Genomic DNA, 182,346 nt, shown 5'->3' on the forward strand with positions numbered 1-182,346 from the left:
AGCGCCGCCGCCAGCGTCGGCAGCAGCCCGCCGATCATGTACCCTTCCGTGCCGATCGCAAACGATCCGAGCGCCAACCAAAATATCCGTTTGTCCATAAAATCCTCTCCTTATTTAATTTCAACTTTCCAATGGAACTGAATGAGTTGCATTGAATGGTATAAACACTCTCTTTTGCGGCTGCACTTGAACTGTTCTCATCCTCAAAATAACCGTAACGGTTACATTGAATGCCGAGATGAGTCCTACTGCCGGCCGTTACGACGCATACAGCGGACAAGCCGCAAGCTGAAATCGGATATCAAACATTTTCTTAGAGCGTTTCCGATCAGGCAGATTTAAAACGGATATCGACCTGTTCTGCTGCTTCCATCCTGCCCTGACTCAGGAAAGCCATCCGACGCCCCCCTTTCATTGAAACTGAAACAGTTATATTGGTTGCCGCAGAAAAAAAGCGGCTCGCGGATCGGTCTTCATCAAACAGCCAACAGCATGCCTCGCCGGTTCATCGACGGGCCGGAATCCGAGCCGACAGCTGTTTCCGATCGGCCCGCTTATCTAAGATCTTCCGGCGATCGGCTCCTTACGGATGCCTGCCGCTTCCGGCGGCATCAACGCTTCCCGTGTTCCAGCGATGAACCGACCAGATCCTTGATCGTTTCCTGAGCCAGCCGGCGCTTCAGTGCTTCTTCGCTGTCTTCGTAGATCTCTTGGAGAGCTGGCTGAATGCCGTTGCCGATAATGCAGCTCGGGTTCGGCTGGCTGTGGTGCAGCTCGAACAGGGGCGTCTGCACGACGGCTTCGTACACGTCCAGCAGGCTGATCTCTTCCGGCCGGCGCGCCAGCTTCCAGCCGGCACCTGTCCCGCCGTGCTGCACGAGCACCAGGCCCGCCTTTGCAAGTTGACCAAGAATCCGCCTCAGAAAAACCGGGCTCGTTCCCACGCTGTTTGCGATCCGGTCGGAAGGGAAAAATTCGTCCTTCTCCGCCCAAAAGGCCAGCCAGGTCAAAATATGAAGCGCAATGGTATAACGGCTTACGATGGCCATGTTCGGCATCCCCTTTCAATGAAACCATTATAGTTTCATTGAATCCCCCTCGTCAACGAATCCCTTTCCCCTTTTCAGCGGAATTGTATAATTCAGCGTCTTAGACACATCACCTTTTGCGGCCTGATCGCCTCAAATCCGACGCTCCCGTTTATCTTCCCGTTTGGACGTATTTTGATCCGGGTAAATAAAATTTGTGAAATACTCGGACACCGTCCGTAACCAACAGGAGGGATTCATTGATGGACCATAAGAAAGGGCAGCAGCCGCAGAAGGACATGAAGGACAGCCAGTTGGAGGAATTCCGCGTAAGCGATGATGGCGAACCCATGACCACCAATCAGGGCGTTCGAATTTCTGAGGATGAGCATTCGCTCAAGGCGGGCGAACGCGGTCCTACGTTAATGGAAGATTTTCATTTTAGGGAGAAGTTGACCCATTTTGACCATGAGCGCATTCCTGAGCGCGTCGTTCACGCCCGGGGCTTCGGCGTTCACGGTTATTTTCAGGTATACAAGCCGATGACAAAGTACACGAAGGCCAAATTTCTGCAGGATCCGTCCATAAAAACGCCGGTATTCGTACGTTTCTCCACCGTGGCCGGTTCGCGGGGTTCGGCCGATACGGTGCGGGATGCCCGGGGCTTTGCCACCAAGTTTTACACGGAGGACGGAAACTTTGACCTTGTGGGCAATAACATCCCCGTATTTTTCATTCAGGATGCGCTGAAATTCCCTGATTTGGTGCATGCGTTCAAGCCGGAGCCCCACAACGAAATGCCGCAGGCATCTACGGCGCATGATACCCACTGGGATTTTATTGCCAACAATACCGAATCGGCCCACATGGTCATGTGGACGATGTCGGACCGGGCGATCCCGCGCAGCTACCGGATGATGGAAGGCTTCGGCGTACATACCTTCCGGTTTGTCAATGACAAGGGCGAAGCGCATTTTGTCAAATTCCATTGGAAACCGCTGCTGGGCGTGCATTCCCTGGTCTGGGACGAAGCGCAGAAAATCGCCGGCAAGGATCCCGACTTTCACCGCCGCGACCTGTGGGAAGCCATTGAAACGGGCAACTATCCCGAATTTGAGTTTGGCGTGCAAATGATCCGCGAGGATGAGGAGTTCAATTTCGATTTCGATATTCTCGACCCGACCAAAATATGGCCGGAAGAACTCATTCCCGTCCAGCGCATCGGAAAAATGACCCTGAACCGCAACGTGGACAATGTGTTCGCCGAAACGGAGCAGGCTGCCTTTCACGTAGGCAATGTGGTTCCGGGAATCGATTTTTCCAACGACCCGCTGCTCCAAGGGCGCCTGTTCTCTTATACCGATACGCAGCTGATCCGTTTGGGCGGACCGAATTTCCATGAGATTCCGATCAACCGGCCCGTGGCAGAGGTTCACAATAACCAGCGTGACGGATACCATCGCATGACGATCAACCGGGGGCAAACCAGCTATCATAAAAACTCCCTTGGAAACAATGACCCCCGCCCCGTTTCGCAGCAGGACGGTGGATACGCCCACTATCAGGAAAAGGTGGAGGGACGCAAAGTCCGGGCACGCAGCGACAGCTTCAAAGACCATTACACCCAGGCTAAACTTTTTTGGAACAGCATGTCTGACGTGGAAAAGCAGCATATCATTAAGGCTTTCCGGTTCGAGGTGGGCAAGGTAAGAAGCAAAAGCGTGCAGCAGCAGGTCGTCGACATGTTCGCGAACGTCGATTTGACGCTGGCCGAGGAAATCGCCCTTGGCGTCGGCGTCACCCCGCCGAAGGCGAAGGCCGGTGATGAAGCATCCGGGACAACGATGGCCGGTGGTGCCGAAACCAAGGCTTCGCCGGCACTGAGCCAGCTTCGAACCGCCATGTCCCCGGCCACCCGTAAGGTGGCGGTGCTGGCCGCCGACGGATTCGACGCCGACGAGATGAAGGCCGTCCTCGCCGCCTTTGCCGAAGCGAAGGTCGTTCCGGAAGTCGTCAGCGAAAATCTGGGGATGATTGCCGGAACCGACGGCAGCCGGCTAGAGGTGATGCATACCTTCCTAACGGCCGATTCCGTGCTGTTTGACGCGGTCTATGTGGCCGGCGGGGAACAAAGCATGGCCAAGCTCCAGGGAATCAAAGAGGCGGTAAACTTTGTGACGGAAGCTTATAACCATTTTAAAACCGTGGGGGCTTCTGCCCAGGCTGCCGGGCTGCTGTCCGGCTCAGGCATTCATCTCGCCGATCCGGCCGCTATTTCGGGCTATCTGACGTCTCCGAACGAGGATACCGGGCTGGTCATCCGAAAGGAGACGGAAGACGTCGGCGTCTTCGCCCGGCAGCTGGTCGACGCCATCGCCATGCATCGCCACTGGGGCCGGGAAATGCAGATGATTCCTCCAGTGAAGCGAACCGATTGAAATCGGATCGATATGAAGATAATCCTGCCCCGCTTTTTTGCGGGGCAGGATTTTTGAATTTCGGACCGTTTAAAAACTTGGAAGTAAATGACGATGCCCAGGATTTAGTTCGACGAATATCTCCAAAGCTGATTGCTGCTGGAATTGACAAACCACTGCTGCATAGGTGCGCGTCTCCGGTCTGTCCTCCGGTGTCAAGGGCCTTGCAGGTTGCGCGATTTACGATCTTCCAATAGTCCCCGTTTTGAGGCCTGATGGACCACTGCTGGGTATAACTGGAGCAATCCGAATTTTGCCCGACAATGGATCCGTCCGCGGTATGGCCCATCGAATCCAAACGGAGTCCTGCGGCTTTTTGACGATTTTGAAATAACCATTGCCCAGATCCGATGAACTCCTCCTGGTAGAATATCGAGCCCTGCAGTCCACTTCAGATACGTATTGTTATCAAATGGTTTTTTCACATTCGAAATCCATTGCTGTACCCGCTTTGCATGGTGTAGTGTGTTCCTTCGTTCCCGCAATTCGCAAGCAATCGGCCTTCTTCGCTGTTTACATAATCAATGTACCGCAATGCCGCATCGGAATCTTTGCTATTTGCGCCTGAGATCTGCCTCCTATCATTCTCAATCAATTGAGTTCGGTCGGCTGCTCCAGACGCTGCCCGGCCCCTGCCGCTTCCTTCCGTTTGCGCAGAAGGAGCGCCAGCGGAATGGCCAGCGCCACCAGCGCGCTCGCGAACAAAAACGCATCGTCGATGCTCCTCGTATACGCCTCGCGGCGTATCCACTCCGTGCTCTGAGCCGCATAGCTAGCGTGCAGACGGGACTCGTGCACGCTCATCCGCGCATAAAACACCGATGTGAACATGCCGAGCGCTCCCGCGCTGAATAGCTGCCGCAGCCAGTTGATCAGGGCCGATGCATGGCCCGATTCGGACTGCGGAACCGAAGCCATCGCCGCGCTGGTCGCCGGCGTCAGCGACAACCCCGTACCGACGTTGCGGACCGCCAGCCAGATCATGACGGAGACGAGCGTCGTTTCCGTGCCGAGCCGGCTGAAGCGAAAAGTCGTCACCAGCAGGATCAGGCTGCCCAGGGCAATCAGCGCTGCCGGCCCAAAGGTGCGGTATCCTTTCCCTGACAGGAACGTGGCCAGGGTCAGACACGCGGCCGCGGGAAGAAAGAGCAGCCCGACCTGAAAAGACGACAGCCCTTGAACTTCTTCCAGGAACAGCGGGACAAAGTATACGCCGGAGTAGAGGGCAAAGGACAAGATCAGCGATACACCGAGGCTTGCGGCAAACGTGAAATTGCCGAACAGCCTGAGGTTCAGCAGCGGTTCCTTCGCGCGCAGCTCGACCCGGATGAAAAGAGCGGTGCAAGCGCCGCCGATCAGGAGGCAGCCCCACGTCCAGACCGACCACATGCCCCAGGCGTGCAGATTGCCGAACAGCAGCAGGATGGCAAGGCTGCCTACAGTCGCCAACAGGAGTCCGGCGGAATCCAGACGCTTTTGCGGACCCCGAACGTCCTTCGGGAGCAGGATACGGCCTGCCAACCAGGCCAGAATGCCGGCCGGCAGCGTCACGAGAAAAATCAGGTGCCAGTCGTGCTGCTGAAGCCACCCGCTAACCGAGGGGCCCACCGCCGTGCCAAGCACCGTCGAAAACGACCAGACGCTGACCGCTAGAGGCTGTCTTCCTCGCGGCAGCGTCTGATAAATCATGGCCAGGGACACGGGCTGAATCAGTCCGCACCATAAGCCCTGCAAGATGCGGAAGAAAATCAGCGCATGAATATTCCAGGACAGGGAGCACATCACGGAACTGACGATAATTCCGGCCAGCGACAGCAGAAACATCCGCCTGCCGCCGAAACGGCTGGAGAGATAGCCGCTGACGGGAGCAATCATGCCGAAGGCCAGCGTAAAGCCCGTAATGATCCACTGCACGGTCCCGAGGCCGGTGTGAAAGATACCGATAAAGCCGGGCAGCGAAACGTTTAAGGAAACCATGGGGTACATGCCTACAAAGGAACCGCAGAACAGGGTGAGCAGAACCGGCCAAAACGGCAGACTGCCCTGCCCCTCTTCTGCCTTTTCCGCGGCAGCATTCATCGTGACTGACAATTCATAACCTCCCGTTCAGGTGGCGGCCATCCCGTCACAGCGCATAATGGCAGGCCGCGTGGTGACCGCTGTCCAGTTGGCGCAGCGCCGGCTCTTCCTGCCGGCAGCGGTCTGTGGCAAACGGGCACCGGGTATGAAACCGGCAGCCCGAGGGCGGATTGGCCGGCGAGGGAATTTCCCCTTCCAGGCTTCCGGCCGGCTGGCCTTGGCGGGGCGTGGTCTGCGGTATGGCCTCGATCAGAGCCTGGGTATACGGGTGGGCCGGGGCGAGAAACAGCGACTCGCTCGGTGCGATCTCCACGAGCTTCCCGAGGTACATCACGCCGATCCGGTCCGACAGATGCCGGACAACCTGCAGGCCATGGGCGATGAACAGGTAGGTCAGCCCCAGCTTTTGCTGCAGGTCCTGCAGCAAATTGATGATCTGGGCCTGAACCGATACGTCCAGCGCGGATACGGCTTCGTCGGCAAGAATGAACCGCGGGTTCAGGGCGATCGCGCGGGCGATGCCGATCCGCTGCCGCTGCCCGCCGGAGAACTCGTGCGGATACCGCTGCGCCCATGACGGGTCGAGCCCCACCAGCTCAAGCAGCTCGCTGACGCGGCGGCTGATGTCGGCGGGGGAGCGCTGCCCCTGACCGTGCACCTTAAGCGGCTCGGCGATGCTGTCGCCGATCTTCCAGCGCGGATCCAGCGATCCGTACGGATCCTGGAAGATCGTCTGCATATGCTGGCGGGCGGCGCGCAGTTCACGTCCTCCCAGGTTCGTCAGGTCCTTGCCGTCAAAAAGAACCGTCCCCGCCGTGGCACGCTCCATCTGGAGCAGCACCCGGCCCAGCGTCGACTTTCCGCTGCCGGACTCGCCGACCAGGCCGAAGGTTTCGCACTTGCGGATCGTAAAGCTGACGTCGTCCACAGCGCGGATCAGCTTCTTCGCTTTGCCGATGCCTCCGCCATGCACCGGGTAATACTTTTTCAGGTGATTTACAGTAAACAAAGCGTCCGCCGCTTCTTCGGCTGCCCCGGCTAAGCAGGGTCCGCGTCGTCCTTCAATGTTCTCATCTGCCCCGCCTCCCCGTGTAACGCGTAAAGCAGCCGTCTCGCTGGAAGCCGCCGGGTCGCCAAAACCTGCAGCTGCAACCGAAACCGCCCCCGCATCGGAAGTCGCCGCCGCACCGAGACCTGCTGCTGTACCGAAACCTTTAGCTGTACCGGAACCCTCAGCTGCACCGGAGCCCGCCGGCACGGCGGGGGCCATCCAGCCCTCCGACTGAACCAGCTCCTCCGCATGCCAGCAGGCGCTCCGGCGCTCGCCGGATCCGGTTAAGACCGGCGCTTCCACCGTGCAGCGCTCCGTGGCAAAGGGGCAGCGCGGGTGAAAGCGGCAGCCCTGCGGAAGTGCGGCCAGGCTCGGGATCGACCCTTCGATCGAATGCAGCTTCGTGCCGCGGACCGTGTCGAGCGTCGCGACGGAACGGAGCAGGCCCCGCGTATACGGGTGGCGCGGAAGGCGGAACAGCTCGGAAGCCGGTGCTTCCTCGACGATTTCGCCGGCATACATGACGACGACCCGGTCGGCAATTTCGGCGGCGATCCCGAGATCATGGGTGATCAGCAGGATCGACATGCCGAGCTCAGCCTGCAGTTCTTTCAGCAGGCGCAAAATTTGCGCCTGGATCGTGACGTCGAGCGCGGTGGTCGGTTCATCCGCGATTAGCAGGTCCGGCCCGCAGGACAGCGCCATGGCAATCATGGCCCGCTGCAGCATCCCGCCGGACAGCTCGCCCGGATACTGCTTCAGCCGCAGCTCCGGCTCCGGAATGCCGACCCGCTTCAGCAGCCGGACGGCGCGCTCCCTGGCCTCCCGCTTGGATACTTTCTCATGCTGCAGAATCGTCTCCTGAATTTGCTGCCCGATCGTAAAGACCGGGTCGAAGGCCGCCATCGGCTCCTGGAACACCATCGCCATCCGTTTGCCGCGGATTCGGCGCAGTTCGGCCTCCGGCAGGCCTGCCAGGTCCGTCCCGTCCAGAAGAAGGCTTCCTCCGCTGATGCGCCCGTTCTCATGGTCGATCAGACGCATGATCGCTTTGGAAGCTACCGTCTTGCCGCTGCCCGACTCCCCGACGAGGCAGACGGTTTCCCCGGCTTCGATCGACAGCGTCACGTCCCGGATCGCCTGGAGCGTCCCTTTTCGGGTCGTAAAATCGACGGACAGTTCCCGGATATCAAGCAATGTGCTCATTGACGTTCCCCTCCTTTAGCGCTGCGTGACTTTCTTCGGATCGAAATGGTCCCGAAGCCGGTCGCCGATGATGTTGACGGACAACACGAAGGCGGTGATGGCCAATCCCGGGAAGGTGCAGATCCACCAGGCCGCGGTCAAATAGCCTCTGCCTTGGGAGAGCAGCGTCCCCCAGTCCGGAACCTCACGCAGAACCCCGAGGCCCAGAAAGCTCAGACCCGATCCCGTCAGAATGGACGTGCCGATACCGATAGCTGCCATGACCAGCAGCGGAGACAGGCTGTTCGGCAGCACATGCTTCCAGAACACACGCAGCGGCGAAGCGCCGATGGATACTGACGCTTTGACGAACGTCCGGCTCTTGATGCTCAGCACCTGCGCCCGCATCACCCGGGCATAACCCGGCACGGAGGATACGGCTACCGCCAGCACGATGTTAAACAGGCTCGGACCGAGCGCACCGGCGATGGCCAGCGCCAGCAGGATGCCCGGGATCGTCATCAGCACGTCATTGAGACGCATGATCGCCGTGTCGATCCAGCCGCCCGCATAACCGGACAGCGCCCCGATCGTTCCCCCAAGCAGGCCGCCGACGAGGACGGAAGCAAAGCCGATAAAGAGCGAGTCCCGGCTCCCGTACACGACCACGCTGAAAATATCCCGGCCGAAATAGTCGGTGCCGAACAGATGCGCGCCGCTTGGCGCCTGCATGATGCTGTCCGTCCGCATCTCCGTCGGGGCGTAGGGCGCAATCCATTGCGGTACGATGGCACAGGCCGCCACAAACAGAATGATGAATCCGGCCGCCACCAGGAACAGGTCGCTTGCCGTAAATTTACGGATTTTCGGTGCGGCCGCAGCCGCGAGCTTCCGCTCGCGCCAGACCGTCTTGGCGGATACCGCCTCCCTCATAACTGCTCCCTCCCAAGGTTTAAGTTGAACGTCTCACGCGCGGATCGATCAGCGTATAGGACAGATCCACCAGCAGGTTAACCAGCGTATAGATGATGGCTGAGAACAAAATGACGCCCTGGACCACCGGGAGATCCTTGGCCATGATCGCATCCGAAATGATCCGGCCGATGCCCTGGCGGGAAAACACCGTCTCGACGACAACCGTGCCGGCCAGCATGTCGCCGATCAGCATGCCCGTCATCGTGACGGCCGGTATCAGCGCATTGCGCAGCGCGTGACGGTACATGACCGCCCGCTCCGCCAAGCCCTTGGAACGAAGCGTCACGATGAACTGTTCGCTGATGACCTCCAGCATGCTGTTGCGGACCATCCGGATAATAAAGCCGCTCCCGACCGTGCCGAGCGCCAGTGCGGGCAGAACCAGCGTCCGCCACCCGTCCGATCCCATCGCCGGAAACCAGCCCAGCGTAATGGAGAAAATCAGGATGAGCAGGATGCCCGACCAGAAGGTTGGCATGGAGATGCCGAACAGCCCGATGACGCGGGCGATGATGTCAATCGCCCCGTTCCGGTGAATGGCCGACAGGACACCCAGCAGCAGACCCACGGTCACGGACACCAGCACGCTGGCTCCGGTCAGGGCTAGGGTGGCGGGGAAGCTCTCGGCGATTTTGGGCAGCACCGGATCGGAATTCAGCAGGGATTTGCCGAAATCCCCCTGCAGGATGCTCCCGAAGTAATGGAGCAGCTGGATGTGAAACGGCTGGTCCACACCCAGCTGATGCCTTAAGTTCGCAATGACCTCCGGCGTCGCCATCGAGGGATCGACCATGTTGTCGGTCGGATCCCCGGGAAGAACGTAGAGGATCGTGAACACCAATACGAGCGAGCCGATAATGACGAGGAGCGACGTTAACAGGCGCCGGGTTACCATCCACAGCATGCCGCCTCAAGCCTCCTTTCTATTTTTGCAAAGATACGTCGTTGAACAGCGGATACCCGAGGGAATCAAAGGTAAGTCCCTGTACCGATTTGGAAGCGGCCACCGTATACGGGAAGACGTAAATCGGCAGAATGACCGCATTGTCGATGATATAATGCTGAATTTTTTGGTACAGCTCCTCGCGCTTGGCATCGTCCTTCTCGACCCGTCCCTCTTCCAGCCACTTGTCGACTTCCGGACTGGAGAGTCTCGGCAGTGTCGGCCGGCTCTTTGGATCATAGGAATGGTAAAAGGAGTACAGCGCGTTCGGATCGGAGTTGACCTGGCTGTTGCCGTACAAATCATAGTTTCCGTTGGTGTAGACCACGGTGCGGACATCCTTCGTGATCTCGACCTCGACATCCACGCCGATCTGCTTCAACTGCTGCTGCACCATGACCGCGATGTCGTTGCGTTTCTCCCGGTTTGGCGTGCCGTCGACGTAGTGTAAGGTCAGTTTCTTCCCGTCCTTGGTCCGGACGCCGTCCGCTCCCTTGACCCATCCCAGCTCGTCAAGCAGCTGATTGGCTTTGGCGATATCCGGTTTGACCGAGTTTTCCAGCGACGGGTCATAACCGAAGGTGCCCGGGGTCAGCGGGGACCAGGCCCGCTCGTACGTGCCCAGGTACAGCGTTTTGACGATGGCGTCCACGTCCACGGCCAGCTGCACCGCCTGCCTTGCCTTCAGCTCGTTCCACGGCGCGCGCTCCTGGTTGAAGAACAGCGTATACGGCAGGCCGAGCGTATTAGCCTGCAGCAGCTGGAAATTCGGATCCTTTTTCAAGGTCAGGATGTTCTGAGGCGGCACCGTCTCGGCGGCCAGCACCTGCTTGCTCTGCACGCTGCCGATCCGGGTGGCTTCTTCGGGTACGATTTTAAAATCGATGCCGTCCAGGTAAGGCGCCCCCGTATTGGTCACGATCTCCGGCGCCCAAGCATAGTCCGGATTGCGCTCGACCTTGATGTCGGCATTCTCATCCCACTTGACGAATTTGAACGGCCCCGTGCCTACCGGATGCTGCCCCAGCTGATCCCCGTATTGCTTGGCTGCAGTCGGCGACACAATGCCAAGCAGCGCCTGGCTCAGGTTGCCCAGAAAAGCCCGTGAGGGCGTCGACAAATTCAGCTTGATCGTGTACTCGTCGATGACCTCGGAGGACTTGTAGGGCTGAAGCAGGGCGGCCGCATTCGCCGCCTTGGTGGCGGGGTCCAGAATCCGGTCGAAGTTGAACTTGACCGCCTCGGCGTTAAACGGCGTTCCGTCCTGGAACTTGACGTCTTTCCGCAGCTTAAACGTGTAGCTAAGCCCATCGTCTGAAATGGTCCATTCCGTCGCCAGCCACGGCTTGATCGTATTGTCCGGCAGCTGAACGACCAGGCTGTCGTAGATGGTGCGGATGACGCGGACCGCGACGGCCAGGCCGCTGCGGTGCGGGTCCAGCGTATCCGGCGACGTCGCCAGAGCGTAGGTGAGCTCCCCGCCCTTGGCGGATGCTCCCTGTACGGCCGGTGCCGCCCCGCTATCCGTCTGCCCTTGGGAGGCCGTCTGCTTGCCTCCGCAAGCGGACAGCAGCATAACCATGACCAGCAGAGCGGCTGCTGCCGATTTACGCCTGTTTTTCGAATAAAACCTCATCTCTCTCAGACTCCCTTCAGATCCAAATATCGTTTGCATGCAGGGTGCAGGGACTCCGCAGATTGGCAGAGACCCCGTCCTGTTTAGGACAGCGCTTTTTGCTTCGTATAGCGGTTCTCCGGCACCGGCAGGCCCAGATTTCCCCGCAGCGTATCTCCCTCGTATTCCGTGCGGAACAGCCCCCGCTCACGCAGAATCGGCACCACCAGCTCGACAAAATCGTCCAATCCGCCCGGCACGCCCGATCCGATAATGAAGCCGTCGGCAGCCTCTTCCTCAAACCACTGCTGCACCACATCCGCCACCTTCTCCGGCGTTCCGATAAACACCGTCCGCGGCGTCGCTTCCTGCAGCACTATTTCGCGTAGCGTCAAGTTCTCCTCTTTGGCGCGTCTCTTGATACGGTCGGTCGTGCTGCGGAAGCTGTTCGAGCCAAAGTCACCCAGGTCGGGAAACGGCTCATCCAGCGGGTATTGGGAAAAGTCGTGGTGCTCGAAGTAGCGTCCAAGGTATTCCAAAGCCTTCTCAATCGTCACCAGCCCGGCGATTTCCTGGTATTTGCGCTCGGCTTCCTCTTCCGTGCGGCCCACGATCGGCCCGATGCCCGGAAAGATCAGAATTTCCTCCGGAGCACGCCCGAGTGCAGCTGCCCGCTGCTTCACATCCCGGTAAAAAGCCTTGGCTTCCTCGATCGTCTCCGGGCCGGTGAACACGGCGTCCGCCGTTTTCGCCGCCAGGCTGCGGCCGCTGTCCGAGGAGCCCGCCTGGAACACGACCGGCTGCCCCTGACGGGAGCGCGCAATGTTCAGCGGCCCCTGCACAGAGAAGAACTCCCCTTCATGGTTCAGCCGGTGCAATTTGTCCGGATCGAAGAACACCCCGCTCTCCTTATCCCGCACAAAGGCATCGTCTTCCCAAGAGTCCCACAGCCCTTTGACCACCTCGAGATACTCTTCCGCGATCCGGTACCGCTCGGAATGGGCCGGATGCGGCCGGCCGCCGAAATTCAGCGCGGTCCCCTCCAGTGGTGAAGTCACCACGTTCCATCCTGCGCGCCCGCCGCTGATGTGGTCGATGGAGGCGAACTGCCTGGCGACCGTAAACGGCTCACTGTAAGAGGTCGACAGCGTGCCGACAAGCCCGATCCGGGAAGTGGCTGCGCCGAGCGCGGACAAGATCGTAATCGGCTCAAACCGGTTCAGAAAGTGCGGGATCGACTTTTCGTTGATATACAGGCCGTCGGCAATGAAAACAAAATCGAACTTGCCCTCTTCCGCCTTCTGTGCCTGCTGTGTATAGAACGAAATGTTTACGCTCGCATCCGAAGGAATTTGCGGATGTCTCCAGGCGGTGTGGCTGCTGCCCACGCCGTGTATGGTGGCCCCCAGTCGAAGCTGTCTGTTTTTGCCCATCGTTCACTCACTCCATCTTCTTTTTAAAATTTGGGTACTGCTTGAAATGAATCCCAAAATGACCCTCGACGAATTCAATTACATTAATTTTTCCAATGTGTATAGTCGGGATTATTTTATTTATTGCTGATACTGTATCATTGATGCATTTCCGGCCACAATACCGTATTAAAATCTTCTATTCAGGCTTTTCCATTCTCTATAAGGCTTTACACTGCGGGCTTTTCCGGGTATGTGAAAAACCCCGATCCGTGCTTTTGCGGACCGCGGTTCTCAGGGTTGTTTCGGGCAGCTCTGTATTATATGTGGAGTACAGGGGGGATGAAAATAGAGGTCAGACTGCCTGCTCTTCAGCCGGCGTTTGTACTGCGTAACGGGTAAGCTTAAGGGTGCCTGGAAAGGGGCTTTTGTAAACAATCTAGAAATGGCCGGTATCCTTAAACCAGGAAACCGGCCTTTCGCTTTCTTAAGAATGACCTAAGGATTCTATTGAAAATTTGCAAACCCTAATATTAGCTAGATCTCATTTGGTTGAGCCGCAAATAATACAGCCCTTTTCTGAATTATATTTGCTTGGCAGTCGGTGCTGAACGAAATATTCATGAGGTTACGTATGCTTCGAAGGCCTTTCTTCGCCAACCGGATGGTCCTCATTCCACTTTTCCGCCTGGGCGGTGCCGATGGCAATGGCGCGCCCTTCCTCGTAGCCTTCTTCGAGCAGCGCGTTTGCAATTTCGATCGCTTTATTCCGCACGCGAGGCTCCAAATTTTTCATGGATACAGGGTAATCATGCTTATTCCAAGGCATTGCGAATCCCTCCATACAAGTTCTCGTTTATCCATATATTACCCGGCGCCACGCGAATCAAACGATCGTAATCCGCCGGGCAAATGTTTACTTGTCTCCGGCCTCAACAACTTGCGAATCCAGTATACGATGATCGTTCCTGCGGTCCATGAACCGGGATTTTGCCAAGCACTCCATCTATTTTTGAACTTGCTAACTCCTTTCCGAGAGACTTGTGCCTCTCTCTCCAACATATTTGTCTACAGCAAGTAAGCAAATGAGATGCTGTACCTGAATCATGAAGAGTATCGTTCAACCGGCCCATACGTCTTTCACATAGTTACCTGCCGCTTCAAGCGCGGCAAGCCATTCAGCCGCTTCTTCATGGCTCGCCCCGCTTTTTTCCCGATAAGAGTCCATGATCGTCTGTTCCACCTGCAGGGCCATCCGGGTGCCGTCGCCGCAAATGTACAACTTAGCCCCGGTTTCGAGCAGCGACAGCAGTCGTTCCCCGTCCTGCTTCATAAGATGCTGGACATAGCACTTATTTTCGCCTTCCACTCTGGAGAAAGCCGTATGAAGTGTGACCAGGCCATCCCTTTCCGCCTGCTCAAACTCCGCACGATATAGATAATCATGTTCTGGATTCCGGCAGCCAAAGTACAGATGGGCTTCTCCCAGGACCTTCCCTGCCGCTTGGAGTGCCCGTCTGGCCTGGATAAAGCCTCTGAACGGAGCCACGCCCGTGCCTGGACCTACCATGATCAACGGTGTGGCGGAATCCTCCGGAAGTACAAAGCCGGATTCAGGGGACCGGACGAATATCAGCACCTCGGCTCCCGGTTCAAGCCCGGCCAAGTAGTTGGAGGCGATGCCGCGGTACTCTCCCTTGCCGTTCCATGCTTCTCCCCGAACTACGCCGACCGTGATGCTGGCCGTGTCTTGGCTGACTTGGGGCGAGCTTGATATGGAGTAATATCTCGGCTTCAGCGCCGGCAGCAGCTCCAGAAAACGGGCAAACGGCAGCTCACAGGCATCGTACTGCTCGAGCAAGTCGAGCATCGTAACCCTCTTCGCCCGGATGTTCGTTTGGAACGTCTCTTCAACGAGCAGCGCCTCGAGCTCCGTGGCATGCGGCGGGCAAACCGTGCACGCGGCCATCTCACGGATTTGGGCACGAGTCGCCGGCTCCTGCAGCTCTACAGTGCGGGACAGCAGTTCGTCCAGTCGGACCGGAACACCTGCCTTCAAGTGGGGAATGTTTTTCCCGCCCGTTTCCAGAATCAGGTGAGCGGAGCCATCCAGCCGGAATCGGCGGAGTACCCGCCGCACCAATGGGTCAGGGTTGACCGGGAGCACGCCCAAATGATCGCCCTCGCAATAAGTCGTGCCTTCAGGCAGCGCAATTTCGATGTGCTGCGTGACCCTTCCGCTGTCTGCATGCTGAAGATTGTAACTGCGCACAATCCGACCGGATGCGGCTCCGTAGGTTTCCGCCAGTGGTGCGGCGGCCACGCCCTGGATAAAACGAAGGGACAGCGTGCTCCGTTTCGGCTCGCGGTTGGCCGCGACCGGCAGTCCCAGCGCCTGCATCAAATCCGGCCATAATCGCTCCGTCCAGTCGTCAACCTCCCGTTCAAAATCGCCGCTGGCATCGCACTCCCCGAGCGGGATAAGCCGCTCGGCGCCTTTGGCGGCCAGCAGCTCATCGATCAGGCGCGGGATCCGCTGGTACGTGCTGGCCCAGTTATGATCCCCGCAGCCGAATACCATGTAGCGGACATCCCGGACGGCCGAATTGTCGGCCGATTCCAGCCATTCGACGAAAGCCTTCGCGTTGGAAGGGGGCTGGCCGTTATATGAAGCCGTTACAATGATAACCGCTCCCTCCTTGGGAAGGGCTCCGGCGTAGTCGTCCAAGGTACCGACCTGACTGTTGAATCCCTGGTACTTGGCGAGATCGGCTACTTCTCTGGCTATGCCTTCGGCCGTGCCCAAATTGGAACCATACAGGACGAGCAGCGGCGTATGATGCGCGTTTTCCGCCAATGAAGCCGGCTTGCCGGACTCGCGAGCAGCGGTATCCAGCGGTTCGGAGCTGCCTGAACCCATCGGAATCACAGCTGCCTTCCGGTTGCGAACACGAATCCGGAACCCTTCAGGTTTGAGTGTCAACGTCTCTTTCACCTTGAGTTCGTAGTGGTCGGCATCCGTCAGCTCAAAATACTTCAGAATCATACCCAGTACCAAGGTCGCTTCCTGCAGGGCGAACTGCTGCCCGATGCACGCCCGCTGACCGTTACCAAACGGCTTATACGCGTCATGAGGCACCTTGCTTGGATCCTCAAATCGCTCGGGTCTGAACGCCTCCACATCGTCCCCCCAGACGCGTGTATCCCTGTGAAGTCCCGGAATGAGCACGGTCACGCTGTCACCCTTTTGGATCGGATAGGTTCCCCCAATCCATGTATCTTCTTTGGCATACAGCGAGAAAGCCGGCGCAGTCGGCCATAACCGCAGGGACTCGCTCAGAACCATTCGGACATATTTCAGGTCCCGCACCTGGTTATACGTCGGTACCGGGTCTTTCAGGACGCGGTCCACCTCTTCCACCGCTTTACGCAGCTTTTCGGGGTTTTTCATCAGAAAATAGATCGCAAAAGAAAGCAGGCCGCTGGTCGTTTCATGTCCTGCGATCAGAAAAGTGATGATCTGGTAGCGGATATTTTCTAGATCCAGACGTTCACCTGTTTCCACATCGACGCCTTCCAGCATGTGAGCGAGCAGATCATCCTCATTCCCGCCATGCGCCTTACGCTCCCGAATCAATTCGTCGACGAGAGAGAACATCGTCTGAATATCCTCTTGAAACTGCCGTTTCTTCCGGACCATAAACATATCCTGGATGCCCAAGCGGTGAAGCTGGTTCATCCCTTCGTCAAGCGCCCGCACCATCGCATCAATAAAAGGATGGTTGCCTTCCCGGTAAAAACTGTTGAAACGGTAACTAAATCCGCACAGTCCGATCGTATCGAGCGTCAGCCGGGTCATGTCCGCGGGTACGTCAACCGTTTCGTCCGGATTCAGCCGCCCCCATTTTTGAATCAGCTGCAAGGCAATATCCAGCATTTTGGCGTGGTACCCTTGCATCGCCCTTTGACTGAAGCTGGACAGCAGAATATTATGTGCTTTTTTCCAATTCTTTTCCTGGGTCGCACTCGTAAACAAACCGTCGCCTGCAAAAGCGCGTACGTTTTGCAGCGGAGCCCAGATCCGTTTATCAAAGCGCTTTTCGTCGCAAGCGTCCTTCACATATTCATGGCCGGAGACGTAGAGCTCCTTGCGTCCGCCGGGATATTGGAACTGAAAGATTGGCCCGAGCTCCGAGGCCACCTTCACCAACGATTGCACCGGTGCGGAGGAATCCAGCAGCGGCAGATTTCCTAAAGGTCCATAAGTTTTGGGTTGAGGTACCTGAATATTTTCTGTCATGGTATTTCCCTCCATCATCCTGTCTTCTTTTCTTTTAACCCAGCCTTGATAACAGGCGAATAAAACACAGAATAAACCAGGTGACCAAATTAGTAATTCGGTCAATATATAAGAAAAAAGGAGGATTTGACAGCTGCTTGGCTGCGAAAGCCTGCCAACGCTATCCTATCCTGCCTTTTACCATAACATGATATGAATGTCCCGCACATCAGCCGGAAGTCTGGAATTCACGGGCCCAGCAAGGGGGGCTTGTTACTGTTCAGCCAGGATTATTTCAGTCATACACGACTTCCGTCCTGGCGAAAAAGTCATGTATCGATCGTTTATCCCCACGCATCCCTGCTATGTAGAAATTCTATCGTGAAGGAATAATTCGGGCGATCGGAGTTAGCAACTTCGAAATGGGCCGCTTTTGGGTCGGCGATTCAGCTTGGAGTTATGCGGGTCAGAACCGCCGACGGCTCGCTTTCCTCACAGTGCGTGCATACGATCGCGATAACTGCGGATGGCCCGATTATATTCATTTCGTGGCATTTAGGTGCCGGCAGCAACAAAGAAACCATGCCATCCTGTGTAAACAGGACGACATGGTCGATGCATAAAACGGATCGCTTGACGCGTTATTTTTTTACCGCAGCTTTTAAGATTTCAATTTTCTCTTTACGAGGGATATCCGAAGTGGCAGAGACCCCGTATTCGTATTTGCCGCCGTCATACCAGAATACGGATTTTGGATAGATATGCTCAGGAAGCGTATCGTTAAAGAAACCTTCGTTTTTGCTTCCCTCCGGATCTTTTGTATACTTTGAGAAAGTCAGCGTGTCCTTTCCGTTCGTATACTTGAGACGGATATCCGCCGCTTCCTTCCACTCTATTTTCTTCGCATAGATGGGTTTGCCGCTTTTCTTGCCTTCGGCCTTTACTTCATCAACGAATTTCCCTTTTATTGGACCTTCGATGGTCGCTGACAAGAACTTGTATCCGGCTGGCAGGTTTGCGGGCTGCTTCAGGATCGAACCCTCCAATGCGGAAGCTCTTTTCAAGTAGTCCTCGTAAGTAGAGAATTCTTCTATCCCTCCCCAATAACTGAGGTCGAGTCCGCTATTTAATTGAGGATATTTATGATACAGAATGTACATATCGCCTGTCTCTTTGCTCAGTTCCTTCACTCGATTCGTCTCATCTTCGATATACTTCTTTTCCTCTGGAGTTAAAGCCTTGGCTGCCGCTTCAGCTTTTTTTTGGTTTTTTTCCAGTTCTTTCTTATAGAGATCACGGTCTATGTTTCCCTCGGGATAAATAATATCATTCTCTTTGCCCACGGCAACGTTTGAATTCTGCTGCAATTGCATAGAAGCCTTTTGCGGTGCGCTTTCTTCGCCGCTTTCCTTCGCGTTAACCAATGTCACGCTGCCAAGCGCGAGAATCATCCCCATACCCAGAATGGACAAGCGGTAGGATTTTTTATTAAAATGTTGGATCATCATGAGTCTCCTTTTCATTTCTTTATGTGTGGCGGACAAGCCGGCAAGCCCCGGCCGGTAATGACTGACCGACAAATGCTCCAACACATGAATAATCGTTTGCCCGTATGCATTTTTTTGCTGCGGCCTCATCCGGTCCAAGGCGCATGCATCGCAGGCAATCTCCTGATCCTGCCTTGCTCTATGTATCGCGAACCATAGGAGCGGATTAAACCAGTGGAGAATCAAGATCAAGTGCATCATCCAGTTCACTGCCACATCCCGCCGCCGAATATGCGCAAATTCATGCGCCAAAATCAATTGAAGCTGATCCTTTTGCAACGTAACGAGCAGGCTTGGCGAAATCACGACTGCAGGTTTAAGAAAACCGACTACGGCTGGTCCGGGAATCCGTTCCGATGCGACAAACCTCACATTGCGCTTGATGCCAAATAGATGCTTCGTTTCTTGAAAGACTGCCGATAAAAAAGGAGTATCGATGGTTCGCCCTGCGCGCAAGGCTTTTTTCAATCGGTTCTGGTCAAATACCGTTTTCGCCGAAAGGAATAACACGCCCGCAAGCCATACCGCAAACAGCATATTGATGAAGCCCATATTTTTGATCTCACTCCACCAAAAACCGCTTTTCTGCACGCTTCCCGGTTCATGGGATGAGGCAGGCACGGTAGCTCCATTTGATTCCGGGCTTAAGGTCCGATTCCTTTGAACCGCCACCTCCCTTGCGATCCCCGCATTCTTAAATGCCGTGGGATCCTGGGCCTTCTGATGAAATCCGGGCGCTATGGCCTCCAAAGACAAAACATTGTACAAGCTAAGCGAAGATTCCGGCGCCCAAGGAAGCAGCAGGCGGATCGCTACAGGCAGCCAAATCAAATATTTCCATCTCGCTTCAAGCTTGTTTTTGAATAGAAATTGCACGATCAGGACAAGTAAAACCAGAATGCCGGCCATAAATGATCCGCGAATCACCCAGCCAAAAACAGACAATAAACTCGCTTGCAATGTTGGAATCATCCGTTATCTCTCTTTTCCCGGTTCGCCGTCGCTACGGTTTTCGTCAAATAAAGCCTTGAGATCCTCGACTTCCTGTGCATTCAGCTTTCTATCCTTTAATAAGTTGGCCAGCATCGGTTTTAATGCCCCGCCATACAGCTTTTTCATAAAGGATGTGGTTTCGGACAACAAAAATTCCTGCTCGCTGATGATGGGATAATACAGCAGGGTGCGCTTTGAACCCTCTTCCAGCTTTGCCCCCGCTGCTTCCTTCTGCACTAATCGGTTCAAGAGCGTCCGCGTCGTATTCGGGCTCCAGCCCATTTTGTCTGCTAGTTGCTTTACGACTTCACTGGAAGGGCAATCAGGATTTGCCCATAACACCCGCATAATTTCCAGTTCTGCATCCGTAACCGATGGTATTTGTTTCATGCATGTAACCTCCATGTTCATTCGCCTTAACTACATACGTAGTATGTTCATACTACATTTGTAGTTTGGTGATGTCAACATGTAATAGAGCTAAGATTCCCTATTTTTGTTACATGCACAAATCCGCGCCGCTTTCCAAACATATTATTTCTTTACCGCAGCCTTCAGCATCGCGATTTTCTTTTCTCTAGGGATATCCGAAGTGGCAGAGACGCCGTATTCGTATTTGCCGCCGTCATACCAGAATACGGATTTTGGATAGATATTCGCAGGAAGCGTATCGTTAAAGAACCCTTTCTTTTTGCTTCCCTCCGGATCTTTTATATACTTTGAGAAAGTTAACGTGCTCTTTCCGTTCGTATACTTGAGACGGATTTCCGCCGCTTCCTTCCACTCTATTTTCTTCGCATAGATAGGTTTGCCGCTTTTTTTGCCTTCGGCCTTTACTTCATCAACGAATTTCCCTTTTGTTGGACCTTCGATGGTCGCTGACAAAAACTTGTATCCGGCTGGCAGGTTTGCGGGCTGCTTCAGGATCGAACCCTCCAATGCGGAAGCTCTTTTCAAGTAGGCTTCGTAAGAAGAGAACTCTTCCACCAGTCCCCAATAGCTAAGTGAAAGTCCGCTATTTAATTGAGGATATTTATGATACAGGACATACGACTCACCAGGCTTTTTGGACAGCTCCTTTATTCTGTTGATCTCATCTTCGATAAACTTTTTGTCCTTTTCAGGTATAGATTTGGTCGCCTCGGCTGTTTTTTTAGCAGCTTCTTCCATAGCTTCCTTATAAGATTTCGCTTCGGCCGCAAAGCTCGTTGAGGAACCCAACAGTAATACACTGCTTAATGTTACGATTGCTGCTTTTGTTGCTACATTCATTTTGTAATGCTCCTTTCCTGGGGTTGTTTATCAAACTACAATTGTAGTTTACATTAATTTATACTACAGTTGTAGTTGAATGGTGTCAACCCTTTTTATAAAATACATCTTGCTATTTAAGATTCCCCTTTCGGTTCTAAAGCCTTAAAGAAAATGTGATCAGCAACTAATCAGACTGAATGTATATAGTTTGATATCGAAGTGTTTGAGTTTGTATACAGTGTTAGACCCAAAATCTGAAAGGCGGAAACCAACCATGAATAACTTAAAGGGGCCGTGTTATAGCCGAACAAACAGCTAAATTAAATAGACTGTTCTATGAATAATTTAGGTAGATTTGTCCATAGACAAATGGTACATTATTTGGGAATCGTTCGTTCGTGTTTGTTAGGTGTTATTGGAATAACGGCAGGTCCGGATATACGTTCAGGCTCATATTTTTTTAATTTGGGAGGGCGTCGATATGGATAAAAATTCGGTTCAAAGAACAAACATTATAGGTGCAGGCGAGGTTGGCAGCGCCATCTCGGTGGAGATGGATAAGAGTTCCATACATAAAACAAACAGCCTTTTTTGGGACACCGAAGGAAATGACATTTTAGGAGCAACCGCGCTTCCTTTCTATGGAGCATTTGTCTCAGAAGAAAAATGCCGACTTTTTGGCGATGTCTCGGGAAAAAGGATGCTGGAGATCGGCTGTGGCACCGGTCATTCCTTGCAATATCAGGGGGAACGCAATGCATCTGAACTATGGGCTTTGGATATATCCGAAAAACAGATCGAAAAAGCAAAGCAACATTTGACGGCATGCGGCCTTTCGGCAACCTTTATCTGCTCTCCCATGGAAGAAGAATGCGGCATACCAAAGGATTATTTCGACTTTGTTTATTCGGTTTATGCCATAGGCTGGACCACCGACCTTGAGGGTACGTTTTGCCGAATCGCCTCCTACCTGAAAAAAGACGGCGTATTTATTTTCAGTTGGTCTCACCCTATACACAAATGTGTTGCCGCAGAAAATAATATGCTTGTTTTTAAAAAATGCTATTTCGATGAATCCTGGTATTCGGTATCTCTTGGTGAAAGTACCCTAACATTATCAGACCGTAAACTATCCACCTATGTAAATGCCTTGGCAAAAGCGGGATTTGTCATTGAAAAGCTGATTGAGGAATCGGATGATGAAAGGATGCAATCGCGGCACGCTAACAGCGATTTTGCAAAAAAAGCAAAGATGCTGCCTGTCACTTTTGTAATCAAGGCAAGAAAACTCTAGTATCCGATGCTTCCTTCTTATGCGTTCAGATCTTGCACCCTCAAATGTACGGCGTTCCTGATTGAAAGTCCTGTCCGGTAGCAGTGGCGCCAATGAAAGCTTTCAAGAAATATTACAACGTGCCTCCTTCGAAATTCGAGTAGCCGCGTTTCATCGGTACAACGCATCTCATCCCGTGATCATTGCCGTTCTGCGTTCTCTCGTTACATCGGCAATTGGAAATTAGTATAGACCATACAAAAAAAGCCGCAACAATGCGGCTTTTAAGCGTTTAAGCATGCTTATTCAACAATCAGGGTTCCCTTCATGTCGCTGTGTCCGGCTCCGCACATGACGGAGCAGTGGAATTCATGCTCCCCGGCCTGATCGGCGATAAATTCGGCAGAGCCCGGCTGCTGCAGGTCCACGTTGAAATCCGGAATGGCCAGGCCGTGGTTTCCTTCGTTGTTTTCCAGCGTAATTTTGACTTTCTCGCCTTTTTTGACTTTGATCTCCGAAGGCTCGAACTTAAAGTTTGACGCCGTCACCTTGATTTCTTTCACGCCGTCCGATCCGCCCGAAGACGAGGACTCGTCCGACGAGCTGCCTCCTTTTCCGCTGCTTCCGCAGGCGCTTAGTACCAGAACAAGCATTAACGTAAGTCCCATCAGCATCCATTTTTTCATGTTATATCCCTCCAGATGAAATCATTAAGTTGCATTCACCGATGCATACAAACCCATTCTAAAGATTTTCCCGGCGGCGCCCCGCTTCCTGCTTCTCATCCTCCTCTTCCGTCAGCTGCCGGGCGGAACTGCGGAATTCGTGAAGCGTCGTTCCCACCGCCCTGCCAAGCTGCGGCAGCTTGGACGGCCCGAACAGCAAGAGGGCGAGCAGCAGCAACAGCAACAGCCCCGGTATTCCGATTGTTGAAAGCATGGTCTATCCCTCCTTTCCTATGACGTTATATCAATTCGTAAGACGATCGGAATCATGAGGCACTGAGCCGTTCAGACAAGCATGCCTCCCTGTTTCAAATATTTCTGGATCCCTTCTGCCGCCCTGTAGGCGAGCGCGCCGACGGTATCGGTCGGATTGTATCCGCTGTTGTGCGGGAATGCCGAAGCACCCACGACGAACACGTTTTCTGCTTCCCACATCTGCAAATAGCTGTTCACGGCGGACGTGTCAGGATCCGAACCCATAATAACGCCGCCTGTGTTGTGGGTAGATTGGTAAGGGACGATATTATACGGGTCCAACTTGTCCTTGATCTCCATATGGGAAGGACCCATCTCCTTCATGACCTCGCCCGCCTTGCCGGCCACAAATTTCGTCAGCTCCCGGTCCTGGTCCTCAAAGTCAAACGTAATCCGCAGCAACGGTTTGCCGTAAATGTCTTTATAGGTCGGATCGAGATCCAGGTAATGGTGCTTCCAGGGGAGGCTGGCCCCCTGCGTCGCGACGGTCAGCACCCGGTTTGCATATTTCAGCGTGGTTTCCTTCCACTTCTTGCCCCAGGTCGGCGTGCCTTGCGGCGCCGGATTGTTCTCGATCGGACGCAGGCCGTTTTGGCCGATCCGGATGCCTGCCCCGTGCAAAAACTTCAAATCGGAGTGATCGAAATTGTCCCCGTTGAAGTCGTCGAATTCCATGCCGAGCGCTCCGGCTCCCATGAACGTGCTGAACTCTTCGTCATCGTAAAAGCCGACCGCATGCCCGGAGTTGACCTGATACGCGTAATTCCGGCCGATCGTTCCCCGTCCGGTCTTTCGGTCGTAGGGCGTCCCGAGCTTGGAGTTCAGCAGCAATCGCACGTTGTTCAGCACGAAGCTGCCGAGAATGACCACATCCGCCGGCTGGGTCACCTCTTCCCCTGTCACTGTGTTGATATACACCACGCCGGTCGCTTTTTTGCCGTCATGGAGAATTTCCGTCACGTTCGAAAACGTGCGCACTTCCAGCTTGCCGGTGGCCATCGCAGTCGGGATGACGGTCACGACAGGGTCGGCCTTGGCGCCGTATTCGCACCCGAACCGCTCGCAAAAACCGCAGTACTGGCAGGCTGCCCGGGATATGCCGTCGGGATTTTTATAGTTCTCGCTCAGGTTGGCCGAAGGGATCATATACGGATGGTATCCGAGCTTCTTCGACGCCTCTTCGAACTTTTGCAAAATCGGCGTTTTCTTCATCGGCGGGGTCGGAAACGGATTGGACCGTTTGCCAAGCATCGGATTGGCTTCCGATTCACCGGAAATGCCGGCCATCTGCTCAAACTTATCGTAATACGGTTCGATTTCGTCATACGTGATTCCCCAGTCCTGCAGCTGCATGCCCTCGGGAATTTTGCCTTTTCCATACCGCTCCACCGTCTTGCTGTAGATCTCAAAATCATACGGAAGGAAGCGGTGCGTCTGCCCGTTCCAGTGCGTCCCGGCGCCGCCGAGCCCGTCCCCCAGCAGAAAGGAGCCATAGCTGCGCATCGGCAGCGCCCTCATGGACTCCGAATTTCGGAACGTGATCGTCTCCTTGGACAGATCCTGCATCAATTCAAAACGCCGCGCATACCGGAGCTCGTCATGATCCATGAAATAATCCTCCGTGCTCCGGCTCTTACCGCGCTCCAGTCCGACGACCTGGATGCCCGCTTTGGTCAGCTCGGCTGCAATAATGCCGCCGACCCAGCCCATTCCAACAATAACCACAGGTACTTTAGGTAATTTGGCCACGTCTGATGTCCCCTTATATCCGTGAAATTTATTCGCTCATGTGAGCCTGCAGGCTTTTCGGCTGGATCTTGACCAGCCCTTCCTTCGTAATCTGCTGAGCATAGCTCATTTGGTTGCCCGGAAAATTGCGCATCTTCCATCCGATCATATTCCGGTTGCCGCCATAGAGCGGATCCGCGTAGACCCCTTCGATCGTCAAATTCCTCAGCATGTTGAAGAAACTGCTGCTCGTCACCCCGCGCATGGGAAAATGGTCTCCTTTCTCCATGGCGGCCAGCACTTCATCCTGCTTCTGGGCCTCAAGCTCCGTAAAATCCTTTTGATGCTTTTGCCGGCAGTAGCTCTTCAGTCCTTCCAGCCCCAGCGTGAACATTTCGTTGCGCTTCAGGCGCGACTGTTCTCCCTGCGTTGCCTGGGCTTGCACGAAAGGACCCATCATATAGTCCCGCGCGTTATAACCCCACGGGCCTGCAAGCTGATGATCAATAAAAAAGGCCACGCCCAGCGCCTTGGCACCGGGACCGTTCTCATCTTCGGGATAAATCCGTTCCACGGCCGCTTCGGTCATTTTAAACTGCTCCTGATTAAAAAACATCAGCGCATCCTGCAGCGAAGCTTCCGGCTTGTTGCTGGCCGGCGCCGGCGCGGGGGCATGATTTTTCTCCAGACTGTCCGTCAAGACGCCCCCGAACACGCCGCCGACGACCAAACCGCCCAGCGTCATGCCCGAGGCTTTCAAAAATTTCCGCCGGGATTCATCCAGTTGTTTTGACCGGGCCGGCTTGCTGTTTTTTCTCAGTTTCAGTCCTGGCAACATGATCCCTCCGATTATGAATATTGTGGATACAATAATTAACACCACTGCGAATGAGTTACCCAAAATTTCTCTGTATTAAACGGCAGCATCTGACATGAGCTGTTATATTGGGACCAAATGCCTAGCAAGACGCAGCCTGCGATTTTCAAAAAACGCCCTGCTCTGCGTGAATGAGCGCGCACGCCGTACTGCTTCGGTTTCGGAAAGACCCGTCACGTTTAGAACGCAAAAAAGGCCGCAATGATGCGGCCATTCAACCCGTATGCTTCTCGTCCGAAACGAATGTACATATGTACATATCCGATTTTTTACGCACTAAAAATCCCCTCATGCGATGCAGGAAGATTTCGCGTTCACGCGATCCTTGTTATCCTGTCAGCCATGAGGGGATGTTGGTTTAATACGAAGGTTCTGCTTGATGCAACCCGCGCTTCATCCGATTATTTATTGAAAGTGATCTTCTCCGCGCCGCCCTCAAGAACGATCGACGTGTCCCGCGGCTTCGTTTCCGCGATTTTGCGGCCGCCTCTGAACGAATAAAGCACTGCCGCCTGTTTGCGTACGGCTTCATATTCGTTTTCTGCTTCTAGAACGATGAAGTTGGCCGGCTTGCCTTCTTCAATGCCGTACGCATCCTCGATATGCAGCGTTCTTGCGCTATTTTTTGTAATGAGATCGATCGAATTCACGATTTGATCGTAACCGAGCAACTGCGAAGCATGGATGCCCATGTGCAGCACCTGAAGCATGTTGCCCGTGCCCAGCGGATACCACGGATCAAAGATGTCATCGTGCCCGAAGCACACGTTAAGCCCGGCTTCCTGCAGCTCTTTGACGCGCGTCAGCCCTCTTCTTTTCGGATAGGTGTCGAAGCGGCCCTGCAGGTGGATGTTAACCAAAGGATTGGAGACGAAATTCAGGTCTGCCATCTTCAACAATCTGAACAATTTGTACGTGTAAGCATCATTGTAGGAACCCATCGCCGTCGTGTGGCTTGCGGTCGTACGGGAGCCCAGCCCGCGTTCGTAGGCTTCTTTGGCGACGACTTCCACGAAACGGGATTGCTCGTCGTCGATTTCATCGCAATGGATGTCGATGAGACGATCGTATTTTTCGGCGAGGTCAAACGCGACCTTCATCGAATCCACGCCGTACTCTCTCGTGAATTCGAAGTGCGGAATGCCGCCGACCACGTCAACGCCCATCTTCAGCGACTCTTCCAGCAGTTCCGCGCCGTTCGGGTAGGAATGAATGCCTTCCTGCGGAAAAGCGACAAGCTGGATATCGATGTACGGCGCCATCTCTTCTTTGACTTCAAGCATCGCCTTCACTGCGGTCAAGCTTGGATCGGTGACGTCCACATGCGTCCGCACATGCTGGATGCCCTGCGCGATCTGCCACTTCAGCGCCGTTTTGGAGCGGGTTTTGACGTCTTCGTGAGTCAGGAACGCCTTGCGTTCCGACCAACGCTGGATGCCTTCAAAGAGCGTTCCGCTCAAATTCCATTCCGGCTCGCCGGCCGTCAGCGTAGTATCCAGATGAATATGAGGTTCAATGAACGGCGGCAGTACAAGCGATCCGTGAACGTCCATGATTTCATCGTTCGCCGATGGTTCCAGCGATTGCGTAATTCGTTCAAACTTCCCGTCCTTCACGACGATATTCCATAAGCCTTCTTTACCCCGCAATTTTGCGTTCTGTATAATCATTTGAATTCCCCTTTTCTTTGGATTCTTTGGCAGGAACGATCAGCATCAACACGATGTAAACCACCGCCGTGCCGATCAGTGCGTTCAATGGCGTTACTCCCGGAGCCAGCTGGGCGAAAGCTACGCCGATGGCCCAAGCGGCCATCGCTATCCAGTTTACCTTCTTAAAAGCCATATCGGCAAAAGGTTTATAGTTTCTGCGCTTCACAACGAAGTAGTCGGCGACGATGATCGCCCCGATCGACGGGATCGCCGCGCCCAGCACATTCAGAAACCCGACGAAATTGTTGTACATCCACATGGCAAATACGGTACCTACGATGCCGTTCACAACAACGAAAAACTTTTTCGAAATTTTCGTGATGTTGGCGAAGCCCAGCCCGGAAGCATACAGGGCATTATCGTTGGTCGTCCAGATATTCAGCCCCAGAACGATGATCGCCGGAACGATCAAACCTTGCAGGAACATGACCTCCGAGATATCCGCCAGGTTATAAGCCATTGCGCCGACCGCACCGAACAGGAACATGAGCGAGTTCCCCAGGAAAAACGAGATGACCGTCGCGATCACCGCCTGCCGGGAAGTCCGGGAAAACCGGGCGAAATCGGGCGTCAGCGTTCCGCCGCTAATAAATGACCCGATACAAATGGTCAACGCTGCTGCAACCGTCAGCGACTGCGACGGCGTGTAATCGAGCAAGCCTTGCAGGCCGCCCAGTGAATTTGCTCCCTCGAACATCGAATACCCGCCGAGAATGGCAATGGCCGGAACCGCAATATAGCCCAAAATGACGAGCGACTTCATGCCGAAGATGGCGGACGCCGTCATGGCGAGACCAAACAATAAGATCAGCAGGTACACGTTCCAATCCATCGCCCTCGCGACCGGAACCGCGAACATGGCCACGCCGACGCCGAACCATCCGACCTGCGTGAAGCCGAGCAGGAATGAAGGAAGGTACGACCCCTTCTCACCGAACGAATATTTTGCCAGCAGGTGGGTTGAGAGGCCTGTTTTGGCAGCGATATGTGCCAGCGCTCCCGTATAAATGCCGAGAACCAAATTTCCCGCAAGTACAATTCCGATGAACTCCATGAAGGTCAAGCTGACTCCCAGCGTCCCTCCTGCCAACATGCTTGCCGAGAAGAACGTGAACGCCAGCATGACGGAAAATGTCTTCAAAAAATTGTTTCTCTGCGTTTTCGGTACCTCTTGCCACGAAAACTCTTGATCTTGTTTGCTCATCAGAATACCTCCAGCTTCAAGTTTCCTGATACCAAAAAAGCAGAAAAAAGAGGCTACTCGTCAAGTCTCAAACTGACAAAGTAGCCTCTTTTTTTACATCATAACCCGCGCGAAGACACAGAGCATCCCCCTGACGGAACATGCACCGATTCACGCGTGATTATAAACATCCGCTGCCCTTGCCAGCCTCTCTGGACTGATTTAAAGGTACCAGTATTCAATTACATTCTATTATTTTGGAAAAACCCGCGAATGTCAATGTCATTATTATCCAATGGCACTGAAAAGGAAATTTACCTGCATGCTCTCAAAGCATCAAGGAGTCTAGAAGGTTAGCCTTAGCCGGGAGATCGAGAACGGTTCTTGTCAGGTCGTGAAGTCCATAAGTAAGCTCATTTTTTAGCTTGTAACGCCGTACTCGTGAAAACGGATGCCGAATACCCACCAGACGCTGGCGGCGTTCGGTTAATCGTTATTTTAATAGGCCGCTCAAAACTAAGCTAGCAACAGGACCAAAAGCCGTGATGCTCGCTTTCGATTTCGATTTGTGTCCGGCCGCGCGAGGAATCCAACGCATCGAGACCCGCTTCCATAGGTTCGACGATTAACCGTGTTGGCACAAGACGCAGGTTATCGATGGGTTTTATAAAGCTCCATCAGTTCCAATGCCGCTCGCTCGGCTGATTGCAGCGCACCTTCAAGATGCCCGCCCTGCTCGTCGGCAGTCTCTGTGCCTGCAAATATGATTTTCTTCCCCCAGTTCGCCGCACTTCCAAGCGGACCATAACTCGGGTAGTCGCGAAGGGGTTCCGCATCTTTACCTACCGCTGTGTCCAGATCACTGGACCAATCCTTGTATAGAAGGGCAGTTACATTTTCTGCAGACGGGCCGAAAAGTCGGGCCAATTGATCCACAACGAGGCGGAGCACGTTTTCCTCACCCAGTTCTTGGCGCGTTTTCGCCGGGATTCCAAAGAAACCAAAAAGAGCGCCTGCTCCCGTTTCAGGCGATGCATCATGGATTTCCTGCAAAGGTCCTTCCCAGCTTGAAGCGAGACCAGAAAGCCCATGTTCCCGCCAAAACGGACGTTCGTACACCGCAATGACTTTAGCCTGAGACGCCATCCACGTGGGTTTATCGACCATGCCGGCCATGAAATCCGGAGGCAGTTGCGGGCAAAAGGAGAAGTTTTGCGCAACCGCTCGAGGAGGCAAGGCAAGTATCACCGCACCGGCACGGATACGATCGCTCGCACCCTCGGTTTCAAGCATGACAGCTCCATTTTTTTTCTGGCGGACCTGAACGAAAAAGCGAAGCTCCTTTTGAGGTTCTTCGCATAATACATTAAAATTTTTGAGCGTTTTTTGTGATACTTTGTCTGTTAAGTTGATTTCCGCCTCCTCGTGACCAAATCACCACCGGAATGAGCAATAAAGATAAAACGCCTCCGGCAACTGACAATATCAGATAACTCGAACCTGCCACAATCATTCCCGACAATACTCCGCTAGCAGCTCCCGACAGCGCAATCAAAACATCCACTGTACCTTGGGTTTTTGCCCGTGTGGAAGTTACAGTCGAATCAACGATAAGTGCAGTCCCGCTGATCAACCCCAAATTCCATCCTAATCCAAGCAAAGAAAGCGCGATGATTAGCAAGACCATTGAATCTCCTGGTGCAAAAGCTGCTGTTAAACCCGCTAAAAGCAAGATAACTCCAGAAGCAATGCCCATCGTATGACGTCCAAACTTATCGACCAGGACACCTGTAACCAGTGAAGGGAAATACATGGCACCGATATGAAAACCAATAACAAGACCCACTGCACCCAAGCCATGTCCATGATGGCTCATATGAACGGGTGTCATGGTCATAATAGCAACCATTATGATTTGAGTAAGAATCATGATGGTTGCGCCAACGATGATGCCTCTTTTGTTTTTTGCATGTTCATTTCTTGTCAAATGCACCTGATCCCCAGGTACTTGGCTGGTGGCTGCAATCGTCCGGGCTATGACCAAGGGGTCCGGCCGAAGCATGATGAAAAGGACAACTCCTGCCAAGATATACGCTGCTGCTGCTAAAATAAATGGACCTGCAAGAGACGGAACACCAATAGAACGCGCAACATTCCCCATCACATTGACTAAATTCGGACCTGCAACCGCACCGAATGTTGTAAAAACCATCGTAAGACTAATGGCAGTCGCACGCTGTTTACTATTGGCTAAGTCTGTGCCTGCGTAACGTGCTTGCAGATTTGTTGCGGTCCCCGACCCATAAAAAAGCAGTGAAATAAATAGCAGGATAACGCTGTTTATAATAGCAGCAATGATGATTCCTATTGCTCCTAGTCCACCGATGATAAAACCCGCTGTCAGACCGGTACGACGTCCATAATGTTGAGAAAGTCGCCCAACGAATAAAGCTGCTCCTGCCGACCCTAAAGTAAATAACGCGGATGGAAGGCCGGCAAACGCATCAGTCCCGAGCATTTGCCGTGCAAGAAGCGCCCCTACCGTAACTCCTGCCGCTAATCCTGCACCGCCAAAAATTTGCGATATGCTCACGACGAATAATGTACGTTTGTATAACGTTTTTAGTTTTTCCGAAGGAATGACATCATTCTGTAACGAAGCAGTTGATTGGACCTTTGGTAACACCATCTAATCCCCCTTTCTTGGAAGCAATCATTTTTCTTTGTATCCTCCAACATTTGAATCATCATAACACGCGCAAAAAAACCATACAATGTCATAATTGTATGGCATACAATATAAAGCAGTTCTTCAGAAACTTTCGAGAGTCTCCTTTATATTAGTTTGGTCCAAGGTCATTTCCCTTCGATCTCCTTGGAAATGAAGGGTCGGGCACTAGGTCATCTCGTTTAGCAAACTTTTAAGGATCATTAGTCCTTGTTCAAGCTCTTCGATCGTTTCCGGCGCACAGACCGAAATTCTCACAGCTCGCTCGGGACAACTATTCCCAACGACAAAACGTTCGGCCGCGTACACCTGTATCCCATGCTGTGCGGCTAACGTTTCAAATTCGGCGCCAGTGATCTTGCCTGGTAATCTCAGCCACCGGAAGATGCCTGTTTCATCGCCTAAACATGTATAACCGCCCAAATATCGATTTACGATTTGATTTCTGCGAATCGTCTGTTCCCGATGGCTCTTGATTAAGACTTCAAATTGATTGGATACAATCGTTCGTGCAGCCAGCTCTGCCAGCAACGGGGAAACGGATACGTTCAAGTTGTAAAGCGCTTTTGAAATCGGCTCCTTGAATTGGCTTGGCGCTGCGACATAGGCTAGTCTTAATCCCGGTGCAATGGATTTCGATAAACTCGCAATGTAGATGACCTGCTCCGGTGCAAACGATGCAACTGCCGGAAGCGGTTTTTCGTTGTAGAGACGATACGATGCATCTTCAATAATGAACAGATGATACTTCTGGGCTATGGCTGCAATCGCTTTTCGGTTTTCGACGCCCATGAACGATGCTGTCGGATTATGATAATCCGGGATCAGGTAAATGCCTTTTATATTGTCATTTTTACATGCATATTCCAAAGCTGTCGGACTCATTTCGTCTTTCTCTGATTTTATCGGCACCAATTGTACATGAAGCATCGCCGCTGCAGTCTTTAGGCCAGGGTAAGTGTGCGGATCGACACCGATGCGATCTCCGGGTTTACAGAGGCTCGCCAGCGTGGCAGCAATGGCATTTTGACCCCCATTTGCAAATAAAACATGATCAATGGTTGTTTCAACCCCGCCCCTGCGGATGAATTTTACCGCTGCATCCTTTTGCCAAAGGCTTTCCCCTGCCCGACCATAACCAAACCATTTTTCATAGTCCGCTTCTTGAAGCATATTTTTAAGTTGAAGCAGCAGCGGCTCATAGGAAACGTTATCCGGCAGTGTTGCTCCCATTTCAATTAAATGCTTTGGTTTGGTGTCTTCAAGTAAATACGCATTCGATAACGCATCATACGATACAAATGTTCCGCTTCCAACAGATGCGCTTAACAAGCCTTTTAACTCGCACACTTTAAACGCTTTCGATATGGTACTTAAATTTAAATCCAAATAATCGGCCAGTTCTCGCTGTGGCGGAAGTTTTGTTCCGGGCAATAAATTTCCGTTTAAAATATCCTGCTGCAATTGCTCTGCGAGCGCTTGATAAATTGGTTTTTTTGTTTTATCGATCGACGGCTTCCAGCTCATGGGATAGTTTTCAAAAGAATTAATCGGCATGGTACACTTCCTTTTTCATCTTGCCCGTTTTTTGTTCAAGCTACATTCTCAATTATAATATCCTTGATGTACGTTGAACGTTATACGGCCTGTACGTATTTTGAGGTCACCAGATAAAAATTTTCTGGCGGCCTCTTTTTTGCGTAGTTCTGATTGTGGAGCAGTTTTGCCGGACAGCTGAACCGAAATTGTGAACGCAGCATCTTTGACGTAAAGGGTATGGCGACCCGAGTATCGCATGTCCCTTTTCATCCCGTGTTGTCCGACAGTTACAAAGCGAACGCCGAGGCATGATAAGCGTCCAAGCAACAATAGTTCTGTGCGGATATAATATGTTGAACATCACGATGGAACGATTTTCAATTGGACCCTATTGGAGGAAGGTGAAACAAGTGCTTGTCAAATCACGACATAAGCACATCAGCAAAATGTGCAAAAAGAAAATTAAGTTCGGGCGTAGCGTAAGGAAGAGGATGCGCCGCAAAATTCCTGTTTCCAGAACGCGGTTCGACGCGTTACTGGGCATTTTGGAAGCATTGGAACGACAACTGCATGAGGGATTGGCCCATTTGAACAATGTGCAAATCCAGGCCCTTCGCAGTGAACTGATCGCTTTACAGGAACAATTTCAAAACTTGGGCGTTAATATCCCCGTTCGTCCAGCATTACAGGAATTGATGTTGGCTGAAAACGATCCGTCGGATTTCTCTCCGTTAGCACTAAGCCTCGAATTAAAAGAGATCTTCAATCGTGTCGATGCCTTCATTCTCAGGTTTGAGCTTTCGGAAACCGCCATTGCCCGACTGGAGAGAGAGATTCAACAAATCCAGATCGATCTCAATTTAGTTTTGCTTCAATCCAATCCAGGCCCGCAAGGCCCTCCAGGCCCTCCAGGTCCTCCAGGTCCTCCGGGACCGATCGGGCCACAGGGTCCGCAGGGTCCACAGGGTCTTCCTGGATCGGTAGGTCCGCAAGGTCCAGAGGGCCCGCAAGGCCCACAAGGTCCGCAGGGTCCACAGGGGCCGCAGGGTCCGCAAGGTCCTAATTTCCTGGAGGAATTCGCTACAATCGATGGTGGATTTGTCGGCGATGTCCCCAACAACTCGCCAATCCCTTTCAATATGCCGCCTGAAATTAACGGGACGTTTATCTCGCAGACGCCCCCGTCTCCCAATGTGTTTTTGGCAGGCGGGCACACCTACCTTATCAATCGGGAGATTGGCAATATCACTACCACATCGGCTCCGGTTCAATTCATCTTGACGTTGAACGGAACGGAAGTCCCATACAGTTTTACTTCCGCAGTGCAAGCGTTGGGGTCCTCGACGGCAGGCACGAGTATCGTTACGACGCCGCCGGGCGAACCGAGCGTCCTGCAATGGGTCAATGTCTCAGGTTTCACGGTCAATAACCTTGGAGCCACCATGACCATTGTTACGATTGCGTAGTGCTTTTGATCGCCAGCACCGATTTAGGCAGGACGTATAACTTCGCTAACGGATCTCCTCGGCGGATCGTGCTGGGCCGCAGAGGCTCGAACGCGATCGGCAATCCGAGATGCTGCTGAACCGACTCCACGGATGGACCTAAGAGAAGTCCCGGATGAACGATGAAATTAGCCTCCCTCATTTCGATCGGTAGGATCAACAACAAGTAATCCTCCGGAATTTCAATAGACCAGCCGAGCCGCCATTCCAATGTTCCCTCGCCGTTCGGAATGAACATTGAGCGGTAACGTCCTTCGTATTCATATTCGTGGATTTTGTACCAAGAAGACGGCTTAACCCCCAACAGTATATCGTCTTTCTGCACCCATTCATCCATATCGGTCAGCTGTTTGAGCCGCGCGAATTCTTCGGGTTTTTCCATTGTCGTTTGAATTTCCTCTAGCGGATGAATGGCTACATCAACGGGGGAATATAGCGTCCAGCCCAGTTCCTTAGCGCTGCGATATGGCCAACAAGCTCCCTTGACTCTACGGTTCTTAATCCATCTTGCTTCCTGGTCGAGCGGCTGAGGCTTTGATAATTTTTCTTTCTCGGGCAAGATGGCTGCTTGAATGAGCTGTCGAAACGTAATCATGGTCAACGCCCTATTCATCTCCTTTATCCTCACGATTCATTTCGAGACGATTCATTTCGAGGTCCGATTGTGATCTGTAATGACATCATATGTTGGTAAGGTCAATTCTGCTATCCGTTGAAACCACGAAAACAAGGCGGTCGCTCTTCAAAAATGAGGGGCAACCGCCTTGTATTTTGTCGTGTACATCTGCCTCAGCCGCTCAATCGGGCCATCCTCGGAAGATCCTCCGCAAACTTGACGCAGCTTCCAATAGCAAATGCGGGCCTTTTATGAGTATTCAACCTTCGTCTCTGCTTTGCAAAACGTCGATATATTTCATCATTTCGGATATGCCGTTCATTTGATTTATCAATTGGTCATCCAGCTGTTGCAAAGCCATCTTGAAGGAGCGTTCAATTGCGGCGAGATCGTGTGTCTCCAAAGCTTCAAGCAATTGCTTCATGCTTTCGATAAAATAAACGGTTTTTCTTAAACTGCTTAGCACAATAATCTTTTTTAACTCTCGGGACGTAAAGACCCTATAACTGTTCTCCGGATTCCGCATAGAGCGGATAAGCCCTTCCTTCTCCCAATGCCGGATCGCGGATGGATTGACGCCTGCGATCGCGGCGACCTCCCCGATTTTCATCTTTTCCGAAACCTGCACATTCCTGTACCTGGAGAAGTCGGTTTTTTGAACCAGGCCCATGATCTCTTCCAATCGCTGTTTCTCGGCTTGGATATTGTGCTGTTGTAGGTTGATTTTCCATAGAGCCTCTTCGACGCGGCCCTTTTTTAACAACCCCATGACATCGTAGCTGACGGGAATGCCGAATCCCTTTTTTAAGGCACGCAAAGCTATAAATGCCCGAACATGGCACGGCGTATAGCATCTCCGATTGCCGGCCGTCCGTGGAACGTCGGGCACCAAGCCGAGTGTTTCATATCTTCTCAATGTGGTGGTACTGACATGAAGTCTCGTGGCCATTTGTTTCGGCGTAAAGTTTTGGTCCATCGGCTGCACCTTCCTTAAAGTCAAACCCTAAAGTACGGCAACAATATTATAAGGAATCTCCTCCCTCCCCACAAGGACGATTGGCATATAAACCGAAATCTTGCATGAATGTTGTATGATCGAAGTCGGATAGAAAAATCAAGGAGGGAACTTTATGGAAAAGGGTCTTTTTGCCTTATCGTGCGGGAACCCCAAGCCCGGCGATTTCATTACGTTCGGCAAGTATCCACAGACCGCAGACGGTATAGAACGGGAGATTGTATGGCGCGTACTTCAAAATTCAGGAACCGAGCTGTTTGTTTTGAGCGAGTCTATTTTGGACTGCAAGAGGTACCACGGCCAAAGCGCGGAATTGAAGTGGCGGGATTGCACGGAAATGACGTGGCATGACTGCGATTTGCGCGAGTGGTTGAATCATAAATTCTATGATGCTGCATTCGATGCGGCCGAAAAGCGGCTCATCAGGACGACTTATTGCACGGGTAACGGAGAAGGCTGCCCGGATACTGAGGACAAAGTCTTTTTGCTAAGCGTTGACGAGACTAAAGTTTTAACCGAAATTCACGGTAAAGGTTTGCTGCGCGCCGTCGGAACCGGTTTTGCCAAGACGAAAAAGCCCGACGGATGCAGCTTATATGTGTATGATAAAACGAACAAAGATAACTATATCATGCAAGACGGCGAAGAACTCGGCTGCTCGTGGTGGTGGCTGCGAACGCAAGGCAACAAACCGACGCGCGCGTGTTTTGTAGGAACAGGCGGCAGTATTCGCAGTTATGGGAATAACAGTATCGGCGGTTATGGGGTGCGTCCTGCTTTAAGGATCCATCTATCATGATAAAGATGATGCATGAAATGATATAAACCAAGTCTTCTTTTCTAGGAGGTTAACATGGGTAATCATTCACCGAAAGAAGCCGCGTTAACAGTGAAACGGTGGCCTAAAGCTCCCCTGGCGGCGGGTCGTCGCCACAGCGTCGGCCTCCGAGCAGACGGCACGGTGACGGCAGTCGGCGATAATAAGTATGGCCAATGTGAGGTGAAGAACTGGCGCGACATCGTAGCGGTCGCGGCGGGTAATGTGCATATGGCGACGAACACGGGCAATGCTCATACGATCGGGCTTCAATCGGACGGTATGGTGGTGGCCGCAGGCTGGAATAAGCATGGCCAATGCGATGTAAGCGGCTGGCACGACATCGTAGCGGTTGCGGCAGGTTGGAGTCGTACCGTCGGGCTTCAACAGGATGGCACAGTGGTGGCCGTGGGACGGAATCTTGAGGGCCAATGCAACGTAAACGGCTGGCGTGATATGGTGGCGGTCGCGGCGGGGGACTGGCATACGGTCGGGCTCGCCTCGAACGGCGCAGTGGAGACGGCTGGCAATAATCGGTACGGACAATGCAATGTAATCAGCTGGCGCAACATCGTGGCAGTATCGGCGGGTTATCTTCATACCGTCGGGCTTCAATCAGACGGCACGGTGGTCGCTGCAGGTTTGAGTAAGCATGGCCAATGCAATGTAAGCGGCTGGCACGATATCGTGGCGGTTGCGGCGGGTAGTCATCACACCGTCGTCCTGAAAACGGACGGCACGGTGGCGGCCGTGGGTTGGAATAAGCATGGCCAATGCGATGTAAGCGGCTGGAGCGATATCGTGGCGATCGCGGCAGGTTGTGCTCATACTCTTGGCCTGAAATCGGACGGCACGGTGGTGGCTGTAGGCGATAACGAATATGGCCAATGCGATGTAACCGATTGGTATAACATTCAACGGCCAGGCCATTCGTTTTCAAGGTGATGAATCCAAATGGACATGAAAGCCATGCGCCGATGTTCCCTCGCATGGCTTATACGGCCTAACTACAATTTAATAAACACTTTCGTGCCGTCCTTCGCTTGAACATCCACCAGGACCGTTCCTTTGCAACGTTGCAACTCTTGGACGAGCTGCCTAATCGCTTCCTTCGTGTTTCGGTCTTCGAGAATCGACAGCAGCAGCTCCATCCCGAACCGGCTGCTGTCCGGATCAAAATCTTCCTTTTGACTTGAGTGCGCACCCGAATGCCCGCCTTTTTTGTTCAGCCACCCCTTCATTTTGCGCTGGACAAAATTGGAGGTCAGGATGCCGCTCCCCATGCGCAGCACAGTATATGGGACCGGAATCGTAAGTGAGCCCTCCTTGCTCTTCACCTTCACAATCATCATGACCGATCACTCAATTACTACGGAGACGGTATCCTTTTCACCGGAACGGACGTCCACGATTTGCCCGTCGAGCTCGTTCTCGATGGCATCGATCAAGAGGCGGATATCGATATCCTTCACATATTTCGCGGCCTGCGGAATATTGGAAGCGATGCTGTGCCCCGCTCCAAGAAGAGCCTTCAACAGTTTAATCGGCAAATTGATGCTGACATTATCGTTATCTTGGGTTGTTACCCGTATTTTTAACGTTTTGTCTAAATAAGCGCCGGATGAAGACGACGGTTGCTTTGCATAGTCGGCTTTCCCAAGCACCTGCATGCTTGGCGAAGTAAGGGGCATTTGCTTTTCTTTTAGCGCGCTAATCAACTCTGAAGCCTTGTCTGAATCAATTTTGCCTTCCTGCATCATGGACAGCACTTTGCTGATTTCTTCTTTCATCGGTTTTTCCTCCTGAAAGTTTTTTGGGCACGATGCTTCCTGAACCGGCTTCGGAACAAGCTCGCCTCGGAAGCATTGGCTTATTCGCCCTTCAACATTTTGACGGCTTCATCGGCGGTGATTTCGCCATTTTCCAGCATGGAAATGACCTTCTTCTCATCGATTTCCGGCTTCTTCCGCGCATCGTATCCGAGGGCCGCAATGACATCATTAAGCTTGCCGCGGACCGTCGGGTAAGATATGCCGAGCTCTTTCTCCACTTCCTTGATGTTGCCCCTGTTCACTAGAAAAGTGATGACAAAATGGAGCTGTTCGGGCGAGAGTAGAGCCAGCTTCGACAATTCGAACTTGTTCTCGATCGTCGTCCGGCAATGCCCGCATTCCAGCTTGACGGCGTGCAGCGGATGGTCGCATACGGGACACTGTGTGATGATGGGATATTTCATACTCTACTCCTTTCTTTTTTTGAATTATAAACCAGCAAATTCCATTTGTAAATATAAGGAATCAATTTTATTAATTACGAAATTAATTTTGTTGATTTTACACGTTGTGATGATAAATATTTTAAAACCCGTGATTAAAAACAAAGCGACAGGCGAATCCGTCCTCAACCTCGCATAGTAAAAAAAAACACTAAAGCAATACATGCTTTAGCGTCATGATGGAACAACAGGCTCTCAGAGCTATTTGATCTATATGAAATTTGCCAGATGCCCTTACTCCAGATAACATTTGATCGAGGAAAAACGAGCCTTACGCTCATCATGGCTCGCTTTCGACCCGTTACGGCCGGTGCTTCCCGTAAGAAAAATCCTGCCGGACTACCGGCAGGATATCGCCCTATATGCATATTAGCAAAATAGCATATCACTTTCGTGTCATGATCAGCAGATCTATCCGCCCCCACTCGATCATGTTCATTTCCTCAGCATATTTTCCCAAGGAAGCTGCGTATCATCCCACAAGTCCACACTCCAGTCGACATCCTTGAACACGCGGTTAACCACAGTGCGCGTAAGCGTCAGCCTGGAAGGCACATGATCCATTCCATCGATCCGAAACTCGGAATCATGGATGATTTTTTTATCCCCGTCCGGTGCCGAGCCATGGCCGACGAAAACCGGGTATTCGCGCCCTTTCTCGTCAATGGCGATCCATTTTTCATTCATCTCCTGATTAACGTAGGTTCCGTTTGCCGTCAGAATCAACACTTGTCCCCCCTTGGAGTCGTAAGATCCAAGTTTATACGCGGAAAACGCCAACTCATCGCCCGATCCATGAAATACAGCCGGTTTTACAGACAGCTCGGCGGGCTTCATGCTGATGGATTCCTTCACGTGGACCGGCATATGAAAGCCATCCAATACGAAACGTATATTTTTGCTTTCGGGCGGCATGGCAAGAGGATGGATGATGTTTATAAACTCCTTGATTCGCTCGTTATGGGCATCGGCTCGCTCGGATTGAATCAAAGGCTCGAAGACCCCCGGCTTGCCAAAATCGTAACGCCCCCTTTTCCCTTCCCCGTCAACCGTCTCCAAGTGATAGAAGATCTTCAAGTTTTCCGCACCTGCATCGCTCGACTGTCTTTTTAGCTTTTCGCCAAGGGATGCCGTATAATCCAACCGTATTCCGCTTGGTGTCCGGATAATTTTTTTGAAATCAAGCTCCAACCCGTCCGGGGACGTGTAATGCTTGTCAATACGCTTTTCGGCAGAGAGCTGTTTGGCCTTCCGCATATCGAGCTTGAATTGAAAATGCCAATTGACCTTCACCGGTTTTCTGTCAGGCATGGTCGCCGTGAACCGTTCGATTTCGCCGATTTCGCTCGTCACCATCACCACATCAGGCACGGGTCCCGTAAAGACATAGGCGTATTCTTCGATTCCCGGATAGGAGTTTAGGGTGACAGGCACTCGTTTCGCTACTTCGTTGCCCTCCAGGTCCGTGATTCGGAAATCGTCCGTTTCCCGCAAAGGAGACTGCAGCATGCTTCCATCCGGCGCGGTCTGGCGGGCGGAAATGACGATTCGCGAGCGGTCGATAAGGACATGCTCAATTTGAATGGCATAACCTTGATCCTCGGCTTTGACATCCGGTTTTACCAACAATCCAAGGGGTCTCGATCGCTCGTAATCGTTGTACCAAAACCAGTCTTTCATGCCGGGCGGTACCGTTTCTTCGGGAATCGTCGGTTTCGTCTTGTATGTTTTGAACACGCCTGAAACTTTGTCTCTTAGTTCCGGCTGCTGCCATAAAGTCAAAGCTGACCCAAACACGATGACTGCCGCCGCTGCTCCCCCCATCCATTTTAGGTTTCTCCGTCTTCTTTTCGCGGAAGCGTAAGCGTTCAGATTCGGCAGCTTTTCCTTGTCATTCACCATCTGGACGTTTTCCAATTTATCCAAAACCTGTTGCGTAAAATCGGCATCCATATGGAGATCGGAGAACAGGGCATCTTTCATCGTTTGGTCATCTTTATTGGAAAAAGGCTTCATGGGCCAATCCTCCTTTCTTTTCCATCTCATTTTTCAGTCGTTTTTTTCCGCGATGCAGTGCATTCCGAACCTGGATGCTGCTTAAGCCGGTAATCTCCATGATCTCCTCATACGATAGTTCATTCGTGTATTTGAGGAGGAGAACGAGCCGGTAGGTATCGGGAAGAAGGTTCAGGTACCGGTATATGTCCCGCTGCATTTCTTTGCGGATGATGCGCTGTTCGGGCGTGGCCGCCGGATCGGACTCTTGGGCATGCCCATCCATTTCGGCGGGGATCGGGCGCCGTTTGCGCACATGATCTTTCATGACGTTAACGGCGATCGTATAGACCCAGGCGCTGAAACGGCTTCCTTCCTGATGCCGGGGCAAATACTTGTACACCCGTATGAACGTTTCCTGTGCCAAATCCTGCGCATCCTGATGGCTTGCCCCCATTCCCCGGAAGATTCCGTAAACGTTGTATTTGTACTTATCAACGAGCACGGAAAATAACTGCTTGTCATTAGCAATGATGCGGCGGATCAGATCCGTCTCTTGCTGTGAATCCATCATGATTGTCCTCCTGACTTGTCATTCACCCTATAGACCTTATCTCGCTGCCAAACTTCTCACTTTCATCGCTTTTTTTGTTAAAGCTTATCAGAAAAAAAATCCGGGCATCGTCCTGGATCATGTGAGTTGCGTCCGTCCTCCGACTGGAATACGAACAAAAAAGCCGCATGCCATGCGACTTTTTGTCGATTCCGTATATTCTTTTCGTCCGCCCTTCAGCGGGAGATCACCTCAAGCACTTTGCCGCTGCCATCTTCGATCATGCGTATGTTTTGATCATCGATGAGTTGAATGGTTCCGTCCGACTTGAAGCTATCATGCTTCTCCTTTAACCCGTGGGCAACGGATTTTCGTATCAACCCTTGATTCTTAAATACCAACGTATACAGGTCATATTCTCCTGTCTTTCGATTCGTGTATTCAATGAATAAAACTAACAAATGCTGGGGTGTCGATTCGAAGTTTAAGGTAAGTTCATGGGTGTTCACGTTCATGTCCTTCATGCCTAGCGGAATCAATCCCTTTTTTCCCGTATACAAATCAGTAAATTCGAGATCCCCGTTTGATGTCCGAACCCTAAAGCTGTATCCCGGTATGCTTCCATAAAAAGTGTCCGTATAATTGTTGAGTCCCGTTACGGTGACCTTTCCCGTCTTCGGATCCCTGTTGACCACTTCCCCGTCCAAAGCGGATGCTAGGAATCGAATCGGCACATAAAGGTGGCTGATATACCATACAGGTTCTCTGCCCATATCCACTTCTCGGCCGTCAACTTCTGCAATCCTGCTCCCCATATGTACGACAATGCGTTTCTGATCCCTCTTCAGTACCGCCGTATTGTCATTTTCCATCCCCCACAGCAGACCTGATCCGCTGCCGAGCGAGAACAAGCTTCCGTAAGTCACTCCGTCTTTATGAAGCGTCTGGATATGAGCAGTTTGACCGTCTTCCCATTGAGCTTCGAGCTCCACGTACTTGGATGCCGCCTCTGATTCTTGAGCGCCCAACGGCAAAATCGCCGATGACATCAATAAAACGGCGATTGCAGTTTTCCACTTCTTGAGTTTCACGACAAATATCACCCACTAATTGTAAATTAGATTACTACAATAGTAACGTTTATTTCTTAGGAAAGTTGCTATCCCCATGGAAATGCGCAGAAAATGTATGGGATCACCGTGTCTTCAACAGCCATGGCGGAACCGCGCAGCGACCCATATTTCATTTCCCGCCGGCTGGTCTGACAGCGGCGCACGAATAGCTTCCGCGCATTGGATACCGGCAAGGTCAGCGTCAGCACATGTCCCCACAGTACGGAAGAACGCGCAATCGGCATGGAATACCTTGGCGGATTTTCTATTCATCATGCTGCAAATCGCAAATAAACGCGACAAAGCTGCCGATCGATCGTCGATTCGGCAGCAGTAAAACGCCGCTATTCCGGAATGATTTCGTTTATGCAGCCCAAAGCATTCAATGTTCTCGGAAATCCCATATAGGGAAGGCAATGCGTGATGGCGGCAATCATCGTTTCCTTGTCATTGCCCACATTCATATTGCCCCGGACATGCGCCTTGACTTGACTTTCGGCACCGCCGAGCGCGCTTAACATGCAAAGGGTAAGCAGCTCGCGCGTTTTCAAATCGAGACCTTTTCGGGTATAGAAGTCACCAAAACAAAAGGCGGAAAGATAATCCTGCATATGCTTCTGATCGGGCGATGCGCTCTCGCGATTTTTTTTAATCGTATCGCCAAAGATCTCTACCTGCACGGCGAGTCCTTTTTCAAACCGGTCGTCCTCGCCAACCTGCTTTTGGCTTTCGAGCGGCAAGGTTATATTTCTTTCTGCGAACACCTCATTAATCACCGATATGGAACTTAAAGTTTTAGGAAATCCCAAATAAGGTGCACATTGGTATATAGCTTCTTTGATTTCTACAGGCGTCAGCCCGACGTTCAGCGCTGCATGAGCATGTGCTTTGAGCTGGGGCAAGGTTTGATTGGTCGCAAGCACGACCAGGGTTACAAGCTCGCGTTGCTTATCGTCCAGGTTGCCTTGATAAAACACTTCCCCAAAAACGAAACGGCTCAAGATGTCCTGAATATCAGGATCTGTTGCGTACGCCGCTGGGACTTCGTCGCCAAAAAGCTTCTTGCAGGTTATCCGGCTCTTTTCGTACCGATTCATCATAACAAATCCTCCTGTCCGTTGCTGCTTAAAAATGCCCGACGACTGGGTGCGGTACATAAGGTTCCTCCAAGAACGCAATTTCATCGGGGGTTAACTGAATGGAAAGAGCCGCAGCCGCATCTTCGAGCTGGGCGATTTTTGTCGCACCGACTATAGGAGCCGTTACCGGATCCTTATGAAGCAGCCACGCAAGCGCGATGTGAACCCGTCGAACGTCGTGTTTTTCCGCGAGAGCCGCAACCCGGTCGATCACCAATTGATCCGTATCTGCGGTTGCATCGTATTTTTGTCTGGCAATTTCATCGGTTTCGGCACGACGGGTAACTGCCTCCCGGGCCAATCTTCCTCCTGCCAGCGGGCTATACGGAATGACCCCGATTTTTTCTTCCTGACAAAGCGGCAGCATCTCCCGCTCCTCTTCACGATATATGAGGTTCAGATGATTCTGCATCGATACGAACCGTGTCCATCCATGTTTCTCGGCTGTATATAACGCCTTCTGAAACTGCCAGGCCCACATGGCAGAAGCCCCGATGTAACGCGCCTTGCCCGCTTTGACGACGTCATGGAGAGCTTCCATCGTCTCTTCGATCGGCGTATGGTAATCCCAACGGTGAATTTGGTACACATCCACGTAATCGGTTTTCAGCCTCTTCAAGCTTTTATCGATTTCGCTCATGATCGCTTTGCGGGAAAGCCCCGCTCCGTTAGGACCTTGATGCATCCGTCCGTGTATTTTAGTCGCAATGACGATTTCATCTCGCACAGCATAGTCCTTTAGTGCCGCTCCGACGATTTCCTCGCTGGTCCCGTCAGCATATACGTTTGCCGTATCAAAAAAATTGATGCCAAGCTCCAAAGCCTTTTTGATGATAGGACGTGCCTGTTCTTCATCAAGCACCCATCGGTGATGCCCTTTTTTCGGGTCGCCGAAGCCCATGCAACCCAGGCAAATCCGGGATACATCCATGCCGGTATTTCCTAGTTTCGTATAATCCATTGAAGGATTCCTCCTTTTTAGAAAAGTTGCCATCGAATCATCGAGCTTAGGAATTGGCGTCAGGGACGATTAAAACATGTCAATCGCCCTAGAATTAAATGAACATTGATCGAATAATCAACTCTCGTCTATAATTCTAGCCAGTAACCCTAAAGGTTCAATGATCAATTTCTTGCGATGTGTGGATTATTCAACAAAATCTCAACTATTGCCGATTATCTGAGGGAGGAACAGCGAAATGACCAAACGGGATCGCAGGGTTGTCAAATCCCAAGAAGCCATAAAGAATGCCATTCTTGAACTGATGACAGAAAAAAACTTCGAGGACATTACCATTCGGGACATTTCCGACAGGGCCAATGTGAATCGGGGAACCATTTACCTCCATTACATGGATAAATATGATTTGCTGGATAAAATCATTGAGGAACATATCAACAATCTTCGCGAGCTCTGCCACGCTGCATCCGAAATGAGCTTCCAGGAAGGGAATTATGTCTGGTTTGAATACTTCGCGGACAATCATCTGTTCTTTTCAACCATGTTAAACACTAAAAGCGCGGCTTATTTTCGAAGCCGATTTCTTGATTTAGTCATCCAAGAGTACAAAGTTGAAGTCGACGTAACCGAGGGAACAAATCAAGGCTTAAACGAAGAGGTCGTTCTTCAATTTTTTGGGGCGGCGGTCGTGGGGGCCGTGGAATGGTGGTTCAGAAATGGAATGCCGATCCCTCCGCGAGCCATGGCAGAACAAACAGGGATATTGCTGGACAGAAATTTCTAACCTTCTGCTCCTTCCCCTTCTTGTTCAAATTCATTCAAGCAAAAAAAGCATGGAATCGCCAAAAAACTCCCGCCTGAAAAGCAGGGAGTTTTTACGCTCTTGTATGCTGCTTACAACGTTTTGCAATCCTCGCTTGAGGAAAAAGGCTCCGGATATAAAAAGGAATTAGTACAGTCGCTCTTCGCCCGTCACCGGATTTTTAAATGCGGATCGAAAATCGCTGCCGTTGAGTTCCTCGGATGCTTCGACGTCATTTGCTGCTTGCGTCTCTTTGAGGGAGCTGGTACTTGGGAACCGATCCTCGGCCTCGGTTTGTTTTGATTGGTTTTTTTCCTGATCCATTTCAGTTGCCTCCTGGGTAAAATCCTTTTTCCTGTAGGATGCGACTGCGGCTTTATCCCTATACATTCTTAGATACGTTTTGCGCAGTGCGGGATGACCTTTTTTTTGAGCAGCACCCTAATCGCCCCTCGCTTTAACAAAAAAGAGCCGCTGATCTGCGACTCTTAAACGATGTTGCCGGACGTTCTGAAATAACATCCGGATTCTCCTTATTCCTTGCCCATCGTGCCGATGTCGATGACGAACCGATACCGGACATCCGAAGCAAGAACGCGTTCCCAGGCTTCATCAATCTGATTGGCGGAGATCAGCTCGATTTCAGGCGTAATACGGTGTTCGGCACAGAAATCAAGCATTTCCTGCGTTTCCCGAATGCCCCCGATGGCCGATCCGGCAAACGACCGGCGATGCGGGATAAGGGAAAACACTTGCACAGGCAATGCCTCCGGCGGAGCACCGACGTTGACCAAGGTGCCGTCGACGGCCAGCAGCGAGAGGTAGGCATTTAAATCAATCTTTGCGCTCACCGTATTCACGATCAGATCGAATGTATTGGCCAGCGTCGTAAACGTCTCCGGGTCGCCGGTGGCATAATAATGGTCCGCGCCGAGCTTTAAACCGTCTTCTTTTTTCTTCAGCGTTTGAGATAAAACCGTTACCTCCGCCCCCATAGCATGGGCGAGCTTCACGGCCATGTGTCCAAGCCCGCCGAGTCCAACCACCGCGACCTTTTTGCCTGGAGCGGCGCCCCAATGGCGAAGCGGCGAATACGTCGTTATACCGGCGCACAAAAGCGGTGCGGCGGCGTCCAGCGCGATGCCGTCGGGAATGCGGACGACGAAATCTTCGGTTACGACGATGTGGGTGGAATAACCGCCTTGCGTGTATTGGCCGTATCTGTCGATCGCGGCGTAAGTCCCCGTATGGCCATGATGGCAATATTGCTCCTCTCCCTTGCGGCAGCTTTCGCATTCTCCGCAGGAATCCACCATGCAGCCCACTCCTACCTGGTCGCCAATCGAATACTTCGTAACGTCCGATCCAACCTGGGCGACAATGCCGGCGATCTCGTGTCCGGGTACGAGAGGATATTGGACCGGCCCCCAATCGCCGCGAGCGGTATGGATGTCGGAGTGGCAAATGCCCGCGTATTTGATCTCGATGAGAACATCATGCGGCTTAAGATCCCTGCGCTCGATTGTCGTTAATTCGAATGGCCCTTCCGGACCGAAAACAGCACGTGCTTTAGCATGAATCATAGTACAGGACCTCCAGTTGATAAAAATTTAAAACGACGTATCCGACGATTCCTGACGATGGATATTTGCACATGATCAAAATTGACGTTTTTTCTGTTCATCATCACGGATCGACAGGAAGCAATAAGCGAAAGAAGTTGTTTAATCAACTCGTGTCTATTATTATAGAAGGAAGAAAACGAAGTTCAATGGTTAAAATAACGCGTTTTGTTCAAATATCAACATAATAACGAAAAGTGTCCATTATCTTGGAAAGTCAGGTGGGGATCACGATGGCAAAAGTCGACCGAAGAATTGTTAAAACGCAAGAATCCTTAAAAAAAGCCGTCATCGAACTGATGGCCGTCAAAAATTTCGACGATATTACCATTCAGGACATTGCCGACCAGGCCAATGTAAACCGCGGTACCATTTATCTGCATTATCAGGACAAATATGATTTGTTGGATAAAATCATGGAAACCCATATTAATGAATTAAAGGAGATGGATACATGGGCGTGCGAGTTGGAATGGACCGATGCCCTGGTTCCTTATTTCGAATATTTCCAGAAAAATTACTTGCTTTTTTCAACCATGTTAGCCAGCAAAGGGATGCCATCCTCTTTCAGAACCCGGCTTCTTGCTTCTTTTATGGAAGGGTTTAGAGGCGAGATCGACAAAGAAAGCGGAAGAAATGCGGATTTAAACGAGGACGTGATGCTGCAGTATGCCGGAACGGCCTATGTCGGGGTCATTGAATGGTGGATCAAAAACGGGATGCCCTATCCCCCGAAAGTCATGGCCAAACAAGTCGGAACCTTGTTAGAAAGAAGCCTATAAATAAAAAAGAGCGCCTGGGTTATCTCCAGAACGCTCTGCAAGCTCTTACTTCGGCTCGTCCAGACCGGTCACGATTTGCTGTCGAAGCCGATGTGTTCCTACCAATACCATTTTATACGGACCCCATTACAATATTTCAACATACCCTTCCGTTCCATTGACGCGAATTCGCTGCCCGTCCTTGATCAGCCCGGTGGCATTCTCCACTCCGACAACGGCCGGCAAGCCATATTCGCGCGCGATCACGGCGCCGTGGGTCATCAGTCCGCCGACTTCGGTGACCAGACCTTTTATGGATACAAATAATGGTGTCCAGCTGGGGTCGGTAAAAGCGGTGACTAAGATATCGCCGTCTTCCAGATCGGCATCTTCCATGTTCCATATGACACGTGCGCGTCCCTCGATCACTCCGGAGGAAACGGCAAGGCCAGCTAACGCTCCATCGGGAAGATTTTTCCGGTTGTACTCCCCTCTGATGATTTCGCCATCCGACGTCATTACGCGCGGTGGAGACAGTTTTTCATAAATTTGGTACTCTTCTTTCCGTTTGCTGATGATCCGGTCATCCAGCTTGTTTGTGCGCGCAACTTCGTGAAGCTCTTCGAAAGCGAGGTAGTAGATATCTTCTTTTTCACGAATCACGCCCGCTTGTACGAGCCGTTCGGCTTCTTTCAGCAAAGCCTGCTTATAAACGAAGTAGCGATTCACCATGCCGTATTTGGGATATTCCCGGTAGCCGATGAAATTCCGGACGAGGTCGATCATCCGTTTCGTTTCTTTGGCTTTTCGTTCGCCGTCCGGCAGCTGCTTCAAGCGCTGGATCAACTCTTGTTCTTTGGCCAAAGCCTCCCGGCGCCCTTGCTCAAATTTGCGGCGGCTGGCGTTAGGCTCAAAGTTTTTGACGTTACCCAAAATCAACGGGACAAGCGTAATCGGTTTTTCGCTCCAACGGGTCCGGGTCAAATCGATTTCTCCGGCACAGCGCATGCCAAATTTGTCGAGAAACCCTTGGATCGCGTCCCGGCTTTCCTGGCCGCCATCAAACTTCACCAGCTCATCCAGAAAGTTTTCATCCTTGGTCTGCTGCAAATAATCAATCACTTCCGGATAAGGGCGAATGACATCGGCGACATCCATCAGCGCCAGACCCATCTCCGAAGTAATATTGCCGGCTACCGATTGGGAAAGCGTGTCTGCCGCGTTTTTTTCGCCCAACCATGCGTTCATGTTGTCATTGATCCATGCCGAAGCATTCATCGCGGCCATAAACACAGCCGTACTTTGCGGGTCGAATAGAATCCGCCTTAATTCCTGGATATCTTCCAGAATGAAATCAAACAAATCCGCCCCCGATTTCCCTTGAATGTTTTGTTTCAACTCTTCGATCGAGGTTTCACTACGCTTTATCAAATCCGAAACGATTGCCGGATCGCTCTCGAACGCTGCCGGCATACCTGTATTTCCTCTGCCCGGAACCGGTGCTGTTGGATCATTGGGTAACAATTTTATAAAATCCCGCTCGATGACGGTCATGAGTGCGCCTTTGATGAGCGGATCGGATCCCACGGTATTCATTAAAGCTTCCCGTCCCGCAGAGGTAGCCAGCCGAGGTGCAACATCAACAAACAACCTGCCGCCGGCTGTACGCATGGGTGCGGGAGTGGTTAACAGGTAAAAAGACAATCCCAATGGTTTTATGGGGTCCGTCATCATTTGTTGATGGCCCACAGAGATGTAGACGTGGTTTTCTTGATCATTCTCTGCAGGAATCGGAAATAAAGTCGTAATGGGACGACTCTGAACAATATGGAAGGTATCCTCAGCCAAACACCATTCAATATCTTGCGGCTGGCCGAAATAAGCTTCGATTCGTCTCCCGATGCGTGCCAGTCGTAAAATTTGATCATCCGTAAGCGTTTGAGTCTTTTGGAGATCGGGATCGATCGGTTTGGTTTCCGTTCCGCCTTCTTTTCGGCCATAAATCGCCAATGTTTTGGTTGCGATCCTCTTGTCGGCGATTTCTCCTTCCCGTATCTTGTAATGATCGGCAGTTACTAAACCGGAGACCAACGCTTCTCCCAGGCCGTACCCGGCATCGATGGCAAGCAGTTTTCGGCTTCCGCTCATCGGATCGGCGGTAAATAAGATCCCCGAAGCTTGCGGGAAAACCATCTTTTGAACGATCACGGATAAATAAACTTGACGATGGTCGAATCCGTTTTGCATCCGGTACATGACCGCGCGATCCGTGAAAAGGGACGCCCAGCATTTGCGGATATGCTGCAGGATAGCGTCGACGCCGATGATGTTTAGGTAGGTGTCCTGCTGTCCCGCAAAAGAAGCATGCGGCAAATCCTCGGCGGTTGCGCTGGAACGTACGGCATAAGCGTGTTCCTCTCCAAACCGGGAGAGATAACGAACAACGGCATCCGCAACATCGGAAGGGATTTCTACATCCAATACGGTTTGTCTGATCTCCCTGCAGATTTCGCCCAGTTGTTCTCGATCCTCTGCGTTTAGCATGGTTAGTCGATGGAGCAACGCATGATACGTTTCGTTTGGCTCGATGGCTTTTTGATAGGCTTCGGTGGTCACGCAAAATCCTTCGGGAACTTGGATCCCTTCGATTTTTGATAATTCCCCTATATGCAATCCTTTCCCGCCTACGAGCCCAAGCTGCGTTTGTTGCATTTCCTGAAAATCGAGAACCAACGATCTCATTCCACATCTCTCCTAACCATGAAATTGAAAAAAACATTTGACAAGAAATTTTCGGCATGCTACAATTAAAATGTAAGATGAGATACATACGCCATTTTATCAAATGTCAGTCGTGCTCTGATTATATCATCACGTCTGTTTATATGCAATAAAAAAGAACCTGATCCAACGATTCAGGTTCTTTTTTTGATTTCCGCTATGCTTTTGTCGTATCCGAACCCCAATGATCGATTATGGGTTCTCGTAGTTTTTTAACGGCATTCCGACATATTCGCGGAAGGAACGGACCCGCTCACCTTCGAACTCGAAAACGATGGCAAGCTCATTGCGAAAATCCCGCCCGTTCAACGAACCTTCCGAGCGAAAAACCACCATCCCGTTATCTTCATTTTCAAGCACGATAAGCGGAGTCAACTGCATTTGAAACACGGAACGTTCGAAACGGACCAAATCCTCGAACCGCTTTTTGCCTTGCTGCTCGTGATTCCACCCTTCCAGCGGCAGCGGAACGGAGAAATGGAAATCTTCGGTCGCCTTTTTAAGAAAATCGTCCGTATCCCCCGTTTCCAAAGCCTGCTTAAAAGCATCAAACACGTCGCGAGTTCGGGATGGGACTGAGCCTGCGTATTTTTCCATGAGAGAATCCTCCTCATTATGGTTAATTGGTTGTTAGCTTGACAGAACCTTAAGCTGGCTCGAAATCGTGCCGAGGTGGATGGCTTCGTGAATCAAAGCGAAGTTGAACAACTCGCCGGCGGTGTGGAATTGGAAAGGTCCCATAGCATAAGGAGTCAAAAGCTTATCTTCCAGCATTTCCGGCGTCAGCTCGGATAGGCGGGAAAGCTGTGCCGTCAACATTTCGACCAATACTTCCTTTGATGGAGGGGCAAATGTCCAGTCCGAAGGTTTCGTACCGGAGTTAAACAACGTTTCATACAAGTCGGGTATGGCTGTCGGGGAGCTGAAGCTCAGGGTTGCATACCGGTCCATCCAATAAATGATATGGCCGACGTTCCAACGGATAGTATTGTTGAATCCTGCCGCTTGAACGTCAAATCGTTCCTCAGGAATCGCGTTTACCTGCTGCAGCACCACTTGACGTACCGTTTTAGCCGTGTTGATGATCATTTCAGACATGCTCATTTCCTCCTTTGTCATTGAGAACCGCTTGATCTGATCCCAGTATAGGTCCCGCGGAACTTCCCATCAATGCAGTGGGCGTTACCGTATCGTTAAGCAAAAGTTAACGATCCTTCGTTGACAGAATAAGGAAGATGAAGTAAAACTAACGTGTAACATCCATTCGGCGATGCAATCGAAAGCAGGTGTGCGTTTTGGAGTTAAAACAACTACAGTATTTTATGGCCATATGCGAAGAGCTTCACTTCACGAAGGCAGCTGAAAAAATGGGAGTCAGCGCCCCCAACGTCAGCCAGCAGATAAGGAGATTGGAAGAAGAATTAGGTGTTCTGTTGTTCGACCGTGTGGGGAAAACAATTGTCTTAACCGAAGCCGGTGCGATTCTTCGCGAACATGGCGCCGCGATGTTCGGGCATCTGCAGCAAGCGAGCGACGCCATTGCCGACCTGAAGAAGATGCAAGGCGGATCGCTATCCATCGGCGTTTTGCCAGGAGATGCGGATCTCATGTTTAATGCTTTGCTGCTGGACTTCCATCAAACCTATCCCGCCATTTCGCTGTCCCTTCTGGAAACCATGAAAGTAACCGAGCAAGTGTTGGACCGAAGCATCGATGTCGGCGTCACCATCGGACCTGTTAGCGACGAACGCCTCACTTCAATCCCTCTGTTTCACGAGGAGTTCGCATTGGCGGTAAGCAGGGACGATCCTCTGGCCGCGGAGAGCTTGCTTCCCTTGAATAAGCTGCGTTCCTTGAAAATTGTCATGTTTCCACCCGAACATCAATGCCGCAAGCTGATCGACCGCTTTTGCATGGATAACGGATTTGCGCTGCAGCCGCATATGGTGACGACAACGTTATCTTCCCTTCTCCAGATGGTACAAAGCGGAGTCGGCGCTTGCGTGCTGCCGCGGCTCCTGCTGGATAGCCTTAACGGTCAAGACATCAAAGTCATACCTTTGAGAAATCCGACCCCTTCGCAGGATATTTGTTTGATCTATCGCAGCGACCGCTATGTCGGATATGCGATGCGGACGTTTATCAAAAAATTAAGATCCTATATCGAAACAGCCATCCAGCAATCGAAGTCTTCATAGTCCGTTCCCGCCCCCGCGAATTAGAGTGCCAACAAGAGAATCACTAAGAGAAGGGGGCCGGAAACCGCCAAGATCGCCGACAAGGCCTTATTTTTTACCGGTTGTACGAAATAAAAAACGAAAGAGCCTGCGACAAAAATGAAATACAAAGGCGGAAAGCTCAGCGATGCAAGGAAGCCCAAAATGATAAAAAGCGGGAAACCCATCCAATACGAAGATTCCATTTTTAATTTTGTAAGGACAAAAAACAACACGGCTCCAAGCAAACAACAAAAGTAGTTATACAGTGCGACGAATAAAAGTTGGGTTTTTATGTAATCACTCTGGAACTGAACAGCCAGAAAAAAGAGCAGCATTCCGACAAACAACGATGCGCCGGCACCTTTAAGATAGCGTACTAACATATTTCACCTCCTCGTTATAAATGATATACACTTTAGAAAAGATATAGAAAAACAAAAAGAGCTGCGGATGTATCGCTGCTCTCTTCATCTTTTAAACTTGCTTGCACCTGCGTTTCCTTTAGTATTCTCCTTTGATGACGAAAAACGAACCCCGAATGGTACCAGCCAATTTAGACTTTTGTCTAGCGAATTTGAACTTCCCTTCCAACTCCTGCGGTACCTCCATCCCCTCCGAAAGCTTAAAACCAACGGCGCGCTTCTTAGGGTCGTCAATCGTGTACATGACGTTAACCTCTAGACCGTCCTCATAAAAAACATAGGTCCATTTGATATTTTCCACTTGGAATTGCGACGTTTCTAAAGCCTTGGCCGCAAACGCAAGATCGCGTTCTTCTTTTAGAATCCGGTTCACGTAATCAAGAGTCTCTTGGCTTTCGCTTGCCGGCACCACCGTAAATTCATGCTTGTATTTGTTCATAAAGTAACGGGCTTCGTTTGCTCGCAAACCGGCGAGCGCTTCTGCCACGGGCGAAGACTCCAAACCTACCGTGGATACGTTTTTAAAGTCGACGATATAGGACATGTTCATCTCTCCTAAGAGTTTTGTGAGCGTTACTGCTGCGAATCAGCTTCGAGCAAAACTTGCAACGGGAGCAATGCGCCCCCGTTATTTCCTAACGACCGGAATCCACATTTCCCCAAATACCAGGCCGTTCCGCTGCCCCATCTCCACCGCTGCGTTCGGGCCGCCGACATAAGCAACATTCCCGACCTCCGGCAGCACTTGCCCAAAAGCGATGCCGGTCAGCATAAGACTCAATTCATCGGACGTTTTTGCTTCCCCTTGTACGACGAGATACTCCCCTTTAGGAAACTGGATCACTCTTGTCGCTTCCGGTAACGATGCGTCCGCCATCACCCCGGCATAATACATCATTTTGTTATTCACCGCTTCGTTTACGGCAAAAATGTAGTCGTTTGCGGCAACGGCCTTTAAAGCGTCAAGTCTTCCATCCTGCTTCACCGCATCCCAAAATGCTGCTTTTTCCTCGTTGATGCCGGCATAGTCCGTGTAATCGCTTTGAAGCTCGGTTCCGATTCCCAAAACGGTGAAGCTGTCTTTTTCCTCAAGCGTATAATTGGCCATGTTCAAAACCTTCCTCTTTTTTAAATTTATCAAATGATTTGCGTTTTCACTTGATGGGTTTATAATAACCTTGAATCATGTCAAAAAATGATACTGTTTAGGAGCGTCCGATGAAAAAAGTTGAGCGGATTAATACCATGATGCGGTATATCAACAACCGAGCCCACTTCACCATTTCTGAACTCATGCGGGAATTTAACATCTCTCGTTCGACTGCGATCCGCGATATCCGGGAAATCGAAAGCATGGGGATGCCGCTTGTCGCCGAAGTCGGGAGGGATGGCGGTTATTTTGTCATGAACAACTCCGTTCTGCCCACCGTCCGCTTTACCGATAATGAAATCAAAGCTCTTTTTATCGCCTTTATGGCCACTAGAAATCAACAGCTCCCTTATTTAAAAAGCCGCCAGTCTTTGGCCGAAAAATTGCTGGGCCTCATCTCGGAGAATCAGCAAGACGACCTTGTTCTTTTAAATCAAATTTTGCTTTTTGAAGGAACGAATCCCAATAATCCCGATCTGCTCGATCTGACCGACCTGCCCCATCCGATGTTGGAAAACCTGATTCAAATCCTTCTTTCGGACCGGTATTTATGGGTTTCCATCAAAGAAAACAAGGAAATCAAGTCATACCCGATCTACCTCCTGCACCTTTATCGCGAAAAAAGCATGTGGCATATTGAAGCCTTTGACTTGGAAGAAGAAAAGAGAAGGATTTTGCCCGTCGACAATCTCACCGATGTCAAACCCTATCCTGCGAAAAAAAGAGTAAGCGGGAAAAAGATTTTAGAACTGCTAAACAAGCAGGAAGAAGTCAGCAACCTTGTCCTGGAGCTCGGCCCAAAGGCGATTTCACAGTTCAAAAAATACCATCCTTTAAAGTTCTCCATTTCTTATACGAATCCTTTCCAAACCACCGCCATCTTAAAGACTTTTATCCATGTCGATCATTCGGAAGAATTGACCGAAGCCATAGACTGGCTGCTTTTCCTGGGCAGGGATATCAAGGTTAGGCAGATGCCGGAGGAAGTGCTGAAAGGTTTGCAGGAGAGATTAAGCTTATTTTCCCAATAAATGGCGCCAGTTAAAGCTCCAAAAATCAAAACTCCCGACAATAAAATAGAAAAAGGCCCCTGTAGTCTGAACCCTTTTTCAAGGTGTCCAGTCTATAGGGACCAGGTACCAATCGACTCACTCCGTTATTCTTTCATCCGTTAGTATGCTCCTGATTCGGTTGATCGCTTCTTGGAGCAGCCTTGCCAACCCCAAAGGCGAAATAACTGATCACGACAATGGCCAAAAACACGATGCCGATGATCAGGGAGATGCGCGTATCGTCGTTCATCCACATCCCGACCAGTACCATAATCAAAAAGGCAATGGTTGCATAGTTTGTCACTGGAGAGAAAGGCATCTTGAACGGATGCTGCTTCATGGCATCCCCCTTGGCCTTTCTGAATTTGATTTGGCTGATGAGAATGACGAACCACGGCACCATACCGGGAAGCACGCTGGCGCTGTACACGTGCACGAACAGATTTTCCGGCGCAACATAACTCAAAACCACGCCGACTCCCAAACCCACGAGTACGCCGACCGTTCCCAGCAGGGGCACGCCGTTATGGGTCAATTTCGTGAATATTTTCGGCGCTTGTCCATTCACTCCTAGTGTATATAACATGCGTCCCGCGCTAAATATCCCGCTGTTGCAACCTGACATGGCAGAGGTGATGACGACAAAGTTGATGATCCCCGCCGCTGCGGTTATGCCGATTTTCGCAAAGGTGGCAACGAACGGGCTGCCGATGGCTTGCAATTGATTCCAAGGATAGACTGTTACGATGACAAAAATGGCGCCGATATAGAAGATCAGAATCCGCCAAATAATGCTTTGCGTCGCGCTCATTAACGTTTTTTGCGGGTTTTTCGCTTCGCCTGCCGTAATCCCGATCAGCTCGACACCCTGGTAGGCCCCGGTCACCAGCGAGAGCGCAAAGAAAAATCCCGACCATCCACCGGTAAAAAATCCCCCGTGCTGCCACAAGTTCGAAAATCCGATCGCATGACCGCCGTTGCCGATTCCGAAGAAAATCAAGCCGAATCCTGCAACGATCATCAATATGATGGTCACGATTTTAATCATCGCAAACCAAAACTCGAATTCGCCGAACGATTTTACGGAAATGAGGTTGGCTGCGCCGAGAATCGCCATCGCGATGATCCCCGGGATCCATGCGGGCAAATCCGGAAACCAATACTTCATATAAGTCCCGACGGCAATGATCTCCGCCATCCCGACAATGACCCACTGGAACCAGTTGCTCCATGCCGTCGCATAGCCTGCCAATGGATGAATGTACTTATGGCCAAAAGTCGCGAACGACCCCGTGCTGGGTTCAACGTACTGCATTTCCCCCATTGCGCGCATGATAAAAAAGATAAAAATCCCTACCACGGCATACGCAAGCATGACCGATGGACCTGTCCATTGGATCGTGCTTGCAGAGCCCATAAATAACCCGACACCGATGGTGCCGCCCAAAGCGATCATCTGAATATGTCGGGCTTCGAGTCCCCTCTTCAATTCATTGTTTTTCATCGCAGTTCCCCCTCTGCTGCACTCTTGGCTGTTGAATTGGAAAAGTTGCAAAATCTTGAAGTCTGTTTTATTTTGTAAGCGCTAATCTAATTGTATTATCTTGTTCCCATGAAAACAATCATTTTCATTTGGTAAACTGCATGCCGATCGGAACGTGCTTATCTGATTTCATGTAACAATTTTGTTGTCGCCATTATGAAGTGGATGCCAGCCGGAGAAAGAGATCCGGTCAACCTCGAAAAGCCTCGATCAAAGGCGTGCATCTTATAGTTCTCCGGGGGATGCTGGACTTTGGTCGAGGTCCGTCACCTCCCGGGGTCTGTTCCGCAGCACGGAGAACTTCGTTACAATAAAGCCAAGAGTCTTTTGGAGGAGCGATCGAGCATGAACTACGAAGATAAGATACAGAGGGAACTTGCAGAGTGGGAACAAAAAATGTTCAAACCGCCCGGATGGCTGGAAAAAACATCGAAAACGATCGGCAATCGCATCAATCATTGGATTCCCCCGAAGGTGCACAACATCATGACGACAACGATCCGATCGATCGTGCGTACGGCGCTGTTCGGCGCGGAATATACGCCCAGCCGTGCGGTGCAGCGTCATCCGGAACTGGAGGCTGCCGATCAAGAAGCGAACGCGTTGTTTGCGTTGTACCAAAAAATTGCGGTTGCCGAAGGGGCCGGAACGGGGGCTGGCGGCATCGTGCTCGGCTTGGTGGACTTTCCGGCTTTCATTGCGATCAAGATGAAATTTTTGTTCGAGCTGGCGCATGTTTACGGTTATGACACGAAAGACTTCTCCGAGCGGGTATTCATTCTCAAGGTGTTTCAGATGACGTTTTCGGGACCGGAAAATCGCGCCCGGCTGCTGGATGCCATCAAACGTTGGCATCTCGAAAAGGGGCAGTGGCAATCCGACGCCGAATATTCCCAAAGCATGGACTGGGAGACGTTTCAAATCGAATATCGCGACGCCATCGACTTTCGGAAAATGCTGCAACTGGTGCCGGGAATCGGCGCAGTGGCAGGAGCATGGGCGAATTACGCCATCTTTGAGGATCTGCGCGAATTCGCCATGAACGCTTACCGCCTGCGCAGATTGCACGATCATTTCATGGTAGTCGATTAATTCTTTAAGGGCCGGATCCGGACAGCGGTCGTCTTGAAAGGATCTCTACCCACTCGCCGTCCCGGATCCGGTAACGCTGAGCGGTATACGGATGAATCTCCACGAAATTTTCAAGCTCGGGCGCAAGCAATGTCGGACTTCTGCGGATCTGCACGCCGGTCAGGAAATGGAACAATACGCGTCCATTGGCTAGAATCAGCGGGTATTCCCCGGACGCGCCTGCCTACCGCTCACCCTCTGTTGCGGTGAAAACAGCCTCCCCGTCCGGATGGGCGAACGATTGTTGGAACAGCAATCCGCCCCCGTATTCTTCAGGAGAAGGGCAGCGCCAATACCCCCCTTCCTCCCGGCGCAACCGGTCATACCAGGGATTTATGATCGACAGGAGAAGAAAGCACGATGGAGGTCGCGAATTTTCCGTATTTAACGATTTGGTTTTCGAAAATCTCTAAATCCGGCAGAGACTCGGTGACGACCTTCAACAGGTGGTTATATTCTCCGCCGCTAATTCTATGGCATTCAATGACCTCTTGGGCGGATTGGCAGAAAGCATGGAAAGATTCGCAATTCGTTGCCCGCATCCAGATGACCGCCATCGCATGTTTGCCTATCTTTTCTCTGGCGACTACCATCCGATAGTCTTTGATGATTCCTCTTTCTTCCATTCTCCGCACTCTTTCCGTCACGGCAGGTTGGGTCAGCCCAACCAGTTTGCCCAGTTCCGTCATCGAAATCCTTGCATTCTCCTGCAAAATCATCAGGATATTCTTATCCACTTGGTCCAAGTCACCATCTCCTTATATTCTATAAGCGAATGAAGCTTTATAGTTGCATTACCTTAGTAAAGAACAGCAAATACCTTGTTTACGGCATGTAACGTTTCGATATTATCAAATATAATTTGTGGAGTAAACGGAAAACGAAATGAAGGAGCGAGTTTATATGAGCAACAAGACGATTGCAATCGTCGGGGCGGGTCCCGGCGTGAGTTCAGGCATAGCCAGAAAGTTTGGTTCCAACGGGTTCAAGGTGATCCTGATAGCCCGAAATGAAAAATCATTGGCGGAACATGTAAGAACCCTCGAAGCCCAAAACATCGAGGTTTATGGAATCACAGCGGACGCTGCGGCTCCCGCCTCTCTTCAAAAAGCGTTCGATCATCTCAAAAGAGATTATGGGATTCCCGACGTTCTGGTCTACAATGCAGCAGTGATTAAACCGGGGACTGCATCGATGCTGAGGGAAGCCGAACTGCTGGAGGATCTCAATGTCAATGTGGTCGGCGCTTTAAGCAGCGCATTACAAGTCATTCCCGACTTCGTTGAACGGAAGAGCGGAACGATTTTGTTTACCGGCGGCGGATTCGCCTTGTATCCTTCTTACGAAATGGCTTCTTTGTCTATCGGGAAGGCCGCTCTGCGCAGCTTAGCCTATACGCTGGGTGATGAATTGGCGCCTTTCGGCATCCATGTGGGCACCATCACCATTGCCGGTACCGTTGCGGCGAACACGAATTTCGATCCGGATCGAATTGCAGAAGCCTATTGGGATATGTATGAAAAGCGGAATGAGCGCGAGTTCATCTATCAATAAAGGTTTTATTCCAATAATGGGCATACTTAAGGGTAATAGGGCCGGATGGCAGGTTAATGGCATAGTAAAATGACTTCTCGGTATGTTCCTATTGACGACAAAATTTGCGACAAAAAATAACAAGGGAGCCCTTCATCAGTCCTCCCTTGTTATTTTTATGCCTTCAATCATTTAAGGTTAATTTTCCGTTCCATGTTCGGCTATTTGTCCATGACCATAAACATCCCGGTCATTCCGGGCGAGTGATCTTTGAAGCCGAAGGTTTCGTAAAATGTATCTTTTCCATGGGAAGCGAATAGACCGACAAAAGCGGCTCCCGAACCATGCTCCTGAATATACTTCAGCAGTTTCTCGATCATTTGCTTGCCTATTCCCCTATGTTGATATTCGGGCAATACTGCGACGTCTTGTATATAAAAGTACATGGCTCCATCGCCGACAATCCGTCCCATTCCGATCACGGTTCCATCACAGATTGCGACTACACCATAAATGGAATTGGCAATGGACGGTTCCGTCATCTTGATATTTGCGCTTCCCCACCCGACTGCTTCCCATAATGTTTTATGTTCAAGCACGGTTGGGAGGCGTTCGATGATTTCGTATGGTTTGCTTTTCATTTCTAACCACCTATCTTTAGAATCGGCGGTCTCTCATACCACAACCGCCGTATATTAGTTGAATTTTGGTTTTCTGAACTCCATGCTTTTCAACCCCCTTCCTCTCGTACCTTAAACAGGATCACATCAACATCATTCTGCTTTAACCTCTTTTTTAGAGCCGTAACCAATGCCTATTGCTATAACTATTTAAAGCTCCCGATGATAACGCACTTCTTCCGATATTTCTTTGAAACCGGCAGAGTGGTATAAGGACAACGCGGAAACATTGGCCGTTTCGACTTGGAGCTCTGCAGTCGCACATCCCTGATTCTTCAGATAGGTTAGCGCCTGCGAAAGCAAATGCCTTGCAATCCCTTGGTTCCGCCAAGGAGGTCTCACAAACAGATCTTCAACGATCCCATCCCCCTCTTCATCTAACCAAGCCATGATGCTCCCAGCGAAGGCGGCATGTTCCTTTACAATAAACATGGTCCACGAAGCATGGTTCCTCTTATTCATGAACTGCTCGTAACCAATCGGGGCATCCGGCCAAATCTCCATATCTATTTCTATGTATTCCTGGATCTTTTCCTCGGTATCCATTGATTCTTTCACGCATCGGAAAGATTCAGCAAGCGGGGCTACGTCTATTTTTTCGCTTAAGTCTCTTCGCATAGTATATAAACTCTTCGAATAGACAAAACCTTTCGATATGAAATAGTTATTGTTGCGCTTTTCGGTCGAATGGTTCCCGACGCCGATCATCGTTCGATTCGAACGGGGCAGCGTGTCTTTTAACTCGTATGCCCTGCGTAACATGCATTCATATAGCAAATCATAGAGCGGGTAGTCGTTTTCTCTTTGCGGACTGGTCTTTAAATTGAAATAAATATAATGCGCATGCCCTGGGGGGCCGCCTGTCGGGATCGTGGAAATGACTTCAACTTGTCCCTTCGCCAGCATCATTTCATTTTCGATCGCAACGAATACGTTGGGCCCATGATGTTCTTCTCCAACCCGCCAAAAAACGGCGTCCTTATTGTTAGAAGTAACGGCATGATACAACTCGCCTAATTTCTGCATGTCCTCTTTTCTAAAGGCCCGGACTTCTATATCGCTCAAGCCAAAACACCACCCATTTGATTATTCGCGCTGAAGGATTCGCAGTAGTATTTTAGCATTATTTCGATACTTTGTTTGGTAACAAATGGATTTAATCGTTTTTCATCTCACTTCAGTTCACTTGGAGCGTCTTCATCAAGGCATAAAAAATTACACTCGCCGGAACGGAAGCAACGATACCAAAATTCCAACGTTTCCCGCGGGCAGCTGCGTGTCAGTCATCCCTGAAAACATTGCAGAGAGAGGGTTAAAAGAACCCTCCTCCACATCGTTTTGGCCGGAATCGAACAAACGCTGATTTTCCGATAGGGCCGCAACTAAGAACCCCATGACGCATTCGAAGAAGATCCGCGCGCAACGTCAAAATAGTCCCCGATTGCACGCACGATCCGGGCAGAAGCATGGCCGTCACCAAACGGATTGGCCGCCTGGGCCATGGCAGCATAAGCCTTACGGTCGTGCAGCAGCTTCCTGATTCCCTCCATGACGTTTGGCGTCCGCGTCCCGATGCACTTCAAGGTTCCCGCCGTCACGCCTTCCGGCCTTTCGGTCTTCTCACGCAGGACAAGCACCGGTTTGCCGAGAGAAGGCGCTTCTTCTTGGATGCCGCCGGAATCGGTCAATACCATGTACGATCGCTTCATGATATGATGCAGGTCCACAACATCCAGCGGCGCGGTCAAATGTATCCGGTCCTGCCCCGCCAACGCGTCCGATACGGCCTTTTGAATGGCGGGATTCGGGTGTACGGGATAGATCAATTCGATATCCGGATTTTCCTGGACAATCCGTTTGACCGCTTGGAATACATTGTTCATCGGCTCGCCCCAATTCTCCCTGCGATGCATGGTCATCAGTATCCAGCGCGTCTCCTTCCGGAGCTTATGCTGGAGCGGATGCGTAAACGGCGCATTCAGCGTCCACTTCATGGCATCGATTCCCGTGTTTCCCGTTACATAAATGTGCCGTGTTCTATTCTCTTTCAGCAGATGCGCTGCAGCCAGCTTTGTCGGGGCAAAATGCATGTCCGCAACCCGGCCGATCCACTCCCGGTTCATTTCCTCGGGAAAAGGCGCGTATTTGTCATAGGTTCGAAGCCCCGCCTCCACATGGCCGACGGGCACTTTGGCGTAATAAGCGGCCAAGGCGCCAATAAACGCGGTCGTCGTGTCCCCGTGAACCAGGACCAGATCATATGAATCCTTCCGGAATACCTCCTCCATCCCCCGAAGCAGATCCGCGCTCAAGCTGTACAGGCTTTGCCCTTCCTTCATCATATTCAAATCCATGTCCGCACGGATATCAAAACATTGCAGCACCTGATCGAGCATCTCCCGATGCTGTGCGGTAACGCACACGACCGGTGTGAAACCCGGAGTTTGTTCGAGTTCTTTGACCAAGGGAGCCATTTTGATGGCTTCCGGTCGCGTGCCAAAAACGACAAGCACCTTTTTATCCATAAACGTTTCACGCTCCTCGCTCCTATCGAAATGGTCATCGGGAACATGATATGAAAGATTGATAGAAACGTTCCGAACGGGTCCCGTTCTTTGCATAATAATGAACCATTTTAAGCTCGATTCGTGCAATCGTCCAATCTTCAAAGCTATCAATGCATATAGTAACCCTAGCATCAAAGAAAGGAGGAAAAACTATTGGCTGTGATCATTTATCCAAGAACGATGAACTGGTCCTATATGAAGCAAAGGCCGCAGCAGCTGATGACCCAGTTAGGGGCGTTGGGACATCAGGTTTTCTTCGAAAACCTGGCACCGCTGGATTCAGAGTTTAAAGAGATTGAAAAAAATGTCTATCTATTTACGGATACGAAGGCCTTCTTATCCAAAAAACTCCCCGTACTTCGCAAGGAGGAACCGGTTGTCGTCTGGACGACCTGGTCCAAGCTCCGGACGCGCATCGACACGTTGTTCAAGCCGGACGTTACGATCTATGACTGCTGCGATGAATTTCCGCATTGGGCAAAATACGAGCCGAAGATGATCGAACGGGCGGACCATGTCGTGTGCACGGCGGATGTTATTCACACCCGTCTTTCTCTAGCGTATCCCGACAAGCCGCTGACGTTGATTCCCAACGGAGCGGACCCTTCATTTTTTGATGCCCCGGCATCCAAACGTCCCGCCGACCTGCCGGAAGGTCCCGTTGCCGCTTATATCGGGGCTTGGGCCTATTGGGTGGATCACGAGCTTTTTGCCAAGGCGGCCGCCGCATTTCCGCATGTCCATTTCGTTTCCATTGGCGCTCCTTACGGCAGCTCCGGCGATTACTCGCAGCTTCCCAATGTGCATATTCTCGGTGAAAAACCCCACGGTGAACTCAAACGCTATCTTCGTCATATCGACGTAGCCTTAATTCCCTTTCAATATCATCCCATTACGCTCGCAACCAACCCGGTCAAAGCTTACGAGTATATGGCTGCAGGCGTCCGCGTATTGTCGACCGCCCTGCCGGAGTGCATCGCGATGGAACCGCATGTAAAAACCGCGACCACCCACGACGATTTCATTTCGAAACTTGGGGATATCCTCGCGCGCCCGGATACGGAGGAAAGCAAGCAAGCCCGAGTTGCCTATGCTCGCAACAACCGCTGGATCGAACGCGGAAAGGCGGCCGATCGGGTCATTGCGGAAACGCTTCGTCTCAAGGGGATCAGCGGAAAATGAAGCGGTTTGATATTCTTCCTTCCCAGCCCATCGGCTTCACCCGGGACGAAACCATCTCCTATCGCGACCGGGTTCTCGAGGACGCAAGCCGCTCCAATGGCGAGTGGGTGTGGCTAAGCGGTGCGAGTCCTCCCCCCTATAGGCAATGGCTCCGATCCTTCGATTGGCCTTTCGCATGCCCGGATCATGCTGTATGCATATGCGTGGACGGGATCCCCTGCCTATGGCGGAGGGAATGGCTCTGTAACCGTCTGTCGGAATGGAACGGCCGCCTTCCTGCGGCTCGTTTTCTTCAGGATGATATGATGCCCGGCGACGAAACCCTCATGTTTCGGCTGGATAAGCCTGAAGCGTCAGATCCAAGCCTCGGAATTCCCGGAAACCGTAAATTTATCGGCAGATTCCCGGTTTCTCAGCAGCATGATCGCGAATATATCCTTCCTATTCTGACTGCCACCAGGCAGCATCCGGATTTTTGCGCATCGAAACAGACGGCATGGGCCCCTCCCCGATCGGAACCAGCGGTTTCGATCCTTATGAGCGTTCACAATATGGGCGGTACCATGGGCTGGAGCATCCGCTCGGTGCTGGCACAGTCCTGCGGGGATTGGGAACTGATCATCGGCGATGATGCCTCGGATGACGACAGCCTGGAAGAAGCCTGCTTTTTTTCCGACCCGCGAATCAAGGTTATCGTTCAATCGCGAAATCGCGGCAAGGCGATCATGATGAACCGGCTGCTCGAAGAAGCAAAAGGCCGCTTTATCCTGGAGTTGGACGGCGATGACTGGCTGGCTCCGGATACGGTCCGGCTGCTCTCCGAAGCTCTAGATCAGGCACCGGAAGCCGGAATGGCGACGGCCTATTATGCATGGTGGATCCGGACGAGACAAATGGGACCGGTCTGGAAAAGAACCATAAGCAGCGTTTGCCAACAAAACCCGTCCGGTTTATCCGCGCATTCGGCCCACCCCCTCGTTCCCCGGATGTACCGCACCTCATTGTTGAAGGCGATCGGAGGTTGGTGGGACCGGGAAGACCGCTTCGGCCGGATCTTCGAAGATATCGACCTTACCGCCCGGCTGCTTGAGCATCACCTTCTCGTTCAGGTTCCGGCCGTCTTGTATCACCGCGTAATTTGCGGCCGCAGCATCAGCCAGCGCAACCGGGATTTATTTCCGGCCTGGCGCAAATCCCGTTAGAACTCTCCGCTCGGTGTTTCTGTTTGATTCGGCAAGATTTTAAAGGAGGTGAAACGCACATGAAAATTGCCGCTTCCGGATATTACGGAATGGGAAACTTCGGGGATGATCTGTTCCTTCATACGCTACGCCAGGTTTTTGACGAACATCATGTCTATCCTTGGAACTCCCGGCTGGATCCGAACCAGACCGATGCTTTCATTATCGGAGGAGGCGATCTGATCACCCCCTACTCCTTCAACAAATATTATTTCCCTGAACAGCTGAAAGGAAAGCCCATCTGGGTCTACGGCGTCGGCATTGTCGATGCCTATCCCGAACACACCTGGCCAAAGGAGCAGGTTTCCGCTTACCGGGATATGATCTCGACGGCCCAACGTGCGGTATTCCGGGATGTGAGATCCCAAGCGATCGCGAGACGGGCAGGTTTTCACCGGAATGTGGAGGTGGCTCCGGACATCGCATTCGGTTATCGTCAACCGCACATTCCCGTAAAGCGTTTTTCCAGGCGTCCGACGATCGGCGTGGTGGTGTTCTCGTATTCTTCCTTCCCGATGGACAATATGGCAAAGCTGCTTTCGCATTTGGACCAAAAGGGGTTCCATCTGACGCTCATACCGGTCATTCATCATCCGGGCAACGCATACTCCGACTTTGGAACATGCCTGCAGCTGCAGCAGAAGGTGAAGGAACTTACGCCGCATGCATCCATCGAAACGCTTCCTTTCCTGATGGATATCGAGCTGACGTACAGCTTCATTCAATCCGCCGATTATTTGCTTTCATTCAAGCTCCATCCGTCCCTTGTAGCGCTTCGGGCAGGTAAGCCGGTGCTTGCCTTCAGTACGATGGGCAAAGTGCACAGCCTTATGCAATTCTTCGGGCTCGGCCCGTATGTCGTCGATTACCGCCGGCAGCTGGACGAACTGGTGGAACATGCTGAGAGCTTTTTGAAAAATGCTCCCGGCCAGGTGCATCGCGCTCTGCCTTTGATCCGGGAAACTGAACAACGAAGCCTTGCTTCCCTGCTGGAGCTAAAGAAGCATATCGAACAATACAAACGAAGATAGAAAGGAGAATGACTTATGTGCTGCATCCTGTTCGGCAGACGACTCGCTGCCAAAGTCAAAGCGTTAACGCGTAAGGTTGAACATCTCAGCCGGCAAACCGAACATTTAACCGAACGGGTCGAATCGCTGGAGGCTCAGATCCGAACCGGGTTGGTCGCCATTCCGGAGCTTATCCGATATTTCGAAGCCCGAACCGGACAGAAGGTACGCGTCGGTACTACTTTCGTTACCCTGGAAGGCGTCGTATTGGCTACGGCCGAGGATGGGGTTCAGCTTCGGGAAGCCTCGGGCGATCTCGTTCTTATTCCTTTCACCAATATTACGTCCGTACAGTAACCCAATTCGATTGACGTTTTTTGATTTCCTATTCGTCATTTGCAAAGGAGGCGAACCCTCATGCGTTTTGTAGATTGGCTTCAGGGCTTTATCGGATCCGAAACCGAAGTAGCGGTGTCCGGCGATATCATCGTCGGGACGTTAACCTCGGTGGAAGAAAGCACCGTTACATTAAAGGTGCCTCCGATCATATATGGCCCTCCGACCGATACGGCCATCATTCCGCTTCGGGCCATCGAATTCGTTCGAATCGTATCGTCCTGATGGTTTTGACGATGCCCCGGGATCGGGCCGACGACGGCATGGGCTGCCTCGTCCGCATTTACCCGATTACCCGGCGAATTGGTTCCGGGCATTCGTTTAGCTGACCGCTTCAATGTGAACTTCGCCCCTAATATGTTAGATGATGTCTAACATTAGGGGTGCAGTTCACAAGCAAGTGGTCTTTTTTCGTTCAAATAATCGCCGCAAACCCTATACAACCGGCCCGAAAGCGCTTATATTCTGTTTAGTGCGTGGATTTCCGCTTGAATTCAAGCAAACTTTTTCGAAAAGGAGCCCTATAAAACATGCTGGAACCGATCATTGTCAATCAATTGCAAAAAACGCTGAGGGCAAGCATCGACAACCAGGAGATCGCCGGCGCGAACTTCATGGTGATCAAAGACGGCAAGGAAGTTTTTTATCATGAAGACGGCTTGGCCGACCTCGAATCGGGACGCCCGCTGACCAGGGATTCGATTTTTCGTTTATATTCAATGACGAAGCCGATTACCGCTGCCTCGGTCATGATGCTGTTAGAACGCGGGGAGATCGATTTGTTTGATCCGGTCAGCCGCTACATTCCCGGGTTCAAAAACCAACGGGTCGAAAAAAACGGCGAATTGGCGCCAGCCTCCCGGGAAGTCAACATCCACGATTTGTTGAACATGACTTCCGGTTTGGCCTATGGCGGAACCGACAGAGCCGGTCGGCACACGGAGGCCTTATTTCAGGAATTGGGCAGCCGGTTGAGCGGCGATAATCCGATGAGCACCATGGAATTCGCAAACCGCCTGGGGCAAGGCCCGCTTTCGTTCGAGCCGGGATCGTCCTGGCAGTATGGAACGTCGGCCGACGTTCTTGGAGCGGTCGTGGAAGCGGTAAGCGGCGTGCGGTACGGACAATTTTTGAAAAGAGAAATTTTCGAGCCGCTGGGGATGAAAGATACCGGTTTTTGGCTGCCCACAGAAAAAAGAGGACGCCTCGTGAAAACCTACCAGGAGGACGGCGTTGGCCGCTTGAAGTTGTACGAGGAAAACAATCTTGGCATCTGGCATCCGATGGACCGTGATCCGGCATTCGAGTCCGGGGGAGCGGGACTTGCGTCCACGATTGACGATGCCGCCAAATTTACGACGATGCTGATGAATCAAGGCAGCTTAAACGGCGTTCGTTTGTTGAAACCCCGAACGGTTCAATATTTGACATCGGCTTCTTTAACCGATTGGCAGCAAAAAGGCTTCGATACGTGGCATTCGTTGCGAGGCCATAGCTATGGCAAACAAATGCGCATCATGACCGATCCGGGCAAAGCCGGATTCATCGGCAGCCAAGGCGAATACGGATGGGACGGCTGGCTTGGGGCTTACTTTTGCAACAGCCCTCATGACGGTTTGACGTTCCTGTTTATGGTCCAGAAAAAAGACGCCGGCACGATGCCGATTACCCGCAAGCTGCGCAATATCGTGTTCAGCACGTTGTAAGGGCTATCTTCCCAAACCGCTTGTCAGACTTCAACTGCACAGCGCATCGATGAAATTCGACTTTGGCGCAAATGCCGGGGAGCTTACGGAAAGTGGACTCAAAAAAATGGTTGCCAGTCGCCAGGTTGGATCCGGCGGCTGGCTTTTTGGCGATTCGGAAAGCAGTTGCTAAGAGGATTAATTATCCGGTCCCTTAAACTCATGATCATCGTCTTCATACCATGGATTTAAATGCACCAAAACTTCCTCAACGTCAGCATGCTGTTCCATGATGTTTTGTTTGATTTTACGGGAAATGTCGTGTCCTTCTTGAACGCTTAGTTCTGCCGGAACGCCGACTCTGACGTCAACGATGATATAATGTCCGTGGTCCCTGCCCCTAATTCTGTCAAGGCGTTTCACTTCCGGAATTTGTTGAATCAGTTCAATAAGTTCGTTTATTTTTTCCGGATCGATGTTTTTCTCCATCAATACGTCGATCGATGACTTTCCCATATGAAAAGCCAATTTGAACACAAGAACAGCGACGATGATTCCTGCAATAGGATCCCCGTAGGACAGAATTCCGATATGATAATGATCGCCGATCATGGCCAATCCAATCCCTGCGACGGCAGCAATGGATGCATAAACATCCGCCAGATGATCATAAGCAGTCGCAATCAAGCCGTTACTTTTCAACCTCTTGCCTATCGACATGGTATATACATATAAAATTTGTTTGAGGACCAAAGAGAACACACCTGCAACGAGGGCGATCATCGTAGCCTTATGCGGCGGTTCAAAAAGGATTGCAACGGAATGGTATGCCATGTAGATGGCTGCGAGCGCCAAAATAATCGCTACGATTCCCGCCCCGACCACCTCTGCTTTCCCATGGCCATAGGGATGATCTTCATCGGGGGGCAGCTTGGAGACGCGCATCGAGCTGAGGGCGGCCCCGGTAGCCACGACATCGCCTGCATTGTGCACCCCGTCTGCGACGAGTACCGGACTGCCGAATAATATTCCGACTGAAAGTTTGACTGCAGTTAATGCTACGTTACTGATAAAACTGAGCCAAATCGCAATCGATGATTGCCTGTTTTCATTAACCACGAATTCATTGCTCCCATAAAACATATTTAATCATCATTTGACGCTTTGAACGTGAAGGCGAAATAACGACCAGAATCTAATAGTAGCTTACAAACTTTGTGTGGGTCTAGAGAAACAGTTTTTGTCCTTCTCTAAAAAATATGATGCGGCATAAAATGTTGGACAAGAGAAAAAGTCGAAAGGAACAGGCTATTTTGCGGCATGATTTTTTATTGCCTTTTTGCCCTTACTCAATCCAAATGAATCCATATGATACAGTGTATTTTATATCAAGGAGGTCGTACGTGATGAGTGAAGTCGTTGGAGGCGTTGGCGCGGGCTACGGTCCTGGAGGATTATGGGGAGGAAATATCGGAGTCATTTTGGTTTTATTCATATTGCTGGTGATCATCACAAGATCTTTTCTATGGTAAACAACAACAATAGCAAGACCCTGCAGATTACTGCAGGGTCTATTTATCTATTTTTATCCACCACAGGTTTGCAACAATCGAGAAGCAGGACCGTGAACTAGAATCATGCGGATTTCGCTCCCGCCACCATCCTCTGCTCCTAAATCTTCGCCCATCCTATACGGCCCCCAAACACCATGCCTCCAACGCATCGTGTTTGGGCATTTCCCCTTCCCGGTTAGATGAACTGATTTTTTATCGGAGCCGCGACCTTGAAATAGGCACCATTACCGGAACCATATAATATTCTGAATCAGTTCATTTATTAAAGGAGCCCGGGAATGAAAAAAAACTTGACCTATGATTATATCGTTGTAGGAACCGGTCCGGCAGGAGCCGTTATCGCCAAGACGCTTACCGACGACAAACGGACCTCCGTACTCGTACTGGAATCGGGCGGAAATCATGACAAAGATCAACCGATCCAGGATTCAACCTTTGCACCGGAGCTTGAAGAACAGTTTTCTCCGAATTACTTTTGGCAAGGTGAGGGAGTTCCTCAGACCGGACTTGACGACCGGACATTCGAATGGACCACGGGCCGACTCCTGGGAGGCGGTTCCTCTATAAACGGAGAGCAATATGTCCGTCCGACGGCAGCTGTACTTCGAAAATGGGAACGGTTGCTTGGACCCATATGGTCCCCCGATAAAGCGCTGCGGCGTTTCAAGCGGTTGGAAAAATTCAATGGTTCAACGACAAACAAAGCCGCACACGGTTATAAAGGCAGAATAGACATCAGGCAAGCGCCTGAAACCCCCACCTCCATGGCCCGTAAATTGACAAATGCAATCGAGCGGGCTACCGGTTACCCCATGATACTTGACTATAATGATCCCGATACTCCCCTCGGACCATTCACCCGCTGGCAATTATACCAACAACCGGATGGCCGAAGGGAAAGCTCATCCACAGCCTTTCTGTCTTCGGATATCATGACGGCTTCAGGCAAAGGAGTCCAAAACCGTAAGTTAACCGTGCTCTTCCGCACCACGGCTCTTCGCGTTCTTTTTTCCGGCAAACGTGCCATTGGAGTTGAATTTTTGAAGGATGGACAATGCATTTGTGCGCATGCACGAAAAAAAGTGATTATATCGGCAGGAATCAACAGCCCTCAGCTGCTGATGCTGTCCGGAATCGGATCGGCCAAAATGTTGAAAAAAGCGGGAATCCCCGTCGTTTTCAATAATCCAAACGTAGGGCAACGATTAAAAAATCACACTTTAAACTTCGCCTTTTTCAGTACCAATCCCAATGATGATCCCCTTCCTGCCGCTGATCCGGATGCGCTTTATACGGGGGGAGCTTTTTTGCCGGATCCATCCGGAAACACTCCCGACGAGCGGGGCGTTCAACTCGTCGGCATCGGTGCAGACGGGCAATTGACCATAGCCATTCTGTATTTGCGTCCTAAAAGCAAGGGGAATATCCGGATACAAAGCAAGGATCCGCTAAACATCGTATTGGCAGACGAAGGATTTCTTTCGGATCCGGACGATCTGGAGGCCGTAAAACAAATCTATCGGACATATATCAAAAATATTGCTCTTGAGCTATCACGGATTGATCCTTCTTATCAGCTTCTCTCGCCTACGTTGGATACGATCGATGATGATGAAAGGCTTGAAGCATTTATTAAAGAGAATTTCGACCATAATCACCATCAGCAAGGCTTTCTGCGAATGGCCCCTTTATCCAAGGGAGGCGTCGTTGATCGTAAAGGAAATGTGCATGGGGTCAAAAATTTGATCGTTGCGGATGCATCCATCGTCCCTTTTACGGTCGACGGAAACACTTCCGCCGCAGCCTATCTGATCGGCTATACGATAGCTAGGCAATTAGGCAAAAAAACAAACCCTCCAAAAAAACGGCGGACACGAACGGAATGGGGCGAAGAATGAATTCTGGCGTTCCGGGATGATTCGCGCGTGCTGAAGGTGTTCATATCGAGACTTTGAACCTGACTTAAGATGATAAGTCAGGTTTTTGATATGAACTAATATGGAAACTCTTTTTTTCGGTCATATCACTTAAGAGATTGGTCCAATACAATTCTCTTCTTCGATCATAGGATACATAGAAATGGATTAAAGGAGGACATGTGATGGCAGAACAAGTAAAGGTTAGCCCGCAATTCAAAAAGCTCTGCAGCCAATTCGCGAAAATATTGGGAGGGCAATCGGAAATCGAAGCAGGTCCGGTTTGTTTTGTTACGCGGATGACGAATCTACGTGAGAGAATTTTAGGTAGAAGAACGCGGTCCCCGCTGGTGCAAATGCAAATGTTTTCCTTCGAGTCGCTCGATAAGTCCGGCCGCGCGCTTTGTTTGGGTGAAACCGCCGTGCATCAGAACCAAGTGAACCGCTTGATGTCGAATCTCCGCAAACGCGGGATTAAAGTAACGGCCGTTCATAATCACTGGCTCAAAGAACAGCCTCGCTTAATGTATATGCATTGGGAATCCGTTGACAATCCTGTCGCATTTGCAAGAAAAACAAAAGAATCCATTAAATTTTTGGGTTAACGATCGACTGCATTCATACCTTAAATGAGAGGATGATTTCGTATGGCGGAAGTTAAAGTAAGTCCTCGCTTTAAAAAACTCTGTAACGAATTCTCGGCGATCTTAGGTGGAACGGAGCATGAAATTACGAAAGGCCCGGTTTGTTTCGTCTCCAGAAACCGGAGAATTAGAGCATCGATTTTAGGAAGACGTACCACCTCTCCATTGATCCGCTATCAACTATTCTCGTTTGAATCGCTGAACAGCTCCGGTCGTGCGCTCTGCTTGGGGGAAACGGCCCTTTTCCAAAGTCAGGTCAATCGATTGTTGACGAATCTTCGCAAAAACGGGATTAAAGTAACGGCAGTCCACAATCACTGGTTGTTCGAAAATCCGCGTTTGATGTATGTTCACTGGGAGTCGATCGACGATCCGATTGAATTTGCGAAGAAAGTCAAACGTTCCATTGCTTTCTTGGGTTAATATTCCCCCGGGAAGAGCCGACGCACAAAGCCGAGGTTCGGACTAATATACGAAGCGGCGGCAGCCTATGGCTTTTCAGTCTAGTCTGCTGCCGTTTCTTTTTTGCGGCTTTATATTTCTCTAAAAATGTCATTTTAGCGTCCTGGTCATGATTAAATCGGTTTGTTCTTCATCACCCATATAGAACGAGTGCGCTCCGGTATGAACAAAACCCATTTTGCTGTAAAAATCAATGGCGTTCTTGTTCTTTTCCCAGACGCCCAGCCAAATTTTTTCTTTATTTTGTTCCGTGGCAATTTCAATAGCTTTATTCATTAGGTATTTGCCAAGTCCCTGCTTGTGAAATTTCTTCCTGACATAAATCCTCTCGACTTCAAGCGAATCATGGCCCATGGCTTCGGATTGGGCATCGCCTGCGTTTACCTTCAAATACCCGGCGATGTCCCCATCCGCATAAATAAAATAGAATTCCGAAGCTTGGTTTGAGAGTTCCGTTTCCAATTGCTTTAAGTTAAAAGCCTTTTCCACGTAAGCTTTCATATTTTCCGGCGAATTTTGATCCTTGAACGTATCGATGAATGTTTCCATGCTTATGTTTTGGAGCGTTTGTACATCGTCGACGCTGCATTTTTTGATTGTTATGGCGGTCATTGTATTTATCTCCCTAATCTCTGTTCAATAATTTCTTTTGTTTCCTTTTTTGACGAATTCCCAGTCGGTTTCTACGTTTTTTCTGACTCTTTGGAGCAGATGAAACAGCGTTTCAGCTTCGCTTTCGGTAAATCCGGCTAACGCGACCCCGTTCGAATGGTCATGTTCCCGTTTGATAAAAGGATAGACGTCGCTGCCTTTGGCCGTCGGAAACAGCTTTTTTATTTTCTTGTTATGTTCATCGTCTTTTTTTTCGATAAATCCGTTCATTTCGAGTTTTTGAATCGCGCGAGCCGCCGTCGTTCGGTCTACTTTAATCATTTCGGCCAATTTCTCCTGAATGATTCCCGGGTTTTCGCATATTCGGACAAGGTATAAGTACTGGCCTTTGGTAAGATCCAATGCCTTAAATTCGATATTGCTGATCGAATCCAACGCCCGGGCGATCATTCCGATTTCACGCAGAATTTCTTTCAATGCATGCACCTCCATCGACTTATTTTCCGAATACATCCTACACTATTTTTATTGCATTTGCAACAATATGCGGATTTCCCCCAGTTCTACCGACTAAAAAACATACAGCCTCCCGGGAAACCGGAAGGCCGAACCAATGGACGGTCAAATAAAACCATGCTTTTTATTTTTGCCTATCGACTGGAATCGATATTTTCTTCTTGTAGGTCTTGATATATTGATATCCATCCGCCAGCAGAAATTCAGGCTTATCCCGAGTGTTAAACAAATACGTCTGTTCCCATAAAATATTGCCGTTATTCAAATCCCACTGGCGTTCGGCCGAAATCGACGAAACAGGAATGATTTTGCCCCCGGCTTGGACGGATAAGCTGCCTTTGTCCAGGAAAGTGAATTGATTTCTGGCAATAACGATCTCATACCCCGCGTCGGTTTTCGTGACGCTTCGAATCCAGAATTTTTCATCCCCAACTTTAATGGAGCGATCGGATGGCGACCCAAGCGGGATCGGATCGTTTATTTTATGGTATCCTTCAAAATTTTCGAGCACAAGTTCAATGGACTGAATGCTGCGGGTTGGGAACGGGTCGAAATTCAGTTGGAAGTCCGCCGGATGCTGTCCCTTTTCCTCATTTAATCTTACTTCGATTCCATTCACGTAAAGCCTGGTTTTCCCTGAAAATCTCGGATATGCTTCGAGTTCATAATGCCCCTTCACGATCGTTGAGGTCGGCGATGCCGTAATGTAGTCGTAGTGGATGGTTCCTTGATCGACGTCAACGGAATCCGAAAGTTCCTCTTTGACGATGCTTTTCATCGCTTTGTTCGCTTCAAAATCGAATGTAATGGGGTACGATGCCTTTTTTCCGTTGTCCAGCCACTCGCTAAAAGTGACGGTTAATGTCCGGGAGAAGGGGCTGACCGGCTCAAATTCAGCGTATCCCGCGAATTGGCTTTTGCTTTTCCCGGGATTTCCGCCGCCTCTAAGCGGAGCCGAATCGGTCAAGAACCCCTTCACGTTGTCAAAATGGTACCGTCCAATACGATCGTCGGTAAATTCGATGCCTTCGGGTAGATCGATGTTGTAATACAAACGGAAAACGTTATCGTCAGCAATCACGCCATGAATGGTCAGAACGGTGCCGTCCGGAAGCGTGGTGCGTTTGTTTACCTGTTGTCCGAATCCTTGTTCCATCACTTCGGCAAAGCTGAGCGAGTTCAAACCGGCGCCGTTAAACAATTTGCTTCCGTAATAAGCGAAGGCAGGATACTCATATACTCCGAGCATGAGAATGAGCGCTGCTGCAGTGGAGACGGCCCATGCCCATGCTTTGCTCGTATTTCTTTTTTTGGCGGGAACGCGCTCCAGCGCATTCCGAAGCCTCTCCTCCAGGCCTGGCGGAGCCTGCACTTTATTCACCGACTGCTTATACTCCTCTAATGTCTTCTCGATCGTTTTCATAACGATCACCCCCGATCATGGCTTTCAATTTCTGCATGCCTTGAGAAATTCGCGATTTGATGGTTCCAAGCGGTACGCCCGTCATGTCCGCAATCGTCTGATAGGGAAGATCGTGAACGTAACGAAGCTCGATGGCTTCCCGCTGCCGTTTGTTCAGATGGGATAGAAGCACCTGCATGTCCATCTCGGACTCCGTATCGCGATAGGGATTTTCGTCAGTCAATGCAGAATGCGATGCCTCTTCCCCTTCTCCGAATGCAAGGTATCGATTCTTTTTGCGGAGCAGCGTTTTGCACCGATTGACAAGAATGCTCTTGCTCCAGCTATAGAATGCTTCCCCTTTTTGCAATTGATCGATCTTTTCATACACCGTGACGATCATGTCCTCCATGGCGTCCATCGCATCATGCTCGTTTTCCATGTAGGTATACGCGAGGCGGTAATAAGCGTCCTGATCGGCCATGATGAGCTGCAATAATGCTTCTTTGTCGCCTTTTTTGGCCTGCTTGACAAGATGGCTAACTTTCATGTTCTCTCCCCTTTTCATACATAAGAGACGCCAGAGGATCCTAAAGTTCATTTTTAGTGCAAAAAATCATGTTTTTCAAAGTCATAAGCCAAGGGAATGCGCTTGATTCCTCGAATCGGCCATGAAGAGAAGTTTCGTCCCCCTGAGGGGCATGGATCTATCGTAAAACAAAAAAGCCGCGATGTACGCGGCTTCGAAAAATTTATCCAAACTTCCCCATATCAGATTTATTGGTAATCCGAATTCCAGATCCGGGCTTTATAAAACGCGCCGCCGGCAACCAGACGTTGATCATCCGGTTGATACAGATCGACGGTATCCGTTGTCCACGTGTATTTCGTGCCCGCTTTCTGGTTCGTCATGACGACTTGGCCGGACGGCTGGTTGCCTACGCTTTTTACCCAATGATGATTGATTTCGCCCGCTCCCGGATAATCCTCAGACCAGGAATCGGCCGATTTGCTGTATTGATATACCTGCGTATTGGAGGTGACCCATAATTTGTCGGTATCCCCATAAACCGCAAACAGATCATGTCCCCAATTGGTGGGCAGCCGCTTTCTGTGAACCTCTTCCAGAATCGGGGCCGCCGGCGTTCCTTTCACTTTCAGGGACACCAAATCATAATCTCCCAGCGCCCACAGCACGCCCTGCTCCGGGTCCCACAGCACGCCGTGCGCCCCCGGCAGCGAAAATTCCGTATACGTCGATGAATCGGCTCCCTGCGAAGCCGTATAAACCCGCACCCAACCGCCGGCACTCGCGGCAACCGCTACGTTTCCGTCCGGAAGCAATTCGGCTGCATGCGGGTTTCCGCCAACGATCACCCCCCAGGCCCTGCTGTTGCCCGACGGATATGGAACAAGAGCGGCAAGCCCTCTGGAGTCGGTCACGACCATATATTTTCCGCCGGTCTTGCCTTCCCTCAGCTTCACGTCCGATGGAAGCCCCCAGCCTTGGAGCAGTCCCCCGAAGCCGTTTTTTTCGGTGGGCGACCAAGACCATTTTAATGCGTTGGATTGGTTCCAATCCACTTTCTCCGGATCGTAAACCCGGATCTGCTCCGATCCCTGGTCCGTCACGGCAATCCAATAATCCTTGTGCAGGCCGGGATCCGCGGATGCTTGGTGATTAACGACCGTAAAGGTTACCGCCGTCATCACGATCAGCAGCAGGCGCGTCCTGAAATTGAGCTTTCGAATGTTCATGGTATAACCCTCCTCATAGGTTTGAATTTGCGTTAAGGATTTCATGCCAGTTCGCCGCGATGTCAAGCGGGTCCGGGTTTCTGACTTCATGCACCATGGGTCCTTGGTAGCCGGCCTCAGCAAATGCACGCAGGATGTCATGCCACTGCAGATTGCCTTTTCCGGGCATCCAATGCTTTTCGTCGGTTCCGTCATTATCCGAAATATGCGTCGTCACGATCCGATCCCCCAGCCTCTCAATGAACCGCTGAGGTGTTTCCTTAAACAAATGGTTCACGTCGCAGCATACGCCGAGCGCCGGATTCCCTGCCGTCAGAAATTCCATCTCGCTGGCTGAATGTCCGAGACAAGTGCGGGGCAGGCATTCGGCTGCCAGCCTTAGCCCGTTCGCGGCCGCTTCCTGGGAGAGCAGGCCGAGGGTTTGCTTGGCGGTCTGCAATCTTTGGGCCCGTTCTTCCGCAGGCACGGGTTCCCAGCTGGGATGGAATACAAGCGTTCGAATCCCCCAATCCGCGGCGTAGCCGAACAGGCGGCGGACTTTGGCGATGACTTGTTCCAGGGTGGCCGAATCCAGGCTGGACGGATCCCAACCGGTACCGAACGGAATATGCAGCGACCAAACTTCGATGCCCAGTCCACGGGCTGTGTCTACCGCCTCATCGCATCTTCGTTTGACTTCCGGATCGAAAATATCAAGCGGTTGCCATGTCAACTCCATGCAACGGATTCCGGATTCGGCCATTTTATTGAAGTCGATCGGGTTGGCTAAGCTGAACGAAATGCCGATGTTCCAGTCCCCCGGTTTGCGATTCATGGATTTCCCTCCCAGTCCTTTTTGATGTCCGGACTCCCGGCACCGGGACAGGACAGTCGGAATGCCCCGTCCAGCTTACGGATGATGTCCAACGCATTCACTTCCTAACGTGTCATGGATTTCCAACCGAACAGGTCCGAGAAGCCCGCCTTCCTTCGGAATGGAAAACATTTCGCGGCGTTCCTTCCAATCGGGTCCGGCATCCTCTAGCTCGGCGGCCTTGCTCATGCGGTTCGATACAACGTTCGTGACGCATACTTTAAACCGGTTCATACCGGGAAACAGCCATGGCGTCACATCAAAACGATATGGCGGCACAAAGCTGCATCCGGCCGACGCGCCATTCACTGTCACCTCCGCTATTTCCTCCACTTGACCGAGATCCAGAATCATCCGCTTAGCCGCGCCCAGATCGGCCGAAGATACATCCATTTCCCACTCGTATGCGACGGTGCCGGAAAAAGAAGGGTCCAGCTGCAGCCACGACGACAATCCGCTTCTTTCTCCTCCCTGCCAATCAAACCGGATCTGGCTGCCGTCAACGTCCTTCACGCCAATCAGGCGCTCGTTTTCGGTATAAGCCGCCGGAACGGGAAGTTGCGATGCATCTTGGTCACCCCGGTCATCCATGGCTGACGGGATCAGCATTAACGACCGGTAAGGAGGAAGACGCAGGCGGAACTCCCGCCCGTAACGCCCGCCCGGCGAAGGCTGCCGCTCCAGCATCCATCGTTCACCGGTCAACGGCTCCCAGGCCTGCACGATGTCGATCCTCGGTTCCCCCGGAAAGCAGATCCAACCGTCGACGGCAGCGTCTACATCTTCGTTGCTGACCATCCAAAGGGAATGCCCTTCCCTTATTCGGTGAAGGATGCGTAAATGCTCCCCGCCGGTACCGGCAAAAGGCAGCTGCGCCGGAACGCCGCATTGACGGAGCACCTCCGGCAGCGCCGATGCGTCGCTTGCCAGATGCAAGCCCGGCGAAGCACTGATTGCCGTCCGCGGCAAAACTTCCCGCCTACGGTTCACGACCTGCGTCGGCATCCGGTTGAAGAATACGGCCGGGATGCCCAGCTCCGCCAGCTCGTTCAGCTTATCGAGCAGTTCTTCCGTCAAGATTTCTACACCGGGAACAACGACCGCAGCGTATCTCTCATTGCGAAGCCCAAGTTTGCCCTCGGCGATGCTGGAGCTCTGCAGCAGCTCTTGCTGCGGAACGAGGTCGTAGTCGTATTGATTTTCCTGAAGCACCTGCTGCACATCCTCGATCGGAGTCGAAGCGCCGGCAAGGCCCAGCGCTCCCGGATAGACTAGCAAGATTGACGCAACGTGGGTTCCCTCGCGAAAAAAATACGAAAGCCGATTTACGTAATGGACATATGCCGCGAAATACGGCCATTGCGGGTTATGTCCCCCGTCATAAAAATAGGGCGGGCAATCCAGATCAGGCCATTTCGGGTTGAAGGCATGCAGGATAAAGTGATTGATGCCTCTGACGGCCTGCCAATCCGTGAGCCACTTCATCATTTTTAGCCCGAGGTGCCAGCCGTAGGCCCCGAACGTCTCCGACATGGCCAAATCGTCTTTGAAGCCGTACACATGGGCGGCGGAGCTGCCCAACTTGGGCAGTCCCCAATAATCCCGATTGCGGTGTCCCGGAATAATCTGATTGCATACGACGTCGATGCCGCCTTCATCCGCATAACGGGAAACCTCGAAAAAATCGCCCGGCCCTTCCGTGGTCCGTTCATGAAACATGTATCGCTCCCCGTGCGTCGGACTTGCTTCGTGCTCGTACCAATGCCCGATATATTTCAGTCCGTGCCGTCGGCACCACTCGTGTATCGGCCGGCAATACGTTTCGGCATAAGTTTTGTTCAAAAAGTCATAGTAATCGAAGACGAAAAATTCGCTTCCCCTGCTTTCCTCCTTCAGCCACAAGGCCGGCATATAAGGGATCGGGTCATACCCTTTCGCTTCAATGAACCGATTGCGAAGGTCGTATCCCCAGGGGATTTCCTGTTCATGATTGAAATAGGCCGGCTCGTCAAAGAAAAAGCCTTGGACCGGATGGCCGAAATATGCGCCGATTTCCGTTTTCGACGATTCATACACGCGGTCGATGAAGGCTTGAACGGCTCCCGGGTGAAGAGGATCAATGTAATTATCCGCCCTGTCTTCGACCGTAAAGCAAACGATCCACTCTCCCGGAGGAACGTCCCAACGAATGCCGTTCACGATCCCGTGCATATGCGGAGAATCGGGACGTTGAAGCCGTTCGGTCAAATCGATCCCCTGATCGTAAGCGATGACCCCGTCCGTTTTTGGATAAGCATAGACGCTCATCACCACGGACCTGCTCCGGTGCGTCCAAGGAGGCATCAAGCTTACCCGGTTTAGCGGTCCGCGGTAACGCACATATTGGAGACGCACCGACGAACGCCGAAACGCCGGATCAAGCTTTTGGATCGTATTGCCCGCCACTCCGCTCGGGTACCATTTTTCGTCGAACAAATAGGCGCTTACGCCGGCTTCCCGGCACCAGCCCAGAACCAGTTTCAAATCCGACCACCACTTCGGTCCGAGATAGTCCCAATGGGGCCTGGACTCCAGCGTAAGCTCCCCGATCCCGGAGCCGACGGCCAAATCGAACGTCTTCCTGAGCTCTTCGGGACTTTCCGTGCCATGCAGCCAAAATAAGGTTCCCAGCAATTTCGGAGGCTTTTCGAAGTTTTTTCTCCACGTATCCGGCACGCGCATGTTTGCATTCATCCCCCTCTTCATCCTTTTACGCTGCCCATGACGATCCCTTTGATAAAGAAGCGCTGCAGGAACGGATACACTAGGATAATCGGCAATGCGCCAAGAAAAATCTGTGCCGTTTTTATCGTTTGTTCCGATAAATCCTGAAGCAGGGACAAGTCGGTTGAAGTCAGCATCGTCAGGTCTTGGCCTACTATGATGGTTCTCAAGTAGCTCTGCAGCGGATAGTTTTCCGGCGAATTCATCAAAATCAGACCGTCAAACCAGCTGTTCCAATGGCCGACGATTGTAAACAGCCCGATCGTAGCCAGTGCCGGCAATGACAGCGGAGCGTAGATCCGCCAGAGCGTCGTCCAGTGCCCGGCTCCGTCCATGAAGGCTGATTCCTCCAATTCCTTGGGCAGTCCCCTGTAAAAATTCAGCAGCAGGATCACATTGAAAACCGGCACGGCGCCCGGCAGCACCAAGGCCCAAATGGAATCCAGCAGCCCAAGGGACTTAATCGTCATATACCAAGGGATCAGGCCGCCGTTGAACAGCATGGTCAGCACAAGCAGCCACGCATACAGCGTTCTCCACCTGAACTTCGATTTCTCTTTAGCCAGCGGATATGCGGTCAAAATGGTGAGAAACATGCTGATGGAAACGCCGAGCACGACACGTTTCACCGTAATCCATAAGGCATCCAGAAATTCAGGCTTTTTCAGCACGTATTCGTAGGCGCTGGGGGTAAATTGAACCGGCCATAATTTCACCAGACCGCCCATCGCCGCCGCGCTCGAGCTAAACGATACCGCAAGCACGTGAATGAGCGGCAGCAGGCAAAGGATTGAAATAGCGATAAGAAACGTATAGTTGAGCGCAATAAACAAGGTACGGCTTATTCCCCGTTTTTGAACCATGAGATCACCTCCCCGTCAGAAGATTCGGTATCCGGCAAACCGGTAAGCCAGCAGGTAAGAGGAAGAGATCAGCAGAAGCGACACGACGGATTTGAACAGTCCTACGGCCGTCGCCACGCTGTATTGCGCATCGATCAATCCGATCCGGTAGACGAACGTATCGATAATATCCCCGCTTTCATATACTTGCGGACTGTAAAGATTGAAGACTTGGTCGAAACCGGCGTTCAGCACATTCCCCAGGCTCAGCGTCGTCATCAGGACGACGACCGGCAAAATTCCGGGAATCGTAATGTTGAGCGTCTGCCGCCAGCGGCTTGCCCCATCGATCTCGGCCGCTTCGTACAGCGACTGGTCGATGCCCGTAAGCGCTGCTAAATAAACGATCGTGCCGAACCCGAAATCCTTCCACGTATCCGTAATGACCAGCACATAAGGAAACCAGTGGTTGTCGCCCAAAAAATAAATCGGATCGATTCCAAACCATCCCAGCAACTGATTGAGGATTCCTTTCAACGACAATACATCGATCAGAACGCCTCCCAAAATGACCCAGGACAAAAAATGGGGCAAATAGATCAGCGTCTGGATCATCCGTTTGATCCGCTCCCTCGCCAGCTCATTCAGGAGAAGCGCAACCGTAAGGGGGACCACCAGACCTGCGATGATTTTCATGACCGCGATAAAGATCGTGTTGTATAGGATCTGAGATATTCCCGGGAGATGGTAGACATAAAGGAAATTGTCCAGGCCGACCCATTCCGACCCGAAGAATCCCTTATTGGGGTAAAACTTCTGAAACGCAATGACGATTCCGACCATCGGCCAATAGCTGAATACGGCAAGGACGGCAAGCGCCGGCAGAAGCATAAAGTGCAGCGGCAATTCATGCCTCCATTTCTTGAAAGTCATTTGATCGCCTGCCCTTCTTTCAGGTTGAGAAATCATGTTCTGTCATCGTATTTTCACTTTCGATTACTTGACCGATTTTGCCCATTCGTTGACTTCGCTCGTCATATCGTTTCCGCCAAGCTTTTTCCAGTCTTCGACGAATTTATCGAACGCGCTGATCGGCTCGCCCATAATAATCTTGGTGAACGTCTCCAGCTCCATCTTGTCGAGCGTCGCCTTTTTGTCCCCCATGCTTTTGGTCGGGGCACCGAAGAACTCGTTCATCAGCGGCAGGTTCTCTTTTTGATACTGGTTGATGACCGCAAACGAGCTGGATTCGCCGAACACCCGGGCCTGGTTCCATTGCTTGTTGTCCCCGTTATTGAATTGCTTGATCTTCTCGTACGTGGCCCGTTGCTCCCCGTTCAGCTTGGACGTGTCTCCGGTCTTCAAGCTTTCGATGACAGCCAGGTGCACGTCCAGGTTTTTCGTGGGAGACCAGGCATTAAACGGTGCGTGCTTAAACAGTTCGATTCCATCCGGAGAGCTGAAGAAATGGCTGAAGTCCGCGTTTTCTCCCCATCCCTTCTCGATGAACAGGTTGACCATTTGCATGACCGCTTCCGGATTTTTGGCCCCCTTCTTCACCGCATAATAGGCAAATACGGGATTTCCGACTTGCGGTCTTGCAGGAGCAGAATCAACGGAGACGATTTTGTATGCCCCCCACTCCATCTTAGGATCCAAATCTTTGCCTTTCTGCAGCGGATTGATCGGGTTCCACATCGCCCCATAATACAATCCGATTTTGCCTGCGACGGCATCTTCGCCCGTCTTGCTGCCGTCCTTCACGCCGAATTCCTTATCCAGCAATCCGTTTTTGTACATTTCCTGCAGTTTTAGGAGTGCCGACCTCGTCTCAGGCAGGATGGAGCCGTAGACAAGGCTGCCGGAATCGTCTTTGACCCAAGCGCCCGGATAAGCATGGAAGCCGTTAAAAAAGCCCCCCAGTCCCATGATTCCGCCGCCGCCGATCCCTTTGTTGATCCCCATGCCGAAGGTGTCGTCTTTCCCGTTTCCATCGGGGTCCTGCTTGGCGAAGGCTTCCGCGATTTTGAGAACGTCATCCATCGTTTTGGGCTCCGGCAGCTTCAGCTTTTGAAGCCAATCGGTGCGTACCCAAAGAACGTTTGCCCCGTCAATGGACGAATTCGTATTCGGTATGGCCATCAATTTCCCGTTAAATTTGGCCGAATCGAGCTGTGTTCCGTCCATAAACTTTTTGGCGAGCGGAGTCGCATATTTTGCATAAACGTCCGACATATCTTCGACCATATCGGCGTCGACCAATTGTTTCAGTTGATTTGCGTTGACCGGAATAATATCGGGGAGATCTCCCGAGGCAATCATGACGTTCATTTTCTGGGTCGCATCATCGCCGCTGGTGGCAATCCATTTATATTTCAGATGGATCCCCAGCTCGTCCTTGTAGGCGCGGGTCCACTCGTTATTTTCGATCGTATCGCCGCCGGTGAATTTCATGGAAGAATCGGCGGTTCTGACCGTTGTCACTTCGATAGGCGTCGCGTATTTGCTGAGTGGTCCAGCAGGGGCTTCGGCGGCATTCGTATCCGGCCCGCCATTCGGCTTGGCGTCGGAAGATTCTTTCGTGGATGAACCGCAAGCGGAAACGACGATCATGGAACTGACGGCAAGAAGCGCTATCATAGTCTTAACTGTCTTCATGGGTACCCTCCCGTTTCTGTTATCGCATTTCAACCCTCGCGATCCGCGGCCCAGCTAAGCTTGCCGAGCTCAGAACAAGCAGCTTGGATCGGATGCTCCGAGGTCCGTAGCCCTATTATAAAGTGACATGTTGACCCATTCCCATAATAAGAATTGCACATTCATTGCTCGATTTGTACGACAATGCCAAACTCCGAGCAGTGATCGTTTGAATAAGAAAACCCGATGCATTTCGCACCGGGTTCCTTGAGCTCATGATTGTCCCCTAACCATCAGTTGCGGGTCGACTGATGCATTTCTCTGAACTCTTGAGGCGTACAGCCTGTTTTCTTTTTGAAAATCCGCGTAAAGTAAGCGGGTGATTCGAATCCGACTTTTTTGCATATTTCAAGCATTTTGAGGCGGGATTCGACCACCAGCTCTTTGGCTTTCTTGATCCGTTCATCGGTAATGTAATCGGGCAGATGGATTCCCGTCATTTGTTTATACAGTCTGGACATATAATAGGGATTCAGATGTACGAGATCGGACAATGTCGTCAAGGATAAATCGGAATCCAGGTGATCCTCCACGTAACGATTCAAGCGATGCACCACTTGATTCGTATGTTCCTTCTTCTCATGATCCCTTGCTTCGATCAGCCGGAGCGCCGTCTGAATCAAATAGTGGAAGGCGTCTTTTCTTGAGGGATGCAGCTGATAGTGGGACAGCCTGTCGACCTCCACGTCCTTCAGCGGGGCAGGATCTTCGCCCCATCGGTTCAACTGGGTCAAGAGGTGGGAAGCCATGGCATAGTATACTTCCAGAAAAAAGCCCGTATCCTCATAAAAAGGATCCATCAGGTTGGAAAGCTTGGCCAGCAGCTTGTGCATCTCCTGCTTCTCCTCATCGGAGACATAGTCGTTTCCCGACCATTTTCGAATCACATTGCGGATGGTTTGCTTCCGGATTTCGCTCTCATCCAGCGAATATTCCCCCGTTTGCTGGTCCTCGATAAGGATCGTTTCCTGCCCGATCCCCAGCCCGCGGCCAAGCTCCGCACGCAGTTTCTGATAACGGACCGGGATTTCCCTCCATTCCACTTCCTCTTTTCCGGCGGCAAACGAAAGCGGGATCTTCAGCAGCTCCAGGCTTGTCGACTGAATCATTTCCAAGGTGCCCTGAACGAAACGCAAGGTCCGGGGCCAGTCCGATGGGAACGAAGAACCCGGCTCCGCTTCCTCCTTAGGCTGAATCAGCCAAAAGAAGCGATTTTGCTCCACATTGACGGATTGAAGCGCACAAGGAGCCAAATATTCCTTCGCGATGTTATGGATGGCAAACATCAGGTGCATTTTATCCGAGGCATTCGTAATATGGGGAGGCCAGCAATCGACCCGTCCCATTACCAGCAGGACTTTCTCATGAAGCGCAAGGGGAATGGACAAGTCCCTCAGCAATTCGGGTTTCAAGGACTTTAGCGATTGGATGCCTTCGCAGAATCCTCGGAGGATCTCCCTTTGCAGCGTCGGTACGGCTAACTGAAACTGTTCCGTTGCTTTTTCGAGAAATCCGGCATTCACCCGCTCGGAATGAAGCAATTCGATGGCTTTTCGGACGCTGCGCAGCAGCGCATCGTCGCTTTCGGTCTTGAGAATGTAATCGACGCAATGATTCCTTATCGCCGTCTGTGCATAGTTGAAATCCGGATGCCCGGTCAGAAAAATGACTTTGCAGGACGGCCACCTCTCGTTGATATGCTTTTGCAGGTCAAGGCCGGACATGCCCGGCATCCAAATATCGGACAACACGATGTCGAACCGGAAAGCATTCAGTTTTTCCAAGGCTTCGTCTCCGCCATAAGCCCGGTGCAGGTCCAAGTGCAAATCATCTTCTTCCTGCAAAAGCCGATAAATTCCGTCGACAATAATGGGTTCGTCATCAACGATCAGCAACCGATTCATAATCCGCTCTCACCCTCCAAAGGAATGATCATTTCGACCCTTAAACCGCCCAAGCTTCCTCTTGATAACCGAAGACCGAAGTGTTCCCCGAATTGGATTTGAATCCTCCGGTGTACATTGACCAATCCGGTCGTCTCGAGCGGGGTTTTCTCCGACGCCAGCTTGGATTGCATGTCTTTTAAACGATCATCCGTCAATTCTTCGCCGTTATCCTCTACGACGATCACCAGCTGGTTCCCGGAAGCTTCGAAAGTGATGGCGATTTCACCGTTCTTTTTCTTGTTCGCCAGCCCATGGTTATATGCGTTCTCGATGAGCGGCTGGAGAATCAGTCTGGGAACTTCCCGTTTTTTGTATGCTGACGGCAGATCGTCCACTCGTACGGTAATTCGGTTCGAGAAACGGAATGCTTGAATATCGATATACGTTTTGGCGAACATCCACTCCGCCTCCAGCGTTACTTCGTCGGCGCCGTCGCGGGTAACGAATTGGAAGTATTGCCCCAAATATTGAGCGAACGTGGTTACCCCTTCGTAATCTTCGTTTTTCGCGATGCGTGAAAGGGTATAAAAACTGTTGTAAAGAAAATGCGGATTAATCTGGGACTGCAGCTGCCTGAATTCCGACACTTTTGCCCGGTATTTCTGCTCGTACACTTCATGGATCAACACGCGTATATGGTCGATCATGGCATTGAATTGGATGTACAGGTATGAAAATTCATCCTTAAAGCGGGAGGAAACCACATGGTTGAAATTCCCGTGTTCGACCGAGCGGAAGGCTCGTACCAAAGTTCGCAGCGGCCGGTGAATCAAGCGATAAATGACATAGGAAAAATAAGCGATGATAAAGATGGAGAGGACCGAAAAAAAGCGAAACCAATTCCGGTATGTGCTCAAAGGCCCCAGCACGCTATCCTGAGGCAAATAGGTCAGAAGGACGGCCCCCATGGAGGCGGAATGTTCATAACCGATAAAGTAGTTTTTCGCGCCAATCCGAATGGTCTCGACCCCCTTCGGGGCTCCCGACCTGATTTGGCCGGAAACCCATTCGCGCAGCGGCGTTTCCGTTTCCGGGCGATGCAGGCTCGAGATGCTCCATTGGTTGCGATCGTCGATCAGAAGAGCACCGCCCTGCGTGTTGTCGATCATGTCCCCCAAGGCCTTGGCGATTTCCTTTTGATTGATTTCTATATCGACGAGGTAAGAAGGCTTTTCTTCGGAAAGGATATATTCCGGGTACGGCAGGCTGATAAACAAACGGCCGTTCCAGGCGATGAGCGGCGAATAGCCGCGTTGTTTCGATGCGCTGAGCGCTTGGAATTCTTCCTCTGGGGTCGCGTCCACCCCGTTGTTGGAGGAGATCGTCCGGTCCAGCCTTGAGATGTGAATGCTGGCGTTGGCAATATAGCTGCTGGAAGCCTTGAGGAGCAGCATCTGCTTCTGCAAGCGCAGCATCGCTTTCGTTTTTTCGAAATCAGGCATAACGGAAGCTGCTACGCTGAGTTTACCGATATCGTCATCCGTAATATATTCTCTGCCCAGCCTGATCATTTTGCCGAAATCCAGATCCAACGAAGCCATGTAGAAATGCACTTTAGCCAGCATGGAGCCGGAGATTTCCTCCTTTACGGACTTTTCCCCAACACGGTTCATCTGGGCGCTGACAGCGTAAAGCGGAGCGACGATAAACAGAAAAGTGAAGACCAGCCTCAAGTAAATGTTCAATTTGGGACGTTTGAAAAACGGCATGGCGCACCCCCAATTTCAGGTTGTCCGTAACGGACACCGTCGGTAAGTCTCTTATTCCTATATTCTATCGCCGCCGGCGTTATTAGAAAAGAAAAAGAAAACATCCACCGGCTGCGAACTAAAATCGGTGGATGTTTGAAGACGAATAGGGATATTGACAGCACAGAACCGCAGTCAAAGTGACTGCGGTTCTGACGGGATCGGGATTCCCCGCTTCCGAAAACGGCGCTCCTTAGGTATTCTCTAGAGGATCATATTATCTTTGATTAAGCGGCGTATCCACGTTTCCTTGCAGATGTGCCAGCCGTACCAGGATGGTCGCCGCTTCCGCCCGCGTGACCGGCTTCGCAGGGTCGAATTTCCCGCCTGGAGCCTCCATCAGGCCAAGTTTCAGCATAAGCGCGACGGCTCCTTTGTCCTTGATGGCACTTGCGTCCGAGAGGGACAACGCCTGCGCATCCTGCTGGAAGAACTTGGACAAACGGTTGTAATGCAGAACCGTGGTCAGGCTGGAGGCTGCCGCTTCACGGGTCAACTTTTGCTCCGGATGCAGTTCGGAAGATTTCACGTCGCCCAACCACCCTTTATCCGCAAACAGCTGCACCGCTTGAGCGATCGGGCTGTCCGCCGGAACATCGGCATAAAGCGGCTGCTGGATGCGGCCCCCGTAATAGCTCTGGTCGGGATAAAGCCCTTTAGCGATCATCTGGATCCAATCGCCCAAGGTTATCTCCGCATCGGGATGAAGCAGGCCGTCATCCGCCGGAGACAGGACCCGATATTCAAGCAGCGTGGCCAGATCCTTGCTAGCAGCGTGGTTCACCGCATCGCTTGGAAGCTCGGGGCTAGGTCCTTTGTTCGGATCGGGCAGCTGAAGAAAGGCTTCCGCTTTGCCCGTGACCCCATCGATATAACCGAGGTTTCTGCTCTTATCGAACGTTGGAACATACGCCAGCCGAACTTTAGGCTCCACATACGTGTTATCCACGGAGTAGCCGCCGCTGCTGATGTACCGCAGCTCCACGCCGAGTTCGTTCAGCAGACGCTCCTGCGCTTCTTTCGGGCTGATATTAGCTTTTAACCCATCCATCGCTTTGAGATCCGCGTCGGACGGGGCATTGTCCGCATTGTAGCTAAGCAAATTGCCGCCGCCGTCGATCGAGACGCTTACCGTGCTTCCGTAGACGGGCAAATCCTTATAAAAACGTTGGAACACAAATTGATAGACTTTTTTCGAGGAGGACGGGTTCAACGTTTGAGCATCCGACAGTTTCAGGTCTTCGGCGGCATTCGGATAATGGGCGAGCACCAGCTCGATCGCCTTGGTTTGAGCCTGGGCTTCCGTCACGGCAGGAGCGGAGGCTTTGGCCGGCTCGCTTCCGGGATATTGGAACTCGTTATAGGAGAGCAGCTGCCCCGTCTCGGCATCCACGACTGCGCTTTTGTTGCTTTCCTGGTATATTCCGGGAGTTCGTTTGTTCCAGTACAAACTCCAAACCTGCTTGTTCCCGTACCAATAGTTCCCTAAGCTGGATTGGAGCTGATATTCCGAGCCGGGGGCGATTTCCCGCACAAGCTCCAGCGCTTGGTCCGCAGTCAACTGTCCACCTTTATGCGGGGTGAACGCTTTATTGGAAGGCTTTAATGCGGTATAACGAACCGTTTGATTGGCTTTATCCAGATCTTTTCCCCAAATCGTATCGATCCCCTTGCCGGAATTGGCATCCGTAGGCACCAAATTCCGGTCCGGAATGTAGCCGATTTTCCATTCTCGTTTGGAGGACGTATTAAAAAGCGGCGTCGACGATATGTAAGCAAGTTTTACGGACAAGCCTTGCTCAAGACGCTTCTCCGCTTCCTCTTTGCTGATGGCTGCTTTGGCGGATGGATAATCGCCCTGGTAAGCGCTTCGGGTAAAACGGACGATATTCCCGTTTCCATCCACTTCAACGCTCACGAACTCATTATCGGCCGGAAGTCCGTTGACGTCCACCGAATACCCAAAGCTATACCGCACCGGACCGAACAATGCTTGATTAGACGAAAAACTGTATTCGGTCGAAGGCTTCATCGTTCCGGCTTTGATCGAGGGAGCCGCTTTGACGATAAACGTCTCGGCAATCTTTTCCGCTTCCTGTTTGGATACCGCCGGAGGGTAATAAGCCGTGTTGGAACTTTCATCTGGCCACATGGAAGGATAATAGAAACTCAGGATGTCTCCCGTCATGGCGTCCACTTCGGTACTGAAGCCCGACGAGTTGTTTCCCTTTTGAATCGACCAGTTCAGTACCCAGATCTTTTTCGTATTGGGCGGGAACACATTCTGCTCCCCATAAGTAATGCTCTCCAGCCTCGCCTCCTTCAAAATTGGAAACAACGTTCTTGTCCGCGCCTCCGCTTGGGCTTTCGTAATCTTGGCATCGGCCGGACCTTGCCCTTTGGATGCGTCCGAACCGCTGCTTTGGGTTGCTTGCGGCGCTGCTGCTTTCTCTACAACGCTTACGCCGGAAGCCGCCGACACCAACAAAGGCACCTGCAGCAGACTTAAACCGAGTGTGCCTGCGACCACCTTCTTCGCTACGGATGCGGTTCGCATTTTTTTCCCCTTGTCCTGGTTGATAGGCATGCCAGAGGCATGTTTTTGCTTGTCCATCCTTCTCCCTCCCTGTAATACCAAAATAAACCATTTATATTATAGCATAGGAAATCAGGAATCATGATGGAAATTTAATTATCATTTTCTCTAAAAACCGCATCCATCCTCCCATATTTTCGGCTTCGCCGTGGCTTGAGCGGCTAAGGCGAATCCATGCCTCCTGTCGCCACCTTCCGCGTTCTATGGATAGAAACAGCAGCGGTCTAAGACTGTTTTTTCAAGTCCCGGACGGCTGCTGCTTCATTTTTATGGGGGGATATCGACTTGTTAGAACCGCTACCAATATCCGGTTAATGTTAAACCGTTCATGGCATAACTCCATGCTGCTTCATGATAGGGCTCCTCGAGGGGGACCTGCAGCGTGCCGATATCATCCCGTTTCCAATCGATCTCCCGGATCGACTGCAACCCGGACACGGTCTGCAAGAATATAATTCTGCATCTGCCCGGCGTCAATGAGGACAAAGCAGCATGAAGCTCCAAGGCTTCCTCCTCCCCGATCTCTCCCCACCTGATGAACAGAACGGAACGGCTGTGACCGAGCACATGCAAAAACCTTTGGATTCGATGGGCAAGCTTCTCGCTGTACGCAACATAGACGGCCGTCCAATCCTGGTTGGGGATGACAGGGAAATCATGGACGGATATTACGTTGTAACGCGTATCCAGAATAAAATGGGCGCTTTGGTATGTCCCGCCTTCTTGAAGCACTGCGACGCCCTCTTCCAAAACGGCCGAAGTTCCGTCAATCTTCCGGAGCTGTCCGAGCTCCATAAAACCTTCGAAACGATTTTTTAACAACCGGGTTACGTCCGCGGCCGAATTCGATATCATCCAATCTAGCGGAAAGGAGAATCGCCGCAGCTGATACCGCGACAAATAAATGGACGGCCCGCACCAGCTTCCCAAGCCGATGATAACGTCATAAGCGCCTTTCATGTCCTCTATCTTCACGTTCGTCACCACTTTTTTGTTGATAGATTTGCTATATTCTATGTAACTTGGCGACAAATCGTATAGATGTTCAGGAAATAATAGTTTCAGGGAACACGGGTTTTTATGGTGGCGGCGCTACGGGATCAACTCGAGGCATGTCGCAAACCTATCCCGAAAATCTGCAGCATATGGAATTCCTTCGTATGCTCTCCCTAGGATGTTTTGCGATATAAATAAGCGACAAGAAAACCTCTTTGGTCTTCCTCTTCCAAGTAACGAATCCGCTTGAGCGAAGGATCGATATGGTCAAAATCAGACGGCATGATCAAATCTTCCTCTCGTATGAACGGATCCTCCTTATGTTTATGGCCGAATCCGCAAACGAAAAGCAGCCCTCCGCTTGCAAGGTTGAGATGAATTCTGCCCAGGTGTTCCTTCCCCAGCCTGTAATGATTGACGACGATATTGTCGTAAATCCCTACTTCCTTCAAACAATCCGGATGGGACAGGTCCAATTCCTGCGTCCGCACAGCGTAATGGTGTTCGGCAGCAAACCGCCTTAAACGGTCCAGCGCCTTGCGACTGAAATCGATGCCGGTTACTTCAAAGCCCTGCTTCAGAAAATACAGCGCATTCCTGCCATCTCCGCAGGCCAGATCCAGCAAAGTTCCCTTTTGAAAAAACGGACTATTCTCCAAAATCATTTTTTCCGGACCCATCAACCGATCGTCCCGCTCCGTAAACTTATGATCCCAAAAATCTTTGTCGCCCATATAGCGCACCGTCATCCTCTCCTTTCAAAGCCAACCCAAACATGATTACGCAGCTTTCGTCATTGAAAGTACCGGCTCAATCCCTCCGTCAAACATGAAGACCCTCTCTGAAAAAAATAAAAAAATACCGCGATTAGTCGCGGCAGTCATGCGGTAAAAATTAATCGTCAATTTCCTTGGTCGTCGGCCGATGGACCGTAGACCCCGGGCACCGGGATGTCCAGCAGCCGCAAATAAACGCCGAGCTGCGCACGATGGTGGACCATATGGCTTATTCCGAAGGTGCGAAGCGCGATCGCCCGCGGCTGGCGAAGGATAATGTGGTCACCGTTCCGCAGTGTCCATTCTTCTCCAAGCGATTTTTCGTCGCATTCGTCCAACAGCTTTTCAAGCTTGGCCACATTCCCGTCAAACTCTTCCAACAGATCTTCGCGTCTTTCCAAAGCTTCCCGCCGAAGCGGCACGGTCGACAGGTCGAATTCCGGGTAGAGAAAAATCGCGACTTGCCAGTTGAGCAGGTTGATCAGGTGCGTGGCCAGTCCGCTAAGCGTCATCGACTTGGCATGCGGCTTCCAGGACATGTGCTCCTCAGGCAAAAGTTCCAGGACGCGGCGCGTCGAAGCCAACTCATTCATGATGTCTCCGACGATCAGTTGTTTCACCATATAATCCCTCTCCTCCCTTATATCGCAAGCATACTATAAACCCGGCCTGATGGAAAGACTTGTCTCTTAGATCGTTCGGCAAGAAGCATAGTAAGGAAATTTATCCTTTTGGATTCCTTAACTTCATTTGATAAACCGCGGCTGCAAAAAAAATGAAGATACACGCCAGGCACAGAAGGGCCGCGCCAACGGCGCCCTTCGCTTCGCCCGCGGGCTCCAGCCATTGCGCCGAAATTTGCGGCAGGGAACCCGGGCTATAAACCGTATACCTCGGCAGCCATCCCGACGCCACGGACAGCAGCAGCGCCGCCCCCAGGCTAACAAAAGCTATACCTGGCGCGGAATCCAGAAGCGAACTCACGAGCAGCGTCAACGCTCCCGCAAACCAGAGCCACAGCAAATAGAAAAGTCCAGCTTTAACAACCGCACCGGCCTCAACGGTGCCGATCATCTGGACGGTATAATACCAGGCGCCTCCATAGCCGAGCGCAAACGAGGCGGTGACGAGGGACAACATGCTTGCCCACTTGGCCGCAGCATAGGACACGTACGACACCGGTTTTGCAAAGATCATTTGTGAAACGCCGCTTTGCCGCTCCCCGGAAATCATGGTCATGACCGACAATACCAAGATCAAGATCCCTATCGAGCTGTACTGACCTAGCGTTTGCGCCAGCACCTCCGCCCCCGAAGGAGGGGCGATCGTGATCGTCATGCCTTTGGGCATGTTTCCCGCGGACTTCAAAATTTCCGGCATAAAACGCGTCATTACCGGCTGCATGACCCCCAGCATCAAGAAGACGAGCGGCACCCACAGCCATTTATAGCTGCGTCCCATCTCCAGCATCTCTTTGCGGAAAAACAACTTGAACTGCATCATGATCGCACCGCCTTCAGGAACAAGTCTTCGAGCGTGCTTTGGCCCGCTTCGAACGTACGAATCGTCACCCGTCGGGACACGGCATCGGCCATCAGTTCAAGCGCAGCCCGCTCGACGTCCGCGACCCTAAGCTTCGCCCGTCCGCCGGATATTTCCGAATGCATGACGAAGTCCTTGCCCCCCGCCGCTGCAAGCCATGCCCTCGAAACCTCGTCTCCACCGACTTCCAGCCGAATCACCGGTTCGCTGTAAGTTCGTCGCAAGTGATCGAGACTTCCCTGCAAAACAATTTCGCCTTCGCGCATCATGAGAATTTCATCACAAATCTCTTCGGCATCATGCAGCACATGCGTTGAAAAGAGGACTGTCGTTTCAAGACGAATACGATGGAGCAGAGTCAGCACATCCTTGCGACCTGCAGGATCGAGCGCCGATACTGGTTCATCCAGAATAAGCAGCCTCGGGCGGTGGATGAGCGCCTGGGCTAGCCCTAACCGCTGCTTCATGCCGCCGGAGTAACCACCGATCCTGCGTTTGCCCGCATCCCGAAGGCCTACGGCGTCCAGCCACTTTCCGGTCTCCCGTTTGGCTTCGCGTCTTGTCAACCCGGCCAACTCCCCGGAGTAAAGCAAAAATTCAGCCCCGGTCATCCAAGGATAAAACACGGGCATTTGCGGCAAATATCCGATGAAAGGCCGGGGGTCGGCGACCGGTCTTCCTTCCGCCAGCAGCATGGCCGAACCGCCTGACGGTTGAAGCAGCCCCGCCAGCATGCTGATCGTCGTCGTTTTTCCGGCACCGTTCGGGCCGATCAGGGCAGCGCAGCTGCCTTCGGCAATGCTGAACGAAATCCCTTTAACGACTTCGCGATCCTTAAAGCGCTTGGATAATCCCTTTACCTGGAGCAGCTCCCGTGTCATGAGGCATCCTTCCTTCCGATGACAAAGTAAGCGACCGAACCCAGAATGTTCCCGCACACGATGATGATGACCCACAACCATTTCGGTCCGCGCGTCGCCTCCGCTTTATATAAGGATATCAAACCAACCACAGCTAAAATCAGCTGCAGGCCGATCAATGGCGCGATCAAACTCCAAGGTATGCCCGTATTCATCGCATCCATGGTCGTTTCCCCCTTTATTCATTTGATCCATTTTGATGTTTACGGTTCTTTAGACGCTCTTTTCGCAAGGGCCAGTAAATATGAACGAGCCAATAGGCAACGAGCGGTCCAGGAAACTGGATCAGCCCGACGATCCCCCATATCCAGTAGTATTTCGTATGGCGGCGCGAATGGATGAAGAGGAACAGGCTTTGAATCAGTAAAATGCAGGCGATCAGTACGACTGCCCATAAAGGTACCGATTCGGGATTCGTTTTAGGCATGTCCGGACTTCACCTTCTTCTTCGAATGATAGAAAAAGCGAAAAGCAAACGCGATCGCTCCGACGAAGACCAGCCCCTGGATAACCGCAAACACGACGATGTTCATGGACGCCAAAAGCATGTTGCCGCCGATGATGGCCAGGGCCATGATCAAAAACAGCGCGACCTCCAGTCCCGCGCGTCTGCGAAGCTTCCGCTGCTCTACTGCAACAAAACGTTCCAGTTCGTGCAACGGCGGCGGCTCAGGCTGGCGGATCGCCAGTTCCATCTGCTCGAACCCTTGCATCAGCTGCGCGATCAGAGCCTGGTCCTCCGCAAATGGTTCTTCATGAACGATTTCGGCATGCGCTTGCTCCTGCTTGTTTAGATCAGCGGACCTCTCCCGCTCTTCCTTGTTCCACTTCATCCGTCGTCAACTCCTTTCGTACCTGCTGCAACCCGTGATGGATTCTAGATTTCACCGTCCCTGGCGGAATGTCCATCATGTCGGCGATTTCATCATAGGCATAGCCGTAAAAATGCTTAAGCAAAATCGGCAGCCGCCATTCGTAGCCGAGCCTGGAGAGGGCTTGCATCGCATCGGTCCATTCCTCCCGCCTTGCTTTCAGCTGCCACTCCGTCCGGCGCAGGGCCTGCTCCTGATCCTTCCAGTGCTTCTCGACCCTGGTACGGCGCATCTGATCGATATAGATCCGCGTCGCCAGCGTGATCAGCCAGGAAGAAAATTTGGATTTTCCGTTATATAAATGAATCTTCTCGATGCACCTCAGCATCGTTTCCTGCGCCAAGTCCTCGGCCATCGCCGGGTTCATCGTCATTTTGACGAGATATTTCATTAAAAAGGAGTAGTGGGCCTGCAGCAGCTGCGCCATCGCCTGACTATCCCCGCGCTGCGCCCGTTCGATTTGCTTGAGTTCTTCCAACCGCAGTCCCTGCTCCTTTCCTTTGGATTCATGCCGCCCATTTGATTGCATCAGTCCGTACGCAACCCATGCAATCACCCATAATACGAAGAGGTTCGCGAAATCGTTCACCGGAAATCAATAAAATTTATCGGTCACTGCATGACCATATATAAACGGGAACGCGGCAGCATCTCCCGACTACATTCATCCAACGCTGTCGTCCCCTCGAAAAGATGCCGAGTGCCATGTCGTCAGTCCGGGCCTAACACAGGAAAAAAATATAAAAGCCGCGATATTCGCGACTTTATATCGATATATGTTCTTGTCCTGCGACACGTTTCTTACTTTCAAGCATCATATGTGTTTATTCGGGACAGCTGTTTAATTCCATGACAATCATTGCCGTAAATATCTTCCCGTGATCGACTGCTCCGCATGGACAATCTGCGAAGGCGTCCCTTCGAAGACCACTTGGCCGCCCTTGCTGCCTCCGTCCGGTCCCATATCGATGATCCAATCCGCCTGGCTGATCACTTCGAGATTGTGCTCGATGACGATCACCGTATTGCCGGCATCCACGAGTCGGTTCATGATCTCCAGCAGGTGTCCGATATCCGACATATGCAGGCCCGTCGTCGGCTCGTCCATTACATAGATGCTGCCCTTCTTATGCAGCTCGCTTGCAAGCTTGATGCGCTGGCATTCGCCGCCTGATAGCGTGCTGAGCGGCTGGCCGAGCGTAATATAGTTCAAACCTACATCGCTCATCGCCTGCAGCTTGCGGACGACCTCTTTCAGCTGGAAAAATTCCAAAGCCTGTTCCACCGTCATCTCCAGCACATCTGCGATGGACTTGCCGTTCAGCTTGTATGCGAGCACCTCTTCCTTAAATCGTTTTCCTCCGCATGCTTCGCACGGCATCTCCACGCTTTCAAAGAATGAAAGGTCCAAGTACACAACGCCCAGCCCTTGACAGTGTTCGCAAGCTCCCTTGGAGTTGAAGCTGAACAAGCTTGGGCTCACCTTGTTCGCGGAAGCAAAAGCCTTCCGCACATCATCCAGGATGCCCGTATAGGTCGCCGGATTCGAACGCGTCGATACACCTACCGCCGATTGGTCGATGACGATCGCATCCGGATGCTGGCTGAGGAATACTTCGTTAATCAGCGTGCTTTTGCCCGATCCCGCCACACCCGTAACGACGGTCAGCACTCCGGCCGGAATGTCGACGCTGACGTTCTGCAGGTTGTGTAAGGTGGCATCCTTGATGGACAGCTTGCCGGACGGCTGCCTGCAATCTTGCTTCAATTGAAGCGGCCGCTTCATATGGATACCTGTCAATGTATCGGCCTCAAGCAAGCCCTGGTAGCTTCCTTCATACACGATGGTACCGCCGCGGCTGCCGGCGTACGGACCGACGTCAACGATATGATCCGCCACTTTGATGACGTCGGGATCATGCTCGACGACTAGCACGGTATTCCCCTTGTCGCGCAGCTTCTGGAGCAATTCATTTAAGCGGTGCACATCGCGGGGATGCAAGCCAACGCTGGGTTCATCGAAAATGTACGTAACATCGACCAGGCTTCCGCTCAGGTGTTTCACCATTTTCACGCGCTGCGATTCGCCGCCGGACAATGTATCTGTCTCGCGGTCCAGCGTCAGGTAGTCCAGTCCGATATCCACCAGATGCTGCAGCCGCTCCGTCAGCGACTTGACCATCGGCACGGCGGCAGCGTCGTCAATCTCCCGAATGACGCGGATAAGTTGTCCGACCTCCATGGAGGACAGCTCGGCTATGTTATGTCCGTTGATCTTGCAGCCCAGCGCCGCTTGACTAAGCCTCGCACCGTGACAGCTTGAACATGGACCCTCGGAAATGAACGGAGCGACGGTTTGCTGCGTGCGTTCGGACTTGGTTTTCAAGTCCTGTTTGATGTATTTGTTCGTGAACTTCTCGATGACGCCTTCTACCGTAATATTGGTTGCCTTCCCGGCGAAATCCATCTTCACTTTCCTTGCTTTGCCATACAGAAGCTGTTCCAGGTCTTCAACCGAATAATCGCTGAGTTTCTTATCAGGATCAAAGGAACCTGACTGCACAAGCATGTTCCATTCCCAGCCTCCTACCGTGTAGCCCGGCAGCATAATAGCCCCTTCATTGAGGGACTTGGACATGTCCACCGCTTTGCTCATGTCGACGGTAAGGCTGCGGCCGATCCCGTTGCACTCGGGACACATGCCTTGGGGATCGTTAAACGAAAACATGTTCGCTCCCCCGACATAGGGCTGGCCTACCCTTGAAAAGAGAAGACGGAGAATGGGTGAAATATCGGTAATGGTGCCCATCGTGGAATGCGAACCGCCGCCCAACCGCTTCTGATCCACGATCACAGCCATACTCAGGTTCTCGATTGCATCCGCATCCGGCTGGGGATATTTGGGCAGAAACGTGCGCACGAACATGCTGAAGTTCTCATTCAGCAAGCGCGTGGATTCTGCGGCAATGGTATCGAAGACGATCGATGACTTGCCTGACCCCGATACACCGGTAAAAATCGTGATCTTCCGCTTGGGAATGCGCAAGGATACGTTCTTGAGATTATTTTCCCTCGCGGCCGAGATCACGATATACTCCTGATTCGATTCGCTCATGCATGCAACATCCTTTCCAAGTCATGTCCACTCACAGTTACATTCTTCGAAATAAAATAAGCAAGCTGCCCAACTTGTCCGAAGCAAACGCAAACCGGCTGCAAAAAGAGACATGCAACCGGTTTATTTGATTGGGCTCAAGCCGAGTTCGATGATGCCCATAAACTTCTTTATCGTTGTATTTTTTTCGTTTCCTCGATAACGCGGCATCCAGAGAACCATTGGCGGTTCTTTCGCCGATAGCCCAAATATAGGATAATCGGTTACGGTTGTCAACGTCGAGCAATTGCCTTTAACTACCCGTGGTCCACCGTTTTGAAGTGGCGCCAACGGCGTCTTCAAAGAATCCAAAACGTTATGAATCTGGCTGGGACTGTTTTTTGTTCGCAGGCGCGAACCAGCCGAGAAGAGCGATCGCAACCAGGACGCCATAGAAAACAAGGGTCCAGGCTGTGCTATGCGGGAAATGATGATTCAGCACGCCAATATCTTCATGTGCCAAAGTAATGACGGCGAGTTTGACGCCGACCCACGCCACGATGGCGTATGCCGTCGTCTCCAGTGCAGGCCGTTGAGAAAGCAGCTTAATAAACCAGGCGGCCGCGAACTTGATCAAGACGAGCCCGGCGATTCCGCCCAGCACGACAACGATGAATTGTCCTCCGTCCATGCCGCCGAAATCCCGAAGCGGCGAATCCGGAAGTCCCAGTGCCAATGCCACGGCAGCAAGAATGGAATCAATTGCAAAAGCAAGATCCGCAAGGGCAATTTTACCTACCGTCGGCCAAAAGCCTTTCCCCGCAGCATCATTCTCTGCATCCTCGCGATCCTTCGGGTCTTTTTTGCCGTAACGGGCCTGGATGATGTGCTTTAATCCGAGGTACAAAAGATAAGCAGCTCCGATCGCCTGTATTTGCCAAACGTTCGCAATGAACGATATCGCAAACAGCGCGGCAAAGCGAAAAACGAATGCCATGACGATCCCGTAATTGATGGCCTTCTTCTTTTGGTTCTCAGGCAAGTGCTTTGCGATGACCGCCAGGACAAGGGCGTTATCCGCCGATAACAAACCCTCCAACCCAATAAGAATCAACAATGCCCATGCATACTCCAACCAAAACGACTCCAACGGCATTTCCCCTCTCCTCATGTTTGTACGGCTTTCCTTTCGTTATTACGTTGTTGTGCCATGCCTCGTTTCATTCATTTTCAGCCCCGGATTCAACCGTTCGTCGGATCAGCCGAAAAGAGCGATCCCTGCCTCGCCCGCGAAGGGGGGTTAATCCCTTAAAAAGTAGAAAAAAGAGGGAAAACGTATCGCTTTCCGCTCTTTTTTTGCTCGCCAACACGGCAGCCATTTAGGTTTTTATTTTCCTAAATCATGTTCTCTCGATCCTACTTTACCGTTTCCCGAACACTCTTCGGCAGCTTTTGGACAACCAAATCGTAAGAATGGTCGATCATGTCGAATATATCCGTCTCCGATAAGGATCCATCCAGATGAACGGAGTTCCAATGCGTTTTGTTCATGTGGTACCCTGGTTGGACGGCCTCATGCTGCTCCCTCAAATTTTCGGCGATGATCGGGTCGCATTTGAGGTTTACGATAGCGTGGTCCCCATGGTCAAAAACGAGAGCAAACATCTTGCCGGCCACCTTGATGACGAGCGGATCGGGTCCGAAGGGATAGGTCTGAACCGCCCCTTTCTTCTTCAAGCAGTAATCGACGATACGATCTTTCATTTCCGGCACTTCTCCTTTGCGAGTGACAACAAATTCCTATGCGTTTATGATACTGCAACGCGTAAACCTCGTAAATGCTCCGTGCTACGATAACTTCCAGGCAGGTATCAAAGAATGGAAATGGAAAAAATAGCTCGCGATGACGTGGATTAATGTATACAACGCCAAAATAATCAGATACGTCAATAACCAAATTCGGAACGGCTGCTGCAAAAATAGAAACAGCAACAACATGCCGACAGGAAATGGTATGAACACGATCAACCCGATCGGCAATTTGAGTGCCTCGGCAAGGGCGCCCAAAGAAACGACGGATGCGCCTATGATTAGGGCCTGCCAGGCATAAAGGCCTGGAGTGAGCAGCCGGCTGCCGAAGAAATAGGATAAGGACGTGAGGAATACGGCCATCAAGAAACTAGCGAAATAGTGCATTGCATCTTCACCTTTCGGGCAATATTTTAAATAGGATACCAAATGGAACATAATAACAGCCACGTTTTTATGTTAAATAAATGTTAATTTATGTACCGATTAGGATAACTTATCGGGCTGGAAAATCGACAGAGGGCATGGTTTTCTGCAATACAAAATAGGCCGTTCACGACAGTCGGTGCTTCCCTTGTTCTTTATCCCCCATTTCTTTTCAACGATCAAAAAAGCTCCCCGGCATAATCGCCGCAGGAGCTTTTTTATTGTTACCATTGAATTTGCAATCCCGGTGCAGCCTCGTGAAGCGCTTGTTCCAAATGATCTTTGACTTCGGCTAAGTCCGCCTCGGTATCGGCCTCCGCCCGAAGCACCAGGATCGGCTGGGTGTTCGAGCTGCGTACCAGGCCCCAGCCGTTCGGGAACAGCACGCGAACGCCGTCGACGTCAATCAGCTCGCGCGTCCCTTGAAAATAACTTTTCACCTGTTGAATGATTTGTTGTTTCGCATCGTCGTCACATGGCACCCTCGTTTCCGGAGTGGCGCAATACCTTGGCACGTCGGAGAATCGTTCGGACAGCGGACGCGAATCCTGGCTCATGATGCGGAGCAGGCGTCCCGCGGCATACAGGGCGTCGTCGAAACCGTAGTATTCGTCGCGGAAAAATAAATGCCCGGACATTTCGCCCGTAAACGGAACGTCCAATTTGCGCATGCTCGCTTTAATATGGGAATGCCCGGTGCGATGAAAAATCGGCTCGCCGCCCAGCTTCTCGATCTCCTCGACCAGCGCTTTCGAGCATTTGACTTCCACCAACGCCTTGCAGCCCGGATATTTCGGCAAAATTTCGCGCCAGAACTGGATCATCAGCTGATCGCCCCATAAAATGCCGCCCTGTTCGTCCACCACGCCAAGGCGGTCGCCGTCCCCATCGAAGGCGATGCCGACGTCGGCCTTTTCCTTTTTCACGGCGTCGATCAAATCCCGCAAATTTTTCGGCTCTACCGGGTCGGGATGATGATTCGGAAAATCCGGATCCGACTTGCAGTACAGCTCGATCACTTCGCAGCCCCAACGCCGCAGCGCCTTGGGAGCGAACGGCGACGGCGTGCCGTTGCCGCAATCGACAACGACCTTAAGCTTCCGGCCGTCCAGCCGGATTTTGTCTGCCAGCATGTCCAGGTAAGGCTCCTCCACGCTTTCGCGGCGCAAACCTTCTTCGGCATCATCGAAGCCGGAAGGCAGCTTGCCTTCGGCCGCCAAACCAAGCATGCGGCTGCGCAGCTTCTGGATTTCTTCGCCGTAGATCGTCGTATAGTCCATGGCGATTTTAAATCCGTTTTCGTCGCCGGGGTTATGGCTGGCCGTAATCATGATGCCGCTGGGCTCTTTATAGTGATGCATCGCAAAGTAGAACATCGGCGTCGTCACTTCGCCGATATCGACCGCTGTGCATCCGGCTTGCCGCAAGCCGGCGGTCAGCGCCCGATGGAATTCCGGGGAGGATTTGCGGTTGTCATGGCCGACGATGGCCGTGTTCCGGCCGGCCGACTTCAAGGTTTCGCCAAAAGCTCTCCCCAGCCAATAACAAAAAGGGAGGTCAATGTCTTCATACGCTTTGCCGCGAATATCGTATTCACGGAATACATGGGAGGGGATGGAGGTTCCCCCATCCCGGGTTGGCATCCCCTGCTCCTGCGGTTCTTGGGTTAAAGGCATCGTTTATCCACCTCTTTTTGGTTGTCGTTTATTGGATGATGGCGAGTTGCGCTTGCTGGTTTATCGTTTTTTCGTATATGGCCTCGGTCAGCAAGTAAGAGACGACGGCCTCCGCCCCGCAGTTCACATTGGGGCCGTCCGCGTTCAAACCGTCGCAGCAGCTGCCGTCCTTCTCGTGAACCATGGGTGCTCCGAGATCGTTGCCGCCGTAAAACCAATCGCGGCATTTCGCCACGATCGATTCGTATTTTGGCATTTTCGTCAGCTCATAAGCTTTGGCTGCGGCTAACGCCAACTTCATGACATCGATCGGCTGCTGGTCCCACAAGGCCCGGTCACCCGGACGGCACCAGCCCTTGCTTCCGATCGGCCGGATTTGCCCCGCGTCGTTTTGCGACAAACCGATCAGGAAATCGAGGGAGCTTAAAGCGATATCGAGCATATCCGTACGTTTTAATATTTCATAGGCCCACAGCATCCCCCAAGGCAGCAGGGCGTTGCTGTAAGTGATTTCGGGTTCGTACCATGACCAATCCGGAGCCGAATGCCGGTGATAAAGGCCGACAAGGCGCTCTGCGGTTTCCCTGATCCGGTTGGACAAGTCGACATCGTAACCGGTACGCTGCAGCAAGCCGAACGCCGCCAGTGCGTAAGCCCATCCGCGCGGGTAACGCATGTGGTGGGCCTGCCCCAGCGCTTTGCGGAAAATCGATTCCGCCGCAAAAGCGAAGGACGGCGAAGGCTTTGCGGCCATCGCCCGGGCACATGCCCATAGGCAGCGTCCAAGGCAATCGTCGGAAGGCGTTTCCGGCTCCTTGCTGCGGTCGTAGGCAAAATTGTTGTGAAAATGCCCGTCTTCCTTTTGCGCCCACAGCAAAAAAGCGATGTAGGTTTCGGCTAACCGCTCGAGCCTTTTTTGGTCTTCCTTTCCGCAACTGCCGGACCATTCCAGGCAAACCCATAACGCCCGGGCTTGGTCGTCCGTGCTGTACCCTTCGTTGCGCCGGGGAATCGAACCTAATCCATGTTCAAGGATCCCCGTGTCGTCCGTCATTTTTTCAAGATGGTCAAACCGAACGGATGGCCTTTCCATGTCTTCCCACCTCGGTCAACAAACGGAGATATTCATGTCCGACGTTCGGCCAATGCATCGTTTGGCCCAGCCGCTTCATTTTCCGGACGACATCCTGCAGCATCACCTCGTTGGTCAGCAGCGACACGATCCGTTCCCGCCATAATGCCTCGTCTTCCGCCGGGATCAGCAGACCCGGTTCATCGGCAAGCAAATCTTGCGCATAACAGTACGGGGTCGACAACACCGGACGCCCCAGGCCGACCGCATAGGCCAGCGTACCGCTGGTAATCTGCTCCAGCCCCGGATACGGCGTCACGTAAACGTCGCAGGCGGTGATATGGCGCACCAGATCGTTTTCCTCCATGTAGCGGTCGATCATGACGACGTTTTCCCCGATGCCGTTTTCCTCGATCATCGCCTTCAGCTCTTCGCGGTATTTCTCCCCTTCCCATTTTTTGACTTCCGGGTGGGTCTGGCCGACGATGGCATATAATACGTTTGGCACTTTTTTCACCACTTCCGGCAACACCTTCAGGATCAGTTCGATCCCTTTGCCGCGGCCCAAAAGGCCGAACGTCATCAGCACCTTCCGGTCCGCCCAGCCGAGCTGCTCGCGGAACGTTAGGCGGCGCTCCGCGTCGGGTTCGGGCGTACCGTGCGGAATGAAGACGATGTTGTCCTCCGGAATGCCAAACGAACGATGCAAATACGAAATCGCTTTGCGGTTCATGACCACAATTCGGGCGCTTCGTTCGGCAATTTCCCGCTGGATGCTCGCATAAGGCTCGCGGGGATGCTCAAACACGGTGTGAAACGTAGTCACCAGCGGTTTTTTCAGCTCGCGGATGAAATGCAATATATGCCGGCCGGCTTCCCCGCCGAATATCCCGAACTCGTGCTGCAGCGAAACGACCTCGATATCGGAGTGGTTGATTTTGTGCGCCATTTTCCCATAATCTTTTTCGCTGTCGCGCCGGAGCAGCCACAGCAGCGGATCCCTTGATCCGTCCGTTTCCCCGTCGTGGAGCACGATGACGGGATCCTTCACTCTCCACTCTTTGGCTGCGTGGACCGCCTGCCGCAAATGATAGGTAAATGTGGCCAGGCCGCATTTTTTCGGAACGTAAGTGCTGACATAAGCTACACGCGTCATGCTTGCATCACTCCCAATCGGTTCATCACGGCTTCATGCAAAATATGTCTTGGACCGAGCTCCAGCCCGTATCCGAAAATGCAGTTGTTTAAGTACGCTCCCTCGTTTACCCGGCAGCCGTCCCACAGGATCGTTTCTGATAAACGGACGTTCGGGCCGATCGAGCACTTGTCGCCGAGCACCACATGAGGTCCGATGACGGCCCGTGCACCGATTTTTACGTGATCTCCGATTAACACCGGAGGAACGAGGAGGACGCCGGCTCCGATTTTGCAGCCTTTGCCGATCCAGATGCCTTGATCTTGGGCTTGTCCGGGTATCCGGATCCGCCCGGCACCGTTCAAGAGATCCCAGTGAACTTGGCGGTATCGATCTTTCGTGCCCATATCGGCCCAATACCCTTGGATGGTCGTGCCGAATACACCCATGTTTTCGCGGATCAGCAGCGGAAACGTTTCACGTTCAATGGAGACTTCCCGATCGGACGGAATCGCTGCGAGCACGCTTTTTTCCATGACGTAAATGCCTGCGTTGATCCGTCTCGAAGGGGCTTCGTCCAAGCGGGGCTTCTCCACAAAACGCAAGATGCGCCCCGTATCGTCCTGCTCGACGACCCCGTATGCGCTTGGATCTTCCACCTCCGTCAGGCCGATGGTGACCTTTCCTCCATGGGATCGATGGAAATCCAGCAGCGGTTTCAGTTCAATATCATGGACGATATCCGCATTCATGGCAATAAATTGTTCATCGAGCAAAGGCTCGGCGTTTTTGATCGCCCCGGCCGTTCCCAGCAGCTTTTCTTCCATCGCGTACTGGATCGAAACACCCAACCGGCGGCCGTCGCCGAAATGACTTCTTATTTTTTCGGGATGATGTTTCAGAGCGATAACGAAACGGTGAACGCCTTGTTCCTTCAGATGAAGAATGAGATGTTCCAGCCAAGGGCGATTCAGAATCGGCGCCATCGGCTTCGGCATGTTCTCCGTCATGGGTCTAAGTCGGGTTCCCAAACCACCGGCAAGTAACAGTACATTCATTTTCGAAATCTCCTCCTGTTCCCAAAAAATTGTTCGACAAACAAAACCTGCGCCAGCTTCGGACACTGACGTTCTTGTTCCTTGCTCCCCTCCTTCCCCTCTTTTTATTGTTAGCACTCTATTTAGTCGAGTGCTGACAATATAGTATTTTATGGAAAGATGCTTTGTTTCTTCAAGTTGTTTCAGAGATAATAGCATACTTTTTTCTTTTAATCTTCTCCTTTTATCTCTTGTTTTCTTTTAAAATCTCATGATTTCTCTGATTTATTCATGATAGGTTACCGGGCCGGGAACGCCGTCTCAAGCCGCAATCGCGATCTTGATCCGCTTTTCCTGAAAAAGCGGGACGCCGGGTTGTCCATTGACGATTGAACCGCCATGAAAAAAGACTGCCGGTACGTTTTCGCCGACAGTCCCTCTTTTCCAAGCAGTATACTTCTCTCATCCTATTCGCTGGACAATTCCTTGAGCGATTTGATTTTTCCGTGGGGATGCTGTTGTTGCTTTCTTGACTTCCAGGCAGCTTCTTTCCTTCTCTTCTGGTGAGCCATAAACAGAAATCCTCCTTTAGAAATCGAGATGTACACTACTTCCTTATGTTGTCATTTTCAAGCCGGGTTCATTCATGAAATTTGCCTTGTCGCATACGTTTTGATCAAAGGACAATCGGCGGAATTACAGCGTTTTGCGCATGAATTGCGCAACATGCTTTTCCGTAAAACCAAGGCTGTCATACAGATTTCTGGCATGATTCCCGACGACGCACCAGAGGTCCACGCTGGAGTTGCCGCGGCGGATGATCTCATTGCATAAATACTTGACAAACACTTTGCCGATTCCACGTCCTTGAACATCCGTACGAACGGAGACGCTGCCGATTTCATTTCCTGGAATGTGGCCGTAAGCGACGATTTCCCCATTGAATTCGTAGACGAAACGGTTAGCCGCGTTCTCTTTCCATGTTTGCCTTTCCTTTTCGCTCGGCTGGGCAATCACCGAATCCGGAAAGCATCCGACCCGGACGCGCATTTCGTGAAAAGCTGCGGCATACAGCGATTGGCAAACCAAATAATCTTCGTCCTTATAGCCCCTCACCGGAAGTTCTTCCAATGGAAAAGGGGCTCCGGTGCGCTGCATGAACGCCGATGAAAAGTAGGGCTCATAACCGAGCTTGCGCGCAAACGCAAGAGAGGACGAATGACCGGCACGAAAGGAACTTCTGACTATTTGGGTTCCGCCTGCCCGCAACTTTGCCTCGGCATACCGGACCATAGCAGAACCGATGCCTTGCCTGCGATCCTCTGGAGCCACAAAAACGGTTAAATACGACTGGGAAACAGGCTCGTTCACTTGGGCCAGACCCACAAGCTTGTCTCCGATATACGATACAACAAACAAATCCGGTTCTTCAGCCAGCACTCGAAGGATGTCTTCCCCCGCGTCGGCGTCTTGGCTTAACACTTCTTTGGCCGCGCGTTCATCTTTTGGACTGAAACGTTCATAGCGGATTCCTGCGGTATTCATCCAGCTTTGCCCCTCCGTTTCATATTATTTCTCATAAAATAGATATGTACTGCTTGGACGCTACAATGCCGCTCCATGGGCGTTTTTCCAGTTTACCATTTTTTGCGGATTTAAGGATGTACAAAATATCTTTAGCGGTAACCAAAATAAAAGACCCTGGCAGCCGTGACAGGCTGCAGGGTCTCTGTTGACCTACGTTTTTAACATCCCCATGTTCTGGCAACAATGACTAGCAGAATAAAAAGAACGAGAATCGTAAATATTTTGTTGCCTCCGCCATAATCCGCTCCCATAACTTCGCCCATATTTGTTCATACCCCTTTCAAATAAGATAATATATCTTATGAACATCCTGGTAAGATCGAAAGGGATAGATATAGCAGTCAAAAGATATATTTTTCACTCAAAAATAGGATATCTGCAATATTCATATTTATTTTTGCCTCGATGCCCTTACCATGTCCTTACCAATCCATATAATACATTGTATCTTAATTCAAGGAGGAGTATGGAATGAGCGAAGTAGTTGGAGGATATGGTCACGGCGGTTTTGGTAGAAATGCGGCAGCGATCTTGGTGTTGTTCATTTTGCTGGTGATCATAGCGAAAAGTTTTAGCTGGTAATAACATCAACCATCCATTGACGATGAATTGAGATGTTTACTTTCTTTCAATATTGTATTGCGGAAAAGGCTCATCCGAATTTACAGGGTGAGCCTTTTTCTCTTCCGCCTCCCTACTTTTTATTGGCAGAGAGCTTCAGCTCTTCTTTATGACCGTTCCACTCGACCGTAACCTCGATGATCGAATCTTTCAGCGGGATGGCTCCATTGCCGCCGCTTTGATGAACGATCTCCCTTCGCCCGGACAATTCCGTTTCACCGCTTCCTTCCCTGGGAGCGGCTGCATCCCGATCAGCGGTTTCACACCTCTTCCACCACGAATTGCCCGTCTTGCGACCTAACCCAATAGAGCTCATCGAACCCTTCACGATATGAAGGCGTCTCCAATTTCTTCAGCGTGCTTTTGATTCCGATATCGGCAACCCGTTCTTTTCCCTGCCTGGTTTCGTTTCTTTCGAGCGATAGCTCATAATCCGGCACGAAGTAGTAACCTATTACCTTGAATCGATGTTTCTTGGCGATCTCGATATATTTTTGCCTGTCGATTCTTGTCGGATTGGTATTATCGACGACAAACGGTTGTTTGGCTTGGATCGAAGCGTCAACAAAAATTTGCTCCCGATGTCTTGTTTTTAGCATATCGAGGTTGATCCGGACATGGGTTTTAAAAAATTTTTCTTTATAAAAAGTCGACTTCCCGGAAGCTTGGATTCCGACGAAAATGATGCATTCCCTATTGCCGAAATCGTCTTTTTTCAATTTTTTTCACCTTTTTCCACCACGGCGTCGTCATTCCTTCTGAATGCCAATCTCACCCTAATATTTCCATTCATTTTAATCGCCGTTTTATCCGAAAGCAAGTTGGATATCGATGTTCCCTGCCGAAACGTAAAACGATTTATACCCGCGGCTGTACCCGGTTCTTAATGTGCTCGGCCAGCTTGGCGACGGTTTGCTGAATTTCCTCGTCCTCGCGGATGACGGAAGCGATTTTTTCATGGGCATGAATGACCGTGGTATGATCCCGCCCGCCGAAGGCTTCGCCGATCTTGGGCAGCGAATGGTCCGTGAGCTCCCTCGAAAGGTACATGGCGATTTGTCTGGGAAAAGCGATGGCTTTTGTACGTTTTCTCGCTTTAAAATCATCCGGTTTAAGTCCGTAGTAGCTCCCTACTTGCTCTTGAATGTCCTGGATGGAAATGGTTTGGGGCCGGGATGAGGGGATGATATTTTTTAAGGCTTCGGCCGTCATATGCACGGTAATATCCTGATTGATCAACGAAGAATAGGCGATAACGCGGATCAGGGCCCCTTCGAGCTCACGAACGTTCGTATGGATATGGCTCGCGATATATACCATCGCTTCATTCGGGATGTCGAGATGTTCCGCTTTGGCTTTTTTGCGCAGGATGGCGATTCGGGTTTCCAAATCCGGCGGCTGAATGTCCGTGATCAGTCCCCACTCAAAACGGGACCGCAGGCGTTCCTCCAGCGTGGGGATTTCTTTAGGCTGGCGGTCGCTGGAAATAATAATCGCCTTCCCCATTTCCTTCAAGGCGTTGAAGGTATGAAAAAACTCCTCCTGCGTCTGCTCCTTGCCGGCGATAAACTGGATATCGTCGATCAGAAGGACGTCGATGTTGCGGTATTTGTTGCGGAAGGCTTCTCCGCGGTTGTTCATGATGGCTTGAATAAATTGATTGGTGAATTTCTCGGAAGAGAGGTACAGCACTTTGGCCTGCGGATTGTGCTCCAGCACATGATGGCCGATGGCGTGCATCAAGTGGGTTTTGCCCAGTCCGACGCCGCCGTAGAGGAAAAGCGGGTTGTACGCCTTGCCCGGAGCCTCCGCCACCGCCAGCGCCGCTGCATGGGCAAAGCGGTTGCCGAGACCGACGACGAACGTGTCGAACGTATATTTCGGATTCAAAGCTGCCGCATAGGATTGTTCGAGCGGAGGAGGCTCTTCGATGGCGACCATGGACTGGGAGGAAGCCTGATCCGAAGCGGCGGCCAGTTCATCCTGCGTAACGATGCGAAGCTCGGGCTGGACTTGCAGGCATTCACGAACGGCGTCGGATATAAGCTTGGCATATCGGTTCTCCAGCCATTCCTGCGTAAAGGTATTCGGCGTGCCGATGATCAGGATATGATCCTGCAGGCTTACAGCCTTCGTGGACTTCAGCCAAGTATCGAAACTGGGTTTGCTGATCTTCTTCTGAATCATAGACAGGACCTCGTGCCATAATTCCTGGACTTGCCTTTCCACGGGCGTTCAACTCCTTATACGTTCAGTAAAACGAAATGATCATCCCGGCTGAGCCTATGAAAAAAGCACCCGTTCTTTCCTGCAAATGCTGTTCAAGCGGAACCGTCGCAGTAAAGGGATGCCTGTGATCCTGATGCTTATGTACATGCTGCTTTTTACTATTCTATCATAAATTGGAGCTGCCTTGAAACGCCCACATCTTTCCGGCATGGGCATGAGCTAGATGTACAAGCGGCCATATTCGGACCGATGCTTCGATATAAAAAAAGAAAACCGCATATAACCTGCGGTTTTCCAGATCGAATATGTTACGTTCTCAGTCCCGTTTTTGCATCACGCGAGAACAGATGAATGTTTTTCGCCACACGGATCTATCGAATCCGCTTCTCGGCTCCTCCTTGCATTTCAAGAACGTTCCCCCAATATCTGATAATCTTGAAGCGGAAAGGCCCCGGATACTGCCCGTAATTCGGAATGGTCAGATAGGTGCCTTCCCCGGAACGGTATTCCTGCTCGAAAGGATGCCGCTGGCCGTCAGCATCCGTGAACGTGTCCTGCAGTTCGTAATATCCCCCTTGCACCGTTGTTTGCGAACCGTACAACAGCAGCAATCGCAGATCCCGGCCCAAGGTTTCCTTCGCCGCATGTTTTAATGAAATCCCGGAATCCGGAGATTGCACCAGCGTGCCTTCCTTGGGATCAATGGCAATCTCCACTTCATAATCCGGCTGGAAACTCGCATAGTGAAAATTCAGCCAAAGCTCCCTATGCTCCGAGTAGAAGCTGCTCGTCAAATATATGGTTCCTCCTTCCGGCTTCAGCAGCGTCCGGTCGAATCTTAACATGGTGTCATACCCCGGCCGCTGCTTTGACCGCGTTTGCCTTGAAGCAAGCCCCAGGGTGGCTTCGATGTTCTCCAGCTTTTTGCCGTTGCTGCTCTTGACATCGAACGAAAGGTCCGTCCTCAATGGACTTTGAACCATTTGGGTAAAGGTGATTTGCTGTCCGCTTTGCGTGATATCCATCTGGATCGGCCGCTCTTCCATATCCGCCGCATGGGTTCCGTGATGAAGCGTAACGGGGACGACCAGGTTTTCCGTTCTGGTTTTCACCTTGCTCCCCTGGGGTTTTAATTGAGACCAGGTGGTTTGGATCTGAAAACTTTCCGGCATCTGCCCGGCCGTTTCAAAATCAAACACCATAACCCCTTTCGTCAGCGGCTGATCTTTGGGCAAACCGGCGTAGGTGTCCCACGTGAACGAACCCTGAAGCGGCCGCCCCTGAGGATCCAGCAGCTGCGGAGGATGATTATAACTCAGCCGCAAAGGAAGAGATTCATTTTGATTCTCTGCCGTATAAAACATGATGATTCTTCTGCTGTCCGCTGCAATCCCTTCGATCCGGAGCGTATAACCGCCTGCAGTGACCGATCGATTCAGCTCATGATACAGTCCGTGATCAGCGGCTTGCTTGACCATGACAAGAAAATTGTCGGCTTTGTCGAACATGTTCTCAACATAAGACGGAATTTGCACGTTCGCCTGTGCCTTCTCCGCCGAAGGCGGTTGAAATAGTTTGTATCCTCCTGCCGCGCCGGCTCCGCCGACCATCAGGACAGCCAAAACCGCAGCGGTCACCCGAAGCCTCTTCGTCGACCGAAGACGCGCCAAAGGCATCTTTTCTTCGGAAGCCCTCTTCAGTCCCTTTCGCAGCGCCTCGTCCAACCTATGATCGGGTACCGTGCCGATCGCCTGCCGTACCTCCTGCCTGCCGCTTTCCAACATCCAGTCCTCATGCATGGTCATGCTGCAGTTCACCTCCGTCATTGATTTTGCCGCGCAATTGTTTAAGTCCCTGATGCAGCCACGTCTTGATGGTTCCCTCCGCCCTCCCCAGGATCTGCGCGATCTCAGGGACGGTCATATCGTTGTAGTACCTGAGGATAATCGCATTTCGGTACTTGGGCTTTAGGCGGTTTAAGGCCTTTTCCATATCGAGCTTCGTCACGCTGACCATTTCGGGGGTGTACGTCTCGCCGGGTTCCCAAATGATCCGCTGCCTTCGTTTCTGCCGCCTAAGTTCCTCTATGCAGCAATGAATGACGATCCGGATCAACCAAGGCAGCAGCGCGTCGGGGTCTTTCAGCGTTCGGCATTTGGACCACCCCCTGTATGCGGCTTCCTGCAGCATGTCCAGCGCGTCGGCTTCGTTGTGCATGTAACTGTATGCAACGCCGTACAGCTTTCGCTTGTGAAGGGATAACAAGTCGAAAAAAGCTTCTTCATCGCCTTCGCAAGCGGCCACGGCCAAATGGTGTTCTTTCATGATGCCCTCCCGTTTATAAAGCTTTCAGCTCAATGCTGTTCTGCCTTATAGACGGCATCGGAGCCTCCAAACGTTTTATTTTTTCTTCCATGCGGCAACCGTTTTTGGATTTGCCTTGCATTCGGGTCATTTTTGCATAATAAAAACGACAGCCCTGCCCCGGAGCCCGGAAACAGGACTGTCATGTATAACAGGATATCCCCTAACCTTATCTGCGGTCCATCGTCATCGGGTAGTTTTTGACGCCGAATACAAAAGAGCTCTGAATCGGCTGCATGCTGCCGCCTGGATCTCTCCTAAGATTCTTGAATCGATCGAGCAGCGCTTGGAACGCTATTTTCCCTTCCAATCTGGCAAGGGGCGCCCCCAGGCAGAAATGAATGCCGAACCCAAACGTCATATGCGGATTCGGCTTGCGGTCCAGACGGAAAGCGTCCGGGTCGTCAAACCGGGATTCGTCGCGGTTGGCTGCCCCCACCCAGGAAATGACCTGCGCGCCCTTTTCAATGGTCTGGTCCCCGATTTGCACCGTATCCTTCGCAACGCGTCCGATCGCAACGATCGGCGGGTAATAGCGCAGCACCTCTTCAATAAACGCCGGAATAAGCTCCGGCGCCAGATAAAGCTCTTCCTGAAGCTCCGGAATTTCGGTAAGCACGCGAACGCCATTGGTGATCAAATTGGTCGTCGTTTCGTTTCCGGCTGCCAGGAGCAGCACGCAGAAGCTTACGATCTCCTTTTCCGTGAGTTTCTCCCCTTCGATCTCCGCATTCATAAGCGCCGTGATCAGATCGTCCTGCGGCTCGATGGCCCGCTGCGCCATAATCCCCTTGAAATAGTCGTACAGCTCCCCCGTCGCTTTCATCCGCTTATCGGTAATCCTCCGGAAAGCCTCATCGGACAAATCGTCGGCGCTCTCCACCAGAACGTCGGACCAGTGCTTGAATAGCTCCCGGTCTTCTTTCGGCGCACCCAGCAGCTCCGCTATGACGATGACCGGAAGCGGCGTGGCAAAATCACGCGTCACGTCCATGGCGTTCTCCGGTACCGCATTTAGCAAATGCTCGGCGATGGACTGGATACGGGGCATCAGCTCCTGAATCGCTTTTGGCGTAAATGCTTTGCTGACCAGATCGCGCATTTGCTTGTGTTTCGGCGGATCCATGAACAGGATGGAGCCGCCGGCTCCTGCCCCCCTTTCGGATGAGAAGGTTTTCGAATCCTTTAATATGCGCTGCACATCGTCGTAACGGAAAATATCCCAGCAGCCGCGGCTGCCGTCATAACGCACGGGCGTTTCGTTTCGAAGCCGGCGCAGGATATCGAACGGAAACAATCTATTTTCCGGCGTCGCAAGCTCCGTCATGTTCAGCATATTGGCGTATTTCACTTGGTTCATCGGTCCCCAGTCCTTTCCTATGTGTCTGCTCAAGCTTAAGTCGTGTTGTGAGAGGTCCGTCGTGTCTTGTCTGAACCGTTACAGTTCTCAAAAAAATCATAACATGATTCAAATCGGCCTCTCGACTTACCGGGGTTGTGTTTTTGCTAGGTACTTAAGCATGATCTGCCATCCTTTTCCGGCAAAAAAACAGGATTCAAGCCACGGCAAACAGGCCCATGGGATCGTGATAACAAAAAAACAGAGCCCGGAAGAATCAAAATCTTCACGAACTCTGATGATGGATCCGGCGTGCATTTGTGGTGAACTAGTTCGTCTTTTATAGGCTCTATCTATTAATCCTATTTGATCTATATATTTGTACAATAAGATCTTGGACTGATACAATAACGGTAAATATTTCTTTAAGGGGGAACTAACGATGGATCCGAACGTAAAAAAGCTGTTTGATTCCGGGGCCGACGATTACGATTGGCAGAGGCGGCAATTGATTCCTTGCTTTGACGACTTTTACGGCATGGCCGTGTCTTTGGTCGAGCTGGAGGAACGCAGTCCCCGGGTATTGGACTTGGGCGCAGGTACCGGACTGTTCGCCGGCTTCGTCCTTCAAAAGTATCCTGAAGCCAAGCTGACTCTCATCGATTTCAGCGACAAAATGCTCGAAGGTGCACGACAAAGATTCGGTCCATCGGCCGACGTTCAATATGTTGCCGCCGACTACTCTAACTACGATTTTACGGATTCGTACGATGTGATTATTTCCTCCCTGTCGATTCACCATCTGGTTCACGAAGAAAAACGGAAGCTTTTCTCCGCCTTGTTCAAAGCCCTTCGTCCGGGAGGAATATTCGTGAATGCCGATCAAGTGCGTGGCAGCACCCCTCAAACGGATGCCTATTATATAGAACGATGGCTGGCAGCCGTTAACGCAAGCGGTCTTCCCCAAGAAGCGATTGAAGCCTCTATAGAAAGAAGGAAGCTCGACATTAACGCTACAGCGGAGGAACAGATCCAATGGCTGAAAGAAGCCGGATTCGGCGATGTGGACTGTATGTACAAAAATCTGGGGTTTGCCGTTTTTTATGGCAAAAAATATTAGAGCAAGCCGTTCGAAGGCCATCCTATCCAGGATGGCCTTCCGCATGAAATCGGGTTTCAAGTTCACGTTTAAGTCAAAAAATCATGGCTCAACGGGTACGCTTTTGGTTTTGAAATCATGGAAGAACCATGTCTTGTAGGCGTCGATCGGCCGATCTTTCGCCCCCTCAAAGCCAGGCCCATAATATGAAGCGAAATACTCATACTGGATGACGTCTTTTTTGGTGCCGAAGAAGCGAATCATGATATCGGGATACCTTCGTTCGTCCTTAGAATAATGTTTGAAGTACGACTCTTCGATCACCGTCTGTTGAAAATCGGATGAAAGAGCAAGTTTTTTCGCCTTCATAAAAAGCTCCTGATCCTCTTCGACGTCCGGCTTGCGATCGAGGTAATAGTTGATTTCAATTTGCGTGGGCGACATTTGGAGTTCCATATCTTTAATTTCTTTATGCTCGGAACGCATCTGCTTTTTAAAGCCGCTCCATTGCTCGGTCTGCAGCGTTTTATGGGACATGCAGCCGGATAAGAAAACGAAGAGCAGCAAAAACGCCGGCACCATTTTATTCATTCGAATCCCCCTACTAAAGGATCGCTCCAAAGCCAACCATCAAGCTTTCCTTTATTGTATGGGATTTTGATTGCCAGAGCATCAAAAAAAGCCGCGAGATTCGCAGCTTGTCATGCATCTATGTTCTGTCATAAAAGGCGAGGCAACTTCTCGTTTGGATCTCTCCATTCATCTTTTAAGAGACCATAATAAACTAGATCGTCATACTCGCCGTTTTTTAACACATGCTGCCTTAACGTTCCTTCGTATTTCATTCCCAATTTCTCCATCACCTTTCCCGATGCAGGGTTATTCCCCAAGTGACGGGCAAATACACGGTTTAATTTCAGTTGCTTGAATGCATAGTTGACGATTCCTTTTGCTGCTTCCGTGCAGTATCCTTTGTTTTTGTATTCTTTACCGATCCAATAGGACAATTCTCCATGATGAAATTGGTTATGGATTCCTATGCATATGGCGCCGATTACATCGCCGTTCTCCTTATGTACAATGGCCAATTCAAGCGACCAGTTTCCGTTGAAATTGTCCGCATGCGTACCGATCCATTTTTCGGCGACGCCGTCCTCATACGGATGCGGAATGTATAAAGTCGTTTCAGCCACATACGGATCCCCCGCCAATTGTTGGACCACCGGGGCATCATCTAAAATAAAAGGCCGCAATACGAGTCTTTCTAACGAAATGGTCGGCAATGTATTCATTGGCAACTCCCCCTTTTACCTTCTTCATGCCGCATGGTCTCCTTCCCTTTCGACCCACGCGGCCCGCTTGCATAATTTAATCGATTATACTTCAACAACTGAGGGTTGTGGAACGAATTGTATGATTATCGGTTATAGTCCCCTATCCTTCCCGTTTTTCGGCATATACGGCGACATTCGCGTATTCGCCGATCAAAGGCGCCATCTGGCGGAAACCGAGCTTGCCGCCTGCAAGCGGAGGTCCGTACGTTTCGCCGTCGTCCTTCCACGAAAAAACCGGAAGGTCGTTAACGGCAAACGTAATGCATGGTCCGTTTTTTACGATCAGCATTCGGTAGGGCCCGGCCGCGTCCATGACGCCCGGAATCGGGTCTGCGCCCTGAGCGACCAGGTGAAAACCGTAGCTTTTCCGCAAATTGCACGTGTGAAATTTCCGCTCCTCCGCCCATTTCCTCCGGAAATAGGAGACATGGAAGGCGTTGATTTCGCCGTGATGATACTGGTCGTATTCGCCCGTACGCGGCTTGATCGAAGGATCGAACAAATCCCGGCCGTCCGTGCCGGTTGCGCTAAAAAACATGATCGCCAATCCCGGCTCATGCACCGGCCAAAAATCCCATGACACGGCAGCGTCGGCCGGAAAATTCTCCGGGCACCACAACACGAAATTGGCGCGCTGTCCCTCCGACTCGTCGCGGACGCTTTCGAGCCGCATCCGGCCCAAAGGAAACGTAACAGCGGCCTCGCCTTCCATCCGAAAACCGGCGATATGGTCCGGCTCCGCAAGCGGGTTAACATATATCGCGTCCCAGCCTTCGGGGATGAGAGTGCTTTTGCTTTCGGCCGTTTGAGCTCCCTTTGTATCAGGAAGTTGCGGTTGCCCTGTTCCCATCGGCTTCCTCCTCCTTTCCTTCGCGGCGGGGCTGCCTGTCGGCCGCCCCCGGTCACGCATTGGCTTTTTCCCGTGATGAACAGGCATGTTCAGGCAAAGCGTCCGGGATGAGCGCCAAACTGATGATCGTATTCAACGACCACTGCGATGCCTCATTCGTGTTCATCCACTCGAATTCCTGCACCTCGTCGACATACGTCACGGTCGCGGCGTCCTTCTCCAGGTCGACGGTGGCAAACGGGTGGTTCAGCAGGGTCGACCAGGCAAAATCGGCCGTCCGCCGATCCTTTCGGTACCAAGCCCCGAATGCGACGATCGCGAGCGTCAGCACCGGATGCTCAAACTGTTTCGTGCTGATGGTCCCGCCCGTGATTCGATCCTTTTCTGCCTGGGAAAGGTTATAAAAAACGCCGAAATCGGCCATCATTTCATCCCACTCTTGATCCTTCAGCATGCCGGACAACTCGAACCATACCTGCGGCGCGCCCATGCATAAGGCCAAATGGCGCCCCCAATTATCGTCGCCCATGGAAGCCAGCACGCCCGTTTTAGGGTCATAGCCGTAAGTAGGGCCGGAAATCAGGCCGAAATTCGCCTGCTTAAGGCACCGAATGCCCGTTAACAGCTTGTCGCGATAGCAGGCGTCTTCTTTCCGTTCCCAACGGGTCATCCAGTTCGAGCTGAATGCGGCCCAGTCCGGGCCGACCCGGATATGCGTCGGATGTTCGTCTTTCGGGAAATAGGCCCGCATCGGATCGATATGGACGGTCGTATAGTCGGCATCCTTCGCTTCGTCCATCATGTCCCCGATTCTTTCGTCCCCCGTCAAATAATAGTAATAACGGTGCAGGCCGGCCATGCCGATCCGGGCTTCCTTGCAGCCGCAGCCCCAATGGACGACGTTATGACGCGAACCAAGCCCGGCGTATTCGCCGAAGTGGTACACGTCCACCTCGCTCGTATGACGCGTCATCGCTTCCGCCATGCGGAAAATATCCTCCCGTCCCGTACGCAAAAACATCAGCCATAGCCACATGTTCGGGACCAATTCGGTATTTTGCCATGCGCAGCCGCCGAGGTCGTAATTCCACACATGGCGCGCCGGATCGTAGCTGTGCATGAAATCGCCGTAATCCCAGAAGCCGTACCAGCGCCGCTGCTCAACCTCTCTTTGGTAGAAGGCGACAATGCCGTCCAATTGGTCTTCAAGATGCGCTTTGGCGGGCGTTCCCCGATCCGGCAGGCTCCAAATCCCGAATGCGCCCTGCTGACGCAAATAAGCCGGCTCACACGCAAGCTGTGGAGGAGAGTCGTTATATTCCGCGTAAGCCTGCAGTTCCGACTGGCTTGGGGTTGCTTCGCGACACCAGATCGTCAACTCGCTTGTGTTGCCGACGCCGTAGGGGGTTGCGCGCATCTCCTCCGCGCCTTCATAAGATGATTCGACATGCGTTTGGGTATCGTAATGGCGCATGTCCATGGCCGGCGCTTCCGGCGACCAGAACCAGGCGGTCAGCTGTGCCTCGTCACCCGCAAGGCCGTGCGCCTCCATGCCGGCGGGATGTTTTTGCCAGAAATGGCGCATGGCCAGCGCAAGCCCTCCGCCGGATCCGCCGACGTATGAAACGCCGCGCGCTCTTCGGCCCTCGGCGGCTTTTACCCAGCTGCAGCCGGGTCGGGTCCGCTTCGCCATCCGGTAGTGATCGGCCGAAAGCTGCCCCAATTTAAATCCGTCCCAGCAAGCCGAATCGTCCAGCAGGTTCATGAAATAGGCATCGTCCATTTCTTCGTCCGTCAACGTTTCGCCGTTCAATTGGCGCCGGAACTGCTCCAAATATTTGCCTTTCGTCCGGCGCGTATGCAGCGTCTTCGGCGACTCGCTCAAAAAACCGGCATCGCCGGCAAACCGGACATGACGGTTGTACAGGCGCCCGCGCATCGGCAGGAAGAAGCGGATGCCAAGCCCTTTGACGAAATCTTCATTCGGATTGCCGTCGTAAAAAAACGTATGCACGATCCGAACGGACTCCAATCCCGCATACGCGTAGAGACGAAGCGAAAACGGCAGCCACTCGCCGGTTCCGTTCACGGCCCGGTGGCGTCCCGTCAGTTTCACGACCGCCCGTACCGGTCCTGCTTGCTCGACCTTCGCCTCGTAGATTTCGGAATGATACCGCTCCTCCCGGATCGTTCGCACGCCCGTCAGCTCGCTCGCGACTTCCTTGATGGCGACCAATATCCCGCCGGAGCATACAACAACGCCGTTGCGGCTCATGCGATCGATGATCCGGCTGCCTTTTTTCGGGATGTGAAACGAAACGACGCCGGTGTCGACGACAATGTCTTTTTCCTCCACTTCTACGGACAACGGAAACGGAGGCGTCAAAGACCCCTCATTTCCCTTGGCTACGACGTAACCCTGAGCAGCTCCCGCCGAAAAAACGGCAGCATGCGCCGTCCATTTTACGCTCCCGTCCGGCCAAAATGCGGTCGGCCAGCTTTGCAGCGCGGGCGCCTCCCCGCCGTCTTCCGCCCGAAGCGACAGCCTTTGATCCCGCAAAAGCTCTCCTTCCTTCCAAGGCATTCCCCAAGTTACTCCGGCCGGTACCTGAGCCGCGTCCTTCAACCAACGTAATCTTGCCCGCGTATCGTTCAATGGACTCATCTCCTATAACGATGATTTCGTTTCCGTCATGTTTTGACGCCCTCATTGTAGAGAAAGTCGGTTTTACGGGCAATGAGACTTTCTTGAAATCGGGGTGATGGCCGCATTGCACTATTTCGCATGCCTTGCACAATATTGCGCCGTCTTTTTATCTTCGCAAATTACTCCTCGCGGCTTAGTTCGCGATAACGGGTGGGCGTCATGCCCTCGAGCTTTTTGAAGATCCGGTTAAAATAGCTGTGCCGGTACCCGACCTGTTCGGCGACCGTGTTAATTTTCATCTCCGATTCCCGGAGCAGCTCCTTGGCTTTGTCCATGCGCAGCTCAGTCAAATAATCGATAAAGTTCTTCCCGGTGACCTGCTTAAACGATTTGCTCAGGAAAAACGGATTCGTGCCGATTTGGTCGGCGCAGTCGTCCAGCGATATGTCATGCATGTAGTTTTGCTGCATGTAGATCATGACCTGCTCGATCAGCCGTTTCACCTGACTGTCCGTCCTGCTCATCAGCTCCTTTATGAACGGGGCGATGACCTTCTCCTGAAACCAATCCCGGGCGCCGGGCGGCTCTTTGATTTGCGACAGCTGTTCGTACAAGTTTGCGCCCTTGAACAGGCGGTTCGGCTGAATGCCGGTCACGAGAATCGCGTGCTGCACGGCCCCAAGCAAATGAAGCATCCCTTGTTGAATGTCGATGGCTTTGGCCCCTTTAACGGACAAGGCATCCTGGAAGTCCCGGAGCAGCGCACGGGCATCCGATTCCTGCCCGGTGCGAAGGGCCTGAAGGAATTCCCGCTCCAGCGTAAACGGATACGGCGGTTCGGACGAATCTTCGAAATTAAGCTGCTCCATCTCGATGACCTGATTGTCGTTGTCGCAGTTGCGAAAGCTGGCCGCATGCTTCACGCCCTCAAACGCGAGCGGGATATCGCTTATCCGGGCAGTTGCCCGGCTGACGGCTATCGCCACCCGCATGTTGAGAATCCGGTTCACCGTTTGCGCAAGTTCATCGCTGAATGCTTTGATCGGTTCCGAGACGGAGCTTCCCTCCGGCATGATCAGCAGCACGCCCGACCCGAGATCATGGAAATTGATCGTGCTGCTTTGCTCGAAATGTTCGGCCGCCAGCTCTTCGATCATATTGACGGCCGCAAAGGTGACCAGCCCTTCGTCCCCGAATTTGAATTTCCCCTCCATGCTGGCGATTCCGGTCAATTGAACGTACAGGACGACGAATTGTTTGCCGCGTACCTCCCATTTGTACCGCTCCATCCGCGACCTCAAATCCTCTTCCGAATAGGCGTACAAATAACCTTGGAGCAGCTGATGGAGAAAACTTTCCTTCACGTGCGGCAGCTGCTCCAGCAATTTATTTTGCAGTTCACGGCTCTCCCGGCTCAAATGCTGCCATTGCCGCTCGATGATCGTAAATTCGTCCACCCGTCCCCCGCCGGCCAAAGAGCCGTTCGGCAGCAGCGTCGCCATCAACCGCTTGACCGGTGAATACACCCGCCTCGAGGCAAGCCATGCCAACAGCGACGCAAGCAGGAGAGCGCTCAGGCTGACCGCCAGAATAACCTTGGAAATAAAAACGACCGGAGCTGTAATGTTCGTGATCGGCGAAGCCGACGCGTATACCCAGCGATCCATGATGCGCGCAAAATAGCCGTAAGTGACGGCATAGGTCGTGCCGTTCCATGCAAAAAGAAATGATCCTTTCGCGTCTCCGTTCGCTTCGACTTCGCGCCTGACCGCCGCGACAAACGGTGAATCCGGAGCGTTCCCGTTCGCGGATGCGTATAGGCTGCCGCCCGCTTCCATGAGAAAGTTTTCACCATCGGCGTATGGCGTCATCGTTCGCAGCGCTTCCGCGACTTGATCGTTGTCCAGGCGGACAATCAAAGCGCCAAAGGGCGTTTGGCTTCCCCCCGGAATAAGGTGCACAAACGTCAATTCGCGATTGCCGGGCTGGTCCGGGTCAAGGGCAAGCTGCGCCCAATACGTCGTTTTTCCGGCATGGATGAGGCGATCATAAAGCGTAACGATCCGCCGATCCGTCAAAGCGGAATATTCCGGATAAAACAACACCGGCTGATCCCCCTGCAAATAAAGGCTGACATTGCGGATCATCGTATTGGAGCCCTGCATGACGAGAAGCGTATTCGTGACGTTGCGCGCCTTTTCAAAATCTCGCACGAAATCATGATCCGCCAGCGAATAATCAAAACGCGTATCGAACGCCCAATGCGCCAGCATCATCTCAAGATTGGACAGTTGTTTATCGAGGTTCAGCGACCGCTGTTCGATCTGGCTGTTATGAAGCTGGAGGAGCTCCTTCTCAAGCCTCCCTCCGGCCATGCAATAAACGAGAATCCCCGTAATGATGCCGGGAATGCCGGCCACGAACAGGAATAAAATCAAGCTTTTTCTATAAAAGCTGCCGGATCCGCCCGATAAGCGGGCCAAAACCTTCTTTCTTCCCATTATCCGCTCACCAACCAAATCATATTAATCGTGCCCCATATTTCTGCTCGATGCCCCACCAATGATGTAAGCGCATACATCCGAATCGGACCCAAATCATCCGCTTGCGGTTAGAATACCTTGAACTTTGCCGCCGAACCAGCAAGTTTTCCGAGCGAATTGTTCAAAAAACGGAGGAACCAAAAAAAAAGAGGCTGAGGCCCCTTCTTTTTTGGTTGGTACAATTTTTATGAACCCAGCCCCCCATCCGAAAGCTTCACGCGTTCAGGATTTCGATGCCTCGTACAGCTCGTTGATTTCCTTCACGTAATCGTTGCCGCCCGATTTTTCCCACAGTTCGATCGCGTCGCGCCAGCCTTCTTCGTCGATCTGGCCGACGATGAATTTAATGCGGGCATCGTTAATGATATTGCCGAGCTGCTGTCCTTTTTGCGAGTAGACTTCGGAAATAAACGGCTCCGCCGGGTTGGCGACGATCGTATCCCTGTTTTTCGCCTGGATTTCTGTTTGCTTCAGGCGAAGCGGCGTTTGGGCCACTTGAAGTCCCTTGCCTTCGGGAATGTACGGCACCATTTGGTTCAATCCTTCGACTTCGGACTCGAGCAGGACGGAATCCGGGCTTCTTTCCAGCGTTTTATCGTCGATCTTCTTGTAATGCACCCCTTCCAGCCCGAAGCTGGTCAACGTCTGAAGGTCCGGTTCGTTCAACTGGTCGAGGAACTTTAAGATGCGGTCCAGCTCTTCTTCCGTTTTCACGCTTGACTTCGGAATGGCCAGAAGGCCGGAGAAACCGGAAGTCGGCAGCGTGCGCAGTTGGCCGTCCGGCCCGGTCACGGCGCCGAACACGTCCATATAATGCTCCCTTGCGTCCTCTTTGCCGGCTGCCTTCAGCGCGGCGTGGATTTTATCGTCCACGCGCGCCGCCCCGTCGACGACGTCGATAATCGCGCCGGCTTGGCCGTTCACGAGCGGATCGGTCCACTTCGCGGAATCCATCACGGCAAAATCCTGGTTGACGAGTTTTTCGTCGTACAGCTTTTTCATGAACTTGAGCGCTTCAAAGTACTCTTCGTATTCGAATTCCGGCACGAGCTTGCCGTCCTTTTCGCCCCATACGTTCGGCGCGCCGAACCATAGCTTGATCTGGTCGAAGCCGGCACCCCAACCGGCCGTCCACTTCACCATGACCAGACCGTACGTATCGTCCTTTCCGTTGCCGTCCGGATCCTTTTCCTTGAAAGCCTTCAGCATGTGATAAAAATCGTCGATCGTTTTCGGCTGTTCAAGGCCGACCTTTTCCAGCCAATCCTGGCGGTAATACACGCCGTTGCGCCCGAGCTCGCGACCGCGGTATACGCCGTACGTTTTGCCGTTTATGGACGCGTTGTTCAGAATAACTTCGCTGGCCTGGCCAAGGTTCGGGTAATTTTTCAGCTTGTCGGTCAAATCCCAGAACGCGCCGGATTTTACCGCGCTTACGAAGCTGGGGCCTTTCGGGTCGGGCACGTAAATGATTTTCGGCAAGTTGCCGGATGCCAGCGTGATATTGAACTTATCCGCATACGAGGCATTGGGCACCCACTCGAAATGGATGTCCGTTCCCGTCCGCTTTTCGAGCTCGGCCGCGACGGGGCTGTCATCCTTCGGATAGTTCGTTTTGAAAACCGGGAGCATGATGTTCAGCTTTAACGCTTCTTGCCCGCCCGTGGAGGCGTTTGCGGAAGGAGCCGCGGACGAATCCTTCGAATCGCCAGCGCCGCCGCCCGATGAGCAGCCTGCCAGGGAAACGGCGCAAACCGTGCATAGGACTAGAAAAGTCGAAACACGTTTCGTTTTCATGGTCTTTTTCTTCACTAAAAATGCCTCCCTTTATGGTTAAGATCATATGGCAAAACCGGACGTGCCCCAAGTGAAATATCCGTGTTTTCTGTTCAAATAACGGAGCACTGCCGGGTTCGCACGCCGGTAAAACGGCGTCATCCTTTCACCGAGCCTAGCAGGACGCCTTTGGCAAAATGCTTTTGCAGGAACGGATATACGCACAATATCGGTATCGTGCCGACCACGATCACGGCCATTTTGATCGATTGGTCCGGCGGCTTTACGAAGTTCGGGTCCATCGAGTTCAAATCGCCGGCAGCCGCTTGCGACAACAGGACGATCTGGCGCAGCATCACCTGCAGCGGCCATTTCCCGGGATCGTTAATGTAAAGCAGCGCCGAAAAAAAATCGTTCCAATGCCCGACGGCGTAAAACAGCGTAAACGTGGCGAGGACGGGCATCGACAGCGGCAGCACGATCCGCCACAAGAGGCCAAGCTCGGAGCAGCCGTCGATGCGGCCGGCTTCCTCGATTTCCCTCGGGATCTCTTGAAAAAAGTTTTTGACGATGATCAGGTTAAACGCGCTGATCGCTCCCGGCAGCATCAGAGCCCAAAGCGAATCGAGCAGGTGCAGCTCCTTGACGACCAAATACGTCGGAATCATGCCGCCTCCGAACAGCATGGAGAAGATGACGAGATTCAGCACCAGATTTCGGCCGTACAGCCCCCTTTTGGCTAAGGAATACGCCATCGTGACCGTAAAAAACAAGTTCACGAGCGTGCCGACGACCGTCACGTAGACGGAAACGCCGATGCTTTTGACGATGGTGCCCGTGGAAAAGATGAACTCGTAAGCGTTCAACGTGAACGTTTTCGGGATAAAAAATACCGCTCTAGACGTCAGCTCCGCATCCGAGGCAAAAGATCCCGCGATAACGTAGACGAAAGGGAGCACGGCCGCCAGGCCGAACAACGTGAGCACGATATAATTGGCCACGTCGAACGTGACGCCGGCCGCGGTTCTGTAATGCTTGGCCATGGATGGATTTCCCCTTTCCGTTAGTAAAGTCCGGATTCTCCGAATTTTTTCGCGAGCCAGTTCGTGCCGAGCACAAGCGTGACGCCGACCACCGATTTGAACAGACCGACGGCCGTGCTGTAGCTGAAAGCGCCTTGCGTAATCCCCATCGCGTAGACGTAAGTGTCAAACACCTCGCCGACCGAACGGTTGAGCGGGTTCAGCATCAAATAAATTTGCTCGAAGCCGTTATCCAGCACGCTGCCCATCCGCAAAATAAGAAGAATGACGATCGTGCTGCGGATCGCCGGAAGCGTAACATGCCAGATTTGGCGCCAGCGGTTCGCCCCGTCGATCCTGGCCGCCTCGTATTGCTCCACGTCGACGGCCGCCAGCGCAGCAAGGAAAATGATCGTCCCCCAGCCGCACTCCTTCCAAATCGTCTGCACGATGATCATCGGGCGGAACCAGGCCGGATCGGACAAAAACTGGATTTTATTGCCCGTATATTGGTAAAGCAGCTCGTTGACGGTTCCCCCTTCCGTCGTCAAAAATACGTAAGTCAAACTTGCCACGATCACCATCGATATAAAATGCGGGACGTAAATCATCGTTTGAATCGTGCGCTTGAAAAACGCCAGCCTGACTTCGTTCAACAACAGCGCCAAAAGGATCGGAGCCGGGAAAAAGAAAACCAGGTTGTAAAACGACAACAGAAGCGTATTGCGCAGCAGCATAAAAAACTCGGGGTTGTCAAAAAACAAGCGGAAATGCTCCAGGCCCACCCATTCGCTTCTCCAAAACCCGGTAAACGGCTGATAGTTTTTAAACGCCAGCAGGACTCCCCACATCGGGACGTATTTGAACACCAAAAAATAAAGCAAGCCTGGGAGCAGCAGCAGGTAAAGCCATTTATCCCTGCGAAGCCTTGCCGCGAAGCTCGTACGGTAGGCCGCCTGTTTGGGAGCCTGCGGAATGTTTCCCCGGGCCGTAACCTGCTTCATCGCTTTCCACCTCCAATATGCGTTTATCGCCTCGACGCAAGCGTTGTGGACTCATTATGCGGCAGCGCTTTCTTTTCCGGCAATGAGACATTTTTGAAGGCTTTCGGGCTATGATTTGCAGGCGTCCTTTAAGAAAGTGCAAACCCGGTAAAAGAGTGGAAACCGGCGTCCAACCTTTTGCAAAAATGTTCGATTGCGTTAAAGCTCCTTCTGCTTTTAAGGTGAGGTTGGATGTCATTCGGAAGAATGGAGTGAGACACACATGTTGAAAAAGCTTTATCACGGAGCGGCTTTTTATCCCGAATTGTGGAGCGAGGAAGTCGTGCGCCGGGATATCCGGCTTATGGCCGAAACCGGCGTGAACGTCGTTCGGATCGGAGAATTCCTTTGGTCGACCATTGAACCCGCCGAGGGACAAATCGACGTCGCGCCGCTTGCGGACGTCATCGGCAGATTGCATGCGGCCGGCATTGACACGATCCTGTGCACCCCTACCGCCACGCCGCCGATCTGGTATTCGCACGGCCATCCCGAGCGGCTGTTCGTCAACGCGGAAGGCATGGCGCTCGGACACGGGTCGCGGCAGCACGCTTGCACGAACCATCCCGTTTTTCGGGAAAAGGCTGCGATCATCATCGAGCGGCTGGCCCGGGAACTGGGACGCCTTCCCGGAGTCATCGGCTGGCAGCTCGACAACGAGTTTAAAGCCCATGTATCCGAATGCATGTGCGCCGAATGCCGCCGTCTCTGGCACGCATGGCTGGAGAAGCGTTACGGCACGGTGAATCGGTTGAACGAACTTTGGGGAACGCGCGTCTGGAGCGAATCGTATAACGCTTTTGACCAAGTGCCGCAGCCCGGCCCTACCCCGTTCCTGCACAACGCGTCGCTGCAAACGATGTATCGTCTCTTTTCGATGGAGAAAATCGCCGAGTTCGCGGACGAGCAGGCCGCGATCATCCGGCGATATTCGGACGCCCCGATTACGCATAACAGCAGCGTCGCTTTTCATCTCGACAACGAGAGGCTGTTCCGGCATCTGGACTTCGCTTCATTGGATACGTACGCCAGCTCGGCCCATTACGCCGCTTATTTGCTGAACTGTGATTTATTCCGGAATTTCAAGCCGGGACGGCCGTTTTGGATCATGGAGACGAGTCCTTCCCACGCCGGCTCGATCGCGGCCAACGGCGTCCCCCATCCGAACGGTTATTTGGCTGCCGAAGCGGTGGCCGCTTACGCGTTGGGTGCGGAAGGTTTTTGCTATTGGCTGTGGAGGCAGCAGCGGGCCGGTTCCGAGCAGCCGCACGGCGCCGTCGTCAGCGCCTGGGGCAAACCCGGGATCGGGTACCGGAACGTGCTGCAAGCGGAGCAGGCGCGCCAGGCGATCGAGCCCCACATCATCGCTACCCGTCCGGCCCAGGCGCAGGTCGCCATCATCTATTCCGACAAAGCCAAAGCGTTTCTTGCGACCGAGTCGCACGGCAAACTTCGCCACCGCGGTCTGGTCAGCGGCGCGTACGAACGCGTGCTCCGGACGGGCATGCACCGCCGTGTTTGAAGTTGCGGAAGCCACAAGCGTGGGCACCCTATCCGGCGGCCCTTCCCCGGGCTTGTCTTTCCTCACCGAGGTTAATCGCGGCAAAGGCAAGCTCGTGCTGCTCGGCTCCATGCCGGCGGGTGATGACGGCGACGAGATGCTGGAACGAATGCTGATTCACTACGGGAACGAAGCAAACGTCACGCGGCGGGCGGACACGACAAACGGCACGATCGTGGCGCCGCGCGTATCGGAGACGGAGGAATTGTGGGTGATCGTGAACATGAACGGAGAAGGCGGCAGCGTGACGCTTCCGCACGAAGGAAAGGACAAAATCAGCGGCGCGATCGTATCGGCCGGCAAGCTTGAAGTCGGTCCGTACGAATACCGCGTCATCTCTTTTCCTGCAGCCGGCTCCATGCAATAAACGAAGGACAGCGTATCCTGCAAGGGAACCCAGCGTAGATCTTATTTCCGCCTTGAAGCCGACCGATCATGGTTCGTACGAGGCATATTTGTATCCGATAAGTTCATCGAAATGTGCAAGAACCCGGCCGTCCAGACGACGACCGGGTTCTTCAGGCCCATTTATTTTTTCAGATGGTACGGCACCGTCGTTACGATAACGTCTTTGCGATACAGCAAATACGTGCGAATCATCAAACTCGTTTGGTTGTGCAGCAGATTTTGCCAGCTCCGCTTCGGTATGAACTGGGGAATGACGACCGTTACCTGATAATGGGACTCGCTGGCCTTTCGATGAACCATATCGATGAATTTGCTCAGCGGATGTATGATGCTCCGGTAAGGGGAAGGCAACGTCACCAGCCGGACGTCCGGCCGCCACTTCTTCCATTTTTCTTCGAAGCGAATTTCCTCTTCCTTTTCAAAAGGGATGTATACGGCAATGATCTGGTCCGCCGATAAGGATTGCGCATAATTCAACGAATGTTCGACCACGTGCGTGATGCCGGACACCGGAAGGATGACGACGTTTCCTTCGATCGGAACCGCCGGTTCGCAGGTCGACAAGCGAAGCTGCTCGCCTACCGCTTCGTAATGCTTCTTGATTCTGTGGAACAAATAAACGATCAAAGGCAAGAATATTAACACCGGCCATATTTGCGGGAACTTGGTCACGAAAAACATGACCGATACGGTGAAGCTGATGAGCGCGCCGATCGCATTGATGATAAGTTTCGTTACCCAGCCTGCGGGTTTTTCCCGCACCCATTTCGCGATCATCCCCGTCTGCGACAACGTAAAAGGAATAAAAACGCCTACCGCATACAGCGGAATCAAATGCTCCGTTTGCCCGTGGAAGGCAATAATCAGCACGATCGACAGCAGCCCAAGAAAGATGATGCCGTTGGAATATCCGAGGCGGTCTCCCCTTACCGTAAACATTCTGGGAATGAACCGGTCTTTGGCAAGATTCACCGCCAGCAGCGGAAAAGCGGAATACCCCGTATTCGCCGCCAAGATCAAGATCAACGCAGTGGTTCCTTGAATGATAAAATACATGAAATTGCGCCCGAAGGTTTCCTTGGCGATTTGCGATACGACCGTTTCCTGCGCATTCGGGGAGATCCCCAAATAATAAGCCATGAACACGATGCCCGAGAAAAGCAGGGCCAGCAGAATGCCCATGGCCATTAACGTTTTGGCTGCATTTTTAGGGGCCGGATCTTTGAAATTCGGTATCGCGTTGGATATCGCCTCGACGCCGGTCAGCGCCGAGCTGCCCGATGCAAAAGCTTTTAGCAGCAGAAACAAGCTGATCCCTGCCACCGGCGTGCCGACTGGCGTATGCAGGTTAGGCGCAACCTGGCCGGTCGCGATATGGTACAGCCCGACGCCGATCAAAATAAACATCGCCAGCGCGAATAAGTACACCGGATACGCCAAGATGGAAGCCGACTCGGTGACGCCTCTCAGATTCAGGAGCGTAATGAGGATAACAAACGTGACTGCGATCGCCACCGTATGCTCATGCAGCACGGGAAATGCCGACGTGATGGCGTCCGTTCCCGCCGAGACGCTCACCGCCACGGTCAAAATGTAATCGACCAACAGCGAGCCGCCGGCCACCAATCCAGGATATATCCCCAAATTTTGCTTGGATACGACGTATGCTCCCCCGCCATGCGGATAAGCGAAAATGATTTGGCGATACGACAGAATCAACGCCGATAATAAAATAAGGACACCGATTCCTATCGGAATCGAATACCAGAAAGCCGATGCGCCGACCGTGATCAGCACCAGCAGGATTTGCTCGGGACCGTAGGCGACGGAGGATAACGCGTCCGAGGAAAGTATCGCAAGTGCCTTCTTTTTGTTGAGCTTTTGTTCTCCCAATTCCGCAGATTTCAGAGGACGTCCAATGAGGAGCCTTTTTAACGCTGCCATCGTGTCATTCACCGCCACTGTTCAAGTTGAAGTTCCATGAAAGTATCCTTATTGTTTCCCCTTTTGGCCCAATTGGGCACACCAAAAAAAGCCACAGGAAAGTTGGGCTTTCCCGCGGCTTTCAAAAGCGCACGACAAATCCTTCTTTCATAACGCCTACGAGGTTAGCTGACGGATTCGGGATTGAAAGTATCCCTACACTCGACCTGCGAACATAATCAAGTGATTCACCCCTGGGACGAAGTTCCCTTCCTCCCGTTGGTTCCCCCGCTTCTGGATACAGAATTAAGCGATCAAGGAAAATGACAATTCAGGGTCACAAGTTCATTTACGAATGAAATCATACTCCCGTTGGATACTTACTGTAAAGAGGCCAAGAATCATATTGTAGCGCGAAAACGGGCAAATTGAATCCATGGCATCGCTTGCAACGGCTGCATCCTGTTTTTTTCAGGCCGTAGCCATGGTTCACGCCTGTTTTCGGCCGATGCTTAGAGCAGCGGCGAAATAAGCCTCATCAGCGATTCTGAAATGCGTTTCAGAATGCCTCGTTTCTGGAAGGAGTCCCAAGCGATGCGGACGGAGTCCTTGAAATCCTGCTCAAAATCGCGTTTGATGTCCAGCACGGTTTCGGATTCGTAAAGCACCGCGGCAAGCTCGTAATTCAGCTCAAAGCTGCGGATATCCATGTTGGCCGTACCGATCGATGCGATTTCGTCATCCACCAGCACGATTTTGGCATGAATAAAGCCGTCTTTGTAATGGTATATAGAGGCTCCCGCCTTAAGGAGGGGCGTAAAGTAGGATTGGGATGCCTGGTCGCTGATCACGCTGTCGCTTTTCCCCGGGTACAAAATGCGTACATCGATGCCTGCCGCCGCGGACAATCGCAGCAATGTTAATGTTTCCTGATCCGGTATAAAATATGGCGTGGCGATCCAAATCGATTTTTTTGCCGATGCCATGATGGCCAACAGCGCGTTGCGTATGCTTGTATCTTCCGAGCTTGGGCCGCTGGCCACGATCTGAACGGCCCCATTCGCCGGGACCCCCTGATCCGGAAAATACGACCTGTTCATGTAAGCGTCCCAAGAGTAATGGTTTTGGCCGCTGGTTGCGTACAGCCAGTCTTCCAGGAAAATGGCCTGCAGTTTATAGAGCGCCTTTCCTTCGATTTTCAAGTGGCTGTCGCGCCAGACCGGAAATTTTTTGGAACGGCCGAGATATTCGTCGCCGACGTTCAGCCCGCCGGTAAAGCCGACCACGCCGTCAACGATGACGATTTTGCGGTGGTTACGGTAATTGACCGTTTCAAGAAGCCAAGGCGAAAAAATGGGATCAAACTCGACGACCTCGATGCCGGCATCTTTCATCGGCTGCAAAAAGCGTTTACGCAACCCGTTGCTGCCCAATCCGTCAAAAAGAAAACGAACGATCACGCCCGATTCGGCTTTGCGGATCAGCGCGTCCCGAATGGCGGTGCCGATGCGGTCCGAACGATAAATATAATACTGGATATGGATATGGTGCGCGGCCTTTTCGATGGCTTGCAAAATTTCCGAAAAGGTTTCGTCGCCGTTGGTCAACAGCTTTGTTTCGGTTTCCGTTGCTGCCGGGCCGCCGCCGAACCTTTCAATGACCTTGATGACATATTCCGACCTCTCACTTAACAACGACAATGGGGCCAAATTCAAACGCCTGCCCGCCAAAATCTCCCGGAACAGCTTTCTCTGTTCTTCCGCCCGGTGCAGATGTTTTTTCCGTCTCCAGCGGCTTCTGCCAAAAAGCAAATACAACAGCACCCCTACCGCCGGAAGAAATGCCAGGATCAAAAACCATGCCAGCGTGCTTTGCGGCGAACGGTTTTCCATAAAAATGATGAAGCCGATGCCTATAATGGAAAGCGGCCATAAAATGCCGATCAGCGTCGACAGGCGGATCACGGACCTGTTCATGACAAAAAGGCCGATCAGCACCAGGACTACGACGATCACGATTTGAAAAACGCGGTTTTTCATATGTAGTAAAATCCACCTATTCTCCGATGTATAATTGGGGTCCGACTAAAGTGTACGTTCTCATCCTGCTCCTCTCCGCGAAAAAATAAGGACATGCTGCTCTCTCAAAAAAATCAAAATCCTGCTGATACACCCTTAAGGTACTGCTTATGCCATTTTAAATACTGCATGACGGTATGTCTATACATGCTGGTTAAGCTGCTTGCTTTCCCCCTGAATCATCAAAAAAACGGACAAGCAATCTTGTTGAACGCTAGTCCGTTTCCGTTTGTTCATTGTTCCCCTTATGGAGCTGTTTTCGCTGGACATGGGCCAATCCCCATTGATGCAAGGCTTCCAAAATCGGAGACAGGCTTTTGCCGTATTCCGTGATGGAGTACTCCACTTTCGGCGGTATTTGCGGATAAACGACCCGTTTAACGATCTCTTCCTCCTCCAATTCGCGCAGATGGAGCGTAAGCATCCTTTGCGTGATATCGGGCAGCAATCTTCTTAGCTCATTGAACCGCAACGGTTGGCCCTGAAGCAAATGATAGAGGATCATCGGCTTCCATTTGCCGACGATCGAATCCAAGGCCACGACGAATTGGCATTGGGCAGGGTTCTTTGGCATACGTTCGCCTCCTTTTCAGTACCTTTTTTGATACTATACCACATTATTGTGCCTACTTACCATAAGTAAGTATATATTATATGATCAGCATTGGAAGTGAAATTTCATTTAATAACAGAAGGGAAGTTTGAACCATGGCAACCGTATTGTACATCACAGCGCACCCCCTGCATCCCGAAGAGTCGTATAGCCTCGCGGTGGGCGCGGAATTTATTGAAGCATACCGTAAAGCAAATCCGGCAGATGAAGTCGTTCATTTGGATCTGTATAAAGAAAACATTCCGCAGATCGATGCCGATGTTTTAAGGGGGTGGGAAAAGCTTCGGTCGGGTTCGTCATTCGATCAGTTGTCCGAAACGGAGGAATCAAAAGTAGCTCGTCTTGAAGAAATTCTTCATCAATTCATGGCAGCCGATAAGTACGTTTATATCTCCCCGATGTGGAATTTTTCGGTCCCGCCGGTGTTGAAAGCATACACGGATGCGACCTCGATTCCGGGCAAGACTTTCAAATATACCGAAAATGGTCCTGTAGGACTGTTGCCCGGCAAGAAAGCCTTGCACATTCAAGCCAGCGGTTCCGTTTATTCGGAAGGTCCTCTTGCTACGATTGAAATGGGATTCAGCTATCTGAGCAAGATTCTGCGGTTTTACGGGATTGAATCAGAGGCTATTTTTGTGGAAGGAACGGCAGTATCGGAGCAGGCACCATTCGTAAAAGAAAAAGCGATTGCACTTGCTAAGGAAGTTGCCAAGCGTTTCTGATCGGGGTTTGCACCCGTTCCAGACCGGAAATCTGCAAGAACAAAGGCGCGAGGCCCTTGTTCTCCATAGAAAACCCGGTCATTTAATTATTCCTAAATCATAAAAAAAGCCTGTTGAAATGTTTCAACAGGCTGAACGTACACCTCAGATTTTCTTTCCGTGATGCGGCCTTCTTCCGGTGCGAAGCTTTTCGGAATTTGCCTGTTCATGAGAGGACGGCTTATTTTAAGAAACCTTCTTTGAAGATGTCCAGCAGATGTTCAAGCGTCGTCGGATCGCTGTAAGACGAAGCCTCCGTGTCGATTTCGATCACATGCTTGTTTTTGACGGCCGGGATATTCTTCCAAGTGTTCGTCTGCATAAACGAGTTGTCTCCCGCCGCGCTTCTGCTGAGAACGATGTAATCTCCGGCATAATCGCTAAGCACTTCCGGGGAGAGCGTATAGTATCCGGGGCCAAGCGCATCCGCTTTGACCTTCTCCGGCATGTTCAGCCCCATCGCCTGATACAGCAGCTCGGTTCCGCGCGCCCATGCGTTGCCGAACACGTAGAAGTTTTTCGAGTCGGTCTCGAACACCGATACGGTCGCGTTTTCGCCGATCTTCTTCTTAATTTCATCGCCGATTGCTTTAGCCCGTTTCGAAAAGTCATCCACCCAAGCTTTCGCTTCCTGCTCCTTGCTCAGCAGCTTCCCGATTTCAATCTGCTGCGCCAAATAGTCCCTTTTTCCCCACGTATAGGCGACGGTAGGCGCGATTTGTTCCAGCTTTTTGATATTTTTGCTGCTGGCGTCGGCAATGATCAAATCCGGATTCAGCTCGATGATCTTCTCCAGATTGCCGTCGGAGACAACCTCAACCCCTTTGAGCTTCCCGGTGAACAGCGGGTTTTTCTCCGTCCATTCATCTACGCCGACAAGCGTTCCCCCGAGGGAAAGCACGTTCGGCGCGTTCGTCAGAGCGACGATCCGCTGCGGATTGGCCGGCACGTCGACCGGGCCCAGCTCGGATTGATACGTGACTTTTTCCGTGTTCGCCGCAGACCCGGCCGCGGCTGATGCCGGTTCGCTCGCGATCGGGCCGGCGTTCGAGGGATGTTTAGAGGCGTTGTTCCCGCAAGCGCCGAGCAAGATGACGGACAACATAAAAACGACGGACAAAAATAACTTTTTATTCATTTCCAAACCCCTTCAATTGATATTGATTCTCAATCTCATTTATTGAAATTACAATACCAATATTTATTAGGGTTGTCAACGAATATCCCGTGACCCTGCTGCGGTCAAATCGTTAGCCGTTTTGTCTCCAGGCCTCCAGGTTCAGTTCATTGTTGAGCGCCGCGGCGGTAAACGCCCCTTTAGCTGCGGCCGCAACGGCCTGATGCAGCCGCGACGCCGCATCTCCGGCGGAATAGACGCCCGGTACGGTCGTTTTTCCAAAATCGTCGACGACAACCATCCCATCCTCCGTTAAGCGGCAGCCGATCGCTTGCGGCAAGTCCGAGCCCGTCGTCAGCTCCGGCTTAAAAAAGATCCCCCTGCATGGTATGGACGTGCCGTCTTCCAGAACCACTTGGCGCACGATCCCCTCGTTGGATTCAATGTTAAGGATCGGCGATTCGAACAAAGGCACTTGATGCAGCCGGAGTTCTTCCCGCTGATCGTCCGTCAGCCCGGCGGGGCCGTTCGTGCAGACCGTAAAACGTTTCGTCCATCCGGAAATTAGCGGTGCGAAGTGCATCAGATCCGCTCCTTTAACGATAACCACGAGCGGCTCGTCCCTTAATTCCCATCCATCGCAATACGGGCATACAAACGCGCTTTTCCCGTAAACCTCATCCAGCCCGGGAATGTCGAGCGGCCGATCCTTCATTCCGACGGCAAACAGCAGCTTTTTGCTCGCATACAGGTTTCCTTGGGCCGTCTTGATTTGAAAATCCCCATCCTCGCCCGCAACTGATACGGCCGTGTCCTCCACGATAGTAACCGAAGGATAGGCGCTAAGTTCTTCTTTCGCAATACGCCGAAATTCAAAAGGGCTGACGCCGTCGCGGGTAAGAAATCCGTGGGTCTCGCGGGTAACCGCGTTGCGGGGTTTGCCTTCATCGATCACCGCAACATGCTTCCTTGCCCGCCCAAGCATAAGGGCCGCATTCAACCCGGCCGGTCCCCCGCCGATAATCACCGCATCCAAAAGTTGCTTTCTCATCATCATCTTTTATACCTCCATAGATCTATAATGTCCATAATTAAAGCGCAAGAAGTGTATCACTTCTTGTTTGCTTCTGGGTTGCAACGCTCCAAAGCCTCGTTCAGCACCGTTTGGATCGTATGTTCCCGCAAATACTGGTGAAGCTGGCGTTCCGCGCCTAACATCACTTTCTCGATCAAACATCCGTTTTCCCCCGGGCTTTCCTGCTCTGTCGATGCAGTCCCCTCTTCTGCCAACAACCGATGCTGCCGCGATTCGGAAGTCGAGCATTCGAACATCCCCTGTCTTCCTTCTATGACTTGTATCACGTCCAGAAAAGTAATCTGATCCGCCTGCCGCGCAAGCTCATAACCGCCGTTCACTCCCGGTACGGCACGTACGATTCCATCCTGTCTCAGCTTGGACATGATTTTGGATAAGTAGCTTTCCGAAACGCCAAGCGTGGCGGATAATTCCTTGATCCCGACGTTATGGCTTTTGTGGCCGTTGCCGTAATGAGGAATCTTCGCGAGAGCCAAATGAAGCAAGGCGTGCAGCGCATAATCCGTACTTTTGGAGAACTGCATGGTTTGCACCTCCTTTCTAACCATTATCATTATTATGGATATCTAATATCTATAATATTCGAATGGTGGTATAAGCGCAAGTCCCCGATTTTGAATCCATCATCCTGCTCATATTCTGCGTATGTCCAAGCCCGTTCAAACCTTTTGAAGGCTGCGATGCCATGTTGATTGTTTTGTGATCTTTTTACGGCCTGATTTGAGATATTCGTTTGTTATGATACATCATGCAAGCACGGCCAGGCGGAACGCAAACCGCGCTCGCCGCCACACAATACCGGATGAAGGAGGTTTTCAAATGGGCTTGGACAACGGCCATTTTTCGTTTTTCCCGTTTGGCGCATTATTTTGTCTGACGCTTTTTAGTTTTGTAGCCGTTCGAATCTATGCCATCCGGCAGCGGTACAAGGTTCAGGGAGCAAAGGATCCCGAATTCGTTTCGATTCTAAAAAGCCGGATGGCGAAAGGCGAACTGGACGAAAACGAATATCGCAGGCTGAAAGATCTTCTGGCAAAAAAATAAAATTTAGGAGGTTTTGCATATGCTGACCGTTCAAATCGTGCTGTTTGACGGCTTCGACCTGCTGGATGCCATTGCGCCTTTCGAGGTTTTCAGCGCAGCTTCATTGCATGCCAAAAACGCGTTACGCGTAGAATTTGTCACCGCCGAAGGACCGAGATCCGTGACCAGCGGCATAAATGGGTTAAAAATCGAGGCAACCGGCACGCTGGATCCGGAGCAATCCGGAATCATCCTTGTGCCCGGCGCGTCCGGGGAAATCGAGGGTGACGGTCCCGATTCGATCCCGGCGATTCTGGGGCGGGCGGTACATACATCAGTCATCGATTTAATGGCCCGGGCGCTTGGGCAACAAGACGTCATTGTCGCCACGGTATGCGGCGGTTCTCTGTTGCTCGCCATGGGAGGATTGCTGGAGGGCAGACCGGCCGTCACGCACCATCTGGGCATGGAATTGCTTGGAGCGACCGGCGCTGTACCCGTTCCGGCACGTGTCGTGGATCACGGCAATCTGGTTACCGGAGGGGGCGTCACCTCAGGACTCGACGTATCTCTTTATTTGGTCGAGCGCGAGCTTGGGCCGCGTATCGCGCACGCCGTAGAACGGCTGTTTGAATATGAACGAAGAGGAACGGTATGGAGTGAGACCGGAATGGCGCCCGGCCGTCAGGAGGCTTTAACGGGAAACGAACCGAGCATCGCATCGGATGAAGCTCCAGCGGTTCATGACCGCCCAAGCCCGGATCGCCTTATCGCGCGAGCCTCCGATTTCGACGGAGATTGGGATACGGTGATCGCCACGCCGGTCGGAAAAATGCAAGTCAAGCTGTCCATATCGACCCAACATGGGACGATACGCGGCAAAGCGACTCAGGGAAATGAAACGGTTGAGTTTATCAATCCCGTTCTCCAGGACAATATGCTTACCTGGATGCTGCGGATCACGAAACCGATGCGCCTCAATTTGAAATTCGAGGTTGCCGCCGACGGGGACCACATGGTCGGAATCGCCAAGGCCGGCATGCTGCCGGCGTCGAAATTGACTGGCATGCGGATTTCCTGACGGAAAGCGGGCATCGGCAACAATAAAAAAAGCCGCGGAGGTTTGGCATGACATGATGAAACGAAAGGCGCTATACATGCTTCTTGCCTGTGCAAGCATCTTATTTATCCTTTACGCTCTGACGCAAAACTATATCATCGATCCCGGAGCCGAGGCATTTTTAAGCCATAAAACCGGACTGAAACGGGAGCTGAATCTCCCGGCTTGGTTGAACGTGATGTACGTCCATGTCGCTTTTGCCTGCATCGCCATGGCGGCGGGCCTGCTTAATTTTTCGAATCGCGTGTTTGAAAAAAGCCGCCGATTCCATCGCGTTAACGGCTATGTTTATTTTCTATCCGTCCTCATTGTCGTGCTGACTTCCGGATACATGGCTCCATACGCCACCGGCGGCAAACTAAGCGGCATGGCGTTTAACGCGCTGAATATCATCTGGCTGCTTATCAGCATAACGGCGCTTGCGCAAATCAAAAAGAAACGGATCGACCGCCACCGGAACTGGATGATCCGAAGTTATGCCTTTTGTTTTACGAACCTGTTCATCCATCTCATCACTTCCCTTTTCCACCGGGGATTCGGATTGATGTACGTCACCAGCTATACCATCAGCATTTACGTCTCCTTCGTACTGCTGCTGATTATTCCTGAAATCATCGTTCGAAGGATCGTGCGGTCCGGAGATGCTGCCATCGCCTCGTAAATGAGGCGGCCTAACCTCGGCAAGATGAATTGCAGGTGTTCCTTGTATAAAAACACTCCAAACGCTAAAATGGCTCCGTTTCTTGAAAGCCGCAGCGGCGAGAAAGGATAAGTATTCCATGAAAAAAATTTTAGGATTGCTCGCGACCATTTCGCTGGTCATAAGTTTATTGGCTCCTGCAGCAAGCGCTGCATCGGCAGACAAAAAAGAGGCTTCCAAGGCCAATAGCTTGCATGTGCAGATCGTATTGTACGATGGGTTTGATCTCATGGACGCGTTGGGGCCGTATGAAGTATTTGCGGCCGCGGGCATGTTCGCCGAAGGAAAGGTGACTGTCGAATTGGTGTCGGCGGAAGGCAAACGTTCCGTACCGAGCGGCCTGAAGGGGCCCGCCCTGGAAGCTCAGGCCGCCTTAAATCCGAATCGTCCGGGAATCATCGTGGTGCCCGGGGCTTCGGGCAAGCCGGCGGGAAATTCGGAAGATGCCGTCCCGATGATATTAAGGCAGGCCAAAAATACCGGCTTGACGCGTTTGATAAAACAGGCTTTGGATAATAAGAATGTGACCGTGGCTACGGTATGCGGGGGTTCTTTGCTGCTTGCCATGGACGGTTTGTTAAAAGACAGACATGCCGTTACGAATCAAATGGGCATGGCTGCATTAAAAGCCGCAGGCGCAATCCCGGTCAATGCCAGAGTCGTCGAAGACGGCCCACGGCTGGTGACCGGCGGAGGCGTAACCTCGGGACTGGACGTGGCGCTGTATTTGGTCGAGCGTGAGTTAGGGCCCCGAATCGCCAACGCCATCGAAAACTTGTTCGAATATGAACGAAAAGGCACGGTATGGCGGGCGGAAGGCATGATGCCGACCGACTTTGGGGCGAATCCCGCTGCAATCCGTTGACACCTTAAAACTTCAGCGCTTACCTAAAAGAAGTGTCGTTCGTGAATGAACGGCACTTCTTTTGTCGCTGGTCACCCCACTTCCAAAATGGGGATGAGGATGCTTAACTAACATGCCATATTTCTAAGATGATTTTCGTTTCGAACGGCACCCAATAAAAAAGCCGCCTACTGGCGGTCGGAAGCTGATATGCACGCATATATACGAATATTTTTTGTTCTTCCAACAATTCGTCAATTTGTCGTTCTGGCATCATACCTTGCATGGGTTTAAAAGATTATGGTAGCTCTCCAGGAACCTCCGCCTTGGGTACAACGATACGTTCCAGTAACCGTTCGGCCGTCGCCGGAGAGGGTACCGGTGTATTCACAGTTGTTTCCATCGCTGCTGTTTCTCCGCAGAACCTGGACGTTGTTGCCGAATATGTTGATCGTCAACACGGCCGTGATGGCCTGAGCTCCCGGCATGGTCCAGGTAGCATCGAACGTATTGCTGTTCCCCCTTCTGCGCCATACGCCTCTCCAAGGACCTTCCTGCACGTGCCATTCGATTCCCAATTCCTGCTGACGTACTGCAGGATCGGAGACTTCGGGCGGATAACCGCCGGGATCATTCACGACGCCGTAAGCGTACGGGTTGTAACCATGGGGCGCATAACCGGGCGGACCGTAATGGTATGGATACATTCATATTTCTCCTTTGCTGTACCGATTTAGCAACATATTATGACGGGATAAATGCCTATGTGACTTGCAAACGCCTAAATTGGGCTCATGAAAGCGTATTTTGCTCATAAAAAAAGCGTTAAACCTCCGCTAAAGGAAGGTTTTAACGCTAAATGTGACAGACGTGTAAAGCGGTCCCGCTTGAAATCTATGACTCTTCATGCACCTGCTTGGCCCGATGAACCGTCAAAGTCACCCGATTGGTTTCGCACATGAACGTGGAGAGATGTACAGGCTCATCTTTCGCGTCGAAGGCGACTTTCAAAATCCGGAACAAATTCGCCCCGACATCGCATTCGAGCAGCCTGGCATAGTCCTTCGTCGCGCTGATGACATCGATTTCTTTATCATTGCTTACGATTTCCGTTCCGTATTCCTCGGCCAAAATTTTATACGTGGACTCGTTCATCGCGATTTTTTTCTCCAGATCGGGAAAGCGGGTCAGCGAATAATGCGCGATATCGTAGAACAGCGGACGCTCATTGACATACATGAGACGCTCCAACTCCAGGACAGGGCTGCCGACGCCAATCCGAAGATGCCCGGCCACTTCTTCGGTCGCTTCGATGACGTTGCTTCGTAGAATGCGGGAATTCGGGATCATGCCAAGCTGGTGGCTGAACTCCGAGAATCCGCTTACAGACAGCAGCTCGTTGTGAAATTTGTTGGATGCCACAAAGGTCCCCCGCCGCGGAATCCGGGTAAGAGCCCCTTCCCGCACCAGTTCCTCGATCGCCTTGCGGATCGTAATCCGGCTCACGTTATAAATGTCGCATAGCTCGGCTTCCGTCGGGATTTGCTCATCCGGCTTGTAGCGCCCGTGCTGGATGTCATTCTTCAACATTTGCCGGATCTGCATGTAGAGCGGCTGAGGGGTCGAAGGATTTAAATTCATTGAACATTCATCCTTATCCATCAATGATCTTTTGTTATCCCTCTATTATACATTGATGGTCCCGCCCAGTCACCATGCGGCAAAATAGCCGATGGTTTTTGCAGCCCTTTGCGCCCCTTGCTCCAAGCATCTTTCGATCGGAAGCCCTTTCAAAGTCCCGTAAATAAACCCGGCGATAAAAGAATCCCCGGCCCCGAGCGTATCGATGACCTCCACGTCGACGATGCCGTGTTTATAAAATCGAACGCCGTCGTATGCCAACGAGCCGTTTTCGCCAAGGGTGGCCACGACGATTCGGGAACCCCGAGCCTTGATTTTCTTCATCAGATTCCGGATATGCTCGTCATCCTGCGTATAAGACAAAAACGGATAGTCCACATATGGCGCAAGCGTCGCCACGAGTTCATGGTCCAGCTTATCGGCAAAGTCAAAAGAGGTTAAAAGCCCCTTTTCTTTAAAATAAGGAAAATAACTGTCGGCATGGCCCCAAATGGCGGAATGGACGAGCTGGAACGATTCCGTAAACCGGAGATCCTCGGGGCTGAGGCAAAAGCCGGCCATGACGCCCTCCTCATAATCGCCCAGCTTTCTTTCGTTGCCTGCCATTTCGACGTAGGTGATCGCAGTGGTTCCTTCTTTCGCGCAAACCCTTGACGTATCCACGCCCTTCCCCTGAATCGCCCGGACCATGATCTCCCCGTAACGGTCGGTTCCTACCCAGCCGATATAGGCGGTGTCCGCGCCCAGCTCGGACAAATAAACCGCCACGTTCACCGGGTTTCCTCCCGGGTAAGCCTCGCCTGTCGATTGATACACGTCCATGCAGTTGTCTCCGACGGTCACGATTCGCATCTTCTCTCACCTTCCCCGTGTTCAAAGAAGGAGTGCCGGATGGCATCGCAGCACTCCCGATCCGTATTAATATTCCATTTTGCGGTAGTATCTTCTCAGCGTCAGCGGATGGTTTCTTTCGCGTTCCAGGTAGACGCTGATCCGGCTGAGCAGCGCCCAGTTGATGCTGACGGCGAAATGTTTCCGGAACTCGTCGCTGATGCCTTCCATCGCAAAGTCTTTGGTGTCGATCACGGTCAATCGCTTCGTGACTTTTTCGGCAAACCGCTCTACGCGGTCCGTCAGCGGCCGGGTTTCATCCTCGCCTTTAAGCAGGATGACGCTGGTATCTTCCACCACTAGCTCGAGCGTACCGTGGAAGAACTCGGCCGCATGAATCGATTTGGCCTTGATCCACTGCATCTCTTCCAGCACGCACATGGCGTACGAATACGTATTCCCCCACAGGTTTCCGGAGCCGACCATCATGTGGTAGTCGGTGTCTTTATGCTCAATGGCAAAAGCCTCCGCCTTGGAGTCGAACGTTTTGACGGCATCCAGAATGGCCCGCGGAAGCAGGGCGACTTCCTTCGTGAACTGCTCGTATTGAGGGAATTCGTTACGGTTATGCATGAACCGGAATACGACCATGTACAGGAGCATGAAAAACGTATCGAAGGAATGTTTCTCCGATCCCGTCGTGATGCAGTGGTCCACCAGCTTGGTGATCGGCGTATCCGGCTCCGCTACCAAAGCAAAGGTTGTTGCTCCCCGCGCTTTGCAGTATTCGATGGCCTCGATCGTCTCTTTGGTGGTTCCCGATACCGAGGTGAAGATACATACCGAATCCTTGCTGAAATGCTTGTTGTTCATCACGACGAATTCGGCGGCGATTTCGGCATGCACGTCGATCGTAGAGTTGGATTTGAGGATATATTCGTAAGGGTACATCATGGCGATCGTGCCGCCGGCGCCGATCATGAAAATGTTGCTGTATCCTTTCCGGCAGATCCCGTCCACAATCTCCTCGATTTGGCTTCGATAAGCGAGTCCTTCTTTTTCAACGAGTTTCAGGAATAGCTCTTCATCAAAATTAAACATTGATCGTATCCTCCTGTACTGGAGCTGGTGCAGCTCCGACTCTTTATTTGTTATGTCTTGTATTATATCTAGATAATACATATATGACAATCATTTTTTTGCAAGAAAGGAATGTTACGCCATGATATGCGGGTTGTTGTCTTGATCCCTTTTCCGGCCGTATTTCTTTTCCCAATAATAATAGACGGGCAGGCCGGTGGCGATGACGACCAACGCTGCGATCATCCCCTGGAGCGGAGCCCAGGTAAACGTTCCCCAAGCGAGCCACGCCGCTCCAAGAATGGCCAGAATCGTCGTCACTCTCCACAGAGGCATTCGGTAGATTGGCTGATAATCCTCCCTCTTCCGGCATTTATAGACGGCCGCAAAGTCCAAAATGTTGATGACCAGCTGGATCAGCGTAAAATACCCGAGCAGCGAAGTTAAGTCGCTGAAAAACACGAGGAGGCAAGCATACGTCACCTGGGCCAAAATCGAAAAACTCGGCGTTTCATATTTGGGGTGGACCTTGGCAAACCGCCGAAAGAACAGCCCGTCTTTGGCCATGGCATATTCCAGGCGGGGCTGGAACATGATGCAAGAGCTTAAAGAACCTAGAATGACGATGATGGCCGTAACCGCCACGAATGGGGACGCAATGTTGGCCAACCCCGGAATATAGCTGACGGCATCGGACACGGCGGCGCTGGAACCCAGCAATTTGTCAAAAGGCATGAGCCCCGTGATGCACACCGAAAGCAGCGTGTATAACCCCAGGACAATCAGCACCGAGCTGATGAGCGCTTTCGGCAGCACTTTCCCCGGATTCCGAATTTCCCCCGCCATGAAACAGATCGACGCCATGCCGGTGTATGCCCACGTGGTGGCTGAAATGCCTCCGATCAAGCTGCCGTTAGCGGAGCCGGGCGCAGGAGTGTAGGAAAAGTGGTCGTAGTTCATGTACATCAAACCTAAAACGATGACGATCAGAAACGGAATGATTTTGATCAGCGTAATGACGACTTGAAACCGGCCCCCCTCTTTCACGCTGCGGTAATGTATGGAGGTGATGAACAGAATGATCGCGATTCCCAGCAATTTGCCGGCAATCCCCGTAAAAAACGGGAAGAAGCTTGCAAGATACGTGACGATCGCCAGCGCCATGATCGAAATGGACGGAGGATCGAGCGCCCAGAACGTCGCCCAGCCGTAGAGGAAGGCAAGCGGTCGCCAGCCCGCCTTGTTCAGATAAACGTAACCGCTTCCATTTTCGGGATAGGCCGTTGACAGCTCCGCCAGCACCATGACCTGCGGGATGGCGATCACGCCGCCGATAATCCAGGCCAGAATCGATATTGAGGGCAGTCCCGCCGCTCTGGCCACGTCTCCCGTCGAGACGAAAATTCCGGAGCCGATCGTCGTTCCCACGGCCAAAGCCAAAGCTGACCAAAAGCCCAACTTCCTAGTCAGTGTGCCATTACTCATCGTGAGTTCCTCCAAATCAAGATGATTAGATGCCCAGTTCCCTTATTTTTCGGACCGAATGCATGACGGTATCGTGCGGGTCCTGATAATAATGAAATCCCATGATTTCCAAAGTACAGGTGCCTTGATACCCATGCCTCTTGAGACTGTCAAGGTAACCTCTCCAATCCAGTTCCCCGTCGTCCAAAGCCAGATGAGCGTCCGTCGCTCCGTCCCCGTCGATCAGGTGGAAATGGCACAGCTCCGGCAGCGTGGAGAAATAATCCTCCGGCGTCTCCCCGGCAAGCTGCATCGCTACGGTGTCGATCATTCCCTTTAGTGCCGGTGACCGGATCTCGTCCATCATGCTTTGGATGCCTTTGACATCGGTGATGAGGTTCGATTCGAAGCGGGTTAAAGGCTCCAAAGCAAGCGTGACTCCCTCCCGCTCGGCCAGCTTGGACAGTTGACCGATCGAGTCGGCAGCATACTTCCAGGATTCCTCGACGGCTGCATGAAAGCTCCCGATTCCGGAAGTGACCAGCATCATGTCAGCGTCCAACTCCAGCGCTGCGTATACATTTTCGACGAAGTAATCCACGCTTTTCTGCCGCAGCTCTGGATCGGAGGCCGCGAGATTAAACGGATATACGCATTGTTCGGGGGTATAGCAGACCACCTTCATGTTTCTAGACCTGAGCTCCTTCCTAATGCGCCTTAATCGGCCAATCCCTCCCCGATACACGTAAAAATGGGGTTCGCCTGCCCACAGCTCAATGCGATCTACGCCCAGCTCCGTCATGGAATCGAGAAAATGCTCGAACGGATAATGCCTGTACGTAATGTTCATTCCTGCAATATTCATGGCTCCACCTCCTAATGAAAACGCTTTTAATTGTTATGCCTTGTATTATATTCAATCAATACATTAATTTCAATCCATTTCGCAAAAAAAAAATCCCGTCAAGAGTTCCCTGAAGGAGGATGAACTGTTGACGGGCGCAACTTCGGAAATTTTGAAGGCTGGAGTTATTGGGCAATTGGCTTGTGACGTTCGTCGCTGTACTTAGTCTTTTGCTTGATAAGACGCCATCCGGTTTGACGGGTTGTTACCCTTGGGCGACGTTATGGACCGCTGCGCCTTCTCCACTTTCGAACCGGTACGCATGCTGCCGATCATGACCATTCCGGCTATGACCAGCAATCCGCCCATCCATTGATGCCAACCGGTCTCTTCTTTCAGCAGCCAGACGGATAATATCAAGGCCGTAAACGGCATCATGCCCGAAAAAGCGGCGGCCGTCGATGCGCTGCAGCGCCGGATTCCCGCATACCAGCAAACAAACGCAAGCGCGGTTACAACCGGGCCATACCAAACTAAAGCCAGCCACCCCTCCCAGCCTATCCCCGCCAATGACGCCAGCGGCTGCTCCGACAAGCTCGGGATGAAGCTGATCGTCCATGCCATCGCGGATACCAACACGGTCTGCACGGCCGGATGAATGTTTTGTTGTTTATTGACGCGCAAGGCAGCAGCGGCTCGGGAAAGGACATTAAACAACGACTCGCACGCCGCGGCGCAAAGGACCAGAAGATTTCCTTGGAGATGTTCATAAGTAAAACGGCTGCCCGGCAAAAACAAACCTTGAATAAGCAGGATCCCGAAAACCGTGCAAAGCACCCCGAGGAGGCGCGTGACGTTCGTCTTCTCGCGCAGCAGCAGCATGGCGAACAGTACGGTGATCGCCGGGGTTGCCCCCGTCAATATTCCAGCCTCCGACGAGCTTGTCCGGGCGAGCCCAAGGAGCAGAAACATCCGGAACAAAAAGACGCCAAACACCGCCTGGCTGAACAGGAGGACCCAATCCCTTGCCGCGAGCGAACGAATCGTCCTAAGCAGCTTCCTTGAGCAAAACGGCAGCAGACAAACCAGCGAAATCAGCAGGCTTACGGATGTAATCGTAAACGTCCCCAGCTTCCCGTTCACAAACGTTGCGGCGACGACGGAGGTGCCGGCCAGCCCGAATGCGCACCACAAATAAAAAAATCCTTTCATACGTTCCATCTGCTTCACTTCCCCCGAAATAGTGGTTTGGATCCAAAATGACTGTTACAATCATAGTGGAATAAACTGGTATGCAAAAGAACCAGTTCGGCAATATATTTTACGAACCAGTTGGAGGACCGCATGTGGGGAATGAATTTGAATCGGAACCTGGATATTTCATTGAAGCGGCAAATTTACCAAAACTTAAGGGATCAGATGCTGGCCGGAACGCTGAAAGCGGGCGACCCGCTTCCCTCCACGCGCGAATTGGCCAAGGCGCTTTCCGTTTCCCGGAATACCGTGAACGAAGCTTACGAAATGCTGATTGTCGAGGGTTACGCGGAAAGCAGGCAAGGGGCGCCCACCCGGGTGGCCGACGGACTGATCCTGAACCGGGAACGGAACGATGCGGCAGGAACGCGGCGCGAACCGGAGGCTGCGCCTTTCATCCTGGCCGATTTTAAGACTGGCCAGCCGGATTTGCGCCTGTTTCCGCGTTATGTTTGGCAGCGTGCTTTCCAAAAGGCATTTAGCGGGATGCCGACGGATTGGCTCGGTTATACCGGACCTCAAGGTTTACTCGAACTACGTCAAGAGATTGCCGCCTGGCTTATGCGAAGCAAAGGAATCGCCGTCGATGCCGGAGACATATTCATTACCGCCGGCGCCACGCAGGCGCTTCACCTGGTTTCCGACCTTTTGTATGCGGAACATCAATTCATGCTGGTCGAGGACCCGTGCAATATCGAGATGATTCAGACGTTCATCCGGAAGGGATACACGGTGGTCCCCGTGCCGGTGGATGCGCATGGAATCCGGACCGAGACCTTATGCAAAGGGCAGCCCGGTCCGGTATACGTCACCCCTTCGCATCAATTTCCTCTCGGCGGCATCTTGCCGGCGTCAAGGCGGACCGCGTTGATTCGTTTCGCCCGCTCCTGCGGCAGTTACATCGTCGAAGACGACTACGACAGCGAATTCAGGTATTACGGGGAACCCGCGTCCCCCCTTTATGCCATGGCTCCCGAGCGGGTCATCTACATCGGAACGTTCAGCAAAGTTCTTTTTCCCGCGCTCCGCATCGGTTATGTCATTGTCCCACGGGAATTGCAGAAGCGCTGGCGCAGGCTGCGCACGTATACGGACGTCCAGAATCCACCGTTTGAACAAGCCGCGTTGGCCGAGTTTCTGCGTACCCGAACATTTGACCGGCATATCGCAAAAATGCGAAAAATATACAAGCAGCGCCGCCAAATTCTTTTGGATTCGCTGGGAGAGTGTTTTGGGGATGGGTGGCGCCCCTGGGGGGATGCCGCGGGACTGCATCTGGCCGTCGAATTTGACGGGATGGCTTTTAACGATGCTTTCCGGGACGATGCCCGCCGGAACGGGATCCGTATTGCGCCGGTGGAATACCACTGCCTTCGGAAAGGCGAGCATCATAACAAGCTGCTGTTAGGGTATGGCCATCTGGAGCCGGAGGAACTCCGCCAAGGGATACGTCGGCTGCGGGCGTTCATGATGCAGGCTAAAGATTCATAGACAAAAAGATCCCATGATTCAAGACATCAATGGGATCTTGTTTTTCCTTCGCTTTTTTGCCCAGAGCGGATGAATCGTCTCTTGCTATCCGGATCGCTCCGACCACATAGTCTGCTACAATCGAATCTCACAGCCATCGAAAGGGAGGCCCTTTTCAATGAGATGAACAGCCTTAGCTACCGCATGTTTCTGAGATTCGTTGAGTGTGCTTTCGTCTCCGTTCCAGTCATAGAGCCACCAGAAAAAAGAACTTACATTTCTATATTCCATAAACATGGGAATGAGTTGAATCCAATAACGATCCAGATGATTTTGTTTCAAGTATCCTTCGAGAAAATCGTCCAGGAAGGCTGATGCAAATTCATTTTTGCTTGTTCGATCCTCTTTCGGAGATCCCCACCAAACCGCATGTGCAGCCGCAATGGCAATATCGAGTGAAAACCAGCCATAAATGCTGTCGTCAAAATCAAAAACGGTAATCCCGTCCCCGTCGATATGAAAATTATACGGATGGAAATCATAATGGATGAGCCCGTAAGAATCTTGGTCCCTAGGAAGGGATTCGATGATCTGTTCGATGGATCTTAATTTCTGAAGAAGCACCCGATACTTTCCTTCATGCAGGCACGGGTTGTTGGTTTTCCAACTGTGCCATCCTTCTCTCCGCCTGACCGTATCCACAGGCGTAAACGATTTGGAGTGCCGATGCATCTTTCCCATGGTTTCTCCCCACTGTCGAAATATACCCGGACCCCATAAAAAAGGATCGTCTTTATCGAAAAACTTCCCCGGCGCCAGCGAAAATGACGTTGCAATATAACATCTTTCCTTTTCTTCGTAAATAGCAGTTAACTCGTTACCCACGGTCCTGATCGGAAGCGATGCACGTACTCCGTTTCTAACCAGGTCATAAATCCAGTCTAGTTCCGCCATTATTTTTGCCGCGCAGGAAGGAGGTTTTTTCGATAATCGTAAAATAAAGCCCTCATTGCTTTTGGTAAAGCGATATACCTCATTCGACGAACTGCTGATCAATAGAAGTGTGCTCGCGTCAAAGCCAAATGATGCCGCAGCCCTCGCTAAAATTTCAGGAGTTGCCATTATTCGAACCTCCACGTTGAACGATTCCCGGCCAGGTACAACTACTTTACAGGAAATTCCCCCATAGTTATAGACTTATCTTTTTGTCTGTAATAATCTATAAATCGAACGCGAAGTCTTTTTTCCTTCGTACCTTTCATAGCACTGCTCGTTATTTTATAAAGCTTGATCGGCCCCGTCGCTACCTTACGTTGATTCGCCACAACATCGACCGGTTCTCAGGCGCATTCGCTTCCAAAAACTCCGTAATCGCAGCCACGATCATTTTACCGACCCCTTTCGAGGGAAATGTTGCGAGGAACCAAAAATCCGCGAATCTGCTTTTGTAACATAATGACCAGGCCGTTCTACATAAAATTACAAAGCCATCGGAAACCGAAAAAACGGAAGGCCCCGTCTTTAGCCCATAGGTGTGTGTATCCGTCCCATATTCACCGTTTTTTACGAGTTCGACATCTTCTGGAAGCAGTTAAAACCGTTCCAAGGAGGAAAATTGGGCATGTATCCATCTTACCCGTATTACGGCTCGGAGGTGCAGTGCAAACAGGTTCCGATCACGTTTCCGCCGCAAAAGCAGGATCGGCAGCCGGGAATTGAATCGATCATGAACCCTCGACCTATCGCTGAAAATCCTTATTATAAGGGATCCGGAAAACTAGCGAACAAAATCGCGGTGGTAACGGGAGGAGACAGCGGGATTGGGCGTGCCGTCTCGATCGCATTCGCCAAGGAAGGCGCGGATGTGGCCATCGTCTACTATAACGAACACCAAGATGCAGCCGATACGAAAAACAGAATCGAGCAGCTGGGGAGACGGTGTCTTTTAATTTCAACCGATTTGAAGGAAGAAAAAGCATGCCGTGAGGCGATCGGAAAAATCGCCGGGGTTTTTGGCAGAATCGACGTTTTGGTCAATAACCATGGAGTTCAGTTTCCCCAAAAAAGCATCCTTGACATATCGGGGGAGCAGCTTGAATTCACGTTCCGCACCAACATCCTCTCCTTTTTTTATTTGACCCAGGCGGCGCTGCCTTATATGAAGGAAGGAAGTTCGATCATTAACACCGCATCCGTGACGGCTTATCGAGGAGAAAAAACGTTGATCGATTATTCTTCGACAAAGGGAGCCATCGTTTCGTTCACGCGTTCGTTATCCCTGAATTTGACAGATCAAAAAATCCGCGTCAACGGCGTCGCGCCCGGCCCCATATGGACTCCGCTCATCCCGGCTTCTTTTTCCCCGGACAGAGTCAAGCATTTCGGCGCCGACGTGCCCATGAAACGAGCAGGCCAGCCTTTTGAGCTGGCGCCCGCTTATGTCTATTTGGCCTCTGACGACGCTTCGTACGTATCGGGACAAATTCTTCACGTAGGCGGCGGAGAAATGGTCGAATCATGATACGAGCTTTCGCCCTACCGGTCCGAATGAATTTACTGTATTTTGATAAGATTCTTTGGAAAAGCTTAACAGCGCCTCCCGATTCCGTGGAAGACGCTTGTTATCGAGCACATATGTTCCTTCAGAAAACGAAATGCCGAACCGGGGACGCTGCCGTTTTTTTCGAGGTACCGCCGATTCAGCTCGCCCCGTCTTTTTCTTCTCCCCAGACCCTGAAATTTTCGCTGCACGTAGTACGCGTGACTTTCAGGTATTGGTGTCTCGTAATGTTCGAACCGATTTCGGAGGCGCCGTTCCCTTTCACATGGATGCAATTTTCAGGGATCGGCGTTCTCTTCCCGTCTTGCCCGACATAAAAATATTGGTCCGTTACCGTTCCGTAATCCATGTCCGGATTGGAGGTGTCGTAGGTCCCGTCCGCCCGGATCGGAATGACATCGTATTTGCCTTCTTTTTCAAGCCTTGGCGCGCCCGCAACGTTGTAATTGACCTGTATGTTGCCCTCGAAACCTTCAGGTATCAAAAATAGGTCGTCCGTCGTTGTCGTTTTGGTCAAGGAAGCAACGGCAATCCCTAACATGATACTGACTCCAATCGCCGTGAATATCGTACCCGAAATAAACCTGCGATTACTTGACACGGTACATCTTCCTCCCCTCGCCATCGATCCTTGAAAGCAAAGCTTCTACTTGATAGTACTTTTTTTCACTTCCAGATCCCGGTCGATTCCCTGCGCCGCAATTTGACGCGTCGGTTCGAGTCCTATTGGGACAACCTCAATTCGGATGTAAGGTCCCCGTACTCGTTTAACGCTTTTTGGTTTGGGAAAGTTGCGGAACATATCATGGATATCCGTCTCTTTGAAATTCAAAAAAACAAACTCTTCCCCAATCATCGGCTTCTTGAAATCTCCATCGGTAAAAACGACGGCCCGCAGTATGACTCGGTTAGGCATCCTGTTGACCCCTTCAACAAGCCGCCAAAGCTGGTCCGTCTGACCGGAATCGGTCTTTTGAATTACTTCGGCCCCATGAGAAGCTGAACCTTCCAAAATGCTGACTTTTTCCGCACAGTCGCTCGGCCGTCTCCATAATGCTGAAGCCCTTCGTTCAAAATAAAACCGTCCTGGCACATGCCAAGACGGTTTTCATCACTCTTGTTCATCCATTAAGATTCTGCGTACAGACTTTTCAAATAAACAATATCCACAAGCAAAGCTTGCGCAAACGAATCATCGATCTTTTTGCCGCTTAACGCCCGAACTTCATTTTCCAAGGCGTTTAATGCATTGAGGGTTGTTTTCCCGTCAGTGTTCTCGATCCGATTGATTTTGACTAGCAAGCTATTCGCAATCCCTTGATGATGAATCCATCCTTTTTCGCTTCCAAGCTGAATCGCCTCCTGCAAATGCCGCAGGTCCGTCGTTACGAGAAAGCGATAATGACGTACGGCTTCGTTACCGGCTACGTCGACAGCCTTGACTTCAATCCAATGATCACCGAACGATAAATCGTAGGGTTCCAGAGCGATCTCTTGCCCCATCGCCATACCATCCAGCTTGACCGTAACGGATCCTAGTCCGCTTAACGCATCCGTCGCTTCTATAGCCGCATGGAACGCATCCGTCCGATAGACCGTTTCCGTCACCGTAGCCTGGATGTCGGGAGCGGTTTGATCGATCGTAAACGAAACCGATTTTTTCGGCTCTGTGTTGCCCGCCTTGTCGATGGAACGATACTCGATCGTGTAGGCTCCTTCGGATTCCGCATACACGCTGCGGCTCACCGTCGACCACTCGCCGTCTCCCATTCGAACTTCGGTTCGTTTCACTCCCCAGCCTCCCGGCTGGTCTTCCGCCGTAAACTCGAGCTTAACCGGTTCCTTATAAAAGGCGGAAGGCTCCGTGCTGCCGTTGAGATGAACCGTCGTAACGGGCGGGGTCGCATCCATGCTCACGATCTCCAGATAGGGGGCATAAGCACCGTTTTCGTTCTCCTTGCTCCGCACCGTAGCGTACAAGTCGGAGTTGACTTGCTGCAGCGCCAAACTGACCGTTTTATCCCCCTTAAGCTGCGATCGCACATATTCCGTTACGTCGAATGTTCTCCACTGCTGCTCGCCGGCAAACGTAACCGTATCCAGCTGCCTCCCTATGGCCGGGATGTTGTTCCATGTCAGCGAATTTTCATGCCAGGCATCGTCATTGACTTCAAAAACGCCGATCGTGGACACCGTTCCGTTCGAATCGCTCGTGGCGCCGAAAACATTCAACTTCACGGCGTATGGCTCATGCTCATAAGAACCGAGATCGAATTTCAGCAGCGCTTTCCTGGCATAACCGGAGCTGCCGTTGCGAATGTCCAACCAATTGGACGCTCCGAAATTTTGCCCGGCATAGGCACCGTTCCGGACGTAAGCGTCTTCTCGGACATCGATCCGCTGCTTGGCGGATTCGTCAGGCTGCGGGTCTTCCAAATCGCCCGGTTCGGCAGAAGGATCGATCTTCCAACGGACCGTATGGCTTTTCCCTTTGGAACCCGCGGTGTTCACCTCGATCTGAATGGTCGGCGATGTCCTAAGCACGGTCACCGCCGGATCTTTGGCAATCTCCTGAAGCGCCGCGAAGCCGAGGTCGACTCTTACTTTCGCTTGCTTCTGCGTTGGATCGGATACGGCCACAGCCAGTTCCCCGCCCTGCGCTTTCGCCATGACCGACGCCGGGTTCCGGGCCCGGATGAAGCCGACGGTGCCCGGGCTCCAGAAGTTTGCCGCCGTAATGCCAAGCGAAGCTTCCTTCACCGCCTGCACTTCCGCCGTGTTGCTTAGCGTCATCATATCCGGATGAGAGCTGTAAGCCGCGGTATCCTCAGCGTTTTTTCCGGGCAGCAGAACATATTCGTAGGATTGATTGGCCGGATTCGTTCCGTGATGAACAGCAAGGCTAAGGTAATTCCTTGTGACCGGGTCCGGCGACCCGTCCGGATGGATGTCCCGCCATGCGCCGGTACGGGATTCCCGCAGCCCTTCTACCGTCGCTGCTTGCGGAAAGTAGTACCCGATTCCGGTCTCGTCTTCCTTGCCGTTCAGATGCGCCCAACGAACCCCGCTCATCGATTCCGACCAGCCGATCTGCGACGGCTTCGCTTCGCCGTTGACGATCAGTTCATTGTCTCCGCTGCCGTTCAGCATCCGGTTCTCGACAACCGTTTCCACGCGGCGGTTGTCCGTGCTTGTCAGCCCCGCGCCCAACGCCACGATTTCGTCGTCGAACATGAACCAGGATTTTCTGCCGGACAGCGTGCTGTTGTCCGGATCCAGATCCATGCCTGCCGCGCCGTACAGCCCATCAAGAGAGGAGCCGCCCACCCAATCCTTGGTTGATGTTTTGCCGGCGGCCCGGGTCGCGCCGTCGGACGTCGTTCCCGGCAGGCGATAGGCGTTGACGGTCGGCCAAAACGCATCGAGATAAGGCATGTCGCGGTTGTACAGGTATGTCATCCCTTCGCCCGTGTACCATCCCCTTGGATTTTCTTTGCCGCCAATGCCGTTTTCGTAATTGGCAATGCGGGTCGACGTCATGCTGAGACCAAACGCATAACCCGGACGGAAATGAACGACCCGGTCCATGGCCGAAAACTGCTTATGCAGCACAAGGTCTTCTCGCGCCGGAACCGACGGGTCGCTTAACAGGTTTTGTAGCAGCGTAATATCGGCAAGCCTTAGGCCGTCATACGGGTTTTGCAGCGACGGATCGGATTCAATGCCGGCTTTGACCATGCTTTTGAAGCGGCTCGACAGCTCCGGCGGGGCGAATTCCGAGAGGCGAAGCACAGGAATGAGCCACCCGCGTTTGCTTTCCCCGCTGCGCGATATCGCCCTGCCGTATACCATGTCCATCATTCTGCCGCGGTAAATAAGCGGTTCATAGGAGTCCGTCACCCACCGGTACATGTTGCCCAGATTCGGATCGGTAACGGGCCAGGACGAACCGTCAAGCAGCGTCAGCAGCTTCGCCATATCGCCGATCAACACGCCGCCGTAACTTCCGGTATAGGCGATATTGTTATGAAACACAAACGAGCCGTCTTCGTAAAATCCGTCGCCTTTGGTGACGTACGGAAGCACTTGGCCGACGGCGTCCCGGCCTTCTTTGATTTTATCCCCGTTTTCCGTATTGATGCCCCGGAGCACGACGGCGAGCGCTTTATCCAACCGATTGGCGCCCGTTTCGGCCAACGTAGGGGAATTCGTCCGTTTGGTCGGATCGGGGCAAAACCTGTCGATCGCTTTCGTGTAGTTGGCGATCTGGGCCGGCGACAACTGATCATGAAGCAATACCATCATATCGCCGAGCGATTGCGGAATTCCGATCTCCCACTCCCACCAGTTGCCGGTTTCACGCTTCGATTCGTTATACCGGTTGGCATAGAGCCAGTCGAGACCGCCGATAATGTCGTTTTTCAGCGCTTCGTTCCGGTAATGGGAGGAACCTGCCGTCGCCCAAGCGATCGTCATGTCCCTGAGACGGTTGTACGCCGACGCGGCGTCCACGGCATCGGCCGACCCCTTGAGATCGCTCCATAAGTACGTTCGGCCCGTTTCCTTTTGCATCGTGTCCCAGAAGCCCGTGCCCGAAGCGTTCGTCACTTTGGCGTCAATGGATGCCACCGCTTTTGCGATATTCGGATCATTCGGATCATACCCGCTGCCGATTAAATAAACGGACCATTTGCTGCGCAGAAGCCCGAATTCGTCGGCCGCTTGCGGCTCGGCGGCTGCCGCGGAGGCTGGTACGCACCAAAGCCCCCAAATCAACAGCGCCGACTGAATGCATAGAAGCAGTCGTTTTCCCATTAGCTCAACCTCCCCAAGGATAAAATACTATGCTATTATAAAGTCCGGAAACCGCTTACAAGATGTTGATCTTGCCCACTTCATAATACGATCTTGCTTCTTTAACGCTTACATGAACGAAAGGAACGAATGCGATGAACTTTGGGGAGCGTTACCGCACGATTGCACATTCGCCCAGCGAAAATGCCCGAAGGTTTCTATTTTGCGTGCACGATGTCGGCTGGTTCGACTGTTCGCCTTGTTACGGAATGAATCGGACCTACTATTATTACCAGCTTAAGTACGTCGTTCGCGGCTCCGGACGGGTCATTTGGCAAAACCGCAGTTTTGAGGCGCAAGCGGGCGATATCTTTTTTTTGGATTTGACGCAAAAACATCAATATCACACCAACCCGCACGATCCTTGGGAGCTGCTATGGGTCCGCTTCGACGGGGTCCAGGCCAAAGAATATTTCGATATGCTCGGCGGCATGGACGACCCCATTTTCCGTACGGGTGATCCGGAGCGGATGAAAAAACATTTCGCTGATCTGTTCGAGTTGTTTCAAAACCGACCGGCAGGCATGGAATTGAGCGCATCATGCATCCTTACGAACATTCTGACCGACATGGCGCTCGGCAACATCGACCGGATCACGACGCGGCTGTCAAATCCACGCCTTGGGTACCCCAACGAGATCCAAACCGCCGTCTCCTATATCGAAAGCCATTACTCATGCCCGCTTAAGGTCGAAGACATCGCCAATCACGTGCATTTAAGTCCCTATTATTTTTCGCGGCTGTTCCGCAAAGCGACCGGCTGCACCGTCATGGAATACATCATGAAACACCGGGTGCAGGAGGCCAAAAGGCTTCTCGCCGACCCCAGCCATGAAATCGGGACGGTCGCGGAGCTTGTCGGTTTTTGCAATCACAGCTACTTCGCCAAACTGTTCGCCAGGCATGTAGGGGTATCGCCCAGCAGGTATCGTCAATCCATTCGGTAGGGGGCTTAGAACATCAACCGCTTGATTGAAATGATATACTGTGACATGGCTTTATTTTCCTGTTATGATTCGTTTCGCTGAAATGGCTCCTCCCGCTTGTCTGGCTCTGAGAGTTGAACCCCGAGACGTGTAGGGCTTTGGGTTCTTTTTTTTGCGCCGAAAGCACCAAACGTCTCCCATTGAGAGGCAGGACAAAATGATAGCGTTTTCATAAAAAATATCAACAAGTAAACCTTTCGAGGGATTTGGAGGGAATTGGCCGAAAGTCCCCTCCTTTCGTAAAAGAGGACAATGGAACAATTCAAGCCGCGAAATGATTCTTTAGCATCAGAAGGAAAAAAAAGGAATGTGTCCCATGCCAGCGAAGATCTTAAACATCCGAAAAACAATCGCATGATCGCCACCTGGAAGGATGACAAACCAAATTCAGGAGGGAAAATGAGATGAAAAGATCGAAATGGCTGCTTCACATCGGACTGCTCGGCACCTTGTTTGTGTCGGGATCGGCGACGGCGCTTGCCGAAGAGGCCGAGCTTGTGCCGATCGAATCGCTGAAACCTGCTGTCCCGATGGACAAACCGGTCCTGACCGGTACGGGCGGTCCCCTGATTCTGAGCGACTCGCCGGAATCCCCGAAGACGGAAGGCGCGTATTATCGGGATTCGGTGACGGGATCGTTCCGGGTGTTTTGGCATCATCAAAACATGACCGGCGAACCGCTTACCGTCGCCGTGGCGGTGACCAACGAATCCGATGAGCCCGTCATGCTGTTTTCGAACGGAATCGGTCTTGCCACGGACTATTACCCGGACGTTGCCGGACAGAACGCGCTTGCCGATTTCATGGGCGACCAAGCGGCGCAAAAAAAGGAAGCGATCCTGCAGCCGGGCGAAAGCTACTACCTGACCGCCCTAACGGAGCATACGCATACCGCAAGCGGCATCGCCAATTTTACCGCTTATACGCAGCAAGGGCATAAGGACGCCAAAGTGACGGTAACTACGCTGGGTTATAAGGAACAGCCGGCCAACCCGATCGACGTTCCGATCCTGCCGAAGGACATGCATGTCCGCGGCACTTTCCCGCATATGGACCGGACCGGCACGCTTCAGTACAACACGTCCAGCGGCAACTCGCTGATCCGCATCTCCTCGGCGGCCTACGGCCCATGGAGCGACAGCATGCCGGGCGAGTATGAGGAAGGCTGGAACGCGGTCGACGGCGTTACCGCCATCAACAACGGGAACTATGGCGTCATGTACCGCCTGAACGTCGCCATCCATAACGAAGAGGACGCAAAGCGGGTCATTTCGGTATATGATAACCCGTCGGGCGGCGCCGGGCATTACGTCATCGGCTGGGGCAAGGACCTGCTGCAATCGCCGTTCGTAAACTATCAGAAAGCCTGGAAATTCACCGAGTTCACGGTCAACAAAAAAGGCAAAACCGTGGCGGCCGAACTGAGCTTGACCGGCGGCGCCGCCGGACCTCAGACGCTTTATTTTACCAATCGCGGCGCGAAGTGATTCGACTCCTCATGCAGCGGCTCAGGCTCCCGGTCAAATAGAGACAAGGAGCTCAAGGCACGGATGCCTTGGGCTCCTTTTAAGCGTTGCTTGCCTCTGTACATATGTTTGGCGAATCCGAATCGGCTGCAGGCATAAAGCCCGTCAGCAGCGCCCCGCCTTCCGGATGATTCCCCGCCTCCAGATCGCCTCCATGCCTGCGGACGATTTTCTGCGAAATGGTTAACCCTAACCCGCTGCCTCCGGTCGAACGGTTTCGGGAACTTTCGCCGCGGTAAAGAGGTTCAAACACCCGCTCCAACTCTTCCGCAGAAAAGCCCGGCCCCGTATCGCGGATCGCAAATTTGACCCGATCCCCCACTTTAGCGCATTCCACGTGAATTTCGCCGCCGGGAGGCGTATGCCTGACCGCATTATCAAAAAGATTGCTCATCGCCCGCTCCAATAAATGCTCGTCGCCGCTGACGAAGCAATTTTCCTCGGCATAGCTCGATATCGATATGCATTTTTGCCGGGCATACGGATTCACGCTTTCGACGGACTTCCGGAGGACATGGCTCAGATTCACGATCCCGTTGTTTAGTTCCGTATCCAGGTATTCCATCTTGGCAAAGGCAAACAGGTCCTCTACCAGCCGGTCCAATTGCGCCGATTTTTCCTTGCAGACCGCCACATATTTGGCCATTTTCTCCGGCGACCTTGCGATGCCTTGCTCCAGACCGTCCAGATACCCCCGTAGAGCAAAAAGCGGCGTCCGCAAATCATGCGCGACGGCTGCAATCACGAACCGCCGTTCTTCTTCCAGTGCCGCCTGTTTCCGGGAGGCTTGCTCAAGGCCCTCCAACATGACTTGAAAACCGTCGCGCACTTCGGCGATTTCCGCGATTCTGGAGCCGGGCAGCCGGACGTCCTCATCCCCTGCCGCAATCCTCCTTGCCGCCAAGCTCATTTTTTCCAAGGGCTTCAGCAAAAATCTTCGCATCTCCATTCCGACGACAAAAAAGGCAAGCAGCAATCCGGCGAGGATCGAAATCCCCCCGACTCCGAGGGACTTTGGCATGTAAATGGCAACCTTTCCTATCAATCGGCCGTTCTCGATCAGCGAAAATCGTTCGGCCGCCGACATCGCTCCGCGCCGCGCGGCATTCGACCGGTATATTTCCCGGCCCGAGGCGGATGTAATGACCGCATCCATCTTTGCTTGCAACAGCTGCGCATCCAGTCGGCGCTGCCATTCGGGGTCTTGCCATTCCCCCGGGTTCGATTCGATCATGCGGATCGTTTCGCTCAAATTTCTTTGCTGAATTTCGTTTTGCGGCCCCTGTTTAGAAAAGCTAAACGTGTTGGTTTGCATAAAGTGAGCCGTAACATAGAAAATCCACGGCACCGCAAGGATGAAGAAAAAGCAGAGCAGCGTAAACGTACGAATGCGAAGCGTTCTCATGTTATCCTCCCTCGAAGCGGTAGCCAACTCCCCAGACGTTGACCAGGAATTGCGGGCTGTTCGGGTCCGCCTCGATCTTCTCCCGCAGCCGGCTGAGATGAACCCGAATCGTATGCTTATCGCCCACCCCGTCCCAAAACTTGGCAAGCAGCTGTTCATATGAAATTACATGCTTGGGATGTTCGGCAAACAATTTCAACAACTCATATTCTTTCGGCGTCAGTACGACGCTTTGCCCGTCTACCAGGACTTCCCTGGCAGTAAGATTCAGCTTGAGGCGGCCATAGTCCAACATCTTAGCCTCTATAGGCTGCCGGTAAGACGATCGCCGCAATACGGCTTTCACCCGGGCAACGATCTCGCCGGGCGAAGCGGTTTTAACGATATAATCGTCGCCTCCCAGGGTCAGCCCCCGGATCTTGTCCACATCGTCGCCGCGGGCGCTCAAAAAAAGGATCGGAACGCTGCTTTCCGCCCGAATCCGCCGGCACAGTTCAAACCCGTTTTGTCCCGGCATCATGATGTCCAAAATCATGCAGTCTATCGCCCCCTGCTCAAACGCAGCCCATGCCTGAGCGGAGTCGTATGCGGTTATAACATTAAAATTGTCGTTTTCCAAAAAATCCCTCAAAAGTTCGACGATACTTGGGTCGTCGTCTACGACCAGGATCGTAGGCAAATCGCTCATGAACATCCCACCTTTGCGTTCTAGTTTACCATGTTTTCCGGGGGCATCTCATGGTAGTTGATCGTTTGTGATGAATTGTTTATTGTTTCGTGACTTTTGGATGCATGAAAAACGAAAAAAAGCAGCCGATCGCTCTGGATCGACTGCCTGTGCATGATTTATCAAACGATCCCCTCCCTAAAACAAGTCGGGAAATCGGATGTTTTTATGCCGAAACTCATTTTTTTAGTGGTACAAGCGCTTCCCCTTCATAGGATAAATAAAGAGGATTTGAATAAGGGGGTTACCGAATCTTGAACATATGGATAAGCCATTTCCTGCTTGGACTTTCGCTGGCTGCCCCGATTGGACCCATCAATGCCGCACAGATGGACCGGGGACTCAAGGGAGGTTTTCTGCATGCCTGGCTCGTCGGGCTCGGCGCCATGGCCGCCGACGGCATTTTTATGCTGCTCGTGTACTTCGGTTTTATTCATTTTCTGAATATCCCGTTCATGAAAACCTTTCTCCTGCTTTTCGGCTTTTTTATCCTGACCTATATCGGAGTGGAAAGCCTGATCGCGGCGGGAAAACCGGGGATGGAAACCCGCGGCGGAAGCGAATCGCATGTCAAATCGTTCAGTGCCGGCTTCGTGATGTCCATCTCCAACCCCCTCTCCATCCTGTTCTGGATGGGAATATACGGATCGGTTCTGGCGGATATGATCGCCAAATACGATGCCAAGGGAGTGCTGCTCTACAGCTGCGCCATCATGGCCGGCATCATGCTGTGGGACGTGGCGATGGCCCTGGCCGCCAGCATGTTCAGGCGGATGCTCACCGAACGCCTCATCAAAGGCATATCGGTCATCTCGGGGTTGTCGCTCATCGGATTCGGCCTTTATTTCGGCTACGAGGCATGCCGTATTTTGTTCTTCCGCTAACGTCGGGAATGTTCCCGGTTCCTTCTTCGGACGCTTCCTTGTTGGGCCCATCGGCTTTGTTCCAGAAATGGCGCATGATCAGCGTGACGCATCCAATGACAACGATAAACCCGAGGCTGATAAAAAAGCCGGGGCGGCTGATTTTGTGAAAAAGCGTGCCGACCAGCGTGAAGCCGATCAGCGCCATGCCGATGTAACGTTTGATTTTGCCCCAACCGGTGAGCTTCAGCAGCTTCCCGGACGTCAGCAGAATGAACAGCCAGTTATACAGCAGCATCAGCCCTGCCGCCGTCGTGATGTATTCGTATACTTTTTTGGGCATCAAAAGAGCGAATACGACGGAGGCTAACAGCCCGGCGGTCGTTAATCCGATGGCTGGCAGGGGCTTTTTCCCTTCCTTCTTCTTCCCCTTGACGAAAAACCTCGGCGCATCGCCGTCGCTTGCAAGCGTCACGACCATGGTGGTCACCGCGAACAAAGAAGCCGTCATGGTCGAGAAACCGGCAATGATAAGCACGGCGTTGAATACATGCGGAACAAACGCGAGTTTATAGTCGACGAGGGCCACGACAAACGGGCTTTCCTCGGCGGCATACGAATTCCATGGCTCAAGGATCAAGGCCAGTCCGATCGAGATGACGTAAATGGACGCCAACAGCAAAAGCATGACTTTGCCGGCCTTCGGCGCTTCCTTGGGATCCTGAAGCCGCATCGTCATCAGCCCGAGAGCTTCCAGACCGCCATAGCCGTAAAACGCAAAAATGAGTGCCGCCCAAAAGCCGACAAAACCATTGGGAAGCCAGTCTCCGGGAAACGCCGGGCCATGGGCGGCGGTTTTGAACACTCCCGTTACCGCGAGAACGGCGATCACCAGGAACATGAATATGGCCGCGATCTTCATGACCGCGAAAATGCTCTCCATCCGCTCAAAACCTTTGGTTCCGATAAAAATGATCACAAGCCCCAATATGCCGTATCCGGCCGCGAAGCACCACATCGGCACCTGGGGAAACCAAAACCGCGAGAACAAAGCAAGCGCCGTTAATTGGCTTCCCATAATGAGCAGCTCGGACGACCAGTAGACCCAACCGCTGCCGAATCCCGCCCAACGCCCGAAAGCTTTTTTGGCATAAGAACGAAAAGAACCTTCCATCGGGTCTTCGGCCGTCATTTGGGACAGTTTGTCGTACACCAAAAAGGCCCCGAAAGCGGCTAATGCGTATGCAATGACTGCCGAGGGCCCGCCGATTTGGATGGCAATATGGGAGCCAAGGAAAAACCCCGTCCCTACGGTGCATGCGACCCCCAAAAGCGACAGTTGCCACCATTTCAGCTTTTTTTCTTTTGTATCGGAGCTGTTTCCTCGAGCCATAACGAACTTCCCTTCTCGATATCATTGAACCTGTTTATCATCCCCAAAAGCTTACATCTTATGTGCACTTTTCCGGAATCGGTTATGAGCTTCCTTCCCTGGTCCCTCGCTGATCCCGCCTGGCTGTTATTCCGTTGCAACCGTCTGGCCCATGGGCTCAATCATGGATAACGAATGTCTATGTATATGAAAAACCTAACAAAAACTAATTTTTTGCATCATGTCCCTATATCGGAATCTATGATAGGCTAACTTAGAATGCCTAAATGAGCCATGGATCCTTTGAGCCGTACAATCCAACAGTGACGACAACAAGCCCATCGTTCAGGATCTGGGAGGATGTTGTGCCAGGATTCGAATATGGGGAGGTTGTAGACTGAGATGAAAAAATACGTTCTATTGATGGCAGCCCTGATTGTAAGCGCCTCAATCCTTCAAGCTTGCGGCTCCGGGCCGGAGATTTCCACAAAGGCGTCCCCGAGCAATTCCGGCAGTCATGCCGACAAAGGCAATTCGGCGGCTCTTCAAGGCACCAATCCTCCGGAGACGGTTCAGTCATCCAATGTGCCTGCCGGGGATCAGCATGATTCAACCGCAGCCGCTTCCGCAAAAACGGACCGCCCTTCCGCCTCCGATGATGGTTCCGCCATTCCTGCCGCTCATTCCGGGACGGCCGAAGATGACTCGGCTTTTTCCGTTGTTTATCATGACGGCTATAAAACGATCGTGATTTTTGATGAATCGCAAATCGAAAAGATGACCGGCTTGCGGATCGACCCGGCTTCGATCGGAGACATCATTAACAAGCTAAAGCAAGAGAAAACCTGGACAGACCAAGCGCCTCTTGCCCCATATGCCAAACTCATTGCCGAAGCGGCCGGAACCGAATCGAACCGAATCCGGTCCATTTTAAATAAAATGATCCAAAGCAAGGTTTCGGGTTTGCGATTGTATATTTCCCATAGCAAGCACAACGGAGAGGCCCATTTTGGGACGAATAACGGGAATCATTAAGGGAGATAGCGGCTGTCGCTTTCCCCGGTACGGCGAAAAGCCTCAGGCATGATGCCTGAGGCTTTTTTCCCATCGACAACGTTACAATAGAGGATCCCCGCCTTCGCCAGCCCATGTCATTTCGACGAAAGCGGAAGGCGCGGCAGTCGACGCGGTTTTGGAACCGGATGCATACAGCCCGCCGGCCACGCCCGTCATCGTGTAATCGGTATAAAGCTTGTTGGAGGTGAAATTGGTATAAATCATGGCGCCTGAAATATTGGATGCGTTAACGCCCTTAAGCTCCAAATTGCTGCCGTAAGATACGCCGTCCGAAGCCGTCATTTTATTCGTTTTGAAAGCCTGCCCGGTGGACGCGTTGTTTTGGACCGTGGAATTGATGATTTGCACCTGATTGGTTCGAATGTAAAAACCGTTGTTTCCAACCGACGACTCGGGAACGGTGTTCTGGAAATCGACATTGGCCCCGATCACCTTGATGTGATGCGTGCCTTCCTTGAAATCGAAACCGTCGTTTACCGTCCGGACGGCATTGCAATTCAAAAACGTGATATACCCGCTTTGGTCCGGATTCGGGCTTGTCGTCCAGTTTTGATCGGCGTCTCCGACGTAAAAACCTTCCCCGAATTTGCCGCCCGTTCCCGTCCCCTGTGCCGTACTGTCCGAGATGAGCCAATACTGGCTGTTTTTGCGTATTTTGAACCCTTCCCCTTTGGTGTTTTTGACGGTCACGTTGGTCACGAATCCATGCGATGCCTCGATCAACAACCCTTTGTTGGATTGGGAGTTGGAGTCGATCGTCACGTTTTCCAGCTTGTAATAATTGTTTTTGATATGGAATGCCGCGTTGCCGGCCCAACCGGTAAACTTGAACGTGGCGCCGCCGCCCGTGCCGCGGATCGTGATGTATTGGCCCGCCGCCCCGCTTACCGAGGTCGCAATGGTCCCATTGGACACGTTGTAGGTCCCCGTTACTTCGATCACGTCGCCGGGGCTTGCGCTGGACAAGTAACTCCGCAGGGTCGCGACGTCTCCCGCCGGTACGGATTTCGTTGCTGCCTTCGCCATTCCGCCCGGATAGAAGGCCCAAACCAGGGCGAAACATAATAAAAATACCATGCCAAACCTAATCGGAGAGCGCGTCATCATGAACCAACCTCCCATTCTTCGAATCACCCGACTCCCATCATGCGAACGGACTTCATGGATTTGTTCCGGCCTGCATAAAAAAGAAGCACCAACTCCTTCACCGTTTTTTCTTGTTTAAGCGCTTTAATTATAAATCGGCCCCAATAACAGAAAGCGGTCCAAAAATATCATTTTTTCATCCGCATCCGGTACCTGTGCGGGGTTTCGCCGTATTTGGTTTTGAATAAGGAGATAAAATAGGACGGGTAATTGAAGCCGGTCAGCCTGCAAATTTCTTCGATCGTCAAGGATGGGACAGCCAGGAGCATTCTGGCCTCTTCGAGGCGCTTATCGTTCGTGAAGGCGGTGATGCTGATCCCCATCCGCTCTTTGAACGTCTTCGATAAATAGTTCGCGGAGAAATGCAGCTCGGCAGCCATGTCGTTTAGCGTAAACGGAAGGTTGTAACGCTTGTCGATCCATTTTGCGATCCGTCCGACCAGCTCTTCCCGGCCCGGGGCTCCTCCATCCTGGGGGGAAACGCTTGGGCCAGCCATGTAGATCCGGCTAACGAAATATTCTAAGAACTGGAACGAAAACAAGGTGACGGCTTCCACCCGGAAGCTTGGCGGCACGACGGCCAGCGTCTCCTTTAATTGCATAAACCGCCCTTCAAGGTCCGAGGCATGGTCCGGCAACAAATAAAATACCTGGCAGGCCCGCTTATGTTCCAAAAACGAATGGAAAGCGGATGCAAGATTCGGCAGCGCATGGAGGAAACGTTCAATGACGGAGCTTTTGATTTTCAGAAGGGTTCGGATATACGCCGGGGGAACCTGCACTTTAATTTCATGGATTTGAAAAGGTTTGACGACGACCAGCGTGGAGGGCTTCAAAGGGAACATCCGATTATTGATGACGTATTTGCCCGTGCCTTCAAGAACGTACAAAATCTCCAACCCTTCGTGGGCGTGAAAATATTCGACCGGCTCCGTGTGCACGCCTTGGAATTCGAACAAGTATGCATTGTCCTGCCAGCGAATGGCATTATGAATTTTCATGCCGCACCTCCCAGAGAATCGATATGGTTTTTCCCCGTCAAGATTCTACATTGTTGCAGCACGGTTCAATCGACCAACAGCATCAACCGGCAAAACGTCGCGGGGTCTCTACCATGATAAATCTACGCGCACTTCGGCATTTCATGAATTCTCCGGGAGAGGCGGGAACAGATTATGTTTATGACAGCCCTGATCTTGGATAAAGCCGGTACATGGACGCTTCGTCATCCATTGATTGTGCGATCCATATCGCTGTCGGGGCCGCATACCAAAGCGACATTCATAACGGGTTTGCTCAAAACTTATTCCTCCAATTTTATCCGTCACGGGACGGCTAGAATAAAAAAAGCCGCGGGCATCGCGGCTCACCGTGCGTTCAATTCATTCAAGCACCGTACGGCCAAACGTTCGTAAAACTTCGCCGCGGGCAACAGGGCCGCTTCGTCCGGTTCAAACTTCGGATGGTGCAGCGCATAGGGCGAACCGGAGCCGACGTTCACGAATGCGCCCGGAATCTGCTGCAGGTAATAGGAAAAATCCTCTCCCCCCATGCTTGGTCCCACCACCTTGGTGATGAAACCGGACTCTTTGGCCGTATCGAGCGCAAAACGGGCCCAATAGGCGTCATTGATCGTAGCGAGCGGTCCCGGATACCATTTCAACTCGGCCGATACGCCCGCGGAGGCGCCGATGCCTTCGATAATCTGCCGAATCGTCTCCGGAATGCGCTGCTGAACCTCCACGTCCAGCGTTCTGACCGTTCCTTCGAGCTCAACGGTACCGGGGAGCACGTTCCAGGTATTGCCGCCGGAGATGCGGGTCACGCTGACCACGACGGCGTCCAAAGCGCTGACGCGGCGGCTGCTGATCGTCTGCAGGGCCATAACGATTTGGGAAGCAGCGACGATGGCATCGGTTCCTTTTTCGGGCGTGGCTGCATGCGCCCCGATTCCGCGAATGAGGATTTCGAAGCGGTCGACGCCCGCAGTGATGGCGCCCTCGCAGCTGCCCAACTCCCCGACCTCTAGTTCCGGGGCATTATGGAGTCCGAAGATGACCGATACGCCTTCCAGTCCACCCGAATTCATCACGTCCCGGGCACCATGGCCGGTCTCTTCCGCCGGCTGAAAAACGATCCTTACCGTTCCTTGAAGCTCATGTTCTTGTTCCTTTAGCAAATAAGCCGCTCCCAAGGCGACGGTCGTATGAAAATCATGGCCGCACGCATGCATTTTTCCCGCAAACCGCGAACGGAACAAAACGTCCGCTTCCTCCTCGATCGGCAGTGCGTCAATGTCTGCCCGCAGCGCCATGATCGGTTCCTTTCCGGTTCCGATCTGTGCGATCACGCCCGTCTTCAGGTCGGGCAGATCCAGCACTTCAATATCCGCTTCCTGCAACCATCGTTTGATTTTCCGCGTCGTTTCGAACTCTTCGTTGGATAATTCAGGTTCTTGATGCAGCTCGCGGCGAATACCGACCAATCGTTCTTCCAAAACCTTTGCCGCACTGCCGTTCGTCGTACCGGATTTCACCATGTTCCTCTCCTCCTTGTTGTTTGCTATGCCATTGAAAAAATAGACTCCTTTCTATGATTCGTGACTCACCTGTTTATCTTTAATGTTATATAAAATGGTAAACAATGGGCAATACATCTCTGCTAAAGTGCAAACCGTGCGGATGCAAAATCATCAAAGAGCTGCTGGACCAAACATCAAACTACGAATAGCCGCAAAGTCGCTTTCATGCAACCTTGCGGCCCGATTTTTCGATCTAAGACAGGTTTTCGCATTCGTTATCAATGACGACCCGATTCAATCTGAGATGTACCGGATTGGCGAGACTGTCGCCCACCGGGCATTTACTTTCCAAAAATTCCACGAATCGTTCCACCTTGTCGGCAGGCGACGGGGTTTTAACGTAAAACGTGTAGCGAATATCGGAATATCCGGGGCGCACTGGAGCGCGGTCAAAAAAACCGTCGAGATCCAGGCTGCCTTCGACCTCAACCCTGAAGTCTTCAAGCTCGATATCGAATTTGGAGGCATAAACCCGGGCTACGATGGATTGGCAAGCTCCGAGAGAAGCAAGCAAAGCTTCGACGGGATTCATCCCCGTGTCCGTACCGCCAAGGCTTGCCGGCTCGTCGATCACCAGCTCGAATTGTCTTGCGTTGGTAACAACCTTCACGCCGTCCTTTAATTGGGCCGTTGCTTTGAACGTCTGGACGTTTGGCATCCATTTCCCCTCCTTCTTCCGGTTCCCTCTATGCAGCCGGTCTTACAACAGCCGCAATTTTAATTCTTACTATTTTTCTAGGATTAATGAAGATTATAATTCCGTTGCAATAACCTGTCAAACAAAATATGTGCATCGCACTTTCATTACAGGTACTTACAAAAAGGCGAGCGCCGCATTTTCGATAAGCTGGACCGGCAACAAAAAAAGCCCCCCGGTCCATAAACCGGAAGGCTCCTCGCGCGCTGTTGACCGGCTTTTCAACCTTTGCCCAGCTCCGCAAACCTCTCCACGTATTGCGCATATTTTTCTTCCCATACGGCTTTCCGCTCCGATACCGTTTTTCCGTCGAGAAGCGCCTCGATCACGTCCAGGCATACGTCCCATCCGGCAATATCCTTCGGCGTATGATCATTGACCGAAACGACGGATTCGACAAAAACGAGGCGGCAGCCCTCCGGCTCCGGAGACAGCTCAAAACGAACGCGGTTTTCCGCCCAAGTGTATTCCAGCACTGCATATGGCTTCAACTCGAGGATCTCGAAATATTCATAGGCCCCGTCCTGCATATCAAACGAGATGGTTCCGCCTTCCCGCAAATCTTCCACCCGCAGTTCGGAAAACCACTGCTTCAGTTTCCCGTTGTCCGTAAGCATCGACCAGACTTCCTCTACCGGATGCTTCAATTGACGCTCCAACCGTACCCGCGTTTCCTGCCCGTCCTGCTCCACCACCGCCAATGGATTCATGGCTTGCCCTCCTGTTCAAAATTTCATTTTAAATCATACAACTTCATCCTATCGAATTCAAACCGGCATTCCGCATTCACCCCTGCTTGTAAGTGCCTTCGATTCATAAGGAAAAAGGCTCCCGCCAGGGAGCCTTTGCTGCCTGGGAGAGCCTTGTTGTAAAAGCCTTCGACCGTTTCGTCGCGTTTTAAGCGACCTCGGCGGGCTTAGAGCACTTTTTGCAAAAAGCTGATGGTACGTTCGTTTTTCGGGCTGCCGAACACTTCTTCAGGCGTGCCGTCCTCGATGATGTAACCGCCGTCCATGAAGATGACGCGATCCGCCACCTCGCGGGCAAAGCCCATCTCGTGCGTGACGATCATCATCGTCATCCCTTCGCGCGCCAGGTCCTTCATGACGCCGAGCACCTCGCCGACCATTTCGGGGTCAAGCGCCGATGTCGGCTCGTCGAACAGCATCACGTCAGGGTTCATTGCCAGCGCGCGGGCGATCGCCACCCGCTGCTTTTGGCCCCCCGACAGCTGGCTCGGGAATGCGTCCGCCTTGTCGGCGAGTCCGACCCGCGCAAGCAGCTTCATCGCCGTCTCACGGGCTTCCTTCGCATTCATTTTTCCCAGCTCCATCGGAGCGAACATAATGTTCTTCAGCACGCTGAAATGCGGAAACAGGTTAAAATGCTGGAATACCATGCCGATGTTTTCGCGTGCCTTGTTAATATCCGTTTTCGGATCGTTCAGGTCCTGGTCATCGACGATGACCTTGCCTTCCGTAATGTCCTCGAGCCGGTTGATGCAGCGCAGGAACGTGCTTTTCCCCGAACCGGAAGGACCGATCACGCAGACGACTTCGCCCTGCTTGACCTGCATGTCGATGCCTTTCAGCACCTGGTTGGCGCCATAGCTTTTCTTCAAACCTTCAACCCGGATTTTACCCACGGCGCACCCTCCCTTCGAGATATCCTGAAAGTTTCGTTAACAACGTAATGACGATCAAATACATGATGGCAACTTCTGCCCAGATGGTAAAGGATTCATACGTTCTCGCGATAATGATTTTGCCGGACTGCGTCAGCTCGACCAGACCGATCGCCGACAGAATCGACGTGTCTTTAAGCGTAATGACAAGCTGATTGATAAACGCAGGAACCATGACGCGAATCGCCTGCGGGATGATGATCTTGATCATCGCTTTGCGATAAGGCAAACCAAGCGAACGTGCTGCCTCCATTTGCCCCCGGTCTATCGATTGGATGCCGCCGCGAATGATCTCCGTCACATAAGCCCCCGCATTCAAGCTCAGCGTCAAAATCGCCGCCAGGAACAGCGGCATCGTAAAGCCCAAAGCCTGCGGAATGCCGAAATAAATGAACAGGGCGAGAACGATCAGCGGAATGCCGCGGAACAGATCGACGAACACCGTCGCCACGCCGCGCAGGAACCGGTTTTGTCCCACTTTCATAAAACCGAATATCAGGCCCAGAATAAAGGCAAAAAAGAGCGAGACAATCGTGTACAGAAGCGTCTTGCCGAGACCGACCAGAAGCGGCTGGATCGATCCTAGAATCAACTCCCCGCGGCTTTGCTTTGCCGACACGGCCGCATCTTCGCCAAGATATTTTTCTTTGATGCGGTCATATTCGCCGCTTGCCTTAAGATTGGCCAGGCCGGTATTGAATTTGTCCAGAAGCTCCTTGTTTTTACCCTTGCCTACCGCAAATCCGTAGGAGGCGCCTGCTTCCTTCGGGGTCACGATTTTAAGAGCTTTGCTTTGGGTGGCGACGTAGGCCAGCACTGGAAAATCTTCGAAACAGGCCACGGAGTTCCCGGTTTTCACGTCTTCGTACATTTGGGAAGAATCATCGAACGGGACGATCGTGAATCCGTATTTCGAAGCGATCGATTTCGCGAAGGTGTAGCCTTCCGTTCCGGTTTTGACCGCAACCTTTTTCCCTTTTAAATCGTCGTAGCTTTTGACGGTGTCGTTATTTATGCCGACCGCCATGACGACGCCGGATTCAAAATACGGTTCGGAAAAATCGAACTTTTGCTTCCTTTCGTCGGTAATGCTCATCCCCGCGATCACGCCGTCCACCTGGTTCGACTCCAAAGCCTGAACGGCTGCGTTAAAGCCCAGAGGTTTGATTTCATACTTGAAATTTTGATCTTTGGCGATGGCTTCCATCAGATCCATGTCGATACCAACGTATTTTCCGTTAACGTCCTGGAACTCAAAAGGCGCAAACGTAATGTCGGTGCCGATCACGTAAGTTTTGCCGGAATTCGGCTCCGCTGCGGCGCCTCCCGCCAAACCGGACAAGCCGGTCACCATGAGGAGCAGCAACGTAAGGGAAAATAATGAGAGCTTAATTGATTTCATGTGTCCTCCTCTTCTCGGTCAACGCCGAATCTTAGTCCCCTTCATATTCTCTTTTTGGGAGACGGTACTCTACCGCCCAGAATACTATTTTACCAAAAAAACCATGATTTCTTAAAATACAATTTCAACCAGTTCCAATGGATAAGTTCATGGGAGAGAGGTAATGCATATTTCGGGGCAGGTTAATAATACATTAACCAATATACCAACATTTGCATAGAAAAAGAAACTCCCTTCTGATCCCTTTCCCTCTTTTGCTAAGCTTGAAACGCAAAAATCCCCGCCAGACGATGTCTGACGAGGAATAAGAGATCTAATATTCTCCGAGATTTAAAAGATCATGAACTCTCCCGGCTTTAATGAAAGCAGGCCCTGGTGCCCTTCCCGTCCGAGGAGGGCGACGACCCGATCCGTTTCGGCTTGCGGAGCATGGACCAGCAACGCATGACGGCTCGGCACCTCTTGCAGCATACGGCGGACGTCGTCCATTCCCTGATGGATTTTGTAGCCGATCCGAACCGTCTCGCAAGACATCTCCACGGCTTCGCCGTTCAGCAGTCGGCGGGCAAACGTCCCTTCGCTTGCATGACCCGTAATGACGACGGCATGGTTCGCGTTCGGCGCAAGACGGCTGGCGTACCAACGGGCCCGCGGCGACTCCATCATGCCATCGGTCGTGAAAATAAGCAGCGGATGGTTGCCCTGCAGCCGCCGAAGCCGTTCGTCCTGGCATGCAGGAACATGAAGATAAGGGGAGGACACGGCTTCTTCGATTTGGAATTCGGCCCCAGGTCGCAGCCAATCCTTCCATTCGGCCATCTGGCGAAGCCCTTCAACGATTTCCGGTTCGGCAAGGATATGCCGATTCGGGAAACGTCTTCGCGCCCACAGCAGCAAATCCTGTCCCCGGCCGAAAGCCGGAACCGGCATCAGGACATGTCCCCCTCGTTCCAAAACGTTTTGAGCGAACCGGCCGAGCTGGTCCAGTTTCTGATCCTGCGACTCCTCATCCGTCCCATATGCATTGTCCATGATGGATAAAGATATTCCGGGAGGTTTTCGGTTAAGAGCTGAAGACGTTTCCCCTAAAGAGGACCCATCAGGCGGATCGACGACAAGCAGCCCGGATTCGCGGCTGAAGTCTCCCGAATAAAATAAATGCCGTCCCTCCATATGAATCCGCAGCCAGACGGAACCGAGCATATGGCCGCTCCGCCCCCACCGCAGCCGAAGCCTATCCTGCAGCTGCAGCCATTCGCCTCCGGCAACTTCCTCCTCCAGGATGCGAAAACGCATGGCGGAAATATGCTCTTGGCCATATGGAAGCTCGCCGTTTCGTCCTGCCACGTATTTGCGCCAATGGTCAAAATAATGCTCCAACTGCTTAACCGTTGGCTTCGTTGCCCAAATCTCCCCGCGATAACCATGCTTGTACAACAGAGGCAAGGCCATGGAATGATCCTCGTGGGCATGTGAAAGAAATACCGCCGTCAGACCGGGGATCAGGTTTTCCTCAAGCAAAGGGTATTGTCCGGTCCCTTCCTTTTTGACGCCGCAGTCGAGCATGATCCGATGCTGATTTCCTGTGATGACGTAACAAGAACGGCCATGCTCTCCTGCGCCGCCCCACACTTTCAACTCCATCATCGAGCGGCCCACTTTCTTTGGGAGCCCGCGACTTCGAGAAGAACGAGCAGCAAGGTGGTCAGCCCCACCGAGATGACGGCCATCGCCATCCCGAGCGATACTTGCCCCTGCTCGAACTGGGCGTAGATATACGTGGCCGAGGTCTGCATCGACGGCGGCAAAATGAGCAGGGAGCCGACCAGCTCCCGCGAGGCGATCGTAAAGGTCATCATCCATCCGGCCAGCATTCCCGGAACGATCAGCGGCAGCAGCACCCTGCGGAAAATGTAGCCCGGTTTTGCGCCGAGTACTTGCCCGGCCTGAAAAAGCGACGCGTCGATCTGCGTGAAGGCGCTTTTGACGTACTGCACCGTGTACGGAACGAATAAGACGACATACGTGAGAATGACCATGCCATAGGTGTTGTACAGCGGTATCGGCATCCATGGGGAGTTCCATAACAAAATCAACCCCACGACAAGAACGATTCCCGGCACCGTGTTCGGGAGCAGACTGAATAGATCGAGCGTGCGCTGCCCGCGGGTGTTGGACCTTCCGATCGCGACGGCGAACCAGGTCCCGAGCAGCACGGCGATGGTCGAAGCGGCCAAGGACAGCCACAAGCTGTTCATTAGCGCCTTCATGCTGGGCGAATGCCAGCTGAGAAGCTCTTTGTAGAAATCGAGCGTAAAGTTGTTCCAGGCGAGTCCGACGCCCCGCAGCTTCATCGTGGAAGCCGCTACGATCGAAAAATACGGGATGCCGACCGATGCGATCAGCAGCAGAATAACGTAGATTCCCGCCGACCATTGCAGCCAGCCGGCACCGCGCATGGCAGAACGGCGGACGCCTTTTCCCCCGACCAAGCCAAACGTATATTTTCGGCTCATCACCGACTGCATGTACCAGACCAGCAGGCAGCTTGCCAGAAGCACGGACGACAGCGAAGTCGCCTTGCCGAAATCGATAGGCCAGCTGGAAATGTATTTATGGATTTCGGACGTCATGACTTCGTATCCGATTCGTTTGCCGAACGTAACCGGGGTGCCGAATTCCGCGATCGTTTTGACAAAGATGAGCATCGCGCCCATGCCGAAGGCCGACAGCAGCAAAGGAGCGATCACCCGGCGGAAGCGGTAGAGAAACGGCGCTCCCATCACCGCGGCCGCCTCCTCCATATTCCCTCCGATTCTCTCGAGCGCTCCGCGCAGCAGCAAGTACAGAAACGGGTAAAGATGCAGGCTCATGATCGCAACCATGCCGCCGAAGGAGAAAAAGGCTTCTCCCAACCCGGCAAGCCCCGGAGCCAGCTGCTCCAGATACCCGTTTTTTTGCATGAACAGAATCCAACCCATCGAACCGATGTATGGCGGCGTCATGAAGGGAATAAGGAACACGATTTCCAGCCACCGCCGCTCCCCGAGCCGGGTATGGACCATCACCCACGCAAGCGGGAGGGCGATCGCCGTCGTACCGAGGATGACGCACACCCCCAGCCAGACGGAAGACATGAGCACGTTCATCAATTCGGAATCCGCCAACGTTCGGAACGGGGCCGACCATTGCAGCTCCCCGTCCCGGTATACGCTTTGAATGAATATTTCGCCCAAAGGCAGGACGATGAGACCAAGCAGGACCAGGAGCGCCAGTCCCATCGACCAGGCTTTTCGTCGGCGCGGAAGCATCGATGGATTCATGTTACTTCAGCAGCTTCGTGAATCTCTCGGTGACTTCCGTGCCGTGCTCGCCCATCCAACCCCAGTCCGTCTTGAGCAGCGGAATTTCGTCCAGATTGGCGCGGTTCTCGGCTTTGATATCCGTGCGGCCCGGAAGCAGCGCGGCATCGGAAACCAGCTTTTGCGCCGCATCGGAAAGCAGATAATCGATGAATGCCTTCGCGTTTTCTTCGTGTTTGGTGGATTTCAGGATCGCCGCAGGCCGAGGGCTGACCACGGTGCCTTCCTGCGGATACACGATGTCGATCGGCTCGCCTTTCGCTTTGGCTTTGTAAGTCATGTAGTCGACGGCGCCGGCGACCATGCTCTTCGCGCCGGTAATGACCGGATCCAGCGCTTCCTGGTTGGCACCGGCCATGGCAACGCCGTTCGCCTTATAGCTCTCGAACAGGGACCAGCCTCCTTCGCCTTTGTCGCTAAGGTAACCCGTAATGAAATCAAGGGCGGAACCCGACAGCGACGGATCCGGAATGTTAACCTGATCCTTGTAATCCGGTTTGGCCAAATCGCTCCAGGACGTCGGCGGCGTCGTTACCAGCTTGGTGTTGTAGGCAATCCCGAGCGCCGACGCGCTGGAGCTGAAGTAGTTCCCTTCCGGATCGGACCAATCCTTGTTCAGCTTGTCCGCGTTTTTCGCTTCCGGATAAGGAAGCGTCAATCCTTCTTTCTTCAGGCCTTGGGCGGAAGGCAGCGAGGCAAGAATAACCACGTCGGCCACCGGATTGGACTTTTCCGCTTCCAAACGGGCCAGGATTTTCCCTGTCGTGCCCTGAAACGTCTCGACCTTGATGCCGGTCTGGGATTCGAAATCCTTGATGAGATTGTTCGCTAATCCCTCAGGTCCCGCCGTATACACGGTAAGCGTTTTGTCCGCCGTCTCCGCCTGCTTGCCCTCTCCGGCGGCGGCAGCCGTATCTTCGGCCGCCTTGTTGCTTCCGCAGCCGGCAAGCGCGGCTCCGAGCGTCAATGCCAGAACCAAAGCGCTTCCTTTCTTCCATGTGTTCCGTTTCAAGTTGAACATCGTCGTTTCCCCCTTGATATTTTTCGTTTTGAATCCCCATGTTTCAATCCCCGTCCAACCGATGAATGCCCTGCTTCGGCAGGTAAACCGTAACCTCGGTCCCTTCGCTCAGCCGACGGGGATAATAGGCGAGCCAGAGTCCGTCAGCCACGTCCGACTTCAGCCTGACTTCGTACCGGTCGCCGACGTAGCTTACCTGCGCCACAGTCGCGGCATAAGCCAAAGTATCTTGCCCGTCCGGCTCGAACCGGATCTGCTCCGGCCTGAACATGGACCGTCCGTCCGCAAGCCAGTTGGACTTCCCGATAAACCGCGCGACAAACGGGTGCCGCGGCTGATTGTAAATTTCTTCGGGTGTACCCTTTTGCAGCACCTTTCCCCCATGCATCACGATCACTTCGTCCGACATGGACATTGCTTCGACCTGGTCATGCGTGACGTAAAGGGCGGTCAGTCCCATCTCGCGCACCAGGTACATCATTTCCAGGCGCATCTCGTCGCGGAGCACCGCATCGAGCGCGCTAAGCGGCTCGTCGAACAGCACCAGCCTCGGGCGCGTCACGACCGCTCTCGCAAAAGCCACCCGCTGCTGCTGGCCCCCCGACAACTGATGCGGATAACGCTGCTCCATGCCGCTAAGCTTGACCTTGTCCAAAGCCTCCAAGACTTTATCCCGAATCGCGTCCTTGCGTCCGGCGGCCCGCAGCCCGAACGCTACGTTTTCGAAGACGGTCATATGCGGCCATAACGCAAAATCCTGGAACACCATGCCGAAGCCGCGCCGTTCGGGCGGCACCTCCCTCGTTTCGCTCGCCAGGACGTCCTCGCCGAAGCGGATGCTTCCGGTATCGGGCCGCTCCAGACCGGCGATCAAGCGCAGCAGGGTGGTCTTCCCGCATCCCGAAGGTCCGAGCAGCGTCGTGAATTTTCCATGCCGGATCTTCAGATCGGTCGGATGCAAAGCGGTATTTCCTCCAAAACTTTTGCCCACACCGCTGATGTTCAAATCCATTTTTGTCTGCTTCCCTTCCTTGCTTTAACATTGGGACGTTCGTTTGGTTCCAACGTGCCTACATACCAAGTCTACCTGCGGGAATGAAAGCCAGTATTACCGTAATGTAAAACGACAATTAATTCTTTCGATGAACTGCGTTAACATTCATAGATTTAATCTATAGATAGGATAACCAGAAAAGAATAGGCGGGGATTTAACGATGATGAATCTTAATTTATTGAAACTTCAGATTATCGAACTGCTGGAGAAACACCATAAAATCACCACGGTGGCCGACCTCCTGGGACTCAAACAGCCGACAGTCACCTTTCACATGAAAAATCTCGAGCGGGAATTCGGGGTGAAATTGTTTGACGCCCGCATGGGCAGGATTATTTTGACGGACGCCGGACGCGCCCTGCTTCATTACGCTTCCAAGATCAATGCGCTTGCATCGGAAGCCCGGCGGGTCGTCAACGATTTTGATACGCTCAAACAAGGAACTTTATCCATTGGAGCCAGCTATGTGCCTGCGACTTACATTTTGCCGTCGATTCTCGATTCCTTTACCAAATCGTTTCCCGGGATCCGCGTGACGTTGTCCGTTAAAACGGCGCCGGCCATCATGCAAATGCTGCATTCCCATCAGATCGATGCCGGAATCATTTCCACCACCCCTTTTCACAAAACGCCGCTCAAAGCGCAAGCGCTGTGCAAAGACGAGCTGGTATTGATCTGCTCCCCTTCCCATCCGTTTGCGAAAGCCGAAGCGTGGACGCCGGAGCTGATCGCCGCCTCCTCTTTCGTGCTGCACGGGAAGGCATCCAACACCCGAAACATGACCGACGCGTGGCTGGAGCGGCAGGGCATTCGCCCCTTCTCCAGGCTGGAACTCGACTCCCTGGAAGCGATCAAACAAGCCGTCATGCTGGGTGAGCATATTTCCTTCGTCTCGCGGATGGCGGTTCAATCCGAAACGGCAGACGGCCGGCTGCGAATGTGGACGATCCCGGACCTCCCGGACGAACGCCATGTGTACGTCATGACCAACAAGGATCGGTACCTGTCGGCAACGAGCGCCCGATTTATCGAGCTGCTGGAACAGTGGCGGGAATCGGCCCAAGAACCTCTCTTGGGTGACCAAGAATAAATGATGCTATTTTTTACCTGAACGGGTCATTTCCTTGATCAAGGTTTGACACTGTCCCTTTACAGTAGGTTACGAACGATACATCCATACGAGGGAGATGAAATGATGAAATCAAAGGCTAGAAAAGGAAAATCCATCGTTATTGCCGCGTTGGGCGCAGCAATCCTGATGACCGGCTGGCAGCCTGCCGGCAAAGCCGAAGCGGCGGCCAATGCAGTGCCGTCCTATGAAGTGAAGTTCATGCTGAAAGCCGATAAGGTCCTGAACCGGGATCTTACGCTGCAGGATCAGGTCGAAAAAACCTTTGCGATCGAAGAACCGGCAGCCAGAATGCTCGTGGAGTATTTTGATACGGCGTCCCTGGAGCTGAACGATGCGGGCTGGAATGTGCGCTTTCGCAAAAAAGAAGACAAGAAGAAATACGAGTTGACGTACAAAAAACGGTACGCCGTGATCAACGGGGATATCAACGCCGCCCTGGACCAGGCGAACCGGGACGGTTTCAGCGCGGACGACACGAATTACGATGCGGAGATCGACTGGGGTTACGGCAAACAGACGCTCAGCTTTTCGAATGATAAGGACGTTTCGGCCTCCAAGGGGCTGAAGCTGCCGAGCGAAAAAGATGCGCTGGAAATGCTGGTGAACGGAATTCCGGGCAAACTCGACAAAACCAACGGATCGGGATGGGGAACGTCCGTATTGAAGAATTCCTACGCGCATGGCCCCGTTTCAGTCAGCCGATACACGGGAACCTTCGACGGCCTGGAGACGGATATCGAGCTGTGGCCGATCGTCGGCGCGGACGGCAGCGGCACGGAAAACATCGTCGAGATTTCCTTCAAAACCGCTGATTACCAAACCGCGGCATCCGAACGGGCAAAGCTGATGAAGCTGCTGGAAGACAAAGACTGGCTCATTCCGGCCGACTCGCTTAAGACGAATCTGGTCCTGGAGCGTTATTAGATATAGAAATAACCCGCAGCAGGGACATCACGTCCAGGCTGCGGGTTTTTCCATCTCATCAAGTAACATTTTGCCCCTCCTTTCAATGTTGCGAACGACCACCGCTCCACTCTCCGCGATCATCGTACTCGCGTAACATAACCTGAAGCGGAGTGTTACATTTATCATAACCCACCATCATTTCTCTTCTGTAATCCAGATTACAAAGCTTTTCGCTGCAGGCCAACGGCGAAGGTGTACGGCGAAAATCATAGCAGCCACCTGGCTTGTTGCATTTTGAAGGAATCTATCATATATTGTCGAATGGATTTATTCAAAATCGGATCCATCCAGAATGGAAGAGGAGCGGACCTAGTGCTCAAGAGGATCGTCGTTATTTTTATGATAAGCTTGATTGTTTTTTCTTTTATCCCTTTATCAATCCTCATGGAGCGTGAACATCAACGATCGGACGGGTTGCAGGTTCGGGCCGGCGTCATGGATCTGTCGGCGTGGGATTTCAAACAGAACAAAAGAATCAAGCTGGACGGAGAATGGGAGTTTTATTGGAATCAGCTCCTTACCCCGGAAAACTTTAAAGCAGCAAAACCTGTACCCTCGACTTATATGCAGGTGCCCTCCCGCTGGAACGGGAAAGTAATAAACGGCAACCGTCTACCTGCGCACGGTTCGGCCACTTATCGCATGGTGCTGAGAAACGTACCGATCCACGGTATTTTTGCCCTGAAAAAGACGAATATCCGCTTTTCAAGCTCCGTCTATGTCGACGGACGTAAGCTCTTTGAGGATGGACAGCCTTCCACGAACGCCGCGGCTTACCGGCCGGGAAACGTTCCGCAAACCGGACTCTTCGCCTCCGATCAAAACGATATTGAAATTATCGTGCAGGTAGCCAATTATGATTATATTAACGCGGGCATTCCGATCTCCATCTATTTCGGGGAGCAGGCGACCATGATCGACGACCAGCAAAAGAGTATGGCCCGAGAATTCAGCATCCTCGCCATTCTCTCCATCCTGTCTTGTATCTATTTCATCTGCTTTGCCGCGACGATCATCTACAACATGAGGGACTACACCCTTCTGCTTTCAGGGATCATCTGCTTGCTCTTTTCGCTTTACCACGGTTTGATCGGGGAACGGCCGCTGCTTTATTTTTTATCCGGAATTCCCTTCGAAGTGCTGTATAAGATTAAGGACATGAGCTCGCTTGCGGCCTTTATCGTCGTAGCCCTCTTTTTCTATTTTGTACATAAAAATATGATTTCCTTCAAACTGACGCTGGCTGTAACGGTTGTGCTGGGAAGCTTTCTGGTGATGGTGCCGTTTCTATCGATCCATTTCTACACCCAGATCCATTCTTATATCATCGTTTTTTATGAATTGATGCTCGTCTGGCTGCTATTGAAGGCCGCCATTCTTTATGTCCGAAGCCCTGATCCCATCCGCTTCAAATCGCTGCTTCTGTTCATGTCAATACTGACGATTAACCTGTACTCGCTCGACACGATTCTGTTCGCTTTGTCGATCAAGGAGAATTTGTCGGTCGGTCAGTTATACATTGTCGTATTTAACATTATTATGATTTTTCTGATCGTCCTTCGTTTCTTTGAAGCCTATCATACCATTGATGCGATGAAAGACCGGCTGCTCCAGCTGGATAAAATTAAAGACGACTTTCTCTCTAACACGTCGCATGAATTAAAAACGCCTTTAAATGCGATCGTGAATATTACGGATTCCCTCCTTAAGGGCGTCGAAGGGCCTGTGAACGAAAAGCAGGCGCAAAACCTGGCCATTGTGACAAGCAGCGGAAGAAGATTGACCCATCTTGTCAACGAATTGCTCGATTACTCCAAAATGAAATATGGGGATATTACACTCGTCATGAGCAGCGTAGATCTGAAGGCGTCCGTGGATTCGGTGATCCGGGTTCATCAGTATTTGCTGGGTGGTAAACAAATTTCCCTTGTAAATCACATTCCTGAAGGAGTGCCTTCGGTATATGCCGACAGCAACCGGTTGATACAAATCCTCCATAATCTGATCGGCAATGCGGTTAAATATTCCGATCAGGGCGATGTGGAAGTAAGCGCCGCGGTGCTGGGCCAGCGGGTAGAGGTTCATGTCAGGGATACCGGGATCGGCATCCCTGCTCATCTACAAGACCGGATATTTGATGCCTATGAGCAAGCTGCCGCAGCTTCTGATACCAATCCGGACGGAGGAACCGGGCTTGGACTCAGCATTACTAAGAAACTGGTAGAACTTCACGGAGGAGAAATCGATGTGAGTTCCAGCCCGGGCGTCGGGTCCAGCTTCAGCTTTACTCTTCCTTTGGCGGGGCGAGCTTCGAATCAGAACGTTAGTCCGCCAGCAAAAGAGATGCAGCCAACGGATCTGCAAATGCCGAATATGGAATATCCGCTTTATATTCCGGGTAAAATCGACGAGCCGATTCTCGTAGTGGACGACGATTTTGCCAATCTTCAAGCCATGATCAACCTGTTCAAACTGGAGGGGCATTCCATTGTGGTCGTCAACCGTGGACAACTGGCGCTTCATGAGCTATCCCGAAGCTCCCATTTCTTTCTGGTCATCCTGGACATGACGATGCCCGATATGTCCGGGTACGAGGTGCTGAAGCAAATCAGAGAAAGATTCTCCTCCTTCGAGCTGCCGGTATTGATGCTAACGGCCAGAAACCGGGCTGCCGATATAAAATTATGCATGGAAAGCGGGGCTAACGACTTTGTCGGGAAGCCGTTTGCAGCTGAGGAGTTAATGGCACGCGTACGGAGTCTAACCAAATTAAAGGCTTCGGTGAAAAATGCCAAGGATGCCGAAATCGCTTTTTTGCGATCCCAAATCAATCCGCATTTTCTGTTCAATGCTCTAAATTCCATTGCCGAATTATGCATGGATGATCCCGAACAGGCAGAAGAGCTGACCCTTCAGCTTTCACAGTATTTAAGAGGCAGCTTCGATTTCAAACAGCTTGATTCCCTCACAACGCTGAGGAAAGAGCTGGAACTGGTGGAAGCTTACCTCCATATCGAAAAGGCTCGGTTCGGCCCCAGGCTGCATGTGGAATACGACGTGGACGCCAATCCGGAGATCGGTATTCCTCCGCTTGTTCTGCAGCCTTTAGTGGAAAACGCCATCCGGCATGGACTGATGACCAATTTTCGCGGAGGTACCGTAAAGCTATCCATCCAGATGGCGACGGAGTCGCGGGTCAATTTTACAGTCGAAGACGATGGCAGCGGCATCGGAGATCAGAAACTGCAGGCGCTGCTGACACCGGGTTCCGGATCAAAAGGCGTGGGACTATGGAATATAAGCCAGCGCATCAAGCTTCTTTACGGGACGAATCTAAT

The 182,346-nt window shown here is 52.0% G+C and carries 160 protein-coding genes, 3 pseudogenes and 1 riboswitch (1 of these 164 cut by a window edge); of the genes and pseudogenes, 38 read left to right on the forward strand and 125 right to left on the reverse strand.

Going from position 1 to position 182,346, the window contains the following annotated elements:
• Positions 1-98: the start of an MFS transporter gene (locus tag AC27KL_RS15355; protein ID WP_487170252.1), read on the reverse strand. Its footprint begins 1,123 nt before the window's first position; the window shows 98 of its 1,221 coding nt (coding positions 1-98); its start codon is at positions 96-98; its stop codon lies beyond the left edge, outside the window.
• Positions 99-611: 513 nt separating this feature from the next.
• Entirely contained in the window at positions 612-1,049 is a 438-nt protein-coding gene (locus AC27KL_RS15360) for an Rrf2 family transcriptional regulator (RefSeq protein ID WP_212952216.1), read from the reverse strand.
• Positions 1,050-1,291: 242 nt separating this feature from the next.
• Here AC27KL_RS15360 and AC27KL_RS15365 point away from each other — a divergent pair, with 242 nt between their 5' ends.
• Positions 1,292-3,466 carry a catalase gene (locus tag AC27KL_RS15365; protein WP_487170253.1) on the forward strand — a complete coding sequence of 725 codons (2,175 nt, stop codon included), beginning with the start codon at positions 1,292-1,294 and terminating at the stop codon, positions 3,464-3,466.
• 190 nt (positions 3,467-3,656) lie between these two features.
• Here AC27KL_RS15365 and AC27KL_RS15370 read toward each other — a convergent pair.
• From AC27KL_RS15370 to AC27KL_RS15425, 12 genes and pseudogenes are all read right to left on the reverse strand, one after another.
• A pseudogene (locus tag AC27KL_RS15370) lies at positions 3,657-3,890 on the reverse strand (RICIN domain-containing protein); the annotation flags it as partial.
• A gap of 206 nt (positions 3,891-4,096) precedes the next feature.
• Positions 4,097-5,596 (reverse strand): DHA2 family efflux MFS transporter permease subunit, encoded by a 1,500-nt coding sequence (locus AC27KL_RS15375; RefSeq protein WP_487170254.1) that lies wholly within the window; start codon positions 5,594-5,596, stop codon positions 4,097-4,099.
• 34 nt (positions 5,597-5,630) lie between these two features.
• The gene (locus AC27KL_RS15380; RefSeq protein WP_487170255.1) at positions 5,631-7,841 is read right to left on the reverse strand and encodes an ABC transporter ATP-binding protein; all 2,211 of its coding nucleotides are present in this window, start codon (positions 7,839-7,841) and stop codon (positions 5,631-5,633) included.
• A gap of 15 nt (positions 7,842-7,856) precedes the next feature.
• A complete protein-coding gene (locus AC27KL_RS15385) occupies positions 7,857-8,753 on the reverse strand; it encodes an ABC transporter permease (protein ID WP_339324822.1) in 897 nt (298 codons plus the stop codon).
• Positions 8,754-8,772: 19 nt separating this feature from the next.
• On the reverse strand, positions 8,773-9,699 hold the full coding sequence (locus AC27KL_RS15390; protein ID WP_076174964.1) for an ABC transporter permease: 927 nt from the start codon (positions 9,697-9,699) through the stop codon (positions 8,773-8,775).
• Between the two features lie 19 nt (positions 9,700-9,718).
• A complete protein-coding gene (locus AC27KL_RS15395) occupies positions 9,719-11,374 on the reverse strand; it encodes an ABC transporter substrate-binding protein (protein WP_487170256.1) in 1,656 nt (551 codons plus the stop codon).
• Positions 11,375-11,457: 83 nt separating this feature from the next.
• Positions 11,458-12,786, reverse strand: coding sequence for an LLM class flavin-dependent oxidoreductase (locus AC27KL_RS15400; RefSeq protein WP_487170257.1), 1,329 nt, complete (start codon positions 12,784-12,786; stop codon positions 11,458-11,460).
• A 607-nt stretch (positions 12,787-13,393) separates the two neighbouring features.
• Positions 13,394-13,594 carry a DUF2188 domain-containing protein gene (locus AC27KL_RS15405; protein WP_339324819.1) on the reverse strand — a complete coding sequence of 67 codons (201 nt, stop codon included), beginning with the start codon at positions 13,592-13,594 and terminating at the stop codon, positions 13,394-13,396.
• A 291-nt stretch (positions 13,595-13,885) separates the two neighbouring features.
• Positions 13,886-17,065 (reverse strand): bifunctional cytochrome P450/NADPH--P450 reductase, encoded by a 3,180-nt coding sequence (locus AC27KL_RS15410; protein ID WP_487170258.1) that lies wholly within the window; start codon positions 17,063-17,065, stop codon positions 13,886-13,888.
• Positions 17,066-17,685: 620 nt separating this feature from the next.
• Positions 17,686-19,563, reverse strand: coding sequence for a M56 family metallopeptidase (locus AC27KL_RS15415; protein ID WP_487170259.1), 1,878 nt, complete (start codon positions 19,561-19,563; stop codon positions 17,686-17,688).
• Between the two features lie 3 nt (positions 19,564-19,566).
• Positions 19,567-19,974: a BlaI/MecI/CopY family transcriptional regulator gene (locus tag AC27KL_RS15420; protein ID WP_339324816.1), complete on the reverse strand. Its 408-nt coding sequence runs from the start codon at positions 19,972-19,974 to the stop codon at positions 19,567-19,569.
• 144 nt (positions 19,975-20,118) lie between these two features.
• Positions 20,119-20,856, reverse strand: a complete 738-nt coding sequence (locus AC27KL_RS15425) for a hypothetical protein (RefSeq protein ID WP_487170260.1) — start codon at positions 20,854-20,856, stop codon at positions 20,119-20,121.
• A 463-nt stretch (positions 20,857-21,319) separates the two neighbouring features.
• On the opposite strand from AC27KL_RS15425, the gene AC27KL_RS15430 reads away from it, so the two are divergent.
• Entirely contained in the window at positions 21,320-22,132 is an 813-nt protein-coding gene (locus AC27KL_RS15430) for a class I SAM-dependent methyltransferase (RefSeq protein ID WP_487170261.1), read from the forward strand.
• 281 nt (positions 22,133-22,413) lie between these two features.
• Here AC27KL_RS15430 and AC27KL_RS15435 read toward each other — a convergent pair whose 3' ends face one another.
• From AC27KL_RS15435 to AC27KL_RS15475, 9 genes are all read right to left on the reverse strand, one after another.
• On the reverse strand, positions 22,414-22,797 hold the full coding sequence (locus AC27KL_RS15435; RefSeq protein WP_487170262.1) for a cupredoxin domain-containing protein: 384 nt from the start codon (positions 22,795-22,797) through the stop codon (positions 22,414-22,416).
• 58 nt (positions 22,798-22,855) lie between these two features.
• The gene (gene tatA, locus AC27KL_RS15440) at positions 22,856-23,050 is read right to left on the reverse strand and encodes a twin-arginine translocase TatA/TatE family subunit (protein WP_339324812.1); all 195 of its coding nucleotides are present in this window, start codon (positions 23,048-23,050) and stop codon (positions 22,856-22,858) included.
• A gap of 71 nt (positions 23,051-23,121) precedes the next feature.
• On the reverse strand, positions 23,122-24,801 hold the full coding sequence (locus AC27KL_RS15445; RefSeq protein ID WP_487170378.1) for a GMC family oxidoreductase: 1,680 nt from the start codon (positions 24,799-24,801) through the stop codon (positions 23,122-23,124).
• Between the two features lie 67 nt (positions 24,802-24,868).
• Positions 24,869-25,654, reverse strand: a complete 786-nt coding sequence (locus AC27KL_RS15450) for a gluconate 2-dehydrogenase subunit 3 family protein (protein WP_487170263.1) — start codon at positions 25,652-25,654, stop codon at positions 24,869-24,871.
• A gap of 443 nt (positions 25,655-26,097) precedes the next feature.
• Positions 26,098-27,366 (reverse strand): cytosine deaminase, encoded by a 1,269-nt coding sequence (locus AC27KL_RS15455; RefSeq protein ID WP_487170264.1) that lies wholly within the window; start codon positions 27,364-27,366, stop codon positions 26,098-26,100.
• On the reverse strand, positions 27,335-28,612 hold the full coding sequence (gene codB / locus AC27KL_RS15460; protein WP_487170265.1) for a cytosine permease: 1,278 nt from the start codon (positions 28,610-28,612) through the stop codon (positions 27,335-27,337). Before codB ends, AC27KL_RS15455 begins: the two co-directional genes overlap by 32 nt.
• Before the next feature lie 630 nt (positions 28,613-29,242).
• A complete protein-coding gene (locus AC27KL_RS15465) occupies positions 29,243-30,004 on the reverse strand; it encodes a flavin monoamine oxidase family protein (RefSeq protein ID WP_487170379.1) in 762 nt (253 codons plus the stop codon).
• Positions 29,958-31,280: an MFS transporter gene (locus tag AC27KL_RS15470; protein WP_487170266.1), complete on the reverse strand. Its 1,323-nt coding sequence runs from the start codon at positions 31,278-31,280 to the stop codon at positions 29,958-29,960. The genes AC27KL_RS15465 and AC27KL_RS15470 overlap by 47 nt, the downstream gene beginning before the upstream one ends.
• Positions 31,281-31,487: 207 nt before the next feature.
• Positions 31,488-32,876 carry an aminotransferase-like domain-containing protein gene (locus tag AC27KL_RS15475; RefSeq protein ID WP_487170267.1) on the reverse strand — a complete coding sequence of 463 codons (1,389 nt, stop codon included), beginning with the start codon at positions 32,874-32,876 and terminating at the stop codon, positions 31,488-31,490.
• A 335-nt stretch (positions 32,877-33,211) separates the two neighbouring features.
• Between AC27KL_RS15475 and AC27KL_RS15480 the strand changes: the two genes are divergently transcribed.
• On the forward strand, positions 33,212-34,324 hold the full coding sequence (locus tag AC27KL_RS15480; protein WP_487170268.1) for a hypothetical protein: 1,113 nt from the start codon (positions 33,212-33,214) through the stop codon (positions 34,322-34,324).
• Here the strand turns inward: AC27KL_RS15480 and AC27KL_RS15485 are convergent.
• Positions 34,311-34,964 (reverse strand): hypothetical protein, encoded by a 654-nt coding sequence (locus tag AC27KL_RS15485; RefSeq protein ID WP_487170269.1) that lies wholly within the window; start codon positions 34,962-34,964, stop codon positions 34,311-34,313. The two genes, AC27KL_RS15480 and AC27KL_RS15485, sit on opposite strands and share 14 nt — an antisense overlap.
• A 274-nt stretch (positions 34,965-35,238) precedes the next feature.
• Positions 35,239-35,955: a MerR family DNA-binding transcriptional regulator gene (locus AC27KL_RS15490; protein ID WP_487170270.1), complete on the reverse strand. Its 717-nt coding sequence runs from the start codon at positions 35,953-35,955 to the stop codon at positions 35,239-35,241.
• 154 nt (positions 35,956-36,109) lie between these two features.
• On the opposite strand from AC27KL_RS15490, the gene AC27KL_RS15495 reads away from it, so the two are divergent.
• Positions 36,110-36,793 (forward strand): DUF6273 domain-containing protein, encoded by a 684-nt coding sequence (locus AC27KL_RS15495; protein ID WP_487170271.1) that lies wholly within the window; start codon positions 36,110-36,112, stop codon positions 36,791-36,793.
• A gap of 54 nt (positions 36,794-36,847) precedes the next feature.
• The gene (locus AC27KL_RS15500; RefSeq protein ID WP_487170272.1) at positions 36,848-37,756 is read left to right on the forward strand and encodes an RCC1 domain-containing protein; all 909 of its coding nucleotides are present in this window, start codon (positions 36,848-36,850) and stop codon (positions 37,754-37,756) included.
• Between the two features lie 62 nt (positions 37,757-37,818).
• Here the strand turns inward: AC27KL_RS15500 and AC27KL_RS15505 are convergent, their stop codons facing one another.
• From AC27KL_RS15505 to AC27KL_RS15540, 8 genes are all read right to left on the reverse strand, one after another.
• Positions 37,819-38,163: a hypothetical protein gene (locus tag AC27KL_RS15505; protein WP_487170273.1), complete on the reverse strand. Its 345-nt coding sequence runs from the start codon at positions 38,161-38,163 to the stop codon at positions 37,819-37,821.
• Between the two features lie 6 nt (positions 38,164-38,169).
• Entirely contained in the window at positions 38,170-38,601 is a 432-nt protein-coding gene (locus AC27KL_RS15510) for an SHOCT-like domain-containing protein (protein WP_487170274.1), read from the reverse strand.
• Positions 38,602-38,681: 80 nt separating this feature from the next.
• Positions 38,682-39,047 (reverse strand): DUF2089 family protein, encoded by a 366-nt coding sequence (locus AC27KL_RS15515; protein ID WP_487170275.1) that lies wholly within the window; start codon positions 39,045-39,047, stop codon positions 38,682-38,684.
• A gap of 474 nt (positions 39,048-39,521) precedes the next feature.
• Positions 39,522-41,102 carry a DUF4179 domain-containing protein gene (locus tag AC27KL_RS15520; protein ID WP_487170276.1) on the reverse strand — a complete coding sequence of 527 codons (1,581 nt, stop codon included), beginning with the start codon at positions 41,100-41,102 and terminating at the stop codon, positions 39,522-39,524.
• The gene (locus AC27KL_RS15525) at positions 41,083-41,655 is read right to left on the reverse strand and encodes an RNA polymerase sigma factor (protein WP_487170277.1); all 573 of its coding nucleotides are present in this window, start codon (positions 41,653-41,655) and stop codon (positions 41,083-41,085) included. Before AC27KL_RS15525 ends, AC27KL_RS15520 begins: the two co-directional genes overlap by 20 nt.
• 215 nt (positions 41,656-41,870) lie before the next feature.
• Positions 41,871-42,725, reverse strand: a complete 855-nt coding sequence (locus AC27KL_RS15530) for a stalk domain-containing protein (RefSeq protein WP_487170278.1) — start codon at positions 42,723-42,725, stop codon at positions 41,871-41,873.
• A 365-nt stretch (positions 42,726-43,090) separates the two neighbouring features.
• The gene (locus AC27KL_RS15535; protein WP_487170279.1) at positions 43,091-43,846 is read right to left on the reverse strand and encodes a carboxymuconolactone decarboxylase family protein; all 756 of its coding nucleotides are present in this window, start codon (positions 43,844-43,846) and stop codon (positions 43,091-43,093) included.
• A gap of 25 nt (positions 43,847-43,871) precedes the next feature.
• Entirely contained in the window at positions 43,872-44,846 is a 975-nt protein-coding gene (locus AC27KL_RS15540) for an aldo/keto reductase (protein ID WP_487170280.1), read from the reverse strand.
• A gap of 238 nt (positions 44,847-45,084) precedes the next feature.
• Between AC27KL_RS15540 and AC27KL_RS15545 the strand changes: the two genes are divergently transcribed.
• Entirely contained in the window at positions 45,085-45,630 is a 546-nt protein-coding gene (locus AC27KL_RS15545; RefSeq protein ID WP_487170281.1) for a TetR/AcrR family transcriptional regulator, read from the forward strand.
• 165 nt (positions 45,631-45,795) lie between these two features.
• On the opposite strand, the gene AC27KL_RS15550 is transcribed toward AC27KL_RS15545, so the two are convergent.
• Positions 45,796-45,972: a hypothetical protein gene (locus AC27KL_RS15550; protein WP_487170282.1), complete on the reverse strand. Its 177-nt coding sequence runs from the start codon at positions 45,970-45,972 to the stop codon at positions 45,796-45,798.
• 209 nt (positions 45,973-46,181) lie between these two features.
• Positions 46,182-47,231 carry an NAD(P)-dependent alcohol dehydrogenase gene (locus AC27KL_RS15555; protein WP_487170283.1) on the reverse strand — a complete coding sequence of 350 codons (1,050 nt, stop codon included), beginning with the start codon at positions 47,229-47,231 and terminating at the stop codon, positions 46,182-46,184.
• Positions 47,232-47,503: 272 nt separating this feature from the next.
• Between AC27KL_RS15555 and AC27KL_RS15560 the strand changes: the two genes are divergently transcribed.
• Complete coding sequence (locus tag AC27KL_RS15560) at positions 47,504-48,052, forward strand: TetR/AcrR family transcriptional regulator (RefSeq protein WP_487170284.1); 549 nt, start codon at positions 47,504-47,506, stop codon at positions 48,050-48,052.
• 126 nt (positions 48,053-48,178) lie between these two features.
• Here the strand turns inward: AC27KL_RS15560 and ppsA are convergent, their stop codons facing one another.
• The 3 genes from ppsA to AC27KL_RS15575 all read right to left on the reverse strand — a co-directional run bounded on the left by ppsA (position 48,179) and on the right by AC27KL_RS15575 (position 51,910).
• Positions 48,179-50,773, reverse strand: a complete 2,595-nt coding sequence (gene ppsA / locus AC27KL_RS15565; protein WP_487170285.1) for a phosphoenolpyruvate synthase — start codon at positions 50,771-50,773, stop codon at positions 48,179-48,181.
• A 231-nt stretch (positions 50,774-51,004) separates the two neighbouring features.
• The gene (locus AC27KL_RS15570; RefSeq protein WP_339324788.1) at positions 51,005-51,409 is read right to left on the reverse strand and encodes a nuclear transport factor 2 family protein; all 405 of its coding nucleotides are present in this window, start codon (positions 51,407-51,409) and stop codon (positions 51,005-51,007) included.
• Positions 51,410-51,442: 33 nt separating this feature from the next.
• On the reverse strand, positions 51,443-51,910 hold the full coding sequence (locus AC27KL_RS15575) for a DinB family protein (protein ID WP_487170286.1): 468 nt from the start codon (positions 51,908-51,910) through the stop codon (positions 51,443-51,445).
• Between the two features lie 197 nt (positions 51,911-52,107).
• On the opposite strand from AC27KL_RS15575, the gene AC27KL_RS15580 reads away from it, so the two are divergent.
• A complete protein-coding gene (locus tag AC27KL_RS15580) occupies positions 52,108-53,010 on the forward strand; it encodes a LysR family transcriptional regulator (RefSeq protein ID WP_487170287.1) in 903 nt (300 codons plus the stop codon).
• Positions 53,011-53,030: 20 nt separating this feature from the next.
• On the opposite strand, the gene AC27KL_RS15585 is transcribed toward AC27KL_RS15580, so the two are convergent.
• The 3 genes from AC27KL_RS15585 to AC27KL_RS15595 all read right to left on the reverse strand — a co-directional run bounded on the left by AC27KL_RS15585 (position 53,031) and on the right by AC27KL_RS15595 (position 54,561).
• Positions 53,031-53,414, reverse strand: a complete 384-nt coding sequence (locus AC27KL_RS15585; protein WP_487170288.1) for a hypothetical protein — start codon at positions 53,412-53,414, stop codon at positions 53,031-53,033.
• A 118-nt stretch (positions 53,415-53,532) separates the two neighbouring features.
• Entirely contained in the window at positions 53,533-53,997 is a 465-nt protein-coding gene (locus tag AC27KL_RS15590; RefSeq protein WP_487170289.1) for a phage tail protein, read from the reverse strand.
• Positions 53,998-54,081: 84 nt separating this feature from the next.
• Entirely contained in the window at positions 54,082-54,561 is a 480-nt protein-coding gene (locus tag AC27KL_RS15595; protein WP_487170290.1) for a GyrI-like domain-containing protein, read from the reverse strand.
• A 110-nt stretch (positions 54,562-54,671) separates the two neighbouring features.
• Here AC27KL_RS15595 and AC27KL_RS15600 point away from each other — a divergent pair, with 110 nt between their 5' ends.
• Positions 54,672-55,634 carry a helix-turn-helix transcriptional regulator gene (locus AC27KL_RS15600; RefSeq protein ID WP_487170291.1) on the forward strand — a complete coding sequence of 321 codons (963 nt, stop codon included), beginning with the start codon at positions 54,672-54,674 and terminating at the stop codon, positions 55,632-55,634.
• A gap of 133 nt (positions 55,635-55,767) precedes the next feature.
• Here AC27KL_RS15600 and AC27KL_RS15605 read toward each other — a convergent pair whose 3' ends face one another.
• Positions 55,768-57,159, reverse strand: coding sequence for an amino acid permease (locus tag AC27KL_RS15605; protein ID WP_487170292.1), 1,392 nt, complete (start codon positions 57,157-57,159; stop codon positions 55,768-55,770).
• Positions 57,160-57,543: 384 nt separating this feature from the next.
• Between AC27KL_RS15605 and AC27KL_RS15610 the strand changes: the two genes are divergently transcribed.
• Positions 57,544-58,290 (forward strand): EcsC family protein, encoded by a 747-nt coding sequence (locus tag AC27KL_RS15610; protein WP_487170293.1) that lies wholly within the window; start codon positions 57,544-57,546, stop codon positions 58,288-58,290.
• Positions 58,291-58,324: 34 nt separating this feature from the next.
• Here AC27KL_RS15610 and AC27KL_RS15615 read toward each other — a convergent pair.
• Positions 58,325-58,654, reverse strand: a pseudogene (locus AC27KL_RS15615) (molybdopterin dinucleotide binding domain-containing protein); the annotation flags it as partial.
• Complete coding sequence (locus AC27KL_RS15620; protein ID WP_487170294.1) at positions 58,650-59,075, reverse strand: Lrp/AsnC family transcriptional regulator; 426 nt, start codon at positions 59,073-59,075, stop codon at positions 58,650-58,652. The gene AC27KL_RS15620 and the pseudogene AC27KL_RS15615, both read right to left, overlap by 5 nt.
• Positions 59,076-59,232: 157 nt before the next feature.
• On the opposite strand from AC27KL_RS15620, the gene AC27KL_RS15625 reads away from it, so the two are divergent.
• Positions 59,233-59,883 carry an SDR family NAD(P)-dependent oxidoreductase gene (locus tag AC27KL_RS15625; protein WP_487170295.1) on the forward strand — a complete coding sequence of 217 codons (651 nt, stop codon included), beginning with the start codon at positions 59,233-59,235 and terminating at the stop codon, positions 59,881-59,883.
• A gap of 200 nt (positions 59,884-60,083) precedes the next feature.
• On the opposite strand, the gene AC27KL_RS15630 is transcribed toward AC27KL_RS15625, so the two are convergent.
• From AC27KL_RS15630 to wecB, 3 genes are all read right to left on the reverse strand, one after another.
• Positions 60,084-60,503 (reverse strand): GNAT family N-acetyltransferase, encoded by a 420-nt coding sequence (locus AC27KL_RS15630; RefSeq protein WP_487170296.1) that lies wholly within the window; start codon positions 60,501-60,503, stop codon positions 60,084-60,086.
• Positions 60,504-60,692: 189 nt separating this feature from the next.
• Positions 60,693-61,607, reverse strand: coding sequence for a GNAT family N-acetyltransferase (locus AC27KL_RS15635; RefSeq protein WP_487170297.1), 915 nt, complete (start codon positions 61,605-61,607; stop codon positions 60,693-60,695).
• Positions 61,608-61,924: 317 nt separating this feature from the next.
• Positions 61,925-63,067 (reverse strand): non-hydrolyzing UDP-N-acetylglucosamine 2-epimerase, encoded by a 1,143-nt coding sequence (gene wecB / locus AC27KL_RS15640; RefSeq protein ID WP_487170298.1) that lies wholly within the window; start codon positions 63,065-63,067, stop codon positions 61,925-61,927.
• A gap of 201 nt (positions 63,068-63,268) precedes the next feature.
• Here wecB and AC27KL_RS15645 point away from each other — a divergent pair, with 201 nt between their 5' ends.
• The 6 genes from AC27KL_RS15645 to AC27KL_RS15670 all read left to right on the forward strand — a co-directional run bounded on the left by AC27KL_RS15645 (position 63,269) and on the right by AC27KL_RS15670 (position 68,644).
• A complete protein-coding gene (locus AC27KL_RS15645) occupies positions 63,269-64,291 on the forward strand; it encodes a glycosyltransferase (protein ID WP_487170380.1) in 1,023 nt (340 codons plus the stop codon).
• Between the two features lie 536 nt (positions 64,292-64,827).
• Positions 64,828-65,493 (forward strand): glycosyltransferase family 2 protein, encoded by a 666-nt coding sequence (locus tag AC27KL_RS15650; RefSeq protein ID WP_487170299.1) that lies wholly within the window; start codon positions 64,828-64,830, stop codon positions 65,491-65,493.
• A 59-nt stretch (positions 65,494-65,552) separates the two neighbouring features.
• On the forward strand, positions 65,553-66,563 hold the full coding sequence (locus AC27KL_RS15655) for a polysaccharide pyruvyl transferase family protein (RefSeq protein ID WP_487170300.1): 1,011 nt from the start codon (positions 65,553-65,555) through the stop codon (positions 66,561-66,563).
• Positions 66,564-66,578: 15 nt separating this feature from the next.
• Positions 66,579-66,899, forward strand: coding sequence for a hypothetical protein (locus tag AC27KL_RS15660; RefSeq protein ID WP_487170301.1), 321 nt, complete (start codon positions 66,579-66,581; stop codon positions 66,897-66,899).
• Positions 66,900-66,959: 60 nt separating this feature from the next.
• On the forward strand, positions 66,960-67,163 hold the full coding sequence (locus tag AC27KL_RS15665) for a hypothetical protein (RefSeq protein WP_036715546.1): 204 nt from the start codon (positions 66,960-66,962) through the stop codon (positions 67,161-67,163).
• A 305-nt stretch (positions 67,164-67,468) separates the two neighbouring features.
• The gene (locus AC27KL_RS15670) at positions 67,469-68,644 is read left to right on the forward strand and encodes a serine hydrolase domain-containing protein (protein ID WP_487170302.1); all 1,176 of its coding nucleotides are present in this window, start codon (positions 67,469-67,471) and stop codon (positions 68,642-68,644) included.
• A 177-nt stretch (positions 68,645-68,821) separates the two neighbouring features.
• On the opposite strand, the gene AC27KL_RS15675 is transcribed toward AC27KL_RS15670, so the two are convergent.
• Positions 68,822-69,742: a cation diffusion facilitator family transporter gene (locus AC27KL_RS15675; protein ID WP_487170303.1), complete on the reverse strand. Its 921-nt coding sequence runs from the start codon at positions 69,740-69,742 to the stop codon at positions 68,822-68,824.
• A 287-nt stretch (positions 69,743-70,029) separates the two neighbouring features.
• Between AC27KL_RS15675 and AC27KL_RS15680 the strand changes: the two genes are divergently transcribed.
• The 4 genes from AC27KL_RS15680 to AC27KL_RS15695 all read left to right on the forward strand — a co-directional run bounded on the left by AC27KL_RS15680 (position 70,030) and on the right by AC27KL_RS15695 (position 73,180).
• Positions 70,030-70,155, forward strand: a complete 126-nt coding sequence (locus AC27KL_RS15680) for a YjcZ family sporulation protein (protein ID WP_339324770.1) — start codon at positions 70,030-70,032, stop codon at positions 70,153-70,155.
• A gap of 320 nt (positions 70,156-70,475) precedes the next feature.
• Positions 70,476-72,095, forward strand: coding sequence for a GMC family oxidoreductase (locus tag AC27KL_RS15685; RefSeq protein WP_487170304.1), 1,620 nt, complete (start codon positions 70,476-70,478; stop codon positions 72,093-72,095).
• Positions 72,096-72,298: 203 nt separating this feature from the next.
• Positions 72,299-72,718: a DUF1259 domain-containing protein gene (locus AC27KL_RS15690; protein WP_487170305.1), complete on the forward strand. Its 420-nt coding sequence runs from the start codon at positions 72,299-72,301 to the stop codon at positions 72,716-72,718.
• A 42-nt stretch (positions 72,719-72,760) separates the two neighbouring features.
• A complete protein-coding gene (locus AC27KL_RS15695) occupies positions 72,761-73,180 on the forward strand; it encodes a DUF1259 domain-containing protein (protein WP_339324767.1) in 420 nt (139 codons plus the stop codon).
• A gap of 129 nt (positions 73,181-73,309) precedes the next feature.
• Here AC27KL_RS15695 and paiA read toward each other — a convergent pair whose 3' ends face one another.
• The 32 genes from paiA to AC27KL_RS15855 all read right to left on the reverse strand — a co-directional run bounded on the left by paiA (position 73,310) and on the right by AC27KL_RS15855 (position 107,852).
• Positions 73,310-73,831, reverse strand: a complete 522-nt coding sequence (gene paiA / locus AC27KL_RS15700) for a spermidine/spermine N(1)-acetyltransferase (protein ID WP_339324766.1) — start codon at positions 73,829-73,831, stop codon at positions 73,310-73,312.
• 24 nt (positions 73,832-73,855) lie between these two features.
• Positions 73,856-74,308 (reverse strand): MarR family winged helix-turn-helix transcriptional regulator, encoded by a 453-nt coding sequence (locus AC27KL_RS15705; RefSeq protein ID WP_339324765.1) that lies wholly within the window; start codon positions 74,306-74,308, stop codon positions 73,856-73,858.
• A gap of 163 nt (positions 74,309-74,471) precedes the next feature.
• Positions 74,472-75,770 carry a DUF4179 domain-containing protein gene (locus AC27KL_RS15710; protein ID WP_487170306.1) on the reverse strand — a complete coding sequence of 433 codons (1,299 nt, stop codon included), beginning with the start codon at positions 75,768-75,770 and terminating at the stop codon, positions 74,472-74,474.
• On the reverse strand, positions 75,736-76,299 hold the full coding sequence (locus AC27KL_RS15715; RefSeq protein WP_487170307.1) for an RNA polymerase sigma factor: 564 nt from the start codon (positions 76,297-76,299) through the stop codon (positions 75,736-75,738). Before AC27KL_RS15715 ends, AC27KL_RS15710 begins: the two co-directional genes overlap by 35 nt.
• A gap of 227 nt (positions 76,300-76,526) precedes the next feature.
• On the reverse strand, positions 76,527-77,507 hold the full coding sequence (locus AC27KL_RS15720) for a DUF6528 family protein (RefSeq protein ID WP_339324762.1): 981 nt from the start codon (positions 77,505-77,507) through the stop codon (positions 76,527-76,529).
• 13 nt (positions 77,508-77,520) lie between these two features.
• Positions 77,521-78,321 (reverse strand): sugar phosphate isomerase/epimerase family protein, encoded by an 801-nt coding sequence (locus tag AC27KL_RS15725; RefSeq protein WP_487170308.1) that lies wholly within the window; start codon positions 78,319-78,321, stop codon positions 77,521-77,523.
• A 75-nt stretch (positions 78,322-78,396) separates the two neighbouring features.
• Positions 78,397-81,093: a glycosyl hydrolase gene (locus tag AC27KL_RS15730; RefSeq protein ID WP_487170309.1), complete on the reverse strand. Its 2,697-nt coding sequence runs from the start codon at positions 81,091-81,093 to the stop codon at positions 78,397-78,399.
• 8 nt (positions 81,094-81,101) lie between these two features.
• Positions 81,102-81,986: a carbohydrate ABC transporter permease gene (locus tag AC27KL_RS15735; protein WP_487170310.1), complete on the reverse strand. Its 885-nt coding sequence runs from the start codon at positions 81,984-81,986 to the stop codon at positions 81,102-81,104.
• A 15-nt stretch (positions 81,987-82,001) separates the two neighbouring features.
• Positions 82,002-82,898 (reverse strand): ABC transporter permease, encoded by an 897-nt coding sequence (locus tag AC27KL_RS15740; RefSeq protein ID WP_339324758.1) that lies wholly within the window; start codon positions 82,896-82,898, stop codon positions 82,002-82,004.
• Between the two features lie 63 nt (positions 82,899-82,961).
• Positions 82,962-84,623, reverse strand: coding sequence for an extracellular solute-binding protein (locus tag AC27KL_RS15745; protein WP_487170311.1), 1,662 nt, complete (start codon positions 84,621-84,623; stop codon positions 82,962-82,964).
• A gap of 272 nt (positions 84,624-84,895) precedes the next feature.
• A complete protein-coding gene (locus AC27KL_RS15750) occupies positions 84,896-86,566 on the reverse strand; it encodes a response regulator (protein ID WP_487170312.1) in 1,671 nt (556 codons plus the stop codon).
• Entirely contained in the window at positions 86,563-88,317 is a 1,755-nt protein-coding gene (locus tag AC27KL_RS15755; protein WP_487170313.1) for a sensor histidine kinase, read from the reverse strand. Before AC27KL_RS15755 ends, AC27KL_RS15750 begins: the two co-directional genes overlap by 4 nt.
• Before the next feature lie 256 nt (positions 88,318-88,573).
• Positions 88,574-90,970: a YcdB/YcdC domain-containing protein gene (locus AC27KL_RS15760; protein ID WP_487170314.1), complete on the reverse strand. Its 2,397-nt coding sequence runs from the start codon at positions 90,968-90,970 to the stop codon at positions 88,574-88,576.
• 279 nt (positions 90,971-91,249) lie between these two features.
• The gene (locus AC27KL_RS15765; protein WP_487170315.1) at positions 91,250-91,927 is read right to left on the reverse strand and encodes a DUF1796 family putative cysteine peptidase; all 678 of its coding nucleotides are present in this window, start codon (positions 91,925-91,927) and stop codon (positions 91,250-91,252) included.
• A 194-nt stretch (positions 91,928-92,121) separates the two neighbouring features.
• The gene (locus AC27KL_RS15770; RefSeq protein WP_487170316.1) at positions 92,122-92,697 is read right to left on the reverse strand and encodes a class I SAM-dependent methyltransferase; all 576 of its coding nucleotides are present in this window, start codon (positions 92,695-92,697) and stop codon (positions 92,122-92,124) included.
• A 152-nt stretch (positions 92,698-92,849) separates the two neighbouring features.
• Positions 92,850-93,347, reverse strand: a complete 498-nt coding sequence (locus tag AC27KL_RS15775) for a DinB family protein (protein WP_487170317.1) — start codon at positions 93,345-93,347, stop codon at positions 92,850-92,852.
• Between the two features lie 100 nt (positions 93,348-93,447).
• A complete protein-coding gene (locus AC27KL_RS15780) occupies positions 93,448-94,227 on the reverse strand; it encodes an ABC transporter permease (protein WP_487170318.1) in 780 nt (259 codons plus the stop codon).
• Positions 94,224-95,147: an ABC transporter ATP-binding protein gene (locus tag AC27KL_RS15785; RefSeq protein ID WP_487170319.1), complete on the reverse strand. Its 924-nt coding sequence runs from the start codon at positions 95,145-95,147 to the stop codon at positions 94,224-94,226. Before AC27KL_RS15785 ends, AC27KL_RS15780 begins: the two co-directional genes overlap by 4 nt.
• Entirely contained in the window at positions 95,144-95,341 is a 198-nt protein-coding gene (locus AC27KL_RS15790; protein ID WP_339325135.1) for a PLD nuclease N-terminal domain-containing protein, read from the reverse strand. Before AC27KL_RS15790 ends, AC27KL_RS15785 begins: the two co-directional genes overlap by 4 nt.
• Before the next feature lie 23 nt (positions 95,342-95,364).
• Positions 95,365-95,613 carry a transcriptional regulator gene (locus AC27KL_RS15795; RefSeq protein WP_339324748.1) on the reverse strand — a complete coding sequence of 83 codons (249 nt, stop codon included), beginning with the start codon at positions 95,611-95,613 and terminating at the stop codon, positions 95,365-95,367.
• A complete protein-coding gene (locus AC27KL_RS15800; RefSeq protein ID WP_339324747.1) occupies positions 95,606-96,019 on the reverse strand; it encodes a YxlC family protein in 414 nt (137 codons plus the stop codon). The genes AC27KL_RS15795 and AC27KL_RS15800 overlap by 8 nt, the downstream gene beginning before the upstream one ends.
• Positions 95,982-96,536 carry an RNA polymerase sigma factor SigY gene (gene sigY, locus AC27KL_RS15805; RefSeq protein ID WP_487170320.1) on the reverse strand — a complete coding sequence of 185 codons (555 nt, stop codon included), beginning with the start codon at positions 96,534-96,536 and terminating at the stop codon, positions 95,982-95,984. The genes AC27KL_RS15800 and sigY overlap by 38 nt, the downstream gene beginning before the upstream one ends.
• A gap of 378 nt (positions 96,537-96,914) precedes the next feature.
• Positions 96,915-99,173: an ATP-binding cassette domain-containing protein gene (locus tag AC27KL_RS15810; RefSeq protein WP_487170321.1), complete on the reverse strand. Its 2,259-nt coding sequence runs from the start codon at positions 99,171-99,173 to the stop codon at positions 96,915-96,917.
• A 355-nt stretch (positions 99,174-99,528) separates the two neighbouring features.
• Positions 99,529-100,302 (reverse strand): TerC family protein, encoded by a 774-nt coding sequence (locus AC27KL_RS15815; protein ID WP_487170381.1) that lies wholly within the window; start codon positions 100,300-100,302, stop codon positions 99,529-99,531.
• Positions 100,303-100,568: 266 nt separating this feature from the next.
• Positions 100,569-100,916, reverse strand: coding sequence for an MmcQ/YjbR family DNA-binding protein (locus tag AC27KL_RS15820; RefSeq protein WP_487170322.1), 348 nt, complete (start codon positions 100,914-100,916; stop codon positions 100,569-100,571).
• 84 nt (positions 100,917-101,000) lie between these two features.
• Positions 101,001-101,348: a hypothetical protein gene (locus tag AC27KL_RS15825; protein ID WP_487170323.1), complete on the reverse strand. Its 348-nt coding sequence runs from the start codon at positions 101,346-101,348 to the stop codon at positions 101,001-101,003.
• A gap of 263 nt (positions 101,349-101,611) precedes the next feature.
• The gene (locus AC27KL_RS15830; RefSeq protein ID WP_487170382.1) at positions 101,612-103,030 is read right to left on the reverse strand and encodes a phosphomannomutase/phosphoglucomutase; all 1,419 of its coding nucleotides are present in this window, start codon (positions 103,028-103,030) and stop codon (positions 101,612-101,614) included.
• Positions 103,031-103,091: 61 nt separating this feature from the next.
• On the reverse strand, positions 103,092-104,156 hold the full coding sequence (locus AC27KL_RS15835) for a glycosyl transferase (protein WP_487170324.1): 1,065 nt from the start codon (positions 104,154-104,156) through the stop codon (positions 103,092-103,094).
• Entirely contained in the window at positions 104,131-105,291 is a 1,161-nt protein-coding gene (locus tag AC27KL_RS15840) for a glycosyltransferase family 4 protein (RefSeq protein ID WP_339324741.1), read from the reverse strand. Before AC27KL_RS15840 ends, AC27KL_RS15835 begins: the two co-directional genes overlap by 26 nt.
• A complete protein-coding gene (locus AC27KL_RS15845) occupies positions 105,288-106,328 on the reverse strand; it encodes a nucleotidyltransferase family protein (protein WP_487170325.1) in 1,041 nt (346 codons plus the stop codon). Before AC27KL_RS15845 ends, AC27KL_RS15840 begins: the two co-directional genes overlap by 4 nt.
• A 446-nt stretch (positions 106,329-106,774) precedes the next feature.
• Complete coding sequence (locus AC27KL_RS15850; RefSeq protein WP_246537318.1) at positions 106,775-106,879, reverse strand: DUF6254 family protein; 105 nt, start codon at positions 106,877-106,879, stop codon at positions 106,775-106,777.
• 124 nt (positions 106,880-107,003) lie between these two features.
• A complete protein-coding gene (locus tag AC27KL_RS15855; RefSeq protein WP_487170326.1) occupies positions 107,004-107,852 on the reverse strand; it encodes a GNAT family N-acetyltransferase in 849 nt (282 codons plus the stop codon).
• A 513-nt stretch (positions 107,853-108,365) separates the two neighbouring features.
• Between AC27KL_RS15855 and AC27KL_RS15860 the strand changes: the two genes are divergently transcribed.
• Positions 108,366-108,476: a sporulation protein YjcZ gene (locus tag AC27KL_RS15860; protein ID WP_156124671.1), complete on the forward strand. Its 111-nt coding sequence runs from the start codon at positions 108,366-108,368 to the stop codon at positions 108,474-108,476.
• A gap of 112 nt (positions 108,477-108,588) precedes the next feature.
• On the opposite strand, the gene AC27KL_RS15865 is transcribed toward AC27KL_RS15860, so the two are convergent.
• The 6 genes from AC27KL_RS15865 to AC27KL_RS15890 form a co-directional block, all read right to left on the reverse strand.
• Positions 108,589-108,723 carry a hypothetical protein gene (locus tag AC27KL_RS15865; RefSeq protein WP_487170327.1) on the reverse strand — a complete coding sequence of 45 codons (135 nt, stop codon included), beginning with the start codon at positions 108,721-108,723 and terminating at the stop codon, positions 108,589-108,591.
• Positions 108,724-108,775: 52 nt separating this feature from the next.
• Positions 108,776-109,234 (reverse strand): AAA family ATPase, encoded by a 459-nt coding sequence (locus AC27KL_RS15870; protein WP_487170328.1) that lies wholly within the window; start codon positions 109,232-109,234, stop codon positions 108,776-108,778.
• Between the two features lie 139 nt (positions 109,235-109,373).
• Positions 109,374-110,744 (reverse strand): chromosomal replication initiator protein DnaA, encoded by a 1,371-nt coding sequence (gene dnaA, locus AC27KL_RS15875; RefSeq protein WP_487170329.1) that lies wholly within the window; start codon positions 110,742-110,744, stop codon positions 109,374-109,376.
• A 371-nt stretch (positions 110,745-111,115) separates the two neighbouring features.
• Positions 111,116-112,549: a DUF4179 domain-containing protein gene (locus AC27KL_RS15880; protein WP_487170330.1), complete on the reverse strand. Its 1,434-nt coding sequence runs from the start codon at positions 112,547-112,549 to the stop codon at positions 111,116-111,118.
• On the reverse strand, positions 112,536-113,069 hold the full coding sequence (locus AC27KL_RS15885; protein ID WP_487170331.1) for a sigma-70 family RNA polymerase sigma factor: 534 nt from the start codon (positions 113,067-113,069) through the stop codon (positions 112,536-112,538). The genes AC27KL_RS15880 and AC27KL_RS15885 overlap by 14 nt, the downstream gene beginning before the upstream one ends.
• A 208-nt stretch (positions 113,070-113,277) precedes the next feature.
• Positions 113,278-114,468, reverse strand: a complete 1,191-nt coding sequence (locus AC27KL_RS15890) for a cytochrome P450 (RefSeq protein ID WP_487170332.1) — start codon at positions 114,466-114,468, stop codon at positions 113,278-113,280.
• A 421-nt stretch (positions 114,469-114,889) separates the two neighbouring features.
• Between AC27KL_RS15890 and AC27KL_RS15895 the strand changes: the two genes are divergently transcribed.
• Complete coding sequence (locus AC27KL_RS15895; RefSeq protein ID WP_487170333.1) at positions 114,890-115,567, forward strand: class I SAM-dependent methyltransferase; 678 nt, start codon at positions 114,890-114,892, stop codon at positions 115,565-115,567.
• Positions 115,568-115,648: 81 nt separating this feature from the next.
• Here AC27KL_RS15895 and AC27KL_RS15900 read toward each other — a convergent pair whose 3' ends face one another.
• From AC27KL_RS15900 to AC27KL_RS15935, 8 genes are all read right to left on the reverse strand, one after another.
• The gene (locus AC27KL_RS15900; protein WP_339324731.1) at positions 115,649-116,137 is read right to left on the reverse strand and encodes a hypothetical protein; all 489 of its coding nucleotides are present in this window, start codon (positions 116,135-116,137) and stop codon (positions 115,649-115,651) included.
• A gap of 128 nt (positions 116,138-116,265) precedes the next feature.
• The gene (locus AC27KL_RS15905; protein WP_487170334.1) at positions 116,266-116,838 is read right to left on the reverse strand and encodes a GNAT family N-acetyltransferase; all 573 of its coding nucleotides are present in this window, start codon (positions 116,836-116,838) and stop codon (positions 116,266-116,268) included.
• Between the two features lie 142 nt (positions 116,839-116,980).
• Positions 116,981-117,730, reverse strand: a complete 750-nt coding sequence (locus AC27KL_RS15910) for a DUF1961 family protein (RefSeq protein ID WP_487170335.1) — start codon at positions 117,728-117,730, stop codon at positions 116,981-116,983.
• A gap of 52 nt (positions 117,731-117,782) precedes the next feature.
• Entirely contained in the window at positions 117,783-120,395 is a 2,613-nt protein-coding gene (locus AC27KL_RS15915) for an exo-rhamnogalacturonan lyase family protein (protein ID WP_487170336.1), read from the reverse strand.
• A 161-nt stretch (positions 120,396-120,556) separates the two neighbouring features.
• Positions 120,557-122,878: a helix-turn-helix domain-containing protein gene (locus AC27KL_RS15920; RefSeq protein WP_487170337.1), complete on the reverse strand. Its 2,322-nt coding sequence runs from the start codon at positions 122,876-122,878 to the stop codon at positions 120,557-120,559.
• A gap of 264 nt (positions 122,879-123,142) precedes the next feature.
• Entirely contained in the window at positions 123,143-124,717 is a 1,575-nt protein-coding gene (locus AC27KL_RS15925; RefSeq protein ID WP_487170383.1) for an extracellular solute-binding protein, read from the reverse strand.
• Between the two features lie 137 nt (positions 124,718-124,854).
• Positions 124,855-125,739 (reverse strand): carbohydrate ABC transporter permease, encoded by an 885-nt coding sequence (locus AC27KL_RS15930; protein ID WP_487170338.1) that lies wholly within the window; start codon positions 125,737-125,739, stop codon positions 124,855-124,857.
• A gap of 20 nt (positions 125,740-125,759) precedes the next feature.
• Positions 125,760-126,722 (reverse strand): ABC transporter permease, encoded by a 963-nt coding sequence (locus tag AC27KL_RS15935; RefSeq protein WP_487170339.1) that lies wholly within the window; start codon positions 126,720-126,722, stop codon positions 125,760-125,762.
• Positions 126,723-126,984: 262 nt separating this feature from the next.
• Here AC27KL_RS15935 and AC27KL_RS15940 point away from each other — a divergent pair.
• Positions 126,985-128,689 (forward strand): annotated as a pseudogene (locus AC27KL_RS15940) (beta-galactosidase).
• Between the two features lie 161 nt (positions 128,690-128,850).
• Here the strand turns inward: AC27KL_RS15940 and AC27KL_RS15945 are convergent.
• The 3 genes from AC27KL_RS15945 to AC27KL_RS15955 form a co-directional block, all read right to left on the reverse strand.
• Positions 128,851-130,674 (reverse strand): APC family permease, encoded by a 1,824-nt coding sequence (locus AC27KL_RS15945; protein WP_487170340.1) that lies wholly within the window; start codon positions 130,672-130,674, stop codon positions 128,851-128,853.
• Positions 130,675-130,813: 139 nt separating this feature from the next.
• Positions 130,814-130,976, reverse strand: a riboswitch (cyclic di-AMP (ydaO/yuaA leader).
• Positions 130,977-131,165: 189 nt separating this feature from the next.
• Complete coding sequence (locus AC27KL_RS15950) at positions 131,166-132,692, reverse strand: cardiolipin synthase (RefSeq protein WP_487170341.1); 1,527 nt, start codon at positions 132,690-132,692, stop codon at positions 131,166-131,168.
• A 253-nt stretch (positions 132,693-132,945) separates the two neighbouring features.
• Entirely contained in the window at positions 132,946-133,305 is a 360-nt protein-coding gene (locus AC27KL_RS15955; RefSeq protein WP_036713278.1) for a winged helix-turn-helix transcriptional regulator, read from the reverse strand.
• A gap of 134 nt (positions 133,306-133,439) precedes the next feature.
• Between AC27KL_RS15955 and AC27KL_RS15960 the strand changes: the two genes are divergently transcribed.
• On the forward strand, positions 133,440-134,069 hold the full coding sequence (locus tag AC27KL_RS15960) for an NAD(P)H-dependent oxidoreductase (RefSeq protein WP_036713276.1): 630 nt from the start codon (positions 133,440-133,442) through the stop codon (positions 134,067-134,069).
• A 220-nt stretch (positions 134,070-134,289) separates the two neighbouring features.
• Here AC27KL_RS15960 and AC27KL_RS15965 read toward each other — a convergent pair whose 3' ends face one another.
• The 3 genes from AC27KL_RS15965 to AC27KL_RS15975 all read right to left on the reverse strand — a co-directional run bounded on the left by AC27KL_RS15965 (position 134,290) and on the right by AC27KL_RS15975 (position 136,845).
• A complete protein-coding gene (locus AC27KL_RS15965; RefSeq protein ID WP_487170342.1) occupies positions 134,290-135,246 on the reverse strand; it encodes an iron-hydroxamate ABC transporter substrate-binding protein in 957 nt (318 codons plus the stop codon).
• A gap of 112 nt (positions 135,247-135,358) precedes the next feature.
• Positions 135,359-136,276, reverse strand: a complete 918-nt coding sequence (locus tag AC27KL_RS15970) for an NAD(P)/FAD-dependent oxidoreductase (protein WP_487170384.1) — start codon at positions 136,274-136,276, stop codon at positions 135,359-135,361.
• Positions 136,277-136,335: 59 nt separating this feature from the next.
• Entirely contained in the window at positions 136,336-136,845 is a 510-nt protein-coding gene (locus tag AC27KL_RS15975) for an RrF2 family transcriptional regulator (RefSeq protein ID WP_487170343.1), read from the reverse strand.
• A gap of 295 nt (positions 136,846-137,140) precedes the next feature.
• Between AC27KL_RS15975 and AC27KL_RS15980 the strand changes: the two genes are divergently transcribed.
• From AC27KL_RS15980 to AC27KL_RS15995, 4 genes are all read left to right on the forward strand, one after another.
• A complete protein-coding gene (locus AC27KL_RS15980; protein ID WP_487170344.1) occupies positions 137,141-137,365 on the forward strand; it encodes an SHOCT domain-containing protein in 225 nt (74 codons plus the stop codon).
• 19 nt (positions 137,366-137,384) lie between these two features.
• The gene (locus AC27KL_RS15985) at positions 137,385-138,425 is read left to right on the forward strand and encodes a DJ-1/PfpI family protein (protein ID WP_487170345.1); all 1,041 of its coding nucleotides are present in this window, start codon (positions 137,385-137,387) and stop codon (positions 138,423-138,425) included.
• Between the two features lie 52 nt (positions 138,426-138,477).
• Positions 138,478-139,125: a DUF2306 domain-containing protein gene (locus AC27KL_RS15990; RefSeq protein ID WP_487170346.1), complete on the forward strand. Its 648-nt coding sequence runs from the start codon at positions 138,478-138,480 to the stop codon at positions 139,123-139,125.
• A gap of 118 nt (positions 139,126-139,243) precedes the next feature.
• On the forward strand, positions 139,244-140,029 hold the full coding sequence (locus AC27KL_RS15995) for a DJ-1/PfpI family protein (RefSeq protein ID WP_487170347.1): 786 nt from the start codon (positions 139,244-139,246) through the stop codon (positions 140,027-140,029).
• A 269-nt stretch (positions 140,030-140,298) separates the two neighbouring features.
• Here the strand turns inward: AC27KL_RS15995 and AC27KL_RS16000 are convergent, their stop codons facing one another.
• From AC27KL_RS16000 to AC27KL_RS16030, 7 genes are all read right to left on the reverse strand, one after another.
• Positions 140,299-140,715: a hypothetical protein gene (locus AC27KL_RS16000; protein ID WP_487170348.1), complete on the reverse strand. Its 417-nt coding sequence runs from the start codon at positions 140,713-140,715 to the stop codon at positions 140,299-140,301.
• Between the two features lie 187 nt (positions 140,716-140,902).
• Positions 140,903-141,649, reverse strand: a complete 747-nt coding sequence (locus tag AC27KL_RS16005) for a GntR family transcriptional regulator (RefSeq protein ID WP_339324719.1) — start codon at positions 141,647-141,649, stop codon at positions 140,903-140,905.
• Positions 141,650-141,718: 69 nt separating this feature from the next.
• On the reverse strand, positions 141,719-142,501 hold the full coding sequence (gene frlD, locus AC27KL_RS16010) for a fructoselysine 6-kinase (protein WP_487170349.1): 783 nt from the start codon (positions 142,499-142,501) through the stop codon (positions 141,719-141,721).
• A 66-nt stretch (positions 142,502-142,567) separates the two neighbouring features.
• Positions 142,568-143,581 carry an SIS domain-containing protein gene (locus tag AC27KL_RS16015; RefSeq protein WP_487170350.1) on the reverse strand — a complete coding sequence of 338 codons (1,014 nt, stop codon included), beginning with the start codon at positions 143,579-143,581 and terminating at the stop codon, positions 142,568-142,570.
• Positions 143,582-143,695: 114 nt separating this feature from the next.
• Positions 143,696-145,045, reverse strand: a complete 1,350-nt coding sequence (locus tag AC27KL_RS16020) for an amino acid permease (RefSeq protein ID WP_487170351.1) — start codon at positions 145,043-145,045, stop codon at positions 143,696-143,698.
• Between the two features lie 25 nt (positions 145,046-145,070).
• A complete protein-coding gene (locus tag AC27KL_RS16025) occupies positions 145,071-145,889 on the reverse strand; it encodes a sugar phosphate isomerase/epimerase family protein (protein WP_487170352.1) in 819 nt (272 codons plus the stop codon).
• 201 nt (positions 145,890-146,090) lie between these two features.
• Positions 146,091-147,089, reverse strand: a complete 999-nt coding sequence (locus AC27KL_RS16030; protein WP_487170353.1) for a DMT family transporter — start codon at positions 147,087-147,089, stop codon at positions 146,091-146,093.
• 132 nt (positions 147,090-147,221) lie between these two features.
• On the opposite strand from AC27KL_RS16030, the gene pdxR reads away from it, so the two are divergent.
• Positions 147,222-148,613 carry a MocR-like pyridoxine biosynthesis transcription factor PdxR gene (gene pdxR / locus AC27KL_RS16035; RefSeq protein WP_487170354.1) on the forward strand — a complete coding sequence of 464 codons (1,392 nt, stop codon included), beginning with the start codon at positions 147,222-147,224 and terminating at the stop codon, positions 148,611-148,613.
• Between the two features lie 114 nt (positions 148,614-148,727).
• Here the strand turns inward: pdxR and AC27KL_RS16040 are convergent, their stop codons facing one another.
• Positions 148,728-149,714, reverse strand: a complete 987-nt coding sequence (locus AC27KL_RS16040) for a phosphotransferase enzyme family protein (protein WP_487170355.1) — start codon at positions 149,712-149,714, stop codon at positions 148,728-148,730.
• A 499-nt stretch (positions 149,715-150,213) separates the two neighbouring features.
• Between AC27KL_RS16040 and AC27KL_RS16045 the strand changes: the two genes are divergently transcribed.
• Positions 150,214-151,113: an SDR family oxidoreductase gene (locus tag AC27KL_RS16045; protein ID WP_487170356.1), complete on the forward strand. Its 900-nt coding sequence runs from the start codon at positions 150,214-150,216 to the stop codon at positions 151,111-151,113.
• 178 nt (positions 151,114-151,291) lie between these two features.
• On the opposite strand, the gene AC27KL_RS16050 is transcribed toward AC27KL_RS16045, so the two are convergent.
• From AC27KL_RS16050 to AC27KL_RS16060, 3 genes are all read right to left on the reverse strand, one after another.
• On the reverse strand, positions 151,292-151,753 hold the full coding sequence (locus AC27KL_RS16050; protein ID WP_487170357.1) for a DUF6843 domain-containing protein: 462 nt from the start codon (positions 151,751-151,753) through the stop codon (positions 151,292-151,294).
• Between the two features lie 45 nt (positions 151,754-151,798).
• Positions 151,799-152,068: a hypothetical protein gene (locus AC27KL_RS16055; RefSeq protein WP_487170358.1), complete on the reverse strand. Its 270-nt coding sequence runs from the start codon at positions 152,066-152,068 to the stop codon at positions 151,799-151,801.
• 212 nt (positions 152,069-152,280) lie between these two features.
• Positions 152,281-155,967 carry a polysaccharide lyase family 8 super-sandwich domain-containing protein gene (locus tag AC27KL_RS16060; protein ID WP_487170359.1) on the reverse strand — a complete coding sequence of 1,229 codons (3,687 nt, stop codon included), beginning with the start codon at positions 155,965-155,967 and terminating at the stop codon, positions 152,281-152,283.
• Positions 155,968-156,101: 134 nt separating this feature from the next.
• Between AC27KL_RS16060 and AC27KL_RS16065 the strand changes: the two genes are divergently transcribed.
• A complete protein-coding gene (locus tag AC27KL_RS16065; RefSeq protein WP_487170360.1) occupies positions 156,102-156,953 on the forward strand; it encodes an AraC family transcriptional regulator in 852 nt (283 codons plus the stop codon).
• 443 nt (positions 156,954-157,396) lie between these two features.
• Positions 157,397-158,479: a hypothetical protein gene (locus AC27KL_RS16070; protein ID WP_487170361.1), complete on the forward strand. Its 1,083-nt coding sequence runs from the start codon at positions 157,397-157,399 to the stop codon at positions 158,477-158,479.
• Between the two features lie 79 nt (positions 158,480-158,558).
• Here the strand turns inward: AC27KL_RS16070 and AC27KL_RS16075 are convergent, their stop codons facing one another.
• Entirely contained in the window at positions 158,559-159,923 is a 1,365-nt protein-coding gene (locus AC27KL_RS16075; protein ID WP_487170362.1) for a sensor histidine kinase, read from the reverse strand.
• Position 159,924: 1 nt separating this feature from the next.
• Positions 159,925-160,611 (reverse strand): response regulator transcription factor, encoded by a 687-nt coding sequence (locus AC27KL_RS16080; RefSeq protein WP_487170363.1) that lies wholly within the window; start codon positions 160,609-160,611, stop codon positions 159,925-159,927.
• 293 nt (positions 160,612-160,904) lie between these two features.
• Between AC27KL_RS16080 and AC27KL_RS16085 the strand changes: the two genes are divergently transcribed.
• Entirely contained in the window at positions 160,905-161,534 is a 630-nt protein-coding gene (locus AC27KL_RS16085) for a LysE family transporter (protein WP_339324705.1), read from the forward strand.
• On the opposite strand, the gene AC27KL_RS16090 is transcribed toward AC27KL_RS16085, so the two are convergent.
• Positions 161,476-162,906: an amino acid permease gene (locus AC27KL_RS16090; RefSeq protein WP_487170364.1), complete on the reverse strand. Its 1,431-nt coding sequence runs from the start codon at positions 162,904-162,906 to the stop codon at positions 161,476-161,478. The genes AC27KL_RS16085 and AC27KL_RS16090 overlap by 59 nt on opposite strands.
• A gap of 381 nt (positions 162,907-163,287) precedes the next feature.
• Here AC27KL_RS16090 and AC27KL_RS16095 point away from each other — a divergent pair, with 381 nt between their 5' ends.
• Positions 163,288-163,920, forward strand: coding sequence for a hypothetical protein (locus tag AC27KL_RS16095; RefSeq protein WP_487170365.1), 633 nt, complete (start codon positions 163,288-163,290; stop codon positions 163,918-163,920).
• An 81-nt stretch (positions 163,921-164,001) separates the two neighbouring features.
• On the opposite strand, the gene AC27KL_RS16100 is transcribed toward AC27KL_RS16095, so the two are convergent.
• The 11 genes from AC27KL_RS16100 to AC27KL_RS16150 all read right to left on the reverse strand — a co-directional run bounded on the left by AC27KL_RS16100 (position 164,002) and on the right by AC27KL_RS16150 (position 176,867).
• Complete coding sequence (locus tag AC27KL_RS16100) at positions 164,002-165,069, reverse strand: hypothetical protein (protein ID WP_487170366.1); 1,068 nt, start codon at positions 165,067-165,069, stop codon at positions 164,002-164,004.
• Between the two features lie 167 nt (positions 165,070-165,236).
• Positions 165,237-166,109, reverse strand: a complete 873-nt coding sequence (locus tag AC27KL_RS16105; RefSeq protein ID WP_487170367.1) for an AraC family transcriptional regulator — start codon at positions 166,107-166,109, stop codon at positions 165,237-165,239.
• A gap of 365 nt (positions 166,110-166,474) precedes the next feature.
• On the reverse strand, positions 166,475-167,647 hold the full coding sequence (locus AC27KL_RS16110; protein WP_487170368.1) for an amidohydrolase: 1,173 nt from the start codon (positions 167,645-167,647) through the stop codon (positions 166,475-166,477).
• 235 nt (positions 167,648-167,882) lie between these two features.
• Positions 167,883-168,347, reverse strand: coding sequence for an OsmC family protein (locus AC27KL_RS16115; protein ID WP_339324699.1), 465 nt, complete (start codon positions 168,345-168,347; stop codon positions 167,883-167,885).
• Between the two features lie 260 nt (positions 168,348-168,607).
• Positions 168,608-169,096 (reverse strand): SRPBCC family protein, encoded by a 489-nt coding sequence (locus tag AC27KL_RS16120; protein ID WP_487170369.1) that lies wholly within the window; start codon positions 169,094-169,096, stop codon positions 168,608-168,610.
• Between the two features lie 206 nt (positions 169,097-169,302).
• Entirely contained in the window at positions 169,303-170,031 is a 729-nt protein-coding gene (locus tag AC27KL_RS16125) for an amino acid ABC transporter ATP-binding protein (RefSeq protein ID WP_339324697.1), read from the reverse strand.
• Positions 170,024-171,472, reverse strand: a complete 1,449-nt coding sequence (locus AC27KL_RS16130) for an amino acid ABC transporter substrate-binding protein/permease (protein WP_487170370.1) — start codon at positions 171,470-171,472, stop codon at positions 170,024-170,026. The genes AC27KL_RS16125 and AC27KL_RS16130 overlap by 8 nt, the downstream gene beginning before the upstream one ends.
• A gap of 330 nt (positions 171,473-171,802) precedes the next feature.
• Entirely contained in the window at positions 171,803-173,119 is a 1,317-nt protein-coding gene (locus AC27KL_RS16135) for an MBL fold metallo-hydrolase (protein ID WP_487170371.1), read from the reverse strand.
• On the reverse strand, positions 173,116-174,795 hold the full coding sequence (locus AC27KL_RS16140; RefSeq protein WP_487170372.1) for an ABC transporter permease: 1,680 nt from the start codon (positions 174,793-174,795) through the stop codon (positions 173,116-173,118). The genes AC27KL_RS16135 and AC27KL_RS16140 overlap by 4 nt, the downstream gene beginning before the upstream one ends.
• A 1-nt stretch (position 174,796) precedes the next feature.
• Positions 174,797-175,855, reverse strand: a complete 1,059-nt coding sequence (locus tag AC27KL_RS16145; protein ID WP_487170373.1) for an ABC transporter substrate-binding protein — start codon at positions 175,853-175,855, stop codon at positions 174,797-174,799.
• 43 nt (positions 175,856-175,898) lie between these two features.
• Positions 175,899-176,867 carry an ABC transporter ATP-binding protein gene (locus AC27KL_RS16150; RefSeq protein ID WP_487170374.1) on the reverse strand — a complete coding sequence of 323 codons (969 nt, stop codon included), beginning with the start codon at positions 176,865-176,867 and terminating at the stop codon, positions 175,899-175,901.
• 206 nt (positions 176,868-177,073) lie between these two features.
• Here AC27KL_RS16150 and AC27KL_RS16155 point away from each other — a divergent pair, with 206 nt between their 5' ends.
• From AC27KL_RS16155 to AC27KL_RS16165, 3 genes are all read left to right on the forward strand, one after another.
• Positions 177,074-178,000 carry a LysR family transcriptional regulator gene (locus AC27KL_RS16155; protein ID WP_487170385.1) on the forward strand — a complete coding sequence of 309 codons (927 nt, stop codon included), beginning with the start codon at positions 177,074-177,076 and terminating at the stop codon, positions 177,998-178,000.
• Between the two features lie 105 nt (positions 178,001-178,105).
• Complete coding sequence (locus AC27KL_RS16160; RefSeq protein WP_487170375.1) at positions 178,106-178,966, forward strand: hypothetical protein; 861 nt, start codon at positions 178,106-178,108, stop codon at positions 178,964-178,966.
• A 456-nt stretch (positions 178,967-179,422) separates the two neighbouring features.
• Positions 179,423-182,346 (forward strand): hybrid sensor histidine kinase/response regulator (locus tag AC27KL_RS16165; protein ID WP_487170376.1); only part of this gene is annotated, 2,924 nt, incomplete at its 3' end.

It is taken from the genome of Paenibacillus sp. YAE3, from assembly GCF_057546105.1.

What these genes read in the sequence shown, in the direction of transcription:
- AC27KL_RS15360 (WP_212952216.1), bottom strand. Translation starts at nt 1,049, where the DNA reads ATGGCCATCGTAAGCCGTTATACCATTGCGCTTCATATTTTGACCTGG.
- AC27KL_RS15365 (WP_487170253.1), top strand. Translation starts at nt 1,292, where the DNA reads ATGGACCATAAGAAAGGGCAGCAGCCGCAGAAGGACATGAAGGACAGC.
- AC27KL_RS15380 (WP_487170255.1), bottom strand. Translation starts at nt 7,841, where the DNA reads ATGAGCACATTGCTTGATATCCGGGAACTGTCCGTCGATTTTACGACC.
- AC27KL_RS15385 (WP_339324822.1), bottom strand. Translation starts at nt 8,753, where the DNA reads ATGAGGGAGGCGGTATCCGCCAAGACGGTCTGGCGCGAGCGGAAGCTC.
- AC27KL_RS15390 (WP_076174964.1), bottom strand. Translation starts at nt 9,699, where the DNA reads ATGCTGTGGATGGTAACCCGGCGCCTGTTAACGTCGCTCCTCGTCATT.
- AC27KL_RS15395 (WP_487170256.1), bottom strand. Translation starts at nt 11,374, where the DNA reads ATGAGGTTTTATTCGAAAAACAGGCGTAAATCGGCAGCAGCCGCTCTG.
- AC27KL_RS15400 (WP_487170257.1), bottom strand. Translation starts at nt 12,786, where the DNA reads ATGGGCAAAAACAGACAGCTTCGACTGGGGGCCACCATACACGGCGTG.
- AC27KL_RS15405 (WP_339324819.1), bottom strand. Translation starts at nt 13,594, where the DNA reads ATGCCTTGGAATAAGCATGATTACCCTGTATCCATGAAAAATTTGGAG.
- AC27KL_RS15410 (WP_487170258.1), bottom strand. Translation starts at nt 17,065, where the DNA reads ATGACAGAAAATATTCAGGTACCTCAACCCAAAACTTATGGACCTTTA.
- AC27KL_RS15415 (WP_487170259.1), bottom strand. Translation starts at nt 19,563, where the DNA reads ATGATTCCAACATTGCAAGCGAGTTTATTGTCTGTTTTTGGCTGGGTG.
- AC27KL_RS15420 (WP_339324816.1), bottom strand. Translation starts at nt 19,974, where the DNA reads ATGAAACAAATACCATCGGTTACGGATGCAGAACTGGAAATTATGCGG.
- AC27KL_RS15425 (WP_487170260.1), bottom strand. Translation starts at nt 20,856, where the DNA reads ATGAATGTAGCAACAAAAGCAGCAATCGTAACATTAAGCAGTGTATTA.
- AC27KL_RS15430 (WP_487170261.1), top strand. Translation starts at nt 21,320, where the DNA reads ATGGATAAAAATTCGGTTCAAAGAACAAACATTATAGGTGCAGGCGAG.
- AC27KL_RS15435 (WP_487170262.1), bottom strand. Translation starts at nt 22,797, where the DNA reads ATGAAAAAATGGATGCTGATGGGACTTACGTTAATGCTTGTTCTGGTA.
- tatA (WP_339324812.1), bottom strand. Translation starts at nt 23,050, where the DNA reads ATGCTTTCAACAATCGGAATACCGGGGCTGTTGCTGTTGCTGCTGCTC.
- AC27KL_RS15445 (WP_487170378.1), bottom strand. Translation starts at nt 24,801, where the DNA reads ATGGGCTGGGTCGGCGGCATTATTGCAGCCGAGCTGACCAAAGCGGGC.
- AC27KL_RS15455 (WP_487170264.1), bottom strand. Translation starts at nt 27,366, where the DNA reads ATGATTATACAGAACGCAAAATTGCGGGGTAAAGAAGGCTTATGGAAT.
- codB (WP_487170265.1), bottom strand. Translation starts at nt 28,612, where the DNA reads ATGAGCAAACAAGATCAAGAGTTTTCGTGGCAAGAGGTACCGAAAACG.
- AC27KL_RS15470 (WP_487170266.1), bottom strand. Translation starts at nt 31,280, where the DNA reads ATGGTGTTACCAAAGGTCCAATCAACTGCTTCGTTACAGAATGATGTC.
- AC27KL_RS15475 (WP_487170267.1), bottom strand. Translation starts at nt 32,876, where the DNA reads ATGCCGATTAATTCTTTTGAAAACTATCCCATGAGCTGGAAGCCGTCG.
- AC27KL_RS15490 (WP_487170270.1), bottom strand. Translation starts at nt 35,955, where the DNA reads ATGGACCAAAACTTTACGCCGAAACAAATGGCCACGAGACTTCATGTC.
- AC27KL_RS15495 (WP_487170271.1), top strand. Translation starts at nt 36,110, where the DNA reads ATGGAAAAGGGTCTTTTTGCCTTATCGTGCGGGAACCCCAAGCCCGGC.
- AC27KL_RS15500 (WP_487170272.1), top strand. Translation starts at nt 36,848, where the DNA reads ATGGGTAATCATTCACCGAAAGAAGCCGCGTTAACAGTGAAACGGTGG.
- AC27KL_RS15505 (WP_487170273.1), bottom strand. Translation starts at nt 38,163, where the DNA reads ATGATGATTGTGAAGGTGAAGAGCAAGGAGGGCTCACTTACGATTCCG.
- AC27KL_RS15510 (WP_487170274.1), bottom strand. Translation starts at nt 38,601, where the DNA reads ATGAAAGAAGAAATCAGCAAAGTGCTGTCCATGATGCAGGAAGGCAAA.
- AC27KL_RS15515 (WP_487170275.1), bottom strand. Translation starts at nt 39,047, where the DNA reads ATGAAATATCCCATCATCACACAGTGTCCCGTATGCGACCATCCGCTG.
- AC27KL_RS15520 (WP_487170276.1), bottom strand. Translation starts at nt 41,102, where the DNA reads ATGAAGCCTTTTTCCAATAAAGATGACCAAACGATGAAAGATGCCCTG.
- AC27KL_RS15525 (WP_487170277.1), bottom strand. Translation starts at nt 41,655, where the DNA reads ATGATGGATTCACAGCAAGAGACGGATCTGATCCGCCGCATCATTGCT.
- AC27KL_RS15535 (WP_487170279.1), bottom strand. Translation starts at nt 43,846, where the DNA reads ATGATGAATCGGTACGAAAAGAGCCGGATAACCTGCAAGAAGCTTTTT.
- AC27KL_RS15540 (WP_487170280.1), bottom strand. Translation starts at nt 44,846, where the DNA reads ATGGATTATACGAAACTAGGAAATACCGGCATGGATGTATCCCGGATT.
- AC27KL_RS15545 (WP_487170281.1), top strand. Translation starts at nt 45,085, where the DNA reads ATGACCAAACGGGATCGCAGGGTTGTCAAATCCCAAGAAGCCATAAAG.
- AC27KL_RS15550 (WP_487170282.1), bottom strand. Translation starts at nt 45,972, where the DNA reads ATGGATCAGGAAAAAAACCAATCAAAACAAACCGAGGCCGAGGATCGG.
- AC27KL_RS15555 (WP_487170283.1), bottom strand. Translation starts at nt 47,231, where the DNA reads ATGATTCATGCTAAAGCACGTGCTGTTTTCGGTCCGGAAGGGCCATTC.
- AC27KL_RS15560 (WP_487170284.1), top strand. Translation starts at nt 47,504, where the DNA reads ATGGCAAAAGTCGACCGAAGAATTGTTAAAACGCAAGAATCCTTAAAA.
- ppsA (WP_487170285.1), bottom strand. Translation starts at nt 50,773, where the DNA reads ATGAGATCGTTGGTTCTCGATTTTCAGGAAATGCAACAAACGCAGCTT.
- AC27KL_RS15570 (WP_339324788.1), bottom strand. Translation starts at nt 51,409, where the DNA reads ATGGAAAAATACGCAGGCTCAGTCCCATCCCGAACTCGCGACGTGTTT.
- AC27KL_RS15575 (WP_487170286.1), bottom strand. Translation starts at nt 51,910, where the DNA reads ATGTCTGAAATGATCATCAACACGGCTAAAACGGTACGTCAAGTGGTG.
- AC27KL_RS15585 (WP_487170288.1), bottom strand. Translation starts at nt 53,414, where the DNA reads ATGTTAGTACGCTATCTTAAAGGTGCCGGCGCATCGTTGTTTGTCGGA.
- AC27KL_RS15590 (WP_487170289.1), bottom strand. Translation starts at nt 53,997, where the DNA reads ATGTCCTATATCGTCGACTTTAAAAACGTATCCACGGTAGGTTTGGAG.
- AC27KL_RS15595 (WP_487170290.1), bottom strand. Translation starts at nt 54,561, where the DNA reads ATGGCCAATTATACGCTTGAGGAAAAAGACAGCTTCACCGTTTTGGGA.
- AC27KL_RS15600 (WP_487170291.1), top strand. Translation starts at nt 54,672, where the DNA reads ATGAAAAAAGTTGAGCGGATTAATACCATGATGCGGTATATCAACAAC.
- AC27KL_RS15605 (WP_487170292.1), bottom strand. Translation starts at nt 57,159, where the DNA reads ATGAAAAACAATGAATTGAAGAGGGGACTCGAAGCCCGACATATTCAG.
- AC27KL_RS15610 (WP_487170293.1), top strand. Translation starts at nt 57,544, where the DNA reads ATGAACTACGAAGATAAGATACAGAGGGAACTTGCAGAGTGGGAACAA.
- AC27KL_RS15625 (WP_487170295.1), top strand. Translation starts at nt 59,233, where the DNA reads ATGAGCAACAAGACGATTGCAATCGTCGGGGCGGGTCCCGGCGTGAGT.
- AC27KL_RS15630 (WP_487170296.1), bottom strand. Translation starts at nt 60,503, where the DNA reads ATGAAAAGCAAACCATACGAAATCATCGAACGCCTCCCAACCGTGCTT.
- wecB (WP_487170298.1), bottom strand. Translation starts at nt 63,067, where the DNA reads ATGGATAAAAAGGTGCTTGTCGTTTTTGGCACGCGACCGGAAGCCATC.
- AC27KL_RS15650 (WP_487170299.1), top strand. Translation starts at nt 64,828, where the DNA reads ATGAGCGTTCACAATATGGGCGGTACCATGGGCTGGAGCATCCGCTCG.
- AC27KL_RS15655 (WP_487170300.1), top strand. Translation starts at nt 65,553, where the DNA reads ATGAAAATTGCCGCTTCCGGATATTACGGAATGGGAAACTTCGGGGAT.
- AC27KL_RS15660 (WP_487170301.1), top strand. Translation starts at nt 66,579, where the DNA reads ATGTGCTGCATCCTGTTCGGCAGACGACTCGCTGCCAAAGTCAAAGCG.
- AC27KL_RS15665 (WP_036715546.1), top strand. Translation starts at nt 66,960, where the DNA reads ATGCGTTTTGTAGATTGGCTTCAGGGCTTTATCGGATCCGAAACCGAA.
- AC27KL_RS15670 (WP_487170302.1), top strand. Translation starts at nt 67,469, where the DNA reads ATGCTGGAACCGATCATTGTCAATCAATTGCAAAAAACGCTGAGGGCA.
- AC27KL_RS15680 (WP_339324770.1), top strand. Translation starts at nt 70,030, where the DNA reads ATGAGTGAAGTCGTTGGAGGCGTTGGCGCGGGCTACGGTCCTGGAGGA.
- AC27KL_RS15685 (WP_487170304.1), top strand. Translation starts at nt 70,476, where the DNA reads ATGAAAAAAAACTTGACCTATGATTATATCGTTGTAGGAACCGGTCCG.
- AC27KL_RS15690 (WP_487170305.1), top strand. Translation starts at nt 72,299, where the DNA reads ATGGCAGAACAAGTAAAGGTTAGCCCGCAATTCAAAAAGCTCTGCAGC.
- AC27KL_RS15695 (WP_339324767.1), top strand. Translation starts at nt 72,761, where the DNA reads ATGGCGGAAGTTAAAGTAAGTCCTCGCTTTAAAAAACTCTGTAACGAA.
- paiA (WP_339324766.1), bottom strand. Translation starts at nt 73,831, where the DNA reads ATGACCGCCATAACAATCAAAAAATGCAGCGTCGACGATGTACAAACG.
- AC27KL_RS15710 (WP_487170306.1), bottom strand. Translation starts at nt 75,770, where the DNA reads ATGAAAACGATCGAGAAGACATTAGAGGAGTATAAGCAGTCGGTGAAT.
- AC27KL_RS15715 (WP_487170307.1), bottom strand. Translation starts at nt 76,299, where the DNA reads ATGAAAGTTAGCCATCTTGTCAAGCAGGCCAAAAAAGGCGACAAAGAA.
- AC27KL_RS15720 (WP_339324762.1), bottom strand. Translation starts at nt 77,507, where the DNA reads ATGAACATTCGAAAGCTCAATTTCAGGACGCGCCTGCTGCTGATCGTG.
- AC27KL_RS15725 (WP_487170308.1), bottom strand. Translation starts at nt 78,321, where the DNA reads ATGAATCGCAAACCGGGGGACTGGAACATCGGCATTTCGTTCAGCTTA.
- AC27KL_RS15730 (WP_487170309.1), bottom strand. Translation starts at nt 81,093, where the DNA reads ATGAATGCAAACATGCGCGTGCCGGATACGTGGAGAAAAAACTTCGAA.
- AC27KL_RS15735 (WP_487170310.1), bottom strand. Translation starts at nt 81,986, where the DNA reads ATGGTTCAAAAACGGGGAATAAGCCGTACCTTGTTTATTGCGCTCAAC.
- AC27KL_RS15740 (WP_339324758.1), bottom strand. Translation starts at nt 82,898, where the DNA reads ATGACTTTCAAGAAATGGAGGCATGAATTGCCGCTGCACTTTATGCTT.
- AC27KL_RS15745 (WP_487170311.1), bottom strand. Translation starts at nt 84,623, where the DNA reads ATGAAGACAGTTAAGACTATGATAGCGCTTCTTGCCGTCAGTTCCATG.
- AC27KL_RS15750 (WP_487170312.1), bottom strand. Translation starts at nt 86,566, where the DNA reads ATGAATCGGTTGCTGATCGTTGATGACGAACCCATTATTGTCGACGGA.
- AC27KL_RS15755 (WP_487170313.1), bottom strand. Translation starts at nt 88,317, where the DNA reads ATGCCGTTTTTCAAACGTCCCAAATTGAACATTTACTTGAGGCTGGTC.
- AC27KL_RS15760 (WP_487170314.1), bottom strand. Translation starts at nt 90,970, where the DNA reads ATGGACAAGCAAAAACATGCCTCTGGCATGCCTATCAACCAGGACAAG.
- AC27KL_RS15770 (WP_487170316.1), bottom strand. Translation starts at nt 92,697, where the DNA reads ATGACGGTGCGCTATATGGGCGACAAAGATTTTTGGGATCATAAGTTT.
- AC27KL_RS15775 (WP_487170317.1), bottom strand. Translation starts at nt 93,347, where the DNA reads ATGGTGAAACAACTGATCGTCGGAGACATCATGAATGAGTTGGCTTCG.
- AC27KL_RS15780 (WP_487170318.1), bottom strand. Translation starts at nt 94,227, where the DNA reads ATGATGCAGTTCAAGTTGTTTTTCCGCAAAGAGATGCTGGAGATGGGA.
- AC27KL_RS15785 (WP_487170319.1), bottom strand. Translation starts at nt 95,147, where the DNA reads ATGACACGGGAGCTGCTCCAGGTAAAGGGATTATCCAAGCGCTTTAAG.
- AC27KL_RS15790 (WP_339325135.1), bottom strand. Translation starts at nt 95,341, where the DNA reads ATGAATACGGGCATACCTTGGAGTTTGATCGCGCCATTGATCGGCCTG.
- AC27KL_RS15795 (WP_339324748.1), bottom strand. Translation starts at nt 95,613, where the DNA reads ATGCCTAAAACGAATCCCGAATCGGTACCTTTATGGGCAGTCGTACTG.
- AC27KL_RS15800 (WP_339324747.1), bottom strand. Translation starts at nt 96,019, where the DNA reads ATGAAGTGGAACAAGGAAGAGCGGGAGAGGTCCGCTGATCTAAACAAG.
- AC27KL_RS15810 (WP_487170321.1), bottom strand. Translation starts at nt 99,173, where the DNA reads ATGAGCGAATCGAATCAGGAGTATATCGTGATCTCGGCCGCGAGGGAA.
- AC27KL_RS15820 (WP_487170322.1), bottom strand. Translation starts at nt 100,916, where the DNA reads ATGAAAGATCGTATCGTCGATTACTGCTTGAAGAAGAAAGGGGCGGTT.
- AC27KL_RS15825 (WP_487170323.1), bottom strand. Translation starts at nt 101,348, where the DNA reads ATGCACTATTTCGCTAGTTTCTTGATGGCCGTATTCCTCACGTCCTTA.
- AC27KL_RS15830 (WP_487170382.1), bottom strand. Translation starts at nt 103,030, where the DNA reads ATGCCAACCCGGGATGGGGGAACCTCCATCCCCTCCCATGTATTCCGT.
- AC27KL_RS15835 (WP_487170324.1), bottom strand. Translation starts at nt 104,156, where the DNA reads ATGGAAAGGCCATCCGTTCGGTTTGACCATCTTGAAAAAATGACGGAC.
- AC27KL_RS15840 (WP_339324741.1), bottom strand. Translation starts at nt 105,291, where the DNA reads ATGACGCGTGTAGCTTATGTCAGCACTTACGTTCCGAAAAAATGCGGC.
- AC27KL_RS15845 (WP_487170325.1), bottom strand. Translation starts at nt 106,328, where the DNA reads ATGAATGTACTGTTACTTGCCGGTGGTTTGGGAACCCGACTTAGACCC.
- AC27KL_RS15850 (WP_246537318.1), bottom strand. Translation starts at nt 106,879, where the DNA reads ATGGCTCACCAGAAGAGAAGGAAAGAAGCTGCCTGGAAGTCAAGAAAG.
- AC27KL_RS15855 (WP_487170326.1), bottom strand. Translation starts at nt 107,852, where the DNA reads ATGAATACCGCAGGAATCCGCTATGAACGTTTCAGTCCAAAAGATGAA.
- AC27KL_RS15860 (WP_156124671.1), top strand. Translation starts at nt 108,366, where the DNA reads ATGAGCGAAGTAGTTGGAGGATATGGTCACGGCGGTTTTGGTAGAAAT.
- AC27KL_RS15880 (WP_487170330.1), bottom strand. Translation starts at nt 112,549, where the DNA reads ATGACCATGCATGAGGACTGGATGTTGGAAAGCGGCAGGCAGGAGGTA.
- AC27KL_RS15885 (WP_487170331.1), bottom strand. Translation starts at nt 113,069, where the DNA reads ATGAAAGAACACCATTTGGCCGTGGCCGCTTGCGAAGGCGATGAAGAA.
- AC27KL_RS15890 (WP_487170332.1), bottom strand. Translation starts at nt 114,468, where the DNA reads ATGAACCAAGTGAAATACGCCAATATGCTGAACATGACGGAGCTTGCG.
- AC27KL_RS15895 (WP_487170333.1), top strand. Translation starts at nt 114,890, where the DNA reads ATGGATCCGAACGTAAAAAAGCTGTTTGATTCCGGGGCCGACGATTAC.
- AC27KL_RS15900 (WP_339324731.1), bottom strand. Translation starts at nt 116,137, where the DNA reads ATGAATAAAATGGTGCCGGCGTTTTTGCTGCTCTTCGTTTTCTTATCC.
- AC27KL_RS15905 (WP_487170334.1), bottom strand. Translation starts at nt 116,838, where the DNA reads ATGAATACATTGCCGACCATTTCGTTAGAAAGACTCGTATTGCGGCCT.
- AC27KL_RS15910 (WP_487170335.1), bottom strand. Translation starts at nt 117,730, where the DNA reads ATGGGAACAGGGCAACCGCAACTTCCTGATACAAAGGGAGCTCAAACG.
- AC27KL_RS15915 (WP_487170336.1), bottom strand. Translation starts at nt 120,395, where the DNA reads ATGAGTCCATTGAACGATACGCGGGCAAGATTACGTTGGTTGAAGGAC.
- AC27KL_RS15920 (WP_487170337.1), bottom strand. Translation starts at nt 122,878, where the DNA reads ATGGGAAGAAAGAAGGTTTTGGCCCGCTTATCGGGCGGATCCGGCAGC.
- AC27KL_RS15925 (WP_487170383.1), bottom strand. Translation starts at nt 124,717, where the DNA reads ATGAAAACGAAACGTGTTTCGACTTTTCTAGTCCTATGCACGGTTTGC.
- AC27KL_RS15930 (WP_487170338.1), bottom strand. Translation starts at nt 125,739, where the DNA reads ATGGCCAAGCATTACAGAACCGCGGCCGGCGTCACGTTCGACGTGGCC.
- AC27KL_RS15935 (WP_487170339.1), bottom strand. Translation starts at nt 126,722, where the DNA reads ATGAAGCAGGTTACGGCCCGGGGAAACATTCCGCAGGCTCCCAAACAG.
- AC27KL_RS15945 (WP_487170340.1), bottom strand. Translation starts at nt 130,674, where the DNA reads ATGGCAGCGTTAAAAAGGCTCCTCATTGGACGTCCTCTGAAATCTGCG.
- AC27KL_RS15950 (WP_487170341.1), bottom strand. Translation starts at nt 132,692, where the DNA reads ATGAAAAACCGCGTTTTTCAAATCGTGATCGTCGTAGTCCTGGTGCTG.
- AC27KL_RS15955 (WP_036713278.1), bottom strand. Translation starts at nt 133,305, where the DNA reads ATGCCAAAGAACCCTGCCCAATGCCAATTCGTCGTGGCCTTGGATTCG.
- AC27KL_RS15960 (WP_036713276.1), top strand. Translation starts at nt 133,440, where the DNA reads ATGGCAACCGTATTGTACATCACAGCGCACCCCCTGCATCCCGAAGAG.
- AC27KL_RS15965 (WP_487170342.1), bottom strand. Translation starts at nt 135,246, where the DNA reads ATGAATAAAAAGTTATTTTTGTCCGTCGTTTTTATGTTGTCCGTCATC.
- AC27KL_RS15970 (WP_487170384.1), bottom strand. Translation starts at nt 136,276, where the DNA reads ATGAGAAAGCAACTTTTGGATGCGGTGATTATCGGCGGGGGACCGGCC.
- AC27KL_RS15975 (WP_487170343.1), bottom strand. Translation starts at nt 136,845, where the DNA reads ATGCAGTTCTCCAAAAGTACGGATTATGCGCTGCACGCCTTGCTTCAT.
- AC27KL_RS15980 (WP_487170344.1), top strand. Translation starts at nt 137,141, where the DNA reads ATGGGCTTGGACAACGGCCATTTTTCGTTTTTCCCGTTTGGCGCATTA.
- AC27KL_RS15985 (WP_487170345.1), top strand. Translation starts at nt 137,385, where the DNA reads ATGCTGACCGTTCAAATCGTGCTGTTTGACGGCTTCGACCTGCTGGAT.
- AC27KL_RS15990 (WP_487170346.1), top strand. Translation starts at nt 138,478, where the DNA reads ATGATGAAACGAAAGGCGCTATACATGCTTCTTGCCTGTGCAAGCATC.
- AC27KL_RS15995 (WP_487170347.1), top strand. Translation starts at nt 139,244, where the DNA reads ATGAAAAAAATTTTAGGATTGCTCGCGACCATTTCGCTGGTCATAAGT.
- AC27KL_RS16000 (WP_487170348.1), bottom strand. Translation starts at nt 140,715, where the DNA reads ATGTATCCATACCATTACGGTCCGCCCGGTTATGCGCCCCATGGTTAC.
- AC27KL_RS16005 (WP_339324719.1), bottom strand. Translation starts at nt 141,649, where the DNA reads ATGAATTTAAATCCTTCGACCCCTCAGCCGCTCTACATGCAGATCCGG.
- frlD (WP_487170349.1), bottom strand. Translation starts at nt 142,501, where the DNA reads ATGCGAATCGTGACCGTCGGAGACAACTGCATGGACGTGTATCAATCG.
- AC27KL_RS16015 (WP_487170350.1), bottom strand. Translation starts at nt 143,581, where the DNA reads ATGTTTAATTTTGATGAAGAGCTATTCCTGAAACTCGTTGAAAAAGAA.
- AC27KL_RS16020 (WP_487170351.1), bottom strand. Translation starts at nt 145,045, where the DNA reads ATGAGTAATGGCACACTGACTAGGAAGTTGGGCTTTTGGTCAGCTTTG.
- AC27KL_RS16025 (WP_487170352.1), bottom strand. Translation starts at nt 145,889, where the DNA reads ATGAATATTGCAGGAATGAACATTACGTACAGGCATTATCCGTTCGAG.
- AC27KL_RS16030 (WP_487170353.1), bottom strand. Translation starts at nt 147,089, where the DNA reads ATGGAACGTATGAAAGGATTTTTTTATTTGTGGTGCGCATTCGGGCTG.
- pdxR (WP_487170354.1), top strand. Translation starts at nt 147,222, where the DNA reads ATGAATTTGAATCGGAACCTGGATATTTCATTGAAGCGGCAAATTTAC.
- AC27KL_RS16040 (WP_487170355.1), bottom strand. Translation starts at nt 149,714, where the DNA reads ATGGCAACTCCTGAAATTTTAGCGAGGGCTGCGGCATCATTTGGCTTT.
- AC27KL_RS16045 (WP_487170356.1), top strand. Translation starts at nt 150,214, where the DNA reads ATGTATCCATCTTACCCGTATTACGGCTCGGAGGTGCAGTGCAAACAG.
- AC27KL_RS16055 (WP_487170358.1), bottom strand. Translation starts at nt 152,068, where the DNA reads ATGCCTAACCGAGTCATACTGCGGGCCGTCGTTTTTACCGATGGAGAT.
- AC27KL_RS16060 (WP_487170359.1), bottom strand. Translation starts at nt 155,967, where the DNA reads ATGGGAAAACGACTGCTTCTATGCATTCAGTCGGCGCTGTTGATTTGG.
- AC27KL_RS16065 (WP_487170360.1), top strand. Translation starts at nt 156,102, where the DNA reads ATGAACTTTGGGGAGCGTTACCGCACGATTGCACATTCGCCCAGCGAA.
- AC27KL_RS16070 (WP_487170361.1), top strand. Translation starts at nt 157,397, where the DNA reads ATGAAAAGATCGAAATGGCTGCTTCACATCGGACTGCTCGGCACCTTG.
- AC27KL_RS16075 (WP_487170362.1), bottom strand. Translation starts at nt 159,923, where the DNA reads ATGAGAACGCTTCGCATTCGTACGTTTACGCTGCTCTGCTTTTTCTTC.
- AC27KL_RS16080 (WP_487170363.1), bottom strand. Translation starts at nt 160,611, where the DNA reads ATGAGCGATTTGCCTACGATCCTGGTCGTAGACGACGACCCAAGTATC.
- AC27KL_RS16090 (WP_487170364.1), bottom strand. Translation starts at nt 162,906, where the DNA reads ATGGCTCGAGGAAACAGCTCCGATACAAAAGAAAAAAAGCTGAAATGG.
- AC27KL_RS16095 (WP_487170365.1), top strand. Translation starts at nt 163,288, where the DNA reads ATGAAAAAATACGTTCTATTGATGGCAGCCCTGATTGTAAGCGCCTCA.
- AC27KL_RS16100 (WP_487170366.1), bottom strand. Translation starts at nt 165,069, where the DNA reads ATGATGACGCGCTCTCCGATTAGGTTTGGCATGGTATTTTTATTATGT.
- AC27KL_RS16105 (WP_487170367.1), bottom strand. Translation starts at nt 166,109, where the DNA reads ATGAAAATTCATAATGCCATTCGCTGGCAGGACAATGCATACTTGTTC.
- AC27KL_RS16110 (WP_487170368.1), bottom strand. Translation starts at nt 167,647, where the DNA reads ATGGTGAAATCCGGTACGACGAACGGCAGTGCGGCAAAGGTTTTGGAA.
- AC27KL_RS16115 (WP_339324699.1), bottom strand. Translation starts at nt 168,347, where the DNA reads ATGCCAAACGTCCAGACGTTCAAAGCAACGGCCCAATTAAAGGACGGC.
- AC27KL_RS16120 (WP_487170369.1), bottom strand. Translation starts at nt 169,096, where the DNA reads ATGAATCCATTGGCGGTGGTGGAGCAGGACGGGCAGGAAACGCGGGTA.
- AC27KL_RS16130 (WP_487170370.1), bottom strand. Translation starts at nt 171,472, where the DNA reads ATGAAATCAATTAAGCTCTCATTATTTTCCCTTACGTTGCTGCTCCTC.
- AC27KL_RS16135 (WP_487170371.1), bottom strand. Translation starts at nt 173,119, where the DNA reads ATGATGGAGTTGAAAGTGTGGGGCGGCGCAGGAGAGCATGGCCGTTCT.
- AC27KL_RS16140 (WP_487170372.1), bottom strand. Translation starts at nt 174,795, where the DNA reads ATGAATCCATCGATGCTTCCGCGCCGACGAAAAGCCTGGTCGATGGGA.
- AC27KL_RS16145 (WP_487170373.1), bottom strand. Translation starts at nt 175,855, where the DNA reads ATGTTCAACTTGAAACGGAACACATGGAAGAAAGGAAGCGCTTTGGTT.
- AC27KL_RS16150 (WP_487170374.1), bottom strand. Translation starts at nt 176,867, where the DNA reads ATGGATTTGAACATCAGCGGTGTGGGCAAAAGTTTTGGAGGAAATACC.
- AC27KL_RS16155 (WP_487170385.1), top strand. Translation starts at nt 177,074, where the DNA reads ATGAATCTTAATTTATTGAAACTTCAGATTATCGAACTGCTGGAGAAA.
- AC27KL_RS16160 (WP_487170375.1), top strand. Translation starts at nt 178,106, where the DNA reads ATGAAATCAAAGGCTAGAAAAGGAAAATCCATCGTTATTGCCGCGTTG.